Origin of the sequence: Ramlibacter pinisoli, from assembly GCF_009758015.1 — a bacterium.
GTDB classification, from domain to species: Bacteria; Pseudomonadota; Gammaproteobacteria; order Burkholderiales; family Burkholderiaceae_C; genus Ramlibacter; species Ramlibacter pinisoli.
This window is the reverse complement of record NZ_WSEL01000009.1, coordinates 1-224540: the sequence shown is the minus strand read 5'-3', so window position 1 is coordinate 224540 and position 224540 is coordinate 1. Positions and strand designations below refer to the sequence as shown.

Annotated in this window: 205 protein-coding genes, 2 tRNA genes and 2 pseudogenes (1 of these 209 running past the window's edge); 85 read left to right on the top strand and 124 right to left on the bottom strand. The window is 69.4% G+C overall.

The genetic code is table 11. From position 1 onward, the window contains the following. The 8 genes from GON04_RS15575 to GON04_RS15540 form a co-directional block, all read right to left on the bottom strand. On the bottom strand, nucleotides 1–254 hold the beginning of the coding sequence (locus GON04_RS15575; protein ID WP_198349311.1) for a hypothetical protein. The gene continues 964 nt to the left of window position 1, outside the view; the window shows 254 of its 1218 coding nt (coding positions 1–254); it begins with the start codon at nucleotides 252–254; its stop codon lies beyond the left edge, outside the window. Further along, complete coding sequence (locus tag GON04_RS15570; protein WP_157398977.1) at nucleotides 254–1582, bottom strand: DUF1254 domain-containing protein; 1329 nt, start codon at nucleotides 1580–1582, stop codon at nucleotides 254–256. The genes GON04_RS15575 and GON04_RS15570 overlap by 1 nt, the downstream gene beginning before the upstream one ends. Before the next feature lie 143 nt (nucleotides 1583–1725). Beyond that, nucleotides 1726–3285, bottom strand: coding sequence for a phospholipase D family protein (locus GON04_RS15565; RefSeq protein WP_157400709.1), 1560 nt, complete (start codon nucleotides 3283–3285; stop codon nucleotides 1726–1728). A gap of 93 nt (nucleotides 3286–3378) precedes the next feature. After that, nucleotides 3379–3996 (bottom strand): hypothetical protein, encoded by a 618-nt coding sequence (locus GON04_RS15560; RefSeq protein ID WP_157398976.1) that lies wholly within the window; start codon nucleotides 3994–3996, stop codon nucleotides 3379–3381. A 27-nt stretch (nucleotides 3997–4023) separates the two neighbouring features. Then, nucleotides 4024–4884: a hypothetical protein gene (locus tag GON04_RS15555; RefSeq protein WP_157398975.1), complete on the bottom strand. Its 861-nt coding sequence runs from the start codon at nucleotides 4882–4884 to the stop codon at nucleotides 4024–4026. An 81-nt stretch (nucleotides 4885–4965) separates the two neighbouring features. Further along, the gene (locus GON04_RS15550; protein ID WP_198349309.1) at nucleotides 4966–5871 is read right to left on the bottom strand and encodes a DUF2950 domain-containing protein; all 906 of its coding nucleotides are present in this window, start codon (nucleotides 5869–5871) and stop codon (nucleotides 4966–4968) included. Nucleotides 5872–5892: 21 nt separating this feature from the next. Next, on the bottom strand, nucleotides 5893–7263 hold the full coding sequence (locus GON04_RS15545; RefSeq protein WP_157398973.1) for a DUF3300 domain-containing protein: 1371 nt from the start codon (nucleotides 7261–7263) through the stop codon (nucleotides 5893–5895). Beyond that, complete coding sequence (locus GON04_RS15540) at nucleotides 7260–7595, bottom strand: hypothetical protein (protein ID WP_181653604.1); 336 nt, start codon at nucleotides 7593–7595, stop codon at nucleotides 7260–7262. Before GON04_RS15540 ends, GON04_RS15545 begins: the two co-directional genes overlap by 4 nt. A gap of 312 nt (nucleotides 7596–7907) precedes the next feature. Here GON04_RS15540 and GON04_RS15535 point away from each other — a divergent pair, with 312 nt between their 5' ends. Beyond that, entirely contained in the window at nucleotides 7908–8480 is a 573-nt protein-coding gene (locus tag GON04_RS15535) for a BPSL1445 family SYLF domain-containing lipoprotein (RefSeq protein ID WP_157398971.1), read from the top strand. 145 nt (nucleotides 8481–8625) lie between these two features. Here GON04_RS15535 and GON04_RS15530 read toward each other — a convergent pair whose 3' ends face one another. The 3 genes from GON04_RS15530 to GON04_RS15520 all read right to left on the bottom strand — a co-directional run bounded on the left by GON04_RS15530 (nucleotide 8626) and on the right by GON04_RS15520 (nucleotide 12592). Next, nucleotides 8626–10881, bottom strand: a complete 2256-nt coding sequence (locus GON04_RS15530; RefSeq protein WP_198349307.1) for a patatin-like phospholipase family protein — start codon at nucleotides 10879–10881, stop codon at nucleotides 8626–8628. Nucleotides 10882–10941: 60 nt separating this feature from the next. Beyond that, nucleotides 10942–11409: a hypothetical protein gene (locus tag GON04_RS15525; RefSeq protein ID WP_157398969.1), complete on the bottom strand. Its 468-nt coding sequence runs from the start codon at nucleotides 11407–11409 to the stop codon at nucleotides 10942–10944. Nucleotides 11410–11545: 136 nt separating this feature from the next. Next, nucleotides 11546–12592, bottom strand: a complete 1047-nt coding sequence (locus GON04_RS15520) for an Lnb N-terminal periplasmic domain-containing protein (protein ID WP_157398968.1) — start codon at nucleotides 12590–12592, stop codon at nucleotides 11546–11548. A gap of 184 nt (nucleotides 12593–12776) precedes the next feature. Here GON04_RS15520 and GON04_RS15515 point away from each other — a divergent pair, with 184 nt between their 5' ends. Next, nucleotides 12777–13607, top strand: a complete 831-nt coding sequence (locus GON04_RS15515) for a hypothetical protein (RefSeq protein ID WP_157398967.1) — start codon at nucleotides 12777–12779, stop codon at nucleotides 13605–13607. A 73-nt stretch (nucleotides 13608–13680) separates the two neighbouring features. On the opposite strand, the gene GON04_RS15510 is transcribed toward GON04_RS15515, so the two are convergent. The 4 genes from GON04_RS15510 to GON04_RS15495 all read right to left on the bottom strand — a co-directional run bounded on the left by GON04_RS15510 (nucleotide 13681) and on the right by GON04_RS15495 (nucleotide 16717). After that, complete coding sequence (locus GON04_RS15510; protein WP_157398966.1) at nucleotides 13681–14103, bottom strand: hypothetical protein; 423 nt, start codon at nucleotides 14101–14103, stop codon at nucleotides 13681–13683. A 115-nt stretch (nucleotides 14104–14218) separates the two neighbouring features. After that, a complete protein-coding gene (locus GON04_RS15505) occupies nucleotides 14219–14656 on the bottom strand; it encodes a response regulator transcription factor (RefSeq protein WP_157398965.1) in 438 nt (145 codons plus the stop codon). A gap of 82 nt (nucleotides 14657–14738) precedes the next feature. Beyond that, entirely contained in the window at nucleotides 14739–15365 is a 627-nt protein-coding gene (locus GON04_RS15500; RefSeq protein WP_157398964.1) for a response regulator transcription factor, read from the bottom strand. Then, complete coding sequence (locus GON04_RS15495; protein ID WP_181653603.1) at nucleotides 15362–16717, bottom strand: sensor histidine kinase; 1356 nt, start codon at nucleotides 16715–16717, stop codon at nucleotides 15362–15364. The genes GON04_RS15500 and GON04_RS15495 overlap by 4 nt, the downstream gene beginning before the upstream one ends. Before the next feature lie 514 nt (nucleotides 16718–17231). Between GON04_RS15495 and GON04_RS15490 the strand changes: the two genes are divergently transcribed. Together GON04_RS15490 and GON04_RS15485 are read left to right on the top strand one after the other, a co-directional pair. Next, the gene (locus GON04_RS15490) at nucleotides 17232–17657 is read left to right on the top strand and encodes a response regulator transcription factor (protein WP_232533136.1); all 426 of its coding nucleotides are present in this window, start codon (nucleotides 17232–17234) and stop codon (nucleotides 17655–17657) included. A 116-nt stretch (nucleotides 17658–17773) separates the two neighbouring features. Next, nucleotides 17774–18244 (top strand): hypothetical protein, encoded by a 471-nt coding sequence (locus tag GON04_RS15485; protein WP_157398962.1) that lies wholly within the window; start codon nucleotides 17774–17776, stop codon nucleotides 18242–18244. Nucleotides 18245–18506: 262 nt separating this feature from the next. On the opposite strand, the gene GON04_RS15480 is transcribed toward GON04_RS15485, so the two are convergent. After that, entirely contained in the window at nucleotides 18507–18749 is a 243-nt protein-coding gene (locus GON04_RS15480; protein WP_157398961.1) for a hypothetical protein, read from the bottom strand. Between the two features lie 146 nt (nucleotides 18750–18895). Between GON04_RS15480 and GON04_RS15475 the strand changes: the two genes are divergently transcribed. Continuing rightward, nucleotides 18896–19138, top strand: coding sequence for a hypothetical protein (locus tag GON04_RS15475; RefSeq protein WP_157398960.1), 243 nt, complete (start codon nucleotides 18896–18898; stop codon nucleotides 19136–19138). 5 nt (nucleotides 19139–19143) lie between these two features. Here GON04_RS15475 and GON04_RS15470 read toward each other — a convergent pair whose 3' ends face one another. Next, a complete protein-coding gene (locus tag GON04_RS15470) occupies nucleotides 19144–19836 on the bottom strand; it encodes a glutathione S-transferase N-terminal domain-containing protein (RefSeq protein WP_157398959.1) in 693 nt (230 codons plus the stop codon). Nucleotides 19837–19902: 66 nt separating this feature from the next. Here GON04_RS15470 and GON04_RS15465 point away from each other — a divergent pair, with 66 nt between their 5' ends. After that, on the top strand, nucleotides 19903–20607 hold the full coding sequence (locus tag GON04_RS15465) for a hypothetical protein (RefSeq protein WP_232533135.1): 705 nt from the start codon (nucleotides 19903–19905) through the stop codon (nucleotides 20605–20607). A gap of 37 nt (nucleotides 20608–20644) precedes the next feature. Here the strand turns inward: GON04_RS15465 and GON04_RS15460 are convergent, their stop codons facing one another. The 5 genes from GON04_RS15460 to GON04_RS15440 all read right to left on the bottom strand — a co-directional run bounded on the left by GON04_RS15460 (nucleotide 20645) and on the right by GON04_RS15440 (nucleotide 26200). Continuing rightward, entirely contained in the window at nucleotides 20645–21919 is a 1275-nt protein-coding gene (locus GON04_RS15460) for an acyl-CoA dehydrogenase family protein (protein WP_157398958.1), read from the bottom strand. Between the two features lie 35 nt (nucleotides 21920–21954). Next, a complete protein-coding gene (locus tag GON04_RS15455; RefSeq protein WP_157398957.1) occupies nucleotides 21955–23058 on the bottom strand; it encodes a phosphotransferase in 1104 nt (367 codons plus the stop codon). A gap of 5 nt (nucleotides 23059–23063) precedes the next feature. After that, nucleotides 23064–23786, bottom strand: a complete 723-nt coding sequence (locus tag GON04_RS15450) for a Crp/Fnr family transcriptional regulator (protein ID WP_157398956.1) — start codon at nucleotides 23784–23786, stop codon at nucleotides 23064–23066. Between the two features lie 110 nt (nucleotides 23787–23896). Then, nucleotides 23897–24676 (bottom strand): oxepin-CoA hydrolase, alternative type, encoded by a 780-nt coding sequence (locus tag GON04_RS15445; RefSeq protein WP_157398955.1) that lies wholly within the window; start codon nucleotides 24674–24676, stop codon nucleotides 23897–23899. A gap of 3 nt (nucleotides 24677–24679) precedes the next feature. Further along, nucleotides 24680–26200 (bottom strand): 3-hydroxyacyl-CoA dehydrogenase, encoded by a 1521-nt coding sequence (locus tag GON04_RS15440; protein WP_157398954.1) that lies wholly within the window; start codon nucleotides 26198–26200, stop codon nucleotides 24680–24682. A 109-nt stretch (nucleotides 26201–26309) separates the two neighbouring features. Between GON04_RS15440 and GON04_RS15435 the strand changes: the two genes are divergently transcribed. Then, entirely contained in the window at nucleotides 26310–28337 is a 2028-nt protein-coding gene (locus GON04_RS15435; protein WP_157398953.1) for a type IV pilus assembly protein FimV, read from the top strand. Between the two features lie 10 nt (nucleotides 28338–28347). On the opposite strand, the gene GON04_RS15430 is transcribed toward GON04_RS15435, so the two are convergent. Together GON04_RS15430 and GON04_RS15425 are read right to left on the bottom strand one after the other, a co-directional pair. Further along, on the bottom strand, nucleotides 28348–29496 hold the full coding sequence (locus GON04_RS15430; RefSeq protein ID WP_157398952.1) for an MFS transporter: 1149 nt from the start codon (nucleotides 29494–29496) through the stop codon (nucleotides 28348–28350). A gap of 44 nt (nucleotides 29497–29540) precedes the next feature. After that, nucleotides 29541–30548 carry a D-2-hydroxyacid dehydrogenase family protein gene (locus tag GON04_RS15425; protein WP_157398951.1) on the bottom strand — a complete coding sequence of 336 codons (1008 nt, stop codon included), beginning with the start codon at nucleotides 30546–30548 and terminating at the stop codon, nucleotides 29541–29543. A 107-nt stretch (nucleotides 30549–30655) separates the two neighbouring features. Here GON04_RS15425 and GON04_RS15420 point away from each other — a divergent pair, with 107 nt between their 5' ends. Next, complete coding sequence (locus tag GON04_RS15420; protein WP_157398950.1) at nucleotides 30656–31168, top strand: DUF1993 domain-containing protein; 513 nt, start codon at nucleotides 30656–30658, stop codon at nucleotides 31166–31168. A gap of 75 nt (nucleotides 31169–31243) precedes the next feature. Here GON04_RS15420 and GON04_RS15415 read toward each other — a convergent pair whose 3' ends face one another. Together GON04_RS15415 and lexA are read right to left on the bottom strand one after the other, a co-directional pair. Next, entirely contained in the window at nucleotides 31244–31570 is a 327-nt protein-coding gene (locus GON04_RS15415; protein ID WP_157398949.1) for a hypothetical protein, read from the bottom strand. Between the two features lie 122 nt (nucleotides 31571–31692). Further along, a complete protein-coding gene (lexA, locus tag GON04_RS15410) occupies nucleotides 31693–32367 on the bottom strand; it encodes a transcriptional repressor LexA (RefSeq protein WP_157398948.1) in 675 nt (224 codons plus the stop codon). Between the two features lie 87 nt (nucleotides 32368–32454). Between lexA and GON04_RS15405 the strand changes: the two genes are divergently transcribed. Further along, nucleotides 32455–33387, top strand: coding sequence for an asparaginase (locus GON04_RS15405; RefSeq protein WP_370530010.1), 933 nt, complete (start codon nucleotides 32455–32457; stop codon nucleotides 33385–33387). A 71-nt stretch (nucleotides 33388–33458) separates the two neighbouring features. Here GON04_RS15405 and adk read toward each other — a convergent pair whose 3' ends face one another. The 6 genes from adk to GON04_RS15375 all read right to left on the bottom strand — a co-directional run bounded on the left by adk (nucleotide 33459) and on the right by GON04_RS15375 (nucleotide 37237). Next, complete coding sequence (gene adk / locus GON04_RS15400; protein ID WP_157398947.1) at nucleotides 33459–34115, bottom strand: adenylate kinase; 657 nt, start codon at nucleotides 34113–34115, stop codon at nucleotides 33459–33461. A gap of 119 nt (nucleotides 34116–34234) precedes the next feature. Next, complete coding sequence (gene kdsB / locus GON04_RS15395) at nucleotides 34235–34990, bottom strand: 3-deoxy-manno-octulosonate cytidylyltransferase (RefSeq protein ID WP_157398946.1); 756 nt, start codon at nucleotides 34988–34990, stop codon at nucleotides 34235–34237. 2 nt (nucleotides 34991–34992) lie between these two features. Then, complete coding sequence (locus tag GON04_RS15390) at nucleotides 34993–35199, bottom strand: Trm112 family protein (protein WP_157398945.1); 207 nt, start codon at nucleotides 35197–35199, stop codon at nucleotides 34993–34995. Then, a complete protein-coding gene (gene lpxK, locus GON04_RS15385) occupies nucleotides 35180–36175 on the bottom strand; it encodes a tetraacyldisaccharide 4'-kinase (protein ID WP_157398944.1) in 996 nt (331 codons plus the stop codon). The genes GON04_RS15390 and lpxK overlap by 20 nt, the downstream gene beginning before the upstream one ends. Before the next feature lie 4 nt (nucleotides 36176–36179). Continuing rightward, on the bottom strand, nucleotides 36180–36608 hold the full coding sequence (locus tag GON04_RS15380) for an ExbD/TolR family protein (RefSeq protein ID WP_157398943.1): 429 nt from the start codon (nucleotides 36606–36608) through the stop codon (nucleotides 36180–36182). Then, nucleotides 36605–37237, bottom strand: a complete 633-nt coding sequence (locus tag GON04_RS15375; RefSeq protein WP_157398942.1) for a MotA/TolQ/ExbB proton channel family protein — start codon at nucleotides 37235–37237, stop codon at nucleotides 36605–36607. Before GON04_RS15375 ends, GON04_RS15380 begins: the two co-directional genes overlap by 4 nt. 331 nt (nucleotides 37238–37568) lie before the next feature. On the opposite strand from GON04_RS15375, the gene xseA reads away from it, so the two are divergent. Both xseA and GON04_RS15360 read left to right on the top strand, forming a co-directional pair. Then, a complete protein-coding gene (gene xseA, locus GON04_RS15365) occupies nucleotides 37569–38861 on the top strand; it encodes an exodeoxyribonuclease VII large subunit (RefSeq protein ID WP_157398940.1) in 1293 nt (430 codons plus the stop codon). Between the two features lie 47 nt (nucleotides 38862–38908). Further along, on the top strand, nucleotides 38909–39490 hold the full coding sequence (locus tag GON04_RS15360) for a superoxide dismutase (protein ID WP_157398939.1): 582 nt from the start codon (nucleotides 38909–38911) through the stop codon (nucleotides 39488–39490). Between the two features lie 61 nt (nucleotides 39491–39551). On the opposite strand, the gene GON04_RS15355 is transcribed toward GON04_RS15360, so the two are convergent. The 3 genes from GON04_RS15355 to GON04_RS15345 all read right to left on the bottom strand — a co-directional run bounded on the left by GON04_RS15355 (nucleotide 39552) and on the right by GON04_RS15345 (nucleotide 40705). Next, nucleotides 39552–39992 carry a DUF192 domain-containing protein gene (locus GON04_RS15355; RefSeq protein WP_157398938.1) on the bottom strand — a complete coding sequence of 147 codons (441 nt, stop codon included), beginning with the start codon at nucleotides 39990–39992 and terminating at the stop codon, nucleotides 39552–39554. A gap of 89 nt (nucleotides 39993–40081) precedes the next feature. Next, on the bottom strand, nucleotides 40082–40279 hold the full coding sequence (locus tag GON04_RS15350; protein WP_157398937.1) for a hypothetical protein: 198 nt from the start codon (nucleotides 40277–40279) through the stop codon (nucleotides 40082–40084). Nucleotides 40280–40453: 174 nt separating this feature from the next. After that, on the bottom strand, nucleotides 40454–40705 hold the full coding sequence (locus tag GON04_RS15345; RefSeq protein WP_157398936.1) for a cell envelope biogenesis protein TolA: 252 nt from the start codon (nucleotides 40703–40705) through the stop codon (nucleotides 40454–40456). 215 nt (nucleotides 40706–40920) lie between these two features. Between GON04_RS15345 and icd the strand changes: the two genes are divergently transcribed. Continuing rightward, nucleotides 40921–42174 (top strand): NADP-dependent isocitrate dehydrogenase, encoded by a 1254-nt coding sequence (gene icd, locus GON04_RS15340; RefSeq protein ID WP_157398935.1) that lies wholly within the window; start codon nucleotides 40921–40923, stop codon nucleotides 42172–42174. Nucleotides 42175–42333: 159 nt separating this feature from the next. Beyond that, complete coding sequence (locus GON04_RS15335; protein WP_157398934.1) at nucleotides 42334–44571, top strand: NADP-dependent isocitrate dehydrogenase; 2238 nt, start codon at nucleotides 42334–42336, stop codon at nucleotides 44569–44571. A 236-nt stretch (nucleotides 44572–44807) separates the two neighbouring features. On the opposite strand, the pseudogene GON04_RS26805 reads toward GON04_RS15335, so the two are convergent. Further along, nucleotides 44808–45005: pseudogene (locus GON04_RS26805) on the bottom strand (cold-shock protein); the annotation flags it as partial. 290 nt (nucleotides 45006–45295) lie between these two features. Between GON04_RS26805 and clpS the strand changes: the two are divergent. Together clpS and clpA are read left to right on the top strand one after the other, a co-directional pair. Then, nucleotides 45296–45664: an ATP-dependent Clp protease adapter ClpS gene (gene clpS, locus GON04_RS15325; RefSeq protein ID WP_157398932.1), complete on the top strand. Its 369-nt coding sequence runs from the start codon at nucleotides 45296–45298 to the stop codon at nucleotides 45662–45664. Nucleotides 45665–45718: 54 nt separating this feature from the next. Next, nucleotides 45719–48037, top strand: a complete 2319-nt coding sequence (gene clpA, locus GON04_RS15320) for an ATP-dependent Clp protease ATP-binding subunit ClpA (protein ID WP_157398931.1) — start codon at nucleotides 45719–45721, stop codon at nucleotides 48035–48037. A 61-nt stretch (nucleotides 48038–48098) separates the two neighbouring features. Here the strand turns inward: clpA and GON04_RS15315 are convergent, their stop codons facing one another. Genes GON04_RS15315 through GON04_RS15300 form a run of 4 tightly spaced genes read right to left on the bottom strand, consistent with a single transcriptional unit; the run spans nucleotide 48099 to nucleotide 51600 of the window. Then, a complete protein-coding gene (locus GON04_RS15315; RefSeq protein ID WP_157398930.1) occupies nucleotides 48099–48563 on the bottom strand; it encodes an EVE domain-containing protein in 465 nt (154 codons plus the stop codon). Then, the gene (gene eno / locus GON04_RS15310) at nucleotides 48560–49843 is read right to left on the bottom strand and encodes a phosphopyruvate hydratase (RefSeq protein WP_181653601.1); all 1284 of its coding nucleotides are present in this window, start codon (nucleotides 49841–49843) and stop codon (nucleotides 48560–48562) included. The genes GON04_RS15315 and eno overlap by 4 nt, the downstream gene beginning before the upstream one ends. After that, nucleotides 49840–50853, bottom strand: a complete 1014-nt coding sequence (locus GON04_RS15305) for a phosphotransferase family protein (RefSeq protein WP_198349305.1) — start codon at nucleotides 50851–50853, stop codon at nucleotides 49840–49842. Before GON04_RS15305 ends, eno begins: the two co-directional genes overlap by 4 nt. A gap of 45 nt (nucleotides 50854–50898) precedes the next feature. Beyond that, nucleotides 50899–51600 carry an SGNH/GDSL hydrolase family protein gene (locus tag GON04_RS15300; protein ID WP_198349303.1) on the bottom strand — a complete coding sequence of 234 codons (702 nt, stop codon included), beginning with the start codon at nucleotides 51598–51600 and terminating at the stop codon, nucleotides 50899–50901. A 166-nt stretch (nucleotides 51601–51766) separates the two neighbouring features. Between GON04_RS15300 and GON04_RS15295 the strand changes: the two genes are divergently transcribed. Then, nucleotides 51767–52666: a ketopantoate reductase family protein gene (locus GON04_RS15295; RefSeq protein ID WP_157400703.1), complete on the top strand. Its 900-nt coding sequence runs from the start codon at nucleotides 51767–51769 to the stop codon at nucleotides 52664–52666. 9 nt (nucleotides 52667–52675) lie between these two features. Here the strand turns inward: GON04_RS15295 and GON04_RS15290 are convergent, their stop codons facing one another. The 5 genes from GON04_RS15290 to lptF are packed head-to-tail and all read right to left on the bottom strand — an operon-like array spanning nucleotide 52676 to nucleotide 57391. After that, nucleotides 52676–53848: a pyridoxal phosphate-dependent aminotransferase gene (locus GON04_RS15290; RefSeq protein ID WP_157398928.1), complete on the bottom strand. Its 1173-nt coding sequence runs from the start codon at nucleotides 53846–53848 to the stop codon at nucleotides 52676–52678. Continuing rightward, a complete protein-coding gene (locus tag GON04_RS15285) occupies nucleotides 53838–54782 on the bottom strand; it encodes a CysB family HTH-type transcriptional regulator (protein ID WP_157398927.1) in 945 nt (314 codons plus the stop codon). Before GON04_RS15285 ends, GON04_RS15290 begins: the two co-directional genes overlap by 11 nt. A 43-nt stretch (nucleotides 54783–54825) precedes the next feature. Beyond that, nucleotides 54826–55194 (bottom strand): sirohydrochlorin chelatase, encoded by a 369-nt coding sequence (locus GON04_RS15280; protein ID WP_157398926.1) that lies wholly within the window; start codon nucleotides 55192–55194, stop codon nucleotides 54826–54828. After that, a complete protein-coding gene (gene lptG / locus GON04_RS15275) occupies nucleotides 55191–56288 on the bottom strand; it encodes an LPS export ABC transporter permease LptG (protein WP_157398925.1) in 1098 nt (365 codons plus the stop codon). The genes GON04_RS15280 and lptG overlap by 4 nt, the downstream gene beginning before the upstream one ends. Beyond that, on the bottom strand, nucleotides 56285–57391 hold the full coding sequence (gene lptF / locus GON04_RS15270) for an LPS export ABC transporter permease LptF (RefSeq protein ID WP_157398924.1): 1107 nt from the start codon (nucleotides 57389–57391) through the stop codon (nucleotides 56285–56287). Before lptF ends, lptG begins: the two co-directional genes overlap by 4 nt. 39 nt (nucleotides 57392–57430) lie before the next feature. Here lptF and GON04_RS15265 point away from each other — a divergent pair, with 39 nt between their 5' ends. The 8 genes from GON04_RS15265 (at nucleotide 57431) to GON04_RS15230 (ending at nucleotide 70682) form a co-directional block, all read left to right on the top strand. Continuing rightward, a complete protein-coding gene (locus tag GON04_RS15265) occupies nucleotides 57431–58915 on the top strand; it encodes a leucyl aminopeptidase (RefSeq protein ID WP_157398923.1) in 1485 nt (494 codons plus the stop codon). Nucleotides 58916–58919: 4 nt separating this feature from the next. Then, nucleotides 58920–59351 (top strand): DNA polymerase III subunit chi, encoded by a 432-nt coding sequence (locus GON04_RS15260; protein WP_157398922.1) that lies wholly within the window; start codon nucleotides 58920–58922, stop codon nucleotides 59349–59351. Continuing rightward, nucleotides 59351–59653, top strand: a complete 303-nt coding sequence (locus GON04_RS15255) for a hypothetical protein (protein ID WP_157398921.1) — start codon at nucleotides 59351–59353, stop codon at nucleotides 59651–59653. The genes GON04_RS15260 and GON04_RS15255 overlap by 1 nt, the downstream gene beginning before the upstream one ends. A 127-nt stretch (nucleotides 59654–59780) precedes the next feature. After that, nucleotides 59781–60911 carry a branched-chain amino acid ABC transporter substrate-binding protein gene (locus tag GON04_RS15250; protein ID WP_157398920.1) on the top strand — a complete coding sequence of 377 codons (1131 nt, stop codon included), beginning with the start codon at nucleotides 59781–59783 and terminating at the stop codon, nucleotides 60909–60911. Nucleotides 60912–61166: 255 nt separating this feature from the next. After that, nucleotides 61167–68039, top strand: a complete 6873-nt coding sequence (locus GON04_RS15245) for a HAMP domain-containing protein (RefSeq protein ID WP_232533134.1) — start codon at nucleotides 61167–61169, stop codon at nucleotides 68037–68039. Nucleotides 68040–68101: 62 nt separating this feature from the next. After that, nucleotides 68102–70108 (top strand): hybrid sensor histidine kinase/response regulator, encoded by a 2007-nt coding sequence (locus tag GON04_RS15240; protein WP_338050977.1) that lies wholly within the window; start codon nucleotides 68102–68104, stop codon nucleotides 70106–70108. A 31-nt stretch (nucleotides 70109–70139) separates the two neighbouring features. Further along, nucleotides 70140–70230, top strand: a tRNA-Ser gene (locus tag GON04_RS15235). 239 nt (nucleotides 70231–70469) lie between these two features. Further along, nucleotides 70470–70682 carry a YgaP family membrane protein gene (locus tag GON04_RS15230; protein ID WP_338050976.1) on the top strand — a complete coding sequence of 71 codons (213 nt, stop codon included), beginning with the start codon at nucleotides 70470–70472 and terminating at the stop codon, nucleotides 70680–70682. A 151-nt stretch (nucleotides 70683–70833) separates the two neighbouring features. Here GON04_RS15230 and GON04_RS15225 read toward each other — a convergent pair whose 3' ends face one another. The 3 genes from GON04_RS15225 to GON04_RS15215 all read right to left on the bottom strand — a co-directional run bounded on the left by GON04_RS15225 (nucleotide 70834) and on the right by GON04_RS15215 (nucleotide 75639). Beyond that, nucleotides 70834–72819 (bottom strand): PAS domain S-box protein, encoded by a 1986-nt coding sequence (locus tag GON04_RS15225; protein WP_181653600.1) that lies wholly within the window; start codon nucleotides 72817–72819, stop codon nucleotides 70834–70836. Between the two features lie 419 nt (nucleotides 72820–73238). Further along, nucleotides 73239–73826, bottom strand: coding sequence for an NAD(P)H-dependent oxidoreductase (locus GON04_RS15220; protein ID WP_157398917.1), 588 nt, complete (start codon nucleotides 73824–73826; stop codon nucleotides 73239–73241). Nucleotides 73827–74349: 523 nt separating this feature from the next. Further along, on the bottom strand, nucleotides 74350–75639 hold the full coding sequence (locus GON04_RS15215) for an ATP-dependent 6-phosphofructokinase (protein ID WP_181653599.1): 1290 nt from the start codon (nucleotides 75637–75639) through the stop codon (nucleotides 74350–74352). Between the two features lie 513 nt (nucleotides 75640–76152). Between GON04_RS15215 and GON04_RS15210 the strand changes: the two genes are divergently transcribed. After that, entirely contained in the window at nucleotides 76153–76806 is a 654-nt protein-coding gene (locus GON04_RS15210; protein ID WP_157398916.1) for a hemerythrin domain-containing protein, read from the top strand. 19 nt (nucleotides 76807–76825) lie between these two features. Here GON04_RS15210 and GON04_RS15205 read toward each other — a convergent pair whose 3' ends face one another. Then, a complete protein-coding gene (locus tag GON04_RS15205; protein WP_157398915.1) occupies nucleotides 76826–77161 on the bottom strand; it encodes an acylphosphatase in 336 nt (111 codons plus the stop codon). Nucleotides 77162–77572: 411 nt separating this feature from the next. On the opposite strand from GON04_RS15205, the gene GON04_RS26590 reads away from it, so the two are divergent. Both GON04_RS26590 and GON04_RS15195 read left to right on the top strand, forming a co-directional pair. Continuing rightward, nucleotides 77573–79060 carry a MerR family transcriptional regulator gene (locus tag GON04_RS26590; protein WP_181653598.1) on the top strand — a complete coding sequence of 496 codons (1488 nt, stop codon included), beginning with the start codon at nucleotides 77573–77575 and terminating at the stop codon, nucleotides 79058–79060. A gap of 9 nt (nucleotides 79061–79069) precedes the next feature. Next, entirely contained in the window at nucleotides 79070–79420 is a 351-nt protein-coding gene (locus tag GON04_RS15195; RefSeq protein WP_157398914.1) for a hypothetical protein, read from the top strand. Nucleotides 79421–79495: 75 nt separating this feature from the next. Here GON04_RS15195 and GON04_RS15190 read toward each other — a convergent pair whose 3' ends face one another. Further along, nucleotides 79496–80413 carry an SPFH domain-containing protein gene (locus tag GON04_RS15190; RefSeq protein WP_157398913.1) on the bottom strand — a complete coding sequence of 306 codons (918 nt, stop codon included), beginning with the start codon at nucleotides 80411–80413 and terminating at the stop codon, nucleotides 79496–79498. Between the two features lie 17 nt (nucleotides 80414–80430). Beyond that, nucleotides 80431–80856 (bottom strand): NfeD family protein, encoded by a 426-nt coding sequence (locus tag GON04_RS15185; protein ID WP_157398912.1) that lies wholly within the window; start codon nucleotides 80854–80856, stop codon nucleotides 80431–80433. Nucleotides 80857–80975: 119 nt separating this feature from the next. On the opposite strand from GON04_RS15185, the gene GON04_RS15180 reads away from it, so the two are divergent. Both GON04_RS15180 and GON04_RS15175 read left to right on the top strand, forming a co-directional pair. Further along, complete coding sequence (locus GON04_RS15180; RefSeq protein WP_157398911.1) at nucleotides 80976–83240, top strand: arginine/lysine/ornithine decarboxylase; 2265 nt, start codon at nucleotides 80976–80978, stop codon at nucleotides 83238–83240. A gap of 10 nt (nucleotides 83241–83250) precedes the next feature. After that, nucleotides 83251–84447, top strand: coding sequence for an MFS transporter (locus GON04_RS15175; protein WP_157398910.1), 1197 nt, complete (start codon nucleotides 83251–83253; stop codon nucleotides 84445–84447). Between the two features lie 13 nt (nucleotides 84448–84460). Here the strand turns inward: GON04_RS15175 and fabI are convergent, their stop codons facing one another. After that, complete coding sequence (gene fabI / locus GON04_RS15170; RefSeq protein WP_157398909.1) at nucleotides 84461–85255, bottom strand: enoyl-ACP reductase FabI; 795 nt, start codon at nucleotides 85253–85255, stop codon at nucleotides 84461–84463. 36 nt (nucleotides 85256–85291) lie between these two features. Between fabI and GON04_RS15165 the strand changes: the two genes are divergently transcribed. The 13 genes from GON04_RS15165 (at nucleotide 85292) to GON04_RS15105 (ending at nucleotide 101651) form a co-directional block, all read left to right on the top strand. Next, the gene (locus GON04_RS15165; RefSeq protein ID WP_157398908.1) at nucleotides 85292–87091 is read left to right on the top strand and encodes an extracellular solute-binding protein; all 1800 of its coding nucleotides are present in this window, start codon (nucleotides 85292–85294) and stop codon (nucleotides 87089–87091) included. After that, nucleotides 87091–88113, top strand: a complete 1023-nt coding sequence (locus GON04_RS15160; RefSeq protein ID WP_157398907.1) for a microcin C ABC transporter permease YejB — start codon at nucleotides 87091–87093, stop codon at nucleotides 88111–88113. Before GON04_RS15165 ends, GON04_RS15160 begins: the two co-directional genes overlap by 1 nt. Nucleotides 88114–88168: 55 nt before the next feature. Then, nucleotides 88169–89221 carry an ABC transporter permease gene (locus GON04_RS15155; RefSeq protein WP_157400699.1) on the top strand — a complete coding sequence of 351 codons (1053 nt, stop codon included), beginning with the start codon at nucleotides 88169–88171 and terminating at the stop codon, nucleotides 89219–89221. Next, nucleotides 89218–90825 (top strand): ABC transporter ATP-binding protein, encoded by a 1608-nt coding sequence (locus GON04_RS15150; protein WP_157398906.1) that lies wholly within the window; start codon nucleotides 89218–89220, stop codon nucleotides 90823–90825. Before GON04_RS15155 ends, GON04_RS15150 begins: the two co-directional genes overlap by 4 nt. Next, nucleotides 90825–91241 carry an alternative ribosome rescue aminoacyl-tRNA hydrolase ArfB gene (gene arfB / locus GON04_RS15145; RefSeq protein WP_157398905.1) on the top strand — a complete coding sequence of 139 codons (417 nt, stop codon included), beginning with the start codon at nucleotides 90825–90827 and terminating at the stop codon, nucleotides 91239–91241. Before GON04_RS15150 ends, arfB begins: the two co-directional genes overlap by 1 nt. A gap of 123 nt (nucleotides 91242–91364) precedes the next feature. Continuing rightward, nucleotides 91365–91931, top strand: coding sequence for a ribosome maturation factor RimP (gene rimP / locus GON04_RS15140; RefSeq protein WP_181653597.1), 567 nt, complete (start codon nucleotides 91365–91367; stop codon nucleotides 91929–91931). Then, complete coding sequence (gene nusA, locus GON04_RS15135; protein ID WP_157398903.1) at nucleotides 91931–93424, top strand: transcription termination factor NusA; 1494 nt, start codon at nucleotides 91931–91933, stop codon at nucleotides 93422–93424. The genes rimP and nusA overlap by 1 nt, the downstream gene beginning before the upstream one ends. 23 nt (nucleotides 93425–93447) lie before the next feature. Next, entirely contained in the window at nucleotides 93448–96306 is a 2859-nt protein-coding gene (gene infB, locus GON04_RS15130) for a translation initiation factor IF-2 (RefSeq protein ID WP_157398902.1), read from the top strand. A gap of 134 nt (nucleotides 96307–96440) precedes the next feature. Continuing rightward, entirely contained in the window at nucleotides 96441–96812 is a 372-nt protein-coding gene (rbfA, locus tag GON04_RS15125; protein ID WP_157398901.1) for a 30S ribosome-binding factor RbfA, read from the top strand. A 2-nt stretch (nucleotides 96813–96814) separates the two neighbouring features. Further along, complete coding sequence (gene truB, locus GON04_RS15120; protein WP_157398900.1) at nucleotides 96815–97780, top strand: tRNA pseudouridine(55) synthase TruB; 966 nt, start codon at nucleotides 96815–96817, stop codon at nucleotides 97778–97780. A gap of 55 nt (nucleotides 97781–97835) precedes the next feature. Next, nucleotides 97836–99668 (top strand): translational GTPase TypA, encoded by a 1833-nt coding sequence (typA, locus tag GON04_RS15115; RefSeq protein ID WP_157398899.1) that lies wholly within the window; start codon nucleotides 97836–97838, stop codon nucleotides 99666–99668. Nucleotides 99669–99683: 15 nt separating this feature from the next. Further along, entirely contained in the window at nucleotides 99684–100556 is an 873-nt protein-coding gene (locus GON04_RS15110) for a DMT family transporter (protein ID WP_157398898.1), read from the top strand. A gap of 30 nt (nucleotides 100557–100586) precedes the next feature. Next, nucleotides 100587–101651 (top strand): enoyl-CoA hydratase/isomerase family protein, encoded by a 1065-nt coding sequence (locus GON04_RS15105; RefSeq protein WP_157398897.1) that lies wholly within the window; start codon nucleotides 100587–100589, stop codon nucleotides 101649–101651. Nucleotides 101652–101657: 6 nt separating this feature from the next. Here the strand turns inward: GON04_RS15105 and GON04_RS15100 are convergent, their stop codons facing one another. The 4 genes from GON04_RS15100 to smpB all read right to left on the bottom strand — a co-directional run bounded on the left by GON04_RS15100 (nucleotide 101658) and on the right by smpB (nucleotide 103974). Next, nucleotides 101658–102470, bottom strand: coding sequence for an anti-sigma factor family protein (locus GON04_RS15100; RefSeq protein ID WP_157398896.1), 813 nt, complete (start codon nucleotides 102468–102470; stop codon nucleotides 101658–101660). Nucleotides 102471–102474: 4 nt separating this feature from the next. Continuing rightward, nucleotides 102475–102993, bottom strand: a complete 519-nt coding sequence (locus tag GON04_RS15095) for a sigma-70 family RNA polymerase sigma factor (protein ID WP_157398895.1) — start codon at nucleotides 102991–102993, stop codon at nucleotides 102475–102477. Nucleotides 102994–103032: 39 nt separating this feature from the next. Then, nucleotides 103033–103425: a COG4315 family predicted lipoprotein gene (locus GON04_RS15090; protein WP_157398894.1), complete on the bottom strand. Its 393-nt coding sequence runs from the start codon at nucleotides 103423–103425 to the stop codon at nucleotides 103033–103035. Nucleotides 103426–103500: 75 nt separating this feature from the next. Beyond that, nucleotides 103501–103974, bottom strand: coding sequence for an SsrA-binding protein SmpB (gene smpB / locus GON04_RS15085; RefSeq protein WP_157398893.1), 474 nt, complete (start codon nucleotides 103972–103974; stop codon nucleotides 103501–103503). A 58-nt stretch (nucleotides 103975–104032) separates the two neighbouring features. Here smpB and GON04_RS15080 point away from each other — a divergent pair, with 58 nt between their 5' ends. Both GON04_RS15080 and GON04_RS15075 read left to right on the top strand, forming a co-directional pair. After that, entirely contained in the window at nucleotides 104033–104473 is a 441-nt protein-coding gene (locus GON04_RS15080) for a type II toxin-antitoxin system RatA family toxin (RefSeq protein ID WP_157398892.1), read from the top strand. Then, nucleotides 104470–104787 carry an RnfH family protein gene (locus tag GON04_RS15075; RefSeq protein ID WP_157398891.1) on the top strand — a complete coding sequence of 106 codons (318 nt, stop codon included), beginning with the start codon at nucleotides 104470–104472 and terminating at the stop codon, nucleotides 104785–104787. Before GON04_RS15080 ends, GON04_RS15075 begins: the two co-directional genes overlap by 4 nt. On the opposite strand, the gene GON04_RS15070 is transcribed toward GON04_RS15075, so the two are convergent. Continuing rightward, nucleotides 104784–105308: a DUF4124 domain-containing protein gene (locus tag GON04_RS15070; protein WP_157398890.1), complete on the bottom strand. Its 525-nt coding sequence runs from the start codon at nucleotides 105306–105308 to the stop codon at nucleotides 104784–104786. The genes GON04_RS15075 and GON04_RS15070 overlap by 4 nt on opposite strands. Before the next feature lie 142 nt (nucleotides 105309–105450). Between GON04_RS15070 and guaB the strand changes: the two genes are divergently transcribed. From guaB to GON04_RS15030, 8 genes are all read left to right on the top strand, one after another. Continuing rightward, complete coding sequence (gene guaB, locus GON04_RS15065) at nucleotides 105451–106920, top strand: IMP dehydrogenase (RefSeq protein ID WP_157398889.1); 1470 nt, start codon at nucleotides 105451–105453, stop codon at nucleotides 106918–106920. A 96-nt stretch (nucleotides 106921–107016) separates the two neighbouring features. Beyond that, the gene (locus GON04_RS15060) at nucleotides 107017–107328 is read left to right on the top strand and encodes a type II toxin-antitoxin system prevent-host-death family antitoxin (protein ID WP_181653596.1); all 312 of its coding nucleotides are present in this window, start codon (nucleotides 107017–107019) and stop codon (nucleotides 107326–107328) included. Beyond that, nucleotides 107315–107731 (top strand): type II toxin-antitoxin system VapC family toxin, encoded by a 417-nt coding sequence (locus tag GON04_RS15055; RefSeq protein WP_157398888.1) that lies wholly within the window; start codon nucleotides 107315–107317, stop codon nucleotides 107729–107731. The genes GON04_RS15060 and GON04_RS15055 overlap by 14 nt, the downstream gene beginning before the upstream one ends. A gap of 3 nt (nucleotides 107732–107734) precedes the next feature. Next, nucleotides 107735–109348, top strand: a complete 1614-nt coding sequence (gene guaA, locus GON04_RS15050) for a glutamine-hydrolyzing GMP synthase (RefSeq protein WP_157398887.1) — start codon at nucleotides 107735–107737, stop codon at nucleotides 109346–109348. Nucleotides 109349–109423: 75 nt separating this feature from the next. After that, nucleotides 109424–110047 (top strand): FMN-binding negative transcriptional regulator, encoded by a 624-nt coding sequence (locus GON04_RS15045; RefSeq protein ID WP_157398886.1) that lies wholly within the window; start codon nucleotides 109424–109426, stop codon nucleotides 110045–110047. 1 nt (nucleotide 110048) lies between these two features. Continuing rightward, the gene (locus tag GON04_RS15040) at nucleotides 110049–110282 is read left to right on the top strand and encodes a hypothetical protein (protein ID WP_157398885.1); all 234 of its coding nucleotides are present in this window, start codon (nucleotides 110049–110051) and stop codon (nucleotides 110280–110282) included. Between the two features lie 5 nt (nucleotides 110283–110287). Continuing rightward, on the top strand, nucleotides 110288–111661 hold the full coding sequence (tadA, locus tag GON04_RS15035; RefSeq protein ID WP_181653595.1) for a tRNA adenosine(34) deaminase TadA: 1374 nt from the start codon (nucleotides 110288–110290) through the stop codon (nucleotides 111659–111661). Next, nucleotides 111658–112575, top strand: coding sequence for an LD-carboxypeptidase (locus GON04_RS15030; RefSeq protein WP_338050975.1), 918 nt, complete (start codon nucleotides 111658–111660; stop codon nucleotides 112573–112575). The genes tadA and GON04_RS15030 overlap by 4 nt, the downstream gene beginning before the upstream one ends. A gap of 14 nt (nucleotides 112576–112589) precedes the next feature. On the opposite strand, the gene GON04_RS15025 is transcribed toward GON04_RS15030, so the two are convergent. Further along, nucleotides 112590–112823, bottom strand: coding sequence for a hypothetical protein (locus GON04_RS15025; protein WP_232533132.1), 234 nt, complete (start codon nucleotides 112821–112823; stop codon nucleotides 112590–112592). A gap of 386 nt (nucleotides 112824–113209) precedes the next feature. Here GON04_RS15025 and GON04_RS15020 point away from each other — a divergent pair, with 386 nt between their 5' ends. Together GON04_RS15020 and GON04_RS15015 are read left to right on the top strand one after the other, a co-directional pair. Continuing rightward, nucleotides 113210–113593, top strand: a complete 384-nt coding sequence (locus GON04_RS15020; RefSeq protein WP_181653594.1) for an antitoxin Xre/MbcA/ParS toxin-binding domain-containing protein — start codon at nucleotides 113210–113212, stop codon at nucleotides 113591–113593. Further along, complete coding sequence (locus GON04_RS15015) at nucleotides 113590–114303, top strand: RES family NAD+ phosphorylase (RefSeq protein ID WP_157398883.1); 714 nt, start codon at nucleotides 113590–113592, stop codon at nucleotides 114301–114303. Before GON04_RS15020 ends, GON04_RS15015 begins: the two co-directional genes overlap by 4 nt. Here the strand turns inward: GON04_RS15015 and GON04_RS15010 are convergent. From GON04_RS15010 to GON04_RS14980, 7 genes are all read right to left on the bottom strand, one after another. Continuing rightward, nucleotides 114300–115112 (bottom strand): c-type cytochrome, encoded by an 813-nt coding sequence (locus tag GON04_RS15010; RefSeq protein ID WP_157398882.1) that lies wholly within the window; start codon nucleotides 115110–115112, stop codon nucleotides 114300–114302. The two genes, GON04_RS15015 and GON04_RS15010, sit on opposite strands and share 4 nt — an antisense overlap. After that, entirely contained in the window at nucleotides 115112–116734 is a 1623-nt protein-coding gene (locus GON04_RS15005) for a cbb3-type cytochrome c oxidase subunit I (protein ID WP_181653593.1), read from the bottom strand. The genes GON04_RS15010 and GON04_RS15005 overlap by 1 nt, the downstream gene beginning before the upstream one ends. Then, the gene (locus tag GON04_RS15000; protein ID WP_370530008.1) at nucleotides 116721–117302 is read right to left on the bottom strand and encodes a cupredoxin domain-containing protein; all 582 of its coding nucleotides are present in this window, start codon (nucleotides 117300–117302) and stop codon (nucleotides 116721–116723) included. The genes GON04_RS15005 and GON04_RS15000 overlap by 14 nt, the downstream gene beginning before the upstream one ends. Beyond that, the gene (locus tag GON04_RS14995; RefSeq protein ID WP_157398881.1) at nucleotides 117299–117478 is read right to left on the bottom strand and encodes a hypothetical protein; all 180 of its coding nucleotides are present in this window, start codon (nucleotides 117476–117478) and stop codon (nucleotides 117299–117301) included. Before GON04_RS14995 ends, GON04_RS15000 begins: the two co-directional genes overlap by 4 nt. An 8-nt stretch (nucleotides 117479–117486) precedes the next feature. Next, complete coding sequence (locus GON04_RS14990; RefSeq protein ID WP_232533131.1) at nucleotides 117487–118785, bottom strand: c-type cytochrome; 1299 nt, start codon at nucleotides 118783–118785, stop codon at nucleotides 117487–117489. Continuing rightward, nucleotides 118782–119495, bottom strand: a complete 714-nt coding sequence (locus GON04_RS14985) for a c-type cytochrome (protein ID WP_157398880.1) — start codon at nucleotides 119493–119495, stop codon at nucleotides 118782–118784. Before GON04_RS14985 ends, GON04_RS14990 begins: the two co-directional genes overlap by 4 nt. A 190-nt stretch (nucleotides 119496–119685) precedes the next feature. Then, nucleotides 119686–120318, bottom strand: a complete 633-nt coding sequence (locus GON04_RS14980) for a cation efflux transmembrane domain-containing protein (protein ID WP_157398879.1) — start codon at nucleotides 120316–120318, stop codon at nucleotides 119686–119688. A gap of 75 nt (nucleotides 120319–120393) precedes the next feature. On the opposite strand from GON04_RS14980, the gene GON04_RS14975 reads away from it, so the two are divergent. Beyond that, nucleotides 120394–120831 (top strand): Cd(II)/Pb(II)-responsive transcriptional regulator, encoded by a 438-nt coding sequence (locus GON04_RS14975; RefSeq protein WP_157398878.1) that lies wholly within the window; start codon nucleotides 120394–120396, stop codon nucleotides 120829–120831. Nucleotides 120832–121017: 186 nt separating this feature from the next. On the opposite strand, the gene GON04_RS14970 is transcribed toward GON04_RS14975, so the two are convergent. The 6 genes from GON04_RS14970 to mltG all read right to left on the bottom strand — a co-directional run bounded on the left by GON04_RS14970 (nucleotide 121018) and on the right by mltG (nucleotide 125582). Then, nucleotides 121018–121677 carry an ankyrin repeat domain-containing protein gene (locus GON04_RS14970; protein ID WP_157398877.1) on the bottom strand — a complete coding sequence of 220 codons (660 nt, stop codon included), beginning with the start codon at nucleotides 121675–121677 and terminating at the stop codon, nucleotides 121018–121020. A 77-nt stretch (nucleotides 121678–121754) separates the two neighbouring features. Continuing rightward, nucleotides 121755–122561 (bottom strand): TatD family hydrolase, encoded by an 807-nt coding sequence (locus GON04_RS14965; RefSeq protein ID WP_157398876.1) that lies wholly within the window; start codon nucleotides 122559–122561, stop codon nucleotides 121755–121757. A 34-nt stretch (nucleotides 122562–122595) separates the two neighbouring features. After that, nucleotides 122596–122952 carry a PilZ domain-containing protein gene (locus GON04_RS14960; RefSeq protein WP_157398875.1) on the bottom strand — a complete coding sequence of 119 codons (357 nt, stop codon included), beginning with the start codon at nucleotides 122950–122952 and terminating at the stop codon, nucleotides 122596–122598. A gap of 7 nt (nucleotides 122953–122959) precedes the next feature. Beyond that, nucleotides 122960–123949: a DNA polymerase III subunit delta' gene (locus GON04_RS14955; RefSeq protein ID WP_181653592.1), complete on the bottom strand. Its 990-nt coding sequence runs from the start codon at nucleotides 123947–123949 to the stop codon at nucleotides 122960–122962. After that, nucleotides 123946–124590, bottom strand: a complete 645-nt coding sequence (tmk, locus tag GON04_RS14950; RefSeq protein ID WP_157398874.1) for a dTMP kinase — start codon at nucleotides 124588–124590, stop codon at nucleotides 123946–123948. Before tmk ends, GON04_RS14955 begins: the two co-directional genes overlap by 4 nt. Then, the gene (mltG, locus tag GON04_RS14945) at nucleotides 124587–125582 is read right to left on the bottom strand and encodes an endolytic transglycosylase MltG (RefSeq protein WP_157398873.1); all 996 of its coding nucleotides are present in this window, start codon (nucleotides 125580–125582) and stop codon (nucleotides 124587–124589) included. The genes tmk and mltG overlap by 4 nt, the downstream gene beginning before the upstream one ends. 44 nt (nucleotides 125583–125626) lie before the next feature. On the opposite strand from mltG, the gene ygfZ reads away from it, so the two are divergent. Further along, nucleotides 125627–126535 (top strand): CAF17-like 4Fe-4S cluster assembly/insertion protein YgfZ, encoded by a 909-nt coding sequence (gene ygfZ, locus GON04_RS14940; RefSeq protein WP_157398872.1) that lies wholly within the window; start codon nucleotides 125627–125629, stop codon nucleotides 126533–126535. Here the strand turns inward: ygfZ and GON04_RS14935 are convergent, their stop codons facing one another. The 3 genes from GON04_RS14935 to GON04_RS14925 are packed head-to-tail and all read right to left on the bottom strand — an operon-like array spanning nucleotide 126536 to nucleotide 130560. Continuing rightward, complete coding sequence (locus GON04_RS14935; RefSeq protein WP_157398871.1) at nucleotides 126536–128731, bottom strand: O-antigen ligase family protein; 2196 nt, start codon at nucleotides 128729–128731, stop codon at nucleotides 126536–126538. It lies immediately after the preceding gene. A 6-nt stretch (nucleotides 128732–128737) separates the two neighbouring features. Beyond that, entirely contained in the window at nucleotides 128738–129610 is an 873-nt protein-coding gene (locus GON04_RS14930) for a YbgC/FadM family acyl-CoA thioesterase (RefSeq protein WP_157398870.1), read from the bottom strand. Next, the gene (locus GON04_RS14925) at nucleotides 129607–130560 is read right to left on the bottom strand and encodes an alpha/beta hydrolase (RefSeq protein WP_420821530.1); all 954 of its coding nucleotides are present in this window, start codon (nucleotides 130558–130560) and stop codon (nucleotides 129607–129609) included. The genes GON04_RS14930 and GON04_RS14925 overlap by 4 nt, the downstream gene beginning before the upstream one ends. A gap of 129 nt (nucleotides 130561–130689) precedes the next feature. On the opposite strand from GON04_RS14925, the gene GON04_RS14920 reads away from it, so the two are divergent. Further along, nucleotides 130690–131826, top strand: coding sequence for an iron-containing alcohol dehydrogenase (locus GON04_RS14920; protein ID WP_157398869.1), 1137 nt, complete (start codon nucleotides 130690–130692; stop codon nucleotides 131824–131826). Here the strand turns inward: GON04_RS14920 and GON04_RS14915 are convergent. From GON04_RS14915 to GON04_RS14905, 3 genes are read right to left on the bottom strand one after another with little or no spacing between them, the layout of a single operon-like run. Beyond that, nucleotides 131810–132892, bottom strand: a complete 1083-nt coding sequence (locus GON04_RS14915; RefSeq protein WP_157398868.1) for an acyltransferase family protein — start codon at nucleotides 132890–132892, stop codon at nucleotides 131810–131812. The genes GON04_RS14920 and GON04_RS14915 overlap by 17 nt on opposite strands. Then, the gene (locus GON04_RS14910; protein ID WP_157398867.1) at nucleotides 132889–133983 is read right to left on the bottom strand and encodes a phospholipase; all 1095 of its coding nucleotides are present in this window, start codon (nucleotides 133981–133983) and stop codon (nucleotides 132889–132891) included. Before GON04_RS14910 ends, GON04_RS14915 begins: the two co-directional genes overlap by 4 nt. A gap of 4 nt (nucleotides 133984–133987) precedes the next feature. After that, nucleotides 133988–136303 carry a Tex family protein gene (locus GON04_RS14905; RefSeq protein ID WP_157398866.1) on the bottom strand — a complete coding sequence of 772 codons (2316 nt, stop codon included), beginning with the start codon at nucleotides 136301–136303 and terminating at the stop codon, nucleotides 133988–133990. A 167-nt stretch (nucleotides 136304–136470) separates the two neighbouring features. On the opposite strand from GON04_RS14905, the gene GON04_RS14900 reads away from it, so the two are divergent. Further along, nucleotides 136471–137040, top strand: coding sequence for a hypothetical protein (locus GON04_RS14900; RefSeq protein ID WP_157398865.1), 570 nt, complete (start codon nucleotides 136471–136473; stop codon nucleotides 137038–137040). 4 nt (nucleotides 137041–137044) lie between these two features. Here the strand turns inward: GON04_RS14900 and GON04_RS14895 are convergent, their stop codons facing one another. From GON04_RS14895 to GON04_RS14800, 20 genes are all read right to left on the bottom strand, one after another. After that, the gene (locus GON04_RS14895) at nucleotides 137045–137602 is read right to left on the bottom strand and encodes a methylated-DNA--[protein]-cysteine S-methyltransferase (RefSeq protein ID WP_157398864.1); all 558 of its coding nucleotides are present in this window, start codon (nucleotides 137600–137602) and stop codon (nucleotides 137045–137047) included. Continuing rightward, nucleotides 137602–138507 (bottom strand): SDR family oxidoreductase, encoded by a 906-nt coding sequence (locus GON04_RS14890; protein WP_157398863.1) that lies wholly within the window; start codon nucleotides 138505–138507, stop codon nucleotides 137602–137604. The genes GON04_RS14895 and GON04_RS14890 overlap by 1 nt, the downstream gene beginning before the upstream one ends. Continuing rightward, nucleotides 138504–139451, bottom strand: coding sequence for a glutathione S-transferase family protein (locus GON04_RS14885; protein ID WP_157398862.1), 948 nt, complete (start codon nucleotides 139449–139451; stop codon nucleotides 138504–138506). The genes GON04_RS14890 and GON04_RS14885 overlap by 4 nt, the downstream gene beginning before the upstream one ends. Nucleotides 139452–139470: 19 nt before the next feature. Continuing rightward, entirely contained in the window at nucleotides 139471–141141 is a 1671-nt protein-coding gene (locus tag GON04_RS14880; RefSeq protein WP_181653591.1) for an isovaleryl-CoA dehydrogenase, read from the bottom strand. Further along, nucleotides 141134–142168 carry a fatty acid desaturase family protein gene (locus tag GON04_RS14875; RefSeq protein ID WP_157398861.1) on the bottom strand — a complete coding sequence of 345 codons (1035 nt, stop codon included), beginning with the start codon at nucleotides 142166–142168 and terminating at the stop codon, nucleotides 141134–141136. The genes GON04_RS14880 and GON04_RS14875 overlap by 8 nt, the downstream gene beginning before the upstream one ends. A 16-nt stretch (nucleotides 142169–142184) precedes the next feature. Beyond that, nucleotides 142185–143201: an NADP-dependent oxidoreductase gene (locus GON04_RS14870; protein WP_157398860.1), complete on the bottom strand. Its 1017-nt coding sequence runs from the start codon at nucleotides 143199–143201 to the stop codon at nucleotides 142185–142187. Between the two features lie 13 nt (nucleotides 143202–143214). After that, nucleotides 143215–143649 carry a PaaI family thioesterase gene (locus GON04_RS14865; RefSeq protein ID WP_157398859.1) on the bottom strand — a complete coding sequence of 145 codons (435 nt, stop codon included), beginning with the start codon at nucleotides 143647–143649 and terminating at the stop codon, nucleotides 143215–143217. Then, nucleotides 143649–144440 (bottom strand): SDR family oxidoreductase, encoded by a 792-nt coding sequence (locus GON04_RS14860; RefSeq protein WP_157398858.1) that lies wholly within the window; start codon nucleotides 144438–144440, stop codon nucleotides 143649–143651. The genes GON04_RS14865 and GON04_RS14860 overlap by 1 nt, the downstream gene beginning before the upstream one ends. Then, complete coding sequence (locus tag GON04_RS14855; protein WP_157398857.1) at nucleotides 144437–144682, bottom strand: hypothetical protein; 246 nt, start codon at nucleotides 144680–144682, stop codon at nucleotides 144437–144439. The genes GON04_RS14860 and GON04_RS14855 overlap by 4 nt, the downstream gene beginning before the upstream one ends. Nucleotides 144683–144684: 2 nt before the next feature. After that, the gene (locus GON04_RS14850) at nucleotides 144685–146514 is read right to left on the bottom strand and encodes an acyl-CoA dehydrogenase (protein WP_157398856.1); all 1830 of its coding nucleotides are present in this window, start codon (nucleotides 146512–146514) and stop codon (nucleotides 144685–144687) included. Between the two features lie 141 nt (nucleotides 146515–146655). After that, complete coding sequence (locus GON04_RS14845; RefSeq protein WP_157398855.1) at nucleotides 146656–147831, bottom strand: acetyl-CoA C-acyltransferase; 1176 nt, start codon at nucleotides 147829–147831, stop codon at nucleotides 146656–146658. A gap of 38 nt (nucleotides 147832–147869) precedes the next feature. After that, entirely contained in the window at nucleotides 147870–149969 is a 2100-nt protein-coding gene (locus GON04_RS14840; protein WP_157398854.1) for a 3-hydroxyacyl-CoA dehydrogenase NAD-binding domain-containing protein, read from the bottom strand. Between the two features lie 185 nt (nucleotides 149970–150154). Then, complete coding sequence (locus GON04_RS14835; RefSeq protein WP_157398853.1) at nucleotides 150155–150850, bottom strand: ABC transporter ATP-binding protein; 696 nt, start codon at nucleotides 150848–150850, stop codon at nucleotides 150155–150157. A 111-nt stretch (nucleotides 150851–150961) separates the two neighbouring features. Further along, nucleotides 150962–151750, bottom strand: a complete 789-nt coding sequence (locus tag GON04_RS14830) for an ATP-binding cassette domain-containing protein (RefSeq protein ID WP_181653590.1) — start codon at nucleotides 151748–151750, stop codon at nucleotides 150962–150964. Next, complete coding sequence (locus GON04_RS14825; RefSeq protein WP_157398852.1) at nucleotides 151747–153036, bottom strand: branched-chain amino acid ABC transporter permease; 1290 nt, start codon at nucleotides 153034–153036, stop codon at nucleotides 151747–151749. The genes GON04_RS14830 and GON04_RS14825 overlap by 4 nt, the downstream gene beginning before the upstream one ends. Before the next feature lie 3 nt (nucleotides 153037–153039). Then, entirely contained in the window at nucleotides 153040–154074 is a 1035-nt protein-coding gene (locus tag GON04_RS14820; protein ID WP_157398851.1) for a branched-chain amino acid ABC transporter permease, read from the bottom strand. 76 nt (nucleotides 154075–154150) lie between these two features. Further along, nucleotides 154151–155455 carry a branched-chain amino acid ABC transporter substrate-binding protein gene (locus GON04_RS14815; RefSeq protein WP_157398850.1) on the bottom strand — a complete coding sequence of 435 codons (1305 nt, stop codon included), beginning with the start codon at nucleotides 155453–155455 and terminating at the stop codon, nucleotides 154151–154153. A gap of 150 nt (nucleotides 155456–155605) precedes the next feature. Further along, a complete protein-coding gene (locus GON04_RS14810; RefSeq protein WP_157398849.1) occupies nucleotides 155606–157234 on the bottom strand; it encodes a 3-(methylthio)propionyl-CoA ligase in 1629 nt (542 codons plus the stop codon). Nucleotides 157235–157345: 111 nt separating this feature from the next. Then, nucleotides 157346–158518 carry a hybrid sensor histidine kinase/response regulator gene (locus tag GON04_RS14805; protein WP_157398848.1) on the bottom strand — a complete coding sequence of 391 codons (1173 nt, stop codon included), beginning with the start codon at nucleotides 158516–158518 and terminating at the stop codon, nucleotides 157346–157348. Between the two features lie 8 nt (nucleotides 158519–158526). Continuing rightward, nucleotides 158527–161007 (bottom strand): ATP-binding response regulator, encoded by a 2481-nt coding sequence (locus GON04_RS14800; RefSeq protein ID WP_198349301.1) that lies wholly within the window; start codon nucleotides 161005–161007, stop codon nucleotides 158527–158529. A 244-nt stretch (nucleotides 161008–161251) separates the two neighbouring features. On the opposite strand from GON04_RS14800, the gene msrB reads away from it, so the two are divergent. The 4 genes from msrB to GON04_RS14780 are packed head-to-tail and all read left to right on the top strand — an operon-like array spanning nucleotide 161252 to nucleotide 163299. Continuing rightward, nucleotides 161252–161662 carry a peptide-methionine (R)-S-oxide reductase MsrB gene (gene msrB / locus GON04_RS14795; protein ID WP_157398846.1) on the top strand — a complete coding sequence of 137 codons (411 nt, stop codon included), beginning with the start codon at nucleotides 161252–161254 and terminating at the stop codon, nucleotides 161660–161662. Continuing rightward, complete coding sequence (locus GON04_RS14790; RefSeq protein WP_157398845.1) at nucleotides 161659–162213, top strand: inner membrane-spanning protein YciB; 555 nt, start codon at nucleotides 161659–161661, stop codon at nucleotides 162211–162213. The genes msrB and GON04_RS14790 overlap by 4 nt, the downstream gene beginning before the upstream one ends. Next, the gene (locus tag GON04_RS14785) at nucleotides 162210–162479 is read left to right on the top strand and encodes a BolA family protein (protein WP_157398844.1); all 270 of its coding nucleotides are present in this window, start codon (nucleotides 162210–162212) and stop codon (nucleotides 162477–162479) included. Before GON04_RS14790 ends, GON04_RS14785 begins: the two co-directional genes overlap by 4 nt. Before the next feature lie 40 nt (nucleotides 162480–162519). Further along, nucleotides 162520–163299, top strand: a complete 780-nt coding sequence (locus GON04_RS14780; protein WP_157398843.1) for a peptidylprolyl isomerase — start codon at nucleotides 162520–162522, stop codon at nucleotides 163297–163299. A 116-nt stretch (nucleotides 163300–163415) separates the two neighbouring features. Here GON04_RS14780 and GON04_RS14775 read toward each other — a convergent pair whose 3' ends face one another. Next, nucleotides 163416–164156 (bottom strand): acetyltransferase domain-containing protein, encoded by a 741-nt coding sequence (locus tag GON04_RS14775; RefSeq protein ID WP_157398842.1) that lies wholly within the window; start codon nucleotides 164154–164156, stop codon nucleotides 163416–163418. Between the two features lie 76 nt (nucleotides 164157–164232). Between GON04_RS14775 and GON04_RS14770 the strand changes: the two genes are divergently transcribed. From GON04_RS14770 to GON04_RS14760, 3 genes are all read left to right on the top strand, one after another. Further along, nucleotides 164233–165036: an ABC transporter substrate-binding protein gene (locus GON04_RS14770; protein ID WP_157398841.1), complete on the top strand. Its 804-nt coding sequence runs from the start codon at nucleotides 164233–164235 to the stop codon at nucleotides 165034–165036. A 73-nt stretch (nucleotides 165037–165109) separates the two neighbouring features. Beyond that, the gene (locus tag GON04_RS14765; protein ID WP_157398840.1) at nucleotides 165110–166087 is read left to right on the top strand and encodes a Bug family tripartite tricarboxylate transporter substrate binding protein; all 978 of its coding nucleotides are present in this window, start codon (nucleotides 165110–165112) and stop codon (nucleotides 166085–166087) included. Between the two features lie 22 nt (nucleotides 166088–166109). Beyond that, nucleotides 166110–167717, top strand: a complete 1608-nt coding sequence (locus GON04_RS14760; protein ID WP_157398839.1) for a gamma-glutamyltransferase family protein — start codon at nucleotides 166110–166112, stop codon at nucleotides 167715–167717. Nucleotides 167718–167730: 13 nt separating this feature from the next. Here GON04_RS14760 and GON04_RS14755 read toward each other — a convergent pair whose 3' ends face one another. Further along, the gene (locus tag GON04_RS14755; RefSeq protein WP_232533130.1) at nucleotides 167731–168711 is read right to left on the bottom strand and encodes a Bug family tripartite tricarboxylate transporter substrate binding protein; all 981 of its coding nucleotides are present in this window, start codon (nucleotides 168709–168711) and stop codon (nucleotides 167731–167733) included. 53 nt (nucleotides 168712–168764) lie between these two features. After that, the gene (gene purL, locus GON04_RS14750) at nucleotides 168765–172763 is read right to left on the bottom strand and encodes a phosphoribosylformylglycinamidine synthase (protein WP_181653589.1); all 3999 of its coding nucleotides are present in this window, start codon (nucleotides 172761–172763) and stop codon (nucleotides 168765–168767) included. Nucleotides 172764–172888: 125 nt separating this feature from the next. On the opposite strand from purL, the gene map reads away from it, so the two are divergent. After that, nucleotides 172889–173692, top strand: a complete 804-nt coding sequence (gene map, locus GON04_RS14745; RefSeq protein WP_157398838.1) for a type I methionyl aminopeptidase — start codon at nucleotides 172889–172891, stop codon at nucleotides 173690–173692. Between the two features lie 28 nt (nucleotides 173693–173720). Further along, nucleotides 173721–176354, top strand: a complete 2634-nt coding sequence (locus GON04_RS14740; protein WP_157398837.1) for a [protein-PII] uridylyltransferase — start codon at nucleotides 173721–173723, stop codon at nucleotides 176352–176354. Between the two features lie 258 nt (nucleotides 176355–176612). On the opposite strand, the gene GON04_RS14735 is transcribed toward GON04_RS14740, so the two are convergent. From GON04_RS14735 to GON04_RS14710, 6 genes are all read right to left on the bottom strand, one after another. Beyond that, nucleotides 176613–177218, bottom strand: coding sequence for a hypothetical protein (locus GON04_RS14735; protein WP_157398836.1), 606 nt, complete (start codon nucleotides 177216–177218; stop codon nucleotides 176613–176615). 263 nt (nucleotides 177219–177481) lie between these two features. Continuing rightward, on the bottom strand, nucleotides 177482–178021 hold the full coding sequence (gene def, locus GON04_RS14730; protein ID WP_157398835.1) for a peptide deformylase: 540 nt from the start codon (nucleotides 178019–178021) through the stop codon (nucleotides 177482–177484). A 55-nt stretch (nucleotides 178022–178076) separates the two neighbouring features. Beyond that, nucleotides 178077–180140: an NAD-dependent DNA ligase LigA gene (ligA, locus tag GON04_RS14725; RefSeq protein ID WP_157398834.1), complete on the bottom strand. Its 2064-nt coding sequence runs from the start codon at nucleotides 180138–180140 to the stop codon at nucleotides 178077–178079. 3 nt (nucleotides 180141–180143) lie between these two features. Then, on the bottom strand, nucleotides 180144–181163 hold the full coding sequence (locus GON04_RS14720) for a cell division protein ZipA C-terminal FtsZ-binding domain-containing protein (protein ID WP_157398833.1): 1020 nt from the start codon (nucleotides 181161–181163) through the stop codon (nucleotides 180144–180146). A gap of 34 nt (nucleotides 181164–181197) precedes the next feature. After that, nucleotides 181198–184713 (bottom strand): chromosome segregation protein SMC, encoded by a 3516-nt coding sequence (smc, locus tag GON04_RS14715; RefSeq protein ID WP_181653588.1) that lies wholly within the window; start codon nucleotides 184711–184713, stop codon nucleotides 181198–181200. Between the two features lie 387 nt (nucleotides 184714–185100). Then, on the bottom strand, nucleotides 185101–185481 hold the full coding sequence (locus GON04_RS14710; RefSeq protein WP_157398831.1) for a VOC family protein: 381 nt from the start codon (nucleotides 185479–185481) through the stop codon (nucleotides 185101–185103). 115 nt (nucleotides 185482–185596) lie between these two features. On the opposite strand from GON04_RS14710, the gene dapC reads away from it, so the two are divergent. From dapC to GON04_RS14680, 6 genes are all read left to right on the top strand, one after another. Next, nucleotides 185597–186811 (top strand): succinyldiaminopimelate transaminase, encoded by a 1215-nt coding sequence (dapC, locus tag GON04_RS14705; RefSeq protein WP_157398830.1) that lies wholly within the window; start codon nucleotides 185597–185599, stop codon nucleotides 186809–186811. A gap of 7 nt (nucleotides 186812–186818) precedes the next feature. Beyond that, nucleotides 186819–187643 (top strand): 2,3,4,5-tetrahydropyridine-2,6-dicarboxylate N-succinyltransferase, encoded by an 825-nt coding sequence (gene dapD / locus GON04_RS14700; protein WP_157398829.1) that lies wholly within the window; start codon nucleotides 186819–186821, stop codon nucleotides 187641–187643. Nucleotides 187644–187709: 66 nt separating this feature from the next. Further along, entirely contained in the window at nucleotides 187710–188870 is a 1161-nt protein-coding gene (locus GON04_RS14695; protein ID WP_157398828.1) for a PilT/PilU family type 4a pilus ATPase, read from the top strand. A 61-nt stretch (nucleotides 188871–188931) separates the two neighbouring features. Continuing rightward, nucleotides 188932–190092, top strand: coding sequence for a succinyl-diaminopimelate desuccinylase (gene dapE / locus GON04_RS14690; protein ID WP_157398827.1), 1161 nt, complete (start codon nucleotides 188932–188934; stop codon nucleotides 190090–190092). A gap of 91 nt (nucleotides 190093–190183) precedes the next feature. Continuing rightward, entirely contained in the window at nucleotides 190184–191050 is an 867-nt protein-coding gene (gene prmB, locus GON04_RS14685; RefSeq protein WP_181653587.1) for a 50S ribosomal protein L3 N(5)-glutamine methyltransferase, read from the top strand. Continuing rightward, nucleotides 191047–192981: an ABC-F family ATP-binding cassette domain-containing protein gene (locus tag GON04_RS14680; RefSeq protein WP_157398825.1), complete on the top strand. Its 1935-nt coding sequence runs from the start codon at nucleotides 191047–191049 to the stop codon at nucleotides 192979–192981. The genes prmB and GON04_RS14680 overlap by 4 nt, the downstream gene beginning before the upstream one ends. A 60-nt stretch (nucleotides 192982–193041) precedes the next feature. Here GON04_RS14680 and GON04_RS14675 read toward each other — a convergent pair whose 3' ends face one another. After that, nucleotides 193042–193209, bottom strand: a complete 168-nt coding sequence (locus tag GON04_RS14675; RefSeq protein WP_157398824.1) for a hypothetical protein — start codon at nucleotides 193207–193209, stop codon at nucleotides 193042–193044. A 6-nt stretch (nucleotides 193210–193215) separates the two neighbouring features. Here GON04_RS14675 and GON04_RS14670 point away from each other — a divergent pair, with 6 nt between their 5' ends. Continuing rightward, complete coding sequence (locus GON04_RS14670) at nucleotides 193216–193731, top strand: hypothetical protein (protein ID WP_157398823.1); 516 nt, start codon at nucleotides 193216–193218, stop codon at nucleotides 193729–193731. Here the strand turns inward: GON04_RS14670 and GON04_RS14665 are convergent. Continuing rightward, complete coding sequence (locus GON04_RS14665; protein WP_157398822.1) at nucleotides 193705–194133, bottom strand: hypothetical protein; 429 nt, start codon at nucleotides 194131–194133, stop codon at nucleotides 193705–193707. The two genes, GON04_RS14670 and GON04_RS14665, sit on opposite strands and share 27 nt — an antisense overlap. 249 nt (nucleotides 194134–194382) lie before the next feature. Here GON04_RS14665 and GON04_RS14660 point away from each other — a divergent pair, with 249 nt between their 5' ends. Next, entirely contained in the window at nucleotides 194383–195078 is a 696-nt protein-coding gene (locus GON04_RS14660; protein WP_157398821.1) for a 2OG-Fe(II) oxygenase, read from the top strand. An 854-nt stretch (nucleotides 195079–195932) separates the two neighbouring features. Here the strand turns inward: GON04_RS14660 and GON04_RS14655 are convergent. Continuing rightward, entirely contained in the window at nucleotides 195933–196805 is an 873-nt protein-coding gene (locus tag GON04_RS14655) for a hypothetical protein (protein WP_157398820.1), read from the bottom strand. 422 nt (nucleotides 196806–197227) lie between these two features. Here GON04_RS14655 and GON04_RS14650 point away from each other — a divergent pair, with 422 nt between their 5' ends. From GON04_RS14650 to GON04_RS14640, 3 genes and pseudogenes are all read left to right on the top strand, one after another. Next, nucleotides 197228–197593 carry a type II toxin-antitoxin system HicB family antitoxin gene (locus GON04_RS14650; protein ID WP_157398819.1) on the top strand — a complete coding sequence of 122 codons (366 nt, stop codon included), beginning with the start codon at nucleotides 197228–197230 and terminating at the stop codon, nucleotides 197591–197593. Between the two features lie 81 nt (nucleotides 197594–197674). Next, a pseudogene (locus GON04_RS27275) lies at nucleotides 197675–197785 on the top strand (helix-turn-helix domain-containing protein); the annotation flags it as partial. Between the two features lie 92 nt (nucleotides 197786–197877). Further along, nucleotides 197878–198921: a tyrosine-type recombinase/integrase gene (locus tag GON04_RS14640; RefSeq protein ID WP_157398817.1), complete on the top strand. Its 1044-nt coding sequence runs from the start codon at nucleotides 197878–197880 to the stop codon at nucleotides 198919–198921. A gap of 21 nt (nucleotides 198922–198942) precedes the next feature. Here GON04_RS14640 and GON04_RS14635 read toward each other — a convergent pair. The 6 genes from GON04_RS14635 to GON04_RS14610 all read right to left on the bottom strand — a co-directional run bounded on the left by GON04_RS14635 (nucleotide 198943) and on the right by GON04_RS14610 (nucleotide 203286). Continuing rightward, nucleotides 198943–199018: transfer RNA gene (locus tag GON04_RS14635), tRNA-Lys, on the bottom strand. Between the two features lie 43 nt (nucleotides 199019–199061). Further along, a complete protein-coding gene (locus GON04_RS14630) occupies nucleotides 199062–199853 on the bottom strand; it encodes a tRNA threonylcarbamoyladenosine dehydratase (RefSeq protein ID WP_157398816.1) in 792 nt (263 codons plus the stop codon). Further along, nucleotides 199853–200632, bottom strand: coding sequence for a tol-pal system protein YbgF (ybgF, locus tag GON04_RS14625; protein ID WP_157398815.1), 780 nt, complete (start codon nucleotides 200630–200632; stop codon nucleotides 199853–199855). The genes GON04_RS14630 and ybgF overlap by 1 nt, the downstream gene beginning before the upstream one ends. After that, nucleotides 200629–201171, bottom strand: coding sequence for a peptidoglycan-associated lipoprotein Pal (gene pal, locus GON04_RS14620; protein ID WP_157398814.1), 543 nt, complete (start codon nucleotides 201169–201171; stop codon nucleotides 200629–200631). The genes ybgF and pal overlap by 4 nt, the downstream gene beginning before the upstream one ends. A gap of 21 nt (nucleotides 201172–201192) precedes the next feature. Then, nucleotides 201193–202482 (bottom strand): Tol-Pal system beta propeller repeat protein TolB, encoded by a 1290-nt coding sequence (gene tolB, locus GON04_RS14615; RefSeq protein ID WP_232533129.1) that lies wholly within the window; start codon nucleotides 202480–202482, stop codon nucleotides 201193–201195. Between the two features lie 33 nt (nucleotides 202483–202515). Next, nucleotides 202516–203286: a glycosyltransferase family 2 protein gene (locus GON04_RS14610; RefSeq protein WP_157398812.1), complete on the bottom strand. Its 771-nt coding sequence runs from the start codon at nucleotides 203284–203286 to the stop codon at nucleotides 202516–202518. An 80-nt stretch (nucleotides 203287–203366) separates the two neighbouring features. On the opposite strand from GON04_RS14610, the gene galE reads away from it, so the two are divergent. From galE to GON04_RS14580, 6 genes are read left to right on the top strand one after another with little or no spacing between them, the layout of a single operon-like run. Then, nucleotides 203367–204368: a UDP-glucose 4-epimerase GalE gene (gene galE / locus GON04_RS14605; RefSeq protein WP_157398811.1), complete on the top strand. Its 1002-nt coding sequence runs from the start codon at nucleotides 203367–203369 to the stop codon at nucleotides 204366–204368. Then, entirely contained in the window at nucleotides 204329–206092 is a 1764-nt protein-coding gene (msbA, locus tag GON04_RS14600) for a lipid A export permease/ATP-binding protein MsbA (protein ID WP_157398810.1), read from the top strand. The genes galE and msbA overlap by 40 nt, the downstream gene beginning before the upstream one ends. Next, complete coding sequence (locus GON04_RS14595; protein WP_157398809.1) at nucleotides 206092–207186, top strand: glycosyltransferase family 9 protein; 1095 nt, start codon at nucleotides 206092–206094, stop codon at nucleotides 207184–207186. Before msbA ends, GON04_RS14595 begins: the two co-directional genes overlap by 1 nt. 21 nt (nucleotides 207187–207207) lie before the next feature. Further along, nucleotides 207208–208137: a hypothetical protein gene (locus GON04_RS14590; RefSeq protein WP_157398808.1), complete on the top strand. Its 930-nt coding sequence runs from the start codon at nucleotides 207208–207210 to the stop codon at nucleotides 208135–208137. 9 nt (nucleotides 208138–208146) lie between these two features. Beyond that, nucleotides 208147–209442, top strand: coding sequence for an O-antigen ligase family protein (locus tag GON04_RS14585; protein ID WP_157398807.1), 1296 nt, complete (start codon nucleotides 208147–208149; stop codon nucleotides 209440–209442). Further along, the gene (locus tag GON04_RS14580; protein ID WP_157398806.1) at nucleotides 209439–210263 is read left to right on the top strand and encodes a glycosyltransferase family 2 protein; all 825 of its coding nucleotides are present in this window, start codon (nucleotides 209439–209441) and stop codon (nucleotides 210261–210263) included. Before GON04_RS14585 ends, GON04_RS14580 begins: the two co-directional genes overlap by 4 nt. 18 nt (nucleotides 210264–210281) lie before the next feature. Here GON04_RS14580 and rng read toward each other — a convergent pair whose 3' ends face one another. The 8 genes from rng to GON04_RS14540 are packed head-to-tail and all read right to left on the bottom strand — an operon-like array spanning nucleotide 210282 to nucleotide 217005. Next, nucleotides 210282–211760, bottom strand: coding sequence for a ribonuclease G (gene rng, locus GON04_RS14575; RefSeq protein ID WP_157398805.1), 1479 nt, complete (start codon nucleotides 211758–211760; stop codon nucleotides 210282–210284). Nucleotides 211761–211770: 10 nt separating this feature from the next. After that, nucleotides 211771–212373, bottom strand: coding sequence for a Maf family nucleotide pyrophosphatase (locus GON04_RS14570; RefSeq protein ID WP_181653586.1), 603 nt, complete (start codon nucleotides 212371–212373; stop codon nucleotides 211771–211773). Nucleotides 212374–212388: 15 nt separating this feature from the next. After that, on the bottom strand, nucleotides 212389–212856 hold the full coding sequence (rlmH, locus tag GON04_RS14565; protein WP_157398804.1) for a 23S rRNA (pseudouridine(1915)-N(3))-methyltransferase RlmH: 468 nt from the start codon (nucleotides 212854–212856) through the stop codon (nucleotides 212389–212391). Next, complete coding sequence (gene rsfS, locus GON04_RS14560; RefSeq protein ID WP_181653585.1) at nucleotides 212853–213491, bottom strand: ribosome silencing factor; 639 nt, start codon at nucleotides 213489–213491, stop codon at nucleotides 212853–212855. Before rsfS ends, rlmH begins: the two co-directional genes overlap by 4 nt. After that, nucleotides 213491–214102, bottom strand: a complete 612-nt coding sequence (gene nadD / locus GON04_RS14555) for a nicotinate (nicotinamide) nucleotide adenylyltransferase (RefSeq protein ID WP_181653584.1) — start codon at nucleotides 214100–214102, stop codon at nucleotides 213491–213493. The genes rsfS and nadD overlap by 1 nt, the downstream gene beginning before the upstream one ends. After that, nucleotides 214093–215004 carry an oxygen-dependent coproporphyrinogen oxidase gene (gene hemF, locus GON04_RS14550; protein WP_370530007.1) on the bottom strand — a complete coding sequence of 304 codons (912 nt, stop codon included), beginning with the start codon at nucleotides 215002–215004 and terminating at the stop codon, nucleotides 214093–214095. Before hemF ends, nadD begins: the two co-directional genes overlap by 10 nt. 1 nt (nucleotide 215005) lies before the next feature. After that, nucleotides 215006–216286 carry a phosphoribosylamine--glycine ligase gene (purD, locus tag GON04_RS14545; protein ID WP_157398802.1) on the bottom strand — a complete coding sequence of 427 codons (1281 nt, stop codon included), beginning with the start codon at nucleotides 216284–216286 and terminating at the stop codon, nucleotides 215006–215008. Continuing rightward, on the bottom strand, nucleotides 216286–217005 hold the full coding sequence (locus GON04_RS14540; protein WP_157398801.1) for a YebC/PmpR family DNA-binding transcriptional regulator: 720 nt from the start codon (nucleotides 217003–217005) through the stop codon (nucleotides 216286–216288). Before GON04_RS14540 ends, purD begins: the two co-directional genes overlap by 1 nt. A 75-nt stretch (nucleotides 217006–217080) precedes the next feature. Between GON04_RS14540 and GON04_RS14535 the strand changes: the two genes are divergently transcribed. Further along, complete coding sequence (locus tag GON04_RS14535; RefSeq protein ID WP_157398800.1) at nucleotides 217081–218583, top strand: helicase HerA-like domain-containing protein; 1503 nt, start codon at nucleotides 217081–217083, stop codon at nucleotides 218581–218583. A gap of 84 nt (nucleotides 218584–218667) precedes the next feature. On the opposite strand, the gene GON04_RS14530 is transcribed toward GON04_RS14535, so the two are convergent. Continuing rightward, the coding region (locus GON04_RS14530; RefSeq protein WP_157398799.1) for a beta strand repeat-containing protein at nucleotides 218668–224540 on the bottom strand (5873 nt) is incomplete at its 5' end.

Sequence of the window (224540 nt, the reverse complement as noted above, 5' to 3'; positions counted from 1 at the left end):
AGGAACGGCACGTCCACGCTGCCGGGCAGCGCGCGACCCTCGGCCACGGCCAGGACCAGCAGCGGCAGCCAGGCGATGAGCGTGATGCAGATGACGCGCCGCTGCAGCAGGTGCAGGGAGTTGTCCGATAGGTGCGACCGCCGCAGCAGCTGGAACAGCGGCCCACCCGCCACCAGCGAGAACGGCGCCGGCAGGGGGGCGAACTCGGGGTCCACGGGCTGCGCGGACGGGGGGACGGCGGGTGGGGCTCGCATCAGCGCACGCGGCGAACCGGCGGTGGCGTCCAGCGGCCGTGCAGCACCTCGGGCCGCGGCGAATACAGCCGCATGGTGATGCCGAGCTTGCCGGGCGGGGCCGGCAGCCAGTTCGATTCCCGGGTCGGACCGGGACTGTCGCGCTGGATCAGGATGTCGAGCGAGCCGTCGGGGTTGTACTGGAGCGCGTCGCGGTCGCCGATCGCATAGCGGCCGAGCGGGTTGGGCGCCTGGTAGCCCTGCGCGTCGTACAGCGTGAGCGACCAGAACGCATTGGTGGGCGGCAGGTCCTCCTTGCGAAAGTGGCAGACATAGCGGCTCGACCCGTCCAGCGCCTGGCCATCGTCGGCGGTGTGGTTCATCGGGTGCACGGTGTCCTCGCACTGGTTGGCTCCCAGGCCGACCAGGGCCACGGCGGCGCGCTTGAGGTAGTTGTTGCCGTACACGCCCATCGTGTCCACGTTCATCTGCCAGCCGTTGCTCACGCGGGCCATGTTCGCGACGGCCACCTGCATCTGTTGCAGGCCGGTGGAGGGCGCGGCGTCGACGGCGGCTTGCACCAGCGGCGGGGTGTCGGCGGCCACGAAGCCGCGCCCGGGTTCGAGGCCCAGGCGGCGCAGGCGGGCCAGGATCGACCAGTCGGTGAGGTGGGGCGGCTGCGTCTTCAGCACCTCGGCGGCGTAGGCATAGAACTGGGCGCCGGACATCCGGTTGACCTGCACCGTGGGCGGCGTCCGCAGGTCCACCGAGGGGTCGGTGCGGGCCACCACGGGCAGCGGGCTGCGGCCCCAGCGCGACAGCGGCGTGAGACGGAACCCGGCCTGCACGTCGTGCACCGCCGGGTAGTCCTTGGGGCCGTTGGTCTGGGTGCGCACGATGATCCAGCAGGTCGGGGTCGGCGCCTCGATGCGTGGCATCCCGTCGGGCAGGGTGCCGCTCCAGTGCCGGCCAACGACCGCGTAGTCGCCGGGCCCGGTGCCGGTCGTTCGCTTGCCGAGCGAGGCGAAGACATCGCTCCACATGTCGTAGATGGGCAGCACGTAGTAGCGTCCGCCGGTGTCGGGCACCGAGACGACCACCGGCTCCTGCGCGACGTCGAACCACGCCGTCGAGTACAGCGTGTCGAAGTTCGGCCGCACCACCTCGCGGTAGTCCACGCTCGGGAAGGCCCGGAAGTGGTGGAACGTGCCGGCCGGGCCGAAGCCGGGCTTGCGTCCCGGCTCGACGTTCGTCAGGACCTTGCGGGTCACGTCCATCGTGACCAGGGGATAGAGGTAGACGTAGCCTTCGGCGGCGATGTCGTTGGCATCCCTTGCAGTGAGTTCCATGGCCACATCCCTGTGATTCGCGGAGAAAAGCGACGCCCGTGCCATGACGACGATCCGTGGCGGCCCGAGGATCGCCCCGGCGCCGCGCCCGCGCAATGAGGCCTTCGGCCAATGCGCCGCTCGCCGAGCGCACCTGCGCACGGTCACAGCTGCGATTCGACCGGCAGGATCCCGAGCAGCCAGACCTTGAACCTCAGCCAGCCGGAGGCCTCCGGCTCCTGCGTGTACGTGCGCGCGCCCGTGGCACCGGTCTCGTGCCACACCAGGTGGCGGCGCCCCTGTTCGTCACCCTGGCGCTCGACGCGCCAGGCGATCAGGTCCAGGTTGGCTTCCAGCCGTTCGAGCAGCAGCTTCGTCATTTCCGCGCTGTGGCATACGGCGCCCATCTCGGTATTGAGCTGGACGGACCGTGGGTCCAGGTTGAGGGAGCCGATGAAGGCGGCCTGGCGGTCGAAGAAGATGGCCTTGGTGTGCAGCGAGGCGGTGGAGCCGCCAAGCTTGCGCCGTTCCTGCTCGCGCGCGGCATTGAAGGCTTCCGGCCGGAATTCGTACAGGCGCACGCCACCCTCGAGCAGGGCCTCGCGGTAGCGCGCATAGCCGGCGTGGACGGCCGGCACGTCGCTGGCGACCAGCGAATTGGTGAGCACGGTCACCCGCACCCCGCGCCGCACCAGGGCCGTGAGCCAGTCGACGCCGGCCTGGCCGGGAATGAAGTACGGCGAGATGATGGTCAGTTCTCGATCGAGCGGCAGGCCCAGCGTCGCGAACTGCGGCAGCAGCCGGCCCTCGGCCGAACTGCGGTCGCGCGACACTTTCTCCGGATCGTCATAGACGAATTGCGCGAGGCCGGCATAGGTCGGCTGCGGACCGCCCAGCTGGAAGTCGTTCCAGCGCGCGCGGGACCGCTGCACGTAGGGCGACTGGCTCTCCGAGGCGATGAATCCGGCCAGCATCTCGCGCAGTCCGTCCAGGTCGCCCGCCACCGGCCGGTGGCTGCTCAACGCGGCGATCGGGTAGGCCATGGGCGAATTCCAGAATGCATCGAAGGCCGCCGAGATCTGCGGGACCACGGGGCCGGCCAGGCCGACGTCCAGGTCGCCGAAATTCGCGTCGGAGCTGGCCTCGAAATACTCGTCGGCGACGTTGCGTCCCCCGATGACCGCGCGCTGGTTGTCGGCGATGAACGCCTTGTTGTGCATGCGCCGGTTGATGCGGTCGAAGTCGGCGAGCATCTCGAGCGAGCGGGTGGCACCGCGGGTGGCGAGCGGATTGAACAGCCGCACCTGGATGCGTGGGTGGCTTCCGAGCACGACCAGCTGGTTGTCGTCGACGTCGGAGCCGAGATCGTCGAGCAGCACGCGCACGCGCACGCCCCGGTCGGCGGCCTGCAGCACGGCGTGGGCCAGGTGCCGGCCAGTCAGGTCGTCCTTCCACTTGTAGTACATGACGTCGAGCGACCGCTCGGCGGCCCCGGCGAGCACGATGCGCGCCAGCAGCGCGTCGACGCCCCGCGGCAGCGGGCGGAAGGTGCTCTGGCCGGCCTGGATGGCCGGCGTGCCGGCCACCTCGCGGCCCAGGCTGGTGTCCTTCGTGTCCGCCAGGGCGTGCGACTCGACACGTTCGAAATCCACCGGCAGCGACGCACAGCCGCCACCCAGCAGGGCGGCCAGCAGCACGAAGACTCCGAGGAACGATGCCGGCAACCGGCGCTCACCTGCGCCCCCGGCGTCGATCGCGCGAGGGCGGACGCGGTCCACCGTCGTCCCCTCAGCCCTTGCGGCCGCGGCCCGGCTGCCTCAGGGCGCCTTGCCAGCCGATTCCAGGCGCACCGCCACCGCTTCGGTGTAGATCGCCTCGACCTTGTCGCCGACCTTGATCGCCTTGAGCTGCTCGGGGTCGTTGATGTCCAGGTCCACCAGGTTGCCCTTGGGACCACGCAGCGTGATGGAACGCGCCTTGGAGTCGACCTTGACGACATCGGCCAGCAGGGTGACCTCGTGGCTGACGGTGCCCGCAGGCTTGGAGCCCGCGGGCGCACGGTCCGTCTTGGCCTGCGCCGTGTTGCCACGCGTCGGGGCGCCGTTCTTCTTCAGCTCCAGCGACAGCGAGCGCACGTACTCGGCAAGCACCTTGTCGCCGACGCGGATCTGGTCGAAATTGCGCACCTCGGGGCCGGCTTCCATGTCGACCACGCGCCCCTGGCTGGTCTTGAGCGAGACGGTGCGACGCGCGGCATCGACGCCAACCACCGTGGCCGTGGCCTTGGTCGTCTCGACCGCATGCGCCTTGCCGGGCCCCTTCTCGACGCTCGTGGTGGTGGCGGCATCCGACTGGGCGGACGTGGCCAGGGGCAGCCAGCCGGCCAGCAGGGCGGCGGCGGCGAGCGCGAGTCGGGTGATCGTGTCAGTTCGCATGGTCAGCTCCGCGTGTGTTGGAAATGGTCAGAAGGTGCCGGTCACGAAGGCCATCAGGCCGGAGTACCCGAACTTCAACTGGCCGTTGAAATCGTTCTTCTCGAGCTGCAGGCGCGTGGTGAACTTGTCGTACCCCAGCCCGACGCCGAAGTGGCGGCTGAACATCCAGGTGGCGCCCACGTGCGCGTTGGCCCAGTGGCCGTCGTAGCCGCCGCCCGACAGCTTGAAGAACTCGAGCCGCCCGTCCAGCAGGATGCTCGGCGCAACCGCCCAGCCGCCCCGCACGCCGATGACCGGAAGCGGCGCGGGAATCTTCCCCTCGCGTGAGATCAGGCCCGTCACCGTGGAGCCGCCCCCGGTGGCCGTGCCCGTCCCCGAGAGCGAGAGCTTCAGGTCCGTGAAGTGCATGCCCAGCGAGCCGGCGACCTCGTAGGTCGGTGTCCGCATGAAGGTGTAGTCGTAGGCCAGCTCGTAGACCGAGTACTTGGTGGTCGACTGCACGTTCGCGCCGGCGTTGAAGGTGTTGTCGCCCCACTGGATGTCGCGGTCCAGCACCCGCGAGCGGGTGACGTCGTTGTTGAAATAGGCTGCTCGCAGGCTGTGGCGCGGGTTGATGCGCCACAGGCCTTCCACGCGCCCGCGCGTCTTGTCGGAAGCAGTTCCGAACGTGCGGTCGAAGTTGACGGCGGGATTGGTGCCGGACTGCCCGTTCAGGTTGGCGTCCACGTCGGTTCCCACCAGGAAGATGCCGGCGGTGAACACGAAGGGATCGGTGAGCAGGTTCTGAGCGAGCGTCTGCGACTGGGCGTGGGCTGCGGTCACCGTGCCGCCACCCAGCAAGGCCAGCATGCCAGCCTGCACGATCTTCTTGTGGATTGTTCCGCGCATCGCAGTGCTCCTGGTGATTTGGGGGCATCGTCGGCGCGGGCGACCCACCGGTCTATTGGATCAAGGTCCTAGCGCCAGGATTCAGAACTCCGTCGGTTCCCACCCCGGCTGGGGGTCGAAGGTGGTCATCTTCTCGGCGATGGCGCGCGTGTTGCGGCCCAGGTCCTTGCCGTAGACCGTCCCGTTCTGGTTGACGATGTAGGTCAGGACCCCCGTCTCGCCCGGGACGTCGGGGTAGGCCACCATCGCGAACCCGGCCAGCATGCGGCCGTTGATGATGTAGTTGTAGGCACCACCCGGCGCGGCCGGCCCTTGCCGGGTGAGGATGCGGAAACGGTAGCCCTCGTAGGGATCGCCGGCCTTGCGGTTCGCCGCCCCGAGCGAGGACTGCGCGATCAGCGGACCCAGCGGGCTCTGGCCGACGCCACTGCCTGGTTCATTGGGCCAGTAGAGGCCGTCGAACTTGCCCGGCGAACTGGCCAGCCGCTGTGCGTACTGCAGCACGCCGTCGCCGTTGCGGTCGACCGCCGCATAGTCGCGCTGCGCTCCGACGTACGCGCGCAGCACCGTCAGGGCATTGCGTTCGCCGGCGCCGATGCGGCGGTTGAGCATTTCCTCGGCACCGACCTCGCTGGCGAAGCGCCACGCCGAGCCCTCGCGCACGATGGGCACGGGCAGCGGCCATGCCTGCGCGCCGACCAGCAGGAACACCCGGTTCGGATCGCGGTCGTCGAGGGTGGTGTATTCATCGAGCAGGGATGCGGCCCGGGCATGGCGGGCCTTGTCGCTCGCCCGGTCGCCGGAAACGACCAGGTTCTTGTGCGCCTCCCCGACGATGGTCACCAGGGCCTGATCGTCGTCGGCCTTCAGGGCGGACTTCAGCGCCTCCACCGCAGCGGCGGGCGTCGGGAACGTGCGTTGGTCGGCGGCGGCCTGCGCGCCGGCGCACAGCGCAAGCAGCGCCGCGGCGAGGAGGGTTTTCAGCATCATGGAGTTCTCCCCTGGAAGTCAGCGACGGCCACCACCACCGCGCCCACCGCCGCCGCCGCGACCGCCGCCCCCGCCACCACCGCGGGACATGCCGCCGCCGCTGCTCATGGAGCGGCCGCCGCCACCGCCGCCTGCGGAAGCCCGCGATGCACCGCCGCCTGCGGAGGCACGCGATGCGCCGGCCGACGACGACGCGCTGCGGCTCGACGCGCCGCGGGCGCTGTCGCCACGGGCCTGGCCGCCGGAGCCGTAGCCGTCGAAGGCGGTGCCGCCAGCCTGCGCGCGGGCTCCGCCGGCACCCCCACCGGCGGCTCCTCCGCCCGCGCGGGCGCCAGGACCGGCGCCTGCGGCCGCGGTCGAACTGCGGCCCGCACCACCGCCGCGCGCCGTGTCACCGACCCGTGCCGTGGAGTTGCTGCCGACCGACCGGCCGACCTGGCCCGGCTGCTTGCTGGACTGCCATTTCGACGACGAGGCGTTGGCCGTGTTCCTGCTGCGGTCGCCACCCGTGTTGCGCGTCCGGTCGCCGCCTTCGCGGTTGCGTTCGCGGTCGCCCCCGCCGATGTTGGTTTCGCGGTTGATGTTGATGTTGTTGCCGCCGTAGTTCGCGCCGTAGTGGTTGCCATTCCAGATCGCGCCCATGGCCGCACCCCAGATCAGCCCGGTCGCCAGGGCTGCACCAGGGGCGTAGGGGTAGTAGTAGCTGGGGTAGGGCGTCGGGTAGTAGGCGTAGGCCGGAGCGCCGGTATGGACGACCACGGTGGGGTCGTACTGGGGCACGTAGACGACCTGCGGGTTGGAGGGGGCGATCGTGATGATCTCCTTCTCGACCACCACGGTCTGCTTGTCGTCGCTCTTGAGGTTGCCGCTGGATTGCGCGCGCCGGCGGAAGGCCTGCACGGCCGAGAGCACCTCGCCCTGGTCGGCGACCACGGCCTCGCCCATCGCCGCCGTCCAGTCCAGGTCGTTGCTCATCATCTTGATGACGTCGGGATAGTTGACGAGCGACTTCACGGAGTCGTCCCAACCGTCGTCGATCGGTGTCTTGGGATCGGCCTTGCGCTTGGCCAGGAACCGGTCGGCCTGCACGATCTCGAGCGGGAAGGTCGAGGCCGGCAGGATCAGGGCCACCAGGTCGTCCGGGTACAGGGCGATGCGGCCGACCAGGGTCTCGATGTCGGTCGCGCCGGCCGCGGCCGGGGCGCCCGCCGTGCCGTTCGGGGACGCAGCGGTTGACGTCGGGGCTGCCGCCGGTGCCCCCGTGGCGGGAGCGGGTGCCGGCTGGGCACAGGCGGCCGAGATGGCACCCCCGAGGAGGAGCGCGGCGGCCGCGCGGGCGTGGGCCGACGCGAGATTCCGATGCACGCGGGTCAGGATGGAAGAGGTCATGAGACAGCCTTCCAGGTGCCGTCCACCTTGCAGAACTGGTACTTCATATTGCCGACCTTGGACTTGTGGCGGTTCTCGACCGCGAGGTTGCGGCAGTTCTCCGTGGCGGCCGGCGACGGTGTCGCGGTCCCGCGGCTGCGGGTCTTGTCGTTCCGCCACTCCACCCGTTGTCCGCTGTCGAGCGCCTGCTGGATGGCGCCCTGCATCAGCCGGATGTCCTCGTCGTCGAACATCGCCAGCGGCGTGTCCTGCGCGGAACGCACGCCTTGCGACCAGGCGAGGGGGCAGGCGACGCCCAGGCCGGCGAGCAGGGTCCAGGCGAGGGGCTGCATCCGGCGCCGCCTTCCGGCCGCGGTGCCATCTGTCCGGCTGGATGCCGCCTCGGGGATCACGGGTGTGGTGGCGTGCTGCATGGTGCTTCCGATCGCAGGCGGACGATAGTGCCGCGGCCAACCGGCGGCCATTGGACCTTGGCCCCACCTCAGCGCGGGTACCGCCCGGTGGGACCTTGGTCCCATTTGCAGGGCCCCGGCGCGCCACTAGATTTCCCATCGTCTGGACGGTTGTGCCGGGCTCGCGCCGGAAGGCGGGGGCCGGATGCACGGCTTCCAGGCCGCGCATCGACCACCAACGGAAGATCCACAATGAACAAACGCGAGTTCCTCACCATCGCCGCGGCGGCTACCGTCCCGGTGCTCTCCGCCTGCAGCACCACCGGCACGGGTGCTTCCAGCGATCCGGCCTCGAAGCGAGCCGCGATCGACGCCGGCGTCGACAATGCCCTGACCAAGCTCTATGGCCAGGCGAACTCGTCCCGCGAGATGGTCTCCAAGGCCAAGGGCGTGCTGGTGTTTCCGTCCGTGGTGTCGGCCGGCTTCCTGGTCGGCGGCTCCTATGGGCAGGGCGCCCTGCGCATCGGTGGAAAGACCAACGGCTACTACAGCACGACCGCGGGTTCGGTCGGGCTGCTGGCCGGCGCCGACTCCAAGGCCATGTACCTCCTGTTCATGACGCAAGAGGCACTGGACAAGTTCGTCAAGAGCAATGGCTGGACGGCGGGCTTGGATGCCGGCGTCACGCTGGTCGACGTCAATGCCGACGCGCGCGTGACCACCGCCACGGCGCAGCAGCCCGTCGTCGGCTATGTCGTGGGCAACGGCGGCCTCATGGCCAACCTGAGCATCGACGGGACCAAGATCTCGCGCCTCGAGATCTGAGGCGAGCCGCCTGGTGGCACCCCGCGGGGTGTCGCCGCAGGCCCATCCCGGGTGCGCCCGGCATCATTGGCGCCGTGCCTGCCGTCCACCGGTGCGCACGGCGCGTGTTCGTGGGCGGCCGCTTGTCGCCAGCCACCCCGGCTGCTCAGGGCCGGAAGGCTTCGAACGACGAGCCCAGGTACACGTAGAAGGCCGAGTGGCCGCCTTGCGCCCGGCCGTAGGCGATGTACACCGGGCCCACCTTGGAGTCGATCCCCAGGAACAGCGAGCCGCTGGGCATCGCTCCGCTCACGCGGGTGCCGTCGAACCGCTCGTACACCTGGCCCAGCTCGGCGGTCAGGCCGCCATAGATCGCCGAGCCGACGCTTTCCGCCAGGTATGTCAGCCGGCGCCTGAACATCAGGCCACCCCATGCATACTCGCGCCCCACCAGCGAGCCATTGGGAAAGCCGGAGAAGTTGAACATGCCGCCCAGGCGGAACTGGTCGTAGTAGGGGGCCTGGCTGTTGAGGTCCGACCCCGCGCGGACGACGGCGGTGACGACACTCTTGCCGAGGTCGAAGGTATGGCCGAGGCTGCCCGAGACCAGCTTGTAGTCCTGGCTGGCACCCAGCCCCGTGCGGGACATCAGCGCATTGAACGTGCCGAAGTTGCCGCTGCTGGGGAAGAGCCGCTGGTCCAGGGTGTCGAAGGCCAGGCGAGCCGTCACCGCCCCCAGGTCGGCCTCCTGCCTGTCGGGCAGGACGGGCGCGCCGATCTTGGTGATGACAGTGCTCTGGCCGCGCAGCAGGCCGAGCCGGAACTCGCCCGAGCTGCCGATTGCGGCGCCGGCGTCGAGCTTGAGCCCGTAGCTCTTGACGTCGACCTGCGCGATGGCGAAGCCGTTCGAGTACACATCCTCGAGGTTCTGCTTCCAGTACGCGGACGGAGCGACGAAGAACGGCGACCCAGCGGCCAGGGGCTGGTAGAACTCGACCTGTGCCAGGTTGGGGCGGCCGACCTGGAGGCCCGCCCGCAGTTCGCCGCCGCGGTCGTTCAGCCAGCGCTTCTCGTAGTTCACCCGCGCGCCCCAGGCGGTGTTGCCCTTCATGTCGGTGCTCAGGTTCAGGTCGAACGTCAGGTAGTTCGGGCCCCAGGGCTTCTCGACGGCGTTGTAGACGAGCACGTTGCGGCCGCCTTCCTGCACCAGCTCGGACGTCACCGACGTGTAGTCGCGCTGGGCCACGAGCCGGCTCGCATCCGCCGCGGCCTTGTCGGGATCGAAGGTCTCGCCGACTTGCGAATCGAGCAGCTTGCGCATGGCCTCCGGGTTGCTGCGCTCGAACCCGACCATCCGCACCTCGTCGATCGTCGGGCGGGCCGCGGTGGCGAGCTGGACCAGGCTGGCGCGCCACTGCGCGTACTCGGCGGGCGACAGGCTGTACCGGGCCAGGGACGCGGAGACGGCCTGCGCGGCGGCCTCGCCGATGGGGATGGCGTCTTTCGACTGTGCGAAATCGGTCGACCCGATGTCCTTCAGGATCACCCGGACGACGACGTCGTTGGGGCCCAGCGTGGCGAGCTGCTCCCGTTCGTTGGCTTCCACGGCCAGGTTCATGGCCTGCCCCGCGACGGCCAGCAGGCTGCGCAGCTTGTCGGGCGCAATGCGCGGGTTGGCGACCGGGACGGCGATGATGACGTCGGCGCAGGTCTTGCGCGCCACGTCGATCGGCAGGTTGCGCACCAGCATGCCATCGACCAGCAGCCGGCCTTCGTGTTCCACCGGTGCGAAGGCGCCGGGCACGGCCATGCTGGCGCGCATGGCCACCGCCAGGTCGCCGTGGTCGAACAACACCATCTCGCCCGTCTCGAGATCTGTCGCGACCGAGCGGAAAGGAATCGGCAGGCGGTTGAAATCGGCGCTGGAACCCGCGGCGGCGACGATGCGCCGGAACACCGATTCGATGCGGTGGGTGGGGACGAGGCCGCCGGGAAACACCACGTTGCCGTCCTTGATCCCCAGTTCCAGTCCGTTGGTGAAGACGGCGTCCAGCTCCTTGCGGCGAAATGGCACTTCCTCGCGCGGGGCGCTGCGCAGGACGTCCCTCCAGTCGATCTCGGTGATGGCGCCCTCGAGTTCCCGCGCCGACATGCCCGTCGCGTAGGCCGCTCCCACGATGGACCCCATCGAGGTGCCGGCAATGCAGTCGACCGGGATGCGCAACTGCTCCAGCGCCTTGATCACGCCGATGTGGGCGGCGCCCTTGGCGCCGCCGCCGCCCAGGACCAGCCCGATGCGGGGGCGCTTGGGGCCGCCGGCGGGCGCGCCGTCGGCCGCGACAGCCGTGTGCTCGGCGCAGCCCAGGGCCAGCGCGAATGCAAGGGCTCTCGTGGCGCCCCGCAGAAGCCGGTCCGGCCGCAAGGGGCGCGCAATGCGCCGGCCGTCCGCCCTCCGTTTGTGCGGACTGTCCATGGCGCAGCGTCAGTTCAGGGTGTACCCGCGACCCGCCATGCACGAGCCCCAGGCTCGATGGAAGGTGTCGAGGTTCTGCGCGTACTGGGCCTGTGACTGCTGGTTCTGCTGGGCCGCCGCTTCCTGGTTGCTCCGGTTCCTGGCGCCGCGCGCCACCCCGCCGATCACGGCGCCCTTGGCGGCTGCCTCGCCCACGTCGTTGTCGCCGATGGCGCCGATGGTCGCGCCGGCGACCGCGCCGCGCGCCATTCCGCCGCCGACCCGTCCCTGGGCCGGCGCCGCCGCAACCGGTGGCGGGGCATTGGGATTGACGCCGGTCTGCTGGGTGGCCCAGCCGCCGCATTCCCCATCGTCCTTGGTCTGTTGCTGCTGGGACTGACCCTTGGCCGGGTAGGCGATGGGCTTGGCCGCGAGGGCCAGGGAAGCCGCCGATGCCAGGGCGGCGGCGAGGAGGAGGGTACGTGGAGTGGAGTGCATGGCGACGTCCGCCGGCGGCGGACCTCCTGGTGTGACGCGATGGTCGACAGGACCCAGCCTAGTGGCCGGGTCATGCGTGAGGAAGTGGACCTTGGGCCAATCGCCGCGGGGCGGTGAACCAGCGGCGGACCGTCCCTCAGCGGCCGGCCGGATCGACGGCGGGCGAGGCCTTCGCGGCAGGCCCCGGTGCGGCCCGGATCCGGGCCGAGAAGTCCGCAGCCGCATCGGCCTGCTTCGCCCGCTCGTTGATGTGGGCCTGCTCGTGCAGGACGGGGAAGGGCACGCTCGTGTCGAGCTTGCCCAGCCCGTACAGGTATTCCGGGACATGGCCGCTGGCGAGGATCTTCCACGAGTAGGGCACGTGGCCCGGGTTGGCCAGCGAATGGACCCAGATGTTGTTGGTGCAGTTGGCCAGCAGCGTGTTGTAGAACTCGGGCCGTTCACTCAGCGAATTGATCTTGGTGAGGTAGGCCAGGAACAGGCGGCGCGCGTCGGCGTTGCTGCCCTGCAGGCGGTACAGGTATGCCTCCTCCGGGGGATCGCGCCGGTAGTTGGTGCGCAGGCGGATGACGTCGCGTTCGTCGGCCACGACGTATTGCAGTTCGTACTGGCGGAAGAACCCGTCGACGGACGAATAGCTCTGGCCGCGCTTCTTGCGTGCCTCGATGGAGATGGCGAGGTGCCCCTGGTCGCGGAAGCCGAAACTGAGGAAGACGTGCGCGATGGCGGGCCCCATCCAGTACACCGCCACCAGGTCCACCCCGTCGAGCCGCCGCAGGTCGTAGGTCCGGTCGTCCCAGGATGGCGTGAAGTCCGTCTCGGTGCGGTAGGCGAAGTTCCTGACGTTGTGCACGGTGACCTGGTCGCCGTCGATGCGGGCCGACGCGATGCGCGCGCCCTCGGGCTGCCAGTCCGCTTCGTTGGTCGGCTGCAGGCCGGACCAGGCCCCGAGCAGCAGCGCGAACAGGGCCGCGAACAGGCCGACGCCTCGCCAGCGCCAGCGGGGCCGCGCGAGGGCGATGAGCGCGGCCAGCCCGGCGATACCGAACGCCACCGCCAGTGCCTGGCGAAGCAGGGGGCTCGCGGGGTCGTAGTACAGCAGCGCCAGCGCGCCCCACGCCGTGCACCCGACGACGAGCAGCCCCGCGCACAGCAGTCCCACGAATCGGATGGCCCGGGTCATGGTGGCGGGGGTGCAGTGGTTGTTGCGGTCATGGCTCGCCCGGGTCCCAGCCTAGGCGGCCGCCGGGCGCTGTCGATTGGACGTTGGCCGCATCGCGGCCCCGCGCCAGCATGGGGCCAAGGTCCAATGGACCTCGCATCGGGGCCGCCCTTATGGTGCCTGCGGCCACCGACGGAGGACAGCCATGCAGACCCGTTCCAGCGTGCTGTCGCTCGCGTTCCCGATCGTCGGCGTGCTGGCGGCCGGATCGGCAGCGGCCCAGGGTGCCGCGTGGGCGGACCCCGGGCCCTGGCGCACGTCGATCAGCCTCTACGGCTACCTTCCTTCGGTCAGCGGCAGCAGCAATTTCCCGCAGCCCGGCGGGGGCAGCGACGTCGGCGTGCGTGCCAAGGAACTCCTGCAGAACGTGCAGTCGATGTTCATGGGTAGCCTGGAGGTGAACCGCGGCCGCTGGGGCGTGTTCACCGACTTCGCCTACTTCGACCTCGGCGACGAGACGTCCGGCACCCGGGACCTGTTCATCGGGGGAAACCGCCTGCCGGCCGACGCCAGCGCCAGCGTCGACTTCAGCGTCAAGGGCTCGCTCTGGACCACGGCCGCCAGCTACCGGTTCCTGTCGTATTCCGACTGGACCCTGGACGTCTTCGGCGGCTTCCGCAGGATCGATGTCGAGCAGCGGGTGAGCTGGCAACTGGGCGGCAACGTCGGGCAGTTCCCGCTGCCGGCCCGGGGCGGCAACCTGTCCTCCGGCACGACCAACTGGGACCCCGTGGTGGGCGTCAAGGGGCGCATCGTGCTGGGGACGGGGCGTACCTGGTTCGTGCCCTACTACTTCGACATCGGGGCCGGGCAGTCGCGGTACACGTGGCAGGCGTCCGCCGGCCTCGGCTACGCGTTCGCCTGGGGGGACCTGGTGGGCAGCTGGCGGCGCGTCGACTACGAGTTCCAGCCCGACCAGCCGATCGGCAGCCTCAGGCTGGATGGCCCCGCCATCGCTGCCGTCTGGCACTGGTGAGGAGACATGGGGCGCCGGCCCGGGACGGGACCGGCCGCCTGCTCCCCGGCGTCGCCGGGGAGCGCTGTGCGACCTACTTGGCCGCCCCGCCTTCGACGACCGGCGTGTTCTTGCCCGAGGCCTTGGCTTCGGCCTTTACGTCGGCACGGTCCCGGCTCTTCCCGCTGGCGGCGGGCTGTTCAAAGGACTTCTGCGTGCCGCTGCGCGAGTCGACCTTGGCACCCTTGGCTTCGGACTTGACCTGGGCGCGGGAGGTGGACTTGCTGGTGGGGGTCCCACCGGCCGACACGCCTTCCTGCTCAGTCGGCGTGATTTCCGCCGCCTTGCCCTCGGCCTTGACGTCGGCGCGCGAGCGCGGCTGCGTCTGTGCGAAACCCACAGCCGCGAAGGCGAGTGTGAAGAGGGCGACGGCCACCTTCGATGATGCGTTCATGTCGTTTCTCCAGGTTGGTTCGTGCGGATGCTGGAGGTCGCCGACCGGCGGGTATCGCAGCATGCCTGGACACTGTGGATCGTGGCGGGGCAATCGCAAATAGGACCTTGGTCCCACGGTGGTTGCCCTTGGTCTGCAGCGCCGGCAGCAGAGCCACGGGGCCGGGGCCGGCCCGGCCTCAGTCGAGAAGCGACGGCCGGTCGGCGTCACTCCCGGCCAGGGGCAGGCCCCGTTCGCGCCGGCGCTCCTGGACGGCCCGCTCGACCTTCGACAGCAGGGCGTTCTCGTCGACAGGCTTGCGCAGGAAGGCGAATGCGCCGGACTGCATGGCCCGTTCCTCGTCGCCGATCTCGTCCAGCGCCGTGAGGAAGATGACAGGGACCGCCAGGGAGGCGGCCTTCAGGCGTGCCTGGACCTGGAACCCCGTGATGGCCGGCATCCGGATGTCGAGCACCACGCAGTCGGGCACATGCCGCGCCATGATGGCGTCGAGGAACTCGTGCCCGCTTCCGAACGCCTCCACGCGCATGCCCGTGGAGCGGAACAGGCGCTTGAGTGCGTTGCGGACAGCCCGCTCGTCATCCACGACGTGGATCAACGCAGCCACATTCGACATGGCCCCAGCATAGGGGAGCCGCGCGCTGTTCCCATAGGACCTTGGTCCCCTGTCCAATCCGGCGCCACCATGGCGGCGGCTATCAGCACAGGCCCAGGCGGTCGGCCAGCTGCACCAGGCGCGCCACCGAGCGCACGCCCAGCTTGTGCATCACACGCCCGCGGTGCACCTTGACCGTCTTCTCGACGATATCCAGCTCGGCGGCAATGCACTTGTTGGCCATGCCCTGGATCACGAGGTCGAACACGGCGTGCTCGCGGGGCGTGAGGGACTCCAGCCGCCGACGGTCGGCCGCGACGGCGTCGCTGGCTTCCCGCGTTGCCCGGTCCTGGGCGACCACCTCGGCGATCGCGTCGAGCAGTTCCTTCTCGGGCGCCGGCTTGGTCAGCACGTTGGCGGCGCCGGCGCGCATGACCTGGACGCTGGTGGACACGTCGGCATGGCCGGTGAGGAAGACGATGGGGCGCGGATTGCCGGAGGCGGCGAGCTTCTTCTGGATCTCCATGCCATTGAGGCCGGGCATCTGGAGGTCGAGAAGCAGGCAGCCCGGCACGCCCGGGTCGTGGCGGGCGAAGAACTCTTCGGCATCGCCGCACGGAACGGTCTTGTGGCCCGCCGAGCCCAGCAGGCGGGTCAGCGACTTCAGGACGGACGGGTCGTCGTCGACGACGAACACCGTGGCCGCTTCAGGGGTGGAGGTGACGTTCATGCGGACTCCGAGAGGAAGGGCTGGAGGCCCGAGTGCAGCGGGGCGTCGCTGGCGAGCGGCAGCGACAGCTTCAGCGTGGCGCCACCGAACTCGTTCGGCTCGGCCCATAGCCGGCCATGGTGGGCGGTGGCGATGTTGCGGCTGATGGCCAGGCCCAGGCCGATGCCCAGGTCCTTGGTCGTGACGAAGGGCTGGAAGATGGCGTCGAGCTGGTCCGGCGCAATGCCCTTGCCGCGGTCGATGATGGAGAGCAGGGCCTGTCCGTCGTGCACCTCGGTGCGGATGGTGACCTGGCGCAGGGCCGGCAGCGTGTCGGCCATCGCGTCGGTCGCGTTCATCACGAGGTTCAGCAGCAACTGCTCCAGCTGCACGTGGTCACCGGCGATCTCGGGAAGGTCGCGCGACAGGGCCTTGATGACGGTGACGTCGCGGGCGATCAGGTCGCTGTGCACCAGCTGGGTGATCGAATCCACCAGCTTGTTGACGTCCACGCGGTCGAAGCGGGCCTCGCCGCGGACGAACAGGGCCCGCAGCCGCTGGATGACCTCGCCGGCCCGCTTGTCGTCGCTCACGATGTCTTCCAGGATCGCCACCACCTCGGCGTGGTCCACCGGATTGCGCTTGAGGAACCGCAGCGCGGCCTGCGCGTTGGCGAGGATGGCCGTCAGCGGCTGGTTCAATTCGTGGGCGAGGGCGCCGGACAGCTGTCCCAGCATGCCGACACGCACCAGGTGGGTCAGCTGTGCGCGCGATTTCTCGGCGTCTAGTTCGGCGTTCTTGCGCGGGCTGATGCTCATGCGGATGCCGCGCAGCCGGACCACGCGGCCATCGATGCCGAGTTCGGCGTTGGCCCGCGTCACCGCCCACCGGGTGTTGCCGTCAGTGCTGGCGATCCGGTGCTCGATGTCGACGGGCGAACCGTCGCGCCAGGCCGCATCGAAGGCAGCCTGCACCTGCGGCCGGTCTTCCTCGTGGATGGCCCGCAGGTAGTCCGTGCTCGTGCAGCGCGCACCGGCCGGAAGGCCAAGTTCTTCTCGCAACAAGCGGTTGGCGTGGAACAGGGAGGTGTCCGCATCGCAGGACCACATGCCCAGCCCGAGCGCCGTGACGGCCTGGTTGAGCGACCGTCCTCGGTCCTGCAGCTCGGCCTCGAGGACGGTGTGGCGATGCCACCGCCACACCAGCGAGGCGAGCGTCAGCGTTTCGACGAGTGCATGCCAGGACGACGCCCTGCGGCTGGTGCCAGGTCCCGACCGCAGCGTGACTGGAGGCCCTGGCCGTCGATTGCCGGCGAGCATGCAGCCCACGAAGCCGGCAACGGCCGCCGTGACGAGCAGGCGTCCCGTCGTCATGCCCATCCTGCCGCCCGGCGTTTGGGAGGCCGGCGCGGCCCTTCGGCGCCACGGGGGCGCGGCGTGCGGCATGTGGTGATGGCCCGAGGGTTCATGTTCGTTGCATCGCGGCCCACGTTGGTCGACAGTGGAGCCTATCGCCGAGGTTTTGGACTCGCCATAGAACCTTGGGGCAGTGCTGAGGCACCAGTGCGTCTCGTTCGTGACCACCGAGGAACCTGCCCGGCCGTTCGTCGGATGGCAGCCTCCGATGTGTCGTCTCGTGAGCGTGAAACGGGCTGTCTTCGCAATGCCCGATGCCACATGCGACGGACACGCCATGTGCCAACTGGGTCAGCAGGAAACCGGCCTCCGCCCGGATGGGTCCGGTGCAGCGACCCGCATCGCGCGACCCGCGGGGCCGTCGATGGAGGCCGGTATGCGTAACGTTTGCGAACGCGGACCCCCTAGCGCACCGGCATGGGCACCGCTATACCCGAACGGGCAAGGCAGAGAACTCCAGAGGAATGTTGTCATGCGCTCGTACTACATCCTGTTATCCGACGATGACGTCGAGGCCGAGGTCGAGATGGAGCGGGTGCTTCGTGTGCACGGCTACGTGCCTCAGCCCCGTGCAATGACGGAAGGCCTTCTGTCCCCGGTGGCCAGGTTCCAGACCGATCTCACGGCCTGGCGCAGGGATGACTCGCAGCCGCATCACGTTGCGGATCCCAACGGCAGCGAGGAGCGCGCGCGCATCCATGCGCGCCTGGCGGTCCTGACGGATCGGGAGGAGCAGGTCCTCTCGCGCGTCGTGGTCGGCCGGTTGAACAAGCAGATCGCATCGGAGATGGGCATCGCCGAGCGGACCGTGAAGGTTCATCGCGGCCGTGTGATGGCCAAGATGGGCGCCGAGTCGCTCGCGGAACTGGTGCGCCTTTGCGAACGCGTCGGCCGGTGAGGCTTGCGCTGCGCCGGTCCGCCGGACGCACCGCCTTGGACCAAGGTCCCTGCAGACGAGCAGGCGCGGGATTGGCGACAATCGCCTTCCGCTACAGCCGTTGACGGACCGGATTCGTGCGTATCCACCATGCCCTGCTTGCCATCCTGTTGTTGCCATTGGCGGCGTCGGCCGGCTACGACCCGGAAGGCCTGCAGCTGAGGATCAGCCCCTACACCCTGCACTTTTCGGACAGCCCCGAGCACAAGGATGCGATGGGCGTGAGCTTGGCGCGCGTGCGGTCCGACGGCTGGATGTTCGGCGGGGCGGCCTTCCGCAATTCGTTCGGGCAGCCCTGCGTGTATGCCTTCGGGGGCCGCGAGTACCAGAACCCTTTCGGCTGGGCCGACACGTACTGGTCGTGGACGGCGGGTATCGTCTACGGCTACAAGCCGCCCTACGACAACAAGGTGCCGCTGAACAAGAACGGCTTCTCGCCGGTGATCGTGCCGTCGCTGGGGTACAGGCTGCGGCCCGACCTCGCGGTCGAGGTCGGCATGCTGGGAACGTCCGGACTCACCTTCAGCGTCGTGATGAACCTGCGCTGAGCCAGGAGGGCCCGTCGAGGGCCGTTGCGATCAGTGCAGCAGGGTCAGCGCGAGGATGCTCCAGCAGGCGGCGCTCAACAGGCCGGCGGCCCAGAACGTACGGCTTCCCAGCAGGCCCGGTGTATCGAAGTCCATGTGCGGTCTCCCTTCGTTTCTTGTTGGGGACAGTGTCGGCACAGCAGGACGGGCTCGTCTGTAAGACGACCTTGCAAACCGCTCAAGTTGTAACGGCGCTGGCATGGATGCCACGCGCACCCTGTCATCAATCGCGGGGGTGCAGTGCGGCGCACCGGCGCAGGGTGCGATCGCGGCGGAAGAGATCGCGGCCCGCAGCCTTCGTCCAGCTCCCGATGGCAGTGAGCAGGAGACCGGTGGCAAGGCCGGCGAGGGGCTGGCCCGACGTGAGCGAGGTGAATGTCGTGGCGACACCGGCCAGCGATAGCCAGACGCCCACGACGCACAGGCGGCGGGGATCGGTTCGGAGCCAGTGGGTGAACGCGAGCACGCGACGATGCTAGCTGATGAGTCGGCGGCGGCCTACTTGTCTGTCAGCAAAAGCAGACACGAGCGGGGCGTCTGGTGAGCGGGGTGCTGGTGGGGCCCCCGACGAACCGGCCTTGAGGTTCGACGAGGCCCGACTACCATGCGTGCATGCCGAACGACGAGCACACTGCCTACGCGGCCTGGAAACAGGCGGACGAGGAGGCGCGCGTCGTCGAAGCCCAGCTCGCCCGGGCGCAGGATGCGCACCGGCTGGCCGACGGGCCGCCGCCCGCCGACGCCCTCGTGCAGACCGCTTCGCGCCTGCGGGCCGAGGCGAACAGCAAGCTCACGCTGGCGCTGGTGATGCTGCGCGCCGCGGCCAACGACGCGCACGCAACGCCGATTCCGTAGGCTTCCTAGCGGCGCTCGTACTGGGTCTTGCCGAACAGGATCTCGCGCGACCTCTCGTCGGTGATCGGCTTGCGCAGGTCGGCCAGCACCTTGACGCCCTGCTGCACGGCCGGGCGTTCCTCGATCGCGTGGAACCAGGCCTGCAGGTGCGGGTAGTCGGACAGCTCGATGCCCTGGTTCTTCCAGTTGCGCAGCCACGGCCAGGTGGCGATGTCGGCGATGGAGTACTCCTTGCCGCCCAGCCACGGGCTGGCCGCCAGGCGCCGGTCGATGACGCCATACAGGCGCCTGGCCTCGTTGGTGTAGCGGTCGATGGCGTAGGGCAGCTTCTCGGGCGCGTACTGCCGGAAGTGGTGGTTCTGGCCCAGCATGGGGCCGACGCCGCCCATCTGGAACATCAGCCACTGCAGCACCTCGTAGCGCTCGCGCACGCCTTCGGGCAGGAAGCGACCGGTCTTGCCGGCCAGGTACAGCAGGATCGCGCCGGACTCGAACAGCGAGATGGGACGCCCGTCCGGGCCGTCCGGGTCGGTCAGCGCGGGAATCTTGTTGTTCGGGCTGATGGCCAGGAAGTCCGGCTGGAACTGGTCACCGGTGCCGATGTTCACCGGATGTGCGCGGTAGGGCAATGCGCACTCCTCCAGCAGGATGTGCACCTTGTGGCCGTTGGGTGTCGGCCAGCTGAAAACATCGATCATTCGTGGGACTCCATGGCTGAGTTTGACTCGATAATGCGGCACGACTGTAGCCCCAACGGCCATCCCATGTTCGACCGGCTCAAGAAGGTACTCGGCAAGGATTCCAAGGCGGTCAAGCCTTCGGCCACGGTGCCCGCGGCCTCGGCGGCTGCGCTGGACCCGGTGTCCGAATGGGCCGCCACCCAGGGCTTCCACTTCAGCAGCCAGCCCGCCGGCGCCGCGTTCGCCGTGCAGGGACGGGTCGGGGGCAAGCCCTGGCGCATGGAGGTGGGGCGGCCCAGCCGCAAGTACATCCGGGGCGACGAACTGCGCGGCCGCGCCGAACTCGGCCTCGATCCCCAGGTGCTGGTCGTCCTGATGAACCGGCCGCTCAAGGACGCCCTGGAGAAGCAGGCCTACGCTCTCTACACCGACACGCTGCAGACCAGCATCGATCCGAACCTGCCCGAGGAGATGCGGCTGCTGGCCATGTACGAGGAAACCGGCTGGGACAGCATCCCGCGGCCGTTCTGGTCCCGGTATTCGGTGGTCTCGGACGACCGGGCGAACGCGCTTGCCTGGCTCGATCCGCTGCTGGCGCAGCAACTGATGGAGTGGCCGGCGCCCGCGCCGGCGGCCGATGTCCCGTTCATGCTGCTGCTGTTGCGGGGCAAGGTCTACCTGCGCATGCAGGCCAGCGCGGGCCACATGCCGGCGCTGCAGCACGCGGCCGCCATCTTCACCACGGCCTGCGAGAACGCGCTGGGCGCGTTCGGCACCGGCAGCGCCTGATCCCCCGGCGGGCCGTGGCCCGCCCGAGGGCACGTCTTCAGCTGCCGCGCGTGACCGCGGCCTCGGCGTCGCGGCCGTAGCTGCCGTACTTGCCCAGTTCCCACTTGGCGATGGCGTTGCGGTGCACTTCGTCCGGGCCGTCGGCGAACCGCAGCGTGCGGGCGTTGGCGTAGGCGCTGGCGAGCGGGAAGTCGTCGCTGACGCCGCCGCCGCCGTGCGCCTGCATGGCCCAGTCGATGACCTGGCAGGCCATGTTGGGTGCCACCACCTTGATCATGGCGATCTCGGACTTGGCCACCTTGTTGCCGGCCACGTCCATCAGCCATGCGGCCTTGAGCGTGAGCAGGCGCGCCATGTCGATCTTGCAGCGGGCCTCGGCGATGCGTTCCTGCGTGACGGTCTGCTGCGCGACGGACTTGCCGAATGCGACGCGCGACAGCGAGCGGCGGCACATGAACTCCAGGGCGCGCTCGGCCAGGCCGATCAGGCGCATGCAGTGGTGGATGCGTCCGGGGCCCAGGCGCCCCTGGGCGATCTCGAAGCCACGGCCTTCGCCCAGCAACATGTTGCCGACCGGCACGCGCACGTTCTCGAAGTACATCTCGACGTGGCCGTGCGGAGCATCGTCGTAGCCGAACACGTTCAGCGGCCGCACGATGCGGATGCCGGGCGTGTCGCCGGGCACGATGACCATGCTCTGCTGCGAGTGGCGCGGCGCCTCGGGGTCGGTCTTGCCCATGGTGATGAAGACCTTGCAGCGCGGGTCGGCGGCACCCGAGATCCACCACTTGTGGCCGTTGATCACGTACTCGTCGCCCTGGCGCTCGATGCGGGTCGAGATGTTGGTGGCGTCGGACGACGCGACCTCCGGCTCCGTCATCGCGAAAGCGGAGCGGATCTCGCCTTCGAGCAGCGGCTTGAGCCAGCGCGCCTTGATGTCCGCCGAGCCGTAGCGGGCGATGGTCTCCATGTTGCCGGTGTCCGGCGCCGAGCAGTTGAACACCTCGGGCGCCCAGGGCACGCGCCCCATGATCTCGGCCAGCGGCGCGTACTCCTGGTTGGTCAGGCCGGCGCCGTCGTAGCCCGAGGCGGCGGCGCTGTCGACCGGCAGGAACAGGTTCCACAACCCGGCCGGGCGCGCCTTCTTCTTCAACTCCTCGATGACGGGTAGCGGCGTCCAGCGCTTGCCGGCGGCCGTGTTGGCCTCGAGCTGCTGCTTGTAGGTCTTCTCGTTCGGGTAGATGTGGTCATCCATGAACTTCAGCAGCCTGGCCTGCAGTTCACGGGTCTTGGGGGAGTACTCGAAGTCCATGGATGCCTTTCGGTGACGGCGTGGAAAGTCGGTGGTCAGGCGCGCTGCGCGAATTGCCAGGCCAGCTCGGCCATGGGGCGGGCGCTGGCGCCCGAGGCGGCGGCCTGCGCGCTGGACGCGGTGCCGGCCTCCACCCGCTTGGCGATGCCCTGCAGGATGGCGGCGATGCGGAACATGTTGTAGGCCATGTAGAAGTTCCAGTCGGCCTTGAGGTCGGCGACGGTGGCCAGGCCGGTGCGGTCGCAGTAGCGGCGCATGTAGTCGTCTTCGTCCGGGATGCCCAGCGCGGCCAGGTCGAGTCCGCCGATGCCGCGGAACGAGCCGTGCGGGATGTGCCACGACATGCAGTGGTAGCTGAAGTCGGCCAGCGGATGCCCCAGCGTCGAGAGCTCCCAGTCGAGCACGGCGACCACGCGCGGCTCGGTGGGGTGGAACATCAGGTTGTCGAGGCGGAAGTCGCCGTGGACGATGGACACCTTGCCGGCATCGCGGGCGGCGGCCGGGATGTTCGCCGGCAGCCAGTCGACCAGCTGTTCCATCGCCGGGATCGGCTGGCTCATGGGGCCGGTGCCGTCGGCCGAAGCCTTGTACTGCTTGCTCCAGCGGCCGATCTGGCGCTCGAAGTAGTTGCCCGGCTTGCCGTAGCCGGCCAGTCCGCGCGCCGCGAAGTCCACCGTGTGCAGGGCGGAGATGACGCGGTTCATCTCGTCGTAGATGGCCTCGCGCTCCGACGGGGCCATGCCCGGCAGCGCCTGGTCCCAGAGCACGCGGCCCTGCATGAACTCCATGATGTAGAACGCCCGGCCGATGACCGACTCGTCCTCGCACAGGCAGAACATGCGCGGCACCGGCACGCCGGTGCCGGCCAGGCCCGTCATGACCGCGAATTCGCGCTCGATGGCATGGGCCGAGGGCAGCAGCTTGGCGACCGGGCCGGGCTTGGCTCGCATCACGTAGCTGCGCGAGGGCGTGTCGAGCTTGTAGGTCGGGTTGGACTGGCCGCCCTTGAACAGGGAGGCCGACAGCGGGCCCTGGAAGCCCGGCAGGTTCTTTTCCAGCCAGGCGGTGAGGGCGTCGGTGTCGAAGGCGTGCTGGTCACCGACGGCGCGGGTGCCCACGAAATGGTCGAAATCTGCCATGGGTCTCAGGAGTTGTCGGTGTCGACGATGCGCATCAGCGCCTCGCGGTTGCGCACCACCAGCCCGCCGGGCTCGATGCGGATGACGTCCTCGCGCTCCATCGCCTTGAGCTCCTGGTTCACGCGCTGGCGCGAGGCGCCCAGCAGCTGCGCCAGCTCCTCCTGTGCGAGGTGCAGGCCGATGCGCATCTCGCTGCCGTCGGCCAGCTGCGGCACGCCGTAGCTGCGCACCAGGTGCACCAGCTGCTTGGCCAGGCGCGCCCGCAGGGGCAGGGTGTTGAGGTCCTCGACCAGGCCGAACAGCTGGCGGATGCGCCGCGCGTGCAGCCGCAGCAGCGCTTCGTATAGCTCCACATGCGACGCCAGCACCTTGCGGAAGTCGGCCTTGGCGACGCACAGGATGGAGGTGTCGCCATGTGCATAGGCGTCGTGCGTGCGCCGGTCGCCGTCGAAGATCGCGACGTCGCCGAACCAGATGCCCGGCTCGACGTAGGTGAGGGTGATCTGCTTGCCCGAGACCGAGGTGGAGCTCACCCGCACGGCGCCGCGCGCGCAGGCGATCCATTCCTCCGGCGGGTCGCCGCGGGCGGCGATCAGTTCGCCGTCCTTGTAGCGTTTGACGTAGGCGCATCGGAGGATGTCATGGCGCAGCGAAGGCGACAGGGAGGAAAACCAGCGACCGCCATTGATGGCCTCGCGTTCCTCGATCGTAAGAATGGGCTCGTCCATGGTCTGTCCTGTCAGCGACTGCGCGCGTCGGAATTGTCGCGCGCGGGACGAGCGTCCCTGTTCAGGGTTGTCACCCGCGCGCCACCCGCCCCGTGGCGCGGGGCGGGGGATCAGCCGTACTTCGGCTTGTCCTTGGCCAGGAAGGCCGCGATGCCGATGCCGGCGTTGGGATGGTGCAGGTTGCGCACGAAGTGGTCGCGCTCGCTGCCCAGCTGCTGGTGGAAGGTGGCACCGGCCGCCTCGTCGAGCAGTTCCTTGATGCTGGCCAGCGCGTTGGGGGCGCGCGCGTTCAGCCGTTCGGCCAGCGCCAGCGCTTCAGCCAGCGCGCTGCCTTCGGCCACCACCCGGTTGACCACGCCCAAGGCATGGAGCCGGTCGGCGCCGATGCGCTCGCCACCCATCAGCAGTTCGGCCGCGATCTGGCGGGGCAGGGTGCGGGCGAGCGACCAGGTGGCGCCGCCGTCGGGCGACAGGGCCACGCTGCTGTAGGCCATGACGAACACGGCGTTGGAGGCGGCGACGATGAAGTCGCAGGCCAGCGCGAGCGAGAACCCGGCGCCGGCCGCCGGCCCCTCGACGGCCGCGATCACCGGCTTGGGAAAGCTGCGGATGGTCTCGATCCAGTCGTGCAGGCCCTCGATGCTCTGGGCCTGGACTTCCGGCGGCTCCTGGCGGTTGGCCTGCAGCCGCTGCAGGTTGCCGCCGGCACAGAACAGGCCACCTTCGCCGGTGATGACGACGCTGCGCACCTCGGGGTTCTTGTCGGCAGCGTTGAGCGCCTCGACGCCGGCGGCGTACATCTCCGGCCCGAGCGCGTTGCGCAGCTCGGGGTTGCTGATGGTCAGCACCATGGTGGCGCCGTGGCTGGTGCTCTTGAGTTCGGCCGCCATGGTTCAGCTCTCTTCCTGCAGCAGCGACAGGCCGATGGCGCCGCGCCGGCGCAGCCACGGGCTGGGGCGGTAGCGCGGGTCGCCGTAGACGGTCTGCATGTTGAACAGCACTTCGAGCACGTTGGCCGGGCCCCAGCGGTTGCCCATGGCCAGCGGCCCGAGCGGGTAGCCCAGCCCGAGCGTGACGGCAGTCTCCAGGTCCTGCGGGCTGCAGATGCGCTGCTGGCAGATGTCGGACGCGATGTTGACGATGGTGCCGACCACGCGCTGGGTGACGAAACCGGCCGAGTCGCGGATGACGCTCACCGGCTTGCCGTCGCGCGCGAACAGGGCGTGCGCCGCATCGCGCATGTCGGGCCGTGTGGCCGGGTTGGTGGCCAGCACGCGGCGCCTGGTGGCCGTGTCCTCGACCAGCAGGTCGATGCCGACGGTGCGGGCGGGATCGAGCCGCTCGACCACCGCCACGGTGGTCACGTCGAAGCCGAGCGGCGCCACCAGCGTGAGGGCCTGGGCCGAGGGAGATTGCCCGGTCTCGATGCGTGCACCGAGGTCCTTCAGAAGCTGGTACAGCTCGGCGCGCCGGGCCGCCCGGGTCGACACCCAGACCGGCGGCAACTCGTCGACCGTGGGCACGGCGGGTTCCGGCGCCACCTGCGCCTTGCCGTCGATGTAGCGGTAGAAGCCCTCGCCCGACTTTCGGCCGACGACGCCAGCGGACAACCGCTGCGCCGTGATGACGCTGGGCCGGTAGCGCGGCTCGTCGAAGTACTGGCGGTAGATCGACTCCATCACCGGATGCGAGACATCCAGCGCCGTGAGGTCCATCAACTCGAACGGGCCCAGCTTGAAGCCGACCTGGTCCTTCAGGATGCGGTCGATGGTGGCGAAGTCGGCCACGCCTTCGCCGACGATCCGCAGCGCTTCGGTGCCGTAGCCACGGCCGGCGTGGTTGACGATGAAGCCGGGCGTGTCCTGGGCCTGCACCGGCGTGTGGCCCATCTGCCGGGCATGCGCGGCCAGTGCCTCGCACACGGCCGGGTCGGTCTTCAGCCCGGCGATGACCTCGACCACCTTCATCAGGGGAACCGGGTTGAAGAAGTGGTAGCCGGCGAACCGCTGCGGGCGCTTCAGGCCGGCGGCGATGGCGGTGACCGACAGCGACGAGGTGTTGGTGGCCAGCACGGCGTCGGGCCCGACGATGCCCTCGATCCGCCCGAACAGGTCCTTCTTGACGTCGAGGCGCTCGACCACGGCCTCCACGACCAGGTCGCAGGCGGCCAGTTGCTCCAGGGTCTCGGCCGGGCGCAGGCGCTCCTTGCAGGCCTGGACGGCCGCCGCGTCCAGCCGGCCCTTCTCGGCCAGGCGGTCCCACTGGGCGCCGATGTCCTGCACGGCACGCCGGACGGCCTCGGGCTGGGTGTCGTAGAGCACCACGGTGCTGCCCGCCTGGGCGGCGATCTGCGCGATGCCGCGCCCCATGGCACCGGCGCCGACCACCCCGACAGTGCTGTAGAGAGTTTGCATGGCGACGATTATCTGGCAGGCCTTTCGCGCCCCTCAAGGCGGTCGCATCGGGGACCGGGCGGCAGGGGCCCTGTGCAAGAATGGCGCCCAACTCATGAAGACCTTTGCGTTGCCCCGACGACTTGCCGTCGGCGTCCTCGCCTGCGCGGCCGCTTCGGGCAGCGCAGCGTTGACGCTCGGGCGCGTGCAGGGCGTCGCGCTCATCGGCCGCCCGCTCGAAGTCACCGTGCCGGTCGTGTTCGAGGCCAGCGGCGAGGCCGTTCCCGAGTGCGCCGACGCCGAAGTCTTCTACGGCGACACCCGGCTGCCCGCCGGGCGGATTTCCACCCAGATCGAACCGGGCGGCGCCGGCGCCACGGTGCGCGTGCGCGCCAGCGCGACGATCAACGAGCCGGTGGTCACCGTCTACCTGAACGTCGGCTGCCGGAACCGGTCGACCCGGCGGCTGGTCTTGCTGGCCGAGCAGCCCGATCCCCGCAGCGAGGCCGTGCCGAGGCTGGCCCGCCCGGTGCCCTCCGCGGACGAGCCCGTCGTGGAGGTTGGCCGCACCGCCGCTGCGCCTGCTCCGCGGCCGTCACGGGCGGCGCGTGCGGCGGCGATCCCGGCGCCAGCCGACCCGGCGGCACCGGCAGCTCCTCAGACTGGTTCGCAGGAAGCTGCGCGCAGCGCCCCCCCTGTCGTCCGCCAGGAAGCACGCCCGCCGCGCACCGTGCAGCCGCGCCCGTCCGCGGCGGCGGGGCGGGCGGCAGCGCCCACAGCCCGGTTGCGGCTCGAGCCGCTGGACCTTTCCTTGCCGCCCGGCGATCCGGTCCTGCGCATGAGTAGCGGTCTGTCGCTGGGCCCCGCGACGACCGACGAGCAGCGTGCCGCCGCCGCGGCCTTGTGGCGGTCACTGAATGCACGGCCCGAGGACCTGCTGCGCGAGGCGCAACGGCTGGAGTCGCTGGAGAAGGACCTGCTCAGCCTGCGCGCATCGATCCAGCGCAACGAACGGGCGCTGGCCGATGTCCGCGGACAGCTGCAGAAGGCCGAGACCGAGCGTTACGCCAATCCGCTGGTGTACGGCCTGGCGCTGCTGGCGCTCGCGGCTGCCCTGGTGGCCACCTGGGCCTGGCGCCGCCGCGGCAGCGTGGCCGACGCGCCCGGAGCCGCGCAGTGGTGGCGTGCCGGCGACGATTCGATCGACAGCCGGCCGGCCCGGGCGATCCGCTCGGCCCCGGCTGCCACGCGGGTCTCGGTCCCGACCCCGTCCCGTCCGGACTCGGTCGACCTCGACCGGGATGCCGGCCGGCCCAGGCCGGCGGCGCCGGCTCCGCTGCTGCGGCCCACCTCGGACTTTTCGCCGTCGCTGCGCGGCGAGGACTTCCGCGCCAGCAATTCGGCGGGCTTGCGGGCGTTGCGGGCCGAGGAACTGCACGACGTGCAGCAGGAGGCGGACTTCTTCATCTCCCTGGGCGAGTTCGATCGCGCGATTGAGGTGCTGCGCAGCCACATCAGCATGAACCCGGAGACCAGCGCGGTCGCCTGGCTCGACCTGATGGACATCTACCACAAGCTCGACCGGCGGCACGACTACGAGTGGGTGCGCCGGCAGTTCGCGCACGGCTACAACGCCGAGGTGCCGGAGTTCGACAACTACACCGAGGCCAGCGCCGGCCTGGAGGCGTACGAGAACGCGATGACGCGCATCGTGGCCCTGTGGCCGTCGCGCCGCGTGCTCGACGTCATCGAGGAGTCGATCTTCCGCGGGCCCAGCGTGGACGGCACGAACGCGTTCACCTTGCAGGCCTACCGCGACCTGCTGCTGCTCCACCACGTCGGCACCGAGCTGGTGTCGCAGGAGGAGGACGGCCGCACCTCGTCGTTCTTCGGTGACATGGGCCAGCCGCAGGGATCCGAGCCGTCCGGCTTCTCGGCCACCTCGATCAGCCCGCTGTCGGCCATGGCATCGGCAGCCGACGCCCACCAGGGCGCCGATTCGGACATCGAACTGGACATCAACCTCGACGAGCCCGCAGCGGGGGAGGAGGCGCTGATCGGCGCCGCCCACCCCGGCGACGGCGACAGCCACCTGCTCGACTTCGACCTGCCCGAGATCGACCTGTCGTCCATGAAGGCGAAGAAGACCCGCGAATGAGGCGCGGGTGTCAGGCCGGTGCCGTCCTCGTCGCCCGGCCGGCGGCCACGCTGGCGGCCACGGCCAGCAGCATGGAGCCCAGGCCCACCCAGTTCAGGCTGCCGTAGCCGTTCAGGGCGATGAGCCAGCCGCCCGTGGCGGCGCCCACCGCCTGGCCCGCATACATGGCCGACGAGTTGAGGGCGATCGACCCGGACGCCAGGCCGGGAGCGAGACCCACCAGGCGGGCCTGTTGCGCCGAGTTGGACGAGAAGCACCCCAGCGCCCACGGCACGCAGACCAGCGCAGCCAGCCAGAGCGTGGTCCCCAGGGGCCAGGCGGCCAGGCTGGCCGCCATGCAGCAGATCGCGACCAGCACGCACCGGTCGGCGCCGAGCCGGTCGATGAAGCGCGCCATCAGCAGGTTGCCCACGACGCCGAACAGGCCGAACCACATGAACAACAGGGCAAGCTGGGCTGGCGTGGCGGCCAGCACATTTCGGAAGTAGGGCGCGAAGTACGAGAACAGGATGAACTGGCCGCCGGCGTAGAGCGTGGTGACGGCGATGCACAGCATCAGCGGCGGCGAGCGCAAGACCTGGCCCCACGCCGCGCGCGACAGTGCCTGCGGGCGCACGCCGTCCGGCATGGCGCGCCAGACCCAGGCCGCGCTGGCCACCGACAGCAGCGCGACGAGCAGGAAGGCGGCGCGCCAGCCGAAGCTGCCGCCGATCCAGGCGCCGATCGGCATGCCGAGCACCGATGCGAGCGACCAGCCGAGGAAGACGAAGGTGATGGCCCGACCCCGCTGCGCTGGGGGCACCAGCAGGCCGACGCAGGCCGCCGCCTGGGGCGTGAAGACGGCCGGGGCCAGGACGGCCAGGGCGCGCAGGGGCAGCAGCGACGCGAAGCCGGGCGCGGCGGCGCAGGCCAGGTGCAGCAGGGCGTACCAGAGCATCGACAGGGCGAGCAGCCGTCGCCGGTCCCAGCCGGCCACCACCGTTGCGCACAGCGGCGCGCACACGCACATCACGATGCCGCCGACGGTGATCAGCTGGCCAGCGGCGGCCGCCGTGATCCGGAAGGAATCGGCGATGTCGTTGAGGGTGGCGGGCACCACCATCACGCCGGCGCCGATGACGAAGTTGCCGCACAGCAGCGCCCACAGGACGGCCGGCATGCCGCGCCGTGCCGGCGTCGTGGCCCGGGGCGCGGCGGGGGCGTTCAGCGCCGGACCTGCAAGGCCGCGGGGTTGACGATGTTGGTCGGATGGCCCTCGATGAAGTTGACCACGTTCTCGAAGGCGGCGCCGAAGTACATCTCGTAGCTTTGCTGCTCCACGTAGCCGATGTGCGGGGTGCAGATGCAGTTTTCCAGCCGCAGCAGCGCGTGGCCCTGCAGGATGGGTTCGCTCTCGAACACGTCGACGGCCGCCATGCCGGGCCGGCCCCGGTTGAGGGCGGCGAGGAGCGCATCGGACTCGACCAGTTCGGCGCGCGAGGTGTTGACGAACAGCGAAGTGGGCTTCATGCGGCCGAAGTCCTCGAGCTTCACGATGCCCGCGGTTTCGGCGTTCAGGCGAAGGTGCAGGCTGAGCACGTCGCTCTGGGCGAACAGCTGCTCACGGCTTTCGGCGGCCTGGTGGCCATCGGTCTGGGCGCGCGAGCGCGAGCCCTCGCGGCCCCACACCATCACCTTCATGCCGAAGGCGCGCCCGTAGCCGGCCACCAGCTGGCCGATCTTGCCGTAGCCCCAGATGCCCAGCGTCTTGTCCTTCAGCACCGTGCCCAGGCCGAAGTTCACCGGCATCGAAGCCGACTTCATGCCCGACTGCTGCCAGCCGCCGTGCTTGAGGGTCTGGATGTACTGGGGAAGCCGCCGCATGGAGGCCATGATGAGCGCCCAGGTCAGCTCGGCCGGCGCCACCGGCGAACCGGTGCCCTCGGTCACGACCACGCCGCGTTCGGTGCAGGCCTCGATGTCGATGTGGGCGCCTGCCTTGCCAGTCTGCGAGATGAGCTTCAGGCGGGGGAGCTTTTCGAGCAGTTGGCGGGAGATGTGCGTGCGCTCGCGGATCAGCACGATGACGTCGGCATCGCGCAGCCGCACCGACAACTGGCCGATGCCCTTGACGGTGTTGGTGTAGACCTTGGCGGGATAGGCCTCGAGCTTGGTCGCGCACTGCAGCTTGCGCACGGCATCCTGGTAATCGTCGAGGATCACGATGTTCATGCCGCGATTGTGCCGCGAGCCGCGCGGGCAACGGCGGCATGCTCGGCAGAGTTGGCCGGGTGCCGCTAGCATCGCGCCTTTCCATCCGCACACCCAGGAGACTTTTGATGGCGATTTCGATGGCTTCGGCCAGCCTGCCGATCTTCCGCACCACCCTGAAGAACCTCAGCCACATCCTCGACAAGGGCCTGGCGCACGCGCAGGCGCGCAAGTTCGATCCCCAGGTGCTGACCGTCGCGCGCCTGGCGCCGGACATGCTGCCCCTGACCCGGCAGGTCCTGATCGCCTGCGACGGCCCCAAGCTGGGCATCGCGCGGTTGTCGGGCGTGGAGGCGCCGAAGTTCGAGGACACCGAAACGACCATCGAGGAACTGAAGGCCCGCATCGCCAAGACCCTGGCGTGGCTGGACACCGTGCCGGTCGAGAAGATCGACGGCACCGAGGACAAGGACATCACCTTCCCGGTAGGACGCGAGGCGACGCGCACCATGAAGGGCGAGGCGTACCTGAAGCACTGGGTGCTGCCCAACTTCTTCTTCCACGTGACCACCGCCTACGCCATCCTTCGGCACAACGGGGTGGAGCTGGGCAAGGCGGACTACCTGGCCGGCGCCCAGTAAACCTCGGGCGACGCCTCGGGCATTGCCTGCCCGGGCAACGCGCCCAGCGGGCGATGCCCACCGGTCACACCCGGATCAGGCCGCCGCCGCCTCCAGGGCGGCCAGGCGCTCCAGTTCGGCGCAGACGTCGGCCATGCGGCCGGAGATGACCATGCGGCCGGCCGTGCTGGGTGCATGCCCGGCATCGACCACGCGCAGTACGCGCAGGCGCCGCGCCGCCGCCACCGGGTGGGTGGCCGGCCAGGCCACGTGGCCACGGCCTTCGGCCATGTGCAAGCCGGTGGCGGGGCGCCCCGCCACCGGGGTGCCGTCTTGACGGCCCGTCAGGGCGCGCAGTGCGGCGCGCACCAGGCGCCGCAGGGAGCCGAACGCGCCGGCCAGGCTGATCATCGTGAGACCCATGTCACTTCTCCTCGAACCGCAGGTTGGAAACACAGGCGAGATTGCGACGATGGGCCGGGCCGCGCAGGGTGATGGCGCCTGTCGCGCCATACGCCCGCCACCTGCTGCCGCCCGGCAGGGATTCACATGAGCATGGTGTTGCGGATCAGGCCGACGGCCAGCCCTTCGATCTCGAACGGCTCGCCGGGCTCGACCACGATGGTGGGGTAGTCGGGGTTCTCGGCGTGCAGCTCGATGAGGTGCTTGTTGCGGCGGAACCGCTTGACGGTGACCTCGTCGCCGAGGCGGGCCACGACGATCTGCCCGTTCTTGGCGTCCTTGGTGGCCTGCACCGCGAGCAGGTCGCCGTCCATGATGCCGGCGTCGCGCATCGACATGCCGCGCACCTTGAGCAGGTAGTCGGGGCGGCGCTGGAACAGGCTGCTCTCGACGTAGTAGGTCTGGTCGACATGCTCCTGCGCCAGGATGGGCGAACCCGCCGCCACCCGCCCCACCAGGGGCAGCGCGAGCTGTGCCAGGCTGGGCAGCGGCAACGCGAACTGCTTGAAGCGCGACTCGTGGATGGAGCGCAGCGTCTCGCCGCGCAGGCGGATGCCGCGCGAGGTGCCGCTGACCAGCTCGATGACACCCTTGCGAGCCAGGGCCTGCAGGTGCTCTTCGGCGGCGTTGGCCGACTTGAAGCCGAGCTCGCTGGCGATCTCGGCCCGGGTGGGGGGTGCGCCGGTGCGGGCGATGGCCGCCTGGATCAGGTCCAGAATCTGCTGCTGGCGGGCGGTGAGCTTGGGCGTCTCGGTCATGCGGAAGGCTCCTAGGGGCAGATCACGCAGGATACTGGCTGCCCATCCAGTGGCTGTATTTTTAACCAGTTTCGTGAAAGAGTGCAAGTGACGGCCGATCGGATCGTTCTTCTGGGCACGGGTGGCACCATCGCCGGGGTCGCCCCGTCGGCAGCCGACCACGTCGGCTACCAAGCCGCCCAGCTGGGCGTCGACAGGCTGCTCGAAGGCCTTCCGGGGCTGGCCGGGCTGCAGGTGGTTGCCGAGCAGGTGGCCCAGATCGACAGCAAGGACATGGAGCCGGCGGTCTGGCGCGACCTCGCCGGGCGCTGCGCCCACTGGCTGGCGCAGCCCGACGTGCAGGGCATCGTGGTCACCCACGGCACCGACACGCTGGAGGAAACGGCGTACTTCCTGCATCGCGTGCTGCCGGCTGCCAAACCGGTGGTGTTGACCTGCGCGATGCGGCCGGCCACGGCCCTCGCACCGGACGGGCCACAGAACATCGTCGATGCCATCGCCGTGGTCCGCACGCCCGGTGCGCGCGGCGTCACCGTGGCCTGCGCCGGCACGCTCCACGGTGCGGAGCATGTGCGGAAGGTGCATCCGTACCGGCTCGACGCCTTCTCGTCCGGCGATGCCGGAGCGTTGGGCTTCATCGAGGAGGGGCGGCTGCGTCTCGTGGGTGAGTGGCCCGAATCCGCCGTCGATCCGGGATGGGCGGGCCGACTCGGGCAGGTGTCGGCTTGGCCGCGCGTGGAGCTGGTGTCCAGCCACGCGGGTGTCACCGGCCGCATCGTCGACCTGCTGGTGGACGATGGCGTGCAGGGGCTCGTTGCCATCGGCACCGGCAACGGCACGCTGCACCACCGGCTCGAGGAGGCGCTGCTCGCAGCCCTGGCCAAGGGTGTCCGGGTCGTGCGCAGCACGCGCTGCGCCGAGGGTGCGATCGTGGGGGAGGGCGCGACCCTGCTGCCGGCCAGCCGGCAATCGCCCGTGAAGGCGCGGATCGACCTGCTACTGGAGCTGCTGGCGGGCTGAGGGTGTTGCGGGGCCGTCCGGAATGGCCGCGAGCCCGCCGTCGCGCAGGATCGGCGAGCGCGCCGGCTCGATCAGCTCGACAGGGCCTGGAGCGCCCGGGCGGTGATGTCTTCCACGGTGCCGACGCCGCTGATGGCGCGGTACTTGGGTGCGTTGAGGGGATCGGCGGCGGACCACTTGGCGTAGTAGTCGACCAGCGGCCGCGTCTGCGAGGCATAGACCTGCAGCCGCTTCATGACCGTTTCTTCCTTGTCGTCGTCACGCTGGACCAGCGGCTCGCCGGTGACGTCGTCGACACCCGCCACCTTCGGCGGGTTGAACTTCACGTGATAGGTGCGGCCCGAGGCCGCGTGCGAACGGCGGCCGCTCATGCGCTCGACGATGGCCTCGAACGGCACGTCGATCTCGAGCACGTAGTCGAGCCGCACGCCGGCGTCCTTCATGGCGTCGGCCTGCGGAATGGTGCGGGGAAAGCCGTCGAACAGGAAGCCGCGCGCGCAGTCAGGCTGCGCGAGCCGCTCCTGCACGAGGCCGATGATGATGTCGTCGCCGACGAGGGCGCCCGAATCCATGACTTTCTTGGCGGCCACGCCCAGGGGCGTCCCTGCCTTGACGGCGGCACGCAGCATGTCGCCGGTGGAGATCTGCGGGATGCCGTACTTCTGGCAGATGAACGTGGCCTGTGTGCCCTTGCCTGCGCCAGGCGCGCCCAGCAGGATCAATCTCATGGATGTCTATCCTCGGATGGTTGGAATCTCGGGGCGCTGCGGGCCAAGGGCTTCCCCGCGCCGGCCGTCGCGCGTCTGCGCTTGAGGATAGCACGCAGCCCTTGCGTAGCCTTACAGCGCTAGGGCAGGAAAAGGCGCCGGACGCGCTCCAGGTCCTCGGGTGTGTCGACCCCCGGCCCCGGTGCATCCGCAGTGACGTGGACCGCGATGCGGTGCCCGTGCCAGAGTGCCCGCAACTGCTCCAGCGCCTCGAGGTGCTCCAGGGGTGCTGGCGGCAGGAGCGGAAAGGCACGCAGGAAGTCGCAGCGGTAGCCGTAAATGCCGACGTGGCGCAGGGGAGCCGTCGTGGGCAGGGAGGCGATGGCGTCGGCGTATCCGTCGCGCCACCACGGGATGGGCGCTCGGCTGAAGTACAGCGCCAGTTGCCGGGCGTCCGTGACGACCTTCACCACGTTCGGGTTCGTGAACTCGGCGACCGAGGTGATCGGGTGCGCGGCGGTGCTCATCACGGCATCGCCGGCTCCGTCGAGCAAGGCGGCGACGGCATCGATGAGCGCCGGGTCGATGAGCGGCTCGTCGCCCTGGACGTTCACGACCACGTGCGAATCGGCCAGGCCGAGTTTGCGGCTGGCTTCGGCCAGGCGGTCCGTGCCGGAGGGGTGGTCGACCCCGGTGAGGACGGCCTGGACCCCATGCGCGGCACAGGCTTCGACAATGGACGGGCTGTCGGCCGCCACCACCACGGTCTGGGCCGACGAACTGCGTGCCCGTTCGGCCACGCGCACCACCATCGGCTTGCCCGCGATGTCCGCGAGAGGCTTGTTCGGCAAGCGCGTCGACGCCAGCCGCGCCGGGATCAGGACCGTGAAGGCCATGGCTAGACCAGCGGGGTGCGGGTCGGCAGGCGCTCGAGTTCCTCGTCGGTGAGGGTGCGGGCCTCTTCCTCGAGCAGCACCGGGATGCCGTCGCGGATCGGATAGGCGAGCCGGGCGCTGCGCGACACCAGTTCCTGCCGCGCGCGATCGAGGTCGAGGTGGCCTTTGGTCACGGGGCAGACCAGCAACTCAAGCAGCTTGGGATCCATCGGCCGATGATAGCTTCGGGTCCAGCAGCGCATCGAGGGCGGTCCAGAAGCGCGGTTCGATGGTCACCTCGAGCGGGACCGCCCACGCGCCGGGATGGGAACGCCAGAGCTTGGACGCATCCTTTTCCGTGCACAGCAGCGGCTGCTCGGCTCCCAGGTCCGGCAGGGAGCCGCTGAAATCGTCGTGGTCGGGCAGCGGCACCGTCCTGGCGAGGGTGATCCCGGCGTCTTCGAGCATGCGGAAGAACGCCTGTGGCCGCGCGATGCCCGCCAGCGCCACGCACGAACGGCCGGCGAACGATTGCAACGGGACCTGGGTGCCATCGGCGCGTCGGGCCTCGGTCCCCAGCCGGCGTTCCACGTGGTGGCCCTCGATGCCCGATGCTGCCGTGCGCACGACAAGGTCGGCCGGTCGTGGCCACGGTTCGCGCAACGGCCCCGCAGGGAGCAGCCAGCCATTGCCGGCGCCGCGATCGTCGAACACCACGATCTCGATGTCGCGGCCCAGCGCGTGGTGCTGCAGGCCGTCGTCGCTCACGAGCACTTTCACGTCCGGGTGCGCCGCGAGCAGCGCGCGGGCCGCCAGCGGGCGGTCGGCTGCGACGCCGACCGGAACCGAACAGCGCGTGGCCACGAGGAGCGGTTCGTCGCCGACCGCTCGGGGATCGCTTTGCGGGGTCACCTCAATGCAGCCAGTCCCCTGCCGGCCATAGCCGCGCGAGACGACGCCTGGCCGCAATCCGCGCGAACGCAGGTGCTCCACCACGGCGATGACCACCGGTGTCTTGCCCGCGCCACCGGTGATCACGTTGCCGACGACGACGACGGGGACGGGCAGGTGCTGGGTCTCGAAGACACCCAGCCGGAACAGCGCGCGGCGCAGCCCGGACAGGGCGCCGTAGAGCCACGAAACCGGAAGCAGCGACCAGCCGAGCGCGCCGCGGTGAAGCCATGCGCGCTGCAGGGCCGCGCGCATGGGCTCAGCGCCCTCCGGCCTGCGCGGACGACTGGGCGGCGAAGGTGACCTGCTGCAGGCCGGACCGGCGTGCCGCTTCCAGCACCGAGATCACCGACTGGTGGGGTGCGGCGGCATCGGCGCTGACGATGACCACGCTGTCCTTGCCGGCCTTGGCGGCGTCGGCCAGCGCCCCGGCCAGCAGGTCGACGCTGCGGCCGGCGATCGGCTGGCGGTTGACCGTGTAGCGGCCGTCGCTGGCCACGCCCACCACGACCTCGCGCGGGTAGTCGCGCTGGGCGTCGGCATCGGCCACCGGCAGGCGCAGCTGGAGTTCGGTGAACTTGCTGTAGGTGGTCGACAGCATCAGGAAGATCAGCACCACCAGCAGCACGTCGATGAACGGGATCAGGTTGATCTCGGGCTCGTCCTTGCCACGGGGACGGAAATTCATGCGCGCCTCAGCGAGTTCAGGTGGCGCAGGAAGCGCTCGGCCGACAGCTCGAGCGTGAGCAGGTAGGCGTCCACCCGGGCCCTGAAGTAGCGCCAGAAGATGAGCGCCGGAATCGCGACGATGAGCCCGAACGCCGTGTTGTAGAGCGCGATCGAGATGCCCTGGGCCAACTGTGCCGGATTGCCGCCCGAGGTCGCCGATCCCGGCGACTGGGAGCCGAAGATCTCGATCATGCCGATCACGGTGCCGAGCAGGCCGAGCAGCGGGGCGGCGGATGCGATGGTGGCCAGTGCGCTCAGGTAGCGCTCCAGGCGGTGGGCAACGGCACGACCGGTGCCTTCCATCGACGCCCGCAGGTCGGCCTCGGTGCAACGCGGGTCACTGTTGAGTGCGCGAAAGCCGCTGGCCAGCACTTCGCCGAGTGCCGAGTTCTGCTCGAGCTGGGTGACCACATCGGGATTGGGCACCGTGCTGCGCGAGACCGCCAGGGCTTCGTCCAGCAACCGGGGCGGCGCGACGCGGCTGGTCTTGAGGCTGAGAAAGCGCTCGATGACGAGGGCAAGGGCAAGGATGGAGCAGGCGAGAAGGGGCCAGATCGGCCAGCCTGCGGCTTGTATGATCGACAACAAAGAGGGGCTCCGCCGCGCTGAAATGTGCTGAACAGGGCGCGATTATGGGGGGACAGCGGTGCTGTAGGAAGAACGCTACCGCTCGTAGGACGTGACCCACAGAAATTGTGGATAACTTTGTGCAGAAACCCCCTCCCCGGTGTCGCGAAGCCGCATCGGTGCTGCACAGTGACAGTCCGGTGACATTTTCAGCAGAAAATTCTCCTTTGAAATCAATGACTTGCACGGTGAAATCGGGCCTCCTGCCGAGCTTCATCCAGGCGGTGGATGGAATCGCCCTGTTGTGGATGAATCCGGCCACCGCGACGGGTGCGGACCCGCGCCGCAACTGATGGTCGGACCTGACGAACCAGCAGCGGCGCCCCGGATCTGGCAAGTTGGTGCGCTATGCCGCGCCATTGCTGATTTTCTGGATGCCCGGCTCAATCCGGTCGCGGTGCGCGGCGAGATTTCGGGCTTCTCGCGCGCGTCCAGCGGCCATTTCTATTTCACGCTCAAGGACCCGCAGGGACAGTTGCGCTGCGCCATGTTCCGGCGGGCCGCCTCGTTGCTCCCGTTCGTCCCGGCGGACGGCGACCTCGTCGAGGTACAGGGCCGGGTGGCGGTGTACGAGCCGCGCGGCGACCTGCAACTGGTGGTGGAGAGCCTGCAGCGGGCGGGGCAGGGCGCCTGGTATGAGCGGTTCCTGCGGCTGAAGGCCAAGCTGGAGGCCGAGGGGCTGTTCGACCCGGACCGCAAGCGCCCGTTACCGCCGATGCCGCGCGGCATCGGACTCGTCACGTCCCTGGGCGCAGCGGCGCTGCACGACGTGTCGACCGCATTGCGCCGGCGCGTCCCGCACCTTCCCGTCGTGCTGGCACCGGCCGCCGTCCAGGGCGGACAGGCCGTGCCCGAGCTCATCCGCGCACTGGAAGCACTGTACGGGCTGGCGCAAGACGGCACCGTCGACGTGATCCTGCTTGTGCGCGGCGGCGGGTCGATCGAGGATCTCTGGTCGTTCAACGACGAAGCGCTGGCGCGCGCCATCGTGCGCAGTCCGGTGCCGGTGGTGTGCGGGGTCGGTCACGAGACCGACGTCACCATTGCCGACTTCTGCGCCGACCTGCGTGCCCCGACACCCACGGCCGCGGCCGAACTGGTCGCGCGGCCCCGTGCGGACCTGCTCCAGGGTCTGGACGCGGCCGGGCAATTGCTGCGCTCGGGAATCGAGCGCCGACTCGATGTCGCGGCGCAACGGCTCGACCAGGTGGTCGCACGGGTCGGCCGGCCATCGGCCCGGCTCTCGCAGCAGCAGCGCCGGCTCGGCCAGCTGGGCGACCGGCTGCGACACGCGGTCGAGATCCGGATCGAGCGGGCCCGCAGCCGGCTGAACACCTTGGCGGATGCGCGCGCGGCGGGAACCACGCGGCGGCTCGTTCGCACGACCGACGGGTTGCATCGGGCGGAACTTCGGCTGCAGCTGCTCGACCCTCGCCTGGTCTTGCAGCGCGGCTACGCGCTTCTCGTCGACAGTGAAGGGAAGGTCGTGACCCGTGCTGCCCAGACGCGACCGGGCCAGGCGCTGCGCGCGAGCCTCGCCGAAGGCGAGGTCGATCTGACGGTGTCGCAGCCCCGGTTGCTTTAGTGCCTAGAATCGGCGGCTTCCCGGACCCCAATACCTCAAGGACAACCATGGAACACACCCTGCCCCCGCTTCCGTACCCGATCGATTCGCTGGCGCCGCATTATTCCAAGGAGACGTTGGAGTACCACCACGGCAAGCACCACAACGCGTACGTCGTCAACCTGAACAACCTGCAGAAGGGGACCGAGTTCGAGAACATGACGCTCGAGGAGATCATCAAGAAATCCTCCGGCGGCATCTACAACAACTCGGCCCAGGTCTGGAACCACACCTTCTTCTGGAACTGCATGAAGCCGAACGGCGGCGGCGAGCCCACGGGCAGCCTGGCCAGCGCCATCACGGCGAAGTGGGGCAGCTACGCGGCCTTCCGCGAGGCTTTTGTGAAGTCGGCTGTCGGCAACTTCGGTTCCGGCTGGACCTGGCTGGTCAAGAAGCCCGACGGCAGCCTGGACATCGTGAACACCGGCGCCGCCGGCACCCCGCTCACCACACCCGACAAGGCGCTGCTGACGGTCGACGTCTGGGAACACGCCTATTACATCGACTACCGCAACCTGCGCCCCAAGTTCGTCGAGACCTACCTGGACAAGCTGGTGAACTGGGACTTCGTGCAGAAGAACTTCGGCTGACCCGCTCCGCCCCGAAAGCAGAAGGCCCGCGTCGCGGGCCTTTTTGCCGTCTGGTCCGCCGTTATTTCTGGAACACCTGGCCGGTGAGCCGGGTGCCGGGCTTGATGCCTCGCTTGGTGAACCAGCCCTGGTTCATCTCGAGGACATAGCGCACCGGACGGGTGGAGCAGTGCGATTCGGTGGTCTGCGGCGCCATGTCCGCGAGATTGACCACCTCGCCGTCGTCGGCCACGAACGCCGCGGTCAGCGGCAGCAGGGTGTTCTTCATCCAGAAGCATTGCATCGACGGTTGCTCGAAGACGAACAACATGCCTTCGTGCTGCGGCATCTGCTTGCGGTACATGAGCCCGGTGGAACGCTGGTCCGGCGTGGCGGCGACCTGGGCATCGATCTGGTGCATCCCCGCTCCCAGGCGGATGCGGGGGAGATCCATCTGCGCATCCTGGGCCGATGCCGAGGAAATGACGCAGCCCAGCGCGATGGCGGTGAGGAAGGCTTTCATGGGGCGCGATTGTGGCGGAACGCAAGCCTGGTGTCGGCCAAAAGAAAATGCCCGCGGCAGCGGGCATTCGAGGGTGAGCGGAAAGCTGCTTAGGCCTTCTTCTCTTCGGTCTTCTTGGCCTTGGCCTTCTTCTTGGAGGCCTTCTTGTCCGACTTGGCGACGGCCTTCTCGTCCTTCTTGGCTTCGACCTTGGCGGGAGCAGCCGGAGCGGCCGGGGCGGCGGGGGCTTGCGCGAAGACGGCGGCGGAGAAGGCGGTGGCCATCAGGGCGGCGAGCAGCTTGTTCATCATTCGGTCCTTGAAAAGTACGGGAGATCGTCTGGTGCCCTACCGAGAAATCCGGAAGGCTCTCCCGTAACGGACGCAGCACAGCAGCGGTTGACAGGCCCGGAAACGACGATGCCCGCGCGAGGCGGGCATCTGGCTGGCACCCGCAAGCGGATGCCGGAGCAAGCCGAAGGATTACTTCTTGGCTTCTTCCTTCTTCTCGGCCTTGGCTTCCTTCTTGTCAGCCTTGGCATCGGCCTTGGCTTCCTTCTTTTCGGCCTTGGCTTCAGCCTTGGCTTCCTTCTTCTCGGCCTTGGCTTCCTTCTTCTCAGCCTTCGCTTCGGCCTTCGGGGCGGAAGCGCCGGCCATCGGGGCGCCGGCGTGCGAGGCGGCGAAGGAGGCGGTCGCGAAGAGGGCGGTCACGAGGGCGGCGAGCAGCTTGTTCATGGTCTTTCCTTGTTCCAAATGGTTTTCGAGAAACACCTCCCGTCCCCGGGAAGTCTTTCGGAAACGCGGGAGCGTTGCGCACGGTTGACAATGCCTGGCGCGCATCAGGGTTCACCCTAGGTCCGGCGGAAGCGCCGCCAGACCGCGCGGCTAGAATCCGCGGGCTCATCGCTGGGTAACCGCCCCCCGCCGCCCCTCCCGGAGACCGTTTTTCCATGTATCAGCACATCAAGGTGCCCAGCCAAGGCGAGAGGATCACGGTCAAGGCCGACATGTCCCTGAGCGTGCCGGACGAGCCGATCATCCCGTACATCGAGGGGGACGGGACGGGGCGGGACATCACGCCGGTGATGTTGAAGGTGGTGGATGCCGCTGTGGCGAAGGCGTACGGCGGCAAGCGGAAGATCCATTGGATGGAGATGTACGCCGGCGAGAAGGCCACCCAGGTGTACGGGCCCGGTGTCTGGCTGCCCGACGAGACCCTGCAGGCTGCGCGCGAGTTCGTGGTCTCCATCAAGGGGCCGCTGACCACGCCCGTCGGTGGCGGCATCCGGTCGCTCAACGTGGCCCTGCGCCAGGAGCTGGACCTGTACGTCTGCCTGCGCCCGGTGCAGTACTTCAAGGGCGTGCCGTCGCCGCTGAAGGAGCCCGAGAAGACCAACATGGTGATCTTCCGCGAGAACTCGGAAGACATCTACGCCGGCATCGAGTACGAGGCGGGGAGCGACGAGGCGAAGAAGACGATCGATTTCCTGGTCAGGGAGATGGGCGCCAAGACGATCCGCTTTCCCGAGACCTCCGCGCTGGGCATCAAGCCGGTGTCGATCGAGGGCACCGAGCGGCTGGTGCGCCGGGCGCTCCAATACGCCATCGACAATGGAAGGCCCTCGGTGACCCTGGTGCACAAGGGCAACATCATGAAGTTCACCGAAGGCGGCTTCCGCGACTGGGGCTACGCCCTGGCCGGGAAGGAGTTCGGGGCGGTCCCCATCGACGGGGGGCCGTGGATGAAGTTCAAGAATCCCCGCACCGGCAAGGACATCGTGGTCAAGGACGTGATCGCCGATGCCTTCCTGCAGCAGATCCTGATGCGGCCGGCGGAGTACAGCGTGGTCGCCACGCTGAACCTGAACGGCGACTACATCTCGGATGCGCTGGCGGCGCAGGTGGGCGGCATCGGCATCGCGCCGGGCGCGAACATGGGCGACTCGGTCGCCATGTTCGAGGCCACGCACGGCACCGCGCCGAAGTACGCCGGCAAGGATTACGTGAATCCCGGTTCCGAGATCCTGTCGGCCGAGATGATGCTGCGGCACATGGGCTGGACGGAGGCCGCCGACAAGATCATCTCGTCACTGGAAAAGGCCATCCTGTCCAAGAAGGTGACCTACGACTTTGCCCGCCTGATGGACGGCGCGACGCAGGTCAGCTGCTCCGGCTTCGGCCAGGTGATGATCGACCACATGTAGGGCCCTGCAGGCCCGCCTCCGGAGCCCCGGGGACCGCAAGGCCCCCGGGGCTTTTTCATTGGTTTTGCCTCATGTGGTGGCATTGGGTTCCATCTCATAAAATGGCGGGGTTGCGCCCTCCCGGGTGCAGCCCTCAACCCACTTCCTGAGAGACATCCCTTGGCTGCCGACCGTTCCAAGATCATCTACACGCTCACCGACGAAGCCCCGTACCTGGCGACGCATTCCTTCCTGCCCATCGTCCGCACCTTCGCGGCTGCGGCAGGCATCGAGGTGACCGAGAGCGACATCTCGGTCGCCAACCGGATCCTCGGCGAGTTCCCGGACTTCCTGACCGACGCGCAGAAAGTGCCCAACACCCTCGCGGAACTGGGCAAGAAGACGCTGCAGCCGGACACCAACATCATCAAGCTGCCCAACATCAGCGCTTCCCAGAACCAGTTGGTGGCGGCCATCCGCGAACTGCGCGGCCAGGGCTACATGGTTCCGGAGTACCCGGAAAACCCGAAGGACGAGGCGGAGAAGTCGATCCGCCAGCGCTACGGCAAGGTGCTGGGCTCCGCGGTCAATCCGGTGCTGCGTGAAGGCAACTCCGACCGCCGTGCGCCCAAGGCGGTCAAGGAATTCGCGCGCAAGCATCCCCACAGCATGGCCGAGTGGAGCCCTGCCTCGCGCACCCACGTCTCGCACATGGTTGGCGGCGACTTTTACAGCAGCGAGAAGTCGATGACGCTGGACAAGGCGCGCGACGTCAAGTTGGAACTGGTCACCAAGTCCGGCAAGACGGTGGTCCTGAAGGCCAAGGTTCCCCTGCTGGAAGGCGAGATCATCGACTCGATGTTCATGAGCAAGAAGGCCTTGCTGGCCTTCTACCAGCAGCAGATCGACGACGCGAAGAACACCGGCGTGATGTTCTCGCTGCATGTGAAGGCCACCATGATGAAGGTGTCCCACCCCATCGTGTTCGGCCACTGCGTGCGCACCTTCTACAAGGAAGCCTTCGAAAAGCACGGCAAGCTGTTCGACGAGCTGGGCGTGAACGTCAACAACGGCATGGCGAACCTGTACGACAAGATCGCCACGCTGCCGCAGTCGCAGCAGGACGAGATCAAGCGCGACCTGCATGCCTGCCTGGAGAACCGTCCCGCGCTGGCCATGGTCGATTCGGCCAAGGGCATCACCAACTTCCATTCGCCCAACGACGTGATCGTGGACGCGTCGATGCCGGCCATGATCCGCCAGGGCGGCAAGATGTACGGCGCCGATGGCCGCCTGCACGAGGTGAAGGCGGCCATCCCCGAGTCCACCTTCGCCCGCATCTACCAGGAGATCATCAACTTCTGCAAGTGGCACGGTGCCTTCGACCCCAAGACCATGGGCACGGTGCCCAACGTCGGGCTGATGGCGCAGCAGGCCGAGGAATACGGCTCGCACGACAAGACGTTCGAGATCGCCGAGGACGGCGTCGCGAACATCACCGACCTCGCCACCGGCGAGGTGCTGCTGGCGCAGAACGTGGAGCAGGGCGACATCTGGCGCATGTGCCAGGTAAAGGACGCTGCGATCCGCGACTGGGTGAAGCTGGCCGTCACGCGCGCCCGCAACTCCGGAATGACCGCGGTGTTCTGGCTGGACAACTACCGCCCGCACGAGGCCGAACTGCGCAAGAAGGTGGCGAAGTACCTGAAGGAGCACGACACCACCGGCCTGGACATCCAGGTGATGAGCCAGACGCGCGCCATGCGCTTCACGCTGGAGCGGGTGGTCCGCGGCAAGGACACGATCAGCGTCACCGGCAACATCCTGCGGGACTACCTGACCGACCTGTTCCCGATCATGGAACTGGGCACCAGCGCCAAGATGCTGTCCATCGTTCCGCTGATGGCCGGTGGCGGGATGTACGAGACGGGCGCCGGCGGTTCGGCGCCCAAGCACGTGCAGCAGCTGGTCGAGGAAAACCACCTGCGCTGGGACTCGCTGGGCGAGTTCCTGGCCCTGGCCGTGAGCCTCGAGGACGAGGGCATCAAGACCGGCAACACCAAGGCCAAGATCGTCGCCACCGCACTGGACGCGGCCACCGGCAAGCTGCTGGACAACAACAAGAGCCCGTCCCCCAAGACCGGCCAGCTGGACAACCGCGGCAGCCAGTTCTATCTGACCCTCTACTGGGCGCAGGCCCTGGCCGAGCAGACCGAGGACAAGGAATTGGCCGCGCGCTTCGCCCCGCTGGCCAAGGTGCTCGCCGAGAACGAGAAGAAGATCGTGGCTGAGCTGAATGCGGTGCAGGGCCAGCCCGTCGACATCGGCGGGTACTACTTCCCGGACCGCAAGAAGGTCAGTGCTGCCATGCGCCCCAGCCAGACGTTCAACGCAGCCCTGGCGTCGATCCAGGCCTGACGCAGGCAACCGCTGCTGGCGGGCTGGGCTTGTTCAGCCTTGAACGGCGCCCGCAGCGGCGCCGGACCATGACAAAAGCCGCCCTCGGGCGGCTTCTTGCTTGGGCCCGCCGCGCCTTATTCGACCGGCAGGTCGGGCCTGCTCCCGGGCGGGGCGTGGAACTGGGGCGCGCGAACCTTGGACTGGCGCGCGGGGCGGTGCTCACCGGGCGGCTCGGTGCGGATGGGCTGGATGTCCGCGTGGATGTTCTGGGCCAGCTGGCCCTTCGGGCCTTCGGTCACCTCGAACGTGACGCGCGACCCCTGCTTCAAGGTCTTGAAGCCATCCATCGAGATGGCGGAAAAATGCGCAAACACGTCGGCTCCGCCGCCGTCGGGCTCGATGAAACCGAACCCTTTTGCGTCGTTGAACCATTTCACAGTACCGGTCGCCATCGGCTGCCCCCTTGTTCTTCCCTCAGAGCGTTCCGGGGAGTGTCCAAGATTCGACTGCAAGCTGTCAACAATTCCACATACTTTAGTTTTGGTGGGATGCCGCACAGCGTTTTTGGCCCGAAGGCGACTTGTGGCGGCAGAGTACCTGCCCCGCCGCGGAACCCAAACCGGCCGCTTGCCGGTCCCCGCGGCTGCGCATAGCGTCCCCGCCGCGCCTTCCCGGCGCTTGAATGTGGCGGGGCTGACACCAAATCACTTTTGCGATGCAGTGCGACAGGCTGCTCGATAGAATGAATTTCATGGCAGCCAAACCCCCCGTGCCCGCACCGGTCGCCCCAGTGGCGCGACCGACGGACGACGACGGTGGATCCGTGGTGCTCGAGCGGCGGACCCAGAAAACCAAGCCGCCGCAGATGTACCAGGTCGTCATGCTCAACGACGACTACACCCCGATGGAATTCGTCGTGGTGGTGATCCAGGAATTTTTCAACAAGGACCGCGAGACCGCGACGCAGATCATGCTCAAGATCCACCTCGACGGTAAGGGCATCTGCGGCGTCTACTCACGTGACGTGGCGGCCACCAAGGTCGAGCAGGTACAGGAAGCGGCCCGGCAGGCGGGACATCCTTTGCAATGCGTCAGCGAACCCATCGAATGATCAGGGATCGAATCGGATGGATGTGAATCAGAAAGCAAGGCAAAAGGAAATTTCATGATTGCCCAGGAATTGGAAGTCAGCCTCCACATGGCATTCGTGGAGGCGCGGCAGCAGCGCCACGAGTTCATCACCGTGGAACACTTGCTGCTGGCCCTGCTGGACAACCCCAGCGCGGCGGAAGTGCTCCGGGCATGCTCGGCCAACATCGACGACCTGCGCAAGTCGCTGTCCAACTTCATCAAGGACAACACGCCGCAGGTCGCAGGGACGGACGACGTCGACACGCAGCCGACGCTGGGATTCCAGCGTGTCATCCAGCGCGCCATCATGCACGTGCAGAGCACCGGCAACGGCAAGAAGGAAGTCACCGGCGCCAACGTGCTGGTGGCCATCTTCGGCGAGAAGGATTCGCACGCCGTCTACTACCTGCACCAGCAGGGCGTCACGCGCCTGGACGTGGTGAACTTCATCGCCCACGGAATCAAGAAGAGCGATCCGCCCGAACCCGCCAAGAGTGGCGAGTCGTCTTCGGGTGAAGGCGAGGACGGCGGCGAGAAGAACGAGAAGGCGTCGCCTCTCGAGCAGTTCACCGTCAACCTCAACCAGCAGTCCAAGGACGGCAAGATCGATCCGCTGATCGGCCGCGAATACGAGGTCGAGCGGGTCATCCAGATCCTGTGCCGCCGGCGCAAGAACAACCCGCTGCTGGTCGGTGAGGCCGGCGTGGGCAAGACCGCCATCGCCGAAGGCCTGGCCTGGCGCATCGTCCAGAAGGACGTGCCCGAGATCCTGGGCGATTCGGTGGTGTATTCGCTCGACATGGGCGCGCTGCTGGCGGGCACCAAGTACCGCGGCGATTTCGAGCAGCGCCTGAAGGGCGTGCTCAAGTCGCTCAAGGACAAGCCCAACGCCATCCTGTTCATCGACGAGATCCACACCCTGATCGGCGCCGGCGCGGCGTCGGGCGGCACGCTGGACGCGTCCAACCTGCTCAAGCCGGCGCTCTCCAGCGGCCAGCTCAAGTGCATCGGCGCGACCACGTTCACCGAGTACCGCGGCATCTTCGAGAAGGACGCTGCGCTGTCGCGGCGGTTCCAGAAGGTCGACGTGGTGGAGCCGAGCGTCGAGCAGACGATCGAGATCCTCAAGGGCCTGAAGTCCCGCTTCGAGGAGCACCACAGCGTGAAATATGCGGCGGGTGCCCTGCAGGCGGCGGCCGAGCTGTCGGCGAAGTACATCAACGACCGCCACCTGCCCGACAAGGCCATCGACGTGATCGACGAGGCGGGCGCCGCCCAGCGCATCCTGCCGGTGAACAAGCGCAAGAAGACGATTTCCAAGACCGAGGTCGAGGAGATCGTGGCCAAGATCGCCCGCATTCCGCCGGCCAACGTCTCCAACGACGACCGCGGCAAGCTGCAGAACCTCGAGCGCGATCTCAAGAGCGTGGTGTTCGGCCAGGACAAGGCGCTGGAAGTGCTCGCCGCTGCGGTGAAGATGGCCCGTTCCGGCCTGGGCAAGGGCGACAAGCCGATCGGCTCGTTCCTGTTCTCGGGTCCCACCGGGGTCGGCAAGACCGAGGCGGCCAAGCAGCTGGCCTACATCATGGGCATCGAGCTGCTGCGCTTCGACATGTCCGAGTACATGGAGCGGCACGCGGTGTCGCGCCTGATCGGCGCGCCTCCGGGTTATGTCGGGTTCGACCAGGGCGGCCTGCTCACGGAGGCCATCTCCAAGAAGCCGCATGCGGTGCTGCTGCTCGACGAGATCGAGAAGGCGCACCCTGACATCTTCAACGTGCTGCTGCAGGTCATGGACCACGGCACGCTGACGGACAACAACGGGCGCAAGGCCGACTTCCGCAACGTCATCATCATCATGACGACCAATGCGGGTGCCGAGACCATGAACAAGGCGACCATCGGTTTCACCAACCCGCGCGAAGCGGGTGACGAGATGGCCGACATCAAGCGCCTGTTCACGCCCGAGTTCCGCAACCGGCTGGATGCGACGGTCAGCTTCAAGGCGCTGGACGAGCAGGTCATCCTGCGCGTGGTCGACAAGTTCCTGCTGGTGCTCGAGCAGCAACTGGCCGAGAAGAAGGTGGAAGTCACCTTCACTGACCAGCTGCGCAAGCACCTGGCCAAGAAGGGCTTCGATCCGCTGATGGGCGCCCGGCCGATGCAGCGCCTGATCCAGGACACCATCCGCCGCGCCCTGGCCGACGAACTGCTGTTCGGCCGGCTCACCGAAGGCGGCCGCCTGACGGTCGACCTCGACGACAAGGCCGAGGTGGTGCTGGACATCCAGCCGCTGCCCAAGAAGGAAGGCCGGTCCAAGCCGGAGCCGGAGGAAATTTCCACCGACCAGTAAGGCCGGGCCTACCCAAGAAAAAAGCCGCCCCCGGGCGGCTTTTTTTCTTGCCGGCGCGAGGTCAGGCGCCGAGCAGCTTGGTGATCTGCCGCCAATGCCTGGGCTCGACCGGCGTGATCGACAGCCGGTTGCCCTTGCGCAGCACCACGAGGTCTTCCAGTCCGGGCGTCGTCCGCAACTCCGGCAGCGTGAGGTTGCGCGTCTTCTTCACGACCTGCACGTCCACCAGCGACCAGCGCGGTTCCTCCTGCCTGGACGCGGGGTCGTAGTAGGGCGATTTGCGATCGAACTGCGTCGGATCGGGGTAGGGGGTGGACGCCACCTGCGCGATGCCGACGATGCCCGGTTCCGCGCAGCTCGAGTGGTAGAACAGCACGCCGTCGCCCACGCGCATCTGGTCGCGCATGAAATTGCGCGCCTGGTAGTTGCGCACCCCGGTCCACGGCACGGTGGACTTCGGCGCGGCCAGGGCGTCGTCGACCGAGACTTCGTCGGGCTCGGATTTCATCAACCAGTACTGGGTCATGACCGATCACCTCCCTGCAATGCCTGGCGTCCCCAGAACCCCGCCGGCGCCGGGCGGGCCCCTTCCAGCCGGATGCCTTCGTTCCACTTGGCCATGCGCTCGGACCGGGCGAACGAGCCGACCTTGAGCTGGCCTGCGTTCCAGCCGGTGGCCAGGTGGACGATGGCGACGTCCTCGGTCTCGCCGGAGCGCGCCGACACGATGGCGGCGTAGCCGGCCGCTTGTGCCGCCTTCAGGGCCGCGATGGTTTCGGTGACCGTGCCGGCCTGGTTCGGCTTGATCAGCACGCAGTTGCAGGCGCCCACGGCGGCCGCCTGTTGCACACGGGAGGCATTGGTGACGAGGTAGTCGTCGCCCACCACCTGCACCCGGTGGCCGACCGCACGCGTGAAGGCCTGCAGGCCGGCTTCGTCGTCCTCGGCGAGCGGGTCCTCGATGGACACGATGGGATAGCGCTCCACCCAGCGCACCAGGCGCTCGCACAACGCATCCGAATCGAGTTCGCGGTCCTCCAGGGCGAGGCGGTAGCGCCCGGCCTGGCCGAACTCCGACGCCGCGATGTCGAGCGCGATCGCGACCTGCTCGCCGGGCGCGAAGCCGGCGTCCTCGATGGCGGCCACGAGCACGTCCAGGGCCTCCTCGTTGTCCTCGAAGCTGGGCCACCAGCCTCCTTCGTCGGCCACCCCCGCGAGCGGACCGCGCCGGGCCATGCGCTCGCCCGCGCACCGGTACACCTCGGCCGTCATCTCCAGCGCCTCGCTGAACGAACCGGCGCCTGTCGCGATCACCATGAAGTCCTGGACGTCGACCCGTCGCCCCGCATGCGCGCCGCCGCCGAAGATCTGGATCTGCGGCAGTGGCAGTCGCACGGGCTGCGCGCCGGCCAGGTGGCGCCAGAGCGGCAGGCGGGCTTGCGCAGCGGCTGCGTGCAGCGTGGCCAGCGACGTGGCGATCAGCGTATTGCCGCCCAGCCGGGACTTCTGGGGCGTTCCGTCCAGGGCGATCAGGGCGGCGTCGATGCCTGCCTGGTCGGCGGCCTCGCGGCCGACCAGCAGCGGCGCGATTTCGTGCTCGACCGCCTGCAAGGCGCCGCTGACGTCGTAGCCGCCGAGGCGCTTGCCGCCGTCGCGGCGTTCCACCGCTTCACGGGTCCCACGGGACGCACCGGCCGGTGCGATGCCGCGCCCCACCGTTCCGTCGGCGGACTCCACTTCCACTTCGATGGTGGGACGGCCGCGGGAGTCCCAGATGCGGCGCCCGGTCACGCGGGTGATGGTCATGCGGTGCAGTCCTGGGCCCAGCGTTGCGCGAGCCGGTCGAGGGTGGTGGGGGTGGCGCGCAGCAGGCGCAGAGACGCTTCGCGGACGACCTGCCGGCGCGCTTCGGTGAGGTATTCGACGGGCGACTTGCCGTCGACACGGGCGAGCGCGAGGCCGGGCAAGAGTGCCGACGCCCGGGCCTGGATGGCGTCCACCGGCTCCCAATGCACATGGGCCAGATAGGCGGCCACGAAACCATCGAAGCAGGCGAGCAGGTCGGCAGCCCGGGCCGGCAGGTGCGCCGCCTTCAGCAGGAAGTGGTTCAGGCAGAAGGCCAGGTCGAATGCCGGATCGCCGAACCAGGCGCATTCGGCGTCCAGCAAGACGGCACGGGAGCCGCCCACGAGGACGTTCTTGGGGCTCACGTCACCGTGCACCAGGACGCGCCGCGTCGTGGCCGTCCGCTCCACTGTCGCCAGCAAACGATCCGCCAGCAGGGGGTGGACGCGGCTTGCCTCCACCAGATACGGTTCCAGGCGGATGGCGTGAAAGTTGGCGTCGGTCCGGAAGCGCTGCGCGACGGCGGGGTCGTCCGCCGTGGCCGCGTGGATCGCCCCGAGCACGTCGCCCAGCTCGCGTGCCGTGTCCGGCCTCACGATGCCGGCCAGCAGGTCGGCCTTCCAGGGCCGCCGGTCGCCGCCCAGGTACTCCATGACGAAGCTCATGGTCGCCTCGTCCTCGCCCAGCACCTGGGGCACGTGTCCGGGCACGATGGCGGCCGCCGTGCGCAGCCAGTCGATCTCGTGGAAGACGCGCTGCACCGGCACCTTCCACTCCTTGGCGACCTTCAGTTGGGGCAGGGCCTGCTTCAGGCAGTAGGTGCCGGACGCCAGCGGGATACGGTAGATGCCGGAGGACACCCCGCCGGCCAGCGGTGTGGCGACGACCTCCTCGCCGGCCGCAGCGAGGCCGAGGCCGACCAGGACACGCCGCATGGCGGCCGCATCCTGCGACAGGTCGAGGAATGGCATGGGCGGATTATGGTGGCCCGTGCGGGCTGCCATGTCCGCGGGGCGTCACCAGCCGCGGGCGGCGATTTCCTGTTGCAGCCGACGGGCGACGACGTCCGCGCCCGCCCCGGTGAGGTGGATTTCGTCGAAGCGCAGCCGCGATGAAGGCACGTCGGCCTGCAGTTCAGCGGCCTGCTGCGGTACCTGCGGGTCACCCTGGGCCACCATGAAGGCGCGCATGTCGAAGAAGTTGCCGGGATACAGCCGGGCCAGCTCCTGGTTCAGCTGGATGATGGTGTTGTACTGCACGCTGCCACGGGCTCCATCGACCGCGTTGTTCACCACCGAGAGCACCAGGAAACGGTTGTTGCCGGGCGTGAGCCGGGCGATGCTGGCCGCCAGGTCCTGCTTGATCTGTTCCGGCGCTGCCGCCGTGTCGATCCGGATGTTGTTGTGGCCGTACCAGAAGACCGTGATCCAGTCGGCGTGGGGGTCCTGCGCCTGCCGTGCCGCAATCTGCATCGAAGTCTCGCCGGGCACGCCACCGTCGAACACCTGGCGATTCGGCGACAGCGGGGCCAGCGCGCGAAACACCGGCGGCGTGAGCGAGTCGCCCCACAGTGCGATGTTCGGGGTGGTCGGCGCCGCCAGCGCCGATGCCGGGGCCGGGGCCGGTGACGCCGCCGCCGGCGCGGACGTTGGCGCGGCCGTGTCGCCGCCGCCACCACCACCGCCACCACACGCCCCCAGGAGGAAAGAGGCCACCATGGTGGCCGCGCCTCGCCTGTTCATGTCTTCCTTTCAGCAATCCGATGTCTGTTGACGATCTTGTCCCGTGCCGCAGCCGACCGTGTGTAAGGCCCGAGGGCGCTCTGTAGCGGCATGTGCGGGACGCTGAATTCGTCCTACCTAGAATCGCGGCATGGATGCACACCTGAAGATTGCGGTCATGGGCGCAGGCGCCGTCGGCTGCTACTACGGCGCCATGCTCGCGCGGGCTGGTCATGACGTTGCGCTCGTCGCACGCCAGAGCCACGTGGCGGCCATCGAGCAGACCGGGTTGCGATTGGAAACCCGCCAGTTCGACGAGCAGGTCCGCGTGCGGGCGAGTACCGACGCGGCCGTCGTGCAAGGCGCGGACCTGGTTCTGTTCAGTGTCAAGTCGATGGACACCGAGTCCGCCGGACGCCAACTGGCCGGCCACCTGGCCCCGGGTGCACTCGTGCTGTGCCTGCAGAACGGCGTGGACAACGCCGACCGCCTGCGACTGGTCCTGCCGCACCACGCCGTCGCCGCGGCGGTCGTCTACGTCGCCTCGGAGATGGCGGGCCCGGGCCACGTGCGCCACCATGGGCGCGGGGAACTCGTGATCGAGCCATCGGCGCGGTCCGAGGCGGTCGCCCGTGCCCTGGTTGCCGCCGGTGTGCCGACCGAGGTGTCCGCAAACGTGCGCGGGGCGCTGTGGACCAAGCTGATCCTGAACTGCGCGTACAACGCGGTGTCGGCCATCGCGCAGCGCCCCTACGGCGAGAACGTGCGCTGCGAGGGGATTCCCGAGGTGATGCGCGACGCGGTGGCGGAATGCCTTGCCGTCGCCCATGCGGAGGGCGTGCAGGTGCCGGGCGACATCGACCTGGCGGTGCACCGCATCGCCGAGACGATGCCGACGCAGTTCTCATCCACCGCGCAGGACCTCGCGCGCCGCAAGCCGAGCGAGATCGATTACCTCAATGGCCTGGTCGTGCGCCGCGGCGCAGCGCTGGGCGTCGCCACGCCGGTGAACCGGACGCTCTGGGCGCTGGTGAAGCTGATCGAAGGCCGGACGGCCGGCTGATCGGGCCCGCTACAGGCGGGCGAGTCGGTCGAGGGCCGTGTGCAGCGTCTCGTCCCGCTTGGCGAAGCAGAAGCGGACCACGCGCTGGTCGAAGCCTTCGCCGTAGAAGGCTGACAGCGGGATGGCCGCGACGCCAATCTCGCGCGTCAGCCACAGGCAGAACTCCTGTTCCGACAGGTCGCTGACGGCGGAGATGTCGACGCACTGGAAATAGCTGCCCTGGCTGGGCAGCAGGCGGAACCGGGTGCGCTGCAGTCCGGCACGGAACAGGTCGCGCTTGCGCTGGTAGAAGGCGGGCAGGTCCAGGTAGGGCTGGGGGTTGGCCATGTAGGTTGCCAACCCGTGCTGCACCGGCGTGTTGACGGTGAAGACGTTGAACTGGTGCACCTTGCGGAATTCGGCCGACAAGGAGGCGGGCGCCGCCACGTAGCCCACCTTCCAGCCGGTCACGTGGTAGGTCTTGCCGAAGCTCGAGACGATGAAGCTGCGCGCAGCCAGCCCCGGGAAGCGCGACGCGCTCTGGTGCTGCTGGCCGTCGAACACCATGTGTTCGTACACCTCGTCGCTGATCAGGAGAACCTCGGTGGGTGCCAGCAGGTCCTGCAGGCGCAGCATGTCCTCGCGGCTCCACACGGTGGCACTGGGGTTGTGCGGCGAGTTGACCAGGATGGCGCGCGTGCGCGGGCTCAGGGCCGCCGCGATGCGATCGAAATCGGGGCGGAACGTGCCCGGCACCAGCGGCACGCGGACGACGGTACCGCCCGCCAGCTCGATGTTGGGCACATAGCTGTCATAGCAAGGCTCCAGCACGATGACCTCGTCGCCGGGCCGCACGACCGCCAGGATGCAGGTGATGATGGCCTGCGTGGCGCCGGCCGTGATGGTGATCTCGGTCGCCGGGTCGTAGGCATGGCCGTAGAGGGCCGAGATCTTCGCCGCCACCGCGTCGCGCAAGGCCGGCACGCCGGTCATGGGCGGGTACTGGTTGAGGCCACGGGTCATCGCGTCCGTCACGGCCTGCACCAGCTTCGGGTCGCACTCGAAGTCGGGGAATCCCTGGCCGAGATTGACGGCGCCCGTCTCGGTCGCCAGGGCGGACATCACGGTGAAGATGGTCGTGCCGACGGCGGGCAGCTTGGTGCGCACGGCGGGCGTGCGAGCGACGAGGGTGTCAGAGCTCATAGTCATTGACGTGGCCGGTCATGGCCTTGGCGATCAGGTTCCGGTCGAGCCGGTCGGACAGCAGTTCGGCGAACTTGAAGACGAAGTTGCGCAGGTAGGCACTGCGCTTGAACGCGACCCGCGCCACGTTCTGCCCGAACAGCGTCCCCAGCGGCCGCACCGCGAGATCGGCATTCTGCCCGTCATCGCGCACGGCCATCTCGGCCACGATGCCGATCCCCAGCCCGAGGCGCACATAGGTCTTGATGACGTCGGAGTCGATGGCCTCCAGCGCGATGCGCGGCTGGAGCTTGCGCGTCGCGAACGCGGTGTCGATGCGGGTGCGCCCGGTGAACGAAGGGTGGTAGGTGATGATCGGTTCGGCGGCCAGGTCTTCCAGCGTCACTCGCTCCTTCCTGGACAGCGGGTGGTCCTGGGGCATCACCAGGACGTGCTGCCACTCGTAGCAGGGCAGGGTGACCAGTTCCTGGTAGTCGGACAGCGATTCCGTCGCGATGCCGATTTCGGCGACCTCGTCGATCAGCATCCGGGCCACCTGGTCCGGCGAGCCTTGATGCAGGCTGACGTTCACCTTCGGGTAGGCCTCGCGCAAGCGGGCCACCGGCACCGGCAGCACGTAGCGGGCCTGTGTGTGGGTGGTGGCGATCGACAGCGTGCCGCTGTCCTCGGCGCTGAACTGCTCGCCGATGCGCTTGAGGTTGCCCACCTCGCGCATGATCAACTCGATGCTGCGCAGCACGTGCTGGCCCGGTTCGGTCACGCGCTTCAGGCGCTTGCCATGGCGGGCGAAGATCTCGACGCCGAGTTCCTCTTCCAGTTCGATGATGGCTTTGGACACCCCCGGCTGGGATGTGTGGAGTGCCTTGGCCGCCTCGGTCAGGTTGAGGTTGCGCCGGGCGGCTTCCTGGACAAACCGGAACTGATGGAGGTTCATGCCTGAATCATCTGATAAGACGATCCATTATGCATGATGAGGTCTAACGAAGGGTGCGCAGGGCCAGTTGGGCCAGCAAGTCGAGCACTTCCGGCTGCTCCCCGACTGCCTCAGTGACCTCCAGCGCCAAACCGGGGTGCCGCGAGCGGATCTGGTTCAGCAGGACCGGCAGGTCTTCCCGCGCATGCCTGCCTGCGCCCAGGAACATGGGCACGACGCGCACGCTGCGCACGCCCCGGGCGACCAGTTCGTCGAGAGCTGCCGGCAGGGACGGCTCCTGCAGTTCGAGAAAGGCGCAGGCGACCTGGACTTCGGGCTGGCGCGCCACGATGCGCCGCGCGACGGCATCCATTGGCTGCCGCCAGGCGGGATCGCGCGATCCATGCCCGAACAGGACGACGGCGTGCGTCATCGTCGCAGCACGAGCCAGCTGAAGGCCGCCAGCGACAGCACCGTGTAGATCAGGCCCGGCGCGGCGGCCGTGAGCCACGGCGACCAGTTGCGCAGGTTGCCGGCGTAACCGAACACGTTGTTCAGCAGGAAGAAGCTGATGCCGATGAGGACGCCGCCGAAGACGTAGGTCGTGATGCCGCCTGACCGGAAGTGCAGGTAGGCGAAGGGCAGGGCCAGCACAACCATCACCAGGCAACTCAGCGGGTAGAACACCTTGCGCCAGAACTCGATCTCGTAGCGCTGCGAGGTCTGCCCGTTGGCCTCCAGGTGCTGGATGTACTGGAACAGGTCGAGCGTGCTCATTCTGTCGGGCTTGAGCAGGGCGACCGACACCATTTCAGGGGAGATGTCCGTCCGCCACTCGAGCCTGGGAAACATCGAGCGCTCGACACGGGCCCGGGCGCCGCTGGTGTCGAACCGCGTGCGCTCTGCATCCTTGAGCACCCAGGCCCCTTCCGCGAATGCGGCGGTGGGTGCCTGCAGCATGGTGACGAGGTAGCCGCGCTCGTCGGCCTCGAAGATGCGAACGCCCTGCATGGCGCCATCGGCTGAGAGGGCGCCGACGTTGACGTTGTAAGTCGATTGCGCCTGCCTCTCCTTCAGCCAGGCGCCGGTCTGGCCGATGCTGATGCGTCCCTGGTAGCGGGCCCGCAGCAGCTGGCCGGCCCGGTCGGCGGCGGGGGCGAGGTAGTCGCCGGTGGCAAACGTGATCAGGGTGAAGGCGGCGCCCAGCGCCATCAGGGTGCGTAGCGCCCGCCCCGGCCCCAGGCCGCTCGTGCGCAGGATCGTGTATTCCGAGCTCTGCGCAAGGCGCGACATGACGAAGATCGTGCCGATCAGCACCGCGATGGGCATCAGCTCGTACAGGTGGCTGGGCACCATCAGCGTGATGTACAGCAGTGCCTGCGTCAGCCGGTACGGCGTGACGCCCTTGCCGACGTTCGGCAGTTCGTCGACGAAATCGAAGAAGAAAAACAGGGCCAGAAAGCCGGCGGCCACGAAGAGCACCGACGCCAGCACTTCGCGGTAGATCAGCCGCCGGATGGTCCTCATGCCGTGGCTCCCGGTGCCCGGCGGCCCAGCCGCAGGCGTGGCAGGGACCAGTTGTTGTGCTGCTTGCCCAGCCAGGTGGCGGCCACCAGCATCGTCCCGCCGTGGAGCGCCACCATGAAGACCGCGAAACTCGTGCGCCCCCCGCTGATCCAGCTCTGCCCGAGGTTCAGGAGGTTGTAGTAGACGATGAACGCGAACAGCGCGAACACGAGGTTGCCGCTGCGGCCCGCCCGCGGATTGACGCTGGAGACCGTGATCGCGATGACGACGAAATTGAACGCGGCCAGGGCCAGGCCGAGCCGCCAGGCCAGCTCACCGAGGTTCAGGCGCGTCGGGTCGGCCATGAGCGCGTAGGTCGACAAGGTCTTGGCCGGGGCATCGTCTTGCGGCCCCAGGTCGCCGGAACCCACCCGGTTGCCCAGCTCGTCGAATACGCTCACCTTGAGCTGGCGGCCGTCCAGCGTGTTCTCCAGCCGCTGCCCGTTCGACAGCAGCAGGAACTGGGCGTCGCCTTCGGTGACCACGCGGCCCGTGCGGGCCGTGGTGATGCTCTGCTTGCCGTGCTCGACGGCCGAGATGAAGATGTTCTTGCCGGACTTGTTGTCCGGCGTGTCCTTGTCCAGGAAGAACACCCGGGTGCCGCTGGCCGATTCCTGGAACTGGCCGGGCGCCACCCGCTCGAGGTCGCCCCGGCTGCCGTAGCGGTCCTTCAATTCCTGCGTCTGCTGGTTGGCCCAGGGCCAGATCACGAGCGCCAGCACCGCCACCCCGGCGAGGACCGGCCAGGCGAATCCGAACAGCGGACGCACCAGCGACGACAGGCCGCGACCGGCCGAGAACCAGATGACCATCTCGCTGTCGGTGTACATGCGCGACAGCGTGCCGACGATGGCGACGAACAGGCACAGCGTCAGGATGGGAGGCAGGTAGCCCAGGACCGTGTAGCCCATGACCATCATCACTTCCTGCGGGTTGACGCTGCCCCGGTTCGCCTGTCCGAGCGTTCGGATCAGGGTCATGGTCATGACGATGGTGACGAGCACCACGAGGGTCGCGCCGAAGCTGCGGGCCAGCTCTTTGCGCAGGGAGGAATGGAATAACATCGGCGCCGATCGCGACACTCTCGGGAAGACAAAGGGATTATGGACTTCGAACTCAAGACCCTGGACCTGGCCGAGGCGGCCCGCCAGAAATGCGATGCCTTGGTGGTGCTGGTGGCCGAAGGGTTCAAGCCCGGCTCCGATCCCGTGTCGCGGCTGGCCGGCACCGCCCTGAAGGCCGGCGATCTCGAGACCAAGCCGGGCAAGCTGCTGCAGGCCTACCGGGCCGAGGGCGTCACGGCCCCGCGACTGATCCTGGCGGGCGCCGGCGATGGCTCTGCGCGCCGCGTGCAATCGGCGGTCCAGGCTGCCGTCTCCGCCTTGCGCGCCAAGGGCATCAAGCGAATCGTCGTCTGCCTGGCGCCAGCCGCGGACGAGTTCGCGGTGCGGGCCGCGGTGCTGGCTGCCGCCGATGCCAGCTACGTCTACGTCGCCACCAAGTCCAAGGCGGAAGGCCGTGCGCTCGAGCGCGTCACGCTGGCCGTCGCCGATGCCACGACCGTGCGGGTCGCCTTTGATTCCGCCCGCGCCACGGCCGCCGGCGTCGAGGCCGCGCGTGAACTGGGCAACCTGCCGCCCAACGTGGCCACCCCGACGCGCCTGGGCGAGGAGGCGCGCAAGCTGGCCAAGGCCCATGGCTTCCAGTGCGAGGTGCTGGGTCCGAAGGAAGTGGCCCGCCTCGGCATGGGATCCTTCATGGCGGTCGCGCAGGGCTCCAGCCAGCCGCTGCGCTTCATCGTGCTGAAGTACGTCGGCGCACCGGCGTCGCAGGCGCCCGTCGTCCTGGTCGGCAAGGGCATCACCTTCGACAGCGGCGGCATCTCCATCAAGCCGGCGCCCGAGATGGACGAGATGAAGTTCGACATGTGCGGTGCGGCCAGCGTGCTCGGCGTGTTCCGCGCCCTGGGCGAGCTGCGCCCGGCGATCAATGTCGTTGGGCTGGTGCCCACCTGCGAGAACCTCCCGGACGGCGGCTCGTTCAAGCCGGGCGACGTGGTCACCAGCATGAGCGGCCAGACCATCGAGGTCCTGAACACCGACGCCGAGGGACGCCTCGTCCTGTGCGATGCGCTGACCTATGCCGAACGGTTCAAGCCGGCCGCCGTGGTCGACGTCGCCACCCTGACCGGCGCCTGCGTCATCGCGCTCGGCGCGATCCGCAGCGGGCTGTTCGCCAGCGACGACGGGCTGGCCCGCGCGCTGCAGGAAGCCGGCGACGCGGCGCTGGACCTGTGCTGGCGCATGCCCCTGGACGACGAGTACGGCGAGGGCCTGAAGACCAATTTCGCCGACGTCGCCAACGTTGCCGGCCGCCAGGGGGGGGCCATCACCGCCGCCAAGTTCCTGCAGCGGTTCGCCGCCAAGTACCCGTGGGCCCACCTGGACATCGCGGGCACGGCGTGGAAGGGCGGGCCATCGAAGGGGGCTACCGGCCGGCCGGTGCCGCTGCTGGTCCAGTACCTGCTGTCGCAAGCCGGTCCGGCGACTGGCAAGGCACGTGCGGCCCGTCGCAAGGCCGCCGCGTGAGCGCATGACCGAGGTCGCGTTCCACTTCAACGCCCCCGACAAGGTCGGCTATGCGTGCCGCCTGCTGCGCAAGGCCTGGAGTACGGGGGCGCGGGTGGTGGTCACCGGCGCGTCCGACCTGCTGAAAGACCTCGACGTGGCGCTCTGGACGTTCGCGCCGCTGGAATTCGTGCCGCACTGCCTCGGCGCGACCCAGGGCGAACGGGTGCAGGCACGCACCCCGATCGTGCTGTCCGAGGCGCCGCGGGCGGCGCCCCACCAGCAGGTCCTGGTGAACCTCGGGGGGGCCGTTCCCGACGGCTTCGAACGGTTCGAGCGCCTGATCGAGGTGGTCACGCACGACCAGCAGGACCGCGCCCTGGCGCGCCAGCGCTGGAAGCACTATGCCGACCGCGGCTACGCGATCGTGCGGCACGACCTGGCCGAGGCCCGCTGATGCCCGACCGCATCCCGCCCCGGTACGTGCCGACGCTGACGGAAGTGGTCGGGGGGCCGCGACCGGCCACGACGGACGAGCAGTTGGCGCAGGAGCAGCTGGTGCACCGCGTCATGCAGCGGATCGACCTCACGCTGGACCGCCGCTTGCGCGAAGCCATCGCCAGCGTGGTGCTCGAACACAGCCGTCAGTTGGGTCCCGCGCTGCGCGAAGAGATCGAGGCCGCCGTCTCGGCGGCGGTGTCCGAAGCGCTGGCCGAAGAACTGCGTCCCGGTCGCTCCGGTCCGTCCCAGCCCCGGTGAGTTGGCGCCTGGGTGCGGATGCGTTGGCGTCGCATACCCCTATGGCCCGGGTCCGGAAATTGCGATAAGGTTTCTGCCCGTTGAGTCTAATCAGAACATCTCAACCATTCCCAACTCTGGAGGTTCTATGCAAATGAAGTTGAAGCTGGCAGCCGTCGCCGCCCTTGCAGCCTGTGGTGTCGCATCCGCACAAGACGTCCAGGTCGTCAAGATCGGGCATGTCGCCCCCGTGTCCGGCGCGCAGGCGCACTATGGCAAGGACAACGAGAACGGCGTGCGCATGGCTATCGAGGACCTCAATGCGCAGAACCTCACCATCGGCGGCAAGAAGGTTCGCTTCGAGATCCAGGCCGAAGACGACGCCGCCGATCCGAAGCAGGGCACCGCGGCCGCGCAGAAGCTGTGCGACGCCAAGGTCGCCGGCGTGGTGGGCCACCTGAACTCCGGCACCACCATCCCCGCCTCCAAGGTCTACAACGACTGCGGCATCCCGCACGTCACCGGCGCGGCCACCAATCCCAACCTCACCAAGCCGGGCTACAAGACCACCTTCCGCATCATCGCCAACGACAACGCGCTGGGCGCGGGTCTGGCCCTGTACGCCGCGGACTCGCTCAAGCTCAAGCGCATCGCCATCATCGACGACCGCACGGCCTACGGCCAGGGTGTTGCCGAGGTCTTCAAGCGCACGGCCAGCGGCAAGGGCGTCCAGATCGTCGACGAGCAGTTCACGACCGACAAGGCCACCGACTTCATGGCCATCCTGACGGCCATCAAGGCCAAGAACCCCGACGGCATCTTCTACGGCGGCATGGACCCGCAGGCCGGTCCCATGCTGCGCCAGATGGAGCAACTGGGCCTGACCAACGTCAAGTACTTCGGGGGCGACGGCATCTGCACGTCCGAGATTGCCAAGCTGGCGGGCGGCGCCAAGACGCTGACCAACGTGGTCTGCGCCGAGGGCGGCGCTTCGCTCGCGAAGATGCCCAGCGGCGAAGCCTGGAAGAAGAAGTACGATGCGAAGTACCCGAACCAGTTCCAGGTGTACAGCCCCTACACCTATGACGCCACGTTCGTCCTGGTCGACGCCATGAAGCGCGCCAACTCGGTCGACCCGAAGGTCTACACCGCCAAACTGCCCGAGACCAACTTCAAGGGTGTCACGGCCAGCATCGCGTTCGAACCCAATGGCGAACTGAAGAATCCCGCCATGACGCTTTATGTTTACAAGGACGGCAAGAAGTCGCCCCTGAACTGAGTTCCCGGGAGCTCATCGGAAAGCCGCCGCAAGGCGGCTTTTTTGTGCGTGATCGGCCGCTTCCTGCTTCGTTTCGGCACGAATCTCACCTGTAGTATCGAGTGCTCTTTTCCTGTAGGCAGATTCCTACAACCCGCTCGGGCATTGGGTTTCCAGCCCATGCTTGGCGTGCCTGAGTTGCCTCATCCGTCCTGATTCAGTACGCTGCCCTACCGCCCGTCCGGGTCACGGGTGCTCACGTCTGGGGACACAACAATGGAAGTACTGGCGAAGCTCCCGATCACGGAGCAACAGGGCGGCGAGCTCAAGCTCTTGCTGAACGCCTTGGGCGCCTTTCGGCGCGGCGAAGGCGGCGTCACCTTGCCGACCGAGTGGGAAGGCATCCACGGCAAGCTGGCCGCGGAATTCAACGAACTGAGTGCGCAGACCGCGCGGACGACGCACAAGCTCAAGTCAGTGGAGACCGTCTCGCGCCTGGGTGGCAAGGCCAGCCGGCGCATCCACGACGAGAAGCTCACCGGGTTCTGGCAGGACAACGTGGCCACCATGAACCTGCTGGTCGACGAGTTGGAGATCGCCGGCGAGAACACGCGCGCGTTGCTCAAGGCCCTGACCGACCTCAAGCGGGGCAATGCCAAGGCGCAGCTGCCGGCCGACTGGACGGGCGTCTTCGGGAAGGTGGCGGATTCATTCAACGACGTGGTGAACGAAAACGTCCGCATCTCGCAGGAACTGGCCCGCCTGTCACGGGTCGTGGGCAAGGAGGGCAAGCTGAAGGAGCGGGCCCAGGTTCCCAATGCGACCGGCCTCTGGCGTGATTCGGCCGAGTCGATCAACTCCCTCATCGCCGATCTGGTGCACCCGACATCCGAGGTGGCGCGGGTGATCGGTGCGGTCGCCCAGGGTGACCTGTCCAAGTCGATGGCGCTCGAGGCCGATGGCCGGCCACTGGAAGGCGAATTCCTGCGCACCGCCATGATCATCAACAAGATGGTGCAGCAACTCGGCACGTTCGCGGCCGAAGTGACACGGGTGGCGCGCGAAGTGGGCACCGAAGGCAAGCTGGGCGGCCAGGCCGACGTGCAAGGCGTGGCCGGCACCTGGAAGGACCTCACCGATTCGGTGAACTTCATGGCGTCCAACCTCACGGCCCAGGTGCGCAATATCGCCGACGTGACCAAGGCCGTGGCGGCCGGGGACCTGTCCAAGAAGATCACGGTGGACGTGAAGGGCGAAATCCTGGAGCTGAAGAACACCATCAACACCATGGTGGACCAGCTGTCCTCGTTCGCCTCCGAAGTGACGCGGGTGGCGCGCGAGGTGGGCACCGAAGGCAAGCTGGGCGGCCAGGCCGACGTGCAGGGCGTGGCCGGCACGTGGAAGGACCTGACCGAGTCCGTGAACTCCATGGGCTCGAACCTCACGGCGCAGGTTCGCAACATCGCCGACGTGACGACGGCTGTTGCGGCCGGTGACCTGTCCAAGAAGATCACGGTGGACGTGAAGGGCGAAATCCTGGAGCTGAAGAACACCATCAACACCATGGTGGACCAGCTGCGCTCGTTTGCGTCTGAAGTGACGCGGGTGGCGCGTGAGGTGGGAACGGAAGGCAAGCTGGGCGGCCAGGCCGACGTGCAGGGCGTGGCCGGCACCTGGAAGGACCTGACCGATTCCGTGAACTCGATGGCCGGCAACTTGACGGCCCAGGTGCGCAACATCGCCGAAGTGACGACGGCGGTGGCGGCGGGCGACCTGTCCAAGAAGATCACGGTGGACGTCAAGGGCGAGATCCTGGAGCTGAAGAACACCATCAACACCATGGTGGATCAGCTGCGTTCGTTCGCCTCCGAAGTGACGCGGGTGGCGCGCGAAGTGGGCACCGAAGGCAAGCTGGGCGGCCAGGCCGACGTGCAGGGCGTGGCGGGTACCTGGAAGGACCTGACCGACAACGTGAACTTCATGGCCGGCAACCTGACGGCCCAGGTGCGCAACATCGCCGACGTGACCAAGGCGGTGGCGGCCGGCGACCTGTCCAAGAAGATCACGGTGGACGTGAAGGGCGAGATCCTGGAGCTGAAGAACACCATCAACACCATGGTGGATCAGCTGTCCTCGTTCGCGTCCGAAGTGACGCGGGTGGCGCGCGAGGTGGGCACCGAAGGCAAGCTGGGCGGGCAGGCCGACGTGCAGGGCGTGGCCGGCACCTGGAAGGACCTGACCGACTCGGTGAACTTCATGGCGTCCAACCTCACGGCGCAGGTGCGCAACATCGCCGACGTGACGACGGCCGTGGCGGCCGGCGACCTGTCCAAGAAGATCACGGTGGACGTGAAAGGCGAGATCCTGGAGCTGAAGAACACCATCAACACCATGGTGGACCAGTTGCGCTCGTTCGCGTCGGAAGTGACGCGGGTGGCGCGCGAGGTGGGGACGGAAGGCAAGCTGGGCGGACAGGCCGACGTGCAGGGCGTGGCCGGCACCTGGAAGGACCTGACCGATTCCGTGAACTCGATGGCCGGCAACTTGACGGCCCAGGTGCGCAACATCGCCGACGTGACCAAGGCGGTGGCGGCGGGTGACCTGTCCAAGAAGATCACGGTGGACGTGAAGGGCGAGATCCTGGAGCTGAAAAACACCATCAACACCATGGTGGACCAGCTGTCCTCGTTCGCCTCCGAGGTGACCCGGGTGGCGCGCGAGGTGGGGACGGAAGGCAAGCTGGGCGGCCAGGCCGATGTGCGCGGCGTGGCGGGTACCTGGAAGGACCTGACCGACAACGTGAACTTCATGGCCGGCAACCTGACGGCCCAGGTGCGCAACATCGCCGACGTGACCAAGGCCGTGGCGGCGGGTGACCTGTCCAAGAAGATCACGGTGGACGTGAAGGGCGAGATCCTGGAGCTGAAGAACACCATCAACACCATGGTGGACCAGCTGCGCTCGTTCGCCTCCGAAGTGACGCGGGTGGCGCGCGAGGTGGGTACCGAGGGCAAGCTGGGCGGCCAGGCCGATGTGCAGGGCGTGGCCGGCACCTGGAAGGACTTGACCGATTCCGTGAATTCGATGGCCGGCAACCTGACGGCCCAGGTGCGTAACATCGCCGACGTGACGAAGGCGGTGGCGGCCGGCGACCTGTCCAAGAAGATCACGGTGGACGTCAAGGGCGAGATCCTGGAGCTGAAGAACACCATCAACACCATGGTGGACCAGCTGTCCTCGTTCGCCTCCGAAGTGACGCGGGTGGCGCGCGAAGTGGGCACGGAAGGGCGCCTGGGCGGCCAGGCCGACGTGCAGGGCGTGGCCGGTACCTGGAAGGACCTGACCGAGTCGGTGAACTCGATGGCCTCCAACCTCACGGTGCAGCTGCGCGACGTGTCCAAGGTGGCCACGGCCATCGCCATGGGCGACCTGACGCAGAAGATCACGGTCGACGTGCGCGGCGAGATCCTGCAGATCAAGGACGTGATCAACACCATGGTGGACCAGCTGCGGTCGTTCGCGGCCGAGGTGACCCGGGTGGCGCGCGAGGTGGGGACCGAAGGCAAGCTCGGTGGCCAGGCCGACGTGCAGGGCGTGGCGGGTACCTGGAAGGACCTGACCGACAACGTGAACTTCATGGCCGGCAACCTGACGGCCCAGGTGCGCAACATCGCCGACGTGACCAAGGCGGTGGCGGCGGGCGACCTGTCCAAGAAGATCACGGTGGACGTGAAGGGCGAAATCCTGGAGCTGAAGAACACCATCAACACCATGGTGGACCAGCTGTCCTCGTTCGCCTCCGAAGTGACGCGGGTGGCGCGGGAAGTGGGCACCGAAGGGCGCCTGGGCGGCCAGGCCCAGGTGAAGGGCGTGTCGGGAACCTGGAAGGACCTGACCGACAACGTGAACTTCATGGCCGGCAACCTGACCTCGCAGGTGCGAGGCATCGCCAAGGTGGTGACCGCCGTGGCCAACGGCGACCTGCAGCAGAAGCTGACGGTGGAGGCCAAGGGCGAGATCGCCGCGCTGGCCGAGACCATCAACTCGATGACCGACACGCTGGCCACGTTCGCCGACCAGGTGACCACGGTGGCGCGCGAGGTGGGCGTGGAGGGCAAGCTGGGCGGCCAGGCCAAGGTGCCGGGCGCCTCGGGCACCTGGAAGGGCCTGACCGAGAACGTGAACCAGCTGGCCGCCAACCTCACCACGCAGGTGCGCGCCATCGCCGAGGTGGCGACGGCCGTGACGCAGGGTGACCTGACGCGGTCGATCACGGTGGAGGCGCAGGGCGAGGTGGCCGCGCTGAAGGACACCATCAACGAGATGATCCGCAACCTGAAGGACACCACGCAGCTGAACACCGAGCAGGACTGGCTGAAGACCAACCTGGCGAAGTTCTCGCGGATGCTGCAGGGGCAGAAAGACCTGGTCGCCGTGGGCCACCTGATCCTGTCGGAGCTGGCTCCGGTGGTGGGTGCCCAGCAGGCCGAGTTCTACGTGCTGCGCTACACGCAGGAGATGCCCAAGCTGCACCTGATGGCCAGCTACGCGTCGGACGGCCATGGCGCCTACGGCAAGGAGGTCGACCTGGGCGAAGGCCTGGTGGGCCAGTGCGCCTTCGACAAGAAGAAGATCCTGCTCACGTCCAGCATCCCCGACTCGCTGCGCATCTCGTCCGGGCTGACCGACCTGTCGCCGATCAACGTGCTGGTGCTGCCCATCATCTTCGAAGGGCAGGTGCGCGGCGTGGTCGAACTCGCCTCGCTCGAGCGCTTCAATCCCACCCACCAGCAGTTCCTCGACCAGCTGACCGAATCGATCGGCATCGTGATCAACACGATCGAGGCCAACATGCGCACCGAGGACCTGCTGACGCAGTCGCAGTCGCTCGCGCAGGAATTGCAGAGCCGGCAGCAGGAACTGCAGCAGACCAACGAGGAACTGCAGGAGAAGGCCCGCCTGCTGGTGCACCAGAACCACGAGGTGGAGCGCAAGAACCAGGAAGTGGAGCAGGCCCGCCAAGCGCTGGAGGAAAAGGCCAAGCAGCTGGCCCTGACGTCCAAGTACAAGTCCGAGTTCCTGGCCAACATGTCGCACGAGTTGCGCACGCCGCTGAACTCGCTGCTCATCCTGTCCGACCAGCTGTCCAAGAACCCGGACGGCAACCTCACGACCAAGCAGGTGGAATTCGCCAAGACGATCCACTCGTCCGGCAACGACCTGTTGATGCTGATCAACGACATCCTGGACCTGTCCAAGATCGAGTCGGGCACGGTGGCCGTGGACGTCAGCGAGCTGCGGCTGTCGGATCTGCAGCTCTACGTGGAGCGCACCTTCCGCCACGTGGCGGAGGCCAAGAACGTCGAGTTCCTCATCCACACCGGCGTGCAGCTACCGCTGGCGATGGTCACGGACATCAAGCGCCTGCAGCAGATCCTGAAGAACCTGCTGTCCAACGCGTTCAAGTTCACCCACCAGGGCAACGTGACGCTGACCATCGAGGAAGTGGTCACGGGCTGGAGTTCCGATCACGAGGAGCTCAACCGGGCCAGCCAGGTGGTGGCGTTCGCCGTGTCGGACACCGGCATCGGCATCTCGGGCGACAAGCAGCAGATCATCTTCGAGGCGTTCCAGCAGGCCGACGGGTCGACCAGCCGCAAGTACGGCGGCACCGGCCTGGGCCTGGCCATCAGCCGCGAGCTGTCCAAGCTGCTGGGCGGCGAGATCCGGCTGGCCAGCGCGCCGGGGCAGGGCAGCACGTTCACGCTGTACCTGCCGGTGCACTATCCCTCGACGCGCGCCACCCGGCGCACCAGTTCGTTCTCCGAGGGCCGCACGATCGACCCGGTGGCGCACGCGCGCCGGCTCGCACCGCCCAAGCCGGCGCCGCTGCCCGAGCCCGTGCCCGATGAAGCCGCGGACGCGGCCGCGGCGAGTCGCAACGAGGCGGACGACGACCGCGCCACCATCCAGGAAGGCGACCAGGTGCTGCTGATCGTCGAGAACGACCTGGCCTTCGCCCGCTTCCTGCTGGATGCGGCACGTGCCAAGGGGTTCAAGGGGCTGGTCACGTCGATGGGGGCCGGCGCGCTGACGTTCGCCAACCAGTTCCAGATCGCGGCCATCACGCTCGACATGTACCTGCCCGACATGGACGGCTGGCGCGTGCTCGACCGGCTCAAGCAGGACTTCATCGCCCGCCACATACCGGTGTGCGTCATCTCCACCGACGATTCCAAGGAACGCGCATTCAAAAGCGGGGCCCTGGCGTTCGTCGAGAAGCCGATCCAGTCCAAGGAAATCCTGGACGGCATGCTCGACATGCTGCGGTCCTATGCCTCGCGCAAGCAGCGCAACGTGCTGGTGGCGATGAAGGACACCGGCGCCCGTAACGAATTCCTGGGCCTGCTGGAAGGCGATGACATCCATCCGGTGGTGGTCAAGGGCGCCGACAAGTTCTTCGACGCCCTGGACGAGAGCCAGTTCGACTGCGTGGTGCTGGACGACGCCTTCGGCAAGCTCGACACCGCCCAGGTGCGACACGCCCTGGAAGCGCAGGCCGCGCTGGGCCCATTGCCGTTGCTGCTGTACCGCACCGGCATGGACGAGGGCGGACGCTTCGCCTGGCATTCGGACGACCGGGTGACCGTGCGCGAGTTGCACACGGTGGAGATGCTCTACGATGCCGCGCTGCTGGCGTTGCACCAGAGCGTGGCCCGGCTGCCGGAGGCGCGGCGCCACCTGCTGGAGGACACCGTGTCGGCGGCCAAGCCGCTGGCCGGCAAGCGGGTGCTGATCGTCGACGACGACATGCGCAACATCTTCGCGCTGGCCACCGTCCTCGAGGAGCACTCGATGGACATCGTCTGGGCCGACAATGGCCGCGAGGCGATCAGCCGCGTGGCCAATGACCCCCAGATCGAGGTCGTGCTGATGGACATCATGATGCCGGAGATGGACGGCATGGCCACGATGAAGGAGATCCGCAAGCTCCCGCAAGGCAAGAACCTGCCCATGATCGCGGTCACGGCCAAGGCGATGAAGGGCGACCGGGAGAAGTGCATCGAGGCGGGCGCATGGGATTACCTGTCCAAGCCTGTCAACACGCATGACCTCCTGACCGTTCTGAGGGCATGGCTGCACCAGTGACAGCAAGACTCAATCAGGACGCCGAAGCTGCCCTGCAGGAAAGGGAGAAGGCCAACATCCTGGTGGTTGACGACCTCCAGGAGAAGCACGTCGTCTTCCGCACCATCCTGGACGAGCTGGGCGAGAACATCGTCAGTGCCCGCTCGGGCAAGGAAGCCCTGCGCTACATCCTGGAGAAGGAGTTCGCCGTCATCCTGCTGGACGTCAATATGCCCGACATCGACGGGCTGGAGACGGCCAGCCTGATCCGCCACTACAAGAAGTCGGCCCAGACCCCCATCGTCTTCATCACGGCCTACGTCGACGAGTTGCAGGCAAAGCGCGGCTACGCACTCGGCGCGGTCGACTACATCCCCTCGCCGGTCGTGCCGGAAGTGCTGCGGTCCAAGGTTCGCGTGTTCGTCGAGCTGTACCGGATGAACCGGCAGCTGCAAGTGAGGGCGGCCGAGCGGGAGGCCCTGGCCCGCTCGGAAGCGGCACGTACCGCTGCCGAGGAAGCGATTCACCGGGCCGACTACCTCTCGGAAGTCAGCCAGCAGCTGTCGCGGTCGCTCGATCTCGAGCACACCTCCCGCGCCCTGTTGGACCTGGCCGTTCCCATGCTCGGCGAGCGGGCGGTGCTGGTCATCACCGACGGAGAGGGTGGCATCCTGCGGTCCCAGGCCAGCAGCGGCGAGGGGCTGGACGGCCTGGCCCCATCCTTGCAGGAAACCGTCGCCCAGGTCTTGCAGGACCGGCAGTTCCAGCTGTCGCAGGACGGGGGCTTGGCCGCGGCCGTGTTCCCGCTGGCCTCCGGCGAGCGGGTGCGTGGCGCCCTGGTGCTGCTGGGCCGGCGCGAGAAGTTTGATGGTGCCCGGGTCGCACTGGCCCGGGAAGTGGCCAGCCGCGCTTCCATTGCCATGGAGAACGCCCGGCTCTACAGCGCCGTGCAGGAGGCCGACCGGCGCAAGAACGAGTTCCTCGCCATGCTGGCGCATGAGCTGCGCAATCCACTGGCGCCCATCCGCAACGCGGTGCACATCATGCAAGGTGCCGACGTGGCGGCGCCCACCATGCACTGGGCGCGCGACGTCATCAGCCGGCAGGCCGATCACATGGCCCGGCTCATCGACGACCTGCTGGACGTCTCGCGCATCGTGCAGGGCAAGGTGGTGGTCAAGCCCGAGACCATGAGCCTGGTCTCGCTGATCGAGCGCTCGGTGGAAGCCACCATGCCCAAGCTGGAGGCCCGCACCCAGGAGCTGGCCCTCGAGTTGCCGGAGGAGGCTGTGGTCCTGGACGGCGATTCTGTCCGGCTGGCACAGGTGCTGTCGAACCTCATCAACAACGCCTCCAAGTTCTCTCCGATCGACAGCCGCATCCTGCTGCGTGCCGCCTGGGAGGACGGAACCGTGCGCATCACCATCAAGGACGAGGGAAGCGGCATCGACCCGGCCTTCATGCCGCACATCTTCGACCTCTTCGCACAGGCCGACCAATCGCTCGATCGCTCGCAGGGCGGCCTGGGGATCGGCCTGACACTGGTCAAGCACCTGGTCGAGCTGCACGGCGGCTCGGTGGAGGCCCGCAGCGAAGGGCCGGGGCAGGGCACCGAAGTCGCCGTCACCCTGCCGGGCCGGCTGGCAGGGCCGGACGTTGCGCCATCCCACGTGGCGCCCTCGCTCCCGCCGGCGCAGCCGCCCGCGCCGTCGCGCATCCTGGTGGTCGACGACCTGATGGCATCGGCCGAGACCCTGATGACCCTGCTCGAGATGGAGGGCTTCGAGGTCAAGGTGGCCAACGAGGGCGTCGCGGCGCTGCGCATCGCCGAGGACTTCCGTCCCGACGTCGTGCTGCTGGACATCGGCCTGCCGGGCATGAACGGGTTCGAGGTGGCGCACAAGTTGCGCAACCAGCCGGCCTCGCGCGATGCACTGCTCATCGCCCTGACCGGCTACGGCGAAGCCGAAAGCCGCACCCGGTCGGCCGAGGCAGGGTTCGACTTCCACATGGTCAAGCCGGCCGACGTCAACCTGCTGCTGTCCATGATCGCCAATCCCGAGGAAGCCCGGCGCGCCCGGGCGGCGTGAGCAGCCGCGCTGCTACAATCGCGGGCTCGCAGGAGAGGTGGATGAGCGGTTTAAGTCGCACGCCTGGAAAGCGTGTGAGGGTTAATAGCCCTCCGCGGGTTCGAATCCCGCCCTCTCCGCCAGGCACACCATGACAAGGCCCCCGCAAGGGGGCTTTTTCATTGGCAAGTGCCAAGTGCCCTCCCGCATCGTCCCGCTTGATAGTGGCTCTGTGGATGCCGTCCATGCTCGCCAGGAAGGCCGGCCGCGCTTTGAGCAAGGTCAAGGGAGCCGGTCCGAACCCGGATTGAGCCAGCGCAAAGTGCGGTGCCGCCGGCGCGTCTAACGTCGAATGCACCAACGGCCGGCCTCGGAGCGCTGCATGAATCCCCTGAAGACCAACCTGGGCACCCTCGATCGTGGCATTCGCATCGTGACCGGGATTGTGCTGCTGATCCTGTTTGCCGCTGGCGTGATCGGTGCATGGGGCCTCATCGGAATCGCGCTGGTGCTGAGCGGGCTGCTGCGCTACTGCCCCGTCTACGATCTGTTGGGCTTCCATTCCGGCCACACTCCGCCGCAGAGGCTGCCGTGACCGCCAGGGCGCCGGCCGCGCCGTGGCACGCGCAGTCGGCCTTTCGATGTGGTCGCGTGGGTCGCGACGGACGCCGCGTCCGGTCTGGCTGGCGGGGAGGCCGTCAGCCGCCTGGCCAGCGTGGTGCTATGGGTGGAGCAGGCGCGCAAGCTCACGGCCCACCGGGCCCCGCGCTGGTCGCCGGCGTGACGTCCCTGCCGTCGGCTACCGGAATGGTGAAGAAGAAGGTCGTGCCCTTGCCGGTTTCGCTCTCGACCCAGATGCGGCCGCCGTGTGCTTCGACCAATCCCCTGGCGATGGGCAGGCCCAGGCCGGCCCCTTCGGTCGGACGCGCCTGCCAGAAGCGGTCGAAGACGTGCGGCAGTTGATCGGGCGACATGCCGGGGCCGGTGTCGCGCACCCAGAAAAGCACCTCGCCCTCGTGCGGCTCGGCGCCAATGGTGACCCGGCCGCCGCTGCCGGTGAACTTGAGCGCGTTGCCCAGCAGATTCTCCAGGACCTGCGCCAGCCGGTCGCGATCGGCCCATAGCGTGGGCAGTTCCTGCGGCGCTTCGAACTGCAGGTCGATCGAGGCGGCCTGTGCGAGGTCGCGCTGGGAGCCGGCGCATTCGGACAGGAACGGTCCAGCCGCCAGGGGCGCTTGCTGCAAGGACAGCCGCCCGGCCTCCATGCGACTGACGTCCAGCAGGTCTTCGATGAGGCGCGTCATGCGGGCGGCGGCGCGCTGGATGATCCCGCCTGCCGCAGCCTCGGTGCCGGCGCGCGGCTGCGCGCGTCGCCGCAGGAGAGCCGCCTGCATCGCGATCGTGCTCAGCGGGTTGCGCAGGTCATGCGCCACGACGGCGAGGACCTCGTCCCGGAGCTTGGTGGCTTGGCGCGCCGCGTCGTACAGGCGCGCGTTCTCCAGGGCCATCGTGGTGCGCCAGGCCAGTTCTTCCGCCAGGCGGACGTCACGCGCGTCGTACGGCCGCGATCCCCGGGTTGCGATCAGCGCGATGGCACCCACTACACGATCGCCGGCGACCAGCGGCACGGCCAGCATGGACGCGATGTCCAACGACCGCAGGATGCCCCGGTGATCCGGGCTCGGGGCCAGTGCCGCGATCTCCTCCTCGCCCGGCTCCTGTAGCAGCAGCGGGCGCCGCCTGCGGACGGTTTCCGACAGCAGGTAGGGGCCCCCTCGATCGAGCCGCGCATGGAGGAGGGCCTGCGCCAGCTGCTGCTTGTCCGCATCCCGGCCGGCCACCCGTTTGCGCTGGAACTGCTCGCCATCGTCGAGGGTGTCGACGATGCAGAAATCCGCGATCCGGCGCGTGGCCAGCTGGATGACCTGGTCGAGAATCTGGTCCTGCTCGAGGCTGGACTCCAGCGCGGGCCCCAGTTCGGTGAGGAACAGCTGCTCCTGCTGGATCCGCTTGCGCTCGGTGATGTCCTCGACTTGTGTGATGAAGTGCACGGGCTGGCCATCCGCATCGCGCAGCACCGACGCACTGAGCTTGATGTGCACGACACCTCCGTCCTTGCGGATGTATCGCTTTTCGAGTGCGTAGCGCGGAATTTCGCCACGGGCCAGCTGGCCGCTGAACACCAGGTCGGCGTCCCGGTCGTCGGGATGCGTGAGGGCCTGGAAGGTCATGCCCGCCAACTCCTCGGCGGAGTAGACCAGGATCTCGCACAGCACGCGGTTGACACGCAGGAAATGTCCGTCGGTCGCCACCAGTGCCATGCCAATGGGCGCCTCGTCCAATGTGAGCCGGAATCGCTCCTCGCTTTCACGCAACGCAATCCCGGTGCTGCGGATGGCCGTGATGTCCGTGGCCAGCACGAAGAAGCCGCGCACGACGCCGTCCGCGAGGTCCGGGATGTAGTTGATCAAGCTGTGCCGCGCCGATCCGCCCTTCGGATCCGGAACCTCACGCTCGAACTCCTGCGGCTCGCCGCGCAGCACGGCCTCGATGTGCGGGCTGTTCAGCGCGTACAGCGGGCCGAGCAGCTCGCTGATGTGCTTGCCGACGAGATCTGCCGGCTCGACCCCGAACCAGCGCTTGTACGCCTGGTTGGCAAACCGGCACCTCTGGTCCGCATCCCAATACGCCAGCAGGGCCGTCAGCTTGTCGACGGGGATGCGCGGCAGCACGTTCGCCGCGGGCGGATCGGGCCTGGACGCAGGGTCGACGGGCCCCCGGGGGCGAGGCGAGAGTGACACGGATGCGGTCCTCCATCGGTTCGTCTGGTCCGCCATCGTTGGCCCGACGGGGCCCGCGCAGCTTGACGAAGCGCAATCGGTTGCCGCAGGACATTCTGCGCCGGACCCCGGGGGAGAGCGGATGAGCTGGGTCGTGCGGAGCCTGGCAACGATGCATGCCATGGCCGCAACCTGGGTCTGTGGCAACAGGCGCTCCACGTCGCCGGGGGGCAGGCTCCGCTCGCCACGACGACGTCGCCGGCTTCGGCGGCCATCACGGTGGTGTCGAGGCACTCCTGCCATTCTCAAGCCAGCGCCTCCAGGGGGGTGTCGACCGGAAGAGGTCCGGGGGTGCGGCAAGGAGCCCTTGCTCACTGGGCCTTTATTCCAAGCGCTTGCAACCTGGCCAGCCACTGGCCCGCTGTCGCCGGATCCAGTTCGCCGACGCCCCCGACCAGCGTCTCTTTCACGGGTGCGATGCCGACGAAGCCGAGGATGTTCCGTTCCAGCGACTTGACACTGTGGGCACGGAAATACCACCGGTACACCACGGCGGGCATGCCCATCGTGACGACCACGCGGGCCGAGCGGCCGGTCAGGCCCTTCCTCGAGAACGTCGTGCGCTGCCCTTCGTGCTTGAACGCGAACCCCGGCCTTGCAACCTGTTCCAGGAATCCTTTGAGGACCGCTGGCATGTCGCCCAGCCAGAGCGGAAAGAACAGGACGATGTGCTCGGCCCAGCCAATCAGCCGCTGCGCTTCGGCCAGGCCTTCCGGCAGGGCCCCCTGTTCCCACTCCCGCTGGCTGCGCAGCAGGGGAAACGCGAGGGCAGCCACATCCACCGTACGCACCTCGTGTCCGCCCGAGAGGGCTCCTTGCGCATAGGACGCCGCCAGGGCGTGGCAGAGATGGCGCGAGTCCGCATCGGGATGGCCTTGCAGCAGAAGGATACGGGTCATGGGCGGCCCCTGATCGCGCGGCGCGTGGCAGAGGCTGGGCGCTTGCCGGGATTCCGTGGCGTGTGCATGGCTGAACCTTCCTTGCTGCAACGGGTACCAGCTTGCATCCGCCGCCCGGCGGCCGGCTTGCTTGCGCGCAATCCGTCGGACGTCGGCTTGATCCATGGCATGGAAAAGGCGGCCCCGCTCTCTAGATTGTCAGGACCTTCCACGGGTGAGCTGGTCGCGCATCTGGACGCTGTTCAACAGGAAACGACCGAGGCTCGCAAGTTCCTGGCTACCTTCGATTGGGTGAAGGAGATGGCGGGATCGGGCGTGCAGGGCTGCGATGGCCCCGCCGCCGGCCCCGCGTCGAAGTGGACATGCAGCCGGCGGACTCGGGCGCCACGGGTTCAACCTGGCAATGGGTGCGACAACTGAACTGCGATCTGGTGAGATGGTTGAGCCGTGCGCCCCTTCGAGGAGCGGCCGCCGCTTGACCTTGAGCGTATCCCGTTCGACTCCCAGGCACCGCCATGAAAGCTCACCACAGGTCCCTCGCCTGACCTGTTGACGCAAGCACGCTGCTCCAGAGCGCGCCCAGCGGATCGACCTTTTTTCGCGCCGACACTGCAAGCGGAATCGGGACGTGAGTGAACTCATGGTTCCAGAAACTGACCACCATGTCGGTGCGTCCGCTCATCCCGGCGTGCACGGCGTGCTGCCCAAGCAGCAGGCAGAACGCCGAATCGACAGGGCTCGCGGGCTGGCTGCGAATCATGTAGCTCGGATCGATGTACTTGAGGCTGATCTCGGTGCCGGTCCGCCTGAAGTGATCGCTGATCGCGTCGCGCAGGAACAAGCCGATGTCGCCGTACTTCGCATTGCCTGATGCGTCCTTCCCTCCCGTCGGGGCGACCAGGTCCTGGCCTGCGCCTTCCGCCACCAGGATCACGGCGTGGCCACGGTGCTGGAGTCGCGCCGAGAGATCGCCGAGAAGTCGTTCCAGGCTGAAGCGGACCTCCGGGATCAGGCAGAAGTTCACCTGGCTGTTGACAAGCACGGTATGGGCAGCGATGAACCCTGAGTCGCGACCCATCAGCTTCACCAGGCCGATCCCGTTGCGTGCCGCTTCGGCTTCCGCGTTGGCGGCGTAGGTTGCCCAGCGGGCCTCGGTGACCGCGGTCGCGAAGCCGAACGTGCGCTGGGTGAAGGAAATGTCGTTGTCGATCGTCTTCGGGACGCCGATGACGCCGAGAGACAGTCCCTGACGCCCAGCTTCCTCCACGATGGCGTGTGCCCCGCGCAGCGTCCCGTCGCCGCCGATTGTGAAAAGGATGCCGATCCCCAGGTCCTTCAGCGTCCGGACCATCTCGGCCGGATCCTGCGGCCCGCGGGACGAGCCGAGAACCGTTCCACCGAGCTCGTTGATGCGGGCGACCGCCTCGGGCGTGAGATCGAGGGGCGCGTGTCCGTGCCGGTGCACGAGCCCCTCGTACCCATACCGGAACCCGTGGATCCTCGTGACTCCGTAGTGGTAGCGCAGGCTGAGGACGATCGCCCTGATGACGTCGTTCAACCCCGGGCAGAGGCCGCCACAGGTGACGATGCCGCAGGCGATCGAGGATGGGTCGAACAGGAGGCGCTCACGCGGGCCCGCGACCTCCATCGCGGGAGGTTCGGCGTGAGCCTGCAACCAGGGCCCCAGGTCCTCGAGGCGGGCGTGGTACAGGACGCGCTCGTCGTCGCCGACGAAGCGAACACCGCGCATCGGTGAGGGCACGTGGCATTCGCCGAGTCGGGTGATCTCGAAACGGAGGGTTGCGTCGTCCACGGGGCGCTCCTTGTCCCACTCGGACTTGCTGGCGCCGCGTGCGCAGCCGCTCCTCTCCAGGGACAGTCTGAACAAGTCCACCGATCATGCCCCCAGACGATTGGATAGAAGGAAAAGAGTCGCAGTGATGAGCCAGATCAGCTGTTCGGGCGCCGAGCGCTCGGGCAGGCGGAAGAGGTTGCGGCGCGAGGTCTTCCTCACGAAGGCGGAAGTCCAGCTCAACCATGCCTCTCAGGCGCCGGTGACGGTGCGCAGAACACGAGCCGTACTGGAAGCCAAGGGAGCATGCCGGGACTAGGACCAGTCCTAGGTTGGCTAGGAGCGGCGGCGGCCGATTCCCGGACGGGTCCGAGCGGCTGAATCAGCCGGCGCTGATGTCGCAAGGCGGGTTGGTCCGCCACAGTGACAGCGTGCTAGCACCTACGTCTCCCTAGGCGCGGCTCTCGCCCAGCAGCAGTTGCTGGGGTCGTGAGTCGCGATTGCACTGAGCTGGACTGGACTGGAGAGGACGCCATGAACCACGAATCGCTGCGGATCATCCGGGACGAGCACGCCGGCGTCGCCGCAGTGCTGCGGTCACTGGTCTCGATGGTGGCGCAGGGGCCCCAGGACTGCCCCTTGCGCTTCTTCGACGTGATGCGCGCGATGCTGTACTACATCGATGAGTACCCGGAGCGGCTGCACCATCCCAAGGAGTCGGACCTCCTGTTTCCCAAGCTGGCGCGCGCGCGGCCGGAGCTCATGCCGCTGATCCAGCGGCTCGAATCCGACCACCTGCAAGGCGAGTCCCGTGTTCGCGACCTGCAGCACCTGCTGCTCGGGTGGGAACTGATGGGCGAGTCCCAGAGGGAGCCGTTCGCCGCCCGGTTGCGACAGTACGCCACCTTCTACCTGGATCACATGCGGCTTGAGGAGGAGCACCTGCTCCCGGCGGCCGAGGCCGTGCTCACGGAAGCGGATTGGGCCGAACTCGATGAGGCGTTCGCGCGCAACCACGATCCGCTGGCCGGTGCGGACTCCGCCGCGATGGACCGGCTGTTCACGCGAATCGTGCGAACGGCCCCGGCGCCGATCGGGCTGGGTCCCGCCTTGCACCTGGACGACGAGGAGAAGCGCGGAATGGCGCAAGGGCAACTGCCGCCCGTCCACGGCCACCACGCCGCGTAGCCGCGCGTCGTCGGCCGGTCTAGGCAGAAGGCCCCGGCGGGCCGCTGGTCGGTCGCGTGGCAGTGGCCGGCCGCGACGGGAGGATCTGGAAGTCCGCGGCATCGAGCAGCTTTCCCGACAGCTCTTCCCGTCGGACCTCATCGATCCGCGCCAGCGGAGGAGCCTCCAGCCGCAGCAGACCGACGAAGGTCTCCAGGTCGGCCGGCTCGCCCGCCACCTCGACGCAGACGTCTTCGCCATCGTTCCATACCGCGCCACGCAGGGCCAGCCGCCGCGCCAGCCGCAAGACCGCAACTCGCATGCCGACACCCTGCACCAGCCCGTGTAGCAGGATCCGCTCAGAACGTTCGCTCATGGAAGGTGCTCCGCGGCACGCGGACGATGCGCCGTTCCGGGAGCGTACTCCCGCCACGTGGTCCGTTGGACGCCCGGTTGCGCAGCCCCCGGGGCGCGTGCGCCGGGCATCAGCCGGCACCAACCGCGGCGGGGCAGGGCGGCCAGCGGCAGGACCGGCTGCACCTGGCAGGCAAATTGAGCGTGGCTGTCGAAAGCCCGTCTTCCAACGGATGTCCCGGTGTCCATTCAATGTGCCTGGACTGTCTGTCTAAGAGACGTGGACAGACGAACGTTCGCTTGAGAACGCACTCGTTGACATGAGCGAAGGGTCGGTGACTGTCGCCCGCGTGCGACACGCGGTTGACAGTCTGTCTAAGTATGTTGGACACTGTGTCCAGGTAATTTAGACAGATACTTGGACAGACATACCGTGTTCACGAGCAAGGAAGTCCTGGAGCGCACCGGCATCTCGCGGGCCACGCTGAACAACTACATCAGCAGCGGCCTGTTGCCGCGTCCCGACGTGCTGCCGCCCGACCCGTCCGCCGGGTCGGCGCCGCGCATCGGCTATTTCCCGGACGACACGGTCGATCGCATCCTGGAGATCCAGCGGCTGAAGACCGAGGGCTGGAGCATCGGCCGCATCGCGCTGCATTTCGAGCAGCGCGCGCGCGGTGAGCCGGGCCTGGAGTCAGCGCCCGGCGCCGTCGCAGCCCCGGCCACCGGCGCGCTCGAAGTTGCCAGCGCAGTCCCCGCTTCCTCCTTCTTCGAGGAAGTCGAGCATCCGGCGTACGGTGTCGGCTCCGGCTTCGAACTGCTCTGGTCCAACGCTGCCATCCACGCCGGCGCCGTCGGCCGACTGCTGTCCTGGCCCGCCGGCCCGGCCAAGGGCGTCGGCATCCTCGAACTGCTGTTGCGGTCGGGCCGTGATCCCGCCACGGACGAGCTGGTGGGCTTTCACCTCACGGTCGCGCGGGAGCGCGGGACGGCGCTGGCGGACCTGTGCCGAGGGTTGACGGCTGAGCAGTCGGCCGTCATCGGGCGCCGGCTGCAATCGGTGCGGCCGCCGGCGGCCGGTTCGGTGGCGATCGCCAGGCTGCCGCTTGCCGGGTCAGAGCGTGGCATCGCAGTGCATGCCGTGCGGCTGCGGACCGGCGTGGTGTTCCTCTACGCCCCGCCGGCCCACGACGACGCGCCGGCGCCGCAGATGCCGGCCACGACGACTTTGGTGCCTGCAGCCGCCACACGCCTCCAGCCCGTGGCAGTGCTGGCGACCCGGCTGCAGGACGCCGAAGCCTGGTGGCGCCGGCTGCCGGCCCCCGAATTCCTCGAACTGATGGCCGACCTGCGGGCGACCATTGATCCGGTGATCGCCGCGCAGGGCGGCAGCGCGGGCTACGCCCGCCACGCCGGCTTCGACGCCGTGTTCACCGGCCACGACTCCGACCATCTGGCCCGAGCCGTGCGGGCCGCGCAGGCGCTACGGGAGGCCATGCGCGTCCTGAGCCGGCGCTGGCAGGCACGCAAGGGCTGGACTGCCGAACTGCACCTGAACACCGGCCTGGCAGAAGGCCATGAATGGATCGGCGAAGCGGCCCTGCCGGGCGATGCTGCCCAGCAGGCCGCAGCGCTGGCGCACGCCGGGCGCGACGCCAGCGTCTGGGCCACCCGCGCCCTGGCCGACCGCCTGCCCGCCGCCGTGCGGGCCGGACTGCGGCTGGCCGCCCCCGTGGCGGGGCCCGTGTGGACTCCGGTCGACGGCTGCTACGCCCGATTGAGCGACCTGGTGGAGGCGCGCGGCGGCGCGCCCACCGAGGTCGCCCCCCGTTTTGCCGACCTTGCCGTGGCCGTCCTGGCACCCGCGGCAACGGCCGGCGATTCCAACCCCCCGGCGGCGCGGCCGCCCCACGAAGCCTAGGGAGGCGCCATGCGCTGGCTGAAACCCAATCTGAGAAACAGCATCTGGGCCCTGTTCGGCGGCACGCCGAGCGAGCCGCCCTCGACCCTGATCGAGGCCGTGACCCTGGAGGACATCCGGGGGCGCATGCACGCCCTGGCCCATTCCGTCGGCAACGAGCGGTCGCAGCAGGTGGTACGCCGCATCCGCTATGCCAGCGACGTCGAGGCCCTCTGGTTCATCCGCAGCGAACTCATGGCCCTGCTGGCCGGCGAACTGGGCGAGGCGGCGGCCCTGGACGAGGTCGACTCCATCAGCGACATGTTCGAGGACCTGCTGCCCGAGGGCCTGCGCTCGCGCCCGAGCCCCCTCGGTCGTTGATCGCGTCCGCGATACCCGCCGATCAGAACGAGCCGGACCTAGATACGGCAAGGGCCGGCCAGGCGTGTGCCGGATTCAGTCCTTGGGCCGGCTGGCCTGCACCATCTTCATGGCCGACGCGATCAGCGCGGACACCTCGCCCATGTTGCCCGGCACGATGAGGGTGGTCTGCGACTCGTTGGCGACGTTGCGGAAGGCGTCGACCGCCTTCTCCGCCACTTCCAGCTGCACCGCCTGCTCGCCGCCCGGCTGCCGGATCGCCTCGGCGATCTGGCGGATGGCCTGCGCCTTGGCCTGCGCCACGGCGATGATCGCGGCTGCCTGGCCCTGCGCCTGGTTGATGTCGGCCTGTTTCTCGCCCTCCGAGCGGGCGATGGACGCCTCCCGCTCGCCGGTGGCGATGTTGATCTGCTCCTGCCGGCGTCCCTCGGAGGCGGCGATCAGGGCGCGTTTCTCGCGCTCGGCCGTGATCTGCGATTGCATGGCGTGCAGGATCTCCTTGGGCGGCGTGAGGTCCTTGATCTCGTAGCGCAGCACTTTCACGCCCCAGTTCAGGGCCGCCTCGTCGATGGCCTGCACGATCTGGGCGTTGATGATGTCCCGTTCCTCGAAGGTCTTGTCCAGCTCCAGCTTGCCGATGACGCTGCGCAGCGACGTCTGGGCCAGCTGGGTGACCGCGACGATGTAGTTGGACGAGCCATAACTGGCCCGCATCGGGTCGGTGACCTGGAAGTACAGGATGCCGTCGACCTGCAGCTGGGTGTTGTCGCGCGTGATGCAGACCTGGCTGGGGACGTCCAGCGGGATCTCCTTCAGGCTGTGGCGGTACGCGACCTTGTCGACGAAGGGCACGAGGAAGTTCAGGCCGGGCGACAGCGTGCCGTGGTACCTGCCCAGCCGTTCGACCACCCAGGCGTGCTGCTGGGGAACCACCTTGATGCTGCGGGCGATGAAGATGACGGCGACGACGAACAGGACGACGGCGATTTCCATGGGCTCTCCGGGGTGGATCAGAGTTTTTCGACGATCAGGCGGTTGCCTACGACCTCGCGGACTCGGTGCGGTCCGGGCGCGGGAACCGCGCCGGGCAGGTGGGCGACCGTCCACCGGGCGCCGCGGTAGCGCACCTGAGCGGTCCCGTCCGGCTGCCAGGCCTCGACCACGACCGTCTCGCCGATGTCCAGGTTCACGTCCGGGTTGGCGCTGGCCGACGGGCCGGCCGGGCGCCTGCCGCGGACCACGTGCCAGGCGCCGACAGCCCCTCCGCCCACGACCGCGGCCGTGACCAGCTGCGCGGGGAGGGCGGCTCCGCCGTGCGCGGCCATCGCGGCCGCGGACAGGCCGATCGCGAGCATCAGCAGGTAGAAGCTCCCCGTGACCAGTTCGACCGCCACGGCCGCGCCGGCCAGCAGCCACCACACCGTCGATTCCGCCATCCCGCTCTCCTCGTGTTCTGTCCGGCATTGTGGGCGATCCGGCACCCGGGTGCCGCTGATTGCATACACTTCGCGGCTCGTTTCCCCGCGGCCCGCCTCCCGCCCCCCCTGGACACCCCATGAAATTCCGTTTTCCCATCGTCATCATCGACGAAGACTACCGGTCCGAGAACACCTCCGGGCTGGGCATCCGCGCGCTCGCGCAGGCCATCGAGGCCGAGGGCATGGAGGTGCTGGGGGTGACCAGCTACGGCGACCTCTCGCAGTTCGCGCAGCAGCAAAGCCGCGCCAGCGCCTTCATCCTGTCGATCGACGACGAGGAGTTCACGCCCGGGCCGGACCTCGACCCGGCAGTGGTGAACCTGCGCAGCTTCATCCAGGAGGTGCGACGCAAGAACAGCGACGTGCCGATCTACGTGTACGGCGAGACCAAGACCTCGCGCCACATGCCGAACGACATCCTGCGCGAGCTGCACGGCTTCATCCACATGTTCGAGGACACGCCGGAGTTCGTGGCCCGGCACATCATCCGCGAGGCCAAGAGCTACCTGGAGGGCATCCAGCCGCCATTCTTCAAGGCGCTGCTCGACTACGCGGAGGATGGCTCCTATTCCTGGCACTGCCCCGGCCACTCGGGCGGGGTGGCGTTCCTCAAGACGCCGGTGGGCCAGATGTTCCACCAGTTCTTCGGCGAGAACATGCTGCGGGCCGACGTCTGCAACGCCGTCGACGAACTCGGCCAGCTGCTGGACCACACCGGCCCGGTGGCCGCCAGCGAGCGCAACGCCGCCCGCATCTTCAACGCCGACCACTGCTTCTTCGTCACCAACGGCACGTCGACGTCGAACAAGATGGTCTGGCACCACACCGTGGCCCCGGGCGACGTGGTCGTGGTCGACCGCAACTGCCACAAGTCCATCCTGCACTCGATCATCATGACCGGGGCCATCCCGGTGTTCATGAAGCCGACGCGCAACCACTTCGGCATCATCGGCCCGATCCCGCAGAGCGAGTTCGCGCCCGAAGCCATCAGGGCCAAGATCCGGGCCAACCCGCTGCTGGCCGGTGTCGATGCCGACCAGGTCAAGCCGCGCGTGATGACGCTCACCCAGTCCACCTACGACGGGGTCCTGTACAACACCGAGACCATCAAGGGCATGCTCGACGGCTACGTCGACACGCTGCACTTCGACGAGGCCTGGCTGCCGCACGCGGCCTTCCACCCGTTCTACGGGCCGTACCACGCCATGGGCAAGAAGCGCGCACGGCCCAAGGAATCGCTGACCTTCGCCACCCAGTCGACCCACAAGCTGCTGGCCGGCATCAGCCAGGCGAGCCACGTGCTGGTGCAGGATTCGCAGAACCGCAAGCTCGACCGGCACCTGTTCAACGAGGCGTACCTGATGCACACCTCGACCAGCCCGCAGTACTCCATCATCGCCAGCTGCGACGTGGCGGCGGCCATGATGGAGCCGCCCGGAGGCCCCGCGCTGGTGGAGGAGAGCATCCTGGAAGCCCTGGACTTCCGCCGCGCCATGCGCAAGGTCGACCAGGAGTACGGCAAGGACTGGTGGTTCAAGGTCTGGGGCCCCGACAAGCTGGTCGACGAGGGCATCGGCCGCGCCGACGACTGGATCATCAAGGGCGAGGCTCGCACGGCCAAGTGGCACGGCTTCGGCAACCTGGCCGAGGGCTTCAACATGCTGGACCCGATCAAGTCCACCATCGTCACGCCCGGCCTCGACCTGAACGGCAAGTTCGCCAAGACCGGCATCCCGGCGTCCATCGTCACGCGCTTCCTGGCCGAGCACGGGATCATCGTGGAGAAGACCGGGCTCTACAGCTTCTTCATCATGTTCACCATCGGCATCACCAAGGGCCGCTGGAACACGCTGCTCACGGCGCTGCAGCAGTTCAAGGACGACTACGCCCGCAACCAGCCGATGTGGCGCATCCTGCCGGAGTTCTGCCAGCAGCACCCGCGCTACGAGCGCATGGGCCTGGCCGACCTGTGCCAGCACGTGCACGAGCTGTATGCAAAGTACGACATCGCGCGCCTGACCACCGACATGTATCTGTCGGACCTCACGCCCGCCATGAAGCCGAGCGACGCCTTCGCCCACATCGCCCACCGCAAGACCGAACGGGTGCCGATCGACGAGCTGGAAGGCCGCATCACGACCTCGCTGGTCACCCCGTACCCGCCGGGCATCCCGCTGCTGATCCCGGGCGAGGTCTTCAACCGCAAGATCGTCGACTACCTGAAGTTCTCGCGCGAGTTCAACTCGCGCTGCCCGGGCTTCGAGACCGACATCCACGGGCTGGTCGAGGAAGCGGGCCCGGACGGGCAGATGCGCTACTTCGCCGACTGCGTCAGGCGCTGAGGAGCAACGGATGACCACCCTGGCCGGAGCGGCGCCGGTGCGTGAAACGCGCGCGGCAGTGACGTGGCTGCTGAACCTCGCCCATGCCATCGACCACATGTTCCTGCTCATCTTCGCGACGGCGGTCGCGACCATGGCAGCGGAATTCGGTCGCACCCGCTGGGAGGACCTCATGCCGCTCGGAGCGGGCGCCTTCGTGATGTTCGGGCTGGGGGCCCTCCCGGCCGGCCGCCTGGGCGACCTGTGGGGCCGGCGCCAGATGATGCTGGTGTTCTTCGGCGGGATGGGGCTGTCGTCCCTGCTCGTGGCCTTCACGCAGTCGGCCTGGCAGCTGGCCGCGGCGCTCACGCTGCTGGGTACCTTCGCCTCGATCTACCACCCGGTGGGCATTCCCATGCTGGTGCAGCACGCGCGCAGCCCGGGCGCCACGATCGGGCTGAACGGGTTGTCCGGCAACCTGGGGATCGCGGCCGCGGCCCTGGTGACGGGCTACCTCGTCAAGTGGTTCGGCTGGCGCATGGCGTTCGCAGTGCCGGGACTGGCATGCCTGGCCTGCGGGCTGGCCTTCGCGTGGCTGTGTCCCCGCGAGACCGAGCCGCCGTCCAGGCGGGCCGGCAAGGCCAAGGTCACGTTGACGCAGGCGCAACTGGCCCGCGCCTTCCTGGTCATGACGGCCGCCGCCGCCACCGGCGGGCTGCTGTTCAACATGACGACCAATGCCAACACGCAGCTGATGACCGAGCGCTTCCGCGGGGTGCTCGAAGACCCCGCGCTGCTGGGCATCCTGCTGTCGGTGGTCTATGCGATCGCCTCGCTGGCCCAGGTCGTGGTCGGCCGCCTGATCGACCGGATGCCGCTCAAGCCGCTGTACTTCCGGGTGGCGCTGCTGCAGATTCCCTTGCTGGTCGTGGCCGCCTATGCGCACGGCTGGCTGCTGTTCGCCGCACTGGTGGGGGTCATGGTGTCCGTCTTCGGCGCCATCCCGTTCACCGACGCGATGATCGTGCGCTACGTGGACGACCGGCTGCGCTCGCGGGTGGCCGGCATGCGGCTGGCGGTCGGGCTGGGGATCAGCTCGCTGGCGGTCTGGGCGCTGGGGCCGGTGGTCAAGGGCGTGGGCTTCGACACCATGCTGCTGGTGCTGGCCGGCATCGCGTCCATCACCGCCACCATCGTCAATTTCCTGCCCGAGGAAACGGCGGCCTGAGGGCCGCCACCCGTCAGCCGGCGGCCGGTTCGGCGATACCGCCGACGACCTGGCTGAAGCCGCCGTCGACGTAGGTGATCTCGGCGCTGACGCCGCCGGCCAGGTCCGACAGCAGGAAGGCCGCCACGTTGCCGACGTCCTCGATGGTCACGTTGCGGCGGATCGGGGCCGTCTCGGCGACCACCGACAGGATCTTGCCGAAGCCCTTGATGCCGCTGGCGGCCAGCGTCTTGATGGGGCCGGCGCTGATGCCGTTGACCCGGATGCCCTTGGGCCCGAGCGACTCCGCCAGGTAGCGCACCGACGCCTCGAGCGACGCCTTGGCCAGGCCCATGGTGTTGTAGTTCGGGACGGTGCGGATCGCGCCCAGGTAGGTCAGGGTGAGCAGCGCCGACTTGTCGTTCAGCATCGGCAGCGCTGCCTTGGCCATGGCCGGGAAGCTGTAGGCGCTGATGTCGTGGGCGATCTTGAACGCCTCGCGCGACAGCCCGTCGAGGAAGTCGCCGGCGATGGCTTCGCGCGGCGCGAAGCCGATGGCGTGCACGAAACCGTCGAACCTGGGCCAGTGGGCCGACAGGCCGGTGAACATGGCCTCGATCTGGGCGTCGTCGCCGACGTCGCAGTCGAACACCAGGCTGGAGCCGAAATCGGCCGCGTACTCGGTGATGCGGTCCTTGAAGCGCTCGCCGACGTAGCTGAAGGCCAGTTCCGCGCCCTGCGCGTGGCAGGCCTTGGCGATGCCGTAGGCGATGGAGCGGTTCGACAGAACGCCCGTGATCAACAATTTCTTGCCGGAGAGGAAGCCCATGCGTCGTCAGTGTGGAAAGTTCGGCAGAATTGTCGCATGCGAGGTTGGCTGCTCCTGCTGGCTGCGGCGGTAGCGGTGCCCGCCGCGCATGCCGCCCACGGCTATGCGCTGTGGGGGGACATGAAGTACCCGCCGGGCTTCGCGCAGTTCGACTACGTCAACCCGAAGGCGTCCAAGGGCGGCGAGTTGCGGCTGGTCAGCAACCTGCGCGTGTCCACCTTCGACAAGTACAACCCGTTCACCATCAAGGGCTCGGCGCCGGCGTACCTGCAGGCGCTGATGTTCGACAGCCTGCTCGCGGGCAGCGCGGATGAGGTCGGGGCCGGCTACGGCCTGCTGGCCGAGGACATCAGCATGGCGCCGGACGGGCTGGCCGCCACGTTCCGCCTGCGGCCGCAGGCGCGCTTCCACGATGGCCAGCCGGTGCTGGCGGCGGACGTCAAGTACACCTTCGACACGCTGCTGGGGCCCTACACGTCACCGGCCTTCAAGACCGCCCTGGAAGACCTCGCCGGCCTGGACGTGCTCGACGAGCGCACCGTGCGCTTCCGGTTCAAGCGGCTCAACCGGGAGCTCCCGCTCACGGTGGGCGGGATGCCCATCTTCAGCCGACGCTGGGGTATGGAGGACGGCAAGCCCAAGCGCTTCGATGCCGTGGTGATGGACACGCCCATCGGCAGCGGGCCCTACCGCATCGGGCCGGTGCGGTTCGGCAAGGACATCACCTACGTGCGCGATCCCGGCTACTGGGCGCGCGACCTGAACGTGCGCCGCGGGACGGCCAATTTCGACCGCATCACCGTCAAGATCTACCGCGACAACACGGCTCGCCTGGAGGCGCTGAAGGCGGGTGAATTCGACATGATGCGGTTCTTCTCCGCCGGCGACTGGGCCCGCCGCGTCAATGGCCGCAAGTTCGACAGCGGGGAACTGGTCAAGGGAGAGTTCAAGCATCGGCTGCCCTCGGGGTTCCAGAGCTACGTGCTCAACACCCGCAACCCGAAGCTGCAGGACGTGCGGGTGCGCCAGGCACTGGGCCTGGCGCTGGACTACGAGTGGATGAACCGGCAGATGTTCTACAACTCGTACCAGCGGGTGCGCGCCCTCTTCGGCAACACCGACTGCGAGAGCGAGGGCACGCCGGGCCCGCAGGAGCTGGCGCTGCTGGAGCCCTGGCGCGGCAAGGTCCCCGATGCGGTCTTCGGGCCGGCCTACATGCCGCCACGCACCGACGGCCAGAACTCCCTGCGCGCCAACCTGCGCCAGGCCCGCGACCTGCTGCGGCAGGCGGGCTGGGAAGTGCGCGACGGCGCGCTGCGCAATGCCAGGGGCGAACCCATGGTGCTGGAGTACCTCGACTCCAACGAGACCGGGGCCCGCACCGTGACGACGTGGGCGCGCAACCTGGAGAAGCTGGGCATCCAACTGGTGTTCCGGCCGGTCGACTTCGCCCTGTACCAGCAACGGCTGCAGAAGTTCGAGTTCGAGATCACCACGCTGGCCTACCAGGGCACGCACACGCCGGGGCAGGAGTTCGTCGACCTGTTCGGCAGCAAGGCAGCCGATACCGAGGACTCGGGCAACCACGCCGGCGTCAAGAGCCCGGCGGTCGACGCGCTGCTCGATCGCATGATCGTCGCCAAGACCAAGGCGCAACTGCTGCCCGCCTGCCGCGCGCTCGACCGGGTGATCAGCCACAGCCACTACCTGATCCCGCAGTGGACGGCCGGCACGCACCGCATCGTCTACAACGCCCGGCGCCTGCAGCCGGCGCTGCCCATGCCGCCCTATGCCCAGGGCGAGAACTGGGCCATCGACACCTGGTGGAGCAAGTGATGCCGGCCTACATCCTCAAGCGCCTGTTGCTCATGCTGCCGACCCTGCTGGGGGTCCTGCTGGTCACCTTCGTGGTCACGCAGTTCGTCCCGGGCGGCCCGGTGGAGCAGTACCTGGCCGAAGCGAAGGCCGGCCGGGGCGGGGAGGGCGGTGCCATGAACTACCGTGGCGGCCAGGGGGTGGATCCCAAGCGCATCGAGCAGATCAAGGCCCTGTACGGCTTCGACAAGCCGCCGCACGAGCGCTTCTGGCTGATGCTGCGCCAGTACGCCCGCTTCGACCTGGGGCGCAGCTTCTTCCAGAACAAGGACGTCTGGCAGCTCATCCGCGAGAAGCTGCCGGTCTCGGTCAGCCTGGGCCTGTGGACCTTCTTCATCAGCTACCTCATCGCGGTGCCCCTGGGCGTGGCCAAGGCGGTGCGGGCCGGCACGCGCTTCGACCTGGCCACCACGCTGCTGATACTGGTGGGCTATGCGATCCCTGGATTTGTCCTCGGCGTGGCCCTGCTGGTGGTGTTCGGCGGCCAGCTGCAGTGGTTCCCGCTGCGTGGCCTGACGTCCGGCGACTGGGACGAGATGGGCTGGGCGGCGCGCATCGTCGACTACCTGTGGCACATCGCGCTGCCGGTCACGGCGATGGTCGTCGGCAGCTTTGCGGTGACGGCGATGCTGACCAAGAACTCCTTCCTGGAGGAGATCCGCAAGCAGTACGTCCTGACGGCCCGGGCCAAGGGCGTTCCCGAGCGCCGCGTGCTGTGGAAGCACGTCATGCGCAATGCGCTGATGCCCATCATCGCCGGCTTCCCGGCGGCCTTCCTGGGCGCCTTCTTCACGGGATCGCTGCTGATCGAGACGCTGTTCTCGCTCGACGGCATGGGCCTGCTCAGCTACGAGAGCGTCATCCGGCGCGACTATCCCGTGGTGCTGGGCACGCTGTACCTGTTCACGCTGCTCGGCCTGGTGACCAAGCTGATCAGCGATCTCTGCTACGTGCTGGTGGATCCCCGTGTCCGCTTCGACTGACCCGTCCCTCCACCAGGCACCCCTCGCGGGCCAGACCCAGGGCGGGGCCGCGGCGCTGCCGCCTGCGGCCGTGCCGTCCGCCCCGTCCGCGTCGCCGGCCCGGCGGGCCTGGCGGCGCTTCCGCCGCAACCGGCTGGGGTTCTGGAGCCTGGTGGTGTTCTCGACGCTCGTGGTCCTCAGCCTGTTCGCCGAGGTGCTGTCGAACGACAAGCCGCTGCTGGTCCGCTATGGGGGGCAGTTCTACGTCCCCCTGGTGCGCAGCTACCCCGAAACCACGTTCGGCGGCGACTTCCAGACCGAGACCGATTTCCTCGACCCCTTCATCCGGGCGCAGCTGAGCAAGGACGGCAACTGGGCGATCTACCCGCCCAATCCGTACGGCCCCAAGACCTTGAATTACTTCGCCAGGGAACCGAACCCGTCGCCGCCCACCCGCGACAACCTGCTCGGCACGGATGACAGGGGCCGCGACATGCTCGCGCAGCTGGTCTACGGCTTCCGCCTGTCGGTGCTGTTCGCGCTGGCGCTGACCGTCATGGGCGTGGCCATCGGCGTTGCCACGGGTGCCGTCCAGGGGTTTTTCGCCGGCCGGGTCGACCTCGCGTTCCAGCGCTTCATCGAGATCTGGGACTCGATGCCGGAGCTGTACCTGCTGATCATCTTCAGCGCCATCTTCGCCCCCAGCGTGGCGCTGCTGCTCATCCTGCTGAGCCTGTTCGGCTGGATGGGCCTGTCCAACTACGTGCGGGCCGAGTTCCTGCGCAACCGGCAGATGGACTACGTGCGGGCCGCCCGCGCGCTGGGGGTCGGCAACCTGCGCATCATGCGGCACCACATCCTGCCCAACAGCATGACGCCGGTGATCACCTTCCTGCCGTTCCGCATGAGCGCCGCCATCCTGGCGCTGACGTCGCTCGACTTCCTGGGCCTGGGCGTGCCGCCAGGCACGCCGTCGCTGGGCGAACTGCTCAGCCAAGGGAAGAACAACATCGACGCCTGGTGGATCTCGCTGACCACGTTCGCCGTGCTGGTGGCCACGCTGTTGCTGCTGACGTTCATGGGGGACGCGCTGCGCGACGCACTCGACCCGCGCAAGGCCGACGCATGAGCGCGCCGCTGCTCGACGTCCGCGACCTGCGCGTCGCCTTCGGCGGCAAGGAGGTGGTGCATGGCGCCAGCTTCTCCATCGCGCCGGGCGAGAAGCTGGCCCTGGTGGGTGAATCCGGCTCGGGCAAGACCGTCACGGCGCTCGCCCTGCTGGGGCTCGCGCTCAACGCCCGGCTGTCGGGCTCGGCGCTGCTGGCCGGGCGCGATGGCGAGCCCCCGCTGGACCTGGTGTCGGCCCCGGAGCGCCGGCTGCTGCAGATTCGCGGCCAGGACATCGCCATGATCTTCCAGGAGCCCATGACGGCCCTGAATCCGCTGTACACGGTGGGCGACCAGGTCGCCGAGGTGCTGCAGCTCAAGCAGGGCCTCGGGGGCCGGCAGGCCTGGGACGCGGCCATCGAAGCGCTCGCGGCGACCGGCATCCCCGAGCCGGCGCGTCGCGCCCACGCCTACCCGCACCAGCTGTCCGGCGGGCAGCGCCAGCGCGCCATGATCGCCATGGCCCTGGCATGCCGGCCGCGGCTGCTGCTGGCCGACGAACCCACCACGGCACTGGACGTCACGCTGCGGGTGCAGATCCTCGGGTTGCTGGCCGACCTGCAGCGGCAGACCGGCATGGCAGTCCTTCTCATCACCCACGACCTGAACCTCGTGCGGCGGTTCGCCGACCGGGTCGCGGTCATGGAGAACGGCCACCTGGTGGAGCAGGGCGCGGTGGACGAGGTGTTCGCGGCGCCCCGGCACGCCTACACGCGGCGGCTGATCGACAGCCGGCCGGCGCGGGATGTCGACGAGGAGGCTGCGGGCGACCAACCGGCGCTGCTGCGCGCCAGCGGCATGGAGGTCGGCTACTCCGTCCCCATCCCCGGCTTCCGGGGCTGGTTCCGCCGCGGCGAGTTCGTGGCGGTGCGAGGCGCCGACTTCGCGCTGGCCGCCGGGCGCACCCTGGGCGTGGTCGGCGAATCGGGGTCCGGCAAGTCGACCCTGGCCCTGGCGGCCCTGGGCTTGCTGCCCCACCGGGGAACGCTCGATGCGGCGGGGCGCCGCTGGACCGGCAGCCCGGACGCCGACCGCGGGTTGCGCCGCCAGGTGCAGGTGGTGTTCCAGGATCCCTTTTCGTCCCTCTCGCCGCGCATGACGGTGGAGGAGATCGTCGGCGAGGGCCTGCTGGTGCACGAACCGCAGCTGGGGGCGCCCGAGCGCCGGCAGCGCGTGCTCCAGGCCCTGGCCGACGTCGGCCTGGCCGAGGCCCAGTTCCCCGGCCTGCTGGACCGCTACCCGCACGAGTTCTCGGGCGGGCAGCGCCAGCGTCTCGCCATCGCGCGGGCCCTGATCGTCGGCCCGCAGCTGCTGGTGCTGGACGAGCCCACCAGCGCGCTGGACGTCACCATCCAGCAGCAGGTGCTGCAGTTGCTCCAGCGTCTGCAGCGCGAGAAGGGCCTGGCCTACCTGCTCATCACGCACGACGTGGATGTGATCCGGGCGATGGCGCACGAGGTCCTGGTGATGAAGGACGGCCAGGTGCTCGAGTCGGGGCCGGTGGAGCAGGTGCTGGGGCGGCCGTCGCACGCCTATACCCAGGCGCTCGTCGCCGCAGCGGCCTGATGCTGCCCCGCCACCCGACCCCCATCGCGCCCGAGGAGGTGGAGATCACCGCCGTGCGGGCCCAGGGCGCCGGTGGCCAGAACGTCAACAAGGTGTCCAGCGCGGTGCACCTGCGCTTCGACATCCGCGCGTCCTCGCTCGGCGCCGACCACAAGGCGCGGCTGCTGGCCCTGCACGACCAGCGCATCACCCGCGCGGGGGTGCTGGTCATCAAGGCCCAGGCGCACCGCAGCCAGGAGCTCAACCGGACCGAGGCGCTGGCCCGGCTGCAGGAGATCGTCGACAGCGTGGCCGAGCCACCGCACTTGCGCAAACCCACCCGGCCCCCAGCTTCATCCCGCCGCGCGCGATTGCGCGACAAGCGGCAGCGGTCCGACGTCAAGCTCATGCGCTCGGGCCGCGATTCGCAGGCCTGAACCCCGGGGACTGTTGCGAAACTGCGCGGCGCGCGGTACAATCTTTGCTTCGCGACCAAACGGGCGGGTACTCACCGCCCGTTTTTTTTGGTTTGGCGCATTTCACAGGAACAGACACAAGGCGTGGCACTGCAGGATATTGCTGAGCAGACCGTGACCGGCCTCGGCTACGAGCTGGTGGAGATCGAACGCTCCGCCGGAGGCCTGCTGCGCGTCACCATCGACCTGCCGTGGGCCCCGGGGGTCGAGCAGTACGTGAACGTCGAGGACTGCGAGAAGGTCACCCGCCAGCTGCAATACGCGCTCGAGGTCGAGGGCGTCGACTACAAGCGGCTCGAGGTGTCGTCGCCCGGGCTTGACCGGCCGTTGCGGGGCGAGAAGGATTTCGAGCGCTTCGCCGGCGAAATGGTGGACGTCACGCTGCGCGCGCCGGTGGGTGCCGCCGGCGCGGGGCAGGTGGCGCCGACGCGCAAGAAGTTCCGCGGCCAGCTGGCGCGCGGCGAAGGCGGCGGCTGGCAGGTCATGTGGTCCGACGAGCCCAAGGTGAAGCCGGGCCAGAGGATCAGTCGCAAGCGGGAGCCGGCGCCGGTGCAGGTGCTGGGCTTCACGCTCGACGAATTGAAGGAGGCGCGGCTCGCGCCGGTAGTGGATTTCAAGGGCAGGAAGCCCAGGCAGACAGGAGAGTCGTGATGAATCGCGAATTGTTGATGCTGGTCGAGGCGATCTCGCGCGAGAAGAACGTGGAGCGCGACGTGGTGTTCGGTGCCGTCGAGTCGGCGCTCGCGCAAGCCACCAAGAAGCTGTACCAGGGCGAGGTGGACATCCGCGTGGCCATCGACCGCGACAGCGGCGTCTACGAGACCTTCCGCCGCTGGCTCGTCGTGCCTGACAGCCAGGGCCTGCAGAACCCCGACGCCGAGGAACTCCTCATGGACGCCCGCGAGCGCGTGCCAGACGTCGAGGAAGGCGAGTACATCGAGGAAGGCATCGATTCGCTGCCCATCGGGCGCATCGGGGCCATGGCCGCCAAGCAGGTCATCCTGCAGAAGATCCGCGACGCCGAGCGCGAGATGCTGCTCAACGACTTCATGTCGCGCGGCGACAAGATCTTCGTGGGCACCGTCAAGCGCATGGACAAGGGCGACATCATCGTCGAGAGCGGCCGCGTCGAAGGCCGGCTGCGCCGCGGCGAGATGATCCCCAAGGAGAACCTGCGCAACGGCGACCGCGTGCGGGCCATGATCATGGAGGTCGACCTCACGCTGCGCGGCGCGCCCATCATCCTGTCGCGCGCGGCCCCCGAGTTCATGATCGAGCTGTTCCGCCAGGAAGTGCCCGAGATCGAGCAGGGCCTGCTGGAAATCAAGAGCTGCGCCCGCGACCCCGGCTCGCGCGCCAAGATCGCGGTGCTGTCGCACGACAAGCGCGTCGATCCCATCGGCACCTGCGTCGGCGTGCGCGGCACGCGCGTGAACGCCGTCACCAACGAGCTCGCCGGCGAGCGCGTGGACATCGTGCTGTGGTCCGAGGACCCGGCGCAGTTCGTCATCGGTGCGCTGGCGCCGGCCAACGTCAGCTCCATCGTCGTCGACGAGGAGAAGCACGCCATGGACGTGGTGGTCGACGAGGAGAACCTCGCCATCGCCATCGGCCGCGGCGGCCAGAACGTGCGCCTGGCCAGCGAGCTGACCGGCTGGAAGATCAACATCATGGATGCGAACGAATCGGCCCAGAAGCAGGCCGAGGAGTCCAGCACCATCCGCACGCTGTTCATGGAGAAGCTGGACGTCGACGAAGAGATCGCCGACATCCTGATCTCCGAGGGCTTCACCAGCCTCGAGGAAGTGGCCTACGTCCCGATCCAGGAGATGCTGGACATCGAGTCGTTCGACGAGGACACCGTGAACGAGCTGCGGTCGCGCGCCAAGGATGCGCTGCTGACCATGGAGATCGCGCACGAGGAGAGCGTCGAGGAGGTGTCGCAGAACCTGCGCGACCTCGAAGGCCTCACGCCCGAACTGATTGGCACGCTGGCCGAGGCCGGCGTGCACACCCGCGACGAGCTGGCTGACCTGGCCGTCGATGAGTTGACCGAGATTACCGGCCAGTCCGCGGACGAGGCCAAAGCCCTGATCATGAAGGCGCGCGAACACTGGTTTGCCAGTGCGACCGCGCAAGCGTGACGTGATGGAGGGGACCAGAACACATGTCGAGCACCACCGTCGCCGAGTTCGCCAGCGAACTCAAGAAATCACCCGATACGCTGCTTGAGCAGCTCCGCAGCGCAGGTGTGGCCAAGTCGGCCACGACCGATGCGTTGTCCGAGGCCGACAAGCAGAAGCTCCTTGGCTACCTCAAGGCCAGCCACGGAACCGTTTCGCCCGAGCGCAAGAAAATCACGCTGGTGAAGAAATCGACCAGCGAGATCAAGCAGGCCGACGCCAGCGGCAAGGCCCGCACCATCCAGGTCGAAGTCCGCAAGAAGCGCACCTTCGTCAAGCGCGACGAGGGCGGCGACACCGCCGTGGTCGAGTCGCCCGAGGCCGAGCTGCAGGAGCCGCCGGCGCCGCAGGTCGACGACGCCGAGCTGGTGCGCCGCGAGGAAGAGCACCGTCGCCAGGCTGAGCTGCTGCGCCGCCAGGAAGAAGACCTGGTGGAGAAGCGCCGCCTGCGCGAGGAGCAGGAGCGCCGCGAGCGCGAGGCCGAGGAACGCGCCGCCGCCTACGCCGCCACCGAGCAGGCCAAGCGGGCCGCCCTGACCCAGGCCCAGCAGGAGGCCAGCGCCGAAGCTGCCGCTGCCGCCGCGGCACGCGCCGCCGCGGCCGCCGAAGCACGGGCCAAGGCCGAAGTCGAATCCAAGGCTCGCGCCGATGAGGAAGCCGCGCGCGCCAAGGACCTGGACGAGCGCCGGCGCAAGGCCCTGGCCGAAGCCGAGGCCATCCGCGCCATGATGGCCGCGCCCAAGAAGGTGCTCGTGGCCAAGAAGCCCGAGGAGGCCAAGCCAGTTGCCAAGCCCGGCGATGCTGCCAAGCCGGCAGCCAAGGGCACGCTGCACAAGCCGGCGGTCACCGCGCGTCCGGGCACCGGCGCGGCCGCGCCGGCCGGCCCCGGCGGCGGCAAGGAAGTCAAGTCGGCCAAGCTGTCGTCCAGCTGGGCCGCCGATCCGGCCAAGAAGAAGGCCATCCCGACCCGCGGCGACGCGTCGGGTGGCATCGGCCGCAACAACTGGCGCGGGGGCCCGCGTGGCCGCCGCGGCAATGACCGCGACCAGCGCAGCGAAGGCATGCAGGCCGCGCCGGTCGAGCAACGCGTGATCGAAGTGCACGTGCCGGAGACCATCACGGTCGCCGAACTCGCGCACAAGATGGCGGTCAAGGCGTCCGAAGTGATCAAGGCGCTCATGAAGATGGGCCAGATGGTCACCATCAACCAGCCGCTGGACCAGGACACGGCCATGATCGTGGTCGAGGAAATGGGCCACAAGGCGGTCACCGCCGCGCTGGACGATCCCGAGGCGTTCACGGAAGAGGAAACCGGCCAGGCCGAGGCCGAAGCCCTGCCGCGCGCGCCGGTGGTCACCGTCATGGGCCACGTCGACCACGGCAAGACCTCGCTGCTGGACTACATCCGCCGCTCCAAGGTGGCCGCAGGCGAGGCCGGTGGCATCACCCAGCACATCGGCGCCTACCACGTGGAGACCGAGCGGGGCGTCATCTCGTTCCTCGACACCCCCGGCCACGAGGCGTTCACCGCCATGCGGGCCCGCGGCGCGCAGGCGACCGACATCGTCATCCTGGTGGTGGCCGCCGACGACGGCGTCATGCCGCAGACGAAGGAAGCGATCAAGCACGCCAAGGCGGCGCAGGTGCCGATCGTGGTGGCCGTCAACAAGATCGACAAGCCGGGCACCAACCCCGACCGCGTCAAGCAGGAACTCGTGGCCGAGGAAGTCGTGCCCGAGGAATACGGCGGCGCCTCGCCGTTCGTCAACGTCTCGGCCCTCACCGGCCAGGGCATCGACGAGCTGCTCGAGCAGGTGCTGCTGCAGGCCGAGGTGCTGGAACTGAAGGCCCCGGTCGACGCCGCGGCCAAGGGCCTGGTCATCGAAGCCCAGCTCGACAAGGGCCGCGGCCCGGTCGCCACCATCCTCGTGCAGTCCGGCACGCTGAAGGTGGGCGACGTGGTGCTGGCGGGCCAGACGTATGGCCGCGTGCGCGCAATGCTCGACGAGAACGGCAAGGCCATCAAGAGCGGCGGTCCCTCGATCCCGGTCGAGATCCAGGGCCTGACCGAGGTGCCGCAGGCCGGCGACGAGTTCATGGTGCTCACCGACGAGCGCCGTGCACGCGAGATCGCGACCTACCGCGCGGGCAAGTTCCGCAACACCAAGCTGGCCCGCCAGCAGGCCGCCAAGCTGGAGAACATGTTCACGGACATGACCGCCGGCGAGGTCAAGACGGTGCCCATCATCGTCAAGGCCGACGTGCAGGGCTCGCAGGAGGCGCTGTCGCAGTCGCTGGTGAAGCTGTCGACCGACGAGGTCAAGGTGCAGCTGGTCTACGCGGGCGTGGGTGGCATCACCGAATCGGACGTCAACCTGGCCATCGCCGCCAAGGCGGTGATCATCGGCTTCAACACGCGGGCCGACTCCGGTGCCCGCAAGCTGGCCGAGGGCAATGCCGTCGACATCCGCTACTACAACATCATCTACGACGCGGTGGATGAGCTGAAGGCCGCGATGTCGGGGATGCTGGCGCCGGAGAAGCGCGAAGAGGTCATCGGCTCGGCCGAGATCCGCACGGTGTTCGTGGCGTCCAAGATCGGCACGGTGGCCGGCTCGTACATCACCTCGGGCCTGGTCACGCGGTCGTCGCACTTCCGCCTGCTGCGCGACAACGTGGTCATCTACACCGGCGAGATCGATTCGCTCAAGCGGATGAAGGACGACGTGCGCGAGGTCAAGGAAGGCTTCGAGTGCGGTATCAAGCTGAAGAACTACAACGACATCAAGGAAGGCGACCAGCTCGAGTTCTTCGAGATCAAGGAAGTCGCCCGGACGCTCTGAAGCGGACTTCCGTCCGCGCAGGGCACCGGGAAGGCGCAGAAGGAACCGAACCGACGATGAACAAGTCTGTCGGTTTCCCTGCGCCTTCTGCGAAACCTCTGCGTCATCCGCGTTCCTGACCCCGCACCCGCTCCATGCCGAAGAAGAGCAGCAAGCCCAATCGCAGCTACCAGGTCGCGGACCAGATCCAGCGCGACCTGTCCGAGCTCGTGCGCGAGATCAAGGATCCGCGCCTGGGCATGGTGACGATCAGCGCCGTCGACGTGACGCCGGACTACGCGCACGCCAAGGTGTCGTTCAGCGTCCTGGTGGGCGATGCGCAGGAGTGCGAGGTTGCACTCAACAGCGCCGCCGGCTTCCTGCGCAACGGCCTGTTCAAGCGCCTGCACATCCACACGGTGCCGACGCTGCACTTCCAGTTCGACCGCACCACCGAGCGGGCCGCCGACATGAACGCGCTGATCGCGCGGGCGGTCGCCTCGCGTTCCAAAGACAGCGACGAGTAGCCATGAGCGCACCACGAGCACGGGTCGTGAGGCGCCCCGTGCACGGGGTGCTGCTGCTCGACAAGCCGCGCGGCCTGTCGAGCAACGATGCCTTGCAGAAGGCCAAGTGGCTGCTGCGGGCGGAAAAGGCGGGCCACACCGGCACGCTGGACCCGCTCGCCACCGGCGTGCTGCCGCTGTGCTTCGGTGCGGCCACCAAGTTCAGCCAGCTCCACCTGGACGCCGACAAGACCTACGAAGCGATCGCCGTGCTGGGCGTGAAGACGTCGACCGGCGATGCCGAAGGCGAGGTGATCGCGCAGCGGCCGGTGCCGGCCGTCACGCAGGAGCGCCTGGCGCAGCTGCGGGCGCAGTTCACCGGGCCCCAGCGCCAGCTGCCGCCGATGCACAGCGCCCTGAAGAAGGACGGCAAGGCGCTCTACGAATACGCCCGGGCCGGCCAGGAGGTGGCGCGCGAGCCGCGCGACATCACCGTCCACGCCTTCGACCTGGCGCTCACCGAGGACGCCGGGCGCCCGGCGCTGCGGTTCACCGCGCGCGTGAGCAAGGGCACCTACATCCGCACGCTGGGCGAGGACCTGGGCGAGGCACTGGGCTGCGGTGCGCACCTGTCGCTTCTGCGCCGGATCGCCACGGGCCCGTTCGGCATCGGGCAATGCACCAGCCTGGCGGCGCTGGAGGCCCTGGACGAGGACGAGCGGCTGGCCGCGCTGCTGCCGGCCGAGGCGCTTCTCGACGGCCACGCACGTGTCACGCTCGATCCCGACAATGCCGGCCGGTTCCTGTCCGGCTTGCGCCGGCGAGGCCACTGGCCCGACCAGGACGCCGTCGCGGTGTTCGGCGAGCGGCCAGTAGCCCTGCTGGGCACCGGTCACGTGAAGGCCGGCGAACTGATCCCGGGGCGTTTGCTGAGCCCCATCGAAATCCAGCAAATCCTGCAGTCGCACGAAGCGATCGCCACACCATGAGCCGCCGCATCGATCCCGCGACGAGCCCCGCAGCCCGCAAGGGTGGAGTTCCCCTATGACCAACAAGCAGATCCGCAACATCGCCATCATCGCCCACGTCGACCACGGCAAGACCACCATGGTCGACCAGCTGCTGCGGCAGTCGGGCACCTTCGCCGAGCACGAGAAGGTGGTCGACACCGTGATGGACAACAACGCCATCGAGCGCGAGCGCGGCATCACCATCCTGGCCAAGAACTGCGCCGTGAGCTGGAAGGGCACCCACATCAACATCGTGGACACCCCCGGCCACGCCGATTTCGGCGGCGAGGTCGAACGCGCGCTGTCCATGGTCGACGGCGTGGTGCTGCTCATCGACGCCCAGGAAGGCCCGATGCCGCAGACGCGCTTCGTGACCAAGAAGGCGCTGGCCCTGGGCCTGCGCCCGATCCTGGTGGTGAACAAGGTCGACAAGCCGGGCGCGCGGCCCCAGCACGTGGTCAATGCCGCCTTCGACCTGTTCGACAAGCTCGGCGCCACCGACGAGCAGCTGGACTTCCCGGTCGTCTACGCCTCCGGCATCAACGGCTGGAGCTCGCTGGAGGAAGGCGAGCCGGGCGAGCAATGGGGCAAGGACATGTCGGCCCTGTTCGACACCGTGCTCGACCACGTGCCGGCGCACGAGGGCGACCCGGCCGCGCCGCTGCAGCTGCAGATCTCGGCGCTGGACTTCTCCTCCTTCGTCGGCCGCATCGGCGTGGGCCGGGTGAATGCCGGCACCATCAAGCCGATGATGGACGTGCTGGTGATGGAAGGTCCGGACGGCAAGTCGCTCAAGGGCCGCGTGAACCAGGTCCTCACGTTCCAGGGCCTGGACCGCGTGCAGGTCACCGAGGCCGGCCCGGGCGACATCGTGCTGATCAACGGCATCGCCGACATCGGCATCGGCGTCACCGTGACGGACCCGCTCAACCCCGCGCCGCTGCCCATGCTCAAGGTCGACGAGCCGACCCTGACCATGAACTTCTGCGTCAACACCAGCCCGCTGGCCGGCCGCGAAGGCAAGTACGTCACCAGCCGCCAGATCTGGGACCGCCTGCAGAAGGAACTGCAGTCCAACGTCGCCCTGCGCGTGAGCGAGACCGACGAGGAGGGTGTGTTCGAGGTCATGGGCCGCGGCGAACTGCACCTGACCATCCTGCTGGAGAACATGCGCCGTGAAGGCTACGAGCTGGCCGTCTCCAAGCCGCGGGTGGTGCTCAAGACCGTCGACGGCGAGAAGCACGAGCCGATCGAGCTGGTGACGGTCGACATCGAGGAGCAGCACCAGGGCGGCGTGATGCAGGCCCTGGGCGAGCGCAAGGGCGACCTGGTCAACATGGAGCCGGACGGCCGCGGCCGCGTTCGTCTGGAATACCGGATCCCGGCGCGGGGCCTGATCGGCTTCTCCAACGAGTTCCTGAACCTCACGCGCGGCTCGGGCCTGATCTCGAACATCTTCGACCGCTACGAGCCGTTCAAGGGCGACATCGGCGGCCGCAAGAACGGCGTGCTGATCTCCATGGACGACGGCGAGATCTTCACCTACGCGCTGGGCAAGCTGGACGACCGGGGCCGCATGTTCGTGCGGGCCAACGACCCGGTGTACGAGGGCATGATCGTGGGCATCCACAGCCGCGACAACGACCTGGTGGTCAACGCCACCCGCACCAAGCAGCTGACCAACTTCCGCGTGTCCGGCAAGGAAGATGCGATCAAGATCACGCCGCCCATCGAGCTCACGCTGGAGTACGGCGTCGAGTTCATCGAGGACGACGAGCTGGTCGAGATCACGCCCAAGAGCGTGCGCCTGCGCAAGCGCCACCTCAAGGAGCACGAGCGCAAGCGGGCCATGCGCGAAGCCGCATAAGGCCGCGCGGCGCGCATGAAGCTGTCGCACACCCGGGCGGTGTTCCTCATGGTCGCGGTGACCCTCATGTGGTCCATCGCGGGCGTGATCACGCGCCACCTGGAGCAGGCACGCAGCTTCGAGGTCACCTTCTGGCGCAGCTTCTTCACGGTGGCCTCGCTGCTGGTGATCCTGCCGTTCTTCCAGGGCCGGGCCGTGTTCGGCCGGCTGCGGCGAGCCCAGGCGCCGCTGTGGCTGTCCGGGCTGTGCTGGAGCGTCATGTTCACGGCCTTCATGCTGGCCCTGACGCTCACCAGCGTCGCCAACGTGCTGGTCACGATGGCGGTGGGGCCGTTCCTCACCGCCCTGGTGGCGCGCATCTTCATCGGCCACCGCATCCCGGCGCGCACCTGGGCTGCCATCGTCATCGCCGGTGCGGGCATCGCCTACATGTACGCCGCGCAATTGGCGGGCGGGCAGCTTGCCGGCACGCTGGTGGCCCTGTGCGTGCCTCTGGCCGGTGCCGTCAACTGGACCATCAGCCAGCGCGCGCATGCGCACGGCCGCGACGTCGACCTGGTCCCGGCCGTGCTGGTCGGCGCCGTCATCTCCTCTCTGGTCACCTTGCCGCTGGCCATGCCGTTCGCGGCGTCCTGGCACGACATCGGGCTGCTGGCCCTGCTGGGGCTGGTGCAGCTGGCCATCCCCTGCGCGCTGTCGGTCGTCTGCGCCCGCGTGCTGCAGGCGCCGGAGATCGCGCTGCTGGCGTTGCTGGAGGTGATCTTCGGCATCCTGCTGGCCTGGGTGGGCGCGGACGAAGTGCCGACGCAGACCGTGCTGGCGGGTGGCGCGCTGGTGATCGGCGCGCTGGTCATGAATGAACTGGTCGGGTGGCGGCAGAGAGCCTGAGCCGCCCGCCGAAGCAAGGAGTGCTGTCGCATGGGTGAAGTGGTCGCCGAGGTCGTCGGCAGGGCGGGCCTGGTCACGTTGAACCGGCCCAGGGCGCTGAACGCGCTGTCGCTGGCGATGGTGCGCGAGCTGGACGCCGTCCTGCGGCAGTGGCAGGACGATCCCCGCATCGAGGTGGTCGCGATCCGCGGGCAGGGCAGGGAAGGGCCGTTCGGGGCCTTCAGCGCAGGCGGCGACATCCGCTTCTTCCACCAGGCGGCGCTGGCCGGCGACCATGCCTCGCTGGACGCGTTCTTCACCGAGGAGTACCGGCTCAACCACCTGGTGCACCACTATCCCAAGCCCTTCGCCGCCTGCATGGACGGCATCGTGTTCGGCGGCGGCATGGGCATCTCGCAGGGCGCGCGCTGCCGCATCGTCACCGAGCGCACCCGCGTCGCCATGCCCGAGACCATCATCGGGCTGTTCCCGGACGTCGGCGGCGGCTACTTCCTGTCGCGCTGCCCGGGCCGCCTGGGCGAATACCTGGCGCTGACCGGCGAGACCATCGGCGCCGAGGAAGCCATCGACGCCCGCCTGGCCGACGTGCAGCTGCCTGCGGCCGAGTTGCCCGCGCTCTGGGAGCGCCTGGGGCGGGAGGGCGTCGCCGCGCTCCCGCCACCGCACCGGGCGATCGGCTCGCGGCTGGCGGCGCACCGGGCCGAGATCGACCGCGTGTTCGCGCTGGACGGCGTGGTCGACATCCTGCGGGCGCTGGAAGCCGGATCGACGGACTGGCACCGCGACACGGCCGCGCTGCTGCGCAAGCGCTCGCCGCTGATGCTGCACGTGACCCTGGAGCAGGTGCGGCGGGCCCGCACGATGACCCTGGCGGACGACCTGCGGATGGAGCGCGACATCGTGTGGCACTGCTTCCGCCGCAAGCCCGGCGCATCGGGTGAGACGGTGGAGGGCATCCGGGCCCTCGCCATCGACAAGGACCAGTCGCCGCGCTGGAGTCCGGCGCGCGCCGAGGACGTCACGGCCGAGGAAGTCGACGCTTTCTTCCGCAGCCCCTGGGCGCCCGGCGAGCACCCCTTGCGTGAACTGGCCTGAGGCAGCTCAGAGCTGCTTGTAGACGACGTCGGCCAGCGGCAGCAGTTCCGCCCGGCCCAGCCGTCCGGCGAGGGCGTAGCCGAAGCCCTGGTCGACCCAGTAGAAGCTGGAGGTGCCGGCTTCGCTGGTGAAGCGGAACGCCGTCTCGCGGGCGGCCTGCGCATCGGGCGTGCCCTCGAGGGCGCCGACATACAGCGTCAGGCGATCGCCCTTGAGGTTCTGGTACATGAACTGGGCGCGCGGTCCCTGGCCGCCGGACAGCAGGCGGCCGCCGACCAGTTCGTAGCCCTGCATCGTGAGGTCGGGCACCTTCAGGGACCGGCCCAGCCGTTTCGACAGCCACTGCACCAGGTGCTCCTGCTGCGCGGCCGTCACCTCGACCGGATGGCGGATCTCGGGCGAGAACACGACGTGCGCCACCACCGCCTGGCGGCCGAAATCCACGACCGGCCGCGCGCGGGCAACCTGGCTGGCCGGTCCTCGCGCGTCCCACTGGCCGTGGGAGGCCCAGCCGAGGCCGAAGGCCAGCAGCACCGCCGCGGCGACGCCACCCCAGCGCTGCCAGCGGCCGAGTCGTCCCCGTTGCTGGTCGAGCTGGCGCGTGACCTGGGCGAGGGCCGGCGGTACCGGCTCCTGCAGCACCTCGCGGTGCAGAGCCCGCAACGCCTCGCGCTGGGCCATCCACGCCTGGGCCGTGCGGGCCGCCTGCGTGTCGACGGCCAGGCGCGTGTGCAGCGCCTCGCGTTCGGCGGCAGTCAGGCGCCCATCGACCAGCGCGTGCAGCGCGGTCTCGTCGGCGGTGGAGGAATCCTGTGTCATCACTTCACTTCAGTCGCTTCAGCGGTACCACGGACGCCGGCGCCGGGCCGGCCTCCATCAATTCGCGCAAGCGGGCCCGGGCGCGCGACAGGCGCGACATCACGGTGCCCACCGGCGTGCCCATCATCCGGGCCACGTCCTCGTATCCCAGGTCCTGCAATGTCACCAGCAGCAGCACCTCGCGTTGTTCATCCGGCAGCCGCAACAGGCAGCGCTGCAGGTCGATGGCCTGCTCGGGTGCCGACGGCGGTGCGGCGAGCTCCTGCGCCACGTCGTCGATGTCCACCCGGCGCCCCTGCTGCCGCATCGCGCGCCGCGCGCCGTCGATGAACAGGTTGTGCATCACCGTGAACAGCCAGGCCCGCAGGTCGCTGCCCGCTTTCCACAGTTGCCACCGGTCGCAGGCCCTCTCGAGCGTGTCCTGCACCAGGTCGTCGGCGGCCCAGGTGTCCCCCGTCAGTGCGCGCGCATAGCGTCGCAATTGCGGGATCTGGGCTTCGAGGTCGGCGGCCTGGAGCGGCATCGGCAGAGCCTAACGCATGAGCCTGCTCCCGTCAGCCCCTCAGGGGCGGGCCAGGTGCCAGACGTTGTTCACGCCATCGCCCGTGCGGTCCCCCGGCTTTGCGTCCTTGGCCCAGTAGTACACCGGCTTGCCCTTGTAGGCCCACTGGCGGCTGCCGTCGTCGCGGGTGACGGCAGACCAGTCGCCCGAGCCGGTGTCGCCGGACTTGGCCATCAACGGCGGCCAGTTGGTCGCGCAGGGGCCGTTGCAGGCTGATTTGCCGGTCGTGTCGCGGTCGAACGTGTACAGCGTCATGCCATTGGGGCCGACCAGGACGCCGTCGGCCACCTTGGCTGGGGCCGTCCCCATCATGCTGGACATGCTCGAACAGGCGCCCAGGACCAGCGTGGACAGCAGGATGGGCAGGGCGCGTGCAAGGGGGGAGGTGGACATGCGGGTTCTCCTGGGGTGGTCCTCACCCACATGAACGCCGCGGCAGGGCGGTTTATTCCGCCCGCCCCACACGGATCAGCGCTGGCGGCTCTTCATCGCCCGTTCGACTTCCCGCTTGCCCTCCCGGTCGCGGATGGTGTCGCGCTTGTCGTGCTCCGCCTTGCCCTTGGCCAGGGCCATGTCGCACTTGATCTTGCCGGCCTTCCAGTGGAGGTTGATCGGCACCAGGGTGTAGCCCTTCTGCTCGACCTTGCCCACCAGGCGGCGGATCTGTTCCTTGTGCAGCAGCAGCTTGCGGGTGCGCACCGAGTCCGGGTTGACGTGGGTGGAGGCGGTGCGCAGCGGGTTGATCTGCATGCCGATGATGAACAGCTCGCCGTTCTTGATGACCACGTAGCCGTCGGTGAGCTGCACCTTGCCCTCGCGCAGGGCCTTCACCTCCCAGCCTTCGAGCACCATGCCGGCCTCGAACCGCTCCTCGAAGAAGTAGTTGTAGGTGGCTTTGCGGTTCTCGGCGATGGGCTTGGTGCCGTCTTTGTTGTTGGCCATGGGCTGACAGATGGGAGCGCAGGCCGTCTCTACAATCCCGCGGAACCCCGCATTCTGTATGAAAACCGTCCACCGATCCGTGCTGATCTGGTACAGCGCGGACGAGATGTTCAAGCTCGTCACCGACGTGGCGCTGTACCCCCAGTTCCTGCCCTGGTGCGACCACGCCAATGTGCTGGAGGAGGATGCCGATGGCATGAAGGCCGAGGTCGGCATCTCGTTCGGCGGCATCCGGCAGAGCTTCACCACCCGCAACGACCACGTCGCGGGCCGCAAGGTGTCCATGCACCTGCTGGATGGCCCGTTCTCCAGCCTGGAAGGGCGCTGGAACTTCGCCCCGGTGGGCGACGCCAGCCAGCGCGCCTGCAAGGTCGAACTGACGCTCGACTACGGGTTCAAGAACGCGGCCCTGGCCACCGTGGTCGGCCCGGTGTTCGACCGCATCGCCGGCACGCTGGTCGATGCCTTCGTCAAGCGCGCCGAAGAGGTGTACGGATGACGGCCTTGCTGCGGGTCACGGTGGTGCAGTCGCCCGCTCCGCGGGACGTGCGCGAGTGGGAACTCGAATTGCCGGCGGGTTCCAGTGTGGCCGATGCCCTGCGCGCCTGCGGCCTGCCGGCCGATGGCGAGGTGGGCATCTGGGGGCGGCGGACCGAGGCTGCCCAGCTGCTGCGCGACCGCGACCGGGTCGAGCTGTACCGGCCGCTGCTGGTGGATCCGAAGGTGGCGCGCCGGGAGCGGTTCCGGCGCCAGGGGGCGCGGGCCGCGGGCCTGTTCTCGCAGCGCCGCCCGGGCGCCAAGCAGGGCTACTAGCCGGCCTTGCAGTCGCGGGAGATGATCTCCTGCAGGCGCCTGGTCTCGGTGGCGCGGGCCGTGTCGTCCAGGATCTCGCGCTCGCCCTTGTCGTTCACGCGGGCCAGCCGCACGCCCGAATCCAGCGTCGCCTTCGACTCGCGGGCCCGCTTGCAGTTGTCGGCCTGCGCCTCGAGGACCTCGCGCTCCTGGGCCTTCTTCTTCTCGGCGTCGGCGGCCAGGGCCTGCTTGCGCTTCTCTTCCAGTTCACGGTCCTTGCCGCTCACCTTGGGGGCGTTGGCGGCGTTGGCCACCGCCTTCGCCGGCACCGCGCTGGGGGCAGCCGGCGCCTCTTCGACGACGGCGGCGCGCATGCCGGGCTGGCGCAGGATGTTCTTGGCCGGGATGTCGGGCGGGGGCGACTTGTCGCTGAAGACCTTGCGGCCGTCCTTGTCGATCCATTGCCACTGCGCGGTGGCAGCGAGCGGAAGGGCGCCGCAGGCGATGGCCAGGGCAACGGCAAGGGCGCGGGTGGAAGGCATCGGCCGAGTGTAGCCGTGGAGCTCTTCCGCCTCCAATGCCGATGCAGCCTGGCCCCGCGCAGTTCGTCACGGCCATGCAACGGAACAGGGGCAGGGTTAGCCCGAGTGTGGCTCGCTACAATCTGTCTTTTGGAGCACTGACATGCGCCTTCTTGGCAAAGCGCTGACCTTCGACGATGTGTTGCTGGTCCCGGCGTTCTCCCAGGTCCTTCCCAAGGACACTTCCCTCGCGACACGCCTCTCGCGCAACATCACGCTGAACCTGCCTCTGGTGGCAGCGGCGATGGACACCGTGACGGAGGCGCGCCTGGCGATCGCCATCGCGCAGGAAGGCGGCATCGGCATCGTGCACAAGAACCTCACGCCCAAGCAGCAGGCGGCCGAGGTCGCCCGGGTCAAGCGCTACGAATCGGGCGTGCTGCGCGACCCGGTCGTCATCACCCCGTCGCACACGGTGCAGCAGGTGCTCGCCATGCAGGAGCAGTTGGGCATCTCCGGCTTCCCCGTCATCGACGGCGGCAAGGTCGTGGGCATCGTCACCGGCCGCGACCTGCGCTTCGAGACCCGCTACGAGGTGCCGGTCAGCCAGATCATGACCCCGCGCGAGAAGCTGATCACCGTGCGCGAGGGCACCAGTGCGGCCGAGGCCAAGGCGCTGCTGAACAAGCACAAGCTCGAGCGGCTGCTGGTGCTGGGCGAAGGCTTCGAGCTCAAGGGCCTGATCACCGTCAAGGACATCACCAAGCAGACCAGCTTCCCCAATGCCGCGCGCGACGCCTCGGGCCGCCTGCGCGTGGGCGCCGCCGTCGGCGTGGGCGAGGGCACCGAGGAGCGCGTGGAGGCGCTGGTCAAGGCCGGCGTCGACGTCATCGTGGTCGACACCGCGCACGGGCACAGCAAGGGCGTGATCGAGCGGGTGCGCTGGGTCAAGCAGACCTATCCGGAAGTCGATGTGATCGGCGGCAACATCGCCACCGGCTCGGCGGCACGGGCGCTCGTGGAGGCCGGCGCGGACGCGGTCAAGGTGGGCATCGGTCCGGGCTCGATCTGCACCACCCGCATCGTGGCCGGCGTCGGCGTGCCGCAGATCACGGCCATCGACAACGTGGCGACGGCGCTGCAGGGCAGCGGCGTGCCGCTGATCGCCGACGGCGGCATCCGCTACTCGGGCGACATCTCCAAGGCCATCGCGGCCGGTGCCAGCACCGTGATGATGGGCGGGATGTTCGCCGGCACTGAAGAGGCGCCCGGCGAGATCGTCCTGTACCAGGGCCGCAGCTACAAGAGCTACCGTGGCATGGGCTCCATCGGCGCCATGCAGCAGGGCAGTGCCGACCGCTACTTCCAGGAAGCGACCACCGGCAATCCCAACGCCGACAAGCTGGTGCCTGAGGGCATCGAGGGCCGCGTGCCCTACAAGGGCTCGCTCGTGTCCATCGTGTTCCAGATGGCCGGCGGTGTGCGGGCCAGCATGGGTTACTGCGGCTGCGCCACCATCGAGGACATGCGCAACAAGGCCGAATTCGTCGAGATCACGGCGGCCGGCATCCGCGAGAGCCATGTGCATGACGTGCAGATCACCAAGGAAGCGCCGAACTACCGCGCCGAGTAGTCCCCGACCACACCCAGAAAAGGGCCAGAATTTCTGGCCCTTTTTCATTCTGCGGACTACAATCTGGTCCGATTTAGCTCCAGTCGAGCCAGAATTGTGCAAACGGTCCCCATCCACCAGGCCAAGAGCCAGCTCTCCGAACTGATCCGTGCGGTCGAGCAAGGCGAGGAGGTCGTGCTCACGCGCCATGGCAAGCGCGTGATCCGTCTCATCAAGGAGCCCGAAACCGAGCAGCCGAGCATCGAGGCGCGCCGGCAGGCCATCCTGGCCGAGCTGGAGGCGCTGCGCGGCAAGGTTGGCCGCGGCCAGCCCGGCTTCGCCGAATTCTGGGACGAGCACAAGCGCGAACGTGACGCGCGGGGCGGGACCGCGACCGACGATCCGGAGGGCACCCATGCTCGTGGTTGACGCCTCCGCCTTCGCCAGCTGGGCCTTCCCGGACGAGACCGGCGACAAGGTCTCGCAGTCCCTGATCCGCGTTGTGACCGAGGAGGAGAGCGCCACCAGCGCCGCGATCTTCCCGCTGGAGGCGATGCACGCGGCGGGCCGCGCCCTGGCGCGCGGTCGGTTCAGCCCCAGCGCCCACCAGCACGTGCTGCGGCTGCTCAGCCGGTTGCCGGTGGCGCTGGCGCCCCTGCGGGTGTCGCCGCTGGAGTTCTGGACCTGGTCGCAGTCGCTGGACCTCACCCCCTCGGACGCCGCCTACCTGAAGGTGGCGGTCGACCTCAAAGCACCCCTGGTCACGATGGACCGCGCCCTGCAGCGCGCGTGCCTGAAGCTGGACCACCCCCTGATCACCGACCTGGCCTGACACATGCAACACGACAAGATCCTCATCCTCGACTTCGGCTCCCAGGTCACGCAGCTGATCGCGCGCCGCGTGCGCGAAGCCCACGTGTACTCGGAGGTCCATCCCTGCGACGTCAGCGACGCCTGGATCCGTGACTACGCGGCCGATGGCCGCCTGAAGGGCGTCATCCTGTCCGGCAGCCACGCCAGCGTCTACGAGGAGACCACCGACAAGGCCCCGCAGGCCGTCTTCGAGCTGGGCGTGCCGGTGCTGGGCATCTGCTACGGCATGCAGACCATGGCGCACCAGCTGGGCGGCAAGGTGGAAAGCGGCCACAAGCGCGAATTCGGCTTTGCCTCCGTGCGCGCCCGCGGCCACACCGCGCTGTTCAAGGACATCGCCGACCGCACCACCGCGGAAGGCCACGGCATGCTCGACGTCTGGATGTCGCACGGCGACAAGGTCGTCGAGATGCCACCCGGCTTCAAGCTGATGGCCTCCACCGAGAGCTGCCCAATCGCCGGCATGGCCGACGAGGCGCGCCGGTTCTACGCGGTGCAGTTCCATCCCGAGGTGACGCACACGGTGCAGGGCCGGGCCATCCTGGAGCGCTTCGTCCTGGGCATCTGCCAGGCCAGGCCGGACTGGGTGATGCGCGACCACATCGCCGAGGCAGTGGCGGCCATCCGCGAGCAGGTGGGCGACGAGGAGGTGATCCTGGGCCTGTCCGGCGGCGTCGATTCCTCCGTGGCCGCGGCCCTCATCCACCGCGCCATCGGTGACCAGCTGACCTGCGTCTTCGTCGACCACGGCCTGCTGCGCCTGAACGAGGGCGACATGGTGATGGACATGTTCGCGGGCAAGCTGCACGCCAAGGTGGTGCGGGTCGACGCCAGCGAGCTGTTCCTCGGCAAGCTGGCCGGGGTGAGCGACCCCGAGGCCAAGCGCAAGATCATCGGCGGCCTCTTCGTCGACGTCTTCAAGGCCGAGGCGGCCAGGATCAAGCAGACCCACTCGCGCCACGTGGCCTGGCTGGCCCAGGGCACCATCTATCCCGACGTCATCGAGTCGGGCGGCGGCAAGAACAAGAAGGCCGTCACCATCAAGAGCCACCACAACGTCGGCGGCCTGCCCGAGCAACTCGGCCTCAAGCTGCTGGAGCCGCTGCGCGACCTCTTCAAGGACGAAGTGCGCGAACTCGGTGTGGCGCTGGGCCTGCCGCCGGAGATGGTGTACCGCCACCCGTTCCCGGGCCCCGGGCTGGGCGTGCGCATCCTGGGCGAGGTGAAGAAGGAGTACGCCGACCTGCTGCGGCGTGCCGACGACATCTTCATCCAGGAACTGCGCAATTTCCGCGACGAGCACACCGGCAAGACCTGGTACGACCTCACCAGCCAGGCGTTCACGGTCTTCCTGCCGGTCAAGAGCGTTGGCGTCATGGGCGACGGCCGCACCTACGACTACGTGGTGGCGCTGCGGGCCGTGCAGACCAGCGACTTCATGACGGCCGACTGGGCCGAGCTGCCCTACGCGCTGCTCAAGAAGGTGTCCAGTCGCATCATCAACGAGGTGCGCGGCATCAACCGCGTCACCTACGACGTGTCGAGCAAGCCGCCCGCGACGATCGAGTGGGAGTGAACGCATCACCGTGATGCGAAAACGGCGCCGGTGCGCCGCCGCCGGGGCGCTACAGTCCGGACGAGGAGATCCGCGATGTACATGCCCCCGCAGTTCGTGGCCAAGGACCAGGCGGCCGCCGTCGCCCTGATGCGCGCGCACCCCTTCGCCAGCCTGATCACGTGCGACGACGACGGCCTGCCGTTCGTCACCCACCTGCCGCTGCACCCGGAGGCGGGCGCGGGCGGGCTGGTGCTGTGGGGCCACGTGGCCAAGCCCAATCCCCAGTGGCGCCACCTGCAGGCGCGCCCGCGTGCCGTCGCCACCTTCCTGGGGCCGCATGCCTACCTCTCGCCGCAGGTCTATCCCGATTTGCAGCGGGTGCCGACCTGGAATTACCTGGCGGTGCACTGCACCGTCCAGGCCCGGCTGGTAGAGGACGAGGACGGCAAGGATGCCCTGCTCAAGAAGCTGATCGGCGTCCACGAACCCGCATACGCGCAGCAGTGGCAGGGGCTGGATCCCGGGTTCGCCCGCAAGATGCTGGCCGGCATCGTGGGCTTCGAACTGCGCGTGACCGACCTGCAATGCAAGATCAAGCTCAACCAGCACCGGCCCGAAGCCCATGCGAAGCAGCACGCGGCCTACGCCGCCGGCGGCGAGCAGGAGAGGGCGCTGGCCGGCTGGATGGAGCGCCTCGGAATGGTGGAGGGTCACTGAGATGCGCGCAATCCTCGGCCTGGCGGGCCTGCTCGTGGCGGTCGTCATCGTCGGCCTGCTGGCGAAGAAGCAGCTGACAACCGTGGCCGCGCCCGCGAGCGCGCCGGCGGCCAGCGCGGTGGCCGGTGCGCCGGTTCCCTCCGGCCCGCCCCGGCAGCAGGTCGAGCAGGTCCGGCAGTCCGTCGACGCGTTGATGCAGGCGGCGCCGCGCACGGTGCCGGGCGACAACCAGTAGCCGCCGTGGACGATCCGGCCTTCATGCGGCTCGCGCTGGAACAGGCGCGGCAGGCGCAAGCGGCCGGCGAAGTGCCGGTGGGCGCGGTGGTCGTGCGCGACGGGCAAGTCATCGGACGCGGGTTCAACCGGCCGGTCGGCGCCCACGACCCGACCGCCCACGCCGAGATCATGGCGCTGCGCGAGGCGGCCGAGGCGGTCGGCAACTACCGCCTGGACGGCTGCGACCTCTACGTCACCCTCGAACCCTGCGCCATGTGCAGCGGCGCCATGCTGCATGCGCGCTTGCGCCGCGTCGTGTTCGGCGCCCACGACCCCAAGACGGGCGTGGCCGGCTCCGTCCTCGACCTGTTCGCCGAGCGGCGGCTGAACCACCGCACGCAGGTCGAAGGCGGGGTGCTCGCCGACGACTGCGGCCGCCTGCTCGCGGACTTCTTCGCCTCCCGGCGGGCGCAGGCGCGCGTGGCTATGCAGCCCGTGCGCGAGGACGCCGTCCGCACGCCCGACGAGCGTTTCGCCGACCTGCCGGGGTATCCGTGGTCGCCGCGCTACGTGAGCGACCTGCCGTCGCTCGCCGGCTTGCGCCTGCACTACCTCGACGAGGGCCCGGCGGGCGCGTCCGTCACCTGGCTGTGCCTGCACGGCAATCCGTCCTGGAGCTACCTGTACCGCAAGATGATTCCGGTGTTCCTGGCCGAGGGGCACCGCGTGGTCGCGCCCGACCTGCCCGGCTTCGGGCGCAGCGACAAGCCCAAGAAGCAGGCCGCGCACCGGTTCGGCTGGCACCGGCAGGTGCTGCTCGACCTGGTCGAGCGGCTCGACCTGCGCGACGTCGTGCTGGTCGTGCAGGACTGGGGCGGGCTGCTGGGACTGACGCTGCCGATGGAGGCGCCGCAGCGCTATCGCGGCCTGCTGGTGATGAACACCCTCCTGGCGACCGGCGACGCATCGTTGTCGCCCGGCTTCCTGGCCTGGCGCGAGATGTGCGCCCGCAACCCCGAGTTCGACGTGGGCCGCCTGTTCGCGCGCGGCAACCCGCAGATGACGCCGCAGGAATGCGCCGCCTACGATGCGCCGTTCCCCGATCGCGGCCATCGCGCGGCCCTGCGCGCCTTTCCCCCGCTGGTGCCGGACGCGCCCGATGCCGAGGGCGCCGCGGTCTCGCGCGCGGCCCGCGACTTCTGGCGCGAACGCTGGAACGGCCGCAGCCTGATGGCGATCGGCCGGCAGGACCCGGTGCTGGGCTTGCCCGTGATGCAAGCGTTGCGGACCGACATCCGCGGCTGCCCCGAACCGATGATCCTCGACGAGGCCGGCCACTTCGTGCAGGAGCACGGCGAGCCGATCGCGAGGAGGGCGGTGGGATACTTCCGCCCGTGACCAAGCAGCACATCTATATCTATTCCCCGTCCAGCGCCGTTCGCGACAAGCCCGCCGTGCGGCGCGGCATCCAGCGGCTGCGCGCCATGGGCCACGAAGTGGAGGTCGACACCGCGGCCTTCGCCACCCACATGCGGTTCGCCGGCGACGACGAGGCCCGGCTGGCCGCCATCGACCGGGCCTGCGCCAGCGGCGCCGACATCGCGATCATCACGCGCGGCGGCTACGGCCTCACCCGCCTGCTGCCCCGCATCCGCTACAAGGCCGTGGCCAAGGCCATCGACAAGGGCACGCGGTTCGTCGGCCTGAGCGACTTCACGGCCTTCCAGTCCGCGGTGCTCGCCGAGACCGGACGGGTCACCTGGGCCGGCCCGGCGATCGGCGAGGACTTCGGGGTCGAGGGCGATCCCGACGACATCATGCAGGCCTGCTTCGACGACCTGGCCAGCGGCCAGGGCGAGGGCACCGGCTGGCAGCTGCCGGCGGCCGAGCGCAGCGACACCTTCCGCACCGTCGAGGGCGTGCTGTGGGGCGGCAACCTGGCCATCCTGGCCACCCTGGCCGGCACGCCCTGGCTGCCCAAGGTCAAGGGCGGCGTGCTGTTCATCGAGGACGTGCACGAGCACCCCTACCGGGTCGAGCGCATGCTCACGCAGTTGCTCTACGCGGGCGTGCTGGGGCAGCAGAAGGCCATCGTGTTCGGCCACTTCACCAACTACAAGCCGGTGCCGCACGACAAGGGCTTCCGGCTCAAGACCGTGATCGACTGGCTGCGCACGCAGGTCAAGGCGCCCGTGCTCACCGGGCTGCCGTTCGGGCACGTTCCGACCAAGGTGCTGTTGCCCGTCGGGGCCAAGGTGCACCTGGCGGTGGAGGGGCGGGACGCCTTCGTGCTGTGGGGGCACCGGCACTGACCGGCGCGGGCCGGTCAGCCGACCAGCGGACTGGGGCGGGAGGCCAGGCTGCCGGGCAGCAGGCCCTGGAAGAGATCGGTGATGGCCTCGATCCGCTCGCGGGCCACGACTTCGCCGTGCATGGCCGCCAGGGCGCCCATCAGGTCGCCGCGCAGGTACCACAGGCCCTGGATGTCCCCGGCATAGCGGATGCGGCGCGTCAGCTGGGGAAAGCGCTTGGGACCGGTGTCATCCAGCAGGTCCAGCATGGACTCGCGGATGTCCTCGATGCCGCAGTCCAGCGTCGATTGGCTCGGCTCTTGGGGGTGACCCAGAAGGCCGTAAATGCTGCCTAGGGGTGACTTGAGCCAGCGCATGTGTCCTTTTTGTTCCCGGCCGAACAATCCTGCAAACAGAAGTGACAAGGTAGGTGCAGTCGACGGCTGAGGCAAGCCGATCAAGTGACGGAATTCACATCGACTCCCTCGGTGACCCGACAAGTTGGTAACGAAACGTCCAAGGCTGCGTTTCCTTGCGGGTTCTCACCTAGTTCCGGTGGGCCGTTGGCGCCTTGGCACCGTCGCTGGGAGCGCCCAGGGGGTGACTTGCCACAGAAAGAAGTCGCGCCGATAATTGCGATGGAAAGGAACCGGCCGTGACCACACTCCTCGCACCCGTCGCCGACACGGCGGCCGCCGCTGCCGTGTTGACCAAGGCCAGCCTGCGGTCGGCCGAATTGCTGGGGCTCAGTCGCGCGTCCCTGGCCAAGGTGGTCGGGGTCAGCCAGGCCACCGTGTCGCGCATGGCCGCCGGCGAACGCCAGTTCGAACTCGGCAGCAAGCCGGCGGAACTCGCCGCCTTGCTGGTGCGGGTGTACCGCTCGCTCGATGCTCTGGTGGGCAACAGCGAGCGCCACCGGCGGCTCTGGATGACGACCTACAACCAGGCCTTCAACCAGAGCCCGCGCGAGGCCATCGAGACGGTCGACGGCCTGACCCGCGTGGTCCGCTACCTCGACGGCGCCCGCGCGCTCGTATGACGGCCGGCGGGTGGGACGCCGCCTGGTTCGGCTCCGCAGCCACCGTCCGGCGCGAGCTGTGGCGGGGCGTCGAGGCCCAGCACCAGGTGGCCACCATGCGGCTGGTGGACGACCTGCACGAGCAGGACCTGCTGGAACAGGTGCTCGAGGCCAGCAAGCCGCCCCTGCCACCGGGCTGCGCCGGCTTGCCCTACCTGCTGGCCACGCCGTTCCGCTACGCGTCGCCCTGGCCCTCGCGGTTCCGCAGTGCCGACGAGCCGGGTGCCTGGTACGGCGCCGACGACCCCGAGACGGTGGCCGCCGAGCTGGCCTACTGGCGCTGGCGGTTCTTCACCGACTCCGACGGGCTGCGCGACGAGCAACTGGTGACCGAGCACACGTTCTTCCTGGCCACGTTCAGCGGCCCCGAGCTCGACCTGACCGTTGCGCCCTGGGCGGAGAACCGGCCGGCCTGGCGGCATCCGCGGGACTATGGCGCCTGCCAGGACCTGGCGCGTGCCGTGCGCCGCCGGCAACCGCCTGCCGCCGCCGCCATCCGCTACGAGTCCGCGCGGCGTGAAGCGGGCCTGTGCCAGGTCGTGTTCGATCCGGCGTGCCTGCGGCTCGAGCGGCCGGACGCGCAGCAGACCTGGATCTGCAAGACGACAGCCGAACGGGTCCTGCTGGTCCATGGACCGGACCGGCTGGAGTTCCTGCCGGCGCAGGACTAGCGTTCCCCGGCGCTCGCCTTGCGGGCGTAGAAGGCGGACACCTCGTCGATCTCGGCATCCGTCATGGCGCGCACCACGTTGCGCATCTGGGCCTGGGAGTCATTGCGGCGCTCGCCCTTGCGGAATGCCAGCAGCTGGGCCACCAGGTAGTCCTTGGGCATGCCCTCGATCCAGGGCGCGCCGAGCTTCTGGTCGACGCCGCCGTGGCAGGAGATGCAGGGAGCGATGTTGCGCAGCGGCGCGCCCACGCGCACCAGCGCCGGCAGCGATTCGTCGTAGGTGGTCGGCGCCGTACGGGCCTTCGGCAGGTAGGCGTAATAGGCCGCCAGGTCGGCGATGTCGCGCTCGGACAGGTTCTTCGCCAGCGCCTCCATGATGGGGCTGGCGCGCTTGCCGGCCTTGTAGTCTTCGAGCTGCTTGATGACGACCTCGGGGTACTGGCCGGCCAGGTTGGGCGCGCTCGAACCGCTCATGCCTTGTGCCCCGTGGCACATCGTGCAGTTCAGGGCCAGCGTCGCGCCGCGGCCGACCGCGGTCGACCCGGCGGCGCGGACCATGCTGCGCTCGAGCACGACATTCGTGGCCTGCGGGACGTTGGCGGCCCCGGCGGGACTGGTCCCGCCCCATGTCGACGGAACGCCCGCCGCCCGGCAGATGCTGGCCCACAGCCCCTGGGCCGTGAAGTCACCGTGCACCGACGGCAACCAGACGAAGCCCACCAGGACCGACAGCACGGTGAGCGTCACGAGCGACACGACGCTCCACCGGATCCAGGGGTTGCGCCAGGAAGACGGACCCGCCTCGTGCATCAGCGGCTCCCGATCGGGATGACGGGCACCGAAGCCTCCTTCAGCGAGGCCAGCTGCACGATGGGGTAGCCGTAGTTGACCACCGTCAGGCCGATCATCATGGCGATCCAGAGGCCGAAGCTGTTGAGGGCAGCGGGTGTGCGGGCCGCAGGATGCGCAGCCCGGCTGAAGGTGAACGGCTCGACGACGGTTGCCCGGCGCTTCGAGGCCGTCGCCAGGATGTACACCAGCAGGATGCCCGAGACGAGCAGGATGAAGCCGCCGATGGCCGACATGGTCACGGTCCAGGCCTGCGGCTGCAGGGCAGGGTGGGTGTAGTCGTAGTAGGCCATGCGGCGCGGCGCGCCCAGCAGGCCCACCAGGTGCCAGGGCATGGACAGGACCATCATGCCGATGAACCAGCTCCAGACCTGGGCCTTGACGAGCTTCGCGGGCAGGGGCGCACACCCCGTGAGTTGCGGCCAGAGTTCATACGCCGCCATGAAGTACATCAGGACGATGGCGCCGCCGAAGATCAGGTGGAAGTGCCCGGTGACCCACTGCGTGTTGTGCACCGTCTCGTTGAGCTGCATGCTCATGTTGATGATGCCGCCGGCGCCGCCGAAGCCCAGCATGACAAAGGAGAAGGTGACGGCCAGCATCATCGGGTTGTCCCAGGGCAGCGCCTTGACCCAACCGAATGGCCCGCGCCCGCCGCGCAGCCGCCCGGCGATCTCCACCGAGGCGACGATGGTGAACACCGTCAGCAGGGTCGGCACCGACACCATGGCCGTCATGGCCGCGTGCACGAACTTGAACCCGGCGCCGACCTGCGGGTCGGCGAACAAATGGTGGATGCCGATCGGCATCGAGAACACCAGGAACAGCACGAAGGCCACGCGTCCCATGGTGTCGCTGTAGAGGCGGCTGCCGATGGCGCGCGGCACGATGGTGTAGAACACGATGTAGGTCGGCATCAGCCAGAAGTACACGATGGCGTGCAGCGTCCAAGAGAAGAAGACCCGCGCCAGGCCGGCGTTGATGGTGTCGGTCAGGCCCAGCGAGGCCGGCAGGATCAGGACCAGCACCTCGATCGCCGCGCCGAGCGACGTCCAGGCCCAGAGGTAGGCGCCGGCGACGTTGCCGAACATCGCCAGCGGCACGGCCACGCCCGGGTTGTCCTTCTTCCAGGCGCGCAGGTTGATCGACATCAGCGCCACCCAGATCCAGGAGCCGACGACCACCAGCACCACGCCGATGTAGTAGAGCGGGCTGGCCAGCATCGGTGGATAGAAGGTGTACAGCACCGAGGCCTTGCCGATGCCCATGGTGACCGCCGCGAGGACGGTGCCGGCGATCACCAGCCAGTAGCCGGCCCAGGCCCAACGCATCCCGACCAGTGGGCGCTTCAGGGCCAGCTCCGTCACGGCGTAGCCGAAGCCCATCGCGACCAGGGTTGGCATCACGTAGGCCATCACGGTGCCATGCGCCGTCACCGACCGGTAGTAGTGCTCGGGGTTGTTGACCCAGGCGGACAGCGGGCTGCGCACGAACATCTGCCAGGCGCCGAGCGCCAGCGCGCCCAGGAACGCGACGAATGCGACCGAGAAATGCGCCAGCACCAGCTTCCTAGCGTTGAACACAGCTCAACCTTTCGCCACCGCGGGCCTTGGACAGGAACTCCTCGGGCGGCAGGATCTGCACGCGCCCCCACATGGCTTCGTGCCCGGTGCCGCAGTACTCGTGGCAGGGCATCAGCTGTTCGCCGGTGCGCCGGAAGGTCGTCGTGAAGGTGGCCACGAAGCCCGGGATCAGCATGGTGTTGGCGTTGGTGCGGCCGACGACGAAGCCGTGGATGGCGTCGGTGGCGGTGCCCCGGAAGGTCACGGGCATGTCGGCCGGCACGACGATGCACTGGGGCTCGAACGAGTACTGCTGCGCGATCAGGCGCACCACCACCTTGCCGTCCGCGCCCAGCGTCGTGCCCAGGTTCGACTCGACGAATTCGCCCTTGATGTGCACGGTGCGCACGTCGATGGTCTCGACCCGTGAGGGCGGCATCGCCGCCCAGTGCAACCCGGTGACCACCATCACCAGCACCAGCAGCGCGGTGATGGCCATGACCACCCACGCCCAGCGGCGCTCGGCGGCCACGGCGATGGCTTCGGAGGCGTGGCCGTCGCTAGGCGAGGGGGGCAGGGTGGCGCTCACTGGACGGCGCCCCGCGGCAAGTAGACGACCAGGTAGAAGATGACGTAGAGGGCCACCACGATGGCCGTGGCGACGCCGGCGACGGCGAAGGCGCCCGACGGGCCCGCGCCCACGATCTCATCCACCCGGCGATCGTCGGCGTCCTGCCGTTCGGATTCGGTGTCGGTGTCCGCCATGGGCGCCTTCATTCCGGTAGCAGCTTGCGCAGGTCGTTCGCCTGCGCAGGTGTGACGGGCGTGCCGCTGTTCTCCCAGGCCACCCGGATGTAGGTGACGACGGCCGCCACCTCGTTGTCGCCCAGGATGTGGCTGAACGGCGGCATGCCATGCGGCCGCGGGTTCTTCCGGGTGCCCGGCGCGTAGCCGCCGTTGAGCACCATGCGGATCGAGTTCACCGGCGAGGCCATCGTGATCGACTGGTTGCCGGCCAGCGGCGGGAAGGCCGGTGGGTGCCCCTTGCCCTCGTCGCCGTGGCACATCGCGCACTGGGCTGCGTAGACCTTGCGCCCCAGTTCCATCACGGCGGGGTTGACCAAGCGTGCCTGGCTGGTGGGCGGCGGCTCCGAGTCGCGCTGGGGTAGGGCCTTCAGGTACACGGCCATGGCCCGCACGTCCTCGTCGGTGAGGTATTGGAGGCTGTTGTAGACCACCTCCGCCATGGGCCCGTAGGTCGTTCCCCGATGCGAGACGCCCACCTGCAGCAGGTCGGTGATGTCCTTGATGTCCCAGTTGCCCAGGCCGGCCTCCCGGTTGGACGTGAGCGAGGGGGCGTACCAGTTCTGGTTGGGGATCATCCCGCCTTCGAAGGCCCGCGACTCGCTGGAGCCACCCAGCACGTTGATGGCGGTGTGACACATCGCGCAGTGCCCCAGGCCCTGCACCAGGTAGGCCCCGCGGTTCCATTCGGCCGATTGCCGCGGGTCCGGGACGTATTCGCCTTCCTTGAAATAGAGCGTCCGCCAGCCCAGCAGCAGGTCGCGGTTGTTGAACGGGAACTTCAACTCGTGCGGCCGGTTCGCCTGCCGCACCGGCGGCACCGACATCAGGTAGGCGTAGATGGCATCCGAATCGGCCCGCGTGACCTTGGTGTACGAGGCGAACGGCATCGCCGGGTAGAGCAGGGTGCCGTCGCGCGAGACGCCGGTGTGCATCATCCGGTAGAACTCGTCCGGGCTCCACTTGCCGATGCCGCTCTCGTCGTCGGGAGTGATGTTGGGGACGAACAGGGCGCCGAAGGGCGTCGGCATTGCACGGCCGCCGGCGAACGCCTTGCCGTTCGGTTCGGTGTGGCAGGCCACGCAGTCGCCGGCGCGGGCCAGGTACTCGCCGCGGTTGATCACCTGGGTCGTCGCGTTCGGGGCTGCGGCGCCGCCCGGCTGGCCCGGCAGCTCGCCCGGCCGCAGCCAGAACAGCACCGTCGTGCCCAGGGCCAGCAGGACCACCAGCGCGAGCACCATGCGCACGAGCAGGCCCTGGCGGGTCATCGCTGGCTCCCGCAGGCCAAAGGCATGCGCACGAGGTTGGACGACTCGGGCGACGGATCCTTGGGGGCCGCCTGCTGCGACAGCCACGCGGCGACGGCCGTGATGTCGGTGTCGGACAGCCGGCTGGCGATGCGCTTCATGCAGTCGGGCTCCGCGGCGTGCCGTTCGCCGACCCGCCAGCGGGTGAGCTGGGCTACGATGTAGGTCGCGCGCAAGCCCACGAGTCCGGGAATCCCCGGTTCCATGCCGGTCAGTCCGGCCCCATGGCAGGCAACGCAGGCCGGGACGCCCTTGCCCGCATCGCCTGCAGTCGCGAGCGCCTGGCCGCGGGCGGTGGCGCTCGCGTCGGCAGCCGCGGCTTCCCTGGGCGCGAACGGCGGCCGCAGTTTCGAGAAATGCTCGGCCATCTCCCGCAGGTAGCTGTCAGGCAGGTAGGCCAGCAAGTAGTTCATCGGCGGGTAGCGCCGTGTCCCGTCCCGAAAGGCCACCAGCTGGTTATAGAGGTAGCCCGCCGGCTTGCCTGCGATGCGCGGGAAGTAGCCGTTGTTCGTCCCCTGGCCGCTCTGGCCATGGCAGGTCACGCAACCCTGGACCCGCGCCTCGATCGAATCGACGTCCTTGAACGCGGGCACGGCATCGGACTGCGCGGAGCCGATGCCAGGCAGGGCCGCCAGCAGTCCGACGATGAGAACCACCTGCAACCTGGTCATGGTGGAAGTGCCCGGGGAGGGACGCCGAGCATAGGGCTTCTGCGCGCGTTCGTGGAGACGCGAATGCCCGGGCGGCCGCATGTCCTGGCTCTGCGGGCTGCCACCGGATGCGAGCTGATGGTGCCAACCGTTCAGGTCACCACGCTTTTCCGGCGCCTCAGGATCGCTGGCGGCGGCCCGCCAACAAGGGTCAGCCTTGTGGACTTGTGGCGTGTCGAAGCTCAGCTCGAGCGTGGTGCAGGACAGTCCAGGCCCCCGTCAGGGCGAGGCCGCCCATGACGGCGGCGACCAGCAGGTCTGGCCAGGCGCTGCCGGTGCCGAACACGCCCCACGCGGCGAGCAGGACAGCCACGTTTCCGAGCGCGTCGTTGCGCGAACAGATCCAGACGGACCGCATGTTCGCGTCACCAGTCCGGAACCGGTACAGCATGAGCGCCACGCCGGCGTTGACCGCCAGAGCGGCAAAGCCGACCATGCCCATGGTCGCCGGCTCCGGCGCAGTGCCAGCCTGCAGGCTCCAGAGCGTGCGAGCCAGGACGAAGATGCCGAACGCGCCCATGCAGGTGGCCTTGAACAGGGCTGCCTGAGACCGCACGGTGGATGCCATGCCCAGCACGAAGAGGGACAGGCCATAGTTGGCCGCGTCTCCGAAGAAATCTATGGAGTCGGCCATCAGCGAGACCGACCCGGAGCTCCAGGAAGCGCCGAGCTCCACGATGAACATCAGGGCGTTCAGACCCAGTGCGACCCACAGGGCCTTGCGATACCGCGGGTCGACCGTCGGTGCAGAACAGGAAGAGTTGGAGCAGCAGCTTGAGGACATCGGGAGCCAGGGGTTTGTCTTTGTGGGACGATTGGAAACCCTGTAGCAGGTAGAGGGTCAAGCGATGGGGATTCCATGAAGATCGGCGAACTTGCCGCCCAAGCTGGCTGCGATGTGCAGACGGTGCGGTTTTACGAGCGGGAGGGCATCCTCGAAGAGCCTGCGCGAACCTCGTCGGGCTACCGCATCTATGACAAGCGCCACCTCACTCGGCTGAGCTTCATTCGGCACCTGAGGTCGCTGGACATTCCGCTCCCGGAGGTGCGGGAGCTGCTGGCGTTTGCTGCGGCGCCTGACCAGTCCTGCAGCGCGGTCGACGGCCTCCTGGACGGGCACATCGCGCTGGTGAGGAACCGCATCCAGGCGTTGAGGGCGCTCGAGAAGCAGTTGGTGGCATTGCGCAAGACCTGCGACGGCGACTCCTCGCACCCGTGCGCCATCCTGGAATCGTTCATGTCGGCGGCCGAACAGCACGCGTGCGCTTGTCATGCGCCGGCGACGAAATTGCCGTAGCAGTCAAAGCTGTCAGGAGGGCAGTTTCCAAGCGCGAGCGGCTCCGGCAGCGGCCCGTTGGCCCTAGGGACGTGCGATCGTGATTTTACATAATGCACATCGTATCTACCTAGATGGATCAACTCATCGGGGAGCCTTTACCCGGCCGGCCCAGCCCAGTCTAGGTCCCGGCAGCCTGGATCCCGCTCACCAGGTCCCCTTCGGCTTCTGGCTGCGGATCTGGGCGGCGATCAGGTCGGCGGCATCCTGCCGGCCCACCCGCAGCGCGAAGTCGCTCGCCGTCATCCCGAGCTGATTCTTCATCGCGGTGTCGGCGCCGGCGTCCAGCAGCAGCTTCACGCCCGCGGTCGATCCGTACATCGCCGCCATCATCAGCGGCGTGGTCCCGTTCGGCGACTCCGCATCGATAAAGGCATGGTTCTCCAGCAGCAGGTCCATGATCTCCAGCTGGCCGCTGGTGGCCGCGTAATGCAGCGGCGCCCAGCCCGGCTTGTTGACGTCGGCGCCGCGCGCGATGAGCTGGCGCACCATCTCGGTCTGGCCCTTGAGGGCCGCCATCATCAACGGGCTCTCGTCCTGGGCGTTGCGTGCCTCCACGTTGGTCTGCGGCGACGCCAGGATGGCCTGGGCGGCTTTCAGGGACGGCTCCCGCAAGGCCAGGAACAGGCCGTGCAGGCCGTCCGGGCTGGGCGTGTTGGGGTCGAACCCGCGCTGCAGGAGCGCCTTGATGGTGGACGGATCGTCGCGCTTGATGGCCACGAAGAAATCGTCGTACGACCCGGCCAGCGCCGCAGAAACCTGCAGCACGACAGCCAGATACAGCGACAACTTCAAGTACTTCTTCATCTTGACGACCTTAAGCGACGCTTAGCCAAAAATCTCATCTGTGATAGGTAGATAGGGAAAACAGTTCATGAACTTTCTCAAGCCAGCACGCCCGGGAACAGGCGCTCGAAATTGAGGCTGGTCTGGGCCGCGACGGTCTCGACCGGCACGCCCCGCACCTCGGCGATCTGGCGGGCGACGTACGGCACGTACGCCGGGTTGTTGGTCTTGCCACGGAACGGCACCGGAGCCAGGTAGGGGCTGTCGGTCTCGATCAGCAGCCGGTCGTCGGGGACGAAGGCGGCCACCTCGCGCAGGTCGGCGGCGTTCTTGAAGGTCACGATGCCGGAGAACGAGACATGGAAGCCTAGATCCAGCGCCGCACGCGCCACCGCCGCCGTCTCGGTGAAGCAGTGGAACACGCCGCCGGCACTGCCCGGCGAGCCGTCCTCGCCCTCCTCCTTCAGGATCGCCAGCGTGTCGGCGGAAGCGGCCCGGGTGTGGATGATCAGCGGCTTGCCGCACTGGCGGGCGGCGCGGATGTGGCGCCGGAAGCGCTCGCGCTGCCATTCCAGGTCGTCCACCGTGCGGCCGCCCTTGCGCTCGTCCATCTGGTAGTAGTCGAGCCCGGTTTCGCCGATGGCGACCACGCGCGGCAGGGCGGCGCGCTGCAGCAGGTCGTCGATCGTGGGGTCGGTGACGCCTTCGTTGTCCGGGTGAACGCCGACCGTGGCCCAGAAGTTGTCGTACTGCAGGGCGAGGGCGTGGACGGTGGCGAATTCCTCCAGCGTGGTGCAGATGCACAGGGCCCGGTCGACCTGGGCCTGCGCCATGGCGGCGCGGATCTCGGTCAACTGGCTGGACAGCTCCGGAAAGCTCAGGTGGCAATGCGAATCGACGAACATCCGCCGATGATGCCAGCGCCCGCGCGGGGCCGGCTCAGATGGTCTGGGTCGGGCGCTCGGATGCCAGGTGGCCGCCGAGGATTTCCTCGATGCGCACCTTCAGCAGCTTGGACTTCTCGTCGGCCGGGAAGCGGACGCCGACGCCCTGGGTGCGGTTGGCCGCGGCCCGCGGCGGCGTCACCCAGGCCACCTTGCCCGCCACCGGGTAGCGCTGCGGGTCTTCCGGCAGCGTGAGCAGCACGTAGACGTCGTCGCCGATCTTGTAGTCGCGGGTGGTGGGAATGAACACGCCGCCGTCGGCGAACAGCGGGATGTACGCCGCGTACAGCGCCGCCTTCTCCTTGATGGCGAGCTGGATGACGCTGGGGCGGGGGGTGGAGGGCGTGCTCATGGGGTGTTCAGCGCGCCGAGTGTAGGGCCGAGCGCGCCCGGCTCACAAGCGCCTCGAGCATGAGGCCGGCGTTGAACGGGTGCTCGGCCGTGCGTTGTTCACGCCCGAGTTCCCGCCACCACGAACCCAGCGCCTCCCAGTTCGCCGGTGCTGGCAGGTCGCCGGCATCGAAGAACCGGGGCTCCGCGCCCGCCCGCAGCGCCACCAGGTCGTGGCAGATCTTCTGCAGGATGTCGATGGCCTGGGCCGGCGAGACGTCGCCAAGCGCCGCTACCTCGCCCCGCGCCACCGCCTTGGGCAGCCGCGACCACTGCTTGGCGTCCCGCCCGCCTCGCGCCAGGGCCAGCGCTTCTTGCGGTCGGCCGCCGGCCGCACGCAGCAGCACGGGCGCATCGGCCGGAGCCACGCCCTCCCCTGCCAGCCAGGCCAGCGCATCCTGCGGCTCGGGCCAGCGCATGGTGTGGCCGAGGCAGCGGCTGCGGATGGTGGGCAGCAGCTGGTGCGCCGCCTCGCTGGCCAGCACGAAGCGCACGTCGCCGGGCGGTTCCTCCAGCGTCTTGAGCAGGGCATTTGCCGTGATGGTGTTCATGCGCTCGGCCGGGTAGACGAGCACCGCCTTGCCGAGTCCGCGCGCGCTGGTGCGCTGGGCAAACTCCACCGCATCACGCATGGACTCGACCCGGATCTCGCGCGAGGGCTTGCGCTTCTTGTCGTCGATCTCGGCCTGCGCCTTCTCCGACAGCGGCCAGCCCAGCGCCTGCATGGCGGTCTCGGGCATCAGCACGCACAGGTCGGCATGGGTGCGCACGTCGATCGCATGGCAGCTGCCGCACTGGCCGCAGGCGCCATCGGCGCTCGGGTGTTCGCACAGCCAAGCCCGCGCCAGCGCCAGCGACAGGTCGTACTGTCCCAGCCCGGACGGCCCGTGCAGCAGCCAGGCGTGGCCGCGCTGCGCCAGCAGCTGCCTTGCCTGGCCGGCGATCCAGGGGGCGGTCACGGCAGCCACCCCCGCTGCCGCACAGCAGCCAGTGCCTGGGCCCAGACCGCTTCGCGCGGCTGGTCGGCCTGCAGGCGGGCGAACCGTGCCGGCTCGGCCTCGGCGCGCTCGGCATAGCCCTGGGCCACGCGCTGGAAGAACGCCAGCGGCTGCGACTCGAACCGGTCGGGCGCCCGCGCTCCCGCCAGCCGCTGCGCCGCCACCTCGGGCGGCACCTCGAACCAGAGCGTGAGATGCGGCTGGCGCAGCGTGCCGCCCGGCAGCGCGTCGACCGCCTGCACCCAGCGTTCCAGCTGCGCCAGCACCTGGCGGTCGAAGCCGCGCCCGGCGCCCTGGTAGGCGAAGGTGGCATCGGTGAAACGGTCGCACAGCACCACGTCGCCGCGGGCCAGCGCCGGCTCGATCACCTGGCCCAGGTGGTCGCGGCGGGCGGCGAACATCAGCAGTGCCTCCGTCAGCGGGTCCATCGGAGCGGTCAGGGCCAGTTGCCGCAGCTGCTCGGCCAGCGGCGTGCCGCCCGGCTCGCGCGTCAGCACCACGGCGCGACCGGCGTCGCGGAACGCCTGCGCCAGCGCCTCGACATGGGTCGACTTGCCGGCTCCGTCGATGCCTTCGAAGGAGATGAACAGCCCGTGGCTCATTGGCCCCTCTGGTACTTGTTGACGGCCCGGTTGTGCTCGTCCAGGGTCTCGCTGAAGTGGCTGCTGCCGTCGCCGCGGGCGACGAAGTACAGGGCCTTGCCGGGCGCCGGCTGCACGGCCGCCAGCAGCGCGGCCTTGCCCGGCATGGCGATGGGGGTCGGCGGCAGGCCGGGCCGGGTGTAGGTGTTCCAGGGCGTGTCGGTCTGCAGGTCGGACTTGCGCAGGTTGCCGTTGAACGCGGTGCCCATGCCGTAGATGACGGTCGGATCGGTCTGCAGCGGCATGCCCACCCGCAGCCGGTTGTTGAACACGGCGGAGATCAGCGGCCGGTCGGCGCCGCGGCCGGTCTCCTTCTCGACGATGCTGGCCAGGATGAGCGCCTCGTCGGCCGACTTCACCGCCACCTGCGGCGTGCGCTGCGCCCAGGCGGCGGCCAGCCGCTTGTCCATCGCGGTGAGTGCGCGCCGCAGCACTTTCACGTCGCTGCTGCCCTTGGCGTAGGTGTAGGTATCGGGAAAGAAGTGCCCTTCCGGGTGCACGCCCGGCCGGCCCAGCAAGGCCATGACGGCGGCGTCGTCGAGCCCGCGCGTGTCCGCCTTCAGCGAGTCCTCCTTGGCCAGCGCCGCGCGCAACTGGCGGAAGGTCCAGCCCTCCACCAGTGTCACGGCGCGCAGGCTCTCCTCGCCGCGCGCCAGCTTGGAAAGAAGCCGCCGCGGCGTGATGCCGGCTTCCAGTTCGTAGCTGCCGGCCTTGATGGCGCGGGCCTGCCCGGACAGGCGGAACCACCAATACAAAAGATCGGGCGAGGCATCGACGCCGGCATCGACCACCGCCTGCGCCACCCCGCGCGGCAGGGTGCCCGGTTCGATGGACACGTCGAGGCTGGGCGCCGCCAGCCGCAGCGGCTGGTGCACCCACCAGAGCCCGAAGCCGCCCACGGCCAGCGACGCGAGCACGGCCAGGAGGACCACCTTCGAAAGAAATCGCCGCAACCCTGCCGACCCCAGTGAAAAACAACGGCCATGATAATCGGCGGATGCCTGCTTCCTTCGATGGCGTTGCCACCCTCTCACACCTGGGGGTGCTGCGCGCCCGCGGCGAGGACGCCGCCCGCTTCCTTCACAACCAGCTGACCCAGGATTTCGTCCTGCTGCGCCCCGGCGAGGCGCGCCTGGCCGCCTTCTGCAATGCCAAGGGCCGCATGCTGGCCAGCTTCGTCGGCTTCGAGGCCGGCCCGCACGAGATCCTGCTGGTGGTCTCGCGCGACATCCTGGCGCCGAGCCTGAAGCGGCTGTCGATGTTCGTGCTGCGCAGCAAGGTGCAACTGTCCGATGCGACCGCCGAGTTCGTCGTGCAGGGCCTGGCCGGTCCGGCCGCCGAGGCCGCGATGCCCGGCGCCGCGCCGTGGGCCAAGCGGTCCGACGGCGACGTGCACTGCGTGCGGCTGTACCCGGCCGACGGCCAGCCGCGCGCGCTGCGCGTGGCGGCGCCGGCCGCGGCCCTGCCCGAGTCGCTGGCCCTGCCGGCGTGGCAATGGGGCGAGGTGCGCAGCGGCATCGCCACGCTGTCCGCGCCGGTGGTCGAGGCCTTCGTGCCGCAGATGCTCAATTACGAGTCGGTCGGCGGCGTGAACTTCAAGAAGGGCTGCTATCCCGGCCAGGAGGTGGTGGCGCGCAGCCAGTTTCGCGGCACGCTCAAGCGCCGCGCCTTCGTGGCGCATGGCGAGGCGCCGATGCAGGCCGGGCAAGAGGTCGTGCACGAAGCCGATCCCGACCAGCCCTGCGGCCTGGTCGCCGAGGCCGCGCCGGCACCGGGCGGCGGCTGGGACGCCATCGTCTCGATGCAGGTGGCGGCGGCCGAGGGCGGCCGGCTCACGCTGGGCAGCGCCGAGGGCCCCGCCCTCCAGCTGCAGCCCCTGCCCTACCCCCTGCTGGCCGACATCTGATCAGGGCCTGACGCGGTCGCGGTAGGCGGCCGGCACCTGTGCCAGCAGCAGTTCCCGTTGGCGAGGGGGCGTGATGGCCACGGCCTCGCGCCAGGCCAGCAGCGCTCGGCTCTCGTCGCGCAGCGACTCCAGGTAGAACGTGCCCAGCTGCACCAGGCCTTCGCTGCGCCGAACCGGGAAGTCCTGGATGCGCAGCCGCAGCGCCCGTTCGGCCAGGTCGAAATCGCCGGCGCGCCGGGCCAGTGCGAAGGTGTTGTCCAGCAGGTCGTAGTCGTAGCGGCCCGGCTGCATCGACTGGCGCGCCAGCTCCAGCGCGCGGTCCTGCTGGCCACCCATGGCCAGCAGGATCACCTCCAGCGAGCGCACCGACGGCGCACCCGGCGAGATCGCCTGGGCCCGGCCCAGGTAGTGCAGCGCCTGGGGCATCTGCTGCTGGGCGGCATGGCCGCGGGCGGCGTTGGTGAGCATGGCCACCACGTAGGGGCGCGAGCGCAGCACCGATTCCCAGATCCAGGTGGCGTTCTTCCAGTCGCCCCACACTGCCAGCTCGTCGGCAATGATGGGCGTGATCTTGCGGTAGTGCGGATTGATCGCGATGCCCTCCCGGGTCAGCTCCAGCAGCCGGGCCTTGGCCGGATTCCAGCGCGGGTCGTTCGGGGCCGGCGAGGCGGAGATCGCCAGCGCGATCTGGCCGGCCTCGACCAGCATGCGTTCGCAGCGCACCGCCTGCCAGGTGATGAAGGCGGCCAGCGCGCCGCAGGCGGCAGTGCCCGCCAGCGCCGGCAGCGACCACGCGCTGCGCCAGCGGAAGGCGCGCGGGCCGGCACGGGTGGCCTCGAGCCGGGTGTCGGATGCAGCCAGCAGCGCCAGCGTCAGCGCGAACAGCGCCCCGGTGGACGCCATGCGCCAGGCGAAACCCACGTTGCTGACGATCAGCAGCGCCAGCAGGCTGGCCAGGGCCACGGCGCGCCAGGCCGCTTCCTCGCTGCGCGGCAGCCGCCAGGTCCGCCAGGCCGCATGGAGCAGGAAGGCGAACAGGCCGGCCAGCGCCAGGACGCCCACCAGGCCGTCCTCGGCCACCATCTGCAGGTATTCGTTATGCGCGTAGTAGTCGGTTTCGAGCTGCGCGCCCGCCGGCTGGTGCAGGGGGATGTCGACCTCCCAGGCCCCGGCGCCCACGCCGTTGAGGGGGTTGGCGCCGATCATGCGCAGCGTGGCGGACCACATGGTCCGCCGCAGCGCCAGCGACTCGTCCTGGGGCGAGATGGAGGCCGTGCGCTTGAGGCCGCGCTCCAGCGCGGTCGTGCCGCGGCCTTCCGCCAACACCTTGGGGTTGCCCGATGGCAGCACGGCCAGCGTGCCCACCGTCAGCAGCAGCACGCCGATGGCCGCGGCCTGCTGTGACAGGCGCCATTGGCCGGCCGGCAGGGCCCGCCGGTAGCGCCAGGCCAGCCAGGGCAGCAGCACCACCTGCAGCCACACCGCCATCAGCGCGGCGCGGGTGCCGGTCATCATGATGGCCACGACAACCAGCCCGGTCGATGCGGCCAGCGCCGCCAGCAGGGCGGATGCCCGCGCCCGCACCAGCAGCAGCATGGAGAACGGCAGCGTGCAGGCCGCGAACTCGGCGTAGAAGTTGCGGTTGACGAAGGTGGACGCCGGGTTCGGTCCCTGCGGGAACAGCCCGAAGTCGAACCAGAACTGCAGCACCGTCCACAGCGAGGCGACGACCGCCCCGCCGTGGATGCCCCAGGCCAGCCAGGGCAGCCGCGCGCGCGTCAGCGTGTTCAGTCCCAGCCACAGCAGCAGGCCGAACAGGAACCAGCGGATCGCCTCGACCGTGCCCAGGTAGGCGTGCGACCAGACGGTGCTGCCCAGCGCGTACGCGCACAGCGCAACCGGCAGCCACAGGACGGGATGCCACCAGATCTGTGCAGCCGGCTGGCTGCGCAGCTGGCGGAAGAACAGCGCCGCCGCGCCCAGCGCCGCGAATGCCACCACGGCCGATTTCAGCGTGTCCTGCAGCAGGCGCTCGGTGGTCGAGCCGATGGCCGGGGCCAGCAGGACGGCCGCGGCCAGCAGGAGCACGACACCGGTCGTGCCGGCGGCGGCGGCGTGCTTGGCGGCCGCGGGCGCGGGCGCGGCAGGGGTGGACGGCGCGACGGCGGCAACCGCCGTCCGGCGTTGGCGGGCCATCGGGCGTCAGTCCCGGGCCAGCGGCAGCGCGGCGGCCATCTCGATGTGCGGGATGCCGGCTTCCTCGAACGGCTCGCCCTGCGGCTTGAAGCCCAGCCGCCGGTAGAAGCCCTCGGCGGTGCGTTGCGCGTGCAGCACCAGCTGCCGGTCGCCGCGCGCCGCCGCGGCATCGGCCAGCGCGTGCAGCACGCGGCGGCCCAGGCCGGCGCCGCGCACGACCTCGTGCACCGCCATCCGGCCGATCTTGGCGACGCCGGGCGCGGCCTGCAGCAGCCGGCCGGTGGCCAGCGGCTGGCCGAGCCGGTTCGTGGCCACGGCGTGCAGCGCGGTGGCGTCGGCCTCGTCCCACTCGAGCTCGGCCGGGATGCGCTGCTCCTGGACGAATACGCGCGTGCGCAGCGCCGCGGCGTCGCGGCCGAGGTCGGCCCAGTTGCCGGTGCGGACGGTGGCCACGTCCCCGCCGGCCTCGTAGCCGGTGACGATCTCGCGCAGCACGGCGGGCACCGGACGCGAAGTCTGGCTGGCCGGATCGGCGAACACGTAGACCAGCTCGCAGGTGATGAGCAGCTGCTCGGCGCGGAAGATGGCGCCCTGGAACAGCATCGACGAGGTGCCGATGCGCGAGCACCGCAGGGCGACGTCGAGGCGGTCGTCCATGCGGGCCGAGGCGTGGAATTCCACCGTCGCCTTCTTGACGTACAGGTCGCCCTGCAGCTGGTGCATGGCCTCCTCGTACGGCAGCGCGAGCGCCCGCCAGTAGTCGGCCACCGCGGTGTCGAAGTACATCAGGTAGTGCGCGTTGAACACGATCTTCTGCATGTCCACCTCGGCCCAGCGCACGCGCAGCGGGTGGAAGAACCGGAAATCGTCTCGCGTCATGGTGATCGGAAGGCTTCGGCGAGCGCCTGCCCGGCGGCGGCATGGGCCTGCCGCGACTCGGGCAGCACCCGCCCCATCTTGATGAATTCGTGGGTGACGCCGCGCCACACTTCCAGCGCGACCGGCACCCCGGCCGCGCGCAGTGTATCGCCCCAGGCAATGCCTTCGTCGAACAGCGGATCGCATTCGGCCAGCCCGATCCAGGCCGGCGCCACGTTGTCCACGTCGGGCGCGTTCAGCGGCGAGAACCGCCAGTCGTCGCGCTCGCCCAGGTCGATGTAGTGGCCGAAGAAGTACTCGATGTGCGCCTGCTCCAGCACCAGGCCGTGGTGGTAGCGTCGGTGCGATGCGCTGTCCTGCCGCGCCGCCGTCCCCGGATAGAACAGCAGCTGCAGCGCGAGCGGGATGCCCTCGTCGCGCGCGTGGAGCGCCGCCACGGTGGCCAGCGTGCCGCCGGCGCTGTCGCCGCCGACCGCCAGCGGCGCCGTCTCGCCCAGGCCCAGCGCGCCGCGCGCGCCGGCCAGCCAGTGCAGCGCGTCCCAGCTGTCGTCCACCGCCACCGGGAACCGGTGCTCGGGGGCCAGCCGGTAGCCGACCGACACGACGGCGCACTGCCCCAGCGCCGCCAGTTCGCGGCACAGGATGTCGTGCGTCGCGACGCTGCCGATCGTGAAGCCACCGCCATGGAAGTACAGCAGCACGCCGTGCGACCCCTCAGGCTGGTACAGCCGGGCCGGCAGTGGCGTGCCGTCGCGCGCCGGCACCTGCAGGTCCTCGACCCGCGCCAGCGCACGGCGCGGCACCTCCAGCACCTCGGCCGAGGCCTCGTAGGCCGCCCTCGCCGCCTGCGGCTCCATCAGGTGCATCGGCTGCCCGCGGGCGCGGGACATGCGCTCGAGCACGGAACGCATCCGGGGCGTGAGTTCCGGATATTCCGGCAGGTAGCTCATCGCGGCCCGGGCCCCCCGGCCGGCGCTGCCGGTGCGATCCCCCACGCGGCAGGGGGATGAGGAAACCACGGTGTCATGCTCTGGCGTCTCGGGGCTACAGTGGGAGCGGCATCTTAGCGAGCTCCACCGATGGCATTCATCTACTACGTCACCCAGATCCAGTTCGAATTCGGCGCCGTGCGCCTGCTCAAGGCCGAATGCGAACGGGTCGGCATCACGCGCCCCCTCATCGTCACCGACCCCGGCGTCAAGGCGGCTGGCGTGCTGCAGAAGGCCATCGATGCGCTCGGCGGACTGCCGCACGCGGTCTTCGACCAGACCCCGTCCAACCCGACCGAGGCAGCGGTGCGCGCCGCCGTGGCCCTGTACAAGGAGCAGCGCTGCGACGGCCTCATCGCCGTGGGCGGCGGCTCGGCCATCGACTGCGCCAAGGGCGTGGCCATCGCCGCCACCCACGAAGGCCCCCTCACCCACTACGCCACCATCGAGGGCGGCTCGGCCCGCATCACCGACAAGGCCGCGCCGCTGATCGCCGTGCCCACCACCAGCGGCACCGGCAGCGAGGTGGCGCGCGGGGCGATCATCATCGTCGACGACCACCGCAAGCTCGGCTTCCATTCCTGGCACCTGGTGCCGCGCACCGCCATCTGCGACCCCGAGCTCACGCTGGGCCTGCCTCCCCGGCTGACGGCCGCCACCGGCATGGACGCCATCGCGCACTGCATGGAGACCTTCATGGCCCCGGCCTTCAATCCGCCGGCCGACGGCATCGGGCTCGACGGCCTGGAGCGCGGCTGGGCCCACATCGAGCGCGCCACGCGCGACGGCTCCGACCGCGATGCCCGGGCCGCGCTGATGAGCGCCTCCATGCAGGGCGCCATGGCCTTCCAGAAGGGCCTGGGCTGCGTGCATTCGCTCAGCCACAGCCTGGGCGGCGTCAATCCGCAGCTGCACCACGGCACCCTGAACGCCATGTTCCTGCCGGCCGTCGTCCGCTTCAACGCCGAGGCGGAGTCGGTGCGCAAGGAGAACCGGCTGCAGCGCATGGCGCACGCCATGGGCCTGGCCTCCGCCGGCGACATTCCGGACGCCATCAAGGACATGAATGCCCGGCTGGGCTTGCCCAGCGGGCTGGCTGCCATGGGCGTGCAGCGCGACTGGTACGACCGCATCATCGAGGGCGCGCTGGCCGACCATTGCCACAAGACCAACCCGCGGCTGGCCAGCGCCGAGGACTACGAAGCCATGCTCACGGCGTCGCTGTGACGCGGCCGGCGGCCCGCCGCCGGCTCCAGTCGCGCAGCGGCCGCTCGTACCAGCGTTCGCTCGCCAGCGCCAGTGCAAAGGCGGCCAGCAGCAGCGCGGCCGCGAACAGGCAGCGCGCGGCCAGCGGCCAGCCCGCCGGATCGGCCACTCCCAGGCGCGGAAAGACCGCGAACGACAGGCCGAAGAACAGCACGGGGTGCAGCAGGTAGACGCCGTAGGTGGCGTCGCCGACCCAGGCCGCCAGCCGGGCCGACGCCCCCTGCCAGCGCAGCCGGCCGGCCACGGCCACCAGGGCGAAGCACAGCGTAGTGAGCAGCAGCCCGCGCCAGCCGAGCAGCTCGCCGCCCTGCCGCGCCGGATTCACCAGGGCCATCACGGCGAACCCGGCGACGAACACCAGCAGGCCGGTGCGCGCCGGCCTGTCCGCGCGGGCCTGCCGGCGTGCCACGCCCAGCAGGCAACCGCCCATGAAGTAGGCCGCGAAGGCCGGCGCCTGGTGGTAGCGCATCGCGTTGGCTTCGTAGCCGCTGGCCGATCCCACCGTGGACAGGATCCAGGCCGCCTGCAGCAGCACCAGGGCGGCGAACAGCGCCCCACCCACCCGGGGCCGCAACGCCGCAGCCAGCAGCAGCGGAAACAGCAGGTAGAAGATCGCCTCGATGCCCAGCGACCAGCCGCCCACCAGCAGCGCCCGCAAGGCCGGGTCGGTGAACCCGAACAGGAAGCTGGCGTTGAGCAGCACCTGGCCGGCGAGGTCGGCGCCCCAGCCCGTGCGCTGTGCCTTCCACGGCACGACCAGCAGCATCAGCAGCAGGTACAGCGGCGCAAGCCGCATCCAGCGCACGCCCAGGAAGCCGGCCAGGCCGAAGGTCCCGGCCTGCAGGCGTGGCGCATAGGTGTAGGCCAGGCTCGCGCCCGACAGCACGAAGAACAGGTAGACGCCGTAGCTGCCCCAGGCGTGCAGCGTCGCCACCTCCTGCCACGACAGCAGGTGGTAGCTCGCCACGGCCACGGCGCACAGCCCGCGCAGCAGGTCCCAGCCCAGGACGCGCTCGCCGCCGCTCACAGCGGTTCGACCCGCGCCGGGTCGGGCGCCGCGAGCCAGGCCTGGAACTCGTCGGCCAGCTGCCGGCTGGCCGAGGCGGCTGCCTGCCAGGCCCGCATGCGGCCTGCCAGGTCGGTCCCGTAGCGGGTGAAGTCGGTGCGGTCCGGCAGCTTGCCTCCGGGCAGCGTGCGCACCCAGTCCGGATCCGGCGCCAGCACGATGGTGGTGTCCAGGAACGGGGTGGCGCCATGGCGCCAGCGCCAGGCCTTGTCCAGCCAGCCGGGCACCACCGCCTTCTGGAAGTGCGGATAGAGCACCAGGCCCTGCGGATGGGCCGCCGCGTAGTTCAGGTGCAGGTGGTAGTCGGTGATGCCGCCGTCCCAGTAGGCACCCGTGGGCGCGCCCGGGATGTCGTGGATGGCCTGCAGGACGAACGGGATGGAGCAGCTGGCCTGCAGCGCCGGCTGGAAGTTGGCCGCCGTCAGGTGCACCTGGCGGGTGCGGAAGTCGGCGTCGTCGAACGGCAGCGTCAGCGCGTCGGCATCGGGCCCGGTCGAGAACACCACCCGCTCCAGCCACAGTCCGAGCGCCCGCCGGTGCGCCCCGTTGCACAGGTAGGCGCCGAGGTAGCCGAGCGGGGTCCGCACGCGGTGCTCGCGCGCCAGCAGGTGCCGCCCGCGCGAGGTGACGACGTGCAGCCGCCAGCGCGGGTGCGCGAGCACCTGCCCCACGCGGCCGCCGTAGAAGTCGGCCAGGTTGTGCGCGAACCGCTCGCTGACGTGCCGGGCGGTCGGGGTCTTGCGCCCCGGCTCCAGCTCGTAGTCCTGCGCGATGTAGTCGCGCTCCAGCCGCTCGAAGGCGGCGACGCAGTCGTCCAGGCAGGCCGTTGCCATGCGCCAGGCGCCGATCGAGGCGCCGACCAGGTGCACCGGCTGGTTCGATTGCGGCAGCCAGTGGCCGAACAGGAAGCGGTCGAGCGGCCCCAGGACCAGGCCCTTGGGCCCGCCGGCGGCGCCGGGGACGACGCTGATGTCCCCCGGCTGCAGGCCGTTGCGCTCGATGTGCCGCCGCGCCCGGGGACCGGCATGGATCCTGAGGGCGCGCGCGGCCATGGCGCTACCGGCGCTGGAGCTTGGCGAAGGCGCCGGCCATCGCGGTGTTCAGCTGCGGGTTGGACGGCGCGCGCTGGCCGCGGTTGGCGCCTTCGAACCGGTTGTCGCGCGGGCCGTCGCGGCGCGGCGCGCCCTTGGCGTCCAGCTTCATGGTCAGGCTGATGCGCTTGCGGGCGGCATCGACCTCCAGCACCTTGACCTTCACGATGTCGCCGGTCTTGACCACCTCGCGCGCGTCGGACACGAAGCGGTTGGCCAGCTGGCTCACGTGCACCAGGCCGTCCTGGTGGACCCCCAGGTCGACGAAGGCGCCGAACTGGGCCACGTTGCTCACCGTGCCTTCCAGGACCATGCCTTCCTTCAGGTCGGCGATGTCTTCCACGCCCTCGTTGAAGCGGGCGACCTTGAAGTCGGGGCGCGGATCGCGGCCGGGCTTCTCCAGCTCGCCCAGGATGTCCCTGACGGTGATGACGCCGAACCTCTCGTTGGCGAACAGTTCCGGCCGCAGCGTCTTGAGCATCTCGGCCCGGCCCATGAGGTCGTGCACCGGCTTGCCGGTGACCTGCATCATCGTCTCGACCACGGGGTAGGTCTCGGGGTGGACGCCGGTCATGTCCAGCGGGTTCTCGCCGCCGCGGATGCGCAGGAAGCCCGCGCTCTGTTCGAAGGTCTTGGGGCCCAGGCCCGCGACGTCCAGCAGCTGCTGGCGCGAGCGGAACGCGCCGTGCGACTCGCGCCAGCGCACCACCGCCTTGGCCACGGCCGCCGACAGGCCCGAGACGCGGGTGAGCAGCGGCACGCTGGCCGTGTTCAGGTCGACGCCGACCGAGTTCACGCAGTCCTCGACCACGGCGTCCAGGGTGCGCGCCAGCTCGCTCTGGTTGACGTCGTGCTGGTACTGGCCGACGCCGATCGACTTGGGATCGATCTTGACCAGTTCCGCCAGCGGATCCTGCAGCCGGCGCGCGATGCTCGCCGCGCCGCGCAGGCTGACGTCCACGTCCGGCATCTCCTGCGAGGCGAACTCGCTGGCCGAATAGACCGAGGCGCCGGCCTCGCTGACCACCACCCGTTGCAGGTCGTCGACCCGCTTGCCCAGGTCGGCGGCCAGCTTGTCGGTCTCGCGGCTGGCGGTGCCGTTGCCGATGGCCACCAGGTTGACGCCGTGCTTGCGGCACAGGCGCTCCAGCGTGTGCAGCGAGCCGTCCCAGTCGCGGCGCGGCTCGTGCGGGTAGACGGTGGAGGTCTCCACCAGCTTGCCGGTGGCATCGACCACCGCCACCTTGACGCCGGTGCGGATGCCCGGATCCAGGCCCATCACCACCCGCGGGCCGGCCGGCGCCGCCAGCAGCAGGTCGCGCAGGTTGTCGGCGAAGACCTTGATGGCCACCTTCTCGGCGTCCTCGCGCAGGCGGGCGAACAGGTCGCGCTCGATCGACAGCGACAGCTTCACGCGCCAGGTCCAGGCGACGCACTTGCGCAGCAGGTCGTCGGCCGGGCGGCCCTGGTGGCTCCAGCCGAGCTGCAGCGCGACCTTGCCCTCGGCGATGGATGGCTTGCCCGGCTCGGGCTCCACCGGCAGCGAGAGCTTGGCGTCGAGGATCTCGAGCTGGCGGCCCCGGAACACGGCCAGGGCGCGGTGCGACGGCACGCGGCCGATCGGCTCGTCGTAGTCGAAGTAGTCGCGGAACTTGGCGACGTCGGGGTTGTTCTCGTCCTTGCCGGGCGCCAGCTTGCTGCGCAGCAGGCCGTCCTGCCACAGCCACTCGCGCAGCGACTGCACCAGCACCGGCTCTTCGGCCCAGCGTTCGGACAGGATGTCGCGCACGCCGTCGAGCACGGCGGGCACGGTGGTGAAATCCTCGCCGCCCTCGCCCTTCTCGGCCTTCACGTAGCCCTGCGCCTGGGTGGCGGGGTCCAGGCGCGGATCGGCGAACAGGCTGTCGGCCAGCGGCTCCAGGCCGGCCTCGCGGGCGATCTGGCCCTTGGTGCGGCGGCGCGGCTTGAACGGCAGGTACAGGTCTTCCAGCTCCTGCTTGGTCGGCGCGGCCTCGAACGCGGCGCGCAGTTGGGGCGTCAGCTTGCCCTGCTCGTCGACGCTCTTGATGACGGCGGCGCGCCGGTCTTCCAGCTCGCGCAGGTAGCCCAGCCGCTCCTGCAGTTCGCGCAGCTGCACGTCGTCGAGGCCACCCGTGGCCTCCTTGCGGTAGCGCGCGACGAACGGCACGGTGGCGCCGCCGTCGAGCAGGTCGACCGCGGCCTGCACCTGCTGCTCGGCCACGCGGAGTTCGGCAGCGATCTGCCGGGTGATCTTGGTCATTCGGACTGCTGGGCTGGGTGGCGGAAAGCGCGCGAGTTTGCCACACGGTCCGGACAGCAATTCGGGACTGCGGCTGACATGTGACGCACTTGACGATTCGAAGAATCGATCCATCGGCCCCCCTTGCATCGGGGGGCTTTCCACCCTCTCGTTTCCGGAGTCCCATCATGCGCGCCCGCCTGCTGATCCTCGTCCTCGTGATCCTGGCGGTGGCCGGCTTCGCGGCCCAGAACTGGGCCGAGATCAATCGCTCGACCACCCTGACTTTCGGCGTCGTCCAGGCCGACGCCCCGCTCGGCCTGATCCTGCTCACGCTGCTGGGCATCGCCCTGCTGGTGTTCGCCGCCAGCGCCGCCACGCTGCGCACGCAGCACCTGGTGGAGTCGCGCCAGCATGCCAAGGCCCTGCACGCCCAGCGCGAACTGGCCGACAAGGCGGAGGCCTCGCGCTTCACCGACCTGCGGCAGATGCTCGACGTGCACCTGCGCGAAAGCCGCCAGCGCGACACCCTGGCGAGCACCGAGATGGACAAGGCCCTGGCCCAGCACCAGCGCGAATTGCGCAACCAACTGGAACAGATGTACCACTTGCTCACAGGTCGCCTGACGGAAATCGAGCGCCGCCTGGACGGCCGCCAGATGCGCGATCCGCTGGACACCCGCGCCGAGACCGTGATGCCGACCCGCATCGACGAGCCGGCTCCCCGGCACATACCGCCGGGGCGCGAGCGGGTCTGAGCGGTCAGGGAGTGTCGAACAGGCCCGGGCCGTCGGCGCCGAGCACCGCGCCCTCGATCTCGAGCAGCCGCAACTTCGTCCGGGCACCGCCCTGGGCCGAGAAGCCTCCGCTGGCCCCGCGCGCGGCCAGGATGCGGTGGCACGGGACGATGGGAGCGAACGGGTTATGCCCCAGCGCCTGCCCGACGGCCCGCGACGCACCCGGCTCGCCCAGGGCGCGTGCCATCTCGCCATAGGTGGTGACCGTGCCGGGCGTGATGGCCCGCGCAGCCGCATACACCCGGTGATGGAACGCCGGCACACCCTCCTCGTCCAGCCGCACGTCCAGCAGGGCGTCGCGCCTCCCGGCCAGCGCGCGCTGCAGGCGCTCGGCGATGGCCTGCACGGCGGCCGGCGGCGCGGCCTCGGGGACCGGACCGGTCCAGCGGCGCAATCGCGCCAGCGTGCCGGCGTCGTCGGTCTCGGGCAGCTGGCAGGCCCGGATGGCGCCGTCGGCGGTCCATGCCAGGCCGACGCGGCCGATCGCGGTCTCCACCAGGCAGCAGCCGGCCGCGGCGGCCATCAGGCCTCGCGCAGCGACTTGCGCAGCTGCGCGCCGACGTCCGGCCGCTCCAGGAAGGGGTCGGGCGGGTTGCGGATGTCGACGATGGCCTCCATGCGGCTGCGCACGTTGCCCAGCGCCTTGGGATGGCTGAAGACGTAGAAGGTGTCGGCCGCGATGGCATCGAACACCTTCTGCGCCACCTCGGCGGCGGTGACCTTGCCGGAGGACACCGCCTTGTCGCTCATCGCCTGCCCGATCAGCTGGCTGCGGGTGGGCGCGCCGGCGGCCAGGTCGCCCGGGCGGTTGCGCTCGCTGCGGTGGATGCCGGTGGGCACGAAGTAGGGGCACAGCACGCTGGCGCTGACCTGGTCGGTCACCAGGCGCAGGTCCTGGTAGAGCGTCTCGGTCAGGCTCACCACGGCATGCTTGCTGACGTTGTAGATCCCCATGTTGGGCGGCGTGAGCAGGCCGGCCATGCTGGCCGTGTTGACGATGTGGCCCTGCCACGCGGAGTCCTTCTTCGCGGCCTCCAGCATCATGGGCGTGAACACGCGCACGCCGTGGATCACGCCCCACAGGTTGACGCCCAGCACCCACTCCCAGTCGGCGATGGTGTTCTCCCACACCAGGCCGCCGGCGCCGACCCCGGCGTTGTTGAAGACGAAGTGCGGTGCGCCGAACCGCTGCGCGACCGCCTGGCCCAGCTCGTCCATCTCGGCCGCCCTGGCCACGTCGACCCGCCGCGCCAGCACCGGCACGCCCGCCTGGGCCATTTCGGCGGCGGCGCGATCCAGCGCGTCCTGCTGCACGTCGACCAGCACCAGGTTCATGCCGAGGCGCGCGCCGATGCGGGCGCACTCCAGCCCGAAGCCCGACCCGGCGCCGGTGAGCACCGCGGTCCTGCCCTTGAAGTCGGAAATCATGTGCCGTCTGCCTTTCTCAGGACGTAGCCGATGCGGGGGAAATGGACATGGACCGCACCGGCCCTGTCGTCGGTGCGGGCCAGGCTGTAGTGGGTGCGGGTGGCGGCCACGAGCTCGCCTTCGGTGGGCTCGGCGCCGAACGATTCGGCGGTGATGGCCACCCGGCTGCCGAGCGGAATGCCGTGGTCGTCCTGGAAGGCGCTGTCGACCAGCAGGTTCTGCCCGGCGGCCAGGGGCTGCGCCTGCGCCGCCACCTGGATGGCGTCCTCCGCCGACAGCGTGTCCGAAACGCCGTGGCCGATCGCCTCGATGCGGTCCATCCATTCGAGCAGCGAGGGCGTGGCCTGCAGGATGCCGGCCATCACCGGCGCGCGGCGCCGGGTGTACCAGAGCGGGTGGTAGGCGGCGAAATCGGCAATGCACGGCTCGGCGCCGAACAGGAAATCGTGCTCGTCGGCCATGTGGGCCACCCGCCGCAGGTAGGAGCGGTAGGCCGAGGTGGCGTCGGCCGCGCGCAGCTGCGTCATGTTGGTGCGCATGGCCTTGCGGTCGACGAGGAACGCCTGCGCCGTCGCCTCGTCGGGGAACATGGCGGCGGCCGACTTGGGCTGGATGCTGTAGGCCATCGCGGCCCAGAACAGGGTGCTGTCGGCCCACTGGGCGAAGATGCGGGTCACGCCCTTGAGCGGCAGCGGGTACAGGGCCGGATCCGGCTGCACGTGCTCCAGCACGTCGGCGATGAGCGCGGTGTCGCAGTAGATGTCGGCCCCGACCTGCAGGAAGGGCGTGCGGCGGTAGCCGCCGGTCAGCGCCACGACGTCGGGCTTGGGCTGGATGCGCGGCACGTGCACCGACTTCCAGGCCAGCTTCTTGGCCCCCAGCATCAGCCGCACCTTCTCGGAGAAGGGCGACTCGGGGTAGTGGTGCAGGATCAGGTCGGTCATCGTCACGGGTCCTCGTGGGTCAGCGCGGCATGGCGCGGTCGAGAAGGCGGTTGAAATCGGCGGTCGCACCGAGCGTGCCGAACGCATGGCCCCAGTCGCCCGCCAGCCGCGAGCTGCAGAAGGCGGCCGCGACGAAGTCGGGCGACATCTGGACCAGCAAGGCAGCCTGCACGGCCAGGGCGACGTCCTGCGCCAGCCGGCGCGCCTCGGCCTCGGTGGCGAGGGCATCGATGCGGGTGGGCAAGGCGGCTACCAGCCGGTCCAGCGCCGGGTGGGCGCCCAGGGCCGGCGCGAGTTCCCGGGCCAGGGCCGCGGCGGGGTCCGCCCCCGGATCGGCGCCCGGGGCAGGCTTGCGCAACGCGCGCAGCAGGTCGAGCGCCATGATGTTGCCGGCGCCTTCCCAGATCGAGTTGAGCGGCATCTCGCGGTAGATGCGCGCCATCACGCCCTCGCCGCCCTCCTCGACGTAGCCGTTGCCGCCCAGGCATTCCATCGCCTCCTGGGCGAAGTGGCTGCCGCGCTTGCAGATCCAGAACTTGGCCACCGGCGTCAGCAGGCGCGCCATGGCCGCTTCGTGCGGGTCGTCGCGGCGGTCGATGGCCCGTGCCAGCCGCAGCGACAGGGCGGTGGCCGCCTCGCTCTCCAGCGCCAGGTCGGCCAGCACGTTGCGCATCAGGGCCTGCTTCAGCAGCGGCTTGCCGAAGGCCCGGCGCTGGCGGGTGTGGTCCAGCGCCAGCGCCAGCGCCTGGCGCATCAGGCCGGTGGTGCCCAGTGCGCAGTCCAGGCGCGTCAGCATCCCCATCTCCAGGATCTGCCGGATGCCGCGGCCCTCCTCGCCCACCAGCCAGGCGGTGGCGCCGCGGAACTCGACCTCGGAGCTGGCGTTGGCCTTGTTGCCCAGCTTGTCCTTCAGGCGCTGGATGGCGACGGCGTTGCGCGTGCCGTCCGGCAGCACGCGCGGCAGGAACAGGCACGACAGGCCGGTGGCGCTCTGCGCCAGCACCAGGAAGGCGTCGCACATCGGCGCCGAGAAGAACCACTTGTGCCCGGTGACGCGCATCCGGCGGCCCCAGCCGTCCTCGCCATCGGGCTCGGCGCGGGTGGTGTTGGCCCGCACGTCCGAGCCGCCCTGCTTCTCGGTCATGCCCATGCCCATCGTCAGCCCGGCCTTGCCGTGCCAGTCGCGCAGGACCGGGTCGTAGGCGCGGTTGGTGAGCTTGGGCGTCCAGTCACCGGCGATGGCGGCATTGCCCTGCAGCGCCGGCACGGCGGAATAGGTCATGGACACCGGGCACAGCACCGACGGCTCCAGCTCCGTAAACAGCTGGAATCCGGCCGCACGCAGCACGTGGGGCGACCCGCCGCCGCCGGCCCAGGGCGCGCCGTGCAGTCCGGCGCCGACCGCCTCCGCCATCAGGGCGTGGTAGCTCGGATGGAACTCGACCTCGTCGATGCGGTGGCCGTAGCGATCGTGCGTGCGCAGCTGCGGCGGATGCACGTTGGCCAGCCGGGCATGCGCCTGCATCTCGCGGCTGCCCAGGCGCACGCCCAGCGCCTGCAGCGGCGCGGTGTCCAGTTGCGGCGCGTTGAAGCGCAGGGCGTCGCGCAGGCCGGCATTGCCGGCGAACAGGTCGTAGTCGGCCAGCGGTTCGGGCTGGTTGGTCACCTCGTGGGTGGCGGTGTCAGGCACGGGACCTCCTCGGCGCGAAGACCCTGCGCCAGGTCGCGGCCACGTCGCGCACCTCGGCCTGGCCGAGGGCGCCCTTGTCCAGCAACAGGCGGTGCAACCGTGGCAGGTGGTAGTGCGGCACCGCCGGGTACAGGTGGTGCTCCAGGTGGTAGTTGACGTGGTGCGGGAACAGCACCAGCCGCGCCAGCCAGTTGGCGGCCGATCCCCAGGTGCGGTTGGTGCGCGCCGCCGTCAGGGGCGAGCCCAGGTCCTCGACGGCGCCGTGTTCGAACACGGCGCGCAGGCGCAGGATGGGCTGCAGCGTGGTGACCAGCGGCAGCATCCACAGGACGGCGTACAGCAGCAGCCCATGAGGCCCGCCCAGGCCCAGGGCGAGCAGCGGCGCGGCGACGTGGAAGCCCAGCACCCACAGCCGGTCGCGGCGGGCGGCGGCGCGCAGCCCGGGCGAGGTGTCGTCCAGCGGTCGGATCTCGCGGCAAGTGTCGGCGTTGATGGCCGGCGCGCCGAAGAAGTAGGCGAAGGTCTTCCAGGCGTTCAGGCCGGCCAGGTCGCGCGCCAACTTGTTCCAGAGGTAGGCCTTGCCGCGCGGATAGCCGCCGTGGATGGCCGTGTCGGGATCTTCGTCGCCATACAGGTTGTTGTGGTGCAGGCGGTGCGTCACGCGGTAGGTGCACATCGAGATGCCGCCGGCCATGCCGATCGCGCGGCCCACGATGTCATTCACGCGCCGGTCGGCGAACAGCCGGTAGTGCGCCGCCTCGTGCGCCAGGATGAACAGCCCGTGCTGCGCGATGCCGATGGCGGCGATGCTGGCCAGCATCCAGGCGCTCGGCCAGGTGAGCACGGCCAAGGCGACGGCGGCGGCGATGAGTGCAACCGTCTGCCCGATCGCCAGCAGCGAGCGGGCGGCGGACAGCTGCGTCAGGGGCGCCAGTTCGGCCGCCGTGAGCAGGCGGCGCGCCTGGGCGTTGCGCAAGCCCGGCGAACGCAGGTCGTCCCGGAACTCCTCGCCCTTGCGCGCGTCCATCGGGCGCCCGTCCTTCTCAGGCCAGCTGCACCAGCTGCTTGCCGAAGTTGCGGCCCTTGAGCAGGCCCAGGAAGGCCTCGGGCGCGGCTTCCAGGCCCTGGGCGATGGTCTCGCGCGGCCGCAGGCGGCCGCTGCCCACCAGGGTGCCGAGTTCCTTCAGCGCCTCGGGCCACACCTCCATGTGCTCGCTGACGATGAAGCCCTCGACGCGCATCCGGTTCGTGAGGATGAGTTGCGGGTAGGCCATGGGAATGGGCTTGCCGTCGTAGCCCGAGATCATTCCGCACACCGCGATGCGCGAGAACGCGTTGGCGCGCAGCAGCACGGCGTCCAGCACCATGCCGCCGACGTTCTCGAAGTGGCCGTCGATGCCGTCCGGGCAGGCCTGCTTGAGGGCCCTGGCCAGCGATGCGGCGTCGGCGTGCTGCTTGTAGTCGACGCAGGCGTCGAAGCCGAGCTCCTCGGTGACGTAGCGGCACTTGTCGGGACCGCCCGCGATCCCCACGGCCCGGGCGCCACGTTCCTTGGCCAGCACGCCGACCGCGCTGCCCACCGCGCCACTGGCCGCGCTGACCACCACGGTCTGGCCGGCCTTGGGCTCGATGATCTTCACCAGCCCGTACCAGGCGGTGACGCCGGGCATGCCGACCGCGCCGAGATACTGCGACAGCGGCACCTGCGTGGTGTCGACCTTGCGCACCGCGCCGGGCTGGCCCGCATCGACCACGCTGTACTCCTGCCAGCCGCCCATGCCGACCACCTGGTCGCCGGCCGCGAACTTCGGGTGCCGGCTCTCGACCACCTCGCCCACGGTGCCGCCGATCATCACCTGCCCCAGCGGCTGCGGCTGCGCGTAGCTCTTGCTGTCGTTCATGCGGCCCCGCATGTAGGGGTCGAGGCTCAGGTAGCGGTGGCGCACCAGCACCTGCCCGTCCTGCAGCGCGGGCGTGTCGGCGGACACCAGCTTGAAGTTGGAGACGCTGGCCTCGCCCTGGGGGCGGCTGTCCAGCAGGATCTGGCGGTTCTTGGGCATGGTGGCTCCTGGCTCAGTCGGTCGAGATGTTCAGCGCCTGCGAGCCCTTGGGGCCGATGGGCAGGCGCTTGACGTACTTGAAGGTGCCGGTGGCGTGGGCGCAGGTGCGCCCGGCGGCGTCGACGATGCGCGCCTCGGTGAAGGCCATGGTGGCCGTGCGGTGCATCAGCCGGCCCAGGCCCTGGAGCTGGCCGCGCGAGGGCTGCATGAAGCTGGTCTTCATCTCGATGGTCACCACGCCCATGTCCATCTCGAGGCTGCGCGCCGCCGTGGCCATGGTGACGTCCAGCAGGGTCATCACCACCCCGCCGTGTGCCACGTTGAACGAGTTCATGTGCTCGGGGCCGGGCTCGAAGTCGATGCGCGACTCGCCCTCCTCCATCCGCACCAGGCGGAAGCCGAGGTGCTCGACGAACGGGATGGCGACGCCGAAGGTCTTGCTGTCCATCATCCCCCCGTGACCATGCTGACCCCGCCGTCCACGGCCAGCCACTGGCCGGTGATGTGCTTGCCGGCGTCGGAGGCGAACAGCAGTGCCGTTCCCTTGAGGTCCTCGTCGTCGCCCAGGCGGCGCAGCGGCGCATGGGCGGCAAGCTGGTCCTCGCCCAGGCGATCCAGCGTGCCGCGGGTCATCCTGCTGGGGAAGAAGCCCGGGCAGATGGCATTGACCGTGATGTTGTACCTGCCCCATTCGGCCCCGAGCGCACGGGTGAAGTTGAGGACGGCGCCCTTGGAGGTGTTGTAGGCCAGGGTCTGCATCTCGGGCGGGTTGCCGCCCAGCCCGGCGATCGATGCGATGTTGATGATGCGGCCGTAGCGGCGCTCGATCATGCAGTGCTTCGCCAGGTGCTGCGACAGGATGAAATAGCCGCGCACGTTCAGGTTCATCAGCTTGTCCCAGGCCTCCACCGGGTGGTCCTCGGCCGGGGCGCCCCAGGCGGCACCGGCGTTGTTCACCAGGATGTGGACATCGCCCATGCGCTCGAGCGTCTGGTCGGCCATGCGGCGGATGTCCTCCTCGCGCGAGGCATCGGCCGCGATCCAGCGCGCGTCGATGCCGTCGGCCTGCAGTTCGGCGGCGGCCTCCTCCAGGTCGGCGGCCTTGCGGGAGGTGAGCATGATGCGGGCGCCGGCCTCGCCCAGCGCGTGCGCCAGCTGCAGGCCCAGGCCACGCGAGCCGCCGGTGACCAGGGCGGTCTTGCCCCGGAGATCGAACAGTTGCTGGATGGTGCGGGTCATGGTGGATCTCGTTGTTGTGCGGAAGATTGTGCGCCGCCGGGCGGGGGTTCACCCAGGCGCGACCGCACGCCGATGAGCACCAGGCCCGCCGCGGTCGCGATGCCGCCGAGCACGCCCAGCGACCAGCCGGCGACGACGTGCGCACCGTGCGTGGCGACGCCCAGGACGACGCCGAACAGGCCGCCGTAGATGAGCATCCAGATCAGGCGGTCGATCCATGCCAGCGTGCGTGCCGAAGCCATCGTCAGAAGGCGTCTTCCGGCATGTCGGCGCAGGTGGGGTCGCGCGTTTCCACCACCTTCAGCCAGGCGGCGACCCTGGGCAGCTCGTAATGGAAGAAGTACCGTGCCGCGTGCAGGCGCCCGGTGTCGGCGGCACGGCGGCGTGCGGGGTCGGCCGGGATGGTGAGCACGACGTCGAGCCAGGTCCAGGCGATGACCAGGTGGCCGAACGCCTGCATGTAGGGCACGGCATTGGCCAGCGCTGCCGCCGGCTCACCGGTGGCCCAGGCCGCCTTGGTGGCGGCACCCACGTGCTGCAGGGCCTGGGCCAGGGCGTTGGCGTGCCCGGCCAGGTCGGGCCGCTGCAACGCCGCCTCGATGGTGCGGTTGATGCGCCCGGCAACGAGTTGCAGGCCGCGCCCGCCTTCCATGACCACCTTGCGCCCCAGCAGGTCGGCCGCCTGGATGCCGTGCGTGCCCTCGTGGATCATGTTCAGGCGGTTGTCGCGCCAGTACTGCTCGACCGGGAAGTCGCGCGTGTAGCCGTAGCCGCCATGGACCTGGATGGCGAGCGAATTCGCCTCCAGGCAGAACTCGCTGGGCCAGCTCTTGGCGATGGGTGTCAGCACCTCCAGCAGAAGCCGGGCCTCGTCGGCATCCTCCGGCGTGCCGGTGTGCTGTTCGTCGACCAGGCGTGCGCACTGCAGCATGAGCGCCAGCGCGCCTTCGCCGTACGCCTTCTGCGCCAGCAGCATGCGCTTGATGTCGGCGTGCTCGATGATGCGCACCGGCGGCTGCGACGGATCCTTGCCGGCGCTCCCCACGGGCCGGCCCTGGGGCCGGTTCTTCGCGTACTCGAGCGAGGCGTAGTAGCCGGCCAGGCCCAGCGCGGTGGCCGCCATACCGATGCCGATGCGGGCCTCGTTCATCATGTGGAACATGCAGCGCAGGCCCTCGTGCGGCTTGCCGACGAGGTAGCCGATGGCGCCGGCGCCACCGCGCACGGGGTAGCGCCCCTCGCCGAAATTCAGCAGCGTGTTGGTCGTGCCGCGCCAGCCCAGCTTGTGATTCAGGCCGGCCAGCGCGACGTCGTTGCGCTCGCCGGTGAGCTGCCCGTCGGTGCCGACGAGCTTCTTGGGCACGATGAACAACGAGATGCCGCGCGTGCCAGGGACGAGCTTGCCGTCCGGGCCGGGGATCTTGGCCAGCACCAGGTGGACGATGTTCTCGGCCAGCTCGTTCTCGCCGGCCGAGATCCACATCTTGTTGCCGGTGAGCCGGTAGCGCGGCCCCAGCGGATCGGCCTCGGAGCCGTCGCCGTCGGGCACCGCGCGCGTCGTGATGTCCGACAGCGACGAGCCCGCCTGCGGCTCCGACAGGCACATGGTGCCGGTGAAGCGGCCACCGAACTCGTTGCGCGCGAACACCGCCTTCTGTGCCTCGGTGCCATGCACCATCAGCAGGTTGGCGTTGCCCTTGGTGAGCAGGCTGGAGCCGATGCTCACCGAGGCCACCGCGAAGAAGCCGTTGGCCGCCGCCTCGATGGTGTAGGGCAGTTGCATGCCGCCCTCGTCGTAATCCTGCGCGGCGCTGACCATGCCCGACTCGACGTACGCCCGGTGCGCCTCGTGCGTGGCCTGCGGCAGGATGACCTTCTCGCCGTCGAAGCGCGGCTCCTCGGTGTCGACCAGCCGGTTGAACGGCGCGTACTTCTCGCGCGCGATGCGCTCGCAGGTGTCGAGCACCGCGTCGAAGGTCTCGCGCGAGTGGTCGGCGAACCGCGCCCGCCCGGCCAGCCGGTCGGCCTTGAGCCAGTCGTAGAGGAGGAAGTCGAGGGTGGGACGCAGAGACATGCAGGCGCTCAGGGGAAATGCAAACAGCCGGACTCCCGTGCGCAGACAGCGCGGAAGGACGCAGAGGTCGCCGACAAGTCAGCCAACCGATTCTTCTGCGTCTTCCGCGAACTTCTGCGCCAGGGGGTCCCTTCTGCCTCTTCAGAGAACCTCGAACACCCCCGCCGCCCCCATGCCGCCGCCGACGCACATCGTGACGACGACCTTCTTGGCGCCGCGGCGCTTGCCTTCGATGAGGGCGTGCCCGGTCAGGCGCTGGCCGGAGACGCCGTAAGGGTGGCCGACCGCGATGGCGCCGCCGTCGACGTTCAGGCGGTCGTTCGGGATGCCCAGCTTGTCGCGGCAGTAGATGACCTGCACCGCAAAGGCCTCGTTCAGCTCCCACAGGTCGATGTCGCCGACCTTCAGGCCCAGCTTCTTGAGCACCTTGGGAATCGCGTAGACGGGGCCGATGCCCATCTCGTCGGGCTCGCAGCCGGCGACCGCGAAGCCGAGGAAGCGGCCCAGCGGCTTGAGGTTGTTCTTCGAGGCGTATTCCTCGCTCACCACCACGCAGGCGCCCGCGCCGTCGGAGAACTGGCTGGCATTGCCGGCCGAGATCACGCCCCCGGGCAGCGCCGGCTTGATGCCGCTGATGCTTTCCTTGGTGGTGCCCTCGCGCAGGCCCTCGTCCCTGGCGACGGTGACCTCCCTGGTGCGCAGGCCCATGACCGGGTCGGCCACGCCGGCCTTGACGGTGATGGGCGCGATCTCGGCCTCGAAGCGGCCGGCCGCCTGGGCGGCGCAGGCCTTCTGCTGGCTGGCGGCGCCGTACTCGTCCATCGCGTCGCGGCCGATGTTGTAGCGCTTGGCCACCTGCTCGGCCGTCTGCAGCATCGACCAGTAGATCTCGGGCTTCTTCTTGTCGAGGTCGAGGTCGCGCAGCATGTGCTGGTTCATCTCCTGCTGCACACAGGAGATGCTCTCGACGCCGCCAGCCACGTAGACGTCGCCCTCGCCCGCGATGATGCGCTGCGACACCATGGCGATGGTCTGCAGGCCCGACGAGCAGAAGCGGTTGACGGTGGCGCCCGAGACGGAGATCGGCAGGTCGGCCATCAGCGCGATCTGGCGGGCGATGTTGGCGCCGGTGGCGCCCTCGGGGTTGGCGCACCCCATCAGCACGTCCTCGATGGCGCCGGGGTCGATGCCCGCGCGCTGGACGGCCTGCTTGACGGCATGGCCGCCGAGGGTGGCGCCATGGGTCATGTTGAACGCGCCCTTCCAGCTCTTGGTGAGGGGCGTGCGGGCGGTGGAGACGATGACGGCGTTGGTCATGGTGGGCCTTTCAGGGGTTCGGTCGCGGCGGTGGGCGGTCAGTTGAAGGTCTTGCCTTCGGCGACCAGGCGCTGGATGAGGGGAGCCGGTTCCCAGAACGCGGCGTCGTCGCGCGGGTTCTGCTGGAACCGCTTCATGGCCTGCACCACGTTGAACAGCCCGACCTGGTCGGCGTACAGCATGGGGCCGCCACGGTGCGCCGGGAATCCGTAGCCGGTGAGGTACACCATGTCGATGTCGCCGGCGCGCACCGCGATGCCCTCTTCCAGGATGCGTGCGCCCTCGTTGACCAGCGAGAACACCAGCCGCTGCACGATCTCCTCGTCGGAGATCTTGCGCGGGGTGATGCCCAGCTCCTTGCGGTGGTCGGCCACCAGGTCCTCGACCAGCTTGGACGGGATGGCGTCGCGCTTGCCGGCCTGGTAGTCGTACCAGCCGGCGCCGGTCTTCTGGCCGAAGCGGCCCAGCTCGCACAGCTTGTCGGCGGTGCGGCTGTACTTCATGTCGGGCCGCTCCTGGGCACGGCGCTTGCGGATGGCCCAGCCGATGTCGTTGCCGGCCAGGTCGCCCATGCGGAACGGGCCCATCGCGAAGCCGAAGCGCTCGATCGCCTTGTCGACCTGCTGCGGGGTGGCGCCTTCATCGAGCAGGAAACCGGCCTGCCGGCTGTACTGCTCGATCATGCGGTTGCCGATGAAGCCGTCGCAGACGCCGGCGACCACCGCCGTCTTGCGGATCTTCTTGGCCAGGTCCATCACGGTGGCGAGCACGTCCTTGGCGGTCTTCTCGCCGCGCACCACCTCCAGCAGCTTCATCACGTTGGCCGGGCTGAAGAAATGCAGGCCCACCACGTCCTGCGGCCGCTTGGTGAAGGCTGCGATCTTGTTCACGTCGAGGGTCGAGGTGTTCGAGGCCAGGATGGCGCCCGGCTTCATCACGCCGTCCAGCGTCTCGAAGACCTTCTGCTTGACGCCCATCTCCTCGAACACGGCCTCGATCACCAGGTCGGCCTGCGCCAGGTCCTTGTAGTCGAGCGTGGTGGACAGCAGCGCCATGCGCTGGTCGAACCGGTCCTGCTGGAGCTTGCCCTTCTTGACCTGGGCCTCGTAGTTCTTGCGGATGGTGGCGATGCCGCGGTCCAGCGCCTCCTGCTTCATCTCCAGGATGGTCACCGGGATGCCGGCGTTCAGGAAGTTCATGGAGATGCCGCCGCCCATGGTGCCGGCGCCGATGACGGCCACCTTCTGGATCGGCCGCCGGGGGGTGTCCTCCGGCACGTCCGGGATCTTGGAGGCGTTGCGTTCGGCCCCGAAGATGTGGCGCAACGCGCGGCTCTCCGGCGTGAACATGAGGTTGGTGAAGAGCTCGCGCTCGAACACCATGCCTTCGTCGAACTTCTTCTTGGTCGAGGCCTCGACCGCATCGACGCACTTCACCGGCGCCGGGAAATTCCGGGCCATGCCCTTGACCATGTTGCGGGCGAACTGGAAGTAGGCGTCCCCCATGGGGTGCTTGCTGGGCAGGTCGCGCACGCGCGGCAGCGGCCGCACGCCGGCCACGCTGCGGGCATAGGCCAGTGCCTCTTCCAGCAGCGACTCGGCCGAGCCCGCCATCTTGTCGAACAGCTTCTGGCCCGGCTGCTGGGCCAGCAGTTCACTCTTGACCGGCTCGCCCGACACGATCATGTTCAGGGCCGTCTCGACGCCCAGCACGCGCGGCAGGCGCATGGTGCCGCCGGCGCCGGGGATGAGGCCCAGCTTGACTTCGGGCAGCGCGATGCTGGCACCCGGGGCCGCGATGCGGTAGTGGCAGCCCAGCGACAGCTCCAGCCCGCCGCCCATGGTGACGGAATGGATGGCCGCGACCACCGGCTTGGGGCAGTTCTCCACCGCCGAGATCACAGACAGCAGGTTGGGCTCGGTGAGTGCCTTGCTGGTGCCGAACTCCTTGATGTCGGCGCCGCCGGAAAAGGCGCGGCCGGCCCCCGTGAGCACGATGGCCTTGACGGCCGGATCGGCAATGGCTTTCTCCAGCCCTGCCGTGATGCCCTGCCGGGTGGCCAGGCCCAGCCCGTTGACGGGCGGGTTGTTCATCGTGATCACGGCGACATCGCCGTGCACCTTGTAGTCAGCCGACATGGAGGGTCTCCTGGAGGAAAAAGAACGAGCGTTCGCTGGCGGGCGATTCTAGAAAGAGGATGGTGCGGTGCAATGCCTGGCTTGTCACGGTAGGGACTCTCCGCAGCGGCGTGCCGCGACGCGAAGCCAGGACGGCCTGGCTGATCAGCCAACCGGTCACGGACCGCGCGGCGGTCCGTGGACGGCTAGACCTCCAGCCACTCCTTGCGAGTGTAGGCGTCGGCACGCAGGCTGTCAGGGGTGCCGTGGAACACGATGCTGCCGTGGCCCATGACCAGCGCCCGGTCGGAGATGGCCATCGCGATGGTGAGTTTCTGTTCGATCAGCAGCACCGACAGGCCCTTGTCCTTGAGGCGCCGCAGGTACTCGCCCACCAGCTCCACGATCTTGGGCGCCAGGCCCTCGGTGGGCTCGTCGATGATGATCAGGTCGGGGTCGCCCATCAGCGTGCGGCACAGGGTGAGCATCTGCTGCTCGCCGCCCGAGAGCACCCCCGCCTCGGTGTGCTGGCGCTCCTTCAGGCGCGGGAACATGGCGTACATCTCGTCAAACGACCAGCGGCCGGACCGCCCTGCCCGCTTCTCGCCCAGCATCAGGTTCTGGTGCACGGTGAGCTTGGGGAAGATGTCGCGGTTCTCCGGCACGTAGCCGATGCCCAGGTGCGCGATCTCGTACGGCTTGCTGCCCAGGACCTGGCGCCCCTTCCACTCGACGCTGCCGGTGCACTCGACCATCCCCATGATGGCCTTGGCCGTGGTCGACCGGCCCGATCCGTTGCGCCCGAGGAGCGCCACGATCTCGCCGGGACGCACGTCGAACTGCACCCCGTGCAGCACGTGGCTCTTGCCGTAGAAGGCGTGCAGGTTGTCGACCTTCAGCATGGCAACGGCCCTGGAAGCGGACTGCCGGACGTGAAGCACGCAATGGTTTCGCGAAGGACGCGAACAACTCCGGGTGAAGACGTCATGTCAATGCTTTCCGCGCTCCCGCATTCAATGTCCCCCGGCCTGCGCATCGGCCACGTGCGAGCCCAGGTAGGCTTCCTGCACCCGCTGGTTGGCGCGGACCTTCTCGGGGGTGTCGAACGCGATGACCTCGCCGTAGACCACCACGGCGATCTTGTCGGCCAGGCCGAACACCACGCCCATGTCGTGCTCCACGGTCAGCAGCGTCTTGCCCACCGTGACTTCCTTGATGAGCTCGATGAAGCGGCGCGTCTCGCTGCGGCTCATGCCGGCGGTGGGTTCGTCCAGCAGGATGACGCCGGCGCCGCCGCCGATCGTGACGCCGATCTCCAGCGCTCGCTGCTCGGCGTACGTGAGGTTCACCGCCAGCGTGTCGCGCTTGCGGTCGAGGCGGATCATGTGCATCAGCTCCTCGGCCCGGTCGTTGGCGTCGTCCAGGTCGGCCAGGAACTTCAGGAAGGTGTAGCGGTAGCCCAGGCTCCACAGCACCCCGCAGCGCAGGTTCTCGAAGACGCTGAGCTTGGGGAAGATGTTGGTGATCTGGAAGCTGCGCGACAGGCCCAGCCGGTTGATCTCGAACGGCCGCTTGCCGTCGATGCGCTGGCCGTTCAGCAGCACCTGCCCGCCCGAGGGGGTGAAGCGCCCCGAGATCAAATTGAACAGCGTCGACTTGCCGGCGCCGTTGGGCCCGATGACGGCCACCCGCTCGCCGGGCCGCACCCCCAGGTTGGCACCGCGGATGATCTCGGTCTTGCCGAAGCTCTTGCGCAGGTCGCGCAACTCGAGCGCGAACGGGCCCGTTGCCGTGTCCGTCACAGGGCCTCCTTGCGCTTGGTTTCCTTCTCGATGAACTCCTGGATCTCGCCCCAGTGCCGCAGGAACACGCGCCGGGTGAGCTCGAACAGGCCCAGGCCGGTGAGCAGCACGAAGGCCGCGCCGAACCAGCTGTTCGCCCCTTTCGCGTCGAGCGGGACGCCGATGAAGCGCAGTTCGGAGCCGCCGGCGGAGTTGAGCTGCAGGTGGTAGACCATCTCGATCATGGCGCCCGCCCCCGCCAGCACCACCAGCGCGGTGACGGCCAGGGCCAGGTAGCTGACCCACAGCTCGCGCAGCCGGCCGTAGGCGGCCACCCGCAGGTTCATCATGATCAGGCTGGCGATGCCGCCCGGCGCGTACATCACGGTCACCAGGAAGATCAGGCCCAGGTACAGCAGCCAGGCGTTGGTCAGCTCGCTGAACAGCACGAAGGCGAGCACCATCAGGATGGCGCCCAGGATGGGACCGAAGAAGAAGGTGGCGCCGCCCAGGAACGTGAACAGCAGGTAGGCCCCCGAGCGCCCGGCGCCCACCACTTCCGCGGTGACGATCTCGAAGTTGAGCGCGCCCAGCCCGCCCGAGATGCCGGCGAAGAAGCCGGCGATGATGAAGGCCAGGTAGCGCACCTTCTGCGCGTCGTAGCCGACGAACTCCACTCGCTCCGGGTTGTCGCGCACGGCGTTGAGCATGCGGCCCAGCGGGGTCCGGGTGAAGGCGAACATCGCGGCCACCGACAGGAAGGTGTAGACCGCGATCAGGTAGTACACCTGCACCGGCGGGCCGAAGTTGATGCCCATGTAGCCCTTGCCGACCACCCGGTTGCCCGAGACGCCGCCCTCGCCGCCGAAGAACTCCGGGATCATGAGCGACATGGCGAACACCAGTTCGCCCAGGCCCAGGGTGATCATGGCGAAGGTGGTGCCGGCCTTGCGCGTGGTGACATAGCCGAACAGCACGGCGAACACCAGCCCGGCCAGGCCGCCGGCCAGCGGCACGGTGGCCACGGGAATCGGCAGCGATCCCGCCGACACGGCGTTCAGCGCATGGATCGCCAGGAAGGCGCCCAGGCCGGTGTAGACCGCGTGCCCGAAGCTGAGCATCCCGCCCTGCCCCAGCAGCATGTTGTAGGACAGGCAGGCGATGATGGCGATGCCCATCTGCGACAGCACCGTGACGGCCAGGCCGCTGCGGAACACCAGCGGCGCGACCGCGAGCAGCAGCGCGAACAGGCTCCACACCAGCCAGCGGCCGATGTTGAGCGGCTTGAACTCGTAGTGGGTCTTCATGGGTCAGCCCTCGCGCGTGCCCAGCAGCCCGCGCGGCCGGAAGATCAGGATCAGCACCAGGAACAGGTACGGCAGGATGGGCGCGACCTGCGACAGCGTGAGCTTCACGTACGAGCTGGACAGCAGGGCCGACCCCGGGGCGACCCCCAGTTGCTGGGCCAGGGTGCCCAGCGAATAGTCGAACGCCACCGCGAAGGTCTGGAGCACGCCGATCAGCAGCGAGGCCAGGAAGGCGCCGGACAGCGAGCCCATGCCGCCGACCACCACCACCACGAAGATGACGGAGCCCACGGTGGCCGCCATGGCCGGCTCGGTCAGGAAGGTGCTGCCGCCGATGACGCCGGCCAGCCCGGCGAGCGCCGAGCCGGCGCCGAACACCAGCATGAACACGCGCGGCACGTTGTGCCCCAGCGCCTCGACCGCCTCCGGGTGCGTGAGTGCGGCCTGGATGACCAGGCCGATGCGGGTGCGGGTGAGCAGCAGCCAGACCGAGCCCAGCATGACCAGGGCCACCAGCATCATGAAGCCGCGCGTGGCCGGGAACGGCGAGCACACCACGCGGATGGTGGCGTCGGCGGCGGCGCACAGTTGCGCGGGCGCGGCGCCCCACTGCAGGCTCAGGCCCTGCGCGGAATTGTTGATGAGGGTGAAGGCCGGGCCCTGCAGGATGGCCGGCGGATGGAACTCCAGCGCGATGCGGCCCCACACCAGCTGCACCAGTTCGATGATGACGTACGACAGGCCGAAGGTGATGAGCAGTTCCGGCACGTGCCCGTACTTGTGCACCTTGCGCAGGCACAGCCTCTCGAACACCGCGCCCAGGCCGCCCACCACGATGGGCGCGAGCAGCAGCGCGGGCCAGAAGCCGGTGAACCGCGACACCGTGTAGCCCAGGTAGGCGCCCAGCATGTAGAAGCTGGCATGGGCGAAGTTCAGCACGCCCATCATGCTGAAGATGAGCGTCAACCCGGAGCTCAGCATGAACAGCAGCAGCCCGTAGCTCAGGCCGTTCAGCATCGAGATGACGAAGAATTCCATTGCTGGCGAATGTCCCCGGCGGTCAAAAAAAAGAGCCCGCGACGGCGCACGGGCTCTGGCTGGCCTGGCGCCCCGGTCAGCCGGGACGCTTCATCTGGCAGCTGGTGGGCGTGCTCGACACGTAGTTCGGATATTCCTTCACCGGCACCAGCGTCATGCCGGTGTTCTCCGGACTGTACGGGTACTTGCCGCCGGCCTTCTGCCACACCGACACGTAGAGCGGCTGCTGCAGCTGGTGGTCGGCCTTGCGGATCTCGACCTCGCCGTTGAAGCTCTTGACCTTGAGGCCTTCCATCGCCGCCGCGACCTTGACCGGGTCGGTGGACTTGGCCTGCGCCATGGCGGCGCCCAGGGTCTCGAAGATGCGGATGGTGGAGCCGGTGTAGAAGTCGTCGTTGTACTTCTGTTTGAACTCGGTCATCCACTTGTCCATCTGGCCGCCCATGTTGTAGTGGTTGTAAGCCACCTGGTAGACGCGGCCGCCGCCGTTCTGGCCCAGCGCCGTGGGCGTGCCGGTGACGCCGGCGTAGTAGGTGAAGAACTTGCCGTTGTAGCCGCCCTCGTTGGCCGCCTTGACCAGCAGCGACAGGTCGGAGCCCCAGTTGCCGGTGATCACGGTGTCGGCGCCCGAGGCCTTGATCTTGGCGATGTAGGGCGCGAAGTCGCGCACCTGCGCCAGCGGGTGCAGGTCCTCGCCGACGATCTTGATGTCGGGCCGCTTGCGGGCCAGGGTGTCCTTGGCGTACTTGGCCACCTGCACGCCGTGCGAGTAGTTCTGCCCCAGGATGTAGACATTCTTGATGTCCTTCTGCTCGGCGATGAAGCTGGACATGGCCTCCATCTTCATGGACGTGTCGGCGTCGAAGCGGAAGTGCCAGAAGCTGCACTTGCTGTTGGTGAGGTCCGGGTCGACGGCCGAGTCGTTGAGGTACAGGACCTCCTTGCCCGGGTTGCGCTCGTTGTGCTTGTTCACCGCGTCGACCAGGGCCAGCGCGACCGACGAGCCGTTGCCCTGGATGATGTAGCGCACGCCCTGGTCGAGCGCCGCCTTCAGCGCGTTCAGGCTCTCTGCCGGGCTGAGCTTGTTGTCGATGAGCGTGACTTCGAACTTGACGCCTGCGGGGTTGCCCGCGCCGCTGAATTTCTCGGCGAAGAACTGGTAGCCCTTGCCCTGGCTGACACCGACCGGGCCCAGCAGCCCGGTGAGGGGGTCGATGCGGACCAGCTTCACGACCTCGCCGCTCAGCGGCCCCGAGCCTGCGGGAGCAGCCGCCTTGGCCGGTGCTGCCGGCTTGGCAGGCGCCTGCTGCGCGACGGCGAAGCCGGCGCCGCCAAGGGCCAGGATGGCTGCGACCGTGACGTGCCTGATAGCGTATTGCATGAGCTGTCTCCTGCAGGAAATTGGAATGGGCGCAGGGTACAAGCTCTTGTGCACAGCACGCTCAGGGAATGCCCGTAAACAGGTGGGCTCCTATCTCCCACGCGACACAGGTGCCATCGCGCCGCACGCGGTGCGGGCGACGGACACGCATCAGGTGTTCGGCAGCTTGTAGCCCTTGAGCGACTCGCGCAGCCGGGTCTTGAGCATCTTGCCGGTGGCGCCCAGCGGGATCGCGTCGACGAACACGACGTCGTCGGGCACCTGCCACTTGGCGATCTTGCCGTCGTAGAAGCGCAGCAGTTCGTCGCGCGACAGCTCCATGCCGGCACGCCGGACCACCGCGACAACCGGACGCTCGTCCCACTTCGGGTGCGGCATGCCGACGCAGGCGGCCATCTGCACGGCCGGGTGCGACATGGCGATGTTCTCGATGTCGATCGAGCTGATCCACTCGCCGCCGGACTTGATCACGTCCTTGCTGCGGTCGGTGATCTGCAGGAAGCCGTCGGCATCGATGGTGGCCACGTCGCCGGTGGGGAACCAGCCGTCGACCAGCGGGTCGCCGCCCTCCCCCTTGAAGTACTCGCGCACGATCCACGGGCCCTTGACGTACAGGTCGCCGGGGGTGCGCCCGTCCCAGGCCAGCTCCTGGCCGGCGCCGTCGACGATCTTCATGTCCACGCCGAAGATCGCGCGGCCCTGCTTCAGGCGGATCCTGTTCTGCTCCTCGAGCGGCATCGCGAGGTGCTTGTTCTTCAGCGTGCACAGCGTGCCCAGCGGGCTCATCTCGGTCATGCCCCAGGCATGCAGCACGTCGACGCCGTAGTCCTCGCCGAAGGCGCGGATCATGGCCGGCGGGCAGGCCGAGCCGCCGATGACGGTGCGCTTCAGGGTGGAAAAGCGCAGGTTGTCCGGCTTCATGTGCCCCAGCAGCATCTGCCACACCGTCGGCACGCCGGCCGCATAGGTGACCTTCTCGGTCTCGATCAGCTCGTAGACCGACTTGCCGTCCAGCGCCGGGCCGGGGAACACCAGCTTGCAACCGGTGAGCGCGGCCGAATACGGGATTCCCCACGCGTTGACGTGGAACATCGGCACCACCGGCAGCACGGAGTCGCGCGCCGACAGCGCCATGACGTCCGGCAACGCGGCGGCGTAGGCATGCAGGAGGGTCGAGCGATGGCTGTAGAGCGCCGCCTTGGGATTGCCGGTGGTGCCGCTCGTGTAGCACATGCTCGAGGCCGAGTTCTCGTCGAACGACGGCCAGTCGTAGCTGGCCGGCTGGGCGCCGATCCAGTCCTCGTACGACACCAGGCCGGGAATGCCGGTGCCGGCCGGCACCTTGCCCGCATCGCACAGCAGCACGTACTGGCGGATGCCGGGGCACCTGCCGTGGATGGCCTGCACCAGCGGCAGGAAGGTGGCGTCGAAGCACAGCACCTGGTCCTCGGCGTGGTTGGCGATCCAGGCGATCTGGTCCGGGTGCAGGCGCGGGTTGATGGTGTGCAGCACGCGGCCCGACCCCGATACGCCGAAATACAGCTCGAGGTGGCGGTAGCCGTTCCAGGCCAGCGTGGCCACGCGGTCGGAGAACAGCAGGTTGAGGCCGTCCAGGGCGCGCGCGACCTGCCGCGCGCGTTGCGCGACGTCCCGCCAGGTGTAGCGGTGGATATCCCCCTCGACCCGGCGCGACACGATCTCGCCGTCGCCGCCGTGGCGTTCGGCATGGTCGATCAGCGACGAGATGAGCAGCGGTTGGCTTTGCATCAGGCCGAGCATGGGGTGTCTCCTTGTGGTCCGGCGGGCATGGAATGCGCGAATGCTAAGTCGATTCACACGCCACGCAGCCCCGCACTTGCCCGCATGCCGCGGGCCCGGCCGCCCCCCGCGTCAGGCCGATGCGGGATCGGGGCCGGGCTGCACGCCGCGCTCGAACGCGAGGTGCACCGTGGTGCCCGCGCCGGCCGTCGACTCGACGGACACGCTGCCGCCGGCCGACTGCAGCACCCGCTGGCAGAACAGCAGGCCCATGCCGTTGCCGCCTGCGGCGGACCGGGTGGTGACCGGCTCGCGCGTGAGCCGTGACAGCACCTCGGGCGCGATGCCGGGGCCGTTGTCGATGAAGCGGATGCAGCCGCGCGGCAGGCCGCACGGCCCGGTGTCGCAGTCGATCTCGATGTGCAGGTGCGGGTCGGGCCGCCCCCGCAGCGCCTGCACCGCGTTCTTGGCCAGCGTGCACAGCACCAGGTACAGCAGGTCGCGCCGGCCCGGCAGGCTGAAGTCGCGCCGCGCCCGGCTGGTGACCCAGTGCCGCTCCTGGTCCTCGAACGGGAATTCGTCCAGCAGCGAGCCCACCAGCGTGGTCGCCCCGACGGTCTGCGGCGCGGCGCCCGGATAGGCATCGCGGGCCGACTGCACGAAGGTGGACACCAGCGACTGGCAGTACAGCGCCCGGCGCTCGGCTCGTTCCAGCGCGGCGAGCAGTTCGCCCGGCTGGCCCTCCTCGAACACCGCCTGGCCCGGGGCCGCCCCCGCCGCGTCCGGCAGGTGGCGCGCGGCGATCGAGGCGACCAGGCCCCGCACCGTGGCCAGCGGCGTGTTCAGCTCGTGGGCCAGGAAACCGAGCGTCTCGCGCAGGGCCGTGACGCGCCCCTCGTTCAGCGCCCGCTCCAGCGCCTGCGAGCGCGCGAGGTTCAGGGCCTCGTGCAGCGCCTCGCGCGTGGGCCCGTCCTCGAGCGGCTTTTCCAGGATGCGCAGCACCTTGCCGTCGTTGACGGCCGCGATCGCGACGTCCTTCTCGGCGTAGGCGGTGGCCAGCAGCCGCACCAGGTGCCGGTGCTCGCGCTGCACGGCGCGCAGCAGCTTGAGGCCGTCGCCGCCGGCCATGCGGTAGTCGGTGACCAGCACGGCGAACTGCTCGCCGCGCTCGGCCAGCAGGGCGAGCGCCTCGTCGGCGCTGCCGGCCGTGGAGACCTCGAACTCGCCGCCGAAGCTGCGGGCGAACCACTTTCGCGAGGTGGCCTCGTCGTCGACGAAGAGGATGGAACGGGCGTCGGTGAACATGCGTGACTTCAATCGATGGGGGCCGCGGAGGCCCCGTATTCGCGCAAGGCGTCCTCGGTCCGGGCCGCCAGCGCGCGCAGCTGCGCCAGCCAGTCGGGGACGTCGGGCCAGCGGCGCTCCTCCAGCACCGGGACATAGATGCGGCGCACGCGCTGGTACAGCGCCAGCGCCCCCGCCTCGCCGCTCATGCCGAGCAGGGAGTGCAGCGCATCCTGGGCCCGCGGCAATTCGCGGTCCTGCACTGCCTGGCCCAGCACGTCGAGCAGCCGGCGGATCTCGGGCAGGTAGTCGGCCAGCAGCTCGTCGAGAAGGCCGAGACGGCGGTAGCTGTCCAGCCGGGCGACGTTCAGCAGCGGCCCCTCGGCCTCCGGCGCCGGGTGGGCCGGCGCCGCCGGGCGGTGGACCGGGTTGGCACCGGCCAGCAGCTGGGCGATGGCATCGAGCAGCTGGGCCGCCTCGACCGGCTTGGTCAGGAAGCCGTCCATCCCGGCTTGCCGCGCGGCGTCCAGAGTCGAGGTGTCGGAATGCGCGGTGAGCGCCACGATGGGCACCGAGGCCCAGGGCTTGCCGCTGGCACGGATGGTGCGCGCCGCGGCCAGGCCGTCGAGGCCGGGCATGTTCAGGTCCATGAGCACGAAGTCGAAGCTGCCGTCGCCGTCCAGCTCTTCCAGCACCCCCATGCCGTGGTCGACCTCGTGCACCGTGGCACCGGCCTCGCGCAGATAGGCGGCGACGGTGCGCCGGTTGTAGGCGCTGTCGTCGGCCAGCAGGACGCGCCGTGCCTCCAGCGGCAAGGCCGCGGGCAGGCCGGCCCGGCGGTCGTCCAGGGCGCGCTGCAGCGCCTGGACCAGCGGCAGCTGGGCGCAGGGCTTGCCGATGAAGCCGTCCATGCCGGCGCGCTGCGTCTTGACCCGCGCCATGTGCGCCGGCTCACTGGTGTGCGCCACGATACGCACGTAGCGGTTGGCCGGCACCTGGCCCTGGCGCACCCGCAGCGCCACCTGGTAGCCATCGAGCACCGGCATGTGCAGGTCGAGCAGGACCAGGTCGTAGGCATGGCGCGCCATCAGTTCGAGCGCGCGCTGGCCGTCGGGGGCCTCGTCGACCACCATGTCCAGCGGGCGCAGCTTGTGGCGGGTGGTCATGCGCTGGGCGGCGTCGTCCTCCACCAGCAGCAGGCGCTTGCCGGCCAGCGCGGCGCGCGCCTTCTCCAGCACGGCGGCGCGGTAGATCTCGCGGTCGTTCTCGCCGATCGCCGGGAAGCTCATGCTGAACTCGGTGAACTGGCCCAGGACCGAGTCGCAGCGCACCTCGCCGCCGAACGCCTTCATCACCCGCTGGCAGTACGACAGGCCCAGCCCGGTGCCGCCGGACTTGCCGACGGTGCGGAAGGGCTCGAACAGGCCGGCCAGCACATCGGGTGCCATGCCGGGCCCGTTGTCACGCACCCGCACTAGGTGGCCGCCGACCGTGATGTCGACCCGGATGCCCGGATAGGGCCCCAGGTAGTACAGCGCGTTCTTGATGAGGTTGAACAGCACGAACAGGAAAGCCGTCTCGTCGCCGCGGAACTGGAAGTCGTCGTGGACCTGGACCCGCACCCGGCCGCGCGCCTCCTCGCTGTCGTAGCTGTACTCGTCGACCGCCTTGTGCACCACCTCGGCGGCCGACAGGAACGAGAAGCCGGTCTCGTCGATCGGCCGGGCGCTCACCTCGTCGAGCGTCATCGAGATCACCTGCAGGCCGCGGTCGATGGCCTGCTCGCCCTGCGCCAGGTGGCGGTACAGCGCCTCGACGTCGGCCGGCGCCACCGGCGCCAGCTGGCCGCCCGCGCCCGGGGCCGGCAGCACCCGCTGCATGCCCTCCAGGCTGTTGCGGATGCGCGCCAGCGGGTAGCGCAGCTCGTGCGCGATGGACCCGGCCAGGGCCTGGGTCGCGCGCAGCTTGCGCTCGGTCTCGATCTGCTCGGTGGAGAACTTGAACAGGTTGGCGCCGATCGCGATCACCACGTAGGCCGGCAGCTGGGCCACCAGGTCGGGCGGGATCGGGGCGTCCGGATGGCCCAGCTGGAACAGCAGCAGGGCCGCGCCGCCGCCGCCGATCAGCATCACGAACGTGTTGCGCCAGTCGGTCAGCAGCGTCAGGAAGCACAAAGCGATGAAGCCGTTGGAGACCGCGGGTACCCCGCCGCCGCGCTCCAGGCCCGTGTAGACGGTGAAGAACGGCAGGCTGTAGAGCATGGCCGCATAGGAGAACGGGATGTACCAGCGCTTCCAGCGCGCCGGCCAGTAGTTCTGCAGGCCCAGCGCGACCATGGCAGCCAGCACGCCCAGCCGCAGCTCGATGTCGTCCAGCGGCTGCGGGTTGGGCCGGGTGAAGCGCAGGAAATAGAAGGTGGAGAACGTCAGCGCGCCCAGGATGCCCATGTACTTCAGGCGCGGCGGGCCGTACGCGTGATACGCCCGGTAGTGCTCGTACAGGTTCGCCAAGAACTTCATTGTTGCCCCCCGCCGCCCCCAACGGCCCCTCCAACCACCTGCCCGCACCGGTCACCGGTCGGACGGATCGCCCCATGGGCCGCAGGATTATGGCGTTGGCCGCCGCATGCCCCGCCGCCGGGCCGGGCTGGCCCAGCCGTGGGGCGGAAATTCCCCGGCTTGGGCGACCGGCCGCCGAAGGGGGACAATCGCGTGGATGACCACCGCGGGGCCAGCACGGCCGCGCTGACCACCCATGACCTACCCCATCCAGAAATCCGATGCCGAGTGGAAGGCCCTGCTCGCCTCCAAGGGCGCCGAGCGCGGCGCCTACGAGGTGACGCGCCACGCCGCCACCGAGCGGCCCTTCACGGGCAAGTACGAGACCGTCTGGGCCGACGGCAGCTACCACTGCATCTGCTGCGGTAACAAGCTGTTCGATTCGGCCACCAAGTTCGACGCCGGTTGCGGCTGGCCCAGCTTCTCGCAGGCGGTGCCCGGCAGCATCCGGGAGATCCGCGACACCAGCCACGGCATGGTGCGGGTGGAGACGGTGTGCGCCCAGTGCGGGGCCCACCTGGGGCACGTGTTTCCGGACGGCCCGACGGAGACCCGCCTGCGCTACTGCATGAACTCGGCCTCGCTGGACTTCCAGAACCAGGAATGAACGCCTTCATCGATTTCCTGCCGGGCGTGGTGTTCCTGGCGGCACTGCTGCTGTTCGACATCTACACCGCCACCGCCCTGACCATGGGCGCAACCGTGCTGCAGATCGCCCTGCTGCTGGTGCTGCGCAAGAAGATCACCGCCGTGCACTGGTTCACCCTGGGCGTGGTGCTGGTGTTCGGCACTGCCACGCTGGTGCTGCACGACGCCACCTTCATCAAGTGGAAGCCCACGGTGATCAACTGGATCATGGCCACGGCGCTGCTCGTCGGCCCGCCCCTGCTGGGCAAGAACTTCATCCGCCTGCTGCTGCAGGAGCACGTGAAAGCGCCCGACGTCGCCTGGGCCCGCGCCAACCTGGCCTGGGCCGCCCTGTTCGTCGTGCTCGGCGCGGCGAACCTGGTGGTGGCGTTCAACTTCTCCGAGAAGACCTGGGGCGTGTTCAAGGTGTTCGGCATGCCGGCCGTCATCGCGGTCTTCTCGGTCGTGCTGATGCTGTACCTCGGCCGCTTCAGCCCGCCCGAGGTCGAAGCCGAGGTGTCCAAGCGATGAGCGGCACCGGCATCACCGCCACCGCCCTCGAGGCCAGGCTGCGCGAGCGCCTGGCTCCCAGCCGCCTGGAAGTGGTGGACGAGAGCGCTGCCCACCTGGGCCACGCGGGGTCGGACGGCACCGGTTCCGGCACCCATTTCCGCGTGCGCATCGACTCACCCCTGTTCGCCGGCCGCCCGAGGGTGGCCCGACACCGCCTTGTGTATGATGCGTTGAGCGAGTACATCGACGCCGGCCTGCACGCGCTGGCCATCGAGACCGTCTGACCCCCATCGCTTCCGTTCGATCCTAGAGAACGCACTCCCCATGAAACAACACCTGATCGCGGCCCTCGCCGCCGCCACCCTGTGCGCCGCCCTGCCCGCCGCCGCGCAGAACGTCGCCATCGTCAACGGCAAGGCAGTGCCCAAGGCCCGCATGGACGCGCTGGCCGCTCAGATCACCAAATCGGGGCGCCCGATCACGCCCGACGTCAACGAGCAGCTGAAGGAAGAGGTGGTCGTGCGCGAAGTCCTGATGCAGGAAGCGCAGAAGCGCGGCCTCGACGGCAGCGACGACTTCCGCTCGCAGATGGAACTGGCCCGCCAGACGCTCCTGATCCGCGAGCTGTACGCCGACTTCCAGAAGAAGAACCCCGTGACCGACGAGGACATCAAGTCCGAGTACGACAAGTTCGTGTCGGCCAACGGCGGCAAGGAATACAAGGCGCGCCACATCCTGGTCGAGAAGGAAGACCAGGCCAAGGCCATCATCGCCAGCCTCAAGAAGGGCCAGAAGTTCGAGGACATCGCCAAGAAGCAGTCCAAGGATCCCGGATCGGGTGCCAACGGTGGCGACCTCGACTGGGCCAATGCGGCCAGCTACGTGCCCGAGTTCTCGCAGGCCATGATCAAGCTGCAGAAGGGCCAGACCACCCAGGAGCCGGTGAAGTCGCAGTTCGGCTACCACATCATCCGCCTGGACGACGTGCGCGAGGCGCAGATGCCCAAGATGGAAGAGATCAAGCCGCAGATCGCCCAGCAGCTGCAGCAGCAGAAGCTCGCCAAGTTCCAGCAGGACCTGCGCGCCAGCGCGAAGATCGAGTGACAGACGCGCCGCAAGGCGGCGCGCGTCACTCGACCCCGGCGAACGCCGGGGTCCATCGACCCGGTTCAGCCCGGTGTCCACAGACGGCCCCTCGGGGCCGTTTCCTTTTCCCCCCGCTACTTCCGCAGCAGCGGCGTCAGCACCGTCAGCAGGCCGATCAGCACCGGCTGGTGCAGCATGTACCAGCTGAGGCTCCAGCGGCCCAGCCAGGACAGCGCGCCGCCACCCGCCGGCAGCCGCCCGGCCAGGGCCTCGGGACGCCGCTCGAGCAGCCACTGCCCGGCCGCCATGCCCCACCACAACACGCCCAGCCATGGGAAGACGGGGACGTAGTCCTCGGTGTTCGGACGACGGCCGATCAGGCCGAGGATGTTCAGCGGCGGGCGGTTGAACGGCTCCAGCGAGGGCATGGTTGCATGCAGGGCCTGCGCCAGGTGCGGCAGCAGCAGTGCGATGGCACCGGCGAGCCAGAGCCAGCGTCCCCAGCCGGCGGTCAGCCGCACCACCACCAGCATCAGCGCGATGCCGTGCAGCACGCCGAAGTAGATCCAGCTGGCCGGGAACATCCACCAGGAGCCGATCGACACCAGTACCGCGCAACCGGCGACCTGCGCCCAGCGCCGCCAGAAGCGCGGCCAGCGTTGCCCCTGGGCCCAGGCGACCGCCTGCGACAGGCCGGCGCAGAACAGGAACAGGGTCACGATCGCCGTGCGCTGCCGGGTCCACAGCGGGGAGTTGTTGAAGTCCTGCCGGATCCAGCCGAAGTGGTTGAGGTCGAAGCAGAAATGGAACGCCGTCATCCAGACGATGGCGACGCCGCGCAGCGCGTCCAGGCGATCGAAGCGGGCTCTGGGCATGGGCGGCAAGTGTAGGGCCGCCTCCCCGGGTTAACCCCTTTCCACGGGTCGCGCCGGCGGCGCTCCAATCGGTGGCATGCCAACCAAGCTTTCCCGTCGCCTCGCCTGCCTCGCGGCGGCCTTGTTGCTCGCCGGCTGCGCCGCCGGACCGGATCCGACCGCCGCCGCCCGCGCCGAACTCGGGGGCAAGCCGCTGCGGGCCGCCATCAACTTCGGCAATCCCATCCTCGCCAACCGCGGACCGGCCGGCGAGCCCACCGGGGTCTCGGTCGACCTCGCGCGGGAAGCGGCCCGCCGCATGGGGGTGCCGGTCGAACTGGTCACGTTCACCTCGGCCGGCCAGGTGGTGGAGGCCCTCAAGGCACGCCAGGTCGACCTGGCGTTCGTGGCCATCGACCCGGTGCGCGGCGCCGACACCGACTACACGCCGCCGTACGTGATCATCGAAGGGGCCTACCTGGTGCGCGAAGCATCCCCGCTGCGCGCCAACGAGCAGGTCGACCGCGCCGGCACCCGCATCGCGGTGGGCCGCGGCAGCGCCTACGACCTCTACCTGACGCGCGAGATCAAGGCCGCCACGCTGGTGCGCGCGCCGACGTCGCCGGCCGTCACCGACCTGTTCCTGGCCCAGAACCTCGACGTCGCGGCCGGCGTGAAGCAGCAGCTCGAGGCCGACGCCAAGCGTGTCGGCGGCGTGCGCCTGCTGCCGGGCCGCTTCATGGTGATCGAGCAGGCCATGGGCGTGCCCAAGGGGCGCACCGCGATGCAGGCCTGGCTGACCGGCTTCATCGAGGAGATGAAGGCGACCGGCTTCGTCGCCGACGCGCTGCGTCGCCATCGCATCGAAGGCGCCGCCGTGGCGCCCGCGGCGCGCCGCTAGCCGCATCGCGGCGGGCCGTGGCATGGAGATTGCGGGCCACCCGCCACTTCCCACCTCCGCGAGGACCTGTCCCATGCCCCACGCCCTCCTCCCGCTGCGCCGTTTCGGTGCCGCCGTCCTGCTCGGTGCCGCCGCGGTCGCCGCCCATGCCGACTGGCCCGAGCGGCCGATCCAGATGGTGCTGTCGTTCCCGCCCGGCGGCGCCACGGACATCCTGGCGCGCGCCGTGGGGCAGAAGATGGGCGAGGCGCTGCGGCAACCGGTGGTGATCGAGAACCGCCCGGGGGCCGGCGGCAACATCGGCCTGCTCACCGCCGCCAAGGCGCCGGCCGACGGCTACACGGTGTACATGGCGGCGGTCACCAATGCCGCGATCGCGGCGGCCGCCTATCCGCCGCAGCAGGCCCACCTGCTGAAGGACTTCGTGCCGGTGGGCGGCGTCGGCATCGTGCCGCACATGCTGGTGGTGCCCGCCTCGCTGCCGGCGCAGGACGTCCCCCAGCTCGTCGCCCTTCTGAAGGCCGCGCCGGGCAAGCACAACTTCGCCTCGCAGGGACCGGGCACGCTGTCGCACCTGGAGTCCGAGGTGTTCAAGGCGGCCGCCGGCGTGGACATCACGCACATCCCCTACAAGGGCAGCTCGCAGGCCCTGCCCGACCTGATGTCGGGCAGCTCCAGCCTGATGTTCGACAGCATCCCGGCGTCGATGCCGCACGTGAAGGCCGGCAAGCTGCGGGTGCTGGCGGTGGCCTCCAGCCGGCGCATGGCCATGCTGCCCGACGTGCCCACCGTGGCCGAGAGCGGCCTGCGCGGGTTCTCCGCCGACAATGTCTTCGGCGTGGTGGCGCCCAAGGGCACGCCGCCGCAGGTCCTGGCCACGCTGCAGCGCGCCGTGCGCGCGGCGGTCGAGGCGCCCGAGCTGCGCCAGCGGCTGCAGGACCAGGGCGTCGAACTGCGCTTTTCCGCCCCCGACGAGTTCGGCAAGACCATCGAGCAGGAATTCCGCACCTGGGGCCAGGTGGTCGAGCGGGCCAAGGTCCGGCTCGAGTGACGACAACGCATCTGAAGGACGAATGACGACATCCAGCCCGCCCGGTTTCTGGGACTTCCCCTACACCTCGCAGCGCATGCCGCTGCTGGCCCGCAACGTGGTCAGCACCTCGCAGCCGCTCGCCTCGGCCGCCGGCGCCCTCATGCTGGCGCGCGGCGGCAACGCGGTCGATGCGGCGCTGGCCACCGCCATCACGCTCACCGTGGTCGAACCCTGCATGAACGGCATCGGCGGCGACGCCTTCGCCATCATCTGGGACGGCCAGCGCCTGCACGGCCTCAATGCCTCGGGCCGCGCGCCGCGCCGCTGGACGACGGAGCACTTCGCCCGCTACCAGGCCATGCCGCCGCGCGGCTGGGACTCGGTCACCGTGCCGGGCACCGTCTCGGCCTGGCGCGCCCTGTCCGACCGCTTCGGCACGGTGCCCTTCGCCGAGCTGTTCGAACCCGCCCTGCGTTACGCCCGGGAGGGCTTCCTGGTCTCGCCGACGGTGCGCCGCCAGTGGCAGGCCCAGGTGCCCGAGCTGCTGGCCCAGCCCGGCTTCCGCGAAGCCTTTGCACCGGGCGGCGAGGCGCCGGCGACTGGCGAGCTGTTCATCTGCCCCGGCCAGGCCGCCACGCTGGAAAGCATCGCCGCGAGCAAGGGCGACGACTTCTATCGCGGCCGGCTGGCGCGCGCCATCGCCGACCACGCCCGCGCCACCGGCGGCCTGCTCGACGAGCAGGACCTGGCCGAGCACCGCTGCGACTGGGTGCAGCCGCTGTCGGTGCGATTCCAGGGCGTCGAGCTGCACGAGATCGGCCCCAGCGGCCAGGGCATCGGCGCGCTGATGGCGCTGGGCATGCTGGAGCACCTGGACCTGCCTTCTGCGGGCCTGGACAGCGCGCTGTGGCACCACCTGCAGATCGAGGCCATGAAGCTGGCCTTCGCCGACCTGCAGGCCTACGTGGCCGACCCCGAGGCGATGCGTGCCGTCACCGCGGCCGACCTGCTCGCGCCCGCCTACCTGGCTGGCCGCGCCCGGCTCATCGACCCGGACCGCGCCGCGCCGGCTCGCCCCGGCTCGCCGCACAGCGGCGGCACGGTCTACCTCACCGCCGCCGACCAGCGCGGGATGATGGTCTCGTTCATCCAGTCCAACTTCAAGGGCTTCGGCTCCGGCGTGGTGGTGCCGGACACCGGCATCGCCCTGCACAACCGCGGCTGGGGCTTCACGCTGCAGCCCGGGCACCCCAACCAGGTGGCGCCCGGCAAGCGGCCGTTCCACACCATCATCCCGGGCTTCCTCACCCGCGACGGCCAGCCGCTGCTGGCCTTCGGCGTGATGGGCGGCTCGATGCAGGCCCAGGGACACGTGCAGGTGGCGGCGCGCATCGCCTGCCACGGCCTGAACCCGCAGGCGGCCAGCGATGCGCCGCGCTGGCGGGTGCGGGACGACAACCACACCGTGGCGGTCGAGTGGAACTTCCCGGCCGACGCCATCGAGGGCCTGCGCGCGCGAGGCCACGAGGTGTCGGTGGCGGCGCGGTTCGAGACCGAGTTCGGCTCGGCCCAGCTCGCCCTCAAGACCGCCAACGGCTACATCGCCGCTTCCGACCACCGCAAGGACGGCTGGCCGGTGGGGTTCTGAGCAGGGCTGTCGCTCAGTCGACGACCAGCTTGCGCTCGGTGATGAGCCGGCGCCAGCGCGCCGTGTCGGCCGCCACCATGGCGGCCATCTGCTGCGGCGTGCCGCCGGTGGCGGTGGCGCCCAGCAGCCCCAGGCGCTTCTGCAGCTCGGGGTCGCGCAGGGCCTCGTTGAAGGCAGTGTTGACGCGCGCCACCACGTCGCCCGGCGTGCCGCGCGGCGCGTAGATCCCGAACCAGTTGCTCACGTCGAAGTTCGCCAGCCCCTGCTCGTGCAGGGTCGGGATGTCGGGCGCGAACGGGAGCCGCTGCAGGCTGGTGACGCCGATGGCGCGCAACTTGCCGTCGCGGATGTGGCCCTGCGAGGTGACGTAGTTGTCCATCAGCATGTGCACCTGGCCCGACACCATGTCGTTGAACACCAGGCCGGTGCCGCGGTACGAGATGTGGGTCATGAACACGCCGGCCTGGGCCTTGAACAGCTCCCCCGCCAGGTGGCTGTTGGTGCCATTGCCGCTGGAGCCGAAGTTCAGGCGCCCCGGCCGGGCCTTGGCCAGCGCAATGAACTCGCGCAGGTTGGCCGCCGGCAGGGAGGTCGGCACCACCATCACCGCACTGGTGCGGGCCACGTCCACGACCGGAACGAAATCCTGCTCCACCTTGTAAGGCAGGCGCGGGTTCGTCACCACGGCGACCGAGTGCGTGCTGCCGGTGGCGATGAGCAGCGTGTAGCCGTCCGGGTCGGCCTTGGCCACCAGGTCGGAGCCGATCGTGCCGCCGGCGCCGGGCTTGTTGTCGATGACGATGGCCTGGCCCAGCCGGTTGGCGGCCTGCAGCGTGATGGCGCGCGCCAGCACGTCGGTGGCGCCGCCGGCAGGAAACGGCACGACCAGGCGCACCGGCCGCGACGGATAGGCGGACTGGGCTGCGGGCAGGCCCGGCATCAGGGCACCGGCGCAGGCGGCCAGCAGGAGGGAACGGCGCAATGGCTGTGGCATAGCCGCCATGGTGGCACAGCCGCAGCCCCGCGCGAGGCCGCGTGGCTCCCGCGTCAGCCCACCCAGCGCCGCGCGTTGCGCCAGATGCGCAGCCAGGGGCTGCTGGCGCTGGGGTCGCCGCCGGTCCAGCTCATCTGGATGTTGCGGAAGACGCGTTCGGCGTGCGGCATCATGGCCGTGAAGCGGCCGTCGGCCGTGGTCACTGCCGTCAGGCCACCGGGGCTGCCGTTCGGGTTCAGCGGGTAGGTCTCGGTGGGCTGGCCGTGATGGTCCGTGAAGCGCATCGCCGCGATCGCCTTCGCCGGGTCGCCCCGGTGGGCGAAGTTGGCGTAGCCCTCGCCGTGCGCCACCACGATGGGCAGGCGGCTGCCAGCCATGCCGGCGAAGAACAGGCTGGGCGACTCCAGCACTTCCACCTGCGACAGCCGGGCCTCGTAGCGTTCGCTGCGGTTGGTCGTGAAGCGCGGCCAGGCCTGCGCGCCGGGGATGATGTCGGCCAGCTCGGCCAGCATCTGGCAGCCGTTGCACACGCCCAGCGTGAAGGTGTCGGCGCGGCCGAAGAAGGCCTGGAACTGCTCGGACAGGCGCGGGTTGAAGGTGATGCTGCGCGCCCAGCCGATGCCCGCACCTAGCGTGTCGCCGTAGCTGAAGCCGCCGCACGCCACCACGCCCTTGAAGTCGTCGAGGCGGGCGCGCCCGGCCTGCAGGTCGGTCATGTGGACGTCGACCGCCTCGAAGCCCGCGGTGTCGAAGCAGTAGGCCATCTCGACGTGCGAATTGACGCCCTGCTCGCGCAGGATGGCCACGCGCGGACGGGCCAGGTTCAGGAACGGCGCTGCCACGTCCTCGGCCGGGTCGAAGGCCGGCGCGAATTGCAGGCCCGGATCGGCGGCGTCGCCGGCGGCGGCATGTTCCTGGTCGGCGCAGGCGGGGTTGTCGCGCTTCTGGCAGATCTTCCAGCTGACGCTGTCCCAGACCTGGTGCAGGTCGGACAGGCTGGCGCTGAACACCGCCTTGGTGTCGCGCCAGACCTGCACCTGGCCCTTGCCGACATCGAGCGCCGACGACGGCGGGCGGGTCTTGCCGACGAAGTGGCTGAAGCGGGACAGGCCGTGCTCGCGCAGCACCTGCATGACCTCGTTGCGTTCGGCGGTGCGCACCTGCAGCAGCACGCCCAGTTCCTCGTTGAACAGCGCCTTGAGCGTGAGCTCGTTGCGGCGCGGGGCGACCTGGCTGGCCCAGTTCTTGGCGTCGCCGAAATCGGCCCGGCTGTCGCTGATGCCGTCGCCCTCGGTCACGAGCAGGTCGACGTTGAGGCTCACACCCACGTGGCCGGCGAAGGCCATCTCGCAGGCGGCTGCGAACAGGCCGCCGTCGCTGCGGTCGTGGTAGGCCAGCAGCCGGCCCTGGGCCCGCAGCGCATTGACGGCCTCGACCAGGCGCACCAGGTCCTGCGGATCGTCCAGGTCGGGCACCTCGCCGCCAGGCTGGTCCAGCACCTGGGCCAGGATGCTGCCGCCCATGCGGTGCCGGCCCTTGCCCAGGTCGACCAGCACCAGCGTGGTGTCGTCGGTGGTGGCGTCGAGTTGCGGCGTGAGCGTGCCCCGCACGTCGGCCAGGGTGGCGAACGCGCTGACCACCAGGCTGACCGGCGAGGTGACCTTCTTCTGCGTGCCGCCGTCGGTCCACTGGGTGCGCATCGACAGGCTGTCCTTGCCCACCGGGATCGAGATGCCCAGCGCCGGGCACAGCTCCATGCCGACCGCCTTCACGGTCTCGTACAGCGCGGCGTCCTCGCCGGCCTCGCCGCAGGCGGCCATCCAGTTGGCCGACAGCTTGACGCGCGGCAGCTCGATCGGGGCCGCCAGCAGGTTGGTGATGGCTTCGGCCACGGCCATGCGGCCCGACGCCGCCGGGTGGATGGCGGCCAACGGCGTGCGCTCGCCCATGCTCATCGCCTCGCCGGCGAAGCCGCGGAAGTCGGCCAGCGTCACCGCGCAATCGGCCACCGGCACCTGCCACGGACCGACCATCTGGTCGCGGTGCGACAGCCCACCCACGGTGCGGTCGCCGATGGTGACGAGGAAGCGCTTGGAGGCCACGGTGGGATGGGCCAGCACGTTGATCGCCGCGGCCTCCAGCTCGACCCCGTCGAGGTCGATCGGCGGCACCTCGCGCCGCACGCTGCGCACGTCGCGGTGCATCTTGGGCGCCTTGCCCAGCAGCACTTCCATCGGCATGTCGACCGCGGCGGTGGCGTCCCGCGCAGCGCTCGCCCCTTCCGCTTCACCCAGGACGAGCTGGCGCTCGTCGGTCGCCACGCCCACCACCGCGAACGGGCAGCGCTCGCGCTCGCAGAAGGCGCGGAACTGCTCGAGCGACGCCGGCGCGATGGCCAGCACGTAGCGCTCCTGGCTCTCGTTGCACCAGATCTCCTTGGGCGCCAGGCCGGTTTCCTCGAGCGGGATCTTGCGCAGGTCGAAGCGGGCACCGCGGCCGGCATCGTTGGTGAGCTCCGGGAAGGCGTTGGACAGGCCGCCGGCGCCCACGTCGTGGATCGCCAGGATGGGGTTGCCGGCTCCCAGCGACCAGCAGTGGTTGATGACCTCCTGCGCGCGACGCTCGATCTCGGGGTTGCCGCGCTGGACCGAGTCGAAGTCGAGCTCGGCCGCGTTGGCGCCCGTGGCCATGGAGCTGGCCGCGCCGCCGCCCATGCCGATGCGCATGCCGGGACCGCCCAGCTGCACTAGCAGGGTGCCGGCCGGGAACTGGATCTTGGAGGTGAGCCCGGCGTCGATGCTGCCCAGGCCGCCCGCGATCATGATGGGCTTGTGGTAGCCGCGCACCACGCCGTCGACGGTCTGCTCGTAGGCGCGGAAGTAGCCGCCCAGGGCCGGCCGGCCGAACTCGTTGTTGAAGGCGGCGCCGCCCAGCGGCCCCTCCGTCATGATCTGCAGCGGGCTGGCGATGTGGGCGGGCCGGCCGTTCGGACTGTCCCACAGGCGCGACACCGAGAAGCCGGTGAGGCCGGCCTTGGGCCGGGCGCCGCGGCCGGTGGCGCCCTCGTCGCGGATCTCGCCGCCGGCGCCGGTGGAGGCGCCCGGGAACGGCGAGATGGCGGTCGGGTGGTTGTGCGTCTCCACCTTCATCAGCACGTGGTGCAGCGCCTCGCGGCGCTGGTAGGCCGCCGGGGCGTCGCCGCGCGCCGGCAGGAAGGCCTCGACCGGCGAGCCCTCCATCACCGCGGCGTTGTCCGAATAGGCGATGACGGTGTGCTGGGGATGGGTCTTGTGGGTGTGCCGGATCATGCCGAACAGGCTGGCCGGCTGCTTCTGGCCGTCGATGGTGAAGTCGGCGTTGAAGATCTTGTGCCGGCAGTGCTCGCTGTTGGCCTGGGCGAACATCATCAGTTCGACGTCGGTGGGGTTGCGCCCCAGGCCGCGGAAAGCCGCCTCCAGGTAGTCGATCTCGTCGTCGGCGAGCGCCAGCCCAAACTGGGTGTTGGCCCGCTCCAGCGCCGCGCGGCCGCCGCCGAGCACGTCGACGGCTTCCATCGGCTGCGGGTCGAGCTCGGAGAACAGCCGGTGGGCACCGGCGAGGCCGTCCAGCACGCTTTCGGTCATGCGGTCGTGCAGCAGTCCGGCGATGGCCTCCCGCTGGGCCGCCGACAGCGCGGCCTTGCCGCCCAGCAGGCCGCCCTTGAGCTGGACGCGGTACTCGACGGCGCGCTCGACGCGCCGCACGGCCAGGCCGCAGTTGTGGGCGATGTCGCTCGCCTTGGAGGCCCAGGGCGAGACGGTGCCCAGGCGGGGCGTGACGACGAAGAGCTCGCCGGCCGTGTCGCCGTCGAACGGCTCGCCGTAGGTCAGCAGCGCGGCCAGGCGCTCGCGCTCGGCCTCCGACGGTGCATGGTCCCAGGCGGCGAAGTGCACGAAGCGGGCGGAGACACCGCTGACCTTCTCGTGGACGGCCTGCAGCGCGGGAAGCAATTGCTGGACGCGGAACGCGCTGAGGGCACGGCCGCCCTCGAACTCGGTGATGTGCGGGGTCACTGTGAAACCTGTGGTGGGAACCTGGAGCGCGGGCCGCTGACTGGGGCGCGCGCGGAAACCCGGGATTTTACCGGGCACGGTCGCGTCGGCTGCGCCGGCGCAGGGGGTCTGGGATAATCGGGTCCATGAGCATCACGTTGAAGGACGCCGACGGCATCCAGGGCATGCGCACCGCCGGCCGGCTGGCCGCCGAGGTGCTGGACTACCTCACGCCCCACATCAAGCCCGGCATCACCACGCGTGAGATCGACCGGCTCGCCGCCGAGTGCATGAAGAAGCAGGGTTCGGTCTCCGCCACGCTGGGCTACCAGCCGCCCGGCTACCCGCCCTACCCGGCCTCGCTGTGCACCTCGGTCAACCACGTGGTGTGCCACGGCATCCCGAACGACAAGCCGCTGAAGAAGGGCGACATCGTCAACGTCGACGTCACCGTCATCAAGGACGGTTGGTTCGGCGACACCAGCCGCATGTTCACGGTCGGCGAGGTGTCCATCGCGGCCAAGCGCCTGGTCAACCTGACCTACGACGCCATGTGGCACGGCATCATGCGCGTCAAGCCGGGCATCCGGCTGGGCGACATCGGCTTCGCCATCCAGCAGTTCGCCGAGAAGAACGGCTTCTCGGTGGTGCGCGAGTTCTGCGGCCACGGCATCGGGCGCAACTTCCACGAGGAGCCGCAGGTGCTGCACTACGGCAAGCCCGGCACGCTGGAAGAACTCAAGCCCGGCATGACCTTCACGATCGAGCCCATGATCAACGCCGGCCGCAAGGAAGTGAAGGAGTTCGGCAGCGACGGCTGGACCATCGTCACCAAGGACCATTCGCTGTCGGCCCAGTGGGAGCACACGGTGCTGGTCACCGAGACCGGCTACGAGGTGATGACCCTGTCGGCCGGCAGCCCGCCTCCGCCGCCCTTCGTCAACGCCTGAGCCGCGCCGGCGCGCGGCGACCCCCGACATGAGTGCCGACCCGGCTGCCATCGACACCCCGGCCGCCACGGCGGCCTCGGTCACCGTGCTGCGCGATCAGCTCAAGGCGCGCAAGGCCGCCGTCAACGCCTCGCTCCTGCGCCAGGGCAACCCCACCCGCTCCATCGGCGCCATCCTGCGCCGCCTCGCCCGCCACGTCGATGCCACGCTGCGCGAGCTGTGGCGGTCCGGCGATCTCCCGCCCGGCTTCGCCCTGGTGGCGGTGGGCGGCTACGGGCGCGGCGAGCTGTTCCCGCATTCCGACGTCGACGTCCTGCTGCTGATGCCCGATGGCACCCACGCCGACGGCGACGACGCGCTCAAGCAGCGCCTGGAAGGCTTCATCGGCCGCTGCTGGGACACCGGCCTGGAGATCGGCTCCAGCGTGCGCACTGTCGGCGACTGCGTCACCCAGGCCGCCGCCGACGTCACGGTGCAGACCTCGCTGCTCGAGTCGCGCCTGCTGGCCGGCGACCGCCGGCTGTTCGCCGACTTCCAGCAGCGCTTCCGCGCCACCCTGGACCCGCGCGCCTTCTTCATCGCCAAGACGCTGGAGATGCGCCAGCGGCACACCAAGTTCGAGAACACGCCGTACGCCCTGGAGCCCAACTGCAAGGAATCCCCCGGCGGCCTGCGCGACCTGCAGGTCATCCTGTGGGTGGCCAAGGCAGCCGGCCTCGGCCACAGCTGGGACGATCTGGCCGCCAGCGGGCTGGCGACGCCGCTGGAGGCGCAGCAGATCCAGCGCAACGAGGCCGTGCTCAGCCTCATCCGCGCCCGCCTGCATGCCATCGCGGGCCGCCGCGAGGACCGGCTGGTGTTCGACCTGCAGACGGCGGTGGCCGAGGCGTTCGGCTACCGCAACGAGACCAGCCCCGACGGCCGCCTGAAGCAGCGCGCCAGCGAGGCGCTGATGAAGCGCTTCTACTGGGCCGCCAAGGCGGTGGCGCAGCTCAACCAGATCCTGCTGCTGAACATCGAGGAGCGGCTCAACCCGAGCGGCCACCACGCCGAGCCGATCAACCCGCGCTTCCTGAACAAGGCCGGCATGCTGGAGGTGGCCAGCGACGACCTGTACCAGCGCGACCCGCACGCCATCCTCGAGACCTTCCTGCTGTACCAGACCACGGTGGGCATCGAGGGCCTGTCGGCGCGCACCCTGCGCGCGCTGTACAACGCCCGCGACGTGATGGACGGGCGGTTCCGCAACGACCCGGTGAACCACGCCACCTTCAAGGCGATGCTGCTGCAGCCCAACGGCATCACGCATGCGCTGCGCCTGATGAACCAGACATCGGTGCTGGGCCGCTACCTGTGGGTGTTCCGGCGCATCGTCGGCCAGATGCAGCACGACCTGTTCCACGTCTTCACGGTGGACCAGCACATCCTGATGGTGCTGCGCAACGTGCGCCGCTTCTTCATCGCCGAGCATGCGCACGAGTACCCGTTCTGCTCGCAGCTGGCGGCCGGCTTCGACAAGCCGTTCGTGCTGTACATCGCAGCCCTGTTCCACGACATCGCCAAGGGCCGCGGCGGCGACCATTCGGAGCTGGGCGCGCAGGAGGTGCGGCACTTCTGCCGCCAGCACGCCATCGACTCGGGCGACTGCAAGCTCGTCGAATTCCTGGTGCGCGAGCACCTCACCATGAGCCGCATCGCGCAGAAGGAAGACCTGGGCGACCCGGCCGTCATCGCCAGTTTCGCGGCCCGGGTGGGCAACGAGCGCTGGCTGTCGGCGCTGTACCTGCTGACGGTGGCGGACATCCGCGGCACCAGCCCCAAGGTCTGGAATGCCTGGAAGGGCAAGCTGCTGGAGGACCTGTACCGGGCGACGCTGCGGGCCCTGGGTGGCCACGCGCCGGACAACGCCGCCGAGATCGAGGCCCGCAAGCGCGATGCGCTGGTGCAGCTGCAGCTGTTCGCGCTGCCGTTCGAGGCCCACAAGAAGCTCTGGGACACGCTGGACGTGGGCTATTTCATGCGCCACGACGCCGGCGAGATTGCCTGGCACACCCGGCACGTCTCGCGCCACGTCGGCACCACGCGCGCCCTGGTGCGCGCGCGCCTGTCCCCGGTGGGCGAAGGCCTGCAGGTGCTGGTCTACACACCCGACCAGCCCGACCTGTTCGCCCGCATCTGCGGCTACTTCGACCAGGCCAGCTTCTCGATCCTGGATGCCCGCATCCACACGGCCCGCAACGGCTACGCGCTCGACACCTTCCAGGTGGTGACCGCCATGCTGCCGGAGCACTACCGCGAACTGATCAGCATGGTCGAGTCCGAGCTGGAAGGCACCATCGGCCGCGCCGGCCCGCTGCCCACGCCCAGCCGGGGCCGGGTGTCACGCCGGGTGCGCAGCTTCCCGGTCGCGCCGCGCGTGCAGCTCGCGCCCGACGAGAAGGCGCAGCGCTGGCTGCTGTCCATCTCCGCCAGCGACCACGCCGGTCTGCTCTATTCGGTGGCACGGGTGCTGGCGCGCCACCACATCAACCTGCAGCTCGCCAAGGTCACCACGCTGGGCGAGCGGGTCGAGGACACCTTCCTGGTGGACGGACCGGAGCTCCAGCAGAACCGTCGGCAGATCGAGATAGAGACTGAACTGCTTGAAGCCTTGGCGGCATAGGCGCCAAAGCTTCAAGCAGTTCCGCGACCCAGGCAGGGAACCCCCTCTCCCCATCCCTCTCCCCCGAGGGGAGAGGGAGCGGACGGCCAACTGGCAACCAACGCCTGTCAAGAATCGGGGCGGAGGTGCGGCCTACGCCGTGCATGTGACTCGATGCGCCGGGGTAGCCGGAGCCATGAAAAACGGCGCCGGGGGAGGCCGGCGCCGTGGAACCCAGGTTGGGGCCGCCACCGGCCCTTTCCCCGAGGGAGCTCAACTTCAATAGGCCCGGGCGGGCAGGAACGCGCGGGTGCCGCCGGTGGCCCGGTACTGGGACCAGGCGGTCAGGAAGACCATGGACACGAAGCCGGCCAGGATGAGGGCCGGGTAGGCCGCCAGGATCTCGCCCAGGGAGTACTTCCAGTTCAGCGGACGGCCGATCCCCAGCATCGCCGCGTAGAACCAGGACACGCCCGAGACGGCACCGACGAAGATCGCCAGCATGCGCTGGTTGAACGTCAGCCGCATCAGCGCACCGGCACGCTTGAGCATCGGCAGCACGGTGTGGTGCAGCACCACCCCGTTGATCGTGAGCAGGACGACGATCGCGATCTTGGACTGCAGCTTGGGGTTGTTCAGGATTTCGGCGCCCTTGGTCCAGACGTCCATGGCCACGAGGCCCGAGCCGGTCAGCCACAGCACCAGCAGCGCCCGGACCAGCGTCTGGTGCAGGCCGCCGAGGTGTTTCTCATCCAGCGTCGCTGCACCGCCCGTCAGCAACCGTTTGACCATGTCGAGGTCGCTCATGAACACCAGACCGATGGCTACGCAACACGCGACCAGGTGCAGGTAGACCACGCCCATCCTTGCCAATTCCATATTCATCCAGGGACCCCTTCATCATTGGTTGGAATGCCCGTCCTCCGTGGACGGCGGGCCTGCACATCGCAGCGCCTGGGGTGCACTGTGGCGAAGCTCTGCAATTCAATCTGATGGGATTTGCAACTCGCTGTAGAGCTTCCGATGGACAGTTGGAGCGTTCTCCCTGTGCACTCTGCACATTTGCACCACGACGGGGACAGCTTCCAGTTACACAGTGGGGTAAATGCCCCGGCTGTCGGGGCGTCGAAAGAGGTCGCTGGCAGGCCTCAGTCGTCTTCGGCCGCGTCGATGTCGGGAAACAGCACGTCCGTGTAGCCGAAGCGGGAGAAGTCCCGCACCCGCATCGGGTAGAGCTTGCCCATCAGATGGTCACACTCGTGCTGCACCACGCGCGCATGGAAGCCGCTCACCGTGCGGTCGATCGGATCGCCGAAGGGGTCGAAGCCGGTGTACCGGATCGTTTTCCAGCGCGGCACGACCCCACGCAGGCCGGGCACCGACAGGCAGCCTTCCCAGCCCTCCTCCTCTTCCTCGCCGACCGGGGTCACCACAGGATTGAGCAGCACGGTGCGCGGCACGGCCGGCGCGTCCGGATAGCGGGGATTGACCGTGTCGGTGCCGAAGATCACCAGCTGCACGTCGACGCCGATCTGCGGCGCGGCCAGGCCGGCGCCGTTGACGGCCCGCATGGTGTCGAACATGTCGGCCACCAGCAGGTGCAGCGCATCGGTGTCGAAGTCGGGGACGGGCTGGGCGACGCGCAGCAGGCGCGGGTCGCCCATCTTCAGGATCTCGCGGACGGTCATGCCCGCAAGGATAGCGGCCGCGCCCGCGACGGCCGGCCCCACCCCGCCGTGGCAGTCAGCCGCCAGCCAGCAAGGCCCGCAGGCCGTCCTCGTCCAGCACCGGGATCCCGAGTTCCCTCGCCTTGTCGAGCTTGCTGCCGGCCTCGGCGCCCGCCACCACGTAGCTGGTCTTCTTGCTCACCGATCCGGCCACCTTGGCGCCGGCGGCCTCCAGCAGGTCCTTGGCCTCGTCGCGGCTCAGGGTCGGCAGGGTGCCGGTGAGCACCACGGTCTGGCCCGCCAGCGGCCGCGGCGCCTGCACCGCCGGCGCGCCCTCCTCCCAGTGCACGCCGCCGGCACGCAACTGCTCGACGACCTCGCGGTTGTGCGGCTGGGCGAAGAAGGTGTGGATGCTCTCGGCGACCACCGGCCCGACGTCCGGCACCTCCAGCAGCTGCTCGACACCGGCGTCCAGGATGGCGTCCAGCCCGCCGAAGTGGCGCGCCAGGTCGCGTGCCGTGGCTTCGCCGACGTGCCGGACGCCCAGCGAATAGAGGAACCGCGGCAGGGACGTCGCCTTCGACTGCTCCAGCCCCGCGAGCAGGTTCTGCGCCGACTTGTCGCCCATGCGCTCCAGGGCCACCAGGTTGGCCAGGCCGAGGCGGTACAGGTCGGGCAGCGTCTTGACGACGCCGGCATCGACCAGCTGGTCGACCAGCTTCTCGCCCAAGCCTTCGATGTCCATCGCCCGCCGCTGGGCGAAGTGCAGCAGGGCCTGCTTGCGCTGGGCACCGCAGAACAGCCCGCCCGTGCAACGGTAGTCGGCCTCGCCCTCCTCGCGCACCGCCTCGCTGCCGCAGACCGGGCAGCGGCGCGGCATCGTGAACTGGGGGGCATCCTGCACCCGCTTGTCGGGCACGACGGACACCACCTCGGGGATGACGTCGCCGGCCCGGCGCACGATGACCGTGTCGCCGACCCGCACGTCCTTGCGGCGGGCCTCGTCCTCGTTGTGCAGCGTGGCGTTGGTGACCGTGACGCCGCCGACGAACACCGGCGCCAGCTTGGCCACCGGCGTCAGCTTGCCGGTGCGCCCCACCTGCACCTCGATGGCCTCGACGGTGGTCAGCTGCTCTTGGGCCGGGTACTTGTGCGCCACCGCCCAGCGCGGCTCGCGGGTGACGAAGCCCAGGCGCTTTTGCAGCGCAAAGCCGTTGACCTTGTAGACCACGCCGTCGATGTCGAACGGCAGCCGGTCGCGCTCTTCGCCCACGGCCTGGTGGAACGCCACCAGGTCGTCGGCGCCCTGGGCCAGCGTGGTGCGCGCCGAGACCGGGAATCCCCAGGAGCGCAGCGTCAGCAGCGCCTCGTAGTGGCTGTGGAAGTCGGGGCCGCCCTGCTCCGCCGGCGTGACCTCGCCCCAGCCGTAGGCGAAGAACGACAGCGGCCGCTGGCGCGAGATGGCGGGGTCGAGCTGGCGCACCGCGCCGGCCGCGGCGTTGCGCGGGTTGACGTAGGTCTTCTCGTTCTTCTGGCCGGCCGCGATCTTCTGGCGCTGCTGCTCATTGAGCCGCTCGAAGTCGTCGCGCCGCATGTAGACCTCGCCGCGCACTTCCAGCACGGCCGGGGCGTCGCGTGGCAGCCGCAGCGGCACCTGGCCGATGCCGCGGATGTTCTGCGTGACGTCCTCGCCGATCTCGCCGTCGCCGCGGGTGGCGGCCTGCACCAGCACGCCGTTCTCGTAGCGCAGGTTGATGGCCAGGCCGTCGAACTTCAGCTCGGCGACGTACTGCACCGGCGGCTCCGATGCCGCCAGCCCCAGTTCGCGCCGCACCCGGGTGTCGAAGTTGCGCGCGCCGCTCGCCTCGATGTCGGTCTCGGTGCGGATCGACAGCATCGGCACCCTGTGGCGCACCTTGGCGAAGCCGTCCAGCACGGCGCCGCCGACCCGCCGGGTGGGCGAATCGGGCGTGGCCAGCTCGGGATGCCGCTCCTCCAGCGCCTGCAGTTCCTGGAACAGCCGGTCGTACTCGGCGTCGGGGATCTCCGGTTCGTCGAGCACGTAGTAGCGGTGGGCGTGGTGGTGCAGCAGCTCGCGCAGCGCCTCCACGCGCTCCTGCACCTGGGCGGAGGCAGTCATGGTCTAGCTGAAAAGGCGGCGCGCCTGCGGCGAGCCGGCAGCCAGGTCGCGCGACTCGAGCGTGTCGTACAGGCCCTCGAGGTCGGCGCCGATCACGTCCAGGCCCTCGGCCTGGATCACCTGGCCGTTGTCGTCGGTGAGGGCGCCGTCCATGGACTCGGCCAGGGCGGCCGCCGCGTCGCGCATGCGCTGGAACGGCTGCTCGGCGCGGTGCACCTGCGGCACGTCCAGGCTGAGCGTCACTTCGCGGATGGCCGACTGGGCCGGGTCGTCGGCCAGGGCGGCCTGGGTGTCGAACGACAGTACCAGGATGGGCGGCTGGCCCTGCGTGCCCGAGGGCAGCACCATGCGGCCGGGAATGACGCCGGCGACGAAGCCCAGCCGGGCGGCGTTCTGGTGCACGTAGCCCGGACTCCAGGCGGAATTGCGGGCCCGCAGCGTGAAGCCGAGCTGGGCATCGTGGTCGCCGGCGAACTGGTCGAGCTCGCGGGCGCGCGCCACCTCGTGCAGCATTTCGGGAAACTCGGGCGCGCCGTTCACCGCGTCGGCGAAGGCCTGGGTCTTGACCACGAACTCCGAGTACTCGATCTCGTTGAGCGCACCGGTGCGGTTGGCCATCTGCACCCCGGCCTGGAAGGCGGTGTAGCGCTGGCCCGGCTGCGGCGTCTCCCAGTGCTGCGTGCCCTCGTTGCAGCCTTCGACGGCGAACGGCTTGCTGCCGGCGCGGCGGGTGGCCGGCAGCGCCGCGATGGCGGCCTCGCCGGAGACCGGCGACTCAACCGGGATCGGGGCCAGGACGTCGATCAGTGCATCCAGCCCGGGCTTGCGCTCGGGCATGGGCAGGGGCGTGTCGTCGGGGTCGAACGACGGCTCGACCGGCTCCGGGGTGGCGCCGGGTTCGCGGCGCTCCTCGATGGCGGGTTGCCGCGGTCTCAGGCGGCGCGCATTCCAGGCGTTCCACGCCACCACGATCACCAGGACCAGGCCGCCCAGGATGGCGACGCCGAGGGTGAAGCCGGACATCAGCGCGCCCTCCGCGCCGGCACTGCGGGCCGCGTCATGCCGCTTCCGCCATCGAGACCGCCGAATCCATGTCGACGGCGACGATGCGCGAGACGCCCTGCTCCTGCATGGTGACGCCGATCAGCTGCTCCGCCATTTCCATCGCGATCTTGTTGTGACTGATGAAGAGGAACTGGGTTTCCTTGCTCATGCTGGACACCAGCTTGGCGTAGCGCTCGGTGTTGGCGTCGTCCAGCGGCGCGTCCACCTCGTCGAGCAGGCAGAACGGCGCGGGGTTGAGCTGGAAGATGGCGAACACCAGGGCGATGGCCGTGAGGGCCTTCTCGCCGCCCGACAGCAGGTGGATGGTCTGGTTCTTCTTGCCGGGCGGCTGCGCCAGCACCTGCACGCCGGAGTCGAGGATTTCCTCGCCCGTCATGACCAGCCTGGCATTGCCGCCGCCGAACAGCTCGGGGAACATGCGGCCAAAGTGCTCGTTGACGATCTTGAAGGTGCCGCCCAGCAGTTCGCGCGTCTCGCCGTCGATCTTGCGGATGGCGTCCTCGAGGGTCGTGATCGCCTCCAGCAGGTCGGCGCTCTGCGCGTCCAGGAACTGCTTGCGCTCGCGCGCGGTGGCCAGCTCGTCCAGCGCGGCCAGGTTGACGGCGCCCAGCGCCGCGATCTCGCGGTGCAGCCGGTCGATCTCGCCCTGCATGCCGGCCAGGCGGACGTTGCCGGCCTGGATGGACCGGCCCACCGCCTCGAGGTCGGCCTGCGCGTCCGCCAGCAGCTGGGTGTACTGCTCCAGGCCCAGGCGCGCGGCCTGTTCCTTCAGCTGCAGGTCGGTGATGCGCTGGCGCAGCGGGTCGAGTTCGCGTTCGAGCTGCAGGCGCCTCTCGTCGCTGGCGCGCAGCTTGGCCGTGAGGTCGTCGTATTCGCTGCGCTTGGCGCCCAGCGCCAGTTCGCGTTCGGACTTCAGCTGCAGCGCGTTCTGCAGGCCCGCCTGGGCCGCCGCGTCGGTCAGCCGGGCGAGTTCGGCATGGGCCCGCTCCTGCTCGGTCCCGATGCCCTGGGCCTGCTGGGTGGCGGTCTCGATGGCGCGCTGCAGTTCGCCGCGGCGCGCTTCCAGCGAGCGCTGCGAGAACTGCGCCTCCTGCGCCTGCCGCTCCAGGCTGCGCTGCTGCTCGCGCGCCTGCGCCAGCTTGCGCTCGGCCTCGATCACGCGCTCGTCGAGCTGGGCGTGCCGCTCCTGGCTGTCGGCCAGCTGCATGTCGAGTTCCTCGAAGCGCGCTTCGGCCGTGACGCGGCGCTCCTGCAGGTCATCGAGCAGCGCGTCGACCTCGGCCAGGTCGCCGGCGATCTGCTCGCTGCGGGCACGGGTCTGTTCGGCCAGCTGGGTGAGGCGCAGCGTCTCCACCTGCAGCTCGTGGGAACGGCTCCGGGTTTCGGCGGCTTCGCGCCGCGCCGTCACCAGGCGCTGGGAGGCGTCGGTGTAGGCGGCCTCGGCCCGCACCAGCGCGGAACGCGCTTCCTCGGCGATCAGGGCCTGGGCGCGCAGCTGCTTCTCGAGGTTCTCGATCTCCTGCTGGCGCGCCAGCAGGCCGGCGCGCTCGGAGTCCTGCGCATAGAAGCTGACGCTGTGGGCGGTGACGCAGTGGCCCCCGGCGACGTAGATGGCCTCGCCCGCCTGCAGCTTGTCGCGTGCGGCCAGCGCCTCCTCGAAGCTGGGCGCGGTGTAGCAGCCCTGCAGCCAGTCGGCCAGCAGCGCCTTCTGGCCGGCGTCGTTCAGCCGCAGCAGCTCGGACAGTCGCGGCAGCGCGGACGCAGCGTCCGGCGCCGCGGTCTGCGGCGCGCTGTAGAAGGCCAGCTTGGCGGGCGGGGCGTCATTGGCGAAAGGCCGGACCATCTCCAGCCGCGACACCTCGAGCGCCGACAACCGCTCGCGCAGCACCGCCTCCAGCGCGTTCTCCCAGCCCTGCTCGACGTGGATGCGGGTCCAGAGCGCCTGCAGGCTGTCCAGCCCATGGCGGGCCAGCCAGGGCTTGAGCTTGTCGTCGGTGCGCACCTTTTCCTGCAGCGCCTTCAGGGCCCCCATGCGGGCCGACAGGTCGGACTGGCGGTGCGTCTCGGTGTTGACGGCCTGCTGCCGGGTGCGCCGGTCGTCGTCCAGCGCCGGCACCTGCTCCTGCAGCTCGTGCAGGCGGGCGTCGGCGGTCTCGGCCGCCTCCTGCGCGGCGGCGAGCTGCTGCTGCAGGCTGGCCAGCCGCGCCTCGTCGGGGGCGGCCAGCGCGTTGCGGTCGGCCACCAGCCGCTCGCGCCGCTGCGTCAGCTGCCGGCTCTGTTCCTCGATATTGCGCTGGTCGGCCGCCAGCACCTGGATCTGCTGCTGCACCTGGGCGACGCCGGTGCGCTGCTCGGCCGCCTTGGCCTGGGCCTGGCGCAGCGCGTCTTCCATGTCCGGCAGCGCCAGGGCCTGTTCCTCGACCTGCGCCGCCAGCAGGGTGGCCTGCTCCTCGGCCTCGACGCCGCGCTCGGCCAGGTGTTCCAGTTCGTAGGTCGCCTCGTCCTTGCGGCCAGCCCACAGCGCGGTCTGCTCCTTGAGCTGCTGCAGCCGCTGCTCGACGCGCTGCCGGCCCTCGACGACGAAACGGATCTCGGCCTCCAGCCGCCCGACTTCGGCGCTGGCTTCGTAGAGCTGGCCCTGGGCCTGGTTGACCTGGTCGCCGGCGGCGTAGTGGGCCTGCCGGATCGTCTCCAGCGCACTCTCGACGTGGCGCAGGTCGGCCACCCGGCTCTCCAGGGCGTTGACGGCCTTGTCGGCGTCCTCCTTGATGCGGGCCTGGTCGACCTCGGCCTCGGCCCGCTTGAGGAACCACTGCTGATGCTGCTTGAGCGTGACGTCGGCCTGCAGCGCGTTGTAGCGCTGGGCCACCTCGGCCTGCTTCTCCAGCTTGTCGAGGTTGGCGTTGAGCTCGCGCAGGATGTCCTCGACCCGGGTGAGGTTCTCGCGCGTGTCGGACAGCCGGTTCTCGGTCTCGCGCCGGCGTTCCTTGTACTTGGACACGCCCGCCGCCTCCTCCAGGAACAGCCGCAGCTCCTCGGGCTTGGACTCGATGATGCGGCTGATCGTGCCCTGGCCGATGATGGCGTAGGCGCGCGGGCCCAGGCCGGTGCCCAGGAACACGTCCTGGATGTCGCGGCGGCGCACCGGCTGGTTGTTGATGTAGTAGCTGCTGGTGCCGTCGCGCGTGAGCACGCGCTTGACGGCGATCTCGGCGAACTGGCTCCACTGGCCGCCGGCGCGGTGGTCGGCGTTGTCGAACACCAGTTCGACCGACGAGCGCGAGGCCGGCTTGCGGGTGTTGGTGCCGTTGAAGATGACGTCCTGCATGGACTCGCCGCGCAGTTCGCTGGCGCGCGATTCGCCCAGCACCCAGCGCACGGCGTCCATGATGTTCGACTTGCCGCAGCCGTTCGGGCCCACCACGCCCACCAGCTGGCCCGGCAGCATGAAGTTGGTGGGTTCGGCGAAGGACTTGAACCCGGAGAGCTTGATGGAGGTGAGGCGCACGTCTCGAAGCCCTGTGAACGTCGGAACGGGATCACCGGCGCGGGCGCCGGCCGGCAACTTGAACGCGCCGGCGGCCACCGGCGCGAGGAGGCCCGGATGATACCTGCTGAGCATCGACATCCGGCTGCAACGATCGGCAACAGCCGACCCTGGGCGGCGCGCCGATCCGGTACCAAACCGGCATGGGCGCACAGGTGTTCGTCGGGGTGTCGGGCTGGCGCGGCTCCGTCTTCGCCGTCCAGGGCTGGCGCTACTCCGCCCACACGCTCAAGCTGCGCGACGCGAAGGCGATGCTGGCGAGCCGTGGCCCGCTATCCGGGGATGTGACCGCCGATGGCGTCTGCATTCGGCGGCACCAAGCAGCCTGGCAGACGATCGCCGCTGGCCTCAGTCCATATCCTCGTGCAGGCAAAGGTAGTTGCCTTCGGTGTCGCGGAACCAGGCGGCCTTCTCCGAGCCGAGCACGCAGACGTGGCCGACCGTCTTGAGCCCGGGCAGGTCGTAGTCCTCGAACACGACCCCGGCACCTTGCAGTTCCCGGATCGAGGCCTGGATGTCCTTGACCTCGAAGCTCAGCGCCGTGTGGTCGGCCTTGGTGCCGCCCTCCTTCGGGAACAGCGCAATCACGGCGCCCCCGCAGCGGTAGAGGAACTTGCCGTCCGGCTTCGGCCCGTCCGGCTTGAACCCGAGCTTGCCCTCGTAGAACCCTCGGGCGCGCTCCATGTCGATCACGGGCAGGATGGTTGTGACGGTGCTCTCGGACAGCATGGGGTCTCCTGTTGCGAAAGGTGGACACTAACCATAGGCGGCGACCGGGACGTTGCAAGCCGTTTCGTGGCCGGCCGCTCCGGCCAGGGCCGGGAGCCCATCGATAATCGGCGCCATGAATCCCCTCCTGGCCCGGTTGCAGCCCTATCCGTTCGAGCGGCTGCGACAACTGTTCGCGGGCGTGACCCCCGACCCGGCATACCGCCCGATCAGCCTGGGCATCGGCGAACCCAAGCACCCCACCCCGCCCTTCATCAAGCAGGCGCTGGTGCAGGCGCTCGACGCCCCCGGCAGCGACCTCACCGGCTACCCGCCCACGGCCGGCACGCCAGCCCTGCGCGCGGCGTTCGCCGGCTGGCTGGGTCGCCGCTATGGCCTGGAGGTGGACCCGGCGACGCAGGTGCTGCCGGTCAACGGCTCGCGCGAGGCGCTGTTCGCATTCGCGCAGGCGGTGGTCGACCCCGGGCGCGGCTCGCAGCCGCCGGTGGTGGTCTGCCCCAATCCGTTCTACCAGATCTACGAGGGCGCGGCCCTGCTGGCGGGTGCAGAGCCCTGGTACGCCCCCTCGGACCCGGCGCGCAACTTCGCGGTCGACTGGGACAGCGTGCCGGACGCTGTCTGGGCCCGCGCCCAGCTGGTCTACGTCTGCTCGCCGGGCAATCCCACCGGCGCCGTCATGCCGCTGGACGAATGGCGCAAGCTGTTCGCGCTGTCCGACCGGCATGGCTTCGTGATCGCCTCGGACGAGTGCTACAGCGAGATCTATTTCCGCGACGAGGCGCCGCTGGGCGGCATGGAGGCCGCCGCCAGGCTGGGTCGCACCGGCTTCCCGCGGCTGGTGTCGTTCACCAGCCTGTCCAAGCGCAGCAACGTGCCCGGCATGCGCAGCGGCTTCGTCGCCGGCGACGCGGCGCTGCTCAAGGCCTTCGCCCTGTACCGCACCTACCACGGCAGCGCGATGGCGCCGCCGGTGCAGGCCGCCAGCATCGCCGCCTGGGGCGACGAGCAGCACGTGATGGACAACCGGGCCCAGTACCGCCGCAAGTTCGCGGAGGTGACGCCGGTGCTGGCCCAGGTGCTGGACGTGCGCCTGCCCGATGCGGCGTTCTACCTGTGGGCGGCAGTGCCGGGCGGCGACGACACCGCGTTCGCCCGCGCCCTGCTGGCTCAATACAATGTCACGGTCTTGCCGGGCAGCTACCTCGCCCGCGAGAGCGGGGGCCGCAACCCCGGCGCCGGCCGCGTGCGCATGGCGCTGGTGGCCGAAACCGCCGAGTGCCTGGAAGCCGCGCACCGCATCGTCCAATTCGTCCGGAACAACTTCGCCTGAACTCCCCATGAGCCAACAGCTGCAACAGATCATCGACACCGCCTGGGACAACCGCGCCAGCCTCTCGCCCCAGTCCGCGCCCAAGGAGGTGACCGAGGCCGTCGAGCACGTGATCGCCGAGTTGAACAACGGCTCGCTGCGCGTGGCCACCCGCCAGGGCGTGGGCCAGTGGACGGTGCACCAGTGGGTGAAGAAGGCGGTGCTGCTGTCGTTCCGCCTGAAGGACAACGCGATCATGAAGTCGGGCGACCTGGCCTTCTTCGACAAGGTGCAGACCAAGTTCGCCCACCTGTCGCCCGAGGAGCTGGCCGCCACCGGCGTGCGCGTGGTGCCGCCGGCCGTGGCGCGCCGCGGCAGCTTCATCGCCAAGGGCGCCATCCTGATGCCCAGCTACGTCAACATCGGCGCCTACGTCGACGAGGGCACCATGGTCGACACCTGGGCCACCGTGGGCTCGTGCGCCCAGGTCGGCAAGAACGTGCACCTGTCCGGCGGCGTGGGCCTGGGCGGCGTGCTGGAGCCGCTGCAGGCGAACCCGACCATCATCGAGGACAACTGCTTCATCGGCGCCCGCTCCGAGATCGTCGAGGGCGTGATCGTCGAGGAGAACTCGGTGGTGTCGATGGGCGTCTACATCGGCCAGAGCACCCCCATCTACGACCGCACCACCGGCGAGACCACCTACGGCCGCATCCCGGCCGGCTCGGTGGTGATCTCCGGCAATCTGCCCAAGGACGGCGGCAAGTACAGCCTGTACGCCGCCATCATCGTCAAGCGCGTCGACGCGCAGACGCGGGCCAAGACCAGCCTCAACGACCTGCTGAGGCCCTGACAAGCGGCCCTCCGTCCGCCTTTGCGGACGGGGTGTCGGTATTCCTGCGGTTGAACGGAGCACTGAATGAGCACGATGGAGCGGATCCTGCGCCTGATGGGCGAGAAGAAGGCGTCGGACGTGTACCTGTCGGCGCACGCGCCGGCGCTGATCAAGATCAACGGCCAGTGCGTGCCGATCAACAACCAGCTGCTGCCGCCCGACGCGCCCAAGGCGCTGCTGGCCGAGGTGCTGCCGGCGCGCCGCATGACCGAGCTGGAGGAGACCGGCGAGCTGAACATGGCGCACGCCATCGAGGGCGTGGGCAACTTCCGCTTCTCCGCCATGCGCCAGCGCGGCACCTACGCCGCCGTCATCCGCTACATCACCACCGAGATCCCGCCGCTCGAGTCGCTCAACGTCCCCATGATCCTGGGCGACCTGATCATGGAAAAGCGCGGCCTGCTGCTGATGGTGGGCTCCACCGGCGCCGGCAAGAGCACCACGCTGGCGGCCATGATGGACTACCGCAACGAGCGGGTCTCGGGCCACATCCTGACCATCGAGGATCCGGTCGAGTTCCTGTTCAAGAACAAGAAGTCGGTGGTCAACCAGCGCGAGGTCGGCAGCGACACCTCGTCCATGCAGACGGCGCTGAAGAACGCGCTGCGGCAGGCCCCCGACGTCATCCTGGTGGGCGAGATCCGCGATCGCGAGACCATGTCGGCCGCCATCGCATATGCCCAGTCGGGCCACCTGTGCCTGGCGACCATGCACGCCAACAACAGCTACCAGGCGCTCAACCGCATCCTGTCGTTCTACCCGGTCGAGGTGCGGCCCACGATGCTGGGCGACCTGGCGGCGGCGCTCAAGGCCATCGTCTCGCAGCGCCTGCTGCGCACCGTGCACGGCGGCCGTGCCCCGGCGGTCGAGGTCATGCTCAACACCAAGCTGGTGTCCGAGCTGATCGAGAAGGGTGACTTCTCCGGCGTCAAGGAAGCCATGGAGAAGTCCATGGCCGAGGGCTCGCAGACTTTCGAGCAGGCCATCGCCAAGCACATCATCGACGGCACGGTCGACAAGAAGGAAGGCATCGCCAACGCCGACTCGCCGACCAACCTGCAATGGCGCCTGCAGAACGACTTCGCCGGTTCCGGCGCGTCGGCCCGGCCCGAGGAAGGCGCGAGCGAGGAGGACCTCGCCGACGAACCGTCGTTCACCGAGATCACGCTGGACGTCAAGCACTAGACATGGCTCGCACCCGGCACGGCCTGCAGCCGCTGCCCGGCGGCGGGATGGAACCCCAGGCATGAAGACGCTTTACCTGACCGAGCAACTGATCTCCCGCCGCTCGGTCACGCCCGAGGATGGCGGCTGCCAGGACGTGCTGCGCGAGCGGCTCGCCCCGCTCGGGTTCGCCTGCGAGACCATCGCCAGCGGCCCGGCCGATTTCCGCGTCACCAACCTCTGGGCCAAGCGGCCCTCGTCGCGCCGCGATGCGCCGACGCTGGTGTTCGCCGGCCACACCGACGTCGTGCCCACCGGCCCGCTCGAGCAATGGGCCAGCGATCCCTTCGTCCCGGCGCACCGCGACGGCAAGCTGTACGGGCGCGGCGCGGCCGACATGAAGACGTCGATCGCGGCGTTCACGGTCGCGGTCGAGGAGTTCCTGGCCGCGCACCCGGACCCCGCGCTCTCCATCGCCCTGCTGGTCACCAGCGACGAGGAAGGCCCCTCGATCGACGGCACCGCGGTGGTCTGCCGCGTGCTGCAGGACAGGGGCGAGCAGCTCGACTGGTGCATCGTCGGCGAGCCCAGCTCGGTCACGCGGCTGGGCGACATGGTCAAGAACGGCCGCCGCGGCAGCCTGTCGGGCAAGCTCACGGTGCGCGGCGTCCAGGGGCACATCGCCTATCCGCAGCTGGTGAAGAACCCGATCCACCTGGCGCTGCCGGCCCTGAACGAGCTGGCCGCGCGCGAGTGGGACCGCGGCAACGCCTACTTCCCGCCCACCAGCTTCCAGATCAGCAACATCCACGGCGGCACCGGCGCCACCAACGTGGTGCCGGGGACGGTCGTCATCGACTTCAACTTCCGCTTCTCGACCGAGTGGACGCCCGAGGGGCTGCAGGCCGCGGTGGCCGAGGTGCTGCAGCGGCACGGACTCGACCATGCCGTCGAGTGGAACCTCAGCGGGCTGCCCTTCCTCACCACGCCGGGCGACCTGGTCGATGCCGTGCGCCAGGCGATCCGCGCCGAGACCGGCGTCGAGGCCGAACTGTCGACAACCGGCGGCACCAGCGACGGCCGCTTCATCTCCCGCATCTGCCCGCAGGTGGTGGAGTTCGGCCCGGTCAACGCCACCATCCACAAGATCGACGAGCATGTGCTGGTGGGCGACATCGAGCCACTGAAGAACATCTACCGGCGCACGCTGGAAGCGCTGAACGGAGTGTCATTGCGGGCCTGACCCGCAATCCATCTCCCGCACGACGATCCGGGTGCGGCCTGGTTCCGGAGATGGATGCCGGGTCGAGCCCGGCATGACAAGGTATTCCCCCATGACCCTCCTCCAACTCGTCGAGCAGTCCGCCGCCCGACTCTCGGAAGCCGGCGTCGCCTTCGGCCATGGCACGACCAACGCCTTCGACGAAGCCGCCTGGCTGGTGCTGTGGAAGCTCGGCCTGCCGCTGGATGACCTGGACGCGCACGCGGCCGATCCGGTGGAGCCCGCACAGGTTGCTGCCGTCGACGCACTCATCGCCGAACGCATTGCCACCCGCAAGCCGGCCGCCTACCTGACCGGCGAGGCCTGGCTGCAGGGCGTGCCGTTCCACGTCGACGAGCGCGCCATCGTGCCGCGCAGCTTCATCGCCGAGCTGCTGGCCGACGGCAGCATCGATCCCTGGCTGTCGGAGCGCACGCGCCGGGTGCTGGACCTGTGCACCGGCAATGGCAGCCTGGCCGTGCTGGCGGCCATGGCCTATCCGGACGTAACCGTGGACGCCTCCGACATCTCCGCCGATGCGCTGGCCGTCGCGGCGAGCAATGTGGCGCGCCACCAGCTCGAGTCGCGCGTGCGCCTCGTCGTCTCCGACGGCATGGCCGCCCTGCCCGGCCCGTACGACCTGGTGCTGTGCAACCCGCCCTACGTCAACAGTGCCAGCATGGCGCAGCTCCCGGCCGAATACCGTGCCGAGCCGGCGCTGGCCCTGGCCGGCGGCGACGACGGCATGGACTTCGTGCGCCGCCTGCTGGCCGACCTGCCCTCGCGCCTGTCGACGAACGGCGTGCTCGTGCTGGAAATCGGCAACGAGCGCGCCCACTTCGAAGCCGCATTCCCGAACCTGGAAGCCGTGTGGCTGGACACCAGCGCCGGCCCCGACCAGGTCCTGCTCCTCACCCGCGAAGCCCTCGCCCCATCATGATCTCGCTTCGCAACCTCACCCTGCGCCGCGGCGCCAAGGTGCTGCTCGACAACGTCTCCATCACGCTCAACCCGGGCGAGAAGGTCGGCCTGGTCGGCCGCAACGGCGCCGGCAAGTCCACCGTGTTCGCCCTGCTCGACGGCAACCTGCACGAGGACGCCGGCGAGTTCTCGATCCCGCCGCAGTGGCGCATGTCGCAGGTCGCCCAGCACATGCCGGAAACGGAGGAAGGCGCCACCGCCTTCGTGCTGGCCGGCGACACCCGCCTCATGGAAGTGCGCGCGGCCCTCGCCGCCGCCGAGGCCGCCGAGGACGGCATGGCGATCGCCCACGCCTACTCCGACCTGGCCGATGCCGGCGAGCACGATGCCGTGCCACGCGCACAGGCGCTCATCCTGGGCCTGGGCTTCCAGGTGCAGGAGCTCGACAAGCCGGTGAACAGCTTCTCCGGCGGCTGGCGCATGCGGCTGCAACTGGCCCGTGCGCTGATGTGCCCGTCCGACCTGCTGCTGCTGGACGAGCCGACCAACCACCTGGACCTCGACGCGCTGGTCTGGCTGGAGGCCTGGCTGCAGCGCTATGCGGGCACCATGCTCGTGATCAGCCACGACCGCGAGTTCCTCGATGCGGTGACCGGCGTCACCGTGCACATCGAGAACCAGAAGCTCACCCGTTACGGCGGAAACTACAGCGCGTTCGAGACCACGCGCGCGCAGCAGCTCGAACTGCAGCAGACGTCGTTCGCCCGCCAGCAGGAAAAGATCGCCCACCTGCAGAAGTTCATCGACCGCTTCAAGGCCAAGGCCAGCAAGGCCAAGCAGGCCCAGAGCCGGGTCAAGGCGCTGGAGCGCATGGAGAAGATCGCGCCGGTGCTGGCCGAGGCCGACTTCAACTTCGAGTTCAAGGAGCCGGCCAACCTGCCCAACCCCATGCTGGCCATCAGCGACGCGGTCCTGGGCTACCCGGACAAGGTCGTCCTGCGCGGAGTCAGCCGGTCGGTCATGGCCGGCCAGCGCATCGGCATCCTGGGCGCCAACGGCCAAGGCAAGTCGACGCTGGTCAAGACCGTCGCGCGCCAGATCGAGGCGCTGCAGGGCACGATCACCGAAGGCAAGGGACTGCACATCGGCTACTTCGCGCAGCAGGAGCTGGACGTGCTGTCGCCGCAGAGCAACCCGCTGGAGCACATGGTGCGGCTGGCGCGCGACGTCGGCCCGGCCGGCCGCGAGCAGGAACTGCGCAATTTCCTGGGCAGCTTCAATTTTTCCGGCGACATGGTCGCCCAGGCCGTCGGCACCATGAGCGGCGGCGAGAAGGCCCGCCTGGTGCTGGCCATGATCGTCTGGCAACGCCCCAACCTGCTGCTGCTGGACGAGCCGACCAACCACCTGGACCTGGCCACGCGCGAGGCGCTGTCGGTGGCGCTGAACGAATTCGAGGGCACGGTGATGCTGGTCAGCCACGACCGCGCGCTGCTGCGAGCCGTGTGCGACGAGTTCTGGCTGGTGGGCCGCGGCGCCATCGGTCCGTTCGACGGCGACCTGGACGACTACCAGCGCTACCTGCTGGACGAAGCCAAGCGGGTGCGCGAGGCGGCTCGCGCCGTCGCCGCCGCGCCGGCGCCGACCGCGGCGCCGGTTGCAGCCGCCCCGGCGCAGGACCAGCGCCGCCAGGGTGCGGCCGCGCGCCAGCAGCTGGCGGCGCGGACACGTCCGCTCAAGCGCGAACTGGCCGAGCTGGAAGCGCGCATGGCCCAGCGGCAGGCCGAGACCCAGGCGCTGGAAGCACGTTTGGCCACGTCGCTGCCGCCCGCCGAGATCGCCGAGGCCGGCCGGCAGCTGAAGCAGGCGGCGGCCGCCTTGGAGGCCGACGAGGAACGCTGGCTGGCCCTGTCGGGCGAGATCGAGGCGATCGAGGCCGCGGCTCAGTGAGCCGTGGGGGCCGGCGCCTCGGTCGTGCCCGCCTCGGCCTCCATCACTTCAGCCGCTCCCTCAGCAGCCGCAGCACCGGCGGGACGCGCCGGTCGCGACCAGGTCGTCGGCGGCGTCGGCCGTGGCCACCAGCAGTTCGGCGACCTCGACCTCCACGTCATCCATGTCACGGTCGTACAGCATGATGGGCGGTTTGGCCTTGCGCACCGCCGCGCCTGCCGCCAGCATCGGCCCATGCCTTCCGCCCTGCAGCTGGCCGCCGGCGACCCCGCCCTGCTGGAGCGGGTCCGGGCCTGCCGCCGCCTGCTGAACCGGCGCGCCCTGGTGGGCGCCGCGGCCAGCGCCGTGCCGCTGCCCGGCCTCGACTTCGTCGTCGATGCCGCGCTGCTGGCCAACCTGCTGCCGGAGATCAACGCCCGCTTCGGCCTCACGCCGGACCAGCTCGCACGGCTGCCGGCGCACGAACGGCAGCAGGTCCAGAAGGCGGTGGCGGTGGTCGGCTCGGCCGTCATCGGGCGGCTGGTCACTCGCGACCTCGTCCTGCAGGTCGCCGGCAAGGTCGGCATGCGCCTGAGCGCCAAGCGGGCGGCACGCTACGTGCCGATTGCCGGCCAGGCGGCCGCCGCGGTGGTGGGGTATGCCGCGCTGCGCTACCTCGGCGAGGAGCACATCAAGGACTGCGTGCGGGTGGTGCGGGACGCGCGGCTGCTGCTGCCACCGCCCTCAGTGGCTGGGCACCTGCCGCCCTAGCTCGCGCAGCACCTCTTCCTGGTCCAGCAGGCGGGCGGCCAGCCGGGCACCGTGGCGCAGCAGGCGCAGGTGGCGCTCGGCCTGGGCCGGATCGTCGCCGGGGCTGTGGCAGCACAGGGTGCCGTGCACGCGGCCGTCGGGCAGCGTGATCGGCGCCTCCAGCAGTTCACCCGCGGCGGTGCCGCGTTGCCCGGACGCGGTGGCCAGCGCGGCGGCCGGGCCATGCTGCAGCGCCTCGACCACGCGGAAGCGGCGCTCGCCCTCGCTGAACTGGCCCACGTGGACCACGTCCATGCCCAGCTGTTCGCGCAGCAGGCGCAGCACGACCTGGATGGCCTGTTCTGTCCTGGGCGAGCGGCCGGCGGTCCGGGGCGAGCTGGGGAGGGGAGCGGCGTAGAGCATGGTGTTGGCAGGAGGAATCCTAGCCACGCCGCCGGCCGCCGATGTGCCTCAGCGTAACAACGGCTCAGCTTCGGAAACACGGTCGGGCTGCTCGCCGCGACGACCTGTTCGGTCGCGAGCCGCGCCGGCGCTGGCTCGGCAGCAGGTTGGCGGTCCGATGGCCTGTTGCGGCGCAGGGGCACGCCGGTTACCGAAGCCACGATTGCTGCGACACTTCAGCCCATCCGAAACAGTCGCAAATCCGCAACCATGTCGAGCTATCCCCCCGCGTCGCTGGCCGGCCACGATGCCGTGCCCCTGCAGTACCGGTTCCCGTCGGACATCCGCGTCAACGAGGCCGGCGTGGGCTCGCTGGCGTGGCGCACGGGCCAGGGCCCGTTCGGCCAGACCACAGTGGCCAGCCAGAACGCCAGCATGGCCGCCGTGCAGTGGCAGGCCGGCGTGCTGACGCCCGAGGAGTGCGCGGCCGTGGTGGCCGCCGGCCGCGCCCTGCCGATGATGGACGGGCGGGTCGAGCTGGGAGCCGACAGCTACCGCGTCAGCCACATCGCCTGGATCGAGCCACAGCCCGAGAACCACTGGCTGTACCACAAGGTCGGCGCCCTGTTCACGCAGATCAACCGCAGCTACGGCTTCGACATCGTGGGCCTGGTCGACGCGCTGCAGTTCACGGAGTACGGGCCCGGCCAGCACTTCCACTGGCACATGGACATCGGCCACGAGCAGACCAGCCTGCGCAAGCTGTCGATGACGATCCAGCTGTCGCAGCCGGACGACTACGACGGTGGCGCACTGGAGTTCGTCGGCCTGCATCCCATGGAGCAGAGCCGCACGCAGGGCTCGGCCACCTTCTTCCCCTCGTTCATGGGCCACCGCGTGCAGCCCGTCACGCGCGGCACCCGCTGCTCGCTGGTGGCCTGGGCGGCCGGACAGCCGTACCGCTGACTCGCGGCCCCACAAGGAAAAAAGGTCAGCCCGCGGATGCGGACTGACCTTTTCGAGTCGGTGGTAGGACGTACAAGATTCGAACTTGTGACCAACGGATTAAAAGCCGCTACCCGGCGGTTTTTGACCCGATCAACCCAAGGCCTACAGACGCACGCACGCCGTAGCAGGGTGCCACGCGTAGCCCCAGAACGCTGTCAGGAGCTACGTTGGAGCTACGTTGTGAACGACGACACCGAGCGCTTCCTAGCGCGCATGCCGCGCTGGTTGGGACCCTTTACGGCATGGGCTGCGCGCTTCTCATTGCGCGGACCGACCTGGCTACCACGCCACCTTCGACGCCTGCCTCTCACCTTCGCATGTGAGGTGGTTCGATTCCATCTGCGCGGGCACGTACGCCAGCAAGCCGATAGGGGGTATGGGGGCTGTGGCCCCCATGGTGACTAGGCCTCCCAGTCACGCGCCCTCACCTTCGCGGACGCTGCGGCTGGTCACCCACGCCGGTCGCCGCGTCCTGCCAAGCCTTCAGGCCCTCAAGGAACCACGATGACCCAACCTGCAAGCCGCAAGAAAGCCACCCTGCATGTCTCTATCGAGCCATCGCTGTCCGAACGCGTCCGCGTGCTTTGTGAGCGCATGGGACTGCCCGTCTCGCACTTTGCCTCGCTGGCTCTCAGCCGGGAAGCATCGCGCTTCGAAGCGGAATTCGCTCGTGTACCTGGCGCAGGGGCAACGCGAAGCGCTCGCCCTTGATATGGGGTCGGACGGGTTGCTACCGTTGCGCCCCCCGCGACCGGGGCCATGGCACCGGTCGCGGGGGGCGAAGCGGTCGGCGGCCCGTCAGGGGCACCATGTCAAGGGTTGATAAAGTCAGTCGCGTCCAGAGCCGGTATTGCAGCCTTCGTCAGATCGGCGGCGGCGGTGGCCTTCGCCGCTTTCTTGACTGTTTCGAGCACTTCTGAAGTGATCACAATTTTGGACAGGTCGGAGTTGTCACGCTTGAGGTCTAACTTCAATGCCCCAAGGCTCGACAACACCATTACCACTTGGTACGCCGCACCGAACCAATTCGACTCGTCGAAGGCCAGTTCTTCCTTCGCCCCTAACGTCTTGGATAGCCGGCGAAGAAATTTCCAGAGCGGGATTTGAAGCGTGCCGGACTGTTCAAATGCCTTAGCCAAGCCGTAAGCCACAAGGTCGGCAGAATAGCTGGATCGCGACAGAAGTTTGCTCACGATATCGCCGACGTCAGCTGGCGGGGGCACTTGCTGCGCGACCACTTTCGTAGCGGCCAGCGCTTGCTCAAAGGCCTTCTGCTGCTTATGCACATCGGCAATGCCCCCCTCGATACTCGAGATCTTCGCCGTTGCTGCGTCGATAGATCCGCTTATCTTCGTAAGGGTGTCGGTTGTCGACGTAATCGACTTCATATGATCGGCAATAACGCCTGCTGTTGACGAAAGCTGACCTTGAAAGCCTGACATGGACTGCAACTGCGCCGCGATCGCCGCCGCTGACTTCTGCTGTCCGTCCGCTTGAAAATAACCGTAGATGATTGCGATCACTGCGAGCAATAAGGAGGCTATTGTGGATGCGAAAGAGACATAGTTGATGACGTCTTGGTCTTGCCTGAACGAGTATCCGATGTTCATGACCCACGCCTCCAACATCAGAAGGATCGCCACAACCATCAGCCACTCTCTCCGAGCAAATTCTTTCGTTTCCATCTCTGAGCCCCTTTATTCGTCGCATGCTACCGCAACCGGCTTGACATCCTTAACTGAGCGTCGTTAGCATCGACGCAGCGATAGCATTCAGCGCCACGCCCGAATCGTGTTCCGGCCCCACCGGACAAGCACAGCCAGGGGCTATCTCCTTCAAGCCGGTGGAGGAGCTAGTTGGCAAGATCAGCCCAGACACCGCACCTGTCGCGTCCCTCAACAGGGTTCGTGCGGGTGCTTGGTCCATTCCCTTTCTTCGCCCGTATCGAGCCTCCTCTAGGAGCGCTTATGCGTGGTCACCTCTCGGGCATACCGACACCCAGTGCGGACGCCGAACGCGCCGGGCTTGTCCCAAGTATCAACATCGTGGAAATCACGGGGAAAAGGAATCCCTCCGGTAGATATCACTTTGATCACAAGAGGATCTCATGTCGTACCCCCTTCGCCTCACTCCGGAACTCCAGCAACGGGCTCGCGAGCGGGCCGCCGAAGTGGGAATCAGCTTCAACGCGCTGGTCGCCGTGGCCCTCGATGCGTACCTCCGTTGTGGTCAGGTCGCCGCGCCAACACCACGGCCAGCTGCGCGCCGCCCCCGAGCCGCTACTCTGCCTGCAGCTGGGGCCGCTAGAACCGCAGACAGACCTGACTGGCGGTTCTTCAACCCCGACCCGGATTTCTGGCCGATGGTCGATCCCGAGTTCGCGCATCGCTGGGAATGCGTCGATCCCGAAGACACGGCGGTTTCCGCCGCGCTGGAGATCGAATATTGGTCAACGCGCAAACGGCCTGCTTAGCCGGCGGCTGTCAGCAACATGCCGCAAGGTGGCCCGGGCTAGCGGCCTAGGCCTTTGCGCCAATGGGTGGGCACCTGGCGTATGCCCCTAACCCTCAATCTCACAGAGGCCGCTCACCTTCTGCACGTTCATCCCAAGACGCTGCAGCAGCGTGCCCGCCTCGGTCTCATCCCGGCGTGCAAGGTAGGCCGCTCATGGGTGTTCGTCGAAATCTTGCTCATTGAGCATCTAGTGGCAGAATCGCGCTCGCGTGTGTCTGTGGCCGATGCTCAGGAGAAACCTGAATGTCGCTCTACAGAAGGAAAGACTCGCCCTATTGGTGGGTCAAGCTGCCGGCCATCGCTGGCGAAACCCGGCCTCTATGCCTCTCTACTGGGACTGACACCAAGCGCCGGGCGCAGGAGTTCCACGACAGGCTCAAAGCAGAACGCTGGGAGCAGGACAAGCTCGGAAAGAAGCCCCGCTACACGTGGCAGGACGCAGTCGTGAAGTTCCTGCAGGAAACCACGCACAAGCGCACGCACGAGCGGGACAAGTCGATGTTCCTTTGGCTGCACCCCGCACTAGGGGGGAAATGCCTCGATGAGATCGACCGGACGGTGGTCGACAGCATCAAGTTCCAGCGGGCCGAGATCGCCACCAAGGCAACCGCCAACCGCTATCTGGCGCTCATCCGCACCGTGCTGCGCAAGGCGCATCGGGAGTGGGAGTGGATCGAGCGCGTCCCGACCGTCACGCTCTTTCGGGAGTCCGCGGGCCGGGTACGCTACCTCACCCTCGAGGAGTTCAACCGCCTGCATCGCGAGTTGCCGCCGCACCTGGCGGATATGGCGCTGTTCTCGGTGGCCACCGGCATGCGTCAGGCGAACGTCAAAGGGCTGCGCTGGGCGGACGTCGATTTGCTGTCCCAGCATGTCCGCGTGGCAGGCGAGGCCTTCAAGAATGGCCGCTCACAGGGTTTCCCTCTGAATGCTGCCGCCATGGCTGTGTTGCAGAAACGCATCGGCCAGCACTCGGAGTACGTCTTCAGCTACCGGGGCAAGCCCATCACCAACGTGTCGACCAAGGCATGGTGGGCGGGACTGGAGCGGGCCGGGATATCGGATTTCCGCTGGCACGACCTGCGGCACACCTTCGCGACCTGGCATCGGCAGGCCGGGACACCAACCCATGAGCTGCAAATGTTGGGCGGCTGGCTCACCCGTGCCATGGTGGACCGGTACGCCCACATTGCCCCCGAAGGGTTGCAGCAAGCTTCAGGACGCCTCGATAATGTCCTGCAGGGCTACGCTTTGGCTACGCCAGAAAGACAGAAGGGCAGACCATGACAGCCTGCCCCTCTGAAAAACTGGTAGGACGTACAAGATTCGAACTTGTGACCAACGGATTAAAAGTCCGCTGCTCTACCAACTGAGCTAACGTCCCACGCTCGTTGCTGCAGACATTTCGCTTGCAGCAAAGCCCGCGATTATAGAGTGGAAATGGCTGGGGCTTTGCGAACGATCTGATCGAGCACCCAACCCGATGCGCATTGGCCGAAGGTGGCCGTGACGGCGACGACCGAGCCGTAACCGTGGCAGTTGAGCGTGCCGTCGCCGCTGTCGATGGCACACGAGGGATCGGGCGGGGCGACGGCCTCGCGGCTGAACACGCATGGCACGCCGATGCGCTTGCCTTCGCGGGGCGCGCCGTGGAACTTGCGCAGCCGGTAGCGCACCTGGGCCAGCAGGGGGTCGTGCGTGGTGAGGGCCAGGTCGTCGATGTCGACCTTGTGTGCCAGCCGCTTGCCGCCGGCTGCGCCCGCGCTGATGAAGAGCGTGCCGGTGGCGCGCGCCCAGGCCGCCAGCGCCACCTTGGCCTGGACCTTGTCGCAGGCGTCGATGACGGCGTCCACCGGTCGCGGCAGCAGCGCCGGCCAGTTGGACGGTTCGGCGAACTCCTCGACGCCGTGCACCTCGCAATCGGGGTGGATCTGGGCGATGCGCTCGCGCATGGCCTGCACCTTGGCCTGCCCCACCGTGCCCTGCAAGGCGTGCACCTGGCGGTTGATGTTCGATTCGGCCACGTGGTCGAGGTCGACCAGCACCAGCGAGCCGATGCCGCTGCGCGCCAGGGCCTCGGCCGCCCAGGAACCGACGCCGCCGACGCCCACCACCGCCACGCTGGCCTGCCGGATGGCCGCGGCGCCCGGCATCCCGTACAGGCGCTCGAGGCCGCCGAACCGGCGTGACAGGTCGGGGGCGAGGACGTCGGCGTGCATCAGCGCAGCCGCGCGAGGCGCTCGCGGGCGGCGCCGGCCGCCTCGGACTGCGGGTAGGCCTTGACCAGGTCGTCCAGCGTCTTGCGGGCGCCGGCGTTGTCCTTCAGTTCGATCTGGCAGTTGGCGATGGACAGCACGGCCTCGGGGGCACGGGCATGCTCCGGCGCCTGCTGCAGCAGCTGGCGGAAGTTGGCCAGGGCACCGCGGTAGTCGCGGTTGGCGTACTGGGCGTTGCCGAGCCAGAACAGCGACGAGGGCCGGTAGCCGCTTTGCGGCCAGCGCTTGATGAACTCGCCGAACGCGGCCTGCGCGGCCGGGAAGTCGCCCTTGCGGAACACGGCCAGCGCGGCCTCGAAGTCACGCTGTTCGCCAGGGTCGGCCTGGAACTCACGGCCGTCGACCGTGACCTTGGTCGGCTCCATCTTGCGCAGCCGGTCCTCGACGCCCTGCGCCAGGTCCTTCTGGCGGCGCTGCAGTTCGGTGACGTTGCGCGTGAGCTCTTCGTCCTGGCCGCGCATGCGCGCCAGCTCGCCCTTCAGCGCCTCGATCTGGTTCTGCAGGTCGAGCACGCTGCGGCGCAGCTGCTCGTTGTCGGTGTAGGCGCGTCGCAGCTCCTGCGCATGCTGATCGGCGATCTGCCGCTGCGCGTCGGCCCGCTGGCGCAGCTCGAGAATGGCCTTGCGCGCCTCGTCGTCCTCGAACAGCGCGGCATGGCCGGCCAGCGGCACCACCAGGGCGGCGGCGGCCAGCAACTGCCCGATGCGTACGACGCCTTTCATCGGTAGGCGATCTCGACGCGGCGGTTCTGGGCGAACGCGGCCTCATCGGAGCCGTTTGCCGCGGGCTTCTCCTTGCCGAAGCTCACCGCCTCCATCTGGTTGTCGGCGACGCCGAGCAGCGAGAGGGCGCGGCGCACGGCCTCGGCGCGGCGCTGTCCCAGCGCCAGGTTGTACTCGCGGCCGCCGCGCTCGTCGGTGTGGCCTTCCAGCGCCACCCGGCGGTTCGGGTTGGCCTTGAGGAAGCGGGCGTGCGCGTCGATGGCCGGCTGCGCCTCGGGCTTGAGCTGGTAGCTGTCGTAGTCGAAGTAGAACAGCCGCGCGACGTTGGCCGGACCCTGGGTGGTGCCGCCGTTGGGATCGACGGCGACCGGCTCGACGCGGCTTTGCGTCGTCGGGCCCGTGCTGGCGCCGGTGCCGTCCTGGGGAGCGACGGTGGTGCCCTTGCGGTCCTCGACAGGAACGTCGTTGAGCTTGACGTTCGAGCCGCAGCCGGCCAGCACGCCGGCCACGAGAAGGCCGGTCAGGAAGCGTCGGTACATGGGTTTCTTTCTCCTAGGGATTTAGCGTTGGTAGGGGCCCCAGTCGGGCTCGCGGATGTCTCCGCCCTGCCCGGCCAGGCGTGCCTTGATCTTGCCATCGAGCGTCGTCGTCATGAGCGCCTCGCGGCCGCCCTGGCGGGTGGCATACACGATCAGGCGCCCGTTCGGCGCGAAGCTCGGGCTCTCGTCGGCGGTTGTGTCGGTGATCGCGGTGGCCGTGCCCGAGGGCAGTTCCATCACGTGCAGCTTGAACGATCCCGACACCCGTGAAACGTAAGCGAGCCAGCGGCCATCCCGGCTGATGGCGGGCGCAATGTTGTAACTGCCGGTGAACGTGACGCGTTCCGGCGTGCCGCCGGTGGCCGCCACCCGGTAGATTTGCGGCGCCCCGCCGCGGTCACTCACGAAGTAGATGCTGCGGCCGTCGGGCGCGAACACCGGTTCGGTGTCGATGGACGAAGACTGCATCAGCCGGCGCGGCTCGCCGCCCGCGGCGTCGATGGTGTACAGCTGCGAGCCACCCTCGCGGCTGAGGGTGACGGCCAGCGAGCGGCCGTCGGGCGACCAGGCCGGCGCGCTGTTGGAGCCCTTGAAGTTGGCCAGCAGGCGGCGCCGCCCGGACGCCACCTCGTGCACGTAGACCACCGGCTTGCGCGACTCGAACGACACGTAGGCGAGCTGGGCGCCGTTGGCCGACCATGCCGGCGAGATGATGGGTTCGCCGCTCGCCAGGGCCGACTGGGCGTTCTCGCCGTCGGCGTCGGCCACCCACAGGTTGTAGCGGGTGCCGGCCTGCGTGACGTACGCGATGCGGGTGGAGAAGATGCCGCGCTCGCCGGTGAGCTTCTCGTAGATGAAGTCGGCGATGCGGTGGGCAGCCAGGCGCAGGTCGCCGGCCGTCATGGCGTAGCTTTCGCCCCCCAGGTCCTGGCCGCGCACCACGTCCCAGAGGCGGAAGCGCACGTCCCAGCGGCCGTCGGCCAGCCGCGAGAGGCTGCCGACCACCAGCGAGTCGGCGCCGGCCTGGCGCATGGCGGCCAGGTCGGGACGGGTGGTCTCGTCCATCGGCGTGGAGCGCAGCGCCACCGCCCGGAACTGGCCGCTGCGTTCGAGGTCGGCCTGCACGATCTGGGAGATCTTCTGCGGCGCGTCGGCTTCCCCGCGGAACGGCGCGATGGCGAACGGCAGCTGCCGCAGGCCGACGCCGGTGACCTCGACCCGGAACTGGGCCCAGGCGGCCGGTGACGCCGCCGCGGTGGCGCCCAGGAGGCCGAGAACGCGACGGCGTCGCCAAGGATGAGCAGGGGTCATGAGCATTCTGGGAGTCGCGAAGTGGTGGTTGATTCAGCGGTGTCCGGCTGAGTTCCCGGCCGAGCGCTGCATCAGCCAGAGCTTCAGGTAGCGGTAGTAGGTGCCTTCGGCGTTCGAGATGGCCAGGGCCAGCCCGAGGCGGCCGTCGAGGAACCCGAGCCGCACGACGTACGTGCGCAGGAACGCCCACAGGCCGTGCCCGAGCGACTTGCCCATCGAGCCCTTCACGCCGCGCGCCATCAGCGCCTGCGCGCCGGCGGTCGAGTAGCGGTCGAGCTTGTCGATGACCGATTCGAAGTCGGTCATGCTCTCGTGCAGCAGCCGCCCCTGCAGGCGCCCCACCGGCCCGGCCGGCTGCAGGCTCTCGTGCACCAGCGAAGGCGAGAAGCGCGCGGTGCCGCGGCGCACCAGCCGCACCACCCAGTCGGGCGACCAGCCCGAATGGTCCATGTACTGGCCGCAGAAACTCGAGCGCCGATTGAGCTTGTACGCATCGAACGTGCCCTGCTCCATCGCCTCGAGGATGGACGCCTGCAGCTCCGGCGTGACCCTCTCGTCGGCATCGATGGACAGCACCCAGTCACCGGTGGCGTGGTCGAGGGCGCGGTTCTTCTGCGGCCCGAACCCGGGCCAGTCGGCGGTGGTGACGACGCGCGCGCCGCAGGCCTGCGCGAGGGCGGCGGTGCCATCGCTGCTGCCGGAGTCGACCACCACCACCTCGTCGGCGAACGCGACGCTGCGAAGGCATCCTTCGATGTTGTGCGCTTCATCGCGGGTGATGAGGATGACGGACAGGCGTTTCATGCGCTCACAGCGTGCCGTCGGCCCATGGGCACGCGGGCATAATCGAACTTGATCAACGAACCATTATTGCACCCTCATCCATGGACCAAACACCCACTGTCGTGGTCGCGGGAGGCGCGGGCTACATCGGGTCGCACATGGTGCGGATGCTGCGAGACAACGGACTGAGGCCCGTCGTCGTCGACAACCTCGCCACCGGCCACCGCGAGGCGGTGGGCACCGAGGTCCTGAAGGTCGGCGACATCGGCGATGCCGCCTTCATGGGCGCCGTGCTGCGCGAATTCCAGCCTCGCTGCGTGATGCATTTCGCCGCCTCCAGCCTGGTGGGCGAATCGATGGCCAAGCCGGGCAAGTACTGGCGCAACAACGTCGTGCAGACCCTCAACCTGCTCGACACCATGCTCGAGCACGGGGTGCGGCAGTTCATCTTCTCGTCCACGGCGGCCACCTACGGCAACCCGGTCGAGGTGCCGATCCCGGAGGGCCATCCCACGCGGCCGATCAATCCGTACGGCCACAGCAAGCTCGCCGTCGAATACGCCCTGCAGGACTACAGCCAGGCGCACGGCCTGCGATCCATCTCGCTGCGCTACTTCAATGCAGCCGGGGCGCATCCCGACGCCTCGATCGGCGAGCACCACGAGCCCGAGACCCACCTCATCCCGCTGGTGCTGCAGGTCGCCTCCGGCCGGCGCGAGTTCATCTCGCGCTACGGCTCGAACCATGCGACGCCCGACGGCTCGTGCCTGCGCGACTACATCCACGTGCAGGACCTGTGCGCGGCGCACCTGGCGGCGCTGCGCGCGCTGGAGGCGGGGGCGGCCACCACCGTCTACAACCTCGGCAATGGCAAGGGCCATTCCGTGAACGAGGTGATCGAGGTGGCCAGGAAAGTGACGGGGCATCCCATCCCCCTGCGAGACGACCCGCCGCGCGCGGGCGACCCGCCGGCGCTGGTGGCGGATGCGGCGAGGGCGAGGGCCGAGTTGGGCTGGACACCGCAGTACGAAGACCTGGACACCATCGTCGCCCACGCCTGGCAATGGGAGCGCAAGCTCCACCAGGCTGCCGGGACCGCGTGACGGGCATCGACTTCGCATCCTTCCGCTGGCTGGCCCCGTACTTCCGGGGCTCGCGCCGCTACTGGGTGGTGGCGGCGCTGTGCACGCTCGTGAGTTCGGCGCTCGAGCCGGCCGTGCCCGCCATGCTCAAGCCGCTGCTCGACCGCGGCTTCACGGGCGCCGCCAGCCTGCCGCTGTGGATCGTGCCGGCGGCCCTGCTGCTGGTGTTCGCGCTGCGCGGCATCGCGGGCTTCCTGGCCGACCTGGCCCTGGCGCGCATCACGCAGGATGGCCTGCTGGCCCTGCGCCGCGCGATGTTCGGCCGCCTGCTCGACGTGCACCTGGCCCTGTTCCGGCGCGAGAACGCCACCTCGCTGTCGAACACCGTGGTCTACGAGGTGCAGAACGGCCTGACCCAGCTGGTGAATTCGGTCATGGGCCTGCTCAAGGACAGCCTGAGCCTGATCGCGCTGCTGCTGTACCTGCTGCTCCTGAATTGGCAGCTCACGCTGGTCGTGTTCCTGGTCGTGCCGGCCGTGGGCTGGGTGATGCGCACGCTGTCACGGCGCCTGTACCGCATCGCCCGCAGCACGCAGACGGCCACCAACGAACTCGCCTACGTCGTCGAGGAGAACGTGCTCGCCGCCCGCGTGGTGCGCATCCACCAGGCCCAGGGCGCGCAGTCCACGCGCTTCGCCGCGCTGAGCGGCGCACTGCGCCGGCTGGCGCTGAAGGCGGCGGCGGCGTCGGCGGCCATCACGCCGCTGACGCACATGCTCGCGGCCTCGGCGCTGTCGCTGGTGATCTGCGTGGCGCTCTGGCAGAGCCGCGACGGCATCACCGTCGGCACCTTCGCCTCCTTCATCACGGCGATGCTGATGCTCATCGCGCCCATCAAGCGCCTGTCGGAAGCGGCCAACCCGATCACCCGCGGCCTGGCCGCCGTGCACCGGGTGCGCGAACTGCTGGAGCGCGAGCCGGCCGAGAGCAGCGGCACCCATGCCCCCGACCGTGCCGACGGCCACATCGAAGTGCGCGAAGCCACGGTGCGCTACCCCGACACCGGGCGGCCCGCGCTCGACGCCCTGTCGCTGGAGATCCGGCCGGGCGAGGTGGTGGCCCTGGTCGGCCCTTCGGGATCGGGCAAGACCACCCTGGCCAACCTGCTGCCGCGCTTCGTCGACGTGACCGGGGGCGAGGTGCTGCTCGACGGCCACCGGGTGCAGGACTGGGACCTGCAGGCCCTGCGGCGGCAATACGCCATCGTCAGCCAGGACGTGGTGATGTTCAACGACACGCTGGCCGCCAATGTGGCACTGGGCGCCTCGCTCGACGCCGCCCGCGTGCGGCGCACCCTGGAAGCGGCGCGGCTGGGCGGGCTGGTCGACCAGCTGCCCCAGGGCATGGACACGGTCATCGGCCACAACGCGGCCAACCTGTCAGGCGGCCAGCGCCAGCGGCTGGCCATCGCCCGCGCCCTGTACAAGGACGCGCCCATCCTGATCCTCGACGAGGCCACCTCCGCCCTCGACACCGAGTCCGAGCGCCTGGTGCAGGACGCCCTGCAGGAGCTGATGGCCGGACGCACCACCCTGATCATCGCCCACCGCCTGTCGACCATCGAGCATGCCGACCGCGTCGCCGTGCTCGACGAGGGCCGCCTGGTCGAGAGCGGCACGCACGAGGAGTTGCTGGCGCTGGGCGGCATCTACACCCGCCTGCACGCGCTGCAGTTCGGCAACTGATGGATCGCGCCGCCGATTTCGACAGCATCCTCGTGGTTGCCACCCGCCAGATCGGCGACGTGCTGCTCACCACGCCGCTGGTGCGCGCCGCGCGCCGGCGCTGGCCGGGGGCCCGCATCGACGTGCTCGGCTTCGCCGGCACGCTCGGCATGCTGGCCGGCAATCCGGACATCTCGCACACCATCGAACTGCCCGCGCGCCTGGGCTGGAAAGGCGGCCTGGCCGCCGCCCGCCGCCTGTGGCGGCGCTACGACCTCGCGCTGGTCACCGACGGCGGCGACCGCGCGCACGCGCTCGGTTGGATCGCCGGCCGGCGCCGCAGCGGCATCGTGCCGCCGGGCGAGAGCAGCAGCAGCTGGAAGCAGCGCCTGCTGCACCACTGCGTCATGGCCGCCGGCGACCGCGGCACGGTCCACACCGTGGCCGAGAAGCATGCGCTGCTCGCGCCCTGGCTGCCGCCGGCCTCGCCCGTGCCGGCCGTCACGGTTCCCGAACCCGAGGACCTGCCGGCCGACCTGGCCGCCGCGCTGAAGTCCGGCGCCGTCGTGGTCCACGCACCGTCGATGTGGGCCTACAAGCAGTGGCCGATCGCGCACTACGCCGAGACCGTGCGCAGCCTGCTGGACCAGGGGCACCAGGTCGTGCTCACCGGCAGCGGCAGCCCGCGGGACCAGGCCTGCATCGCGCCCCTGCTGGCACTGGGTCAGCCGCCCGCGCTGCTCGACACCTCGGGCCGCCTGGGGTTCCGGCAACTCGTCACCCTGCTGCACCGTGCGGCGCTCTACGTGGGCCCCGACACCTCGGTGTCGCACCTGGCCGCGGCCGCGGGCATCCCGGTCGTGGCCGTGTTCGGCCCCAGCAACCCGATGCGCTGGGCACCCTGGCCCGCGCAGGCCGGCCAGCCGGTCACCTGGCGGCGCGCGGCCGGCCGCCAGACAGTGGGCAATGTCACGGTGCTGCAGAGCGAACTGCCCTGCGTGCCCTGCGGGCGCGCCGGCTGCGAGGACCACCGCGACAGCCGGGCCGACTGCCTGCCCCACATCCATCCCGAGCGCGTGCTGGCCGAAGCCCGCCGCCTCCTGCAACCTGCCTGACCCGATTCCACGATGCGCCACGTGAACCAGTTCACCGCCGGCGAATGGCTGCGCCTGCAGCCCCTGCAGCAGGGGCTCAAGCAACTGCGCAACGACGCCCTGCTGGCCCGCTACCTGGGTGTGCGACCGCCCGCGCTCGACGCCTTCCTGGCCGCCCACCAGTCCCTGGCGGGCCGTCCCGTGGCCCTGGTCATCGCCTTCGAGCAGACCTGGACGCTCGACTGGCTGCTGGCCGCGGCGGCCCGCCAGTTGCCGGGCGTCACCGTGCTGGTAGCCGACAACTCGCGCCAGCAGCCCACGCGCGACGAGGTCGCCGCCGTCTGCGCCCGCCACGGCGCGCCCTACTTCGGCCTGCCGCCCTACCGCACGCGCCATGCCAACCGCTCGCACGGCATGGCCATGTCCTGGGTCTTCCACCACCTGGTGCGCGCCCTGCGGCCCGGCCTGTTCGCCTTTCTCGACCACGACCTCATCCCGGTCGCCCCGGTCGATTTCGCCGAGCGCCTGGGTGCGCAGCCGGTGTTCGGCCTGCCCAACGAAGGCCGCTTCGGCTGCTGGTCGCTGTGGGCCGGCTACTGCATGTACCGCCTGGAAGCGGTGTCCGGGCGGCCGCTGAATTTCCTGTACGACTTCTCGCGCGGGCTCGACACCGGCGGGCGCAACTGGAACCCGCTGTACTCCACGCTCGACCGTGGCGCGTTGCGGTTCGCCAGCCGAGACCTGGTGGAGCTCCAGCCATCGGCGGCCGAGCCGCCCCGGCCCGTCGAGCTGATCGACGGCCGCTGGATCCACGTCGGCGGCGTCAGCTACAACGACAACACCCGCGTCAAGGCCGGCTTTTTCAATGCCGTGCGGGCCGCCCTGGACGCCGGCACGCCCTTCGAAGCCTTGCGGCACACGGGCCTGCAGGCCGCCTCGCCGTCGGCCCAGTCCCGGCTGAGCGGCAGGTAGACTCGATCGATGTCGTCCCGTCCCCTGCCCGCCGGACACCCCGGCCTCGGCGAATTCCGGTCCGGACAACGCCCGGCCGCCGACCGCGGGCTGCTCGCATTCTTCGGCATCGCCCTCCTGTTCTATTTCGTGGTGCGGGGCTGGCTCACCGCGTCGATGGTGATCATGGGGGTGTATTGCACCGGCTCCTGCATCGTCCACCGGCGGGAACTGCGCCCGTTCCTGCGCGAGCCGGCGGTCCGCTGGCTGGCGCTGGCCGCGCTGGCGCCGTTCACCGCCGCGCTGCTGGTGAACCTGGCGCACCAGCAGCTGGTGCCACGGTCCATCGATGCCACCCTGCGCTTCCTGTTCGCCTTCGCGATCTTCATGGACCTGCGCCGGCGCCGCCTGAACTTCGCGCCGATGGCGGCGGTGGCATTCCCGGCCGCCATCGCGGTGTGCGCGGGCTGGATCTTCCTGGTGCCGCAGGCGCCCGACCATTACTGGGCCGGCCGCTTCGCGACCATCTTCATGGACCCGCTGACCCTGTCGCAGCACATGATGATCGCGGCCTTCATCTGCCTGTTCCTGGTGCAGCCGTCAGACCCGGCATGGCGCAAGGCCACCATGGCCGCCGCCATCGGGCTGGCGATCCTGGTGGCACTGGGAACGCAGTCGCGCACCGGCTGGCTCATGATCCCCATCCTGCTGACCGTGTGGCTCATGCGCGGGCGCCGGCTCACGACGCGGCAACTGGCGGGCTCGGTCAGCGCCGTGGCGGTGGCCTGTGTCCTGGCCTACTGGTGCTCCCCCGTGGTGCAGCTGCGGGTCGACACCGTGGGAATCGAAGTCGCGGCCTACGCGAGCGGCGCCAACCTGGACACCTCGGTCGGACTGCGGCTGTCGCTGTACCGCGTCGCGGCCCACCTGTTCGTCGACCGGCCGCTGCTGGGCTGGGGCTTTGCCACCCTGCCCGACATCCGGACCATCCCGGCCATCACGCCGTTCTACACCGCGGCCCTGCAGTCGTACTTCATCGGCGCCGGCGTGCACAACGAATTCCTGCAGGCCATGATGCGGATGGGCCTGGCCGGGCTGCTGTCCCGCCTGCTGATCTATGCCGTGCCGCTGGCCATCTTCGTGCAGGCCTGCAAGTCCTCGGCGCCGAGGGTGCGCCAGAACGGCTACCTGGGCCTGGTGGTGGTGGTCGGCTACCTCACCGCCAGCTTCACCTCCGAGGTCACCAACCTGATCTACGCAGCCTCCTTCTACGCCCTGCTGGTGGCCGTGTTCGCCGCCGGCGCCCTGCCCCGCCGCCCCGCATGACCGCCCCCACCGTCGCCGTCACGTTCGCCTGCTACAACCAGGTCGACTACACGCGCCAGTGCGTCGACAGCCTGGTGCGCGCCGGGTTCGACCTGTCGCGGCTGGTCGCCGTCGACAACGGCTCGACCGACGCCACCCGCGACTACCTGGGCACCCTGCCGCTGGGCGGCCGCATCCTGAACGGACACAACCTGGGCTGCGGCGTGGCCTGGAACCAGGGCGCGCTGGCGTTGCAGGCCGACTGGACCGTCATCATGAACAACGACGTCGTGGTTACCACGGGCTGGCTCGACGGGCTGGTCGGCGCCGCGAATGCCAACGGCCTGAAGGTGGTGTCGCCGGCGCTGGTCGAGGGCGCGCTCGACTACGACCTGGAGGCGTTCCGTGCCGGCGACGCCACGAAGATGCGCGACGTGACCCGCCGCGGCGCGCGCCATGCGGTCTGCATGGCGGTACACCGGTCAGTGTGGGACGAGGTCGGCTACTTCCGCGCCACGCCCAGCCTGTGGGGCTTCGAGGACAGCCTGTTCTTCCATGAGCTCGACCAGGCCGGCATCGCCTGCGGCCAGGTCGGCGCGTCGTGGCTGCACCACTACGGCTCGATCACGCTCAGCGCCCTCAAGCGCGAGCGCGGCCTGTCGCAGAAGGAGGGCCTCAGCGCGCGCGACACCTACAGGGTGCTCGGCCAGTCGTTCCTGCAGCGCAAGTGGGCCCGGTTCCAGCGCAAGCGCCAGGACGCGCGCTGGCGCGAGGAGGAACTGGCGCGCCATGGCATGACGCTGCACGGCGAAAGGGTGGACGGCGCCTTCCACTGGCGCTAGCGGCCGTGCCGCCCGCGCTCAGAGCAGCACGATGTCGTACTGCTCCTGCCCCATGGCGCTCTCGCTCTGCAGCGAGATCGGCTTGCCGATGAAGTCCGACAGGCCGGCCAGGTGCTGGCTCTCCTCGTCGAGGAACAGCTCGACGACCTTGGGCGAGGCCACGACGCGGTACTCGCGCGGGTTGAACTGGCGCGCCTCGCGCAAGATCTCGCGCAGGATGTCGTAGCAGACGGTGCGCGCAGTGCGCACCTGCCCGGCGCCCTGGCAGGCGGCGCAGGGTTCGCACAGCATGTGGGCCAGCGACTCGCGCGTGCGCTTGCGCGTCATCTCCACCAGGCCCAGCTGCGAGAAGCCGCCCGACATGGTCTTGGTGCGGTCGCGCCCCAGCTGCTTGCGGAACTCGGCCAGCACCGCTTCGCGGTGGTCCTCCCGCTGCATGTCGATGAAGTCGACGATGATGATTCCGCCCAGGTTGCGCAGCCGCAGCTGCCGCGCGATGGCGTGCGCCGCCTCCAGGTTGGTCTTGAAGATGGTGTCGTCGAAGTTGCGCGCCCCGACGTAGCCGCCGGTGTTCACGTCGACCGTGGTCAGCGCCTCGGTCTGGTCGACGATGAGGTAGCCGCCCGACTTGAGGTCGACCCGCCGCCCGAGCGCCCGGGCGATCTCCTCGTCGATGTTGAACAGGTCGAAGATCGGCCGCTCACCCTTGTACAGCTGCAGCCGGTCGACCGCCTGCGGCGTGAACTCGCGCCCGAACGCCTGCAGCACGCCGAACTGCTCGCGCGAGTCGATGCGGATGGTCTGGGTCGACTCGGTCACCAGGTCGCGCAGCACGCGCTGCAGCAGGCTCAGGTCCTGGTGCAACAGCGAGCCGGGCGGCAGCCGCAACGCAGCCTCGCGGATGCGCGTCCAGGTCTTGCGCAGGTAGGCGATGTCCTCGGCCAGTTCGGCATCGCTCGCGTCCTCGCCGTTGGTGCGCAGGATGAAGCCGCCGCCGCCGCCGGTCTCGCGCGTGCCCACCAGCCGCTGCAGCCGCGCGCGCAGGGCGTCGCGCTGGTCGCCGGGGATCTTCTGCGACACCCCGACGTGGTCGTCCTGGGGCAGGAACACCAGCAGGCGGCCCGCGATGCTGATCTGGCTGGACAGGCGCGCGCCCTTGGTGCCGATCGGGTCCTTGATCACCTGCACCATCAGCGGCTGGCCCTCGAACACCTGCTTCTCGATGGGCACCGGCGGCTGGCCGCTGCGCGCACCATCCTCCTGGGAGCGCACCCCGTGCAGGTCGGCCACGTGCAGGAACGCGGCGCGCTCCAGGCCGATGTCGATGAAGGCCGACTGCATGCCGGGCAGCACCCGCGCCACCTTGCCGAGGTAGACGTTGCCCACCAGCCCGCGTTCCAGCGTGCGCTCGACGTGCAGCTCCTGCACCGCGCCGCTCTCGACGATGGCGACCCGGGTTTCCTGCGGCGACCAGTTGATCAGGATGTCCTGCTGCATGTCCTTGGATTCAGAGTCGGAAGCCGAAGGCGCGCAACAGCTGCGCGGTCTCGTGCATCGGCAGGCCCATGATGCCCGAGTGGCTGCCCGCGATGCGGGATATCCACGCCGCGGCCCGGCCCTGGATGGCATAGGCGCCGGCCTTGCCGTGCGGTTCGCCGCCGGCGACATAGGCGCGCACCTGCGCGGGCAGCAGGCGGTCGAAGGTGACGTGCGACTCCGACAGCGCCTCGCGCCGGGTGCGCCCGCGCTGCACCGCCACCGCGGTGAGCACCCGGTGGGTGCGGCCGGCCAGCTCGCGCAGCATGCGCGCCGCGTCGGCGTCGTCGGCCGGCTTGCCGTAGATGGTGCGTCCCAGGGCCACCGTGGTGTCCGAGCACAGCACCGGCGCCGGCGGCAGGCCGCGGCGGCGCAGGCGCTCCAGCGCGGCGTCGAGCTTCAGGCCCGTGACGCGCCGGACGTAGCGCACCGGCGCTTCGCCGGGCAGCACGGCCTCGAGGGCCTCGGTGTCCTCGCCCGGATCGGGCAGCAGCAGTTCATGGCGCACGCCCAGCTGCTCCAGCAGCTGGCGCCGGCGCGGACTCTGGGACGCGAGATACACGAAATCGCTCACGCTCGCTCCCGGCGCTCACTCACGGTGGTAGGGATGGTTGGCGTTGATCGACCAGGCGCGGTACAGCTGCTCGGCCAGCAGCACGCGCACCATGGCGTGCGGCAGCGTGAGGTCGGACAGGCGCACGCGCTCGTGGGCCGCGGCGCGGAAGGCCGGATCGAGGCCGTCGGGCCCGCCGATCACCAGTGCGACGTCGTCGGCATCGAGCTGCCAGCCCTTGACCTTGGCGGCCAGGGCCACCGTGGACAGCGCCGTGCCACGCTCGTCGAGGGCCACCACGCGGGCGCCGCGCGGAATGGCGGCCTCGATGCGCTCGCGCTCCGCGGCCATCAGCTGCTCCACGGTGCGCGAGCCGCGCGGCTCGGTCTTCACGGCCTTGAGTTCGAGCCGAAGCTCGGGCGGGAACCGCTTGGCGTAGTCGTCCCAGGCAGCGGACGCCCAGTCGGGCACCCGCTGGCCCACCGCGACCACCACCAGCTTCATGCCTTGCGGGGCGCGGACTTGGCGACAGTCTTCTTTGCCGGCGCCTTCCTGGCGGCCGTCTTGGCCGGGGCGGCCTTTTTGACTGGGGCGCCCGACCTGGCCGTGGCGGCCTTCTTCGCCGGGGCCTTGGCGGCAGTCTTTTTCGCCGGCGCCTTCTTCGGCTCCTCGGCCCGGGCCGCCGTCTTGGCGGCACTGCTGCGGCGCAGGCTGGTCTTGGCAGGCGCCTTCTTGGCCGGCGCGGGCTCGGGGGCCGCATGCGCCGGCTTGGGCGCGCCGAACTTCAGCCGCACCGGCTTGTCACCCCAGATCTCCTCGAGGTGGTAGTAGTTGCGGATGGCCGGCTGCATGATGTGCGCGACGGCTGCGCCGCAGTCGACGATGATCCATTCGCCGTTCTCCTCGCCCTCGATGCGCGGCTTGGGAAAGCCCGCCTCGCGCACGGCGTCACGCACGCTGGAGGCCAGCGCCTTGGTCTGCCGGTTGGAGGTGCCCGACGCCACGATCACCCGCTCGAACAGGGGCGAGAGGTGCTCGGTGTTGAAGACCTGGATCTCCTGCGCCTTGACGTCCTCCAGTCCGTCGACGATGGCTCGCTGGAGGCGTTGGGTGTCTTTCTTCTCGGTCGCTTGGGTCATCAGGTGGGGGCGTAAAGGTGGTGAAGGGCAATATAGCTTGCGACGCCGGCCGGAACCAGCTGGTCGATCCCCTGCCCGGCCGCGACGCGGGCCCGGACCTGGGTGGCGCTGACCGGCATCGTGGGCAGCTCGACCGCAATCCAGCGGCCCGGCGGCAGCCGCGAAGTGTCGAACGGTGAGGCGTGGGGACCAGGGCGTGCACGCGCGGCGACGGCCAGCGTCGCCAGCTCCATGATGGCCGCGCACTCGCGCCAGCCGTGCAGGGCCTCGGCCTGGTCGGCGCCGATCACCAGCAGCAGCTGCGCGCCGGGCCACTCGGCACTCAGCTCGCGCAGCGTGTCGACGGTGTAGGTGGGTCCGCTGCGGCGCAGCTCGCGATCGTCGACGTGGGCGTTCGGCACGTCGCGGAAGGCCTCGCGGGCCATGGCCAGCCGGTGCTGCGCGGCGCTCAGCGCGCGCGCCTTGTGCCAGGCCTGCCCGGTGGGCAGCACGCGCAGTTCGTCGAGCCCGAGTTGCGCCACTGCCGCCCGGGCCAGCGCCACGTGGGCCAGGTGCGGAGGATCGAACGAGCCGCCGAAGACGCCCAGCCGGCGGGGCGCGTTCAAGCCCACTCCCGCGGCTGCAGGAACCGGCTGGTGAGGTCGGCCTCGGGCGAACCCGGCTCGGGCTCGTGCCGATACGACCAGCTGCACAGCGGCGGCATGGACAGCAGGATGGACTCGGTGCGGCCGCCGGACTGCAGCCCGAAATGCGTGCCGCGGTCCCAGACCAGGTTGAACTCGACGTACCGACCGCGACGGTACAGCTGGAAGTCGCGCTGGCGCTCGCCGTACGGCAGGTCCTTGCGGCGCTCCAGGATGGGCAGGTAGGCGTCGAGGAAGGCGTCGCCCACCGAGCGCATCATGGCGAAGCCGCCGTCGAACCCCAGTTCGGCCAGGTCGTCGAAGAAGATGCCACCGATGCCGCGCTGCTCGGCGCGGTGCTTCAGGTGGAAGTACTCGTCACACCAGCGCTTGAAGCGCGGGTACTTGTCGGGGCCGAACGGCTCCACGGCGCGCCGGCACACCTGGTGGAAGTGCACGGCGTCGTCCTCGAAGCCGTAGCAGGGCGTGAGGTCCATCCCGCCGCCGAACCAGAAGGCCGACGAGCCGCCGGCCGGGGCGGCCGAGATCATCCGAACGTTCATGTGCACGGTGGGCGCGTACGGATTGCGCGGGTGGAACACCAGCGACACGCCCAGCGCCTCGAACGGTGCGCCGGCCAGCTCGGGCCGGTGCTGGGTGGCCGAGGGCGGCAGGCGCGGCCCGCGCACGTGCGAGAAGCCGACCCCGGCGCGTTCGAGCACCGGCCCCTGCTCCAGGATCATGGTGGTGCCGTCGCCCTGCAGCGGCTCGCCCGGCTCCTTGGTCCAGCGGTCGGTGCGGAACGCGCCACCGTCGACGGCCGTGCAGGCCTGCGTGATGCGCGCCTGCAGGTCCAGCAGGTAGGCGCGCACGGCATCGTTCTGGATCACGTCAGCCCTTCACCGCGCGGTGGCCGATGTCGCGGCGGAACTGGGCGCCGTCGAAGCGGATGCCCTGCACGACCTCGTAGGCCCGCTGCTGCGCCGACTTCACCGTGTCGGCCAGCGCCGTGACGCACAGCACCCGGCCGCCGGAGGTGAGCAGCTGGCCGTCGTCCATGGTGGTGCCGGCGTGGAACACCATGGCTTCGTCGGCGTCGCGCGGCAGCCCGGTGACGGCGTCGCCCTTGCGCGGATTGAGCGGGTAGCCGGCCGCGGCCATGACCACGCCCAGGGCGGTGCGGCGGTCCCACTGCAGCTCGACCTGGTCGAGCGTCCCGCCGGTGGCGGCCAGCATGACGTCGTACAGGTCGGACTTCAGCCGCATCAGGATGGGCTGGGTTTCCGGGTCGCCCATGCGGCAGTTGAATTCCAGCGTCTTGACGCCGCCCTTGGCGTCGATCATCAGGCCGGCGTACAGGAAGCCGGTGTACGGGATGCCGTCCTTCTCCATGCCGCGCATGGTGGGCAGGATGACCTCGCGCATGGCGCGCGCGTGCACCGCGGGCGTGACGACCGGCGCCGGCGAGTACGCGCCCATGCCGCCGGTGTTGGGGCCCTGGTCGCGGTCGAGCAGCCGCTTGTGGTCCTGGCTGGTGGCCAGCGCGGTGACGTTGCGGCCGTCGCACAGGACGATGAAGCTGGCCTCTTCGCCCTGCAGGAACTCCTCGATCACCACGCGGGCGCCGCCCTCGTTGTGGCTGACGCCCAGCTTGTTGTCCAGCAGCATGAAGTCGACCGCCTCGTGCGCCTCGTCGGCCGTCATGGCCACCACGACGCCCTTGCCGGCGGCCAGCCCGTCGGCCTTGACCACGATGGGTGCGCCCATGCGGTCGATGTAGGCGTGGGCGTCGGCCGGATCGGAGAATGTCTCGTAGGCCGCGGTGGGGATGCCGTGCCGGCGCATGAAGGCCTTGGAGAAGGCCTTGGAGCTTTCCAGCTGTGCCGCGGCCCGCGTCGGGCCGAAGATGCGCAGGCCGTGCGAGCGGAATTCGTCGACCACGCCGGCGGCCAGGGGTGCCTCGGGGCCGACCACCGTCAGCGCGATCTTGTTCGCATGCGCCCATTGGCGCAGTTTCACCACGTCGGTGATCGGCACGTTCTCGAGCCGGGCGTCGCGGGCCGTGCCACCGTTGCCGGGGGCGACGTAGACCGCCTGCACCTTGGGGGACTGGGCCAGTTTCCAGGCCAGCGCGTGTTCGCGGCCACCGCCGCCGATGACGAGGACCTTCATCAGAGCGATGCGTTGTGGAACACGTCCTGCACGTCGTCCAGGTCTTCCAGCATGTCCAGCAGCTTCTGCATGCGGGCCGCGTCGTCGCCGGCCAGCTCGATGGTGTTCTCGGGCCGCATGGTGACCTCGGCCACCTCGGGCTTCAGGCCCGCCGCCTCGAGGGCGTTGCGCACCTTTTCCATGTCGGCCGGGCCGGTGAGCACCTCGATGGCGCCGTCCTCGTCGGTGAGCACGTCCTCGGCGCCGGCCTCCAGTGCCACGTCCATGACCTTGTCCTCGCTGGTGCCCGGTGCCAGGATGAGCTGGCCGCAGTGCTTGAACTGGAACGCCACCGAGCCCTCGGTGCCCATGTTGCCGCCGTACTTGCTGAACACGTGGCGCACCTCGGCGACCGTGCGGACCCGGTTGTCGGTCATGGTGTCGACGATGATCGCCGCCCCGCCGATGCCGTAGCCCTCGTAGCGGATCTCCTCGTAGTTCACGCCCTCGAGGTTGCCGGTGGCCTTGTCGATGTTGCGCTTGATGGTGTCGGCCGGCATGTTGGCCGCCTTGGCCTTGTCGACCGCCAGCCGCAGGCGCGGGTTGGCGTTCAGGTCGCCGCCGCCCTGGCGGGCCGCGACCATGATCTCCCGGATCACCCGTGTCCAGACCTTGCCGCGCTTCTCATCCTGCCGCCCCTTGCGGTGCTGGATGTTCGCCCATTTGCTGTGTCCCGCCATGCGTTTCCTTGATTCGCGCGAGCAGCGGCTGCTGCGTTGCTATATTGCTGTGACCCCCATTTTACTTTTGGACCCATGGCCGATTCCCTGCTGATCGCCAAGAATGGCGCCGCCGAGTGTTTCCTGCTCCCCGGACTGGCCAACCGGCACGGCCTGATCACCGGGGCCACCGGCACCGGCAAGACGGTGACGCTGCAGGCGCTGGCCGAGAATTTCTCCCGCATCGGGGTGCCGGTTTTCATGGCCGACGTCAAGGGCGACCTCACCGGCATCAGCCAGGCCGGCCAGCTGTCGGGCAAGCTGGCCGAGGCGATCCGCGAGCGCGACCTGCCCCCCCCCACCCCCGTGGCCTGCCCCGCCACGCTCTGGGACGTGTTCGGCGAGCAGGGCCACCCGGTGCGCGCCACCGTGTCCGACATGGGCCCGCTCCTGCTGGCCCGCATGCTCGACCTCAACGAGACCCAGGCCGGCGTGCTGAACATCGTGTTCAAGATCGCCGACGACCAGGGCCTGCTGCTGCTCGACCTGAAGGACCTGCGGGCGATGCTGCAGTTCATCGGCGAGAACGCGGCCGAGTTCCGCACCCAGTACGGCAACATCAGCAGCGCCAGCGTCGGCGCCATCCAGCGCGGCCTGCTGCAGATCGAGTCCCAGGGCGGCGACCGCTTCTTCGGCGAGCCCATGCTCGACATCAGCGATCTGATGCAGACAGTCGACGGCCGGGGCGTCATCAACATCCTGGCCGCCGACAAGCTGCTGGGCTCGCCCCGCCTGTACGCCACCTTCCTGCTCTGGATGCTGTCCGAGCTCTTCGAGAAGCTGCCCGAGATCGGCGACCCCGACAAGCCCAAGCTGGTGTTCTTCTTCGACGAGGCCCACCTGCTGTTCAACGAGGCGCCCAAGGTGCTCGTCGAGCGCATCGAACTGGTGGTGCGGCTCGTGCGGTCCAAGGGCGTGGGCGTCTATTTCGTCACCCAGAACCCGCTCGACATCCCCGACAGCGTGCTGGCCCAGCTGGGCAACCGAGTTCAGCACGCCCTGCGCGCCTTCACCCCGCGCGACCAGAAGGCGGTCAAGGCCACGGCCCAGACCATGCGGCAGAAGCCCGGCCTGGACATCGAGACCGCCATCACCGAGCTGGCCGTCGGCGAGGCGCTGGTCAGCCTGCTGGATGCCAAGGGGCGCCCCAGCGTCACCGAGCGCGCCTTCGTGGTCCCGCCCGGCAGCCAGATCGGCCCCATCACCCCCCAGCAGCGGCAGGCGCTCATCGCCGGCTCGCTGGTGGCCGGCGCCTACGAGAAGACGGTCGACCGCGAGTCGGCGTTCGAGAAGCTCAAGGGCCGAGCCGACCAGGCGCCGGCCACCACCTCGTCCGGCGGTGGCGGCGCCACCGACAAGGCCACCGGCGCCATGGGCGGCCTCAACGACATCCTGTTCGGCTCCACCGGTCCGCGCGGCGGCCACCGCGAGGGCATGGTGGAAATGCTGGCCAAGTCGGCGGTGCGCACCATCGGCAGCAGCGTCGGCCGCGAAATCATCCGCGGCGTCCTCGGCGGGTTGCTGGGCGGCAAGCGCTGAGGCATCGCCAGGGGCCCTGTCCCCTGCATGGAGACAGCTCGGCAATTCGAGGGGCAGTTCAGCAGTGAACTGCCCCTCTTTACCTTAGCGGCAGCCCACCTGTCCCTTGCCCTGCTCGTCGGCGCACTGCGGCATGCGGATGCCCGTGACGCGCAGCGGAGACGGCCCGGTTGCCGTTTCAGGCGCCACGCCGCCGACCAGGACCAGCCGCTCGGTCCGCAGCAGGGCCGCAGCATCGCGGACGTCGGTGCCCAGCAGCGCGCCGATCTCGAGCGCCACCGTGCCCGCCAGGTCCGTTGCCTGCAGCAACAGCGAGTTGGGTGCCGTTGCGGGCGCGGGAGCCGGTGCCGGCGAAGGTGCCGGCGCAGCGTGGATGTTCGCCGTCGGCGTGGCCGCATTGATGACCAGCGGGTCGGCCGCCGTGTTCACCTGGCCATTGGCGTTCAGCGTCAGCCCGGCCGTGGCGAGGATGCCCGGCTTGCCGTTGCGCACGGTGCCCGAATTCAGGAACACCATGTTGCCGTTCTGCGTCGTGGCGGACAGGGTCGCGACGGGCAACAGCTGCGCCGCATCCACCTGCATCGCTCCGGCACTCACCAGGGTGACGTTGGCGTTCGATGCGGCGGACAGGCCGGCCACCACCAGCTGCGTGCCGGCGCTGCGGTCGTCGAGGCTCACCGTCTTCGCATTCCCGGTCACTTGCACCGCTCCCGCGAAATCGCCGGTCACGGCCACCGAACCACCGCCCGTCACGCCGAAGGTCGTGCCCGAGCCGATTACGTTGCCGGCGTCGTTGGCGCCAATGTTGCCGCCTGCCGAGAGCGTCACGCCCGGCGCGGTCTGCAGCAAGCTGGTGTAGTTCTGGCTGCCCGTGGTGGTGACGTTGCCGCCCAAGGTCACGGTACCGGAGCTCGTGATGCTGCCTGCGGACAACGCGCCGCCCGTGATGAGCGTCCCGCCGTTCGTGAGCGTCGCTGCTCCGAGCGACTGGCTGGCGCTGCCGGTGTCCAGGGTGGCACCGCCGGCGATCGCCACCGTGGTGGGCGTGCCCAGACGGTCTGCCGTGGATCCGAGTTGCAGCGTGCCGGCGTTGACATTGACGGTGCTCGCCGCCGAGCTTCCGTTCAGGGTGCTCGTGCCACCCGCTTGCGTCAGCGTTCCGGTGCCCAGGTTGGCGCTCACCGTGGCGCCGTTCAGCGTGTAGTTGCCCGCCGTCAAGATGCCGGGGCCCGTGACCGTGCCCGAGATGGCGGCCGAGCCGACCCTCTCGTTGTTCGGTCCCAGGGCCAGCGTCGTGCCGGTGCCGACGGTCAGCGCCGCCGTGTCGGCCAGGCGCTCGCTGGCACCGAGGGCCAGCGTACCGCCGTTCACGTTCACCGTCCCCGCGGCGGAGGCGCCGTTCAGCGTGGTCGTGCCCGACACCTGGTTCAGCGTTCCGGCTCCCAGCGCGGCGTTCACGGTGCCGCCACGCAGGTTGTACGTGCCGGCGCTGATGTCGCCGTTCAGCGTGCCGTTGCCGGCCGTGAACGTGCCGATGCCGGTCGCATTCGCCAGCGAGCCGGAGCCCGACAGCGTGAGGTCGTTGCCGCCGCCATCCAGCGTGCCGACGGTGACGTTGCCGGCATTGATGGCCACCCGGCCCGTGAGGGTCGTCGGGCTGTTGAAGGTCGCGGTCCCGGAGCTGGCGGTGACGTCGCCGGCGGTGCTGATCCCCGTTGCGCCAGTGAGGTTCACGGCGTTGCCCGCCGTGATGTCACCGGCAGCGGCGATGGTCAGGGCACCTGCCGTGGTCTGCAGCGAAACGCCGCCCGTGCCCGCGTTCACCGGGCCCGCGACGGTCAGCGCGCCTGCGTTGTTGAGGCTGAACGCCCCGTTGCTGGTCGCGGTGCCCAGGGTCGCCACCGTGTTGGCGTTGCCCAGGTTGACCGTGCTGCCGCCGTTGACTTGCACCGTGCCGGCGCTGATCACCGTCCCCGCAGTCTGCGTCACCGCGCCGGACAGGTTATTACCCGCCGCACCGCCGATGGTGACCGTGCCAGTCGCACCGGTGGTGATGTTGCCCAGGGCCGCCGTGCTGCCATCGATGACCTGCACCGCGGTGGCCGCGTTGCTGGTGGTCGTCAGCGCGCCCGCCAGATTGATGGCGCCGTCGTTGGCGTCCACCAGGATGCTGCCCGTGCCCGCGTCGACGGTGCTGCCGGCCGACTGGGTCACGCCCGCGCCGGTGAGGGTCACGCCGACGCCGCTGACGCTGTTGGCACCGAGGGCCAGCGCGCCTCCCGCCGTCGTGATCGACACGGGGCCGGAGGCGTCCGCCACGTTGCCGGTGAGCGCCAGGCCGCCGGTGGCGTCGTTGAGGGTGAAGCCGCCGCTGCTGATCACCGGGCCCAGGTTGGCCACCGTGTTCGCGTTGCCCAGGTTCACCGTGGTGGCGCCCGCGACCGTCAGCGTGCCGGTGTTGATCACCGTGCCGGCGTTCTGCGTCACCGCGCCGTTCAGGCTGTCGGCGCCGGCCGTACCCAGGCGCACCGTGCCAGTTGCACCGGTGGTGATATTGCCCAGCGCCGCGGTGCTGCCGTCGAGGACTTGCACCGCAGTGGCCACGTTGCTGGTGGTCGTCAACGAGCCGGCCAGGTTGATGGCCCCGTCATTGGCGTCCACCAGGATGGTGCCGGCGCCCGCGTTGACCGTGCTGCCCGCCGACTGGGTGATGCCCGTGCCGGTGAGCGACACGCCCGCGCCGCTGACGTTGTTGGCGCCGATGGCCAGCGCGCCGCCAGCCGTCGTGATCGACACCGGGCCGGAGGCATCCGCCACGTTGCCGGTCAGCGCCAGGCCGCCGGTCGTGTCATTGAAGGTGAAGCCGCCGCTGCTGATCACCGGGCCCAGGTTGGCCACCGTGTTGGCATTGCCCAGGTTGACCGTGGTGGCGCCCGCGACCGTCAGCGTGCCGGTGTTGATCACCGTGCCGGCGTTCTGCGTGACCGCGCCGTTCAGGCTGTCTGCACCGGCCGTGCCCAGGCGCACCGTGCCGGTCGCACCGGTGGTGATGTTGCCCAGCGCTGCCGTGCTGCCGTCGAGGACTTGCACCGCGGTGGCCGCGTTGCTGGTGGTCGTCAGCGAGCCGGCCAGGTTGATGGCACCGTCGTTGGCGTCCACCAGGATGGTGCCCGTGCCCGCATTGACGGTGCTGCCCGCCGACTGGGACACGCCGGTGCCGGTGAGCGCCACGCCCACGCCGCTGACATTGCTGGCTCCGACGGCAAGCGAGCCGCCAGCCGTCGTGATCGCCACCGAGCCGGCGGCATCCGCCACGTTGCCGGTCAGCGCCAGGCCGCCGGTCGCGTCATTGAACGTGAAGCCGCCCGTGCTGCTGGACGTGCCCAGGTTCGCCACCGTGTTGGCGTTGCCGAGGTTGACCGAGCTGCCGCCGTTCACCACCACCGTGCCGGTGTTGATGACCGTCCCGGCCGTCTGCGTCACCGCGCCGGACAGGTTGTTGCCCGCCGCGTCGCCGATGACGACCGTGCCGGTCGCACCGGTGCTGATGTCGCCCAGCGCCGCCGTGCTGGCGTCGATGACCTGCACCGCCGTTGCCGCGTTGCTGGTGGTGGTCAGCGAGCCGGCCAGGTTGATGGCGCCGTCGTTGCCGTCCACCAGGATGCTGCCGGTGCCCGCATTGACGGTGCTGCCTGCCGCCTGGGTGACGCCCGTGCCGGTGAGCGTCACGCCCGCGCCGCTGACGTTGTTGGCACCCAGGGCCAGTGCGCCGCCAGCCGTCGTGATCGACACCGGACCGGAGGCATCCGCCACGTTGCCGGTCAGCGCCAGGCCGCCCGTGGTGTCATTGAACGTGAAGCCGCCACTGCTGCTGGACGTGCCCAGGTTCGCCACCGTGTTGCCGTTGCCCAGGTTGACGGTGCTGCCGCCGTTGACCACCACCGTTCCAGTGTTGATCACCGTCCCTGCCATCTGCGTCACCAAGCCGGACAGGTTGTTGCCCGCCGCGTCGCCGATGACGACCGTGCCGGCCGCACCGGTGGTGATGTTGCCCAGCGCCGCCGTGCTGCCGTCGATCACCTGCACCGCTGTCGCCGCGTTGCTGGTGGTCGTCAGCGAGCCGGCCAGGTTAATGGCACCGTCGTTGGCGTCCACCAGGATGGTGCCCGTGCCCGCATTGACGGTGCTGCCCGCCGACTGGGACACGCCCGTGCCGGTGAGCGCCACGCCCACGCCACTGACGTTGTTGGCACCGAGGGCCAGCGCGCCGCCGGCCGTGGTGATAGCCACCGCACCGGTTGCGTCCGCGACCGCGCCGGTGACCGCCAAACCGCCGGTGGCGTCGTTGAAGCTGAATCCGCCGCTGCTGCTGGACGTGCCCAGGTTCGCCACCGTGTTGGCGTTGCCGAGGTTGACCGTGCTGCCACCGTTGACCTGGACCGTGCCAGCGTTGATCGACGTCCCCGCCGTCTGAGTCACCGCGCCCGACAGGTTGTTGCCCGCCGCGCCGCCGATGACCAACGTGCCGGTGGCACCAGTAGTGATGTTGCCCAGGGCCGCGGTCGTGGCGTCGAGGATCTGCACGGCGGTCGCCGCATTGCTGGTGGTGGTCAGCGAGCCGACCAGGTTGATCGCGCCGTCGTTGGCGTCCACCAGGATGGTGCCGGTGCCCGCGTTGACGGTGCTGCCTGCCGCCTGGGTGACGCCCGTGCCGGTGAGCGTCACGCCCGCGCCGCTGACGTTGTTGGCACCCAGGGCCAGTGCGCCGCCAGCCGTCGTGATCGACACCGGACCGGAGGCATCCGCCACGTTGCCGGTGAGCGCCAGGCCGCCGGTCGCATCGTTAACGCTGAGACCACCGACGGAGCTGAAGGAGCCCAGGTTGGCCAGCGTGTTGGCGCCGTTGAGGCTGACGGATCCGCCGGCCGAGCCAGTGAGCTTGCCCGCGTTCACGATGCCGGCGTTCTGCGCGACCTGGTCCGCGGCGTTCAGCGTCAGGGTTCCCGTGTTCGCGTTGATGTCGGCTCCGAGGTTGATGTCGTTGCCGGCCCCCGTGGCCGCCAGGGTGACGCCCTGCCCACTGACCGTGTTGTTGACGTTGAGATTGCCGTCAGTGGAGGTGATGCTGACCGAACCCGGGGCGCTCACCGTGCCCGAGACGTTCAGGCCGCCGGTGACGTCCTTGAAGCTGAAGTTGCCCGACGAGGTGGTGACCGTGCCGAGGTTGTCGACATCGTTGTTGCCGTTCAGCGTGACGTTGCCGGCGGCGGTCACGTTGAGCGTCTGGCCGTTGATGACACCAGCCGCGGTCTGCGAGATCGCCCCCCCGGTGGTCAACGTGATCGAGCCATTGGCACCGACGCCATCGGTGGTGGTCGCCGCGTCGCCATTGGTGGCCACGGAGGTGACCGAGCCGATCGACAGCGGCGTGGCGCCCTGGTTGTAGGTCAGTTGCGATCCCGGCGCAGGCAGGTACGCCGCCAGCGTGTTGACAGAACTGTTGGGAGCGAAGAACGCATTGGTCGCGGTCGTTTCCGTGGCGTCGCCCAGCACCCGCAGCCCATCGGCCTGTACCGAGCTGCCGTTCTGCACGAGGATGTTGCCGCCATCCACCGCGTGGGCCGTGACCGTGCCACCGGTCATGGACGCGCTGACGTTGGTCTGGTTCAGGCTCATGGCGGTGCCGCCATTGGACTGCAGCAGCACCGATTGCGCGTTCGCGCCACCGATGGTGTTGTTGGTGCCCGAGGCGCTGAAGCCCATGATGCCGGCGGACCTGGCGCCGCCGCTGTCGGCGCCGCCCTGGCCCACCAGGGCCACCTTGCCGGCGCCCGTGGTGCCCACCGTCGAGCCGTTGATCACCCCGATACCGGCACGGTTGTCGTTCACTGCCACGCCGGTCAGCGCGCCGCCCGTGCCCTTGATCGTGATGGTGCCGGTGTCGGTGCGCACGGTGC

What these genes read in the sequence shown, in the direction of transcription:
- GON04_RS15570 (WP_157398977.1), bottom strand. Translation starts at nt 1,582, where the DNA reads ATGGAACTCACTGCAAGGGATGCCAACGACATCGCCGCCGAAGGCTAC.
- GON04_RS15560 (WP_157398976.1), bottom strand. Translation starts at nt 3,996, where the DNA reads ATGCGAACTGACACGATCACCCGACTCGCGCTCGCCGCCGCCGCCCTG.
- GON04_RS15555 (WP_157398975.1), bottom strand. Translation starts at nt 4,884, where the DNA reads ATGCGCGGAACAATCCACAAGAAGATCGTGCAGGCTGGCATGCTGGCC.
- GON04_RS15550 (WP_198349309.1), bottom strand. Translation starts at nt 5,871, where the DNA reads ATGCTGAAAACCCTCCTCGCCGCGGCGCTGCTTGCGCTGTGCGCCGGC.
- GON04_RS15545 (WP_157398973.1), bottom strand. Translation starts at nt 7,263, where the DNA reads ATGACCTCTTCCATCCTGACCCGCGTGCATCGGAATCTCGCGTCGGCC.
- GON04_RS15540 (WP_181653604.1), bottom strand. Translation starts at nt 7,595, where the DNA reads ATGCAGCCCCTCGCCTGGACCCTGCTCGCCGGCCTGGGCGTCGCCTGC.
- GON04_RS15535 (WP_157398971.1), top strand. Translation starts at nt 7,908, where the DNA reads ATGAACAAACGCGAGTTCCTCACCATCGCCGCGGCGGCTACCGTCCCG.
- GON04_RS15525 (WP_157398969.1), bottom strand. Translation starts at nt 11,409, where the DNA reads ATGCACTCCACTCCACGTACCCTCCTCCTCGCCGCCGCCCTGGCATCG.
- GON04_RS15520 (WP_157398968.1), bottom strand. Translation starts at nt 12,592, where the DNA reads ATGACCCGGGCCATCCGATTCGTGGGACTGCTGTGCGCGGGGCTGCTC.
- GON04_RS15515 (WP_157398967.1), top strand. Translation starts at nt 12,777, where the DNA reads ATGCAGACCCGTTCCAGCGTGCTGTCGCTCGCGTTCCCGATCGTCGGC.
- GON04_RS15510 (WP_157398966.1), bottom strand. Translation starts at nt 14,103, where the DNA reads ATGCTGCGATACCCGCCGGTCGGCGACCTCCAGCATCCGCACGAACCA.
- GON04_RS15505 (WP_157398965.1), bottom strand. Translation starts at nt 14,656, where the DNA reads ATGTCGAATGTGGCTGCGTTGATCCACGTCGTGGATGACGAGCGGGCT.
- GON04_RS15500 (WP_157398964.1), bottom strand. Translation starts at nt 15,365, where the DNA reads ATGAACGTCACCTCCACCCCTGAAGCGGCCACGGTGTTCGTCGTCGAC.
- GON04_RS15495 (WP_181653603.1), bottom strand. Translation starts at nt 16,717, where the DNA reads ATGACGACGGGACGCCTGCTCGTCACGGCGGCCGTTGCCGGCTTCGTG.
- GON04_RS15490 (WP_232533136.1), top strand. Translation starts at nt 17,232, where the DNA reads ATGCGCTCGTACTACATCCTGTTATCCGACGATGACGTCGAGGCCGAG.
- GON04_RS15475 (WP_157398960.1), top strand. Translation starts at nt 18,896, where the DNA reads ATGCCGAACGACGAGCACACTGCCTACGCGGCCTGGAAACAGGCGGAC.
- GON04_RS15470 (WP_157398959.1), bottom strand. Translation starts at nt 19,836, where the DNA reads ATGATCGATGTTTTCAGCTGGCCGACACCCAACGGCCACAAGGTGCAC.
- GON04_RS15465 (WP_232533135.1), top strand. Translation starts at nt 19,903, where the DNA reads ATGTTCGACCGGCTCAAGAAGGTACTCGGCAAGGATTCCAAGGCGGTC.
- GON04_RS15460 (WP_157398958.1), bottom strand. Translation starts at nt 21,919, where the DNA reads ATGGACTTCGAGTACTCCCCCAAGACCCGTGAACTGCAGGCCAGGCTG.
- GON04_RS15455 (WP_157398957.1), bottom strand. Translation starts at nt 23,058, where the DNA reads ATGGCAGATTTCGACCATTTCGTGGGCACCCGCGCCGTCGGTGACCAG.
- GON04_RS15450 (WP_157398956.1), bottom strand. Translation starts at nt 23,786, where the DNA reads ATGGACGAGCCCATTCTTACGATCGAGGAACGCGAGGCCATCAATGGC.
- GON04_RS15445 (WP_157398955.1), bottom strand. Translation starts at nt 24,676, where the DNA reads ATGGCGGCCGAACTCAAGAGCACCAGCCACGGCGCCACCATGGTGCTG.
- GON04_RS15440 (WP_157398954.1), bottom strand. Translation starts at nt 26,200, where the DNA reads ATGCAAACTCTCTACAGCACTGTCGGGGTGGTCGGCGCCGGTGCCATG.
- GON04_RS15430 (WP_157398952.1), bottom strand. Translation starts at nt 29,496, where the DNA reads ATGCCGGCCGTCCTGTGGGCGCTGCTGTGCGGCAACTTCGTCATCGGC.
- GON04_RS15425 (WP_157398951.1), bottom strand. Translation starts at nt 30,548, where the DNA reads ATGAACATCGTGATCCTCGACGATTACCAGGATGCCGTGCGCAAGCTG.
- GON04_RS15420 (WP_157398950.1), top strand. Translation starts at nt 30,656, where the DNA reads ATGGCGATTTCGATGGCTTCGGCCAGCCTGCCGATCTTCCGCACCACC.
- GON04_RS15415 (WP_157398949.1), bottom strand. Translation starts at nt 31,570, where the DNA reads ATGGGTCTCACGATGATCAGCCTGGCCGGCGCGTTCGGCTCCCTGCGG.
- lexA (WP_157398948.1), bottom strand. Translation starts at nt 32,367, where the DNA reads ATGACCGAGACGCCCAAGCTCACCGCCCGCCAGCAGCAGATTCTGGAC.
- adk (WP_157398947.1), bottom strand. Translation starts at nt 34,115, where the DNA reads ATGAGATTGATCCTGCTGGGCGCGCCTGGCGCAGGCAAGGGCACACAG.
- kdsB (WP_157398946.1), bottom strand. Translation starts at nt 34,990, where the DNA reads ATGGCCTTCACGGTCCTGATCCCGGCGCGGCTGGCGTCGACGCGCTTG.
- GON04_RS15390 (WP_157398945.1), bottom strand. Translation starts at nt 35,199, where the DNA reads ATGGATCCCAAGCTGCTTGAGTTGCTGGTCTGCCCCGTGACCAAAGGC.
- lpxK (WP_157398944.1), bottom strand. Translation starts at nt 36,175, where the DNA reads ATGCGCGCGGCCCTGCAGCGCGCATGGCTTCACCGCGGCGCGCTCGGC.
- GON04_RS15380 (WP_157398943.1), bottom strand. Translation starts at nt 36,608, where the DNA reads ATGAATTTCCGTCCCCGTGGCAAGGACGAGCCCGAGATCAACCTGATC.
- xseA (WP_157398940.1), top strand. Translation starts at nt 37,569, where the DNA reads ATGGTCGGACCTGACGAACCAGCAGCGGCGCCCCGGATCTGGCAAGTT.
- GON04_RS15360 (WP_157398939.1), top strand. Translation starts at nt 38,909, where the DNA reads ATGGAACACACCCTGCCCCCGCTTCCGTACCCGATCGATTCGCTGGCG.
- GON04_RS15355 (WP_157398938.1), bottom strand. Translation starts at nt 39,992, where the DNA reads ATGAAAGCCTTCCTCACCGCCATCGCGCTGGGCTGCGTCATTTCCTCG.
- GON04_RS15350 (WP_157398937.1), bottom strand. Translation starts at nt 40,279, where the DNA reads ATGAACAAGCTGCTCGCCGCCCTGATGGCCACCGCCTTCTCCGCCGCC.
- GON04_RS15345 (WP_157398936.1), bottom strand. Translation starts at nt 40,705, where the DNA reads ATGAACAAGCTGCTCGCCGCCCTCGTGACCGCCCTCTTCGCGACCGCC.
- icd (WP_157398935.1), top strand. Translation starts at nt 40,921, where the DNA reads ATGTATCAGCACATCAAGGTGCCCAGCCAAGGCGAGAGGATCACGGTC.
- clpS (WP_157398932.1), top strand. Translation starts at nt 45,296, where the DNA reads ATGAATTTCATGGCAGCCAAACCCCCCGTGCCCGCACCGGTCGCCCCA.
- clpA (WP_157398931.1), top strand. Translation starts at nt 45,719, where the DNA reads ATGATTGCCCAGGAATTGGAAGTCAGCCTCCACATGGCATTCGTGGAG.
- GON04_RS15315 (WP_157398930.1), bottom strand. Translation starts at nt 48,563, where the DNA reads ATGACCCAGTACTGGTTGATGAAATCCGAGCCCGACGAAGTCTCGGTC.
- eno (WP_181653601.1), bottom strand. Translation starts at nt 49,843, where the DNA reads ATGACCATCACCCGCGTGACCGGGCGCCGCATCTGGGACTCCCGCGGC.
- GON04_RS15305 (WP_198349305.1), bottom strand. Translation starts at nt 50,853, where the DNA reads ATGCCATTCCTCGACCTGTCGCAGGATGCGGCCGCCATGCGGCGTGTC.
- GON04_RS15300 (WP_198349303.1), bottom strand. Translation starts at nt 51,600, where the DNA reads ATGGTGGCCTCTTTCCTCCTGGGGGCGTGTGGTGGCGGTGGTGGTGGC.
- GON04_RS15290 (WP_157398928.1), bottom strand. Translation starts at nt 53,848, where the DNA reads ATGAGCTCTGACACCCTCGTCGCTCGCACGCCCGCCGTGCGCACCAAG.
- GON04_RS15285 (WP_157398927.1), bottom strand. Translation starts at nt 54,782, where the DNA reads ATGAACCTCCATCAGTTCCGGTTTGTCCAGGAAGCCGCCCGGCGCAAC.
- GON04_RS15280 (WP_157398926.1), bottom strand. Translation starts at nt 55,194, where the DNA reads ATGACGCACGCCGTCGTCCTGTTCGGGCATGGATCGCGCGATCCCGCC.
- lptG (WP_157398925.1), bottom strand. Translation starts at nt 56,288, where the DNA reads ATGAGGACCATCCGGCGGCTGATCTACCGCGAAGTGCTGGCGTCGGTG.
- lptF (WP_157398924.1), bottom strand. Translation starts at nt 57,391, where the DNA reads ATGTTATTCCATTCCTCCCTGCGCAAAGAGCTGGCCCGCAGCTTCGGC.
- GON04_RS15265 (WP_157398923.1), top strand. Translation starts at nt 57,431, where the DNA reads ATGGACTTCGAACTCAAGACCCTGGACCTGGCCGAGGCGGCCCGCCAG.
- GON04_RS15260 (WP_157398922.1), top strand. Translation starts at nt 58,920, where the DNA reads ATGACCGAGGTCGCGTTCCACTTCAACGCCCCCGACAAGGTCGGCTAT.
- GON04_RS15255 (WP_157398921.1), top strand. Translation starts at nt 59,351, where the DNA reads ATGCCCGACCGCATCCCGCCCCGGTACGTGCCGACGCTGACGGAAGTG.
- GON04_RS15250 (WP_157398920.1), top strand. Translation starts at nt 59,781, where the DNA reads ATGCAAATGAAGTTGAAGCTGGCAGCCGTCGCCGCCCTTGCAGCCTGT.
- GON04_RS15245 (WP_232533134.1), top strand. Translation starts at nt 61,167, where the DNA reads ATGGAAGTACTGGCGAAGCTCCCGATCACGGAGCAACAGGGCGGCGAG.
- GON04_RS15230 (WP_338050976.1), top strand. Translation starts at nt 70,470, where the DNA reads ATGAATCCCCTGAAGACCAACCTGGGCACCCTCGATCGTGGCATTCGC.
- GON04_RS15220 (WP_157398917.1), bottom strand. Translation starts at nt 73,826, where the DNA reads ATGACCCGTATCCTTCTGCTGCAAGGCCATCCCGATGCGGACTCGCGC.
- GON04_RS15210 (WP_157398916.1), top strand. Translation starts at nt 76,153, where the DNA reads ATGAACCACGAATCGCTGCGGATCATCCGGGACGAGCACGCCGGCGTC.
- GON04_RS15205 (WP_157398915.1), bottom strand. Translation starts at nt 77,161, where the DNA reads ATGAGCGAACGTTCTGAGCGGATCCTGCTACACGGGCTGGTGCAGGGT.
- GON04_RS15195 (WP_157398914.1), top strand. Translation starts at nt 79,070, where the DNA reads ATGCGCTGGCTGAAACCCAATCTGAGAAACAGCATCTGGGCCCTGTTC.
- GON04_RS15190 (WP_157398913.1), bottom strand. Translation starts at nt 80,413, where the DNA reads ATGGAAATCGCCGTCGTCCTGTTCGTCGTCGCCGTCATCTTCATCGCC.
- GON04_RS15185 (WP_157398912.1), bottom strand. Translation starts at nt 80,856, where the DNA reads ATGGCGGAATCGACGGTGTGGTGGCTGCTGGCCGGCGCGGCCGTGGCG.
- GON04_RS15180 (WP_157398911.1), top strand. Translation starts at nt 80,976, where the DNA reads ATGAAATTCCGTTTTCCCATCGTCATCATCGACGAAGACTACCGGTCC.
- GON04_RS15175 (WP_157398910.1), top strand. Translation starts at nt 83,251, where the DNA reads ATGACCACCCTGGCCGGAGCGGCGCCGGTGCGTGAAACGCGCGCGGCA.
- fabI (WP_157398909.1), bottom strand. Translation starts at nt 85,255, where the DNA reads ATGGGCTTCCTCTCCGGCAAGAAATTGTTGATCACGGGCGTTCTGTCG.
- GON04_RS15165 (WP_157398908.1), top strand. Translation starts at nt 85,292, where the DNA reads ATGCGAGGTTGGCTGCTCCTGCTGGCTGCGGCGGTAGCGGTGCCCGCC.
- GON04_RS15160 (WP_157398907.1), top strand. Translation starts at nt 87,091, where the DNA reads ATGCCGGCCTACATCCTCAAGCGCCTGTTGCTCATGCTGCCGACCCTG.
- GON04_RS15150 (WP_157398906.1), top strand. Translation starts at nt 89,218, where the DNA reads ATGAGCGCGCCGCTGCTCGACGTCCGCGACCTGCGCGTCGCCTTCGGC.
- arfB (WP_157398905.1), top strand. Translation starts at nt 90,825, where the DNA reads ATGCTGCCCCGCCACCCGACCCCCATCGCGCCCGAGGAGGTGGAGATC.
- nusA (WP_157398903.1), top strand. Translation starts at nt 91,931, where the DNA reads ATGAATCGCGAATTGTTGATGCTGGTCGAGGCGATCTCGCGCGAGAAG.
- infB (WP_157398902.1), top strand. Translation starts at nt 93,448, where the DNA reads ATGTCGAGCACCACCGTCGCCGAGTTCGCCAGCGAACTCAAGAAATCA.
- rbfA (WP_157398901.1), top strand. Translation starts at nt 96,441, where the DNA reads ATGCCGAAGAAGAGCAGCAAGCCCAATCGCAGCTACCAGGTCGCGGAC.
- truB (WP_157398900.1), top strand. Translation starts at nt 96,815, where the DNA reads ATGAGCGCACCACGAGCACGGGTCGTGAGGCGCCCCGTGCACGGGGTG.
- typA (WP_157398899.1), top strand. Translation starts at nt 97,836, where the DNA reads ATGACCAACAAGCAGATCCGCAACATCGCCATCATCGCCCACGTCGAC.
- GON04_RS15110 (WP_157398898.1), top strand. Translation starts at nt 99,684, where the DNA reads ATGAAGCTGTCGCACACCCGGGCGGTGTTCCTCATGGTCGCGGTGACC.
- GON04_RS15105 (WP_157398897.1), top strand. Translation starts at nt 100,587, where the DNA reads ATGGGTGAAGTGGTCGCCGAGGTCGTCGGCAGGGCGGGCCTGGTCACG.
- GON04_RS15100 (WP_157398896.1), bottom strand. Translation starts at nt 102,470, where the DNA reads ATGACACAGGATTCCTCCACCGCCGACGAGACCGCGCTGCACGCGCTG.
- GON04_RS15095 (WP_157398895.1), bottom strand. Translation starts at nt 102,993, where the DNA reads ATGCCGCTCCAGGCCGCCGACCTCGAAGCCCAGATCCCGCAATTGCGA.
- GON04_RS15090 (WP_157398894.1), bottom strand. Translation starts at nt 103,425, where the DNA reads ATGTCCACCTCCCCCCTTGCACGCGCCCTGCCCATCCTGCTGTCCACG.
- smpB (WP_157398893.1), bottom strand. Translation starts at nt 103,974, where the DNA reads ATGGCCAACAACAAAGACGGCACCAAGCCCATCGCCGAGAACCGCAAA.
- GON04_RS15080 (WP_157398892.1), top strand. Translation starts at nt 104,033, where the DNA reads ATGAAAACCGTCCACCGATCCGTGCTGATCTGGTACAGCGCGGACGAG.
- GON04_RS15075 (WP_157398891.1), top strand. Translation starts at nt 104,470, where the DNA reads ATGACGGCCTTGCTGCGGGTCACGGTGGTGCAGTCGCCCGCTCCGCGG.
- GON04_RS15070 (WP_157398890.1), bottom strand. Translation starts at nt 105,308, where the DNA reads ATGCCTTCCACCCGCGCCCTTGCCGTTGCCCTGGCCATCGCCTGCGGC.
- guaB (WP_157398889.1), top strand. Translation starts at nt 105,451, where the DNA reads ATGCGCCTTCTTGGCAAAGCGCTGACCTTCGACGATGTGTTGCTGGTC.
- GON04_RS15055 (WP_157398888.1), top strand. Translation starts at nt 107,315, where the DNA reads ATGCTCGTGGTTGACGCCTCCGCCTTCGCCAGCTGGGCCTTCCCGGAC.
- guaA (WP_157398887.1), top strand. Translation starts at nt 107,735, where the DNA reads ATGCAACACGACAAGATCCTCATCCTCGACTTCGGCTCCCAGGTCACG.
- GON04_RS15045 (WP_157398886.1), top strand. Translation starts at nt 109,424, where the DNA reads ATGTACATGCCCCCGCAGTTCGTGGCCAAGGACCAGGCGGCCGCCGTC.
- GON04_RS15040 (WP_157398885.1), top strand. Translation starts at nt 110,049, where the DNA reads ATGCGCGCAATCCTCGGCCTGGCGGGCCTGCTCGTGGCGGTCGTCATC.
- GON04_RS15025 (WP_232533132.1), bottom strand. Translation starts at nt 112,823, where the DNA reads ATGCTGGACCTGCTGGATGACACCGGTCCCAAGCGCTTTCCCCAGCTG.
- GON04_RS15015 (WP_157398883.1), top strand. Translation starts at nt 113,590, where the DNA reads ATGACGGCCGGCGGGTGGGACGCCGCCTGGTTCGGCTCCGCAGCCACC.
- GON04_RS15010 (WP_157398882.1), bottom strand. Translation starts at nt 115,112, where the DNA reads ATGCACGAGGCGGGTCCGTCTTCCTGGCGCAACCCCTGGATCCGGTGG.
- GON04_RS14995 (WP_157398881.1), bottom strand. Translation starts at nt 117,478, where the DNA reads ATGGCGGACACCGACACCGAATCCGAACGGCAGGACGCCGACGATCGC.
- GON04_RS14990 (WP_232533131.1), bottom strand. Translation starts at nt 118,785, where the DNA reads ATGACCCGCCAGGGCCTGCTCGTGCGCATGGTGCTCGCGCTGGTGGTC.
- GON04_RS14985 (WP_157398880.1), bottom strand. Translation starts at nt 119,495, where the DNA reads ATGACCAGGTTGCAGGTGGTTCTCATCGTCGGACTGCTGGCGGCCCTG.
- GON04_RS14980 (WP_157398879.1), bottom strand. Translation starts at nt 120,318, where the DNA reads ATGTCCTCAAGCTGCTGCTCCAACTCTTCCTGTTCTGCACCGACGGTC.
- GON04_RS14975 (WP_157398878.1), top strand. Translation starts at nt 120,394, where the DNA reads ATGAAGATCGGCGAACTTGCCGCCCAAGCTGGCTGCGATGTGCAGACG.
- GON04_RS14970 (WP_157398877.1), bottom strand. Translation starts at nt 121,677, where the DNA reads ATGAAGAAGTACTTGAAGTTGTCGCTGTATCTGGCTGTCGTGCTGCAG.
- GON04_RS14965 (WP_157398876.1), bottom strand. Translation starts at nt 122,561, where the DNA reads ATGTTCGTCGATTCGCATTGCCACCTGAGCTTTCCGGAGCTGTCCAGC.
- GON04_RS14960 (WP_157398875.1), bottom strand. Translation starts at nt 122,952, where the DNA reads ATGAGCACGCCCTCCACCCCCCGCCCCAGCGTCATCCAGCTCGCCATC.
- tmk (WP_157398874.1), bottom strand. Translation starts at nt 124,590, where the DNA reads ATGAGCCACGGGCTGTTCATCTCCTTCGAAGGCATCGACGGAGCCGGC.
- ygfZ (WP_157398872.1), top strand. Translation starts at nt 125,627, where the DNA reads ATGCCTGCTTCCTTCGATGGCGTTGCCACCCTCTCACACCTGGGGGTG.
- GON04_RS14935 (WP_157398871.1), bottom strand. Translation starts at nt 128,731, where the DNA reads ATGGCCCGCCAACGCCGGACGGCGGTTGCCGCCGTCGCGCCGTCCACC.
- GON04_RS14930 (WP_157398870.1), bottom strand. Translation starts at nt 129,610, where the DNA reads ATGACGCGAGACGATTTCCGGTTCTTCCACCCGCTGCGCGTGCGCTGG.
- GON04_RS14925 (WP_420821530.1), bottom strand. Translation starts at nt 130,560, where the DNA reads ATGAGCTACCTGCCGGAATATCCGGAACTCACGCCCCGGATGCGTTCC.
- GON04_RS14920 (WP_157398869.1), top strand. Translation starts at nt 130,690, where the DNA reads ATGGCATTCATCTACTACGTCACCCAGATCCAGTTCGAATTCGGCGCC.
- GON04_RS14910 (WP_157398867.1), bottom strand. Translation starts at nt 133,983, where the DNA reads ATGGCCGCGCGCGCCCTCAGGATCCATGCCGGTCCCCGGGCGCGGCGG.
- GON04_RS14905 (WP_157398866.1), bottom strand. Translation starts at nt 136,303, where the DNA reads ATGACCAAGATCACCCGGCAGATCGCTGCCGAACTCCGCGTGGCCGAG.
- GON04_RS14900 (WP_157398865.1), top strand. Translation starts at nt 136,471, where the DNA reads ATGCGCGCCCGCCTGCTGATCCTCGTCCTCGTGATCCTGGCGGTGGCC.
- GON04_RS14895 (WP_157398864.1), bottom strand. Translation starts at nt 137,602, where the DNA reads ATGGCCGCCGCGGCCGGCTGCTGCCTGGTGGAGACCGCGATCGGCCGC.
- GON04_RS14890 (WP_157398863.1), bottom strand. Translation starts at nt 138,507, where the DNA reads ATGATTTCCGACTTCAAGGGCAGGACCGCGGTGCTCACCGGCGCCGGG.
- GON04_RS14885 (WP_157398862.1), bottom strand. Translation starts at nt 139,451, where the DNA reads ATGACCGACCTGATCCTGCACCACTACCCCGAGTCGCCCTTCTCCGAG.
- GON04_RS14875 (WP_157398861.1), bottom strand. Translation starts at nt 142,168, where the DNA reads ATGGACGCGCGCAAGGGCGAGGAGTTCCGGGACGACCTGCGTTCGCCG.
- GON04_RS14870 (WP_157398860.1), bottom strand. Translation starts at nt 143,201, where the DNA reads ATGCCCAAGAACCGCCAGATCCTGCTGGACAGCCGCCCCCAGGGCGAG.
- GON04_RS14865 (WP_157398859.1), bottom strand. Translation starts at nt 143,649, where the DNA reads ATGGACAGCAAGACCTTCGGCGTCGCCATCCCGTTCGTCGAGCACCTC.
- GON04_RS14860 (WP_157398858.1), bottom strand. Translation starts at nt 144,440, where the DNA reads ATGACCCGCACCATCCAGCAACTGTTCGATCTCCGGGGCAAGACCGCC.
- GON04_RS14855 (WP_157398857.1), bottom strand. Translation starts at nt 144,682, where the DNA reads ATGGCTTCGGCACGCACGCTGGCATGGATCGACCGCCTGATCTGGATG.
- GON04_RS14850 (WP_157398856.1), bottom strand. Translation starts at nt 146,514, where the DNA reads ATGTCTCTGCGTCCCACCCTCGACTTCCTCCTCTACGACTGGCTCAAG.
- GON04_RS14845 (WP_157398855.1), bottom strand. Translation starts at nt 147,831, where the DNA reads ATGACCAACGCCGTCATCGTCTCCACCGCCCGCACGCCCCTCACCAAG.
- GON04_RS14840 (WP_157398854.1), bottom strand. Translation starts at nt 149,969, where the DNA reads ATGTCGGCTGACTACAAGGTGCACGGCGATGTCGCCGTGATCACGATG.
- GON04_RS14835 (WP_157398853.1), bottom strand. Translation starts at nt 150,850, where the DNA reads ATGCTGAAGGTCGACAACCTGCACGCCTTCTACGGCAAGAGCCACGTG.
- GON04_RS14825 (WP_157398852.1), bottom strand. Translation starts at nt 153,036, where the DNA reads ATGAAGACCCACTACGAGTTCAAGCCGCTCAACATCGGCCGCTGGCTG.
- GON04_RS14820 (WP_157398851.1), bottom strand. Translation starts at nt 154,074, where the DNA reads ATGGAATTCTTCGTCATCTCGATGCTGAACGGCCTGAGCTACGGGCTG.
- GON04_RS14815 (WP_157398850.1), bottom strand. Translation starts at nt 155,455, where the DNA reads ATGCAATACGCTATCAGGCACGTCACGGTCGCAGCCATCCTGGCCCTT.
- GON04_RS14810 (WP_157398849.1), bottom strand. Translation starts at nt 157,234, where the DNA reads ATGCTCGGCCTGATGCAAAGCCAACCGCTGCTCATCTCGTCGCTGATC.
- GON04_RS14805 (WP_157398848.1), bottom strand. Translation starts at nt 158,518, where the DNA reads ATGTTCACCGACGCCCGTTCCATCCTCTTCGTCGACGACGAGGCCACC.
- msrB (WP_157398846.1), top strand. Translation starts at nt 161,252, where the DNA reads ATGACCTACCCCATCCAGAAATCCGATGCCGAGTGGAAGGCCCTGCTC.
- GON04_RS14790 (WP_157398845.1), top strand. Translation starts at nt 161,659, where the DNA reads ATGAACGCCTTCATCGATTTCCTGCCGGGCGTGGTGTTCCTGGCGGCA.
- GON04_RS14785 (WP_157398844.1), top strand. Translation starts at nt 162,210, where the DNA reads ATGAGCGGCACCGGCATCACCGCCACCGCCCTCGAGGCCAGGCTGCGC.
- GON04_RS14780 (WP_157398843.1), top strand. Translation starts at nt 162,520, where the DNA reads ATGAAACAACACCTGATCGCGGCCCTCGCCGCCGCCACCCTGTGCGCC.
- GON04_RS14775 (WP_157398842.1), bottom strand. Translation starts at nt 164,156, where the DNA reads ATGCCCAGAGCCCGCTTCGATCGCCTGGACGCGCTGCGCGGCGTCGCC.
- GON04_RS14770 (WP_157398841.1), top strand. Translation starts at nt 164,233, where the DNA reads ATGCCAACCAAGCTTTCCCGTCGCCTCGCCTGCCTCGCGGCGGCCTTG.
- GON04_RS14765 (WP_157398840.1), top strand. Translation starts at nt 165,110, where the DNA reads ATGCCCCACGCCCTCCTCCCGCTGCGCCGTTTCGGTGCCGCCGTCCTG.
- GON04_RS14760 (WP_157398839.1), top strand. Translation starts at nt 166,110, where the DNA reads ATGACGACATCCAGCCCGCCCGGTTTCTGGGACTTCCCCTACACCTCG.
- GON04_RS14755 (WP_232533130.1), bottom strand. Translation starts at nt 168,711, where the DNA reads ATGCCACAGCCATTGCGCCGTTCCCTCCTGCTGGCCGCCTGCGCCGGT.
- map (WP_157398838.1), top strand. Translation starts at nt 172,889, where the DNA reads ATGAGCATCACGTTGAAGGACGCCGACGGCATCCAGGGCATGCGCACC.
- GON04_RS14740 (WP_157398837.1), top strand. Translation starts at nt 173,721, where the DNA reads ATGAGTGCCGACCCGGCTGCCATCGACACCCCGGCCGCCACGGCGGCC.
- GON04_RS14735 (WP_157398836.1), bottom strand. Translation starts at nt 177,218, where the DNA reads ATGAATATGGAATTGGCAAGGATGGGCGTGGTCTACCTGCACCTGGTC.
- def (WP_157398835.1), bottom strand. Translation starts at nt 178,021, where the DNA reads ATGACCGTCCGCGAGATCCTGAAGATGGGCGACCCGCGCCTGCTGCGC.
- ligA (WP_157398834.1), bottom strand. Translation starts at nt 180,140, where the DNA reads ATGACTGCCTCCGCCCAGGTGCAGGAGCGCGTGGAGGCGCTGCGCGAG.
- GON04_RS14720 (WP_157398833.1), bottom strand. Translation starts at nt 181,163, where the DNA reads ATGTCCGGCTTCACCCTCGGCGTCGCCATCCTGGGCGGCCTGGTCCTG.
- GON04_RS14710 (WP_157398831.1), bottom strand. Translation starts at nt 185,481, where the DNA reads ATGCTGTCCGAGAGCACCGTCACAACCATCCTGCCCGTGATCGACATG.
- dapC (WP_157398830.1), top strand. Translation starts at nt 185,597, where the DNA reads ATGAATCCCCTCCTGGCCCGGTTGCAGCCCTATCCGTTCGAGCGGCTG.
- dapD (WP_157398829.1), top strand. Translation starts at nt 186,819, where the DNA reads ATGAGCCAACAGCTGCAACAGATCATCGACACCGCCTGGGACAACCGC.
- GON04_RS14695 (WP_157398828.1), top strand. Translation starts at nt 187,710, where the DNA reads ATGAGCACGATGGAGCGGATCCTGCGCCTGATGGGCGAGAAGAAGGCG.
- dapE (WP_157398827.1), top strand. Translation starts at nt 188,932, where the DNA reads ATGAAGACGCTTTACCTGACCGAGCAACTGATCTCCCGCCGCTCGGTC.
- prmB (WP_181653587.1), top strand. Translation starts at nt 190,184, where the DNA reads ATGACCCTCCTCCAACTCGTCGAGCAGTCCGCCGCCCGACTCTCGGAA.
- GON04_RS14680 (WP_157398825.1), top strand. Translation starts at nt 191,047, where the DNA reads ATGATCTCGCTTCGCAACCTCACCCTGCGCCGCGGCGCCAAGGTGCTG.
- GON04_RS14675 (WP_157398824.1), bottom strand. Translation starts at nt 193,209, where the DNA reads ATGCTGGCGGCAGGCGCGGCGGTGCGCAAGGCCAAACCGCCCATCATG.
- GON04_RS14670 (WP_157398823.1), top strand. Translation starts at nt 193,216, where the DNA reads ATGCCTTCCGCCCTGCAGCTGGCCGCCGGCGACCCCGCCCTGCTGGAG.
- GON04_RS14665 (WP_157398822.1), bottom strand. Translation starts at nt 194,133, where the DNA reads ATGCTCTACGCCGCTCCCCTCCCCAGCTCGCCCCGGACCGCCGGCCGC.
- GON04_RS14660 (WP_157398821.1), top strand. Translation starts at nt 194,383, where the DNA reads ATGTCGAGCTATCCCCCCGCGTCGCTGGCCGGCCACGATGCCGTGCCC.
- GON04_RS14655 (WP_157398820.1), bottom strand. Translation starts at nt 196,805, where the DNA reads ATGGAAACGAAAGAATTTGCTCGGAGAGAGTGGCTGATGGTTGTGGCG.
- GON04_RS14650 (WP_157398819.1), top strand. Translation starts at nt 197,228, where the DNA reads ATGTCGTACCCCCTTCGCCTCACTCCGGAACTCCAGCAACGGGCTCGC.
- GON04_RS14640 (WP_157398817.1), top strand. Translation starts at nt 197,878, where the DNA reads ATGTCGCTCTACAGAAGGAAAGACTCGCCCTATTGGTGGGTCAAGCTG.
- GON04_RS14630 (WP_157398816.1), bottom strand. Translation starts at nt 199,853, where the DNA reads ATGCACGCCGACGTCCTCGCCCCCGACCTGTCACGCCGGTTCGGCGGC.
- ybgF (WP_157398815.1), bottom strand. Translation starts at nt 200,632, where the DNA reads ATGAAAGGCGTCGTACGCATCGGGCAGTTGCTGGCCGCCGCCGCCCTG.
- pal (WP_157398814.1), bottom strand. Translation starts at nt 201,171, where the DNA reads ATGTACCGACGCTTCCTGACCGGCCTTCTCGTGGCCGGCGTGCTGGCC.
- tolB (WP_232533129.1), bottom strand. Translation starts at nt 202,482, where the DNA reads ATGACCCCTGCTCATCCTTGGCGACGCCGTCGCGTTCTCGGCCTCCTG.
- GON04_RS14610 (WP_157398812.1), bottom strand. Translation starts at nt 203,286, where the DNA reads ATGAAACGCCTGTCCGTCATCCTCATCACCCGCGATGAAGCGCACAAC.
- galE (WP_157398811.1), top strand. Translation starts at nt 203,367, where the DNA reads ATGGACCAAACACCCACTGTCGTGGTCGCGGGAGGCGCGGGCTACATC.
- msbA (WP_157398810.1), top strand. Translation starts at nt 204,329, where the DNA reads ATGGGAGCGCAAGCTCCACCAGGCTGCCGGGACCGCGTGACGGGCATC.
- GON04_RS14595 (WP_157398809.1), top strand. Translation starts at nt 206,092, where the DNA reads ATGGATCGCGCCGCCGATTTCGACAGCATCCTCGTGGTTGCCACCCGC.
- GON04_RS14585 (WP_157398807.1), top strand. Translation starts at nt 208,147, where the DNA reads ATGTCGTCCCGTCCCCTGCCCGCCGGACACCCCGGCCTCGGCGAATTC.
- GON04_RS14580 (WP_157398806.1), top strand. Translation starts at nt 209,439, where the DNA reads ATGACCGCCCCCACCGTCGCCGTCACGTTCGCCTGCTACAACCAGGTC.
- rng (WP_157398805.1), bottom strand. Translation starts at nt 211,760, where the DNA reads ATGCAGCAGGACATCCTGATCAACTGGTCGCCGCAGGAAACCCGGGTC.
- rlmH (WP_157398804.1), bottom strand. Translation starts at nt 212,856, where the DNA reads ATGAAGCTGGTGGTGGTCGCGGTGGGCCAGCGGGTGCCCGACTGGGCG.
- rsfS (WP_181653585.1), bottom strand. Translation starts at nt 213,491, where the DNA reads ATGACCCAAGCGACCGAGAAGAAAGACACCCAACGCCTCCAGCGAGCC.
- purD (WP_157398802.1), bottom strand. Translation starts at nt 216,286, where the DNA reads ATGAAGGTCCTCGTCATCGGCGGCGGTGGCCGCGAACACGCGCTGGCC.
- GON04_RS14540 (WP_157398801.1), bottom strand. Translation starts at nt 217,005, where the DNA reads ATGGCGGGACACAGCAAATGGGCGAACATCCAGCACCGCAAGGGGCGG.
- GON04_RS14535 (WP_157398800.1), top strand. Translation starts at nt 217,081, where the DNA reads ATGGCCGATTCCCTGCTGATCGCCAAGAATGGCGCCGCCGAGTGTTTC.